Genomic DNA, 228,573 nt, shown 5'->3' with positions numbered 1-228,573 from the left:
GCCGATAACTCCGCCCTGCTCACCGGCCTGCTGTTGGCGATCAGTATTCCGCCTTTCGCCCCGTGGTGGATGGTGGTACTGGGCACCGTTTTCGCCGTGATTATCGCCAAGCAGCTGTATGGCGGGCTGGGGCATAACCCCTTCAATCTCGCGATGATTGGCTATGTCGTCTTGCTGATCTCCTTCCCGGTTCAGATGACCAGTTGGCTCCCCCCCCATGAAATAGCTGCCACCGTACCGGGCTTTATGGATGCTCTTCAGGTGATCTTCACCGGCCACAGCGCCAGCGGAGATATGGACAGCCTCCGGATGGGCGTAGATGGCGTTAGCCAGGCCACACCGCTGGATACCTTTAAAACCTCGTTGCACGCCGGGCATCCCGTCGAGCAAATTTTGCAGTACCCGATTTACAGCGGCGTGCTGGCAGGTGCGGGCTGGCAGTGGGTCAACCTTGCCTATCTGTTGGGCGGCGTATTTCTGCTGCAACAAAAGGCGATTCGCTGGCATATCCCGGTGAGCTTTATTGTCACGCTGGCGGTATGTGCGACGCTCGGTTGGCTCTTCTCTCCCGAATCGCTGGCAAGCCCGCAGATCCATCTGCTCTCCGGTGCCACCATGCTCGGCGCGTTCTTTATCCTCACCGACCCCGTCACCGCCTCTACCACCAATCGGGGACGTCTGATTTTTGGCGCGCTGGCAGGCCTGCTGGTGTGGCTGATTCGCTCCTTCGGAGGCTATCCGGACGGTGTTGCTTTTGCCGTGCTACTGGCAAACATCACCGTACCGTTAATTGACTACTACACGCGTCCGCGCGTTTACGGCCATCGCTAAGGGAACCGCCATGCTGAAAACCATGCAGAAACACGGCGTGACCCTGGCGATTTTCGCCGCGGCCCTGACCGGGCTCACCGCGCTGGTGAATGAGCTGACCAAACCGACTATCGATCAGCAGGCTGCCCGCCAGCAAAAAGCGCTGTTCGATCAGGTGATCCCGTCAGAGGTCTATGATAATGATCTGCAGCAAAGCTGCTTTATCGTTCAGGCGCCGCAGTTGGGGAAAGGGAACCATCGCGTCTTTATTGCCCGTAAAGGCGATACTCCTGTTGGGGCAGTCATGGAAGCGACAGCGCCGGACGGCTACTCCGGTTCTATTCAACTGCTTGTCGGGGCCGACTTTGCGGGTACCGTTCTTGGCACCCGCGTGACCGAACATCATGAGACGCCAGGCCTTGGGGATAAAATTGAAGTCCGTCTGAGCGACTGGATTTTGCAGTTCGCGGGCAAGGTGATTCACGGTGATAATGATACCGCCTTTGCCGTTAAGAAAGATGGCGGCGAGATTGATCAATTTACCGGCGCCACCATTACGCCACGCGCCGTGGTCAACGCGGTGAAACGTGCAGGGCTTTATGCGGAAACGCTGCCTGCGCAACTCAACAATCTTCCGGCCTGTGAGGAGTAATCATGAGCCAGGTTAAAGAGGTAATCGTCCAGGGTCTCTGGAAGAACAACTCGGCATTGGTACAGCTGCTGGGGATGTGCCCCCTGCTGGCGGTGACATCCACAGCGACCAATGCGCTGGGTCTGGGGCTGGCAACCACGCTGGTGTTAACCCTGACCAACTTCTCTATCTCAGCCCTGCGTCGCTGGACGCCATCGGAAATTCGTATTCCAATCTACGTCATGATTATCGCCTCGGTGGTAAGCGTGGTGCAGATGCTGATCAACGCTTATGCCTTTGGTCTGTATCAGTCTCTGGGGATCTTTATTCCGCTGATCGTAACCAACTGCATCGTAGTAGGCCGTGCGGAAGCCTTTGCGGTGAAGAACGATCCGGCCATCTCTGCGCTGGACGGCTTTTCTATTGGGATGGGCGCCACCTGCGCCATGTTTGTGCTCGGTTCGATGCGTGAAATTCTGGGTAACGGAACGCTCTTTGACGGTGCAGATGCACTGCTTGGCGGCTGGGCGAAGGCGCTACGCATTGAAGTCTTCCATACCGATACCCCGTTCCTGCTGGCGATGTTGCCACCCGGTGCCTTTATCGGCCTTGGCATGATGCTGGCGGTAAAATACCTGATTGATGAGAAACGCAAACGTCGTGCGGCAGCCCGCAGCGTAAGCGTTGAAGATGGCGCGGCCGGGAAAGCCTGATGAACAAAGAGAAGCGTATTGCGATTCTGCAACGCCTGCACGATGAAAATCCGCACCCGACGACGGAGCTGAAGTTTACTTCGCCTTTCGAACTGCTGATTGCTGTGCTGCTCTCAGCCCAGGCGACGGACGTCAGCGTCAACAAGGCCACCGCGCTACTCTATCCGGTGGCAAATACGCCGGAAGCGATGCTGGCGCTGGGCGTGGATGGCGTAAAGCAGTACATCAAAACGATTGGCCTCTTTAATAGCAAAGCGGAAAACGTGATTAAAACCTGCCGGATCCTCGTTGAACAGCACGGTAGCGAGGTACCGGAAGATCGCGCAGCCCTGGAGGCGTTACCTGGCGTGGGGCGCAAAACGGCGAACGTGGTATTAAACACGGCGTTCGGATGGCCGACAATCGCAGTAGATACCCATATCTTTCGCGTCTGCAACCGCACCCAGTTCGCCCCCGGGAAAAATGTCGAGCAGGTTGAAGAGAAGCTTCTGAAAGTGGTCCCTGCCTCGTTTAAAGTGGATTGCCATCACTGGCTCATCCTTCATGGGCGTTATACCTGTATTGCGCGCAAACCACGTTGTGGCTCGTGCATCATTGAAGATCTCTGCGAATATAAAGAGAAAGTCTACGCCTGAACCGTCGTCCGACGGTTCATTATTACCCCTGGCAACAGCAAGCCTTTGAAACCCAACCTGTCTGTTCGCTTTTTATACGTCGATCCTGCTCTTGCTTTGCCAACGCGCAGTGATTTCATAGGGCGCATTAACGGAAAGACAGGTTAAATGTTTTTTTGTCAGCGAAAATTTCTATAACTCTGTGATCGCGATCACCCTGATAACACGATGTTAGTTTTTTGTGTATAAAAGACGGGTAACCCCTTCCGCGCGCAGGTGATACAACCGCCCATGCAACATATCTGACCAGCTAATTTTCAGAACATAGCCCATATCACTACTCAAGCAACCAAACAGCAGAACATATCGCCATAAGCCCATTCTCTCCCCGCCCTGGTAGTGAAAAAATCCAGTAAAACCTAATGGATGAAATTTAACGCTAAATAACAATTAGGTTTCTGGCGTATTGTATCGGCTTAGTTAAATGTAACAGACCATTACAAATGTATTGCCAGATGGGTCAGGATAGTGAACATTACCCGCCGTTTCCCCTCCCACTATAACTATAAAGCGGATGGTTTTTTAGACATCACGCTATGAACACCCCCGTTAATATGGGATGTAAAAAAAGAGGTATATGTGTCTACTGCAAACAATAAACCAGCGGAAGAGAGCGTAAGTCTTAACGCTTTCAAACAACCTAAATCGTTCTATCTCATCTTCTCTATCGAGTTATGGGAGCGTTTTGGTTTCTACGGCCTGCAAGGGATCATGGCGGTTTACCTGGTTAAACAGCTGGGTATGTCAGAAGCCGATTCCATCACGCTGTTCTCTTCTTTCAGTGCGCTGGTATATGGCCTGGTCGCGATTGGCGGCTGGCTGGGCGATAAAGTCCTGGGTACCAAACGTGTTATTTTGCTGGGTGCCATCGTTCTGGCAATCGGCTATGGCCTGGTCGCCTGGTCCGGCCACGATGCAGGTGTGGTCTATTTAGGGATGGCGACGATTGCCGTGGGTAACGGCCTGTTTAAAGCGAACCCGTCCTCACTGCTCTCTACCTGCTATAACAAAGACGATCCGCGTCTGGACGGTGCATTCACCATGTACTATATGTCCATCAATATCGGCTCCTTCTTCTCCATGCTGGCGACCCCGTGGCTGGCGGCAAAATTCGGCTGGAGCGTGGCATTTGCCCTGAGCTTCGTCGGGCTGCTGATCACCGTGGTGAACTTCCTGTTCTGCCGCAGCTGGGTTAAAGAGTACGGTTCTAAACCGGACTTCGCTCCTGTGCAGATGGGTAAATTGCTGGCAACCATCGTAGGTGTGGTTGTACTGGTTGCCATTGCCACCTGGCTGCTGCACAACCAGGGCATCGCGCGTGCGGTTCTGGGCGTGGTTGCACTGGGTATTGTGATCATCTTTGGTAAAGAAGCCTTCTCTATGCAGGGTGCTGCACGTCGTAAGATGATTGTGGCCTTCATTCTGATGGTTGAAGCCATTGCCTTCTTCGTGCTTTACAGCCAGATGCCGACTTCACTGAACTTCTTCGCCATTCGTAACGTTGAGCACTCTATCCTCGGTATCGCGTTCGAGCCGGAGCAGTTCCAGGCGCTGAACCCATTCTGGATCATGGTCGGTAGCCCGATTCTGGCGGCGATTTACAACAAGATGGGTGACCGTCTGCCAATGCCGCACAAATTCGCTATCGGTATGGTGCTGTGCTCGGGCGCCTTCCTGGTGCTGCCGCTGGGTGCGAAATTCGCCAGTGATGCGGGTATTGTCTCTGTTAACTGGCTGATCCTGAGCTACGCGCTGCAGTCTGTCGGCGAGCTGATGATCTCCGGTCTCGGTCTGGCAATGGTTGCTCAACTGGTGCCGCAGCGTCTGATGGGCTTCATTATGGGTAGCTGGTTCCTGACCACCGCGGGCGCAGCGATCATTGCAGGTAAAATTGCCTCCCTGATGGCAGTACCGGAAAACGTGACCGATCCGCTGCTCTCCCTGAATGTCTATGGCTCCGTGTTCCTGCAGATTGGTATTGTGACCGCCGTTATCGCAGCACTGATGCTGCTGACGGCCCCGAAACTGAATCGTATGACTCAGGACGACGACACGACGGCGAAAGCGAGCAACACCGCGACCGTGTAATGTCATCGGGAAACGACTGAAGAGAAGCCGCTAACTGTGCGTTAGCGGCTTTTTTTTTATCTGGCGGCGCACTAACATAGCGATAACCTTAGCCAAAAGGAGTTACCGATGAAACTGTTCTACAAACCGGGTGCCTGTTCGCTTGCGTCACACATCACGCTGCAAGAGAGCGGTAAAGATTACACGCTAAACGGCGTTGACCTGATGAAGAAACGCCTGGAAAACGGCGATGATTTTCTCGCAATTAACCCGAAGGGACAGGTTCCTGCGCTGCTGCTTGATGATGGCACCCTGCTGACTGAAGGGGTCGCCATCATGCAGTTCCTGGCTGACGCCGTGCCGGATCGCCAGCTGCTGGCCCCTACTGGCAGCGTCGCGCGCTACAAGACGCTGGAGTGGATGAACTACATCGCTACCGAGCTGCATAAAGGCTTTACGCCGCTCTTCCGCCCGGATACGCCTGAAGAGTACAAACCGACCGTCCGCGCGCTGCTGGAGAAAAAACTGCAGTACGTGAACGACTCCCTTAAGGATGACCAGTGGATTTGCGGCCAGCGCTTTACGATTGCCGATGCCTATCTGTTTACCGTACTGCGCTGGGCACGGGCGGTTAAACTGAATATGGAAGGTTTGGGCCATATCGCGTCCTATATGGATCGCGTGGCGGCACGTCCGACGGTGGCAGCGGCGCTGCAGGCTGAAGGACTGAACTAAGCGTTACCGGGCGGCGCAATGCCGCCCGGCATCTTTTAAAGCTGTGTCGCGCTGAAATAGTGCTCTGGCTGGGCAATGCGATCCTGCGCCGCAACCACCTGCAGTTCGTACTCCTGCATCCCCTTTGTAGCGACCATGATCTCGTACACCGCTGCGGTAACGTGCTCCAGAGCTTCACGCAGGCTTGCCCCCTGGAGCAGCTTCACCAGTAGCAGACCGCTGGTCACATCGCCGACGCCCACCGGCTGGCGTACCCCAAAATCCACCAGCGGACGGCTGATGTGCCAGGCTTCGTCTTTCGTAACCAACAACATTTCAAAGCGATCCTGACTTAAACCCGCGCGTGCCAGATGTTTTACCAGCACGATTTCAGGGCCCTGAGCGATCAACTCCCGCGAGGCGGCGACCGCTTCTTCAACGTTTGTCACCGGATGCTCGCAAAGAATTTCCAGCTCCACGAGATTGGGGGCAATGATATCGCTGGCCGGCAGTGCATGGCGCACGTGAAACTCTGCCACGCCCGGCGCCACAATACAGCCCTTCTCCGGATGGCCCATCACCGGGTCGCAGAAATACTTCGCACCGGGGTTTGCCGCCTTCACCTGGCGCACAATACCCAGAATGTGCTCGCCCTGCTCCGCCGAGCCCAGATAGCCGCTTAACACCGCGTCGCAGGTTTTAAGTTTATCTATCTCAGCGATCCCCTGCACAATCTCGGTCAAGTGCGACGGCGGCATGACGCAGCCAGTCCATTTACCGTACTGCGTATGGTTAGAAAACTGGACGGTGTTTAAAGGCCAGACATTGGCGCCAAGGCGACGCATTGGAAACTCTGCGGCGCTGTTACCCGCATGGCCAAACACGACGTGGGACTGGATGGCGAGGATGTTCTTCATGTTTTACTTACCACAACCCTGAAAAAATAAAGGGGCGTGGTTTCCCACGCCCCTGTGTACTAATTATTACTTCCAGCAGACCAGACAGTAATTTTTCTTCCCGCGACGCAGCAGCGTGTAGCGGCCGTAGAGGCGATCGCCCTCAACGAAGGTATATTCCGGATCGGCCTGTTTTTCACCATTGATCGTGATGGCATTGGAGGCGATGGTTTTACGTGCCTGACCGCGGGACGGCTGCAGCTCTGAATCAACCAGCGCCTGCATCAGGTCTGCGCCCTTTTCCATCTCAACCATAGGTACGCCATCCTGCGCCAGCTGCTCGAAGTCAGCCTCGCTCAGATCGCTCAGGGTGCCGTTGAAGAGGCTGGCGGTAATGCGTTTTGCCGCAGCCAGCCCCTCTTCACCGTGTACCAGTTTGGTCACTTCATCCGCCAGCACATATTGCGCGCGTGGGGCTTTACCGCTGTTTTTATCTTCTTCTTCCAGGGCGTTGATGACTTCAATGTCCATAAAGGTGAAGAATTTCAGGAAGCGATAAACATCGGCATCCGCGGTGTTAATCCAGAACTGGTAGAACTTGTACGGGCTGGTCTTCTTCGGATCAAGCCATACCGCGCCGCCTTCGGTTTTACCAAACTTGGTACCATCGGCTTTGGTGATCAGCGGAACGGTCAGACCGAAGACCTGGTTCTGATGCAGACGGCGAGTCAGGTCGATGCCGGAGGTAATGTTACCCCACTGATCGGAGCCGCCAATCTGCAGCGACACGCCGTGCAGCTTGTTCAGACAGGCAAAGTCATAGCCCTGCAAAAGGTTATAGGAGAACTCGGTAAAGGAGATGCCCTGATCGTCACGATTCAAACGCTGCTTCACCGCTTCTTTGTTAATCATCTGATTTACAGAGAAGTGCTTGCCGATATCACGCAGGAAGGTCAGCACGTTCATGCCGCCAAACCAGTCGTAGTTGTTAGCAGCAATCGCAGAGTTATCGCCACAGTTAAAGTCGAGGAAAGGTGCAACCTGTTTGCGGATTTTATCCACCCACTCCTGCACGGTATCTTCGGTGTTCAGTTTACGCTCGGCGGCTTTAAAGCTTGGGTCACCAATCAGACCGGTTGCGCCACCCACCAGCGCGACAGGCTTATGGCCTGCCTGCTGGAAGCGTTTCAGGCATAACAAAGGAACAAGATGCCCCAAATGCAAGCTGTCAGCGGTGGGATCGAAGCCGCAATAGAGCGCGATGGGACCTTGCGCCAGCAGCGAAGCTAACGCTTCTTCATCCGTCACCTGAGCCACCAGGCCCCGCTCTTGCAATTGTTTAATCAAGTTACTGCTTGCCATCAAATGCTCCATTAATAATCGACTGCACCTCTGTCGGTACACGACTTTTCGCCAGACGCGAAAGAGACATAGAATAAAGCGCAAGCGCGGCGTGCGCTAGCGCTTAACACAACAAATTTCGGGGATTACGGAGCCAGACGGTCGATTTTCCAGCCGCCGTTATCGCGCTGGTATAAAAAGCGATCGTGGAGACGGTGTTCACCGCCCTGCCAGAACTCCATCTGATCGATGGGGATACGGAACCCGCCCCAGAAACTGGGAAGCGGCACTTCGCCCTGCTGGAACTTTTGCTTCAGCTCGAGGAATTTACTCTCCAGCACGCCACGGGCGGAGATGCGGCTTGACTGCTTAGAGACCCAGGCCCCTATCTGGCTATCACGTGGGCGACTATGGAAATATTTCACCACTTCGAGCGTAGAGAGACGTTCCACTTTGCCGGTCACCATGACCTGACGCTCCAGCATATGCCAGGGGAAAAGCAGGCTGATACGCGGATTGTTCTCCAGATGGTGGGCTTTGCGGCTGCCGAGGTTGGTATAAAACACCAGACCTTTCTCGTCAAAGTGCTTGAGCAATACGATGCGCTGATAGGGCTGGCCATTTTCATCAACGGTCGCGACAACCATGGCCGTGGGATCGGCCAGTTTCGCTTCGCAGGCTTGTTTCAACCAGCGTTCAAACAGCACCAGCGGTTCAGCAGGCAGGTCCTGACGGCGCAGCCCCCCTTTGGTGTATTCACGGCGCAGATGCGCAATTTGCTGCAAGTGATCGTTATCTGACATGGCGTTATCTGAGATAAGAAGTGGGTGGCGCTATTGTGCGCCGCCCCTTTGAAAATCTCAACGCTTCGGATTCTGCAGCTGGCAGTTGTTCATGACGATGCGGTCGCGTTTATAAATTGTGGCCGTGTCTCCCTTAGACCAGAAGACATAGACCCCATCGGTATAGCGCGCCCCCGAGGCAGAGATCCCCTGCTTCAGGTTCAGCAGTTTGTTGTCATAGACGAAGCTCACTTCCTGACGCGGGTTATTGAGATTGACGGTGATCGGTTTCTCATCGCACTGGTACTCCAGTTTGTCGGTCTGCATACGTTCGACAAAGTGGTTGTAGTAGCTACAGCCGGAGAGTAAGAGAGGGGCAATCACAAGCAGCAGTTTTTTCATGGATCTGTTCCAAAGACTTTCCTGGTCCTGGAGGGTGAAATCACCCTCCCACATGCCCTTAGTGTACTGCCTGCCTGGTAAGGCGAATTTCAGTTAACTCTGATTTTGCCGGGGGTTAGCGGGATAGACCGCTCCCAGCACGCTTGCTTCACGCGCACCGGTCACAGAGGGCAAATTCCCTGGTAACCCCGCCACGGTACGCCAGGCCAGCCAGGCAAATGCCAGCGCCTCCATGTCGTCCCCACTGATACCCGCTTCATCGGTTGTGGTGACTTCGGTACCCGGCAGTAACGCGGCCAGACGAGCCATTACCAGTGGGTTTCGGCTGCCGCCACCGCAGACCAGCAGACGTTCGCAGCCGCCGCTGAGCAGAACCTGTTCGGCAATAGATACCGCCGTGAGTTCGACCAGCGTCGCCTGGACATCCTCCGCTGCCAGTCCCGGGAAGGTGACGAGGTGGCGCTCAAGCCAGCCGTAATTGAAATATTCGCGCCCGGTGCTTTTCGGTGCCGGTGCGGCAAAATAGGGATCGCTCAGGAGATTCTGCAGGAGGGGGAGGATCACCTTCCCGCTACGGGCCCACTGCGCGTCCTTGTCATAGGGTTTGCCCATCTGTCGCCAAATCCAGGCATCCATCAGCATATTGCCTGGCCCGGTATCGTAACCCCGAACCGGCTGGCCAGGGATTAGCAATGAGAGGTTGGCGATCCCGCCAATATTCAGCACCATTCGCCGTTCAGTGGGATGCGTGAGCAGCGCCTGATGAAAGGCGGGCACCAGCGGTGCACCCTGCCCGCCTAACGCAATGTCACGGCGGCGAAAATCGCCCACCACCGTCACGCCGGTTCGGGCCACAATCTGATTGTTATCGCCAATTTGCAGGGTATGCGGGGCATCGCCGGTCGGTTCATGCCAGACGGTCTGGCCATGACAGCCAATGGCGACCACATCCTGTGGGCGCAGATTCTCCTGGTCCAGCAGCGCCTGTACCGCCTCGGCAAACAGCTGCCCCAGACGGGTATCCAGCTGTCCCAACTGGGAGAGCGTCAACTGTTGGCCCTGACAGATGTCGAGAATGGCCTGTTTGAGTTCGGGGGGGATAGGCCAACTGAGGCTGGCCTGTTGTGCCACCATATTCTCATCGATTGCCGCGAGAACAACATCCACACCGTCGAGACTGGTTCCTGACATAACGCCGATGTAACGACCCGATTTCATACGCTTTCCTTTATTCGCGTGGGGGAGTGGCCCACTCCATCATAAACGCCGGGGCAATGCTATGGCGGGATAATACTTTTTAACACTCCCGCGCCAGCCGAGCGATATTCTCATTTTTCAGCGCCAGAATTGTGCCCATTTTTTAAGCCGTTTATCTTTCGTTACGTCAAAATCCAGTACCATTCTGCTGGTGTTTACGCAAGAATATGATCTATGGCAGCCAATGCCTTATAATTTAGCCATAACGGATGCTCTTTGAGCGTTTTTGGTGAACAGGAGATTCAAATGATTTTACGTGTACTGGCTGTTTCCCTTGTAGGGTTTACACTGGCAGGCTGTGTCAACGACAGTTCCCTCTCAGGGGATGTCTACAGTGCTTCTGAAGCGAAACAAGTTCAGAATGTCACCTACGGAACCGTTGTTAACGCTCGCCCGGTACAAATCCAGGGTGGAGACGAAAGCAACGTTATTGGTGCACTTGGCGGTGCGGTATTGGGTGGTTTCCTGGGTAACACCGTTGGCGGGGGCGCCGGTCGAAGCCTTGCAACAGCGGCAGGTGCCGTTGCCGGTGGTGTAGCGGGCCAGGGTGTCCAGGGTGCAATGAACAAATCTCAGGGCGTAGAGCTTGAGATTCGTAAAGATGACGGTAGCACCATCATGGTAGTGCAGAAACAAGGTGCAACCAGATTCGCCGCCGGGCAGCGTGTCGTGCTGGCCAGCAATGGCAGCCAGGTGACCGTCTCCCCACGCTAACCGTGAATATCAGCAGCGCTAAGTAAAAAAAAGCCTTGCATCAGCAAGGCTTTTTTAATGTATGGCAGGTTAGCCGCGGGACTGAAGCTCGTTGATATTCTGCTCAAGGCGAGAAATCAACGCAATCAGCTGTTCCAGTTCCGCCGGTGAGATACCCGAAAGGATCTCGCCACGCGTCTTGCTGATGACCGCTTCCATCTCAGTGATGATAGGCGCAGCCTTTTCTGTCAGCTTGATGCGTTTGGCACGTCGATCGCTGGCACAGGTTTGACGGGAGATTAGTCCCTTCTCTTCCAGTTGATCGAGCGTACGAACCAGAGATGGCTGCTCAATGCCTATCGCTTTTGCCAGTTGAATCTGCGACTGGTCGGGAGGCAGCTGATGAATGTTATGCAGCGTTACCCAGTGTGTCTGCGTCAGTTCCAGAGGTTTCAGGCGATGGTCAATCAGAGCACGCCAGATGCGTACTAACCTTGCCAGATCAGAACCTAATGGCGATTCCAATTTCATCTCCTTATAATTAGCTTGCTAAGTTATTATACTGATTTTAGAATAGTGTGCAGCATTTATATTGCCAAAACAAATGCAATACGTCCTACATCCTTGATGACACCATGATTTACACTCAAGTTCTGAGGCCGTCGCGCGTCAGGCTGGGCCGTTATGGCCAATTTTCAATTGCAAAGGAACGAGCTGGTGAAAATCACATCTCTCGCCGCGGGGCTACCGCTTCAGGATCTCATCGTGGGTGCATCCATTTATTTCCCTCCGTTATTTAAAGCGGTGATCCCCGGCTTCTTCCTCTGGCTACTGGTCCACCGTTTGCTGCGCGACTGGATCTACGCCGGTGAAATCTGGCATCCGATGCTCATGGATCTCTCGCTGTTCGTGCTCTGCGTCTGCCTGGCGCTGGTTATCCTGACTCTCTGGTGACAACCATGTTAAAAACGCTCAAATATTTTTCCAGTTTAGCCGTGCTTGCGTTGGCCCTGGTCGCCGGATGGTGGGTGTGGAATTACTACATGCAGTCGCCGTGGACCCGGGACGGCAAGGTCCGCGCCGAGCAGGTCAGCATTACCCCGCAGGTTTCCGGTGCGATTACGGCCTTAAAGGTGAAAGACAATCAACTTGTCCACAGCGGCGACGTGTTGTTTCAAATTGACGAGACTCCCTATCATATCGCTGTGCTGAATGCGCAGGCGCAGCTGGCGAAAGCCCAGTCCGATCTCGCTAAAGCCAATAATGAAGCGAATCGTCGCCGCCACCTGTCACATAACTACATTTCGGCAGAAGATCTGGATACCGCCAATATCAACGTGAAAGCGATGCAGGCCAGCGTAAAAGTCGCTGAAGCGACGCTAAAACAGGCCGAGTGGCAGTTGACGCAGACGGTGGTTAAAGCCCCGGTGGATGGCTGGGTAACCAACCTCTCCACCCGCACCGGCGATTACGCCACCACCGGCCAGCCGCTGTTCGCCCTGGTGGACAGCCACTCGTTTTACGTGGTGGGATATTTTGAAGAAACCAAGCTTCGTCATATCCGTGCGGGCGCCCAGGCTCAAATTACCCTCTATAGCGGCGGTGTGACGTTACAGGGTCACGTCGGCAGCATTGGACGTGCCATCTTTGATCAGAGCGTGGAGACCGACTCGGGGCTGGTACCGGACGTGAAGCCGAATATCCCCTGGGTACGGCTGGCTCAGCGTATTCCGGTGCGTATCGAGTTTGACGAGCTGCCCAGGGATCTGACGTTGGTTTCCGGCACCACCTGTAGCGTCTCTATCGGAACCGCCCGGTGACACTCTCTACGTTCAGCTGGCGTAACACGCCGTGGCTCAAGGCGACCCCTGGGCAGTGGCGCTACGCGCTGCGCAACGGGATTGCCATGTGTCTGGCATTGACCTGCGCCTATTACCTGAATCTGGATGAACCTTACTGGGCGATGACCTCTGCGGCAGTGGTCAGCTTCCCTACCGTCGGTGGTGTCATAAGTAAAAGCCTGGGCCGGGTGGCGGGCAGTCTGTTAGGGGCGACCGCCGCGCTGATTATTGCCGGACACACGCTGAACGATCCGTGGCTGTTTTTATTCTGTATGGCGACCTGGCTTGGGGTCTGTACCTGGGCCTGCGCCCACTTCACCAATAACGTCGCCTATGCTTTTCAACTTGCAGGCTATACGGCGGCCATCATCGCCTTTCCGGTCATCAACATTCTTGATACCACGGAGTTATGGGATATGGCGCAGGCGCGGGTATGCGAAGTCATGCTCGGCATACTCTGCGGTGGTCTGATGATGATGATCCTGCCCAGCACCTCCGACGGGACGGCACTCATTACCGCCCTACAAAATATGCACGCCCGACTGCTGGAGCATGCCAGGCTGCTCTGGCAACCTGACACCAACGATGCAATCCGTCTTGCACACGAAAAAGTCATCGCCCAGATCCTGACCACCAATTTACTGCGCATTCAGGCCTTCTGGAGCCACTACCGTTTTCGCCGTCAAAACGCCCTGCTCAACTATTTGCTCCATCAGCAGTTGCGAATGACCAGCGCGATCTCCAGTCTGCGCCGCATGCTGCTCAACTGGCCCGATCCGCCTGAGACGATCCAGCCGGTCATACAACAGCTGCTGGAGGCGCTGAGCCGTCCGGAGACCGATTTCTATACCGTGGCGCGTATTATCGCACCGCTAAAACCGCATGAGGGGCAAGATTATCGCCATCACGCCTTCTGGCAGCGACTCCTCTGGTTTAGCCGACTCTACCTGCGGAGTAGCCGCTGGATTGCCATGCTGGAAGCGGCGACACCCATTACCACCTTTAACGTACCGCGCAGCCCGGCGCTGGCCCGGCACACTGATAACCTCGAAGCGTTGTGGAGCGGTTTTCGTACCTTCTGCGCGTTAACGCTTATCGGCGCCTGGACTCTTGCTACGCAGTGGGACGCCGGTGCTGCCGCGCTGACGCTGGCCGCCATCAGCAGCGTACTGTACTCAGTTTCACCCTCGCCGTTTAAATCGCTCAACCTGCTGCTGCGCACGCTGATCCTGCTCTCGCTGTTCAGCTTTGTGGTGAAGTTCGGGCTGATGGTGCAGATAAGCGATCTCTGGCAGTTCCTGCTGTACCTCTTCCCCTTGCTCACTACGATGCAGCTTCTCAAGCTACAGATGCCGAAACTGGCGGGACTTTGGGGGCAGTTGATCGTTTTTATGGGTTCTTTTATCGCGGTGACCAATCCACCGACCTATGACTTTGCCGATTTCTTAAATGACGATCTGGCTAAAATCCTGGGCGTCGGGCTGGTCTGGCTGGCGTTTGCAGTATTACGCCCGGGCTCTGACGCGCGTAAAAGCCGTCGTCATATTCGTGAGTTGCGGCGTGGGTTTGTCGACCAGCTCAGCCGCAGGCCTCAGCGGGATGAGAATGGTTATGAGTCGCTGGTATATCATCATGTTAGTCAGCTTAATACCAGTCAGGATGCGCAGGCGCGTCGCTGGCTGCTGCGCTGGGGGGTAGTGTTACTCAACTGTTCGCATGTGGTATGGCAATTACGCAGCTGGGAGACACGATCTGACCCACTCTCCCAGGTGCGTGATGTCTGTATTTCACTTCTGCGGGATGTGATGAGCGAACGCGGTGTGCAGCAACGTCCGCTCTCCACCACACTTAACGAGTTGCAGCGTATCTGCGATACGCTGGCGCGCCATCCGCAGCCGGCGGCACAGGATCTGGCTGCGCTGGTCTGGCGTCTACACTGTTCATTATCCCAGCTCGAGCATGCTCCTGCGCCGGGGACGCTGGGAGATCAAATGACGCCGCAGGCGTAACGCGCGCCGCCGCCGCCGAGAGGTTTCGGCTGATCGGACATATTGTCACCCCCCACGTGGATCATCAGCGCTTTGCCTTTCACCTCATCCAGTTTTTTCAGTCGAGGGGCCACCACCGCGTCCGTGGCTTTACCGTCGTTGTTCACGACCAATACCGGCAGATCGCCAAGGTGCCCCATACCGTCTGGCCCTTCGTGCTTGCCGCTCTGGTGAGGATCAAGGTGGCCGCCCGCCGCTTCAGCCGCCGACGGTTTCCCCTCTTTCATCGCTGGCTGGCAGGAGCCTTTCGCGTGAACGTGGAAGCCATGCTCGCCCGGAGGAAGGGCGTTAAGCGCGGGGGTAAATTCCAGCCCTTTATCCGTTTCGGTGATGGTCACCGTCCCGATTGACTGACCTACCCCCTGAGGTGTGACAAGGTTCATCTCAACTTCGTCGCTGGCGGCTTGCGCACCTGCGCTGACCACCAGCGCCAATATTGCCAGAGTAAAACGCTTCATATGACCTCCTCAGGTTATTTTTTGCCCCTTAAGTTTATACGAGGGGCAAGGATTTCACCGGAAAGTCAGATAAATAGAGATTTAGGGGACGTCGTATCCTAAAGCAGCTTTACGAATGCGGAACCATTGTTGACGCGTCATCTTGAGCTCTTCAGCGGCAATGGCCGAGCGCACGCGTTCGATTTTGCCGGATCCGATAATCGGCAACGGGCGTGACGGCAGGCGAAGCACCCAGGCGTAGACCACCTGTTCAATCGATTGTGCATTCAGCTCGCGCCCCACCTGCGCCAACTCATCGCGCAGCGGCTGGAACTGTTCGTCATTAAACAGACGACCGCCACCCAGGCAGGACCATGCCATTGGACGCACACGTAACTGTTGCAGTTGATCGAGAGTGCCGTCCAGCAGCAGGGGCTGATGTACCGGCGAAATCTCTACCTGGTTGGTCGCCAGAGTGAAAGGCACACGAGACTGCAGCAGCGCGAACTGCGCAGGGGTAAAATTCGAGACGCCGAAATGGCGCACTTTGCCGCTCTGGTGAAGTGCCAGGAAAGCCTCTGCAACCTCGTCAGCATCCATTAAAGGGTCCGGGCGGTGGATCAGCAACAGGTCGATATGGTCGGTCGCCAGATTTACCAGCGACTGCTCAGCGCTTTGCACAATGTGGTCGCGATCGGTGATGTAGTGACCCAGGGCATGCTCGGGTTTGGCGGTGGTGGCGATACCGCATTTGGTCACCACCTCCATCCGCTGACGCAGCGACGGCGCCAGCTTCATCGCTTCGCCAAACGCCGCTTCGCATTGATAACCGCCATAGATATCCGCGTGATCGACGGTGGTGATCCCTAAATCAAGATGTTCTTCAATAAAGCTCACCAGCTGGCGGGCGGACATGTTCCAGTCCATCAAACGCCAGTAACCCATCACAAAACGCGAGAATTCCGGCCCCTGCGGGGCGAGAGTAATACGCTGAACCATTGGATTTTCCTCAACATAAAGATGAGATGAGTATACGCATTTTGCAGGTTAAAACAGTGAGGGTTGCTGGGGTTCTTCGGCATCGGGCGGCCTGTTTGCGCGTAATTTGCGCAGCAGACGTTGGCGACAGAGGCGCAGTACCTCCTGCTTTTGCGCGTCGCTCAGGGTTTGCCAGTTAAAGCGCTCCTCCCGGCTACGCATACAGCCCCGGCAGAATCCACGTTCATCCGACTGGCAGATACCCCGGCACGGGCTCTGAACGGGAAAAAACTCCAGTTGTTCTGCCACACCCACCTCCCGGCCCAATGAATAGAGTAAAGTGAAGACCTTAAGCCGGGGTTACGCAAGGCGTCAATATCAGAAATGTGGGGCTAAGGTTTCACTAATCTTTGCTCCTTATACTCGCGTCATCACAACAATGAAGGGTTTTACTGATGATGCGCCTTTTTAATAAGTTACAGTGTAACGATACCCGGTTTACGCTCGGCTGCGCGCTCTTTTTTACACTTTTGAATGCCCTGTTCATTCATCGTAGCTGGGCCATTATTGCGCCAGCCCGACTGCATGAATATCTCTTCGCGTTCTCGATTCCAGTGGTGCTGTTCTGCGGCTGGGTAATCGTTTTTAGCTTTTTAAACATCCCGCTGATTCGTAAACCGCTGCTGGTGCTACTGACGCTGGGCTGCGCCGCGGCGACCTGGTTCATGTTTACCTACGGGGCGGTTATCGATCAGAACATGATGGTGAACGTCTTCGAGACGAATTCACAGGAAGCGACGGCGTTGATTACCCCGCAGTTGGTGCTATGGCTGACGGTGGCCGGGCTGGTGCCGGCTGTGGTGTTGGCGATGGTTCGCATCCGCCCTGCCCGCTGGTGGCATGTGCTGGTGATGCGTCTGGCGTCGATCCTGGGAAGCCTGTTGATTATTATTTTGATTGCCGCGGTCTTCTATAAGGATTACGCCTCGCTGTTTCGCAATAACAAAAGCATCGTCAAGATGGTCACGCCGGCGAACTACGTGAGTGCGATAGTGAAATACAGCAAAGCGCGCTGGTTTGAAGGCGATCAAACCCTGATTCGGCAGGGAGAAGATGCCCATAAAGGGCCGGTTTTGCTGGCTCAGCATAAAAAAACCGTGCTGGTGCTGGTGCTGGGCGAGGCCTCACGGGCAGAAAACTATTCGCTCAATGGCTATGGGCGTGAGACGAATCCGGAACTGAAAAAACAGAACGTGATTAACTTCCCCCAGGCGTCGTCCTGTGGCACCGAAACTGCCGTTTCTGTTCCCTGCATGTTCTCCGGAATGCCGCGCAAGCAGTATGATGCCGATCTCGCCCATCATAAGGAGGGGCTGATGGACGTGCTCGCTCACGCGGGTGTGAATCTGTTGTGGCGCGATAATGACGGAGGCTGTAAAGGGGCCTGCAATCGTGTGCACTTTACCGATATGACCCAGTGGAAGCAGGATCAACTCTGTAAAGACAGTGTCTGCATTGATGACGTTGATCTCTATCGTCTGGATAAAGTTCTGGACGGTCTGAAGCAGGACAGCGTGCTGGTTATTCACCTGATGGGTAGCCACGGCCCGGCCTATTATCGGCGCTATCCGCCGCAGTTCCGTCGTTTTACGCCCACCTGCGATACCAATGAAATTCAGAACTGCGATCATCAGGCGCTGCTTAATACTTACGACAACACCATTCTCTACACCGATAGCGTGGTGAGCAAAACGATTGATGCGCTGAAGGCCCGACAGAACAGCATGAATACGGCGCTGATCTATCTCTCCGACCACGGTGAATCGCTGGGAGAGAACGGCCTGTATCTGCACGGTACCCCGTATATGCTGGCACCGTCGCAACAGACCCATATTCCGTTTTTGTTCTGGCTATCGGCGGATTATCAGAAAGGCTTCGGCATTAACGAACAGTGCGTGCGCCAACAGGCGCAGACCGAGGCTGTATCGCAAGATAATCTGTTCTCCACGGTGCTCGGCATGATGAATGTGCAAACCTCGGTGTATCAGCCTCAAAGCGATTTGCTGAACCCCTGTCGACGAACATAACGCTTGCATTAGACCGAACGGTCTACTACATTGAGGCCATGAACAGAAACACTGAACACGATACTCGCGAACACCTCCTGGCCACCGGTGAAAAGCTCTGCATGCACCGGGGATTTACCGGCATGGGGCTGAGCGAACTGCTTAAAACCGCCGATGTACCAAAGGGGTCGTTTTACCACTACTTCCGCTCGAAAGAGGCGTTTGGGGTGGCATTGCTCGAGCGGCATTACGCTAATTACCATCAGCGCCTTGCTCAACATTTTACGGGCGGCGCAGGTAATCATCGTGATCGTGTGCTGGCGTATTATCAAGAGACGCTGAACCAGTTTTGTTCGCAGGGCATTATCAGTGGATGCCTTACCGTGAAGCTCTCTGCAGAGGTGTGCGATCTTTCAGAAGATATGCGCACGGCGATGGACAAAGGGGCCAGCGGGGTGATTACCCTCCTCGCTCAGGCGTTGTCTGCGGGGCGTGATGAAAAATCACTGAGCTTTATTGGCGAGCCGTTGACCCAGGCACAAGTGCTCTACTCCTTGTGGCTGGGGGCGAACCTGCAGGCCAAAATATCGCACAGTGCCGTACCGCTTGAGAGCGCACTGGCGCACGTCCAGAACATCATTATCACGCCTGGTGGTTAACAGGCGTTTTTATTTCGCACTTTACTAGACGACCGGTCTACTCAGGAGACGCTATGTCAGCTTCAAAATTGTTTACCCCACTGAAAGTCGGTGCCGTGACCGCGCCAAACCGCGTATTTATGGCCCCGCTGACCCGTCTGCGCAGCATTGAGCCGGGTGATATCCCGACGCCGCTGATGGGCGAATATTATCGCCAGCGCGCCAGCGCAGGTCTGATTATCTCCGAAGCAACGCAGATTTCCGCCCAGGCGAAAGGCTATGCCGGTGCACCGGGTCTGCACAGCCCGGAACAGATTGCCGCGTGGAAAAAAATCACCGCAGGCGTACATGCTGAAGAGGGACGTATTGCCGTTCAGCTGTGGCATACCGGGCGTATTTCGCACAGTAGCATTCAACCTGACGGCCAGGCGCCGGTATCGGCCTCAGCCCTGAACGCCGGCACCCGCACCTCGCTGCGCGACGAACAAGGCCGCGCTATCCGCGTGGATACCACTACGCCGCGCTCGCTGGAGCTCGAAGAGATCCCTGGTATTGTGAATGATTTCCGACAGGCGGTGGCAAACGCCCGTGAAGCCGGCTTCGATATGATCGAGCTGCACTCTGCGCACGGATACCTGTTGCACCAGTTCCTCTCCCCGTCTTCTAACCAGCGTACCGATCAGTACGGCGGCAGCGTTGAAAACCGCGCGCGCCTGGTGCTGGAAGTGGTCGATGCTGTGGTAGCTGAAATCGGTGCTGACCGCGTCGGTATTCGCGTATCACCGATTGGCAGCTTCCAGAATGTGGATAACGGTCCGAACGAAGAAGCCGATGCGCTGTACCTGATCGAAGAGCTGGCAAAACGCGGCATTGCCTATCTGCACATGTCCGAGCCGGACTGGGCCGGTGGCCAGCCTTACTCTGAAGCATTCCGTGAAAAAGTGCGTGCCCGTTTCCAGGGCGTCATTATCGGTGCGGGTGCGTATACACCTGAGAAAGCGGAAGATCTGATCAACAAAGGTCTGATTGATGCCGTTGCTTTTGGCCGCGATTATATTGCTAACCCGGATCTGGTCGCGCGTTTGAAACATAAAGCCGAACTCAACCAGCAGCGTCCGGAAAGCTTCTATGGCGGCGGTGCTGAAGGTTATACCGATTATCCAACTTTATAAACGGCGCATTGATAGCGGCGACACTTCGCCGCTATACTAAAACATCGTTTCTGTTCAAGATGATAAAAAGCTAAGAGGATACTATGCGCTTACTTCATACCATGCTGCGTGTTGGCGACCTGCAACGTTCCATCGAATTTTACACCAACGTGCTGGGCATGAAACTGCTGCGCACCAGCGAAAACCCGGAGTACAAATACTCCCTCGCCTTTGTCGGTTATGGCGAAGAGAGCGAAGAAGCGGTCATTGAGCTGACCTACAACTGGGGTGTGGACAGCTATGAGCTGGGCACCGCTTACGGTCATATCGCGCTGGAAGTGGACAACGCAGCAGAGGCGTGCGAGCGCATCCGTGCCAACGGCGGTAATGTTACCCGTGAAGCTGGCCCGGTTAAAGGCGGCACCACCGTGATTGCGTTTGTTGAAGATCCAGACGGTTATAAAATTGAACTGATTGAAGCCAAAGACGCCGGTCGCGGTCTGGGCAATTAATCCCCCGGGCGCGCTACGCGCCCGTTGTTTTACTGCATCCCTTCTCAAAATTTGCCATAATGCGCACTGCTTTTTCCCCCTTTTAAGAGACCCAGATGTCCGATATCGCTCAATTTTCCGGTCTGTGTGACCGTTTTCGTGGCTTTTATCCTGTCGTCATTGATGTAGAAACCGCCGGATTTAATGCTAAAACCGATGCGCTGCTTGAGATCGCCGCGATCACGTTGAAAATGGATGAACAGGGCTGGTTGATGCCGGACGAGACGCTGCATTTCCACGTGGAGCCTTTTGAAGGTGCCAATCTGCAGCCAGAGGCGCTGGCCTTTAACGGCATCGACCCGCACAATCCGCTGCGTGGCGCGGTAAGCGAATACGACGCTCTGCACGCCATCTTCAAAATGGTCCGCAAGGGGATGAAAGACCAGAACTGTAATCGCGCCATTATGGTCGCCCATAACGCGACCTTCGATCATAGCTTTATGATGGCTGCCGCCGAGCGCTCTTCCCTGAAACGCAACCCGTTCCATCCGTTTGTGACCTTTGACACCGCGGCCCTGAGCGGACTCGCGCTGGGTCAGACGGTGCTGTCTAAAGCCTGTATTACCGCGGGTATTGAGTTTGATGGCAGCCAGGCCCACTCAGCCCTCTATGATACTGAGCGTACCGCGGAGCTGTTTTGCGAGATCGTCAACCGCTGGAAACGCCTGGGCGGCTGGCCGCTGCCGATAGGCGACAGCGAGGAATAAAAAAAGCGACCGTAAGGTCGCTTTTTTGCATGGCGAGAGACGTTACTCTGCGCCCGGCTCTTCCGATTTGTACTTGGCAGCGGTCTCTTTGATGAGCTGCTGCAGTTCACCGCGCTGATACATCTCGATCAGGATATCGCAGCCGCCAACCAGTTCACCATCAACCCACAGCTGTGGGAAGGTCGGCCAGTTTGCGTATTTCGGCAGCTCGGCACGAATGTCCGGGTTCTGCAGAATATCAACGTAAGCAAAACGCTCACCACAGGCAGAAAGCGCCTGCACTGCTTGTGCGGAAAAACCACAGCTTGGCAGCTTCGGAGAACCTTTCATGTACAGGAGAATCGGGTTTTCAGCGATTTGCTGCTGAATTTTTTCAATAGTGGTGCTCATGTCTTGCTTCCTTTAACTTCTGTTACGGCAATCGTCTGTCATTGTAGCGTTTCAGAACGACAACGGAAAATAACATTTTCGTCACGTTATCTATTGTATCGCGCTACCGATAAAGCTGCATTCTAAAAGTAACTTAACCCTGTTCTGTCCAGGGTTTTGTTCAGCTAATGAACAATACGCTCTCTTTATGGTGATTTTTTTTGCGCTCGCTAACGAAACGTCGTTTTAGCGGTGAAAGTTTATTAACTTTGTCCCTTTTTATGGATTAGAATCGACGGGCTTTGTAAATCACACGCGGGTATTATTGTTGCCCGGAATTATTAGGGGATTGCCCAGTGGCGCGGATAAATAAAATCTCGATCACGCTCTGTGCTTTGCTGTTTACGACACTGACTTTCACCTCAACGGCGACCGCCTCAGAGCAGGCGCGGACCTCGGCCGTGCAAAAAAAACATCTGGTGAAAGTGACGGAACCCAAGAAAAAGAGCAGCAGCAAAAAAACCACGAAGAAAGAGAGCAGTAAAAAGAGCAGTAGCAAAAAAAACCTCGCAAAAACGCAGACCGCCTCTTCCAGTAAAAAAAGTAAAACCTCTTCCCGCACCGCGCCCAAAACCGCTTCTCGCGTGGTGACTGAAAAATGCACCGTCCGTAAAGGCCATAAAACCCGCTGCGTCAAAACCAGCAAGCCCACGACGCTTGCCGAGGCGCATAAAGTGCGGATGCAGAAAGCGCAAAAGACGGCAATGAATAAACTGATGGGCCAGATTGGTAAACCTTATCGCTGGGGTGGCAACTCGCCACGTACCGGTTTCGATTGCAGCGGTCTGGTCTGGTATGCCTATAAAGATCTGGTGAAGTTCCGTATTCCACGTACCGCCAATGAGATGTACCACCTGCGCGATGCCTCGCCGGTCAATCGCGGCGAACTGGAGAGCGGGGACCTGGTCTTCTTCCGCACTCAGGGTCGCGGTACCGCCGATCACGTAGGGGTGTATGTGGGCAATGGGAAGTTTATTCAGTCTCCACGTACGGGCCAGGATATTCAGATCACCTCCCTGAGTGAAGATTACTGGCAACGCCATTATGTGGGTGCCCGCCGCGTCATGACCCCAAAAACCATTCGTTAACGCCCCACCCCGCTGCAACTGCAGCGGGATTTACAACGCTTTAACCCCACTCCGCTATTTGCTACCCTAACCCTACGCTCAATAGGGTTATTGAGTGCGCAACTATAATAAGGAGTGAAGCAATGTCGTCGTTCGAATTACCTGCATTACCATACGAAAAAACGGCGCTGGAACCGCATATTTCGGCAGAGACCCTCGAATACCATTACGGTAAACATCATCAGACCTATGTCACGAACCTGAACAATCTCATTGCGGGTACAGCTTTCGAAGGCAAATCCCTGGAAGAGATTATTCGGACTTCCGAAGCGGGCGTTTTCAACAACGCAGCGCAGGTGTGGAACCACACTTTCTACTGGCACTGCCTGGCACCAAATGCGGGTGGAGAACCAACAGGTGAACTGGCACAGGCGATTGCTGCAAGCTTCGGCAGCTTTGCTGATTTCAAGGCAAAATTTACCGATGCGGCGGTGAAGAACTTTGGCGCAGGCTGGACCTGGCTTGTGAAAGAGGCCGACGGCAAACTGGCCATCGTTTCAACCTCAAACGCCGGCACGCCGCTGACCACCAGCGCAACCCCGTTGATGACCGTGGACGTGTGGGAACATGCGTATTACATCGACTACCGTAACGCGCGCCCGAACTATCTGGAACATTTCTGGGCGCTGGTAAACTGGGACTTTGTGGCGAAGAATTTCGCTGCATAACGAAAACGCAGAAGGGTCACCCCTTCTGCGCTAGTATCTACTCCGCAACGCAGACCTGTTCAGGCTGACGACGACCCGACAGCAGCACCAGAAGCAAGCCAAAACCGGCTATCACCGCTCCCATCACTGGAACCACGCTGTAGCCCATTCCGCTGGAGATGACCGCACCACCCGCTGCCGCACCAAGCGCATTCCCGAGGTTAAACGCCCCGATATTCACCGAAGAGGATAATCCCGGCGCTTCGCTGGCGACCCGCATCACCCGCATCTGCAGTGGAGGCACCACGGCAAAGGTAGCGGCACCCCATACCACCATGCTGATGGCTGCACCAATTTCAGTGCGCGCCAGCCACGGAATGGCAAGCATGATGACAATCAGCAGCAGTAAAAAGCCTTTCAGGGTAGCGGTGACCGAGCGATCCGCAAGCTTGCCGCCCAGATAGTTGCCAATGGAAAATCCGACGCCAATCAACACCAGCATGGCGGTGACAAACGCGGGCGTCGCATGGGTAATATCGCGCAACACCGGTGAGATATAGGTATAAAGGGTAAACATTGCCCCGGCACCCAGCACGGTGGTTAACAGCGCAGAAAGCACTTGCGGACGCAGTAACACCGCCAGCTCTTTACGCACCTCCGGACGCTCACCCGCGCTCCCTTTCGGTAAAGAGAAGTAGAGGGCGACCATCGCCACCATACCTAACCCGGCCGTGGCGAAGAAAGACATACGCCAGCCAATGGTTTCCCCCAGCCAGGTAGCTGCCGGAACGCCGCCGATATTGGCGATGGTGAGACCCATAAACATGGTCGCCACGGCGCTGGCCTGCTTATGTTTAGGTACCACGCTGGCCGCGACCACCGAGCCGAGGCCGAAGAACGCCCCATGATTAAGGCTGGTCAGGATGCGCGAGAGCATCAGGGTGCTGTAATCCGGCGCTACGGCAGAGAGCACATTGCCGACGGTGAAAATTGCCATCAGGAAAATAAGTGCGTTGCGGCGTGCGCGGTGCGAGAGGAGAAGCGTCATCAACGGCGCCCCCACCATCACGCCGATGGCATAAGCACTGATCAGCATCCCCGCCGCCGGGATAGAGACATCTACGCCACGGGCAATGACCGGGAGTAATCCCATGGGAGAGAATTCAGTCGTGCCAATCCCGAAGGCACCTATCGCCAGGGCCAGCAGGGGAAAATTGATTTTCATACGTCAACTCCAGAAACCGTGTCTTGATGCGACACAGAACAGTGAAGGCGAAAGCATGACATCAATCACAAAAAATGAGAAGTTAACAATTGAGCAAAAGATTTTTGCCAGAAGGGTAACAATCAGGAAAGGCAGGAGGGAGGTGATACTCCCCCCCAGTCACTCAGTGCAGAATCGCGGTAAAACTTGCCGCAACAATCAGACCCAGAACAATGATGGTGGTTGTCAGCGAAAACTTAAGATCGGTATTCATCAATTTTTCTCCTTATAATCCCCCCACGAAAAGTGAGCCTGCTCATTTTTACACAACTTACGCTAAAAATCTTGCAGGATTTAGTGCGATATCCGTTTTTGCTCTTCCCCTTTTGGTCAAGATCAGACAAAATTCCAGGCTTAATTTATTAGCGTACCGGCCATTGACCCCCTCCTGACGTCCTGTGTCGTTTTCCCGGCGTACCGCAATTCAGATTGCGCAATTAGGGTGAGAGAAGGCAATCGTTTACCTTTCGGTTTTTCAGGAGTTTAGGATATGGTCTGGAGTGACATCTAATGGCAACAATCAAAGACGTAGCGAAACGAGCAAACGTTTCCACTACAACCGTATCACATGTAATTAACAAAACGCGTTTTGTCGCTGAAGAGACGCGTAATGCCGTCTGGGCGGCGATCAAAGAGCTGCACTATTCACCGAGCGCGGTCGCTCGCAGCCTGAAAGTGAATCACACCAAATCTATCGGCTTGTTAGCAACCAGTAGCGAAGCGCCCTACTTTGCCGAGATTATCGAAGCCGTGGAGAAAAACTGTTTCCAGAAGGGCTATACCCTGATTCTTGGCAACGCGTGGAATAACCTGGAAAAGCAGCGGGCCTATTTATCGATGATGGCGCAAAAGCGTGTCGACGGTCTGCTGGTGATGTGTTCAGAGTACCCGGAACCCGTGCTGACGATGCTGGAAGAGTATCGCAATATCCCGATGGTGGTGATGGACTGGGGTGAAGCGAAAGCTGACTTTACCGACTCCGTTATCGATAACGCCTTCGAGGGGGGTTACATGGCGGGGCGTTATCTGATTGAACGCGGACACCGTGAAATCGGCGTTATCCCCGGCCCGCTGGAGCGTAATACCGGCGCCGGACGTCTGGCTGGGTTTATGAAAGCGATGGAAGAGGCGCTGATCACCGTGCCAGAAAACTGGATTGTGCAGGGCGATTTTGAGCCCGAGTCCGGCTATCGTGCCATGCAGCAGATCCTCTCTCAATCTCCGCGCCCGACCGCCGTGTTCTGCGGGGGAGATGTGATGGCAATGGGCGCGCTCTGCGCTGCAGACGAGATGGGACTGCGGGTGCCGCAAGACATTTCGTTGATCGGGTATGATAACGTGCGCAACGCGCGCTTCTTTACCCCGGCTCTGACCACCATCCATCAGCCTAAAGATTTCCTCGGTGAAACCGCATTTAACATGCTGCTGGATCGCATCGTCAATAAGCGAGAAGAGTCGCAATCAATTGAAGTGCATCCCCGCCTTATTGAACGCCGCTCGGTGGCCGACGGCCCGTTCCGCGATTATCGCCGTTAATCCTCCTGCGGAGCCAGCGCGTCTGGCTCCCGCAACCACTCCCTGTTCATCGTTTCGCTATCCCCAAGATAATCCAGCAGCCAGGCCAGCGCAGGCGACATATCATTCTGTTGCCATGTCAGGCAGCAGGCCGCATCCGGGAAGGGATTCTCAAGCTGCAACATCACCCATTTGCCGGCATCGATCCAGGGGCGGGCAAAATGGGCGGGAACCATTCCCACGCAGAGCCCGGCAGAGAGGCAATCGGCAGAGGATGCCCAGTCCGGGGCAACGATTCGCCGCTGGTTATCCAGCAGCCAGGTAATACGTTTGGGTAATGAGCGGGAGGTATCTTCCAGCACCAGCGAGGGCCAGCTGCGCAAGGTATCATCGCTGAGCGGCCCTGGCATCGCCGCCAGCGGATGGTGGCTTGCCACCACGCAGTGCCAGCTTAGCGTTCCCATATCGCGAAACGCCCAGCGCCCACCCACGGGGATGGCCTGAGTCGCGCCGATCGCCATCTCTACCCGGCCATCGGCCAGCGCATCCCAGACGCCATTGAACACCTCCTGCGAGACGCGCAGTTCCACATCAGAAAAGTGGCGATAAAAATCGAGGATCATCTGGCGGGTACGCTCGGGGCGGACGATATTATCCACGGCGATAGAGAGGTGCCCGCGCCAGCCGTTCGCAATTTGCTGGCACTGCTCGCGGGTGATCTGCATTTTTTTGATAACAGAGCGCCCTTCTTTCAAAAACCATGCCCCTGCGGGGGTCAGTTCCACGTCACGGTGGCGGCGCTCAAACAGCGGCACCGCCAGCCACTCCTCCAGCTGGCGCACCGTATAGCTGATGGCAGAAGGTACGCGATGCAGCTCTTGCGCTGCGCCGCTAAAGCTGCCGTTACGGGCTACCGCATCTACGACTTCAAGGGAATATTCTGACCACATTTTCTGCCTGCAAATTTTTTGAATGCAACCGCCAAATATTAGCGTTTCACAAGCGGTATTGCACTCTCTACACTCAGCGGCTGCCACACCTGCATACAAAATGGGGAATACCATCGTGACACCCGGGAAAGGATTTTTAGTCTGGCTTGGCGGCTTAAGCGTGCTGGGCTTTCTTGCAACCGATATGTACCTGCCCGCTTTTGCGGCGATGCAGGAAGATTTACAAACGCCAGCTGCTGCCATCAGCGCCAGCCTGAGCGTGTTCCTGGCCGGCTTCGCCTTTGCGCAGTTGCTCTGGGGGCCGCTCTCCGATCGCTTTGGTCGTAAACCAATCTTGCTGACCGGTTTAGCGATTTTCGCTGTCGGCTGCCTCGGCATGCTATGGGTGCGCGATGCGACCTGGCTGCTGGTATTACGATTCGTGCAGGCCGTGGGCGTATGTGCTGCGGCGGTCACCTGGCAGGCGCTGGTGACAGACTACTATCCGGCGTCCCGTACCAACCGTATATTTGCCACCATTATGCCGCTGGTCGGGCTCTCCCCTGCTCTCGCCCCGCTGCTGGGCAGCTGGCTACTGGCTCACTTTGACTGGCAAGCCATCTTTGCCGTCTTGTTCGCGATTACGCTGTTGTTGATGCTTCCGGCCTTCACCCTTAAACGCCGTAGCGTGCAGCATGTTAGCGCCGCCGCACCCGTTACCTTCACCACGCTCCTGCGCACCCGCGCGTATCGTGGCAACGTGCTGATTTATGCCGCCTGCTCCGCCAGCTTCTTCGCCTGGCTGACCGGGTCGCCGTTTATTCTCAACGAAATGGGTTACAGCCCGGCCGTGATTGGCCTGAGCTATGTGCCGCAGACTATCGCCTTTCTGGTTGGCGGCTATGGTTGCCGCGCAGCCCTGCAAAAATGGCACGGGCATCAGATGCTGCCATGGCTGCTGGTGTTGTATGCCCTGAGCGTGGTTGCTACCTGGGCTGTCGGTTTTATCCCCGGCGCGAACCTCGTGGAGTTGCTGATCCCGTTCTGTCTGATGGCGGTGGCTAACGGCGCGATCTACCCGATTGTGGTAGCGCAGGCGTTGCGTCCCTTCCCACAGGCCACCGGGAGCGCGGCGGCGCTGCAAAATACATTGCAGCTGGGGCTCTGTTTCCTGGCGAGTCTGCTTGTCTCCTGGCTTATTGCGACACCGCTGCTGACGACCACCAGCGTGATGCTGGCCACCGTGGCGCTGGCGGGGCTGGGCTATCGGATGCAGTATGTAAAAGCATCAGAGCAGCACGAAACGCTGCAGCCAGAATCCTCAGAAGCATAGTGCCGTCAGACATTATGTTAAAAATCAGTTATTAGCCTGCTAACAACTTTCTGTTGAAGGAGGCTTTTTTCAGGCCTATACTGAGTTCGCGGTCTAATAATAACGATACTTATTATGTAGTAACGGGAGCCGGAGCGCTCCCGTTTCACCATGGAAGGCCTTTCGGCAAGGGTCACCTCCCTTCCTCTGTTCTACGTCGGATACTAGCCTCGCGGGAAAGCCGTGAGATTTCTCACAAACCAAAAGAGCGTCTACGCTGTTTAAAGGTTCTGATCACAGCGAGTGATGGAGAAGCTATGAGTTCATCGTGTATAGAAGAAGTCACCATCCGGGACGACAACTGGTTCCGGATCGTCAATGAAATGCTAAGCCGCGCGGGCATCGCGATTAACGGCACGGCCCCCTCTGATATTCAGGTCAAACACCCGGACTTTTTCAAACGTGTCATGCGGGAAGGTTCGCTGGGACTTGGCGAGAGTTATATGGACGGCTGGTGGGAGTGCGAACGGCTGGATATCTTTTTCACTCGCGTTCTCCGCGCCGGACTGGAAAATCAGTTACCCAGTCATCTGAAAGATACGCTGCGCATTGCCACTGCCCGTCTGCTCAACCTTCAAAGCAAAAAACGCGCCTGGATCGTCGGAAAGGAACATTACGACCTCGGAAACGATCTCTTTACCCGCATGCTTGACCCCTTTATGCAGTACTCCTGCGGTTACTGGAAAGAGGCAGACTCTCTTGAACAAGCCCAGCAGGATAAACTGCAGCTTATTTGCCAGAAATTGCAGCTGGAGCCCGGCATGAGGGTGCTGGATATCGGTTGCGGCTGGGGTGGGCTGGCCCAGTATATGGCGCAGCACTATGGCGTGAGCGTCGTCGGGGTGACTATCTCTGCTGAGCAGCAAAAAATGGCACAGGCGCGGTGTGAGGGGCTGGATGTCACGATTTTACTGCAGGATTACCGTGAACTGCGCGATCAGTTTGACCGCATCGTTTCGGTAGGGATGTTCGAGCACGTGGGGCCCAAGAACTACCGCACCTACTTTGAAGTGGTCGATCGTAACCTTAAACCTGACGGGTTGTTTCTGCTGCATACCATCGGCTCGAAAAAAACGGACCTGAAGGTGGATCCCTGGATCAACAAATACATCTTTCCGAATGGCTGTTTACCCTCTGTGCGCCAGATTGCTACTGCCAGCGAACCGCACTTCGTGATGGAAGACTGGCATAATTTCGGCGCAGATTACGATACCACGCTAATGGCATGGTATTCGCGTTTCCTCGCCAGCTGGCCGGAAATTGCAGACAACTATTCAGAACGATTTAAACGGATGTTCAGCTATTATCTGAATGCCTGCGCAGGGGCTTTTCGTGCGCGTGATATTCAGCTGTGGCAGGTGGTCTTTAGCCGCGGCGTTGAACACGGCCTGCGGGTCGCCCGTTAAAAAATACCCCGGCTTGCCGGGGTATTTTTTTATGCTTCATCAACAGCCTGTTTTATGGCTGCCTCTTTTGCCGCCAGGACGCGCTCTACGGTGTCAACCACCGCCTGGGTTTGCGGATCGATTTCAATATTGACACGATGGCCCAGTTTTTTATTCGCAAGCGTGGTGCGTTGCAAAGTTTCCGGGATTAAGTGCACGCAGAAGCGGGTTGGGGTCACTTCACCCACGGTCAGGCTAATACCATCTACGCCGATAAAGCCTTTATAGAGGATGTACTTCATCAGCGTCGGGTCCTGTACCTTGAACCAGATCTGACGATTGTTTTCAGAGGTAAGGATCTTAGAAATCTCGGCGGTAGTCATAATATGGCCAGACATCAGGTGGCCGCCAATCTCGTCGCTGAATTTCGCAGCGCGCTCGACGTTCACCCAGTCGCCTTCCACCAGCTCACCCAGGTTGGTAATGCGCAGCGTCTCTTTCATCAGGTCAAAGCTGATCAGATTGCCGTTGATCTCAGTTACCGTCAGGCAGCAACCGTTGTGTGCAACCGATGCCCCCGTCTCCAGCCCGTCGAGCATGGTGTCGGGCAGCGCCACGACGTGGGTACGGAAGTTCGGTTTTTCATCGATAGACACCAGTTTTGCGGTGCCCTGCACAATACCAGTAAACATGCGTACAACTCCTCCAGGATCGGTACGGTGATTCCACCGTTAATCGCATCACAATAACAGTTGGAAATAGAGGTTGCCAGCACCCTGCCCTATCTGACGTTTTTTTCACTAGATAAATGGCTAAACCCCGCTACAATAGCTGAAATTCCCTCTATTTCTTCTTCTTGCTGCCAGTTACGGCGGCTTTTTTAGTCTCTCAAATAACAACAATATCAAAGGTGTTCACGTGCAGAAGTACATGAGTGAAGCGCGTCAGTTATTAGCCCTGGCGATCCCGGTGATACTCGCGCAAATTGCCCAGACCTCGATGGGTTTTGTCGATACAGTGATGGCGGGAGGCTACAGCGCCACCGATATGGCCGCCGTCGCCATCGGCACCTCTATCTGGCTGCCGGCCATTTTATTTGGTCACGGCCTGCTATTGGCATTAACGCCGGTTATCGCGCAGTTAAATGGCTCCGGACGCCGGGACCGCATTGCGCATCAGGTACGCCAGGGGTTCTGGCTGGCGGGCTTTGTCTCGCTCTTGATCATGGTAGTGCTGTGGAACGCGGGGTACATCATTCATGCGATGCGCAATATCGATCCTGCCCTGGCAGATAAAGCGGTGGGCTATTTGCGGGCTCTGCTCTGGGGAACACCCGGCTATCTCTTCTTCCAGGTGGCTCGTAACCAGTGTGAAGGGCTGGCAAAAACCAAACCGGGCATGGTGATGGGCTTTATCGGGTTGTTGGTGAACATTCCGGTGAACTACGTCTTTATTTATGGCCATTTTGGTATGCCTGAACTTGGCGGTGTGGGATGTGGCGTCGCCACCGCGGCGGTCTACTGGGTGATGTTCTTCAGCATGATTTCCTACGTGAAGCGTGCCCGTTCGATGCGCGATATTCGCCATGAAGTGCCGTTTAGCAAGCCGGATAAAGCCATCATGATTCGCCTGATACAACTGGGCCTGCCTATCGCACTGGCGCTCTTTTTCGAAGTGACGCTGTTCGCGGTTGTCGCCCTGCTGGTTTCGCCGCTCGGGATCGTGGACGTGGCTGGTCACCAGATTGCGCTGAACTTCAGTTCATTGATGTTCGTGATGCCGCTGTCGCTGGCCGCGGCGGTGACTATCCGGGTGGGCTTCCGTCTTGGCCAGGGATCCACGCTGGAGGCGCAAACGGCGGCGCGTACCGGCATTGGCGTGGGCGTATGTATGGCGGTTTTCACCGCCCTTTTCACCGTTGCCCTGCGCGAACAGATTGCCCTGCTTTATAACGATAACCCGGAGGTTATCACCCTGGCCTCACATCTGATGCTGCTGGCAGCGATTTATCAGATCTCGGACTCTATTCAGGTGATAGGCAGCGGTGTGCTGCGGGGTTATAAAGATACGCGTTCTATTTTCTTTATTACCTTTATTGCCTACTGGGTTTTGGGCTTGCCGACCGGCTACATTCTCGCCCTCACCGATCTGGTGGTGGATCGGATGGGGCCTGCCGGATTCTGGATGGGCTTTATCATCGGGTTAACCTCAGCGGCCATTATGATGATGCTGCGAATGCGTCACCTTCAGCGCCAACCGTCCCAGGTGATTTTACAGCGCGCCGCCCGCTAATTGCACAGTAGCCGCCTGCGGGCGGCTACTTTCTCTTCATTTTGCGCGGGAATGAAGCAATCGCGTGAAATCCGAAAGAAATTTGCAGTTTACCTCTTGCCACCTCCCGCCTCTGCCGCTAATATTCGACCCCGTTGTCACACACAACAATGCGTTCATAGCTCAGTTGGTTAGAGCACCACCTTGACATGGTGGGGGTCGTTGGTTCGAGTCCAATTGAACGCACCATCTCTTCAGTGCGTCCGTAGCTCAGTTGGTTAGAGCACCACCTTGACATGGTGGGGGTCGGTGGTTCGAGTCCACTCGGACGCACCATTCTGTTTTATCTTGTTCATTCCCAGCTTTTTACCTTAAACCTTGTGATGTCTTTAGCTCATCCTTTAGCGACGGGTTAACGCGCGCTCCCCTGCCCGGTTTGCTGATTAGCTAACCCCCAACGGTTGCGACGACAATCTTGCCTCCGCCAATGCGTTGTCACACTCAGGCCAGACGGTCAATGGTGTCGAAAAAACAGGCCTCCGTCATGATCACATTCTCACATTCGCTCTCTGGCTGACACATTCATCCCCTGTGCTGAACGGCTATTATGGCTTTGCCTGTTTCAGCAGGCCGTAACGAGCATTAAGTTGTTGCAGATGCTGTTCCGTCAGGCTCTGCTGCGCCGCAGGCCACGGTTCGCCTTCGGGTAAGACAGAGAGCTGGCGCAGCTGTTCTTCTGCCGGAATGGCGCGGTTAAACGACTGCATAATGGCAAACACCTGCGTTTTGAGTTCGCTGACGGTCATATACTTGCCGCGCTTTTCATCCAGCGCATTGAGCTGGTTCGCCAGGTTCTGTAGCCCCGTCATCCCCTGATACCAGCCGTTCAGGCCGGACGTGGGTAACGCCTGTGCCGCAACCTGCTGCTGCCACTGCGTCGCCAGCGGTTTTGCCTGCTCAGGCCACAGCGTCAGCGCCTGCTGCACCAGCTGTCGGCTATAGCTGAAGGCCCAGTCCGGCTCTAATTGCCCCAGCCTTGCTAATTGCTGCTTCGTCTGGCTAATCCCCCTTTCCGGCGACAGCAAACTCTGCGGCAACGTCTTCAACTGCGCCGGAGCGAGCGCGACGGGCAAGGGTGCCAGCGAGGCGGCAAGCTGCGCCTGTAGAGGATCCGGCTGGTGCATCGCCTGCCATCCGCCTACGGTGCCGCCTGCCATGACCAGCATGGTCAGCATTCCGGCGATAAATGGCTTCCACCTCTTTGCGGCTTGTGAGGGGGCGCGCACATACTCGATATGAGGTTGCGGCTCCGGCTGTACGACGTAGACCCTTTTCACAGGATCTGTTGGTTTACTGTCGCGAGCGGGGGGCTCTACGTCACCCGGCTCGGCAACGGGAGAGGGGTAAACCGCCCCGGTCGCACCGTCGCTCTTTTCCAGCCGTATCACCGCGTTATGCAGTAACGTGCGCAGCGCAGTCAGATGACCGCCATGATTTAATTCCCGGCGCTGCAATACCTCTTCCAGCGCTTTCAGATGCGATTCGACCTGGTACATTTGACTGAGGTCGGTGTATGTCAGGGTCAGGGTGCGCATCCCCTGTTGAAGTCGCTTACTGAGCGTGCTGAGGATTTCCACTCGCGCATTAGCAGGATGCGGCCAGAGGTGCTCCCACTGCCAGGAGACCAGCGCCATCAGAACCGTTAACCCCTCGTTCATGCCGGACAACCCGGCATTATGCGTACGGGCAAGCGTATACCAGGCGGCGGTCTGCAACTCGACACCATTATGCTCAAACAGCGAAAGGCAGCGTTTCTCGATATAAATCCAGTCGACATCCGGGCGCGCCGGATGGGTCAGTTTGTTGATTTCATCGCGCAGGGCAACATATTCCGCAAGCGTGCGCGGATCGCCACCGGTTTTGAGGTGGCGTTCAGGAAAGGTTGGCATAGTCATTTCCGACAGAAAGAGCGCTAAATTGCGGCGCGAGCGTCCAGGTACTGCTGCTGTTTAAGATGGCGGATTAAGACCCTGCCTTCCGGCATAAACTCGGTACCGTAGCGCACCAGTCCAATGCCCTTTAGTTCCGCATCAATGGCGTAGCGCAGCTCGCCAGGCTGCCTCTGATCCAGCATCACTACGGTGATTTTGCTCAGGCGCGGCTCGTATTTCAGCAGCACGGCGGAGAGCGTCGCGATCAACTGGTGCGCGGTGCCGGGCATCCCCTGGAGGATTTTGGTCATATCCGGCAGGCCGTAGTCCGGCAGATGTGCCAGCGTCCCGGCGCGGCAGTTGAGAATGCGCTGCATGTTGTCCAGCACCGACAGGATGAGCTGATTCTCCTCGCTGACGCTGTTCAGGCAGAGGCCGCCGGCGAAGTTGCCGAAAAGCATTTCATACAGAGACGGACGTGGCATTTCACTCCTCCTTAAGCGGTTGCAGGGTCAGGCGATTATTGCTGGCTTCAATAATGCGGGGTTTATCCGGGTCGAGGTCGTCACGGCTGAGGACCAGACGCCATGTATCGTTCGCCTGGTCCGGCGACATAAACATCCCCGCAACCGCGACAAACTGTGCCGCCTCTTCCAGCGGCATGTCCAGCGTCATGGATTCTCCCGGACGAAGACGGATATCTTTTTCGGCTACCAGGTCAACTTTAATGGCCTGGCTGTCATCGGCAAACAGCGACGGATAATCGGTGCTGTCGAAAGCCTTGCGATCTTTCAGCTGGTAAATGCGTACGACCGTCGCCAGCGACGCCCCTTTCGCGTTGTTATTTACCCCCAAGCGCGCCTGAATATCCAGATGCAGGGTTTTAACCTGTTGGTAAAAAATGGAGCGGGTCATGGCGACCGTCCCGTCTTTTACCGTTTGCGTCAGCCCGCAGCCGGTTAAGGCCGTGGCGAGTGTTAATGCCAGCAGCGTAGCGGTGGTGTTACCAGCGGTAATCGCCATCTTCATCGCTCTCCCTTCGGTGAATATTTTCCTGAACGCGCTGATAACGGCCCAGATGAATGGTGATAACGTCATTATTGTTTTGCTGCGCATTCAGTGGCCGCAGTACCGCCGTCCGCCCGAGCTGGCCCCCCTGGACGTCATGGCACGCCAGCCGGGCATCCGGCAGCAGATGCCGCGCCACGCACAGCTGCATCCGCACGTCCAGATGCGATCCCAGATAGACATGCAGCAGCGCCATCAGATCGCCGTGCAACTCCCCGCCGGGTAGCCAGCCGCGCACCTCTTCGGGGTTATCTGAGGTCAACTGCAACAGCACCTGACCATTCACGTCCGTCCCGTGCGTGCCCATGACAGGGCGAAGCCGCAGGCCAATCGGCCGCTGCGTACTCATGGTGAGCGGATGCTTCAGCTCGATGCGGCAACGGTCATGGGGATACACCGTCGCACGGGTATCCGGTGCCAGGAGTTGAACCAGCGCAGCGATCCCCTCCGCCGTGCGCCCCGGTAGCAACATGACCGGCAGCAGCGCCAGAAAGCGCGACAGCGGCGTGGCGGTATTGTCCGCACAACCGGGTATCCCCAGCCCCGCCAGCCCAAGCAGATACTGCGAAGTATTGTCAGTGCCGCCCGCCTCAAAGGTCGCCGGATAAGAGTACTTCCGCCAGATACGGTAATACTGGGCGATCAGCCGATGATTGAAGATATCGAGAAAATCGCGTGTGGCTTCAACGCCCTCCCGCCGCTGGGCGATATCGTCGATATAGTGCGTCGGCAGCGGCGATTCGACCCCGTACAGGCCCATAAAGGTGATATTGACCGATGGCGGCAGATGCGTATGTTCCGGTTCCGGCTCCGTCAGCCCCCTGATTTCACTGGCCGGAAACCCCATCCCCGGATGCGGGCGGAAACGGACAGGCTCCTGACGCAGCTGCCAGTAGCTGCCGGGCACCGGCGCATCCGGCTGACTCTGCTCAAGCAATCGGCAGAAGCGGTAAAAATTCATGTACGGCAGTTGGGGCCGTACCCTTTCCATCATCCGGGCAGGCGCGGACTGTGATTCTCTTTCCACCGGATACACTTCCCTTCAGGCTGAACAATCAGCGTGAGCTGGTTAAACTGGTTCATGTCGGCGTACAGGGCAAAAAAGCGGTTGAGCATTTCACCAAACAGGTGGATGTCGCCTTCACCCGTAAAGCCGTTGCTGTCGAGCGTCACTTCCACGTCCAGACCCCGCAGCAGAAACCCCTCTTCGAAACGCTGAATACGGTGGTGCCTGACGTCCAGAATGGCGTCCAGGCGACGGTTGTTTAACTCATCGTCCCGCCAGTTATAGAGCGACAGCGTGCCACGCAGCACATCCGCGCTGCTCATCATATTCAGAAAGCGGGTGCCCAGATGGCTCATCACCCGCCAGTGGAAACGATCTTCCGCAGGGGGGTAGGCCGGGAGCGTCGGCTTACACAGGTTGCGCACGGTTAGCGGCGTTTCGGAGACCTGTTCACTGCGGTCAAGCAGCGTGCTTTGCAGCGCCCGGCGCGGCAGTTGGCCGTTGGTGCCGGTGATACGCAACGACACGGTTTCCCGGGTTATTTCCCGATCAGCCTCCCACTGCTGGCCGCCGAGGATCAGCCAGGTATCGTGCATGCCGTCGACGCCCCGCTTCACGCGAGTGTGGAAATAGCGTTCCGGCGCGTGGCGGCGCATCATCCCGCCCTGATGACGGAAGCTGGTGAACGGCACATAGCGCGCATCCCCGGTACGCCCGGAGCCGGTAACGCTGTCAACGGAGTAAATCTCGGTGTGCCCGTCCTGCAGGCGCTTCGGACGCAGCAGGTACTCGCTTTCAAGCCCGCTGATGGTCAGCGGATCGGCCTCAAGCGTGAACAGGTTGATCACCGGCACGCAGTGCAGGCGCAGGGCGTCGCGGGTCACCGGCAAATCGCTCTGCCAGACCTGGCTGAACACCACTTCGATATCAACATGTTCTGTCCCCGACGGCAGTGTGATGTTTTCCAGGCCGTTAAGGTGCACGAACATAAATTTTTCACGGAACGTGAAATACTCCAGCAGCAGTTGATACCCGCTAAACGCACTGCCCGCTTTGGGCCACAGGCCATCTTCATCGCCAAAGCCGCCTGGCGAGAAGTAACCGTCGAACGCGATGCGATCCGTCTGCCCCGGCAAACGCAGGTAAAGGCTGGCCTGGCGTTTGGTCAGCCACAGGTGCAGGGCGCTGCCCGTCACAACCTCTTCCCCGAGATACAACGGCAGTCGGCGCAGATCGACCTGCGACCAGTCGGCCTGGCCGCTGCAAGTGAAGCGTAACCGCAGAACTGAACGTCCGTCCGGCTCTGTGGTCATCACCACGGCTGACACCACCAGCGGGTTGAGCCTCAGATCATGGGTGGTGCGGTAGCGGCAAACGGTATTTTTCTGCCCCACCGGGCGGGACGAGATTTCCAGCCCGGCGGGAATGACTTCGCTCATCTTCATCGCCGCAACGTCCGGGCTGAACGCCACAATCGACAGCGACGGAATGGTGCGCATGTAGTGTGGCCACAGCATGCTGACTAGCCCTTCCGTCAGCTCCGGCAGGTCGTCATCAATTTTCTCGCGCAGACGGCCCATCGAGAAGGCAAAGCCTTCAAACAGACGCTCGACGTACGGGTCTGGCGTACCGGCCTTATCAAGATCCAGCATCGCCGCCCGGTCCGGGTGGGTTTGCGCGAACTCCTTTGCCGCCTCGCGCAGGTAGCGCATTTCGGCGTCAAAATAACGCAGGGTTAAATCTTCCATAGATTCCAGATCGTTAACGTCCAGTAGGAGGGTTGGTGATTAGCCCTAACACGCGAATACTGATTGGGAAAAAAACGATATCAGCAACCGCGGCGACAGGAGTGAGAACGACATTTGTCACTAAATTAGCAGGATGGAATTCTGTAGAATTATTATCGACATAAAACTCAACCTTATGGGGTTTATCCAGTAGCGTCATATCATTGAACAAGCTGTTATTTTTCTCACGAGGAAGTATAACCCCAGCTAAAGATATACGTTTGACATAGTCTTCACCTTTACGCTGAAAACCAGCCTGCTTTAACGTTTCGACATCGTGGTCTGTAATTGTTTTAATTTGTTGATTTACTAATACAAAGAGTTCATCGGAGAAACTTAATATTGCATCATCATTATCTGGTTTGTTAAGCTCAAGCCTTAGAGCGTCTTTTTTCCCGTAGCCCGAGACCAAAGGGTATTGAGTCGATATTTTATCTAGCGCCAGAAGCTCATTAGCCCCAGTAGTAAGAATATAAATATTTTGCTTTCCCAGAAATGCAACACCATTTTCAGGAATAGACACTTTTATTGAAGATGTGCCTTGCAAGGCCGTAACTGAAAGGTTTTTATATTGAAAAGCCGCCGTTACATTGTCCTCAATAACCGTTTTATATCCATATCGATGCTCAACGACTTCGTTACCGCTCCAAAGCAGAGCTGTACATCCTGACGCTAAAAATACGAAAGACAACATGACGGTTTTTACGAAACGCATATGTTTCTATTTCCTTATAGAATAAATAATATGGTGAGAAAGTAATCAGCCACACAGTACTGCGGCTTTTACCGGATCAATTGCAACCAGCCCTGCCAGCAGCAACTCCATTTCCGGATTCAGAAGAGCCTTATCCGCCTCGCTACGTCCTGCTTTCATGCGCAGCAGTTTCAGGCGGCGGGCTTTAACTTCAAATAGGAGCCCGGGTTCCCACTGCGTGAGGGTGACGGTTGTCGCCCCGTCGTCCATCTCACCCAAAAGGTGCAGCGCCAGCTCATTTTTGCCCGTCTGCTCGGCGACTCTCGCCATCAACAGACGCAGCAGCCAGCGGTTGCGCCTTGAGGTGATACCAGGGCGATTTTGCAGCCATGCCAGCGCAGCCTCCGTCCCTTCGCTATCGGCAAGGGCTAAGGCTTCTGTCTCAAGCTGCAGAATGTCCTCATCATCGACTGCGGGAGAAGCCCCGAGCGTGTGTGTCTCACACCAGCCTGTCGTGCTCTCCTGCACCTGCTGTTGGATCCAGTTAAGCGTCACGTCGTCGGCAAATGGCGTACCGTCGTTAAATGCCAGCGTCTCCAGCCCCGTCAGACGTGAGAGAAACCCTTTCAGGTCAGCCTGGATAATGGCCGCCTCGTGTTCATGGCCTGATTTGACCAGCGCCTGATGCAGATACCACTGCACATCCAGCCACAGATGGTTGGCCCCGCGGGACAGCAGGCTGTCCGCCTCCTCCATCAGCTCCCGCCAGCTCTGCTGCAGATACAGGCGTTTCAGAAGCGCCCGCTGGTCAGGTTTCGGCGGCTCAATGCGGGTTCTGCCGTCTGCCAGGAGAGGCGGTAGCTGGTGAAGCGTGTCGTGGCGAAGGTTTTTTATTAAGCGGTGGGCGGACAGCCAGCCTTCCGGCTGGTTTCTCAGGTAATCAGCCAGCACTCGCGCCTGCGCCAGCAGCTCCTGCCCTGACGCGATTCCGCCCAGCGAGGGGACGTTCGCGTCCGTCATGGATGTATGACCGGTATCGCTAACGTTTTGCGGCACGACGGCCTCCGGGCCGCCGGATTTTTGCAGACGCGTTTCCAGCGCGGTGTAAAGCCCGGCCGGTAAAACGATTTCTCCTGCCTGCTCCAGCAGTAACAGCGCACCGGCACTACGCAGGGTATCGGCATTATTGACTTCCGGGTAACGTGCGAGGCTGTCGAGCATTCTGACGCTGGCAAGCCATTCGAACGCCCCCAGGCGACTGCGCTCGCGCTGCGGATGCAGTTGTACGCCATAACGCAGTACTAATGCTGCCATCAGCTCAAGACCGTCTGCCAGGCCCGCCTCACCATCGCGATGCAGGCGCGCCCAGGCGTAATAAGAGACCACACGAATATCTTTGGTTGTGGTGGTCAGCAGTTTTTCGGCAAGCTGACAGACCCGATCCGTGTCTGCGCCGGAGAGTTTGTTTACCTCCTCCCGCATCTGCTGAAAATCATCATCGTAGCCCGGGTCTTCCCCGACTGGATTTTCAGCTGATACCGGTTGCAGCCAGTTTTCCCATAGCGACAGACGCTGTTGCGTCCGCGCAGCCACATCATCCGCATTGGCCTGGCAGGCGCTAATCAATGTCTCAACCGTCGCCATCAGAATCTTTCCTCACTATTGCCTTCGTCCTCTGTCGGGTACGCCGCAACAGATGCGTTGACGTTGAATATGGCCTCCGGCAGGCTAAAGTTACGTAACTTCAACAGTGCCAGCGGCCCTTCTCCCGCTTCGGTGCGCAGGGTATAGTTCAGCGGCCTGCCATCCTGAGCCTGCCAGCTCAGACTCCAGCTACTGCCTGTTCCCGGGTAGGCGCTGACCGTGGCTTTGTCCAGCAGCCGTATCCAGCCCCATGCGCCGGACATATCGGCGTACTGCCGCGTTCCGGCCTGGGTACTGATCCAGCTCAGGGCCGCGCCCGGGGCTTCCGTATCCGCAGGCCAGGTGAATCGCTTCCAGGTGGGCATCTGGTTCATATAACTCAGCTTTTGGCTATCAATCACCAGCGTGGTTTGCATAACGCCATCAGCCGTGCCGGGGCGGATCTCAAAGGAAAGCCCGGCCTCGCCGTTGATAAACACCACATCGGAGAGGTGGCTCAGGGTATCGACCGCGCGAATGAAGGCCGGATTAAAGGTTAACCCCTGAGCGTTTATGCTGTCCGGCACCCAGTGACTTCCTTCTTTATGCAGTACGCCATTTAGCCGGGTCTGCAGAAACTGCGTAATGCGTCCGGAATCGGCATTGAGGTATTTCGCCAGCAGCGGCAGAGATACCTCGCTGCTAACATCCTTAAACGGATACCTGCCGCCAAACGCCGTGTTCCAGTCCGCGACCACCGCGCTTTGCCACTGGGCATTGAGGCTTTCCGCTGCCGGGGTCAGCACCTGCTGCCAGGCCTGTTCCATGGGGCGAACGAATACCGTCTGCCCGAAGCCGCTCCACTCCTGGCCCAGTCCCGCCGCCACCAGGCTGCCGTAGTCCCGGGTTTCGGTTAAATCCACCGCCTTTCCCTGGAACACCGTCTGAGCCAGCGCCTGGGTCATCGCCTGCGGATCGGTGGCATTGGTCACCTGCTGAAGACGCAGGCGCACCTGAGTCACACGCGTCAGGAAGGTTTGCAGGCTGAGGTCCGCATTGCCCGTCCCTTTCGTCTGACTGCCCATCAGCGCCAGTACCGGCCCAAAGGTTGCATCGAGCGGGCCATGTGCACCGACCTGCTGGTCGATGGCGGGTTGCTCATCGCGGTTAAACAGATTTTTCGCCGATTTGACCAGCGAATCGGATATTGCCTCTCCGGACTGCCCGGTGCGTCCCTGTACGCTCAGGGTGTTCATCAGGGCGACCAGCGGCGACTGACGCACATCGGCCATCAGGGTCAACTGGTCAATAGCGTCCGACAGCGTGGCTGCCGGCTGAAGCCGCAGGCTATTGAGGAAGTCGAGCCAGACGCCGCCAAAATCAGCAAAGTAGCGTTCCGTCAGGCGCGCTTTCAGCGCTTCCGGTGAGGCCTGCTGTGTGGCTGGCTGTTTAGTGTCGCTCAGTACCCAGTCCATTTCATCGCGACGCTCCCTGACGACCTTTTCAATGGCGGGCTGCACCGCCTGCTCCCACGCCTGCCGGGTGAACATCCCCGGCACCACTTCACTGGTCGTGAACAGGCGTGACGCATCCGTATCGCCGGTCATGTCCGACAGGCGCATGTCGGCATACTGGTTTGCCACCTGCGCGAGCATCTTCTGGTACAGCGTGGATTCGCTGTTACGCATCCCCATCTGGCGGATCAGCAGCGTCCGTGCCTGGCTAATCAGCCCTTCATCAGGATGCAATCGCCACTGCGGATGGGTCACCAGATTGGCGCCGTAGAACCGAAGCAGCGAAGTGCCGCTTCCCTGCCAGATGCCGTCTTTCACACCCGAACGCTGCGGCCAGTCCTGCATCAGCATGCCGGAAAACCAGGCGGCGTCCATTCGCTCCGGTCGGGCCAGCATCAGGTACAGTTTCAACTGGTCGTAAGCGGTTTTGGTCATCTTCTCGCGTAGTGGACTGTCCGGCGGAAGCTGCACGAAGGCGCTCAGCTGTTTCTGAAGATGAGTAGCCGCCGCATCGCGCAGCAGCGGTATCGCATTTTCGCCGTAGCGCGGCAGCAATGCCGCCAGCAGTTCATCATTCTGGCTAAGGCCGCCGCGGGCGTACCACGGCGCACCGTGTTCCGCGCGATACTGAAGGCGGGAAAGGGTTTTCTGCAGTTCCGAAAGCGCCTGCAGACGCGCAGCCAGCGGCTGATTGTCTGCGGAGGCCTGTTGAACTTGCTCCTGTGCGGACGCTACCAGACTGCGGTTGGCGGTGAAGGAGACCATCATCGAAATGCTCAACAACAGCATAGGGATGGGGGCCACTGCCAACAGTCCTTTTCTCCGTGATAATCCCTTTTTATGTACTTTTAACCCGGCGGGCAAGGTTACGAGAGAGTCCAGCAACACATCCCAGCGTTCATCTTTACCCCAGTGATGTTTTACACGACGGGCTACATCCGGGGATGATGGACTGAACAGAAGCCCAGCCAGGGACAACGAATGGTACGGATTCAGAAGTGCAGACAAAGGAGCGCTTATTTTTTCTGCGGATACTGAAAGTAACCATTTTAGATCCAACAAAAATGTGAATTCCGGGTTAAGACAAATTTGCTGTATACCAGGGAGCGTCAGTTGTCCGGCCAGATGCTGTAACTGTGTATCAATATCAGCGGGTTTCGCACATTCCGGCAACAGGCAGCCCCCCACTGGCTGGGTCGTTTTACCCTTATGCCAACGCCCTGGATGCACAGACCAGATATACAATGGTAACCGCCAGCCTGTATGCTCATACCGGGTAACAAGACGATTCGAAATGCTGTCCATTTCATCTGACGATAATGTGGCGTCATTTACCGGCTCGTTCAGTATTGCAAACTTATCAAATATGGATGTCACCCAAACCAACGCATCCACCGGGCAAGAACATAATGTGCGTACAGCCTTGAACCAGTCGCTGTCTGGCGAAATGTTAATATCTCCCCCCCACAGCAATACTGTTCCCTGATCTTCCAGCCAATACTGGCTACTCAGACCTGGTGCAAGATGTTCCACATCAGTAACGCTGCCTGCCAACATCAGGATGGTGACCTTTCGCCGCCAGAAAAGCCCATACTTATCGCGAAGCACCTGCTTCAATGTGGTCAGTGTCGCTACATGTGTCGTTTTTTGTCCCAGCGGAGATATTTCAGATGATGAGGTGCGGGTGTTAGCATCTTTGTTTTTGTACCTGAGCCAGAAGAACTGAACTATCAGTCCCCCGTAACGCAGCAGAAACACAACAATACATAACCCTGTAAAAGCATAAAGCTTTGCCTGAGAGCTTGTCAGACCGATCCTGTCACCAAAATGATAAATTCCCCAGGCAATGCCAGCCAGTACTAGTACGACAAACCAGAAGCGGCTGCTCCAGTGTTCAGTACTACCCGATGCAATCATCCTTTTTTCCTGTTCTGCCAATGTTGATTTAATTCTCCGGCCCGTTTTTATTGTGCCTTCTCCGTTTTACGGGAACGACAACTGGAAACCGTTCCCTGCTATTCCTTTGCGGGTTTCACCACTGTCACCCAAAGTGGGGTCTCCATACCGTTATCACCACTTACAATCAGTTGCGCTGCCCCATTACCACATCCCTGTGTTGCGCTGGCAATAGCCACCCACGGTGCTGCCGGGCCTGGATATCCCAGGGTAGCGTTCAGATCGCGCAAATCCTGACCAATATTGATCGGGCTTTTTAACGCCAGTAATCCTGTCGCAATCGCCATATGCCACTTCGGCTTAATACCTACTGACCAGCCACTTTTTAGATCGTCAGACACCAAATCTCCCCAACAGAGAGCCTGTTTCAGGGCATAGTGCAAATCATCAGCGCCAGCCTGATGCGCCTGCTCAGGGCGATGCAGGTAAGCAAGCGGTGTTAAAGGCATTACGAAATTTGGATTGCCAAGCAATAAACCTACGACGCTTTCAGCCGTACCTTCTGGCTGATCGGGCACTACCTGCATTGCCACAACCAGCAGCAGTGCGCGATCAGTACTACGGTGATCCAGCCACTGATCCACAACGTTCAGACCGCTGCCCTCAATACGTGTGACACGTTGTCGAATATGGCTTTCAGCCCAGCATTTCTGCCAGATTGCATCTGTCTCGCGTTGTTGTAAGCTGGTGTTATTTTCCATCAATAATGAAAGAGGTACATCGGCAGGGACTGAAGCCAGAACGACGCTGAGTTCTTCGAGAGTTTTCTTCAGAACCCGGGTCAGCGTTTGTTCTGCCGTTTCCCCCTCAGATCTGACCAGGCGACTGTGTCGTATGCTTTCCTGGCTTTTCCAGGAAGTCTGGGTTTTAAGGATTTGTGTTTTTTTCAGCAGAGCGTTCCGTTGCCTCTGACCATCAGTATCAGCATGTTCACGCAACGCAGTGTGTAGACTAACGCCCAGTACATGCAAAAAACGGTGACCACGCAGGATTTCACGGCGAAGTATTTTTTCACGTTCGTTATCCCTGCTCAGAGCAATTGCCAGTTGTCCCCTATACCAGGTAATACGAACTACCAGCAGGACAAGCCAGAATAATGAAGGAAGCCCCAACGCGGTTTCCCAGAATGCATTCGCATTGATCTGCGGTTTTGCCGTACTGTTCAGAATCGTACCCACTGTACCTGCCAGCAACACAACAATCAGCAACAGTAACCACATCCACCATACCGGAGGTTGAGGCTTGATGGCTGGCGCCTGGATTAACTTCAAATTCACTGCCATATTCAGCTCACAGCAGCCTGCGGCAGGCCCGAAATAAGTGTACATCCACAGGCACAGCGGTGACCGTGGAATACAACAGGTACGCCATTGTCTTTGAAGGTTGGATGCCCTTCAACAATAACCGTCGGGCCATGGCCTTCTATTGGGCAACTGACAGGGTCGCCTAGTCGCGCCACCCCGATCCCACAAAATTTCATATTTGTGGAACCGCTTAATACGGAACCACCCCCAGTGTTTTTATCACCAACACGAATAATACCTTTCATTTTTATCTTAACCTCACCATATACCCCCTCCAAATTCCTTCCGGAGAAGATATTGATAATTGCATTAGAATTGATATATCAAATAATATGCGATTGCATTTCGTTTATTATTTCCCGTACATTATTTAATGAAAGAATGCTTACGTACTACGACAGAAAAATCAAAGTGTGCCGCGGATAAACTAAAACTGTTATCTATGTATCCGGCCATACAGAAACCGGGCCCGAAGTGACTGAATTATCATAGCCCACCAGTAACAGGCAAGAAGAGTTGACGCATCAGTCTTTATCCGTGACGTTGTATTCGGTGTAATTAAACTTAATTAATGGGCCAGCGGAGCGCCCCAGACTACCGGACATACACTGAGGATTTAATTACGCTTCCCCTACGAATCGCCACTCCACCCTGTCGGTGGGCATTATTTCGCCCTGCTTCACGTAACGAATTTCCTCTTTGCTTACCCCGCGGTTCGGCTGCCACGCTGGCTGCCAGTAACCGCTTTTCGGGCAGGGTTCACCGCTGCGGCACAGCAGCAGGGCTGTGCCGTCCTTCTCAAAATCCGGGGAGGATGGCAGCGGCCTGCCTGTCGCCGGGTTCAGCTGTTTCGCTTTTGCCAGCTCCGCTATCAGCGCCTCGCCAGGTTTGGGCGGCGCGATATTGGCCTCGCGCTCTTCCACCCACTTCAGCCTGCCGTCCCACTCAGGCAAGGGCGCGGGCGGCAGCGGGACGATATCGTTGATTTCCGGTACCACCGGACTGGCATAGGAATAGTTGCTCAGTATCTTACTGATAACCTTATAACGCCGGGCGCGCTCCGGATCTGCCGGCTGGGCCAGATAATAGAGCGGGTTGGTCGGTTCAGGGCCGTCAAAGCCATGATGCAACGCAAGAGCTGAGGTAGTGTCTCCGGCCGCCACGCCCAACTGAAAAGCTTCAATGGCATCCTGATAATGTCCTTTTCCCTGCAAGTTAATGCCCAGCATCGCCGCGGCTTTCCTATCCCCCTGCTCCGCAGCACAACGACGCATCTGCCGTGCAATATCCGGCGCCATTCCCACCGGCGCCAGCTTATCGCCCACATACGCCTGGGCCTGGGGATTGCCCTCATCCGCAGCCTTACGGTAGTAGCGCAGCGCCAGCTCCGGCTCCTGCTTCAGACCGGCGGCGCCATGCTCCAGGTACATGGCGATAAAGTAGTAGCCGGTCGCCACTTTCGCATCGATAAGCCGCTGGCTCAGGCGCAGTCGTTCATGGCCGCTCAGCGCAAACTGCCCGCGCAGCGCGCCGTTCTGCAGGTTGATACTGGCTTTAAAGTGCCCGTTTTCTGCCGCGATGCGGTACAGGCGCTCCGTTTCCCCGTCCACAGCCTTGTCCTGTTTGAGCTGATTATTCTTCTGCAGCCAGCGGGCGTAGTTAAACAGCATATCCGTGTCCGCAGAGGCCGCTGGAATGGTTTCATGTTTACAGGTAAACGCCAGGCGGGCGTTAATATTATCGAGCGGGTTTACGGAAATATTCTTATGTACCGGGGTTGCAGATGACGGGACACTGTCCTGGTAGCAGCCCGTCAGCAGCAGACTGACAAACACCATCCACACTATTTTTACTTTCATTCCTCTGTTCCCTTTCCATGGCTTCAGTTATCAACACCCCGTCAGTAAGTCTATGCCTCACCCACCAGACGCCATTCCACCTGCTGCTCTTCCTGTATCCATTTGTCCTTCAGCGGCCAGGGACGCGGGTGGACCCGCTCCACCCTGTCGGTGGGCATTATTTCGCCCTGCTTCACGTAACGAATTTCCTCTTTGCTTACCCCTCGATTCGGCTGCCACGCTGGCTGCCAGTAACCGCTTTTCGGGCAGGGTTCACCGCTGCGGCACAGCAGCAGGGCTGTGCCGTCCTTCTCAAAATCCGGGGGAGGATGGCAGCGGCCTGCCCGTCGCCGGGTTCAGCTGTTTCGCCCTGGCCAGCTCCGCTATCAGCGCCTCGCCAGGTTTGGGCGGCGCGATATTAGCCTCGCGCTCTTCCACCCACTTCAGCCTGCCGTCCCACTCAGGCAGAGGCGCTGGTGGCAACGGGACGATATCGTTGATTTCCGGTACCACCGGGCTGGCGTAAGAGTAGTTACTGAGTATCTTGCTGATAACCTTATAACGTCGGGCGCGCTCCGGATCTGCCGGCTGGGCCAGATAGTAGAGCGGGTTGGTCGGTTCAGGGCCGTTAAAGCCATTCGCCAAAAATCGAGCGGAACTTCCATCTCCGGCCGCCACGCCCAACTGAAAAGCTTCAATGGCATCCTGGTAATGTCCTTTTCCCTGCAAGTTAATGCCCAGCATCACCGCGGCTTTCCCTTCCCACTGCTCCGCAGCACAACGACGCATCTGCCGTGCAATATCCGGCGCCATCCCCACCGGCGCCAGCTTATCACCCACATACGCCTGGGCCTGGGGATTGCCCTCATCCGCCGCCTTACGGTAGTAGCGCAGGGCCAGTTCCGGATCCTGCTTCAGACCGGCGGCGCCATGCTCCAGGTACATGGCGATAAAGTAGTAGCCGGTCGCCACTTTCGCATCGATAAGCCGCTGGCTCAGATTCAGACGTTCATGGCCGCTCAGCGCAAACTGCCCGCGCAGCGCCCCGTTCTGCAGGTTGATACTGGCTTTAGAGTGCCCGTTTTCTGCCGCGATGCGGTACAGGCGCTCCGTTTCCCCGTCCACAGCCTTGTCCTGGTTGAGCAGATTATTCTTCTGCAGCCAGCGGGCGTAGTTAAACAGCATATCCGTGTCCGCAGAGGCCGCCGGGATGGTTTCATGTTTACAGGTAAACGCCAGGCGGGTATTAATATCAGAAAGTGGGCTCACAGATACATCCTTTTCAGCAGACAGTACACTGTGCTGGCTACACGCTATCAGCAACAGGCAGAACAATATTAACTGGCGCATCAGTCCAGATCCTTCAGTTCGTTATTGGCGTAATAAAACGTAATCACCGGGGCAACAGATTCCTGATTATTCTGCTGACGATCCTTATTTTTGCTGAGAATATCTTCCCACGCGTCAAACGCATCAGAAGCATCAGAAGCATCAGAAGCATCAGAAGCATCAGAAGCATCAGAAGCATCAGAAGCATCAGAAGCATTATCCTGTGCCCCCAGTTTATTGGTATGCAAATCCCATAAGCGTTTCCGCAAAGATTTGGTCACACTGCTCCACTCGTGCGCAATATTCATTTCACTGTCCACCTGCATACTGCGGGTATTAATATTCGCTGAACCGTGAGTGGTAAAAATGTCATTAACGATCATTAGCTTTGAATGAACATAAACCGGTACCCAGTTTTCCGGGGGAGAGTCCTGAGCAACCAGAGAACAGATATGTATTTTCAGGCCTGGCACCGGCACCATTTTGATATCGGAATCTTTTAACTCTTCTGCCTTTTTTAGTTTTGCTTCATATTCTTTCTGCTGACGGATAAACTCTTTATTGATCCGCTCCTGAGTTGCAGGATCGCGGGACCAGGCGCCAGAAGCGTATTTGCCCGGCGCTTCATCCCTGATTTTGTCAATCATCCGCTCCCGGGTTACCCCCGGTATAGCGTCAGCACGTCCCAGACTTTCGAGCATTCGCTGGGTATTAACCGTACCCGCACCTATTCCACCTTCCGTTACATTGGTTATGACAAACAAATGTAATGATCCATCCTTTTCAGGCGTGCGTCCTTTTACCCTCTGGACAAGCGCCGCTTTTTTAATGGACTCCGCCAGCGGAGGCCAGCGAAAATACTGGTTTTCAATATAGATAAACTGCGTCGCATTATTGACCGCCTGCAGATAGACTTTTTCAATATCGCGTTTATTTTCTTGCGGCTGAGTACGTAAAAGCTGGGCAATTAAAGGGGTACCATATTCTTTTCGGGGTTTGAGCATTTTCCCAACCAACCTGGCATTACGTAATGAAATGAGATCCTCTCCCGTCTCTTTGCGCCATGCTTTAGCAAAATTCTCATGCAAATGTTCCAGAACAGGCCCCGTCACCTGGCTGGAAATATCCTGGCGGGGTAAAAAACCACGAGCACCTTCATCAGGTCCCCATGGTGCCTGACTACCGATCCGATTTGATGATGAATGCGTATCGGTATCCCAGTACTCATCCAGCATGTTGTGTCCCATTACAAAACCAACGGCATACTCCGGCAATTCGTAGTCAACAAGAACCGTTTTCTGATGGTGTGAGGGGGCAGCAGCCATTATTCCCACCGTACTGGCACTGAGTTCTTTGTCGAGCGCCCTGTATTTTGCGCGCCAGGCAATTTCAGCCCGTTCTTTCTCATTAAAGCCGCGGCCAACGAATAGCGGATTTTTTGTAAGCTGATTCATTTTTTTTACTCCAGGGCTCAACGCTGGATTGAGTTCCAGAAGATCATCACTATATGAATGTTGAGAAAACCACTGGCGATCAAAAGCATACTGTGTATCTGTCGCACTCTGCCCTGCACGATCCTTTAGCGCAATAGCCCCTTTTCCTGGCAGGTTGGCTTCGTCCGCAAATCCTGCTGTATTGAAAGGCGCTTCCCACCCCAGAATGCGCACCTGCACTTTTTTTTTCCCCTTCAGCTATCTTACAAAGCAGTTCGCCAATACAGGGCTCCTGACCATTCCGTATAAAATACATCGAGGGCTGAAATCCCCAGCAGATGATATCGACGGTTTTCTGTGCATTCGCGATGGCATGATGCACCGCCGCAAAGGCCTCTTCTCCATTCACCAGCGGCTTATACGTCGCCAGCGCTGGCGGGTATTCCGTATCCTGAATAAACCACGGGGAAGTAATCGTGCACTGGCTGGTATCAGATTTCGCAACCGGGGCAACTATATCGTTCTGGCTCATTTGTTTTTTTTCTTATCGTTCACTCTGCGTAAACATTACTATGCTCAGCATGCGACGCAGGCTTGTTGATATCTGCTGCGGCTTCAGTCTGTCGTAGCTATGCCTCAGCCACCAGACGCCACTCCCCCCGCTGCTCTTCCTGTACCCACCTGTCCTTCAGCGGCCAGGGACGCGGGTGGACCCGCTCCACCCTGTCGGTGGGCATTATTTCTCCCTGATTCACGTAACGAATTTCCTCTTTGCTTACCCCGCGGTTCGGCAGCCACGCTGGCTGCCAGTAACCGCTTTTCGGGCAGGGTTCACCGCTGCGGCACAGCAGCAGGGCTGTGCCGTCCTTCTCAAAATCCGGGGAGGATGGCAGCGACCTGCCCGTCGCCGGGTTCAGCTGTTTCGCTTTTGCCAGCTCCGCTATCTGTGCTTCACTGGGTTTTGGCGGCGCGATATTGGCCTCGCGCTCTTCCACCCACTTCAGCCTGCCGTCCCACTCAGGCAAGGGCGCGGGCGGCAGCGGGACGATATCGTTGATTTCTGGAACGGTGGGATGGGCCCAGGAGTATTTCGCCAGGATATCGCCTATTCGCTCATAGCGCCGGGCACGCTCAGGATCTTTCTCCTGGCCCAGATAGTACAGCGTATCCGTTGGTTCAGGCCCACTGAATCCATTAGTTAAAAAACTTGCTGAGCCTGAGTCACCAGCCGCCACTCCCAACTGGAATGCTTCAGCCGACTCTTGGTAAAGTTTCTTACCTTTCAAACTAATTCCAAGAACATTTGCTGCTTTTCCCTCGCCTTGTTCAGCAGCACAGCGGCGCATCTGTTCTGCAACATCGTATGCAGAGCCGGCCATAAATAATTTTTCAGCCACATACGCCTGCGCCTGCGGATTTCCCTCATCCGCCGCCCTGCGGTAGTAGCGAAGCGCCATCTCCGGATCCTCTGCCAGCCCGGCAATGCCATGCTCCAGGTAAATGGCGATAAAGTAATAACCCGCAGCCACCTTCGCATCTATTAACCGCTGGCTCAGACGCAACTGCTCCGCATCGCTCAGGGAAAAATGTCCCCGCAGTACACCGTTCTGCAGGTTGATACTGGCTTTATAATGCCCGTTCTCTGCCGCGATACGGTACAGTCGCCCGATTTCAGCATTCACCGTCTTATCCTGCTTCAGCTGGTTATTCTTCTGCAGCCAGCGGGCGTAGTTAAACAGCATATCGGCATCCGCAGATGCCCCGGGAATACTCTGATGTTTACAGGTAAACGCCAGTCGGGCGTTGATATCGTTAAGCGGGTTCACGGAGATATCCTTACGTGCAGGGAGTTCAGACAACGGGGCACTGCCCTGGTCGCAGCCCGCCAACAACAGGCTGCAAAGTAATAACAGTCGATGCATCAGTCCATATCCTTAAGAGTCGCTTTATCATACAAAAACTTAACCAGCGGGGCTTCAGGTGCCTTTTTTTCTTCCCCATATTGGTTAATATGATTTTGCGAGAGAAGATTTCCCCAAGCCTCAAATGCTTTAGCCGAATCATCCTGCCCCCCTTTCCCGCTCGTGTGCAAATTCCACAGCCGCTGCCGCAGTGTTTTCGTTACACTCGCACATTCGTGGGCAATATTCATTTCACTGTCCACCTGCATACTCCGCGTGTTGATATTGGCTGAGCCATGAGTGGTGAACACATCATTGATAATCATGAGCTTCGAGTGGATATACACTGGCATCCAGTTATCCGGCGGTGAGTCTTTAGCCACCAGCGAACAAATATGTACTTTCAGTCCCGACCGTTCCTCCACCTCGAACACCGTTTTTTTTGTTTCCTGAATTTTATCCCCGTATTCCTCAACTCGCCTTTTTAACACCTCTGCCTGCTTTCGCTTCTCCTCTGTTTGCGCTTTTGCCGCTGGGTCACGCGGATCTACGTAAACAAAGGGATCATCAGTTAACGCCGAATTTATATCGCGCTGCATGTCATCCTGCAGTTTGTTAATCCGGCGCAACCTGGTCACTTCGGGGATAGTGTTAGCCTGTCCAAGCACCTCAAGCATGCGCTGTGTGTTCACCGTTCCCGCACCAATCCCCTGATCGGTCACGTTAGTGATCACAAACAGATGCAATGGTCCATGATAAGCGGGATCTCGTCCTCCCTTCGTCTGGGCATCCGCCAGCGTCGTGATTGCTTCTGCCAGCGGTGGCCAGCGAAAGTACTGATTTTCGATATAGATAAACTGCGTGGCGTTGTTGACCGTTTTCAGATAGAGCTTTTCGATATCCCGCCGACCTTCCTGCGCCTGAGTGCGTAGAAGCTGGGCCATCACCGGCGTACCGTACCCTGCCCGCGGTTTGAGATTTTTAGCAACCGTTTTAGCATTACGTAATTTGAGCAAATCCTGCCGGGTTTCTTTCTGCCAGGCCGTGGCAAAATTATGGTGCAGATGTTCCAGAATCGGCCCTGTCACCCGACTGGAAATATCCTGTCGGGGCAAAAAACCTCGCGGTCCTTTGTTGGGAGCCGGTTTAGCACTGCCGGTGCGATTCTGCGATGAATGCGCATCAGTGTCCCAGTATTCATCAAGCATGTTATGCCCCATAACAAAGCCAACAGCGTGCTCTGGCAGCTCATAATCAATCAGTACTGTCTTCTGATGATGTGTGACACTGGCAGCCATCGTACCCACCGTGGCAGCACTGATATCCGGGTCCTGCGCCTGATATGCAAGGCGATAAGCAATTTCAGCCCGCTCACTGGCATCGAACCCACGACTGACAAACAGCGGGGAGAGTGAATGGAGCTTCGCATTACGCATATCAGCCTGCGCAGCCTGACCAGTGATTAAATCCATCCCAGAAACCACATCCGCCAGTTCCCCGGTATATGAATATTTCCCAAACCACCATTTATCAAAAGAATACTGTTCCTCAGAGGCACTCTGCCCGGCCCGATCCCATAGACGGATAGCACCTTTGCCCGGCAGGTTGGCTTCGTCCGCAAATCCTGCTGTATTGAAAGGCATTTCCCACCCCAGAATTCGCACCTGCACTTTTTTCTCTTTCGCTATCTTACAAAGCAGCTCACCGATACACAGCGACCTGCCATCGCGAATAAAATACATTGAGGGCTGAAATCCCCAGCAGATGATATCGACCGTTTTCTGTGCATTTTCAATAGCATGATACACTGCTGCAAAGGCCTCTTCCCCGTTGACCAGCGGCCTGTAGGTCGCTAGTGCTGGCGGGTATTCCGTATCCTGAACAAACCACGGGGGAGCAATCGTGCACTGGCTGGTGTCAACGGTCGCAACCGGGGCAACTATATCGTTCTGGCTCATTCGCTTTCGTCCTTATCCGTGAGACCATCCAGTAACTCTGCGTAAATGTTACGATGTTCAGTATGCGACTCAGGCTGATTGATATCTGCAGCGACTTGTGAGTTATGGTTATGAAAACCACGGTTTGCGAGTTTGCCCTGTTCAGGATTACTGTACGCTTCAACCACCGGAATTTGATAACTGACGCCGTTAGCCATTTCTAGTTTATAGTTTTGCGTCACAACCTGATGATCTACTGGTATCTGCCCTCTTTCATCCAGGACACCTTTTTTCAGTGACGCGCCATCGGCATAAAGGGTATAGGGCATTCCTGCCCAGCTACTTCCCTGTGCATTAGGAGATTGCATAATTTTCAGATTCAAAAACTGTCGAACATTGGACTGGAGTGGAGGATAGTCAGGATGATCGGCTTTCATGCTGGCCGGCCCGCTGTACATAAAATCTGCAGCTTTAACTTCAAAATCGCCGTTAGTGCCGAATTCTATCCGACAGGGATCGAGTGTCAGATAGCTCCCTCCGGCGTTAATAATGATCTTCTTCTTCGCAATAATGTGTATTTCATCGTCCGTACTGACGATCTCAAGATCCTTACGAGCCAGTAATTGCAGTTGGTCGTTTTGTGCCTGAATTGTCACAGGCCCCTGATTAGAGATAAGCTTCATACCCACCTTGCGTACAAACAGACTAAGCCCTTCTCCAACACCGATAAAAAGGCGCTTCATTACTCCCATATCTGCATCAGCCCCGGCATTGACCATCAGATTACGATTTGCCGTCAGTTGCAAATGCTTGCCGCTGCTTATAGCAACACCTTTTGGCGCGCTGAGTACGGCAACAGCCTCTTTAAGCTGGTCGATTTGTTCGCGCATAAACGCTAACTGTTGATCGATCTGGGCAGGATCAGCTTTGGCTGACTGAGCATCACGAGACAGCGAGTCCATTTCATCACCCGCTTGCTTTAGTCTGTCCAGCGTATCCTGCATTTCGAGCATTTTACCACTGGCTAACGACTGGGCATCTGCTGTAATGAATAGCCCCTTACCACCACGTAATGCTCCCCACGAGTCAGTTCTGAGCTCAAATCCTTCCCCCCGAAGTTTCCTCCCGGCATCTACGTTATGCCCCAGGTTCAGCTGCGTTTTGCCGCCGTACTCGGTACTGAGCTTGATATGCTCCTCGCCACGTTTGTCCTCCATCCGCAGTTTGTTGTTCGCCGGCGTGCGGATCACGTTGCGGGTGCTGTTCTTCTCCGTGACATGGTCTACGTGGCGGGAGTCGTGCAGGGCATGGGCGATATACGGCCGGTCAGGGTCGCCCTCATGAAACGCTATTGCCACTTCCGTCCCCTGAATTAACGGGAAGTGGAAGCCGTACACATCACCGCCGTAGGGTTTGGCGAGGCGCACCGGCATGCTTTCCTGGCCCTGCGACTTGTCATCCCGGTCGGCATCAAATTTCACCCGGTACAGGCCGGACGCATCCTGCCAGGCATAGATATCGTTAGCCTTTGCGCTGGTGACACGCGCCGTCATGGTGCCGGTCACTTTCGGGCGCGGCAGCAGTGGCGGACGCCAGCACAGCGTTTCGCTGTACGGGACAGCTATGATATTCACACGTAGTGCATCTTTTCGGCTGGCGGTGAAATGTGTACTGACAATCAACACTGGTGCCTTCAGCACCTCTGGAAGAGTCGGTGGCAGGCTGTCGCTGATGGTCAGCACCTGCGCCGGAGAAAGGGTGGAATCGGTACTGGCAGCGCTAATCAGCGTCTGCCTTGCCAGAAAACGTTCATGGTCGAGCCTGGCATAAAAGTTGGCGGTTTCCGCCTGCGGCTCAATCTTGTCGCCGCGCTCAAGATGGCGCATCTGGTAGTGATACACTTCGCCGTAGGTCATCCCTTCACCGTCGCCCCGCGTCATATCGGCAGGGGCGGACTGGAGTACACTCTGCGCGTCACGGTGGTTGTAATCTTTCGTGGTGACATTCGCTTCCACCACGTTGTGGGCGACGTTCAGCCCCCACACAGAATCCGCCCCGCTGTCGCTCATCCCGGACGGGCTGTTCACCGGCAGTGTTTTGCCAAACATCAGCGCAGGCTGCGCGTCGGCAAAGTGCACTACTTCCGTCTGCGCATCCTCCTGCAGCGTGAACCAGTAAAATATCCCCACCTCTGCCAGCAGACGCTGAACAAAGGCCAGGTCGCTTTCGTGGTATTGGTTTATCTGCTCGCGCTTCGGGTAGCTGTGCTTCAGGTTAAACTCGTACTCCCAGCCTTGCAGGCCGTGCTCCTGTAGCACCTGCTCCACCACCTCGGGCACCGATTTATTGACAAAAAAGCGGTGGGAGCGATGCTGCTTATCCAGCAGGAAAAGAAACGGTTTCAGCGTAACACGGTATAACATCTGGTCAGCAGAGCCGGACAACCTCCGGAAATCAGTAATAACACCGTGTACTTTTTTCTGCCCCGTCAGGGGCTTGAGCAAACCTTCACCCATTGTCAGACTGGCTGGTTTACGCAGCAACTCGCTGGCATCAAGATGTTTGTTTGTACTGGTAAAAATAATGTCGTAACTGTACATCCGGCTCATGCTTTCAGACCCGCTGAACTCTTCAACGTCCAGCGGCGACGGGCTGGAGGGAATATCAAGCCGGTAGCGATTCAGGGTTCCCGACGTCGATAAAACACTTTGCAGACCGTCAGTGAAATTCATTATTATTCACTCCATGAACAGGTTTAAAAGGATGTTCCCAGGGGTCGTAGCGCCTGCTCTGGAAATCCTGAGCATTACTGTTGCTCAACTCGCCATATGGCCTCACCGCTTCCATGTCATTAAGCGGAATGTCGAAAATACAGTCGTTGTGAATTTCTATCCCGGCGACCATTCTGCGCGGTGTGTCTTCATGACGTTTTGAGCGCAGAACATAGCTGATAATAAACTGGCCTTTATCCGGGAAAAGATAAAAAGATGGGGGGATGCACAACAGGTTATTTACAACACGAAGCTTAGGGTCAAACGTAATTTCCCGATCCCTGAATCGTGTTCCTCTCGGTTCGATGGAGATAGTGACAGGTTGATAATCCTCAGACTCTGGAACACTGAAACAAACGCTGTCACCTTTCGTACTGGACACTGATATTTCATCAGGCCGAAGCGAGTCTCCACTCCCAGGACATCCGGTCAGTAACGCTAAGCTGAGCAAAATTAAAAGAGCATTCCGGGTGTGCGCAATTTTTATTTTCACCACGGGAACCCCCGTAACGCATTGGCATATTGTTGACGGATAACATTTTCGGAAATATTTCCATCAAGCGTGACATCATTATTTTTTCTTAGTTCACACCAGTTATCATACCCCTCTGCCTGCAGGGAAAAATGATCGGCAATAATTTGCGCCTGCTGCTCCATCGGATATTCACTCAACAGACGGCCATCCAGTACATAGCGGTAACTTACCGCCCAGCTAATTAGCCCCCGTCCGATGACATTCATCCCCTTTTCCCGTTGCCAGACATGCGCCATTTCATGAATAAAGAGATGTTGCAGGAAAGGAACAGTTAATGCGTAGTCATCTCTGTACCAGTGACGAAAATAGATCTCACCATTTGGGGTCATAGCTACAAAGTCATTTTGCAAGCCAAATGGCAGATAACTGCCGCAGTGGATCCAGACTTTATGATACGGGATCGTTGACCTGAATACCGACTTCGCCAGCGCAATCTCTCCTGGCATCAGTAACCGCAACGTTCCTTCTTTCTTATCCTTTTTTTCTCTGTCCTTCTCTTTGTCATGGATGGTCATTATTCACCTGCCTGCTGTAGTTCAATGACTATCCCCACTTCCTCATCCCACCCCAGTGCCAGGCTCTGCGGCTTCTGCCCCGCCGCCATGTGCGTCAGCAGCTGCTGGCCCAGCACCGGCAAAATCTGCTGGTTCAGCAGGCTGTCGATGTTGCGCGCCCCGGTGTCCGGCAGCAGGCAGGCACCGGTCAGCGCGTCCAGCAGGCCGTCGGCAATGACGGTTTTCATGCCGTAGTGGCGCGCCAGGCGTTTGCTCACCTGGTTCAGCTTCATCCCGACGATGGTGCGCATGGCGGCCTGTGTCAGCGGGCGGTAAATCACCGTCTGGAAGCGCGCCAGCAGCGCGGGCTGGAAGTGGTCACGCAGGATGGGGCGCAGCAGTTCGTGCAGGTCCCCGTCGCTGGCCTCCGGCTGCTCATCCAGCATCTGCATCAGGTGGTCGCTGCCGAGGTTCGAGGTCATCAGGATGACCGTGTTGCGGAAGTCAATTTCACGCCCCTCGCCGTCGCGCATGAAGCCCCGGTCAAACACCTGGTAGAACAGATTCATCACGTCCCGGTGCGCTTTCTCGACCTCATCCAGCAGCACCACGCTGTACGGGCGCTTGCGCACCGCTTCGGTAAGAATGCCGCCCTGGCCGTAGCCCACGTAGCCCGGCGGGGAGCCCTTGAGCTGGCTGACGGTGTGCGGCTCCTGGTACTCGGAGAGGTTGATGGTTATCAGCGATTTCTCGCCGCCGAACAGCTCGTCAGCCAGCGCCAGCGCGGTCTCGGTTTTTCCCGTGCCGCTCGGCCCGACCAGCAGGAACACGCCCTGCGGGCCGTTCTCCGGCGCAAGGCCAGTTTTAGCGGCGCGCAGGCGCTGAGCAATGGCGTTCAGCGCCGCGTCCTGGCCCACCACGCGCCTGGCCAGGTTATCCTCCAGGCTCAGCAGTTCTGTCTGCTCGTCCTTCATTAATGAGGAGAGCGGCACGCCGGTCCAGTCGGCAATCACCGTTGCCACGGTGCGGGCGTCCACGTCCAGGCCCAGCAGCGGGCTACCGTTCTGCACGCCACTAAGCTTCTGCAGCATGTCTGCGATTTCAGCGTGGCGGGAGATGTCCTGACGGCAGGCCAGCAACTGCTCCGTGAGCCTCAGTTCCTCTCCGTACTGGGTTTCCAGCGCATCGAGTTCGAGGATGATGCCTATCTCTTCCTGTTCAATCGTCACCAGACGTTCGCCGTGGCTGTTATTCCCGACCGCAATATCTTCCAGCAGCGCCTGCTTTTCCATTCCCAGCGCGGTCAGCTGCGCTTTCAGGCGGGTTAGCGGCTCCGGCACGGTGTCGAGGCTCATGCGAATTCGCGCCGAGGCGGTATCCAGTAAATCTACCGCCTTGTCCGGCAGTTGGCGGCCCGTAAGGTAACGGCGGGAAAGCGTGACGGCGGCGCGGACCGCTTCGTCGGTTATGTGCACGCCGTGATGTTCAGCGTAGCGGGATTTCAGACCTCGCAGCATCAGGCAGGCGGTGTCGTCGTCTGGCTCATCGACTTTGACCATCTGGAAACGGCGCTCCAGCGCGGCGTCGCGCTCGAAATACTGTTTGTACTCGCTCCAGGTAGTGGCGGCGATGGTTCTGAGCTCCCCGCGCGCCAGAGCCGGTTTCAGCAGGTTGGCCGCGTCCGCGCCGCCCGTCTGGTTGCCCGCCCCGATGATAGTGTGGGCCTCGTCAATGAAAAGGAGAACAGGCAGCGTTGACTGCTGCACCGCTTCAATGATGTTTTTCAGGCGCTGCTCGAACTCTCCCTTCACGCCCGCCCCCGCCTGCAGCAGGCCGAGGTCGAGGGTGCGCACGGCGACGGGTTTCAGGCTCTCCGGCACGTTGCCTCCGGCAATGCGCAGCGCCAGCCCCTCCACCAGGGCGGTCTTGCCGACACCCGGCTCGCCGACCAGAATTGGGTTGTTCTTGCGCCGACGCGAGAGGATGTCCACCATCTGGCGGATTTCATTGTCGCGGCCGAACACCGGGTCGATTTTACCGTCGCGGGCGCGGGCGGTGACGTCGAGGGTGAATTTGTCCAGGGCGTTCTGCAGCGCCGGGCTGAGCTCCCCTTCTTTTATATCCGCATTCACCGGGCGGCCCACGAACTCAACCTCATCACTTTTGGTTAATTCCTCTTCCTGCTGCACCTCCTCCCGCTCGTCGGACTGCGTATCCAGCAGCCCGCGCAGGCGCGCAAGCTGGCTCTGCCCGGTGGTGGTCAGCGGCCACAGGCCGTCGCAGCGCAGGAGCGACGGCTTTTCCACCACCGCCATCAGCAGGTGCTGGCTGCGGGTGTGCGTCTCCCCCGCCAGCGAGGCGTGCAGCCACGCGTTCTGCATCAGGGTCTGCAAACCGTCCGAGAGCTGCGGGCGGCTGCGCACCGAGCGCGGAAGTGTCTCCAGGAATGCCAACAGGTCCTGCCATATCGCCTCCATGTCCCACTCGTAGCGGCGGGCAATCACCGTGATGTCCCCCTCGCCCTGCTCCAGCAGCTTCAGCAGCCAGTGCTCGGGCAGGATTTCCGCATGCGCCCGGGTCTGACACAGGGAGGCAGCCCCTTCCATCGCACGGGCGCAGTAAGGGTTAAGACGACGTAGCAGGATGGTTGGATTTTCCATGAGATTCTCTCTTTGTCAGTTCCGGGCACGCTACCGCCCCTCGCTGTTGACTTACCAAAGCGCATCAGGTCAGGCAGGCAGATTGTGTGTTCTTTGCTGAGCGTCCGTTATGGCAGGCGCTCAGCAAAAAAAAGCAGACGGAAAACCGTCTGCCAGGGTAATTACGCAGTAGTACGCTCGTTCCACGAGTCAGAATGAATGATGTTGCCGTCTTTATAGGTCCAGGTGATTTTTTCGTAGCGCAGCTCAATCTGTTCCAGATGGTTGTGCTTCTCGAAGGAGGGATCTTTGACGTCGTGCATCAGCGGGTTCACTTTCACCACCTTCACGTTTTCCAGTCTGGTGTTGAAGTACTCCACTTCCTGGCCCGCGTCGTTGATTTTGTACCACTTGAATTCAGCCGATTTCAGGGTCTGACCGGTGGTCACCGCCTTGTACAGGTACGGGCTGGAGGAGTCGATTTCCTTGGTGAACAGGAAGGGCGTGTGGATACGCGTGCCGGTCAGCTTGCCGGTGTTGTTGTCGGTCGGGATGTAAAGGTTATGCTCCTGCGCCACCACTTCGATGCTGCCCTCACGGTCTTTTACATCCACGGAACCTTTAATGTCCGCGCCGCCGTCGTCCTTGAGCCACAGATAAACAGGAATTGCCATGTTATTTCTCCATTTCATTTTTTAATGCGCCATCATCCTGCGATGGCGCACGGGTGCTGCCCGGCATCTGGCAGGCGTTCGCCTGCGGAACCAGACTGATTTCGACACGGCGGTTCAGCGTCCGGCCTTCCGGCGTATCATTGGTTGCGACAGGCCGGCTTTCGCCATAGCCCTGCACCGCAAAACAGCTCTCCGGCACGTCGCCGGTGTCGCGCATCCAGTCGCGCACCGATTCCGCGCGTTTAAAGGAAAGCAGCTGGTTGGATTTGTCATCGCCGGTGCTGTCGGTATGGCCCGCCACCACAATCAGCCAGCCGGGCTTCGCCTTAATGCCCACCAGCGAGTTAACCAGCAGCTTCGTGGAACCCGGCTTCAGCGCCCACCTGCCGGTGTCGAACAGCGACATGCTGTCAAGGCGGATCGTCTGCGGTCCCTGCACGATCTGCTTGATGATCGGACGAGGTGGAGGTGGCGGCGTCCAGTCGTTTATGGCTGCCTCCACTGGCGGGATCAGACGCATCCCCTGATACAGCCCCAGACCGTAGCGCAGCGGCTCGCCGCGACGCAGCCAGTCATCAAGCAGGCGGCTGTCGGCGCGAAGACGCTGCTGAGCCTGCAGTTTTGGCTCAGGCGGCGTACCGCTAAGGCGGTGATAGACGGCAAGGTGATCGCCGACGCTGCGGACCAGCCGCTGGTTGTTAATAAAGGAGGCCAGCATCGCCAGCGCGAGGAAAAGAAAACAGACGCCCCCAGCCAGACGTATATCCTGCATCCGGCGACTGACACCCTGGCGGCGCGGCAGATACGGAAGAAGGACATCCGGGAGAGAGAGCATTTCCGACACGGGCGCACTGTCCGGGGCGAGCGTGGTGATCTCCCCTATTTGCTGCTGCCAGAGATTATCCGCAACGGCAGAGACCGGCGTCAGGCTGATACCGCAGGCGCAGAGTTTCAGGGCCGGAAGTTCTGCCTGTCGGGTACTCAGCGGCGGGTTAATATGACGCTCCGTCAACGCAAGCACGCTGTCCAGCCAGAGCGCGTGGTAGAGCCGGGAAACGTGACCGGCGGCCTCACGCTGCCAGTCCTCAACCGGAAGTGGAACATGGCTGCTCTGACGCACCCGCACACACGGCAGGTCCGGCGTCACGGTAAACCAGCGCTCCTCTTGCGGGCATTCGCCGTCCGGCGGCGTTACCCAGACTGTGCTCCAGACTGGCGGCAGGCCATCCAGCCACGCGCGGCACTGCGCAATGCTTCGCCGCCATCCGCGCAGGGACTGCGCCAGCCCCTCTTCTGAATGATGCTGCTCCGGCACGACCGCCAGCAGTACCGAAACCTGGGGTATCAGGTCAGGACGGGCGTTCGCCAGATGCTGGGCCAGCAACGGCAGTTGCTCAGCATTCTCTACCCGCAGATACCAGCCCTGGCGCGTTTCCCGATGCGCCAGACCCTGCGAAAACAGCGATGCGGTATCGCCACAGACGAATACCACTGCCCCCTGAAATCCCTCCGGCGGCAGACTGCTCTCTTCGCGCTGCTCACGGGCCGCAGATACACGGCGAAACCGTCGCCACTGCCGCCATAGCACCGCGCCGCCCATCACTAAAATACACAGGCAGAGGGCAAACCTGCTCCCGCCGGAAAGCGGCCAGAAACCCAGGACCAGCCACAGCGCCAGTACAGTAGCGAGCATCGTCAGTACTACCCTGGATAATTCACGCATCCCTTATCCCTGCCCTGCAATATGTGACACCATCTGCGCCAGTACTGAGGAAAAGGTGAACCACAGCGCCACCAGCACCGCAAAGCCTGCCGCCCAGCCCAGCCAGTAGAGCCTGCGTCCACTGCGCAGCCCTGGTGCCTTGACCACCACAGGCGAATCCTGCGTCAGGGTAAAGGGCGGGACATGCTCGCTGAGCGCACGGATCACGTCCTCGCGCCGCTCGTCATTTTGCGCACGGTATTCGCCGACAAAACCGAGCTGTAACGTCCGGTACAGGCAGGTCAGTACCGCAACATCCGGCGCGGGTTCCCGCAGGATGAGGCGGATGCGCTCCCACAGCTCTTCACCCGCGTTCAGGGTGCTAAAAAACCGGGCCTGCAACGGATCTTTACGCCACCTGCGGTAGCCATCATCCTGCCTGTCACGGTTGAGTACGCTCTCATCCAGCAGGGCGCAGTAGGCATATAACATCCGGTCACAGCTCAGCTCGCTGAAGCCCGCCTGAGTCAGAGATTCGCGGGCATCCTTCACCCACCGGCAGGCGCGGCGGTAAAGCGCCTCGCCGTCCTGGATCTCATGGCCACTTCGCAACTGGCTGACCATCAGCCAGCCTGGATAAAAGGTTTGGTTAATCAGGTTTATATCCGGGGTATTCATGAGCGCAGCACCGCAAAGAGTTCAAGTTTCACGTCACCCAGCGATTGCGGCGTGTAGAAGGTGCAGTTTCCTGCTTCCAGCATGGCGCGGGCCGCATCGGTGGACAGGTCAAGCGCAAAGTACTGGTTCTCCAGACGCAGCGGGATAGCCGCAGGGACATGGCTCAGCGGTTTAATGACCATGCCGCTCAGGGCGATATTGACCACCTCAGACACATCGTCATGGCTGCCTGCTTTACACAGCTGCGGGAAGCGGGTCTGCAGTTCGTGGTTTGGCATGGAAGAACGCACGGAGAGATAGAAATCGGCGCCTTCGCGCAGCCGCGCATCGTGCAGTTTTCCGCGCCAGATTTCCTGGTCCTCTCCCTGTTCCAGCGCAATGGCGATAACCCGCGACGGCAGGCTGGCCTCCAGAAGATGATCCAGAAGGGTAAACAGCGGCGGAAACACTCGCTCCGGCGTGTCGTGCCGGTAAGGAGGTATATCGTCGGCGTTGTGCTCGAGAGAAAACGTCAACAGGCTGCCGGCAAGCCGTGCCAGCTCCCGATACAGCAGTTCAGGGTGGCGTGTCGGCGTCTGGTGCAGCTCTGTCAGCACGGGCTCGGCGCTATTTAGGGCATTAAGCAGCCAGAACAGGGAAACGTCCGCCACGGCGAAATCCGCCATCCGCTCATTGCTTTCACGTCGCATCGACATCAGACGCTTACGTCGTGCTGACAGGCGGTGCAGGAGATCCCTGAGTTCACCCGTCAGGACGGGACTGGCCTCCAGCAACAGTAGCGGTGGGATAAATTCGGCATCCCGAACCCACTGACCCTGCGTATTGCGGGTAAGCTTCGCCACCGGGCAGGTCAGGTACGCGCTGTTTTCCTGAGTGGACAGCCGCAGCGTCAGCGCATGACGCAGTACCGCCAGATCGCTACGTTCATGACCGGCAAGCTCCTGAACCGTCACCCGCTCAGACATCCAGCGACGAGGACGGGCGCTGTCGCGCCCGTCATCCAGATTACCGCCGTTCGCGCTGAGCAGTGGCAGACACAGCAGCACCTCTACACTCTCCTGCCCCACTGCGGACACATCACATACCGGCGGCAGGTTATCCGCCAGATCCGTGTCCACCAACGTTCCGTCGGCAAAACGTACCGCCAGACGCGTGGCATTGAGGCGGGAGAGCGACAGTGCGCTGTCGTCAAACTCAGCGCACAGCACACCCCAGGGATGCGCCAGCGCCATTCGCGCGACGTTATCAGCAACGTGCGCATCCCAGCGGGCCTGCTGCTGGAACTGTTGCGGGGCCAGAAACGCCCCGTCACTCCATAACGGACGATAAATTTTCATCCCTGCTACCGCCTTACGCTTTCGCTTTCGGCATCTGGCTGACCAGAGACAGGTTCACGTCCATCCCTTCCACCTGGAAGTGCGGCACCGCATACAGACGCACGCGGAAGAAGCCCGGGTTGTCCTCGATGTCTTCCACTACCACCTTCGCATCGCGCAGCGGATGGGATGCCTGCAGCGCGTCGCCCGGATCGGTCATTTCGGTCACCAGACCCCGCACCCAGGTGTTCAGCTCCAGCTCCAGCAGGCGGCGATCCTTGGTGGTGCCGATGTTTTCACGCTGGATCAGCTTCAGGTAGTGGGCAATGCGCGACAGCAGGAAGATGTACGGCAGACGCGCGTTGATGCGGCTGTTGGCGGTCGCATCGGCGGTGTCGTACAGCGCCGGTTTCTGGGCAGAGTTCGCCGAGAAGAAGCAGGCGTAATCGCGGTTCTTATAGTAAGATAGCGGGATAAAGCCGAGATTGGCGAATTCGAACTCGCGGGTTTCCGGGATCATCACCTCTGACGGGATTTTCACCTGGTTGCCGGTGCCCAGATCATACAGGTGGATAGGCAGATCTTTCACCGCCCCGCCCGCCTGCGGGCCACGGATCTGCACGCACCAGCCGTTGTTGATGAAACTCTTCACCATATTGGAGGCGAAGGAGAACGCCGCGCTGGTCCAGAGGTATTTCTCGTGATCCGGGCCTTTCACCTGCTCAACGTAGTTGAAGCTACGCACCGGTACGGTGTCCGGACCGTACGGCAGGCGGCCCAGCACGCGCGGCATTACCAGCCCGATGTAGCGGGAGTCGTCGGTGTCACGGAAGGATTTCCACTTGATGTATTCGGCGCGGTCGAAGTAGTTAGCGATATCCTTAATCGCGGCCACCTCTTCCATGGAGTCTTTCAGGAAGAATGTCGGGCCAACGGAGCCGATAAACGGCATATGTGCCGCGGCGGAGACGTTGGAGATGTTGCGCAGCAGCGCGATATCCTGCGGGCTGGCGTCAAACTCGTAAGAGGAGATCACCGAACCGATCGGCTCACCGCCCGGGGTATCATATTCGGCGGTGTAGGTGTGCCAGTAGAGGCCGCTCTGAATCAGTTCCGGCGCGTCCTCGAAGTCCTGACGCAGATCGTCTTTGGACACATCCAGAATTTCGGTTTTCACGTTCTGGCGATAGTCGGTATTGTCGACCAGTTGTTTCAGGCCGCGCCACAGGGATTCAACTTTCTGGAATTCAGGATGGTGCATTACCGCATCAAGCTGGCGGCTGATCTGGTAATCCAGTTCGGCGATATGGTGATCGATCAAGGTCTTGTCGAGCTTTTCTACTTGCTGTCCGGATTTACGGATACAGTCCATAAAGACCTGCATCGCCGCCGTCAAACGCTCGCCCGCAGGCGCATCGGCAAGGGCAGCATCATCCATAAAGGCGTTGATATCGCCAAGATGGGAAGCCGGCGTCAGATTAATTTTTTCGAACAGGGAGGCGTAAACGCTCTCATTTTCCAGCACCGTAGTATGACCCGGTGCCGCAGCAGTTTCAGTATTGACAGTCATCAGCATGTTCCCGATTAATCCATTAAAAGAGAGGCCCGACGGTTATTTCGGGGCCAGCGCACTCATTTCGTCGCGTAATTCCTGAGACAGAGCCGGATCTTTGAGAATTTTCTCGAGCTCTTTTCTGAAAGTGGCGTTATCAAGGAGATTGGATTTAAGGTCGCGTAATAAATTACGCATTGCCAGCATGGCGCGAAGTTGAGGTATTTGACGAGCAACCTGTTCTGGCTCGAAATCTTTGATATCGGAAAAACTCAGCTTTACATTTTCTGCGGAGTCACTGTTTGCCAGCGTATTCTTAACGCTCAGGTTCACCTCTGGATTAAATTCTGAAAGCACGCTGTTGAAGTTGTTTTTATTGACGTTGATTTTCTCTCGTTCAGATAATGGTCGGGATTCTTTGCCATTACTGAAATCACCCATGGCGAGGAGTTTAAGCGGCAGTTCGATTTTCTTCTGCGCGCCCCCTGTATGCAGGCTCAATTTTAAATTTATTCGTGCTTTTGGCACTTCATTCTGGAACGTATCAGCCATAGCATTCCCTTTCCTTGCAAAATGTTTATTGAGTGGATGGGCACTTTATTGCAAAAGCGATAATAGTGTAAACCACTAATAAAGATCAACATTTTAGATCTTAGGGCCACCATAAGAAATTACTTAAGAATTTTCTTCTGCATTGAGAATATGATGAACATTACGCATGCCTGACAGATAAGAGAAATCAACTGCTTTGTTTGAAAAGGGTAGATATATAGGCTAGCAAAATAAGAATCATAAATTTTATATCGAAATTATCATTATTTATTGATTTGGATCACTCCATTTAACAACGTATCTTTATTACTGCTCTTATGGCGATCATTCCATTAAGAATGTTCTTCGATCTGTTCTTGCAGGCTTGCGCTGAGATTGACTCCATTATCAAACAAAAAAATATCTCCAGCATTTTTTGTTTAAGAATTTCAGAGAGGATTGCGCGTTTATTAATTCTGATTATGCAGCAATTCTGATTATGCAGCGCCGAAGACGAACCGCAGACTATTTTTTTATTCGATACTGAAGGCGAAATCAACAGCGTAAATAAGAGACAGCGTTAACAACATCTACAAAGTATCTCGTCAGGTAAATGTCCAGGCAGGTCGCTATTAGCTGAACAGAATATGTTGGTAGCCCTAACCGATTGACAGAATGGGGGGCGGTGGACGGATTCACCCGGACGCACCATTCTGCTGAATCTCAGTGCCTCTCTTTTTAATCACCCCTTTTCGACGAAAAGAAAACGGGCCCGAAAGCCCGTTGGTCGTGATGATTAGCTCAGTGCTTTTTCCTTTGCCCTTGTGGCTTGCTCCAGGTAACGTTGGTATCTTTCCCGAAACCAGACCTTTTGTTCGTCATTCATATTGCCAGTGACGGCACCAATATCAACGGGTCGTCCCATCGCCTGCATCCGGGCAAAACTGCGCGCCAGAAAGTCAAAATTGGTGACGGAATACGGATTCTGTTCGTTCATAGCATCTCCCTCCTGATTGTTGTTTATCGCAAGGTCATATGCTTTCTGAAGTCAGTATTCGCCTGTGGCAGATCATTTTTTACGCACTTCGTGCCTCGTTTACGCGCCAGACCTGCCGGGTTTCACATTTTTCGTCCACACTTGATCCAGAGGACTTTTTTCGGCATGGCGTTGAGATAAGGATGCATAAAAAAATGAAAAAAATAGCGATTGTCGGCTCGGGTCCCACAGGGATTTATACGTTCTTTTCGTTACTTGAGGCGAAAGAAGCGTTATCGATTACGGTTTATGAACAGGGTGAAAAAGCCGGTATCGGCATGCCGTACAGCCATGACGATAACTCCAGGATGATGCTGGCCAACATCGCCAGTATCGAAATCCCCCCTCTCTTTATGACTTACCTCGACTGGCTACGTCTGCAACCTGTTGAACATTTGGCCCGTTATGACGTTGCACGAGACTCCCTGCACGATCGCCAGTTTCTGCCGCGCTTGCTGCTGGGCGAATACCTGCGCGATCGCTTTCTAGCCTGCGTGGAACAGGCGAAAAAACAAGGCTTCGACGTTGAGATAAAAGAGTCTTGTCAGGTTACTGATCTGCAAGCAACACAAGAGGGGGTCATGCTGTGGGAAGATGCGGCACCCGAGCCGCGTAATTATGATTTTGTTGCGATTGCTACCGGGCACGTCTGGCCGGATGAAGAGGAATCTAGCCGCACGTATTTCCCAAGCCCCTGGTCCGGCCTGATGGAAGCAACGGTTCCGGCCTGTCGGGTGGGCATTATGGGCACCTCATTGAGTGGTCTCGATGCGGCCATGGCGGTGGTGATCCAGCACGGGACGTTTTTCGAATCTGATGCACAGCCGTGCCGCTTTGAGCTCGATGATGGCCGTGAAGGGTTGAAGGTAGCGTTAATGTCGCGCACCGGAGTGTTTCCCGAAGCGGACTTTTACTGTCCGCTGCCCTACGAGCCCCTTGAGGTGGTCACAGACGCCGCGCTAAAGGCTGAAATCGAACAGGGCCCGGAGGGGTTACTCGACCGCGTCTTTGCCCTGATGGTAAAGGAGATTAGCCTTGCCGATCCGGCCTGGAGTGACCATATCGCGCTTGCGACCCATGATGCAGATAGCTTCTCAAAAGCCTGGTTCGCTGAACGTCGTGAGCATGACCCTTTTAAATGGGCCGAAGAGAATCTGCGTGAAGTCGAGGAGAACAAACGTAACAAGCATACCGTCCCCTGGCGATACGCTATTTTGCGTATGCATGAGCCGGTTCAGGAGATCGTGCCTCACCTGAACGATGACGACAGAAAACGGTTTAAATCCGGTCTGGCCCGGGTCTTTATCGATAACTATGCGGCTATCCCCTCGCAGTCGATTCGCCGCCTGCTTGCACTGCGTGAGGCCGGGATCATCAACATTATCGCGCTGGGCACCGACTACCGTCTGGATATTCAGGAAGACCGAACCATCATTACCACTGACGAGCAGCGCTATGAATTTGATGTCTATATTGACGCACGCGGTCAGCGGGCACTAAAAACCAAAGATCTGCCGTTCCCACGCCTGCGCGAACAGGTTCAGGCCGTCGGGGACGACATTCCGGACGTGACCGAGAATTACACTCTGCACGATCCCGTCGAAGCACGGGGCCGCATCGCCTTTGGTGCCCTGCCATGGCTGATGCAGGACAGACCCTTTGTGCAGGGTCTGACCGAAAGTGCTGACATTGGTGCCGCCATGGCGAGGGCCATTCTCTCTCCGTCGCAACGGATACGCCGACGCTTAGACTAGCGTCGGCGTGGCACAACGGGGGCGCTATGAGCGTCGTTTTTCAGCAACGCTGCTGGCGTAGATAAAGCACAGGGCAATGCCCAGGCAGATCACGGCGCCAAAGCGGTTGAAGGAAAAAGGGATGGCCGCATTGCCCAGCCAGCCAAAATTGTCGATAAGCAGGCTCATGGCCAGTTGCCCGAAAATGACCGCCACCGTGGCTACGGCGGTGCCGATGCGTTGCACCGCTATCACCATAATAATGATGTAAGGGACGCCAAACAGCGCCCCGACCAGTTGCCATTTCGGAACATCCAGCAGCGTGACCGGATGAGCGGGTTCAAAGAAGAGGATAAGCAGCGACGTCACCAACGCGCCCACTGAAAAGGTCAGAAATGCGCTCTTGAAGACCCCCACTTTACTACCAAGCTGCCCATTAATCGCAGCCTGAATACTCAACATCGCCCCGCCAATCACAGCGAGCATAACCATTATTATCGTCATATCTTACCCCTGCGCGACGAAAATGAGCGCGGCAATAATAAACAGCAGCGCAAGAAGTCGTTTACGGTCAATTTTACGGTGCGGCGTACCAAACAGGCCGTAATGATCGATCACCAGGCTTTTGAACACCTGCCCGGCCAGAATACCTATCATCGTTAGCGCAATGCCGATCATCGGAGTGGTAACCGTCAGGATAATGACGTAAACCGGCCCAAGAATGCCGCCCAGCAGCTGCCAACCGGGTTGCGAAAAATACGAAGGCGCATTACGTGGACTAAAAAAGAGCATCAGCAAAAACGTTAATGCCGCGCCTACGCCAAATATGCTCAACGTTGCCCATAAATCGCCCACCTCTTGTCCCAGCGGCCCCAGCAGACCGGCCTCTACGGACAGTCCCATCCCTCCGGCAATGACTAACCCGATCAATAAAAATTGCATAGTAGTGACTCTTTTGTTGTTCAGGTCCGGAAGGGTACGCGTTTGTATTCATGAGAAAAATGCTACAATAGGATAAACACCTTTGCAGGATCTGCATCAATGACCGATTCGGGTAGTATCACCCTGCGTACCTTGCTGATTTTTATAGAAGTCTATGAGACGCATAATTTTTCCGTGGTGGCACGCCAACAGGGGATCTCGGCTTCACAGGTGTCGCGGGTGATCCATCAGCTTGAAGATGCGCTCGGTCAGCAGCTCTTCTATCGCAACACGCGCTCAATCATCCCCACCGAAAATGGTCATCTGTTTATCCGCTATGCCCGAGAGATGACTCGCAGCCTCGACGAGGCGCGTCGGGAGCTAGCCGCCAGAACCCAGCAGCCCACCGGTCTGGTGCGTATTAACGCTCCGGTGTTTTTCGGCCAGCGGCACGTTGCCCCTGCCCTGCCGGGCCTGAGCGAGCGCTATCCGGGACTGGATATCGAGCTCATTCTGACCGACGACTATATCGATCCGCATAAAGACGCTGCTGATGTGATCTTTCGCATCGGCGCGCTGACCAACTCGTCGTTTCACGCCCGTACCTTCGGACGCCAGGTGTATCATCTGGCCGCCGCCCCCGGATATCTCCGCCGCTCTGGCACGCCGGCGAGCCCTGACGACCTTTCATCTCACCGTTGTCTGGTGTACCGGGGTTCTTCGGGTCCTAACCGCTGGTTTTTCCGCGCGATGGGCGCTGACTGGACACACTACCCTGTGTCGCCCTTGATGACCTCTAACAATGCGGAGGCTTTGCTCATCGCCGCGCTGGGGGGGATGGGATTGGTGCTGTTTCCGGACTGGCTGATTGGCGATAAGCTGCAAAGCGGGGAACTTGTTGCGCTACTGCCCGAACTTGAGGCGACCATCAATACCGAGCCGCAACTGATTTCGGCACTTTATCCCGATGCGCGTCATCCTTCTCTGAATGTCAGGGCGGTAATTGATTACTATCTGGAGGCGTTTGGCTCGCCTCTCTACTGGCAGAGGGGATAAAAAAACGCGGCCTGAGCCGCGTTTAGATTATTCGCAGTAAACGTCCGGATTATCCGAAAGCGAAACGAACGATTTGCTGTTTTTATCCAGCGCATGAATCACACCGCTTTCAATATCGTAGACCCAGCCATGCAGGCGCAGCGCGTTGTTACGCAGGCCGACCGCGACAGACGGATGGGTTTTAATGTTATTAAGCTGCGCAATGACGTTTTCCTGCACCATCGCGTTCACTTTATCTGTCTCGTTTTCCCAGCTTTTCTTATCCACTACCGCTTTCGCCGCGTCTGAGTAACGTAACCAGTGGGCGACAGCCGGCATCGGCTCCAGATCCTGGTTGGCGGCGATGGCTTTCATCGCGCCACAGTTGGAGTGGCCGCAAATCACGATATCGGTCACGCCCAACGCAACCACCGCATATTCGATGGTTGCTGACACGCCGCCCGGCTCTGGGCCGAATGACGGAACGATGTTGCCCGCGTTACGAATCACAAAGAGCTGTCCCGGTTCCTGCTGGGTGACCAGTTCCGGTACCAGGCGGCTGTCGGAGCAGGAGATAAAAAGCGCTTTGGGGTTCTGGCTGGAAGCCAGGCTGCGGAACAGTTCTTTACGTTGTGGGAAAATTTCTTTCTGAAAGTTGAGGAAACCCTCAATGATATGTTGCATAGCACTGTCTCTTTTTCGGTTTTAATGACTGCATGACAAAGATCACAGTTTTAAAGTGTACCACCGGCAGGTAAAACCGGAAGGGGAATTAAGCGAGATGACACGTTTTGCAAGAAAATCCCCGGCCAGGCCGGGGAAGGAAAATCAGAACTGGTAATTGAGGCTCACCGAGAAGTGACGGGGATCGCCATAGACGGCGGAGTCATCCAGGTAGGAAGAGTATTCACGATCAAACAGGTTGCTGACGTTCGCCTGCACCGCCAGCTGTCGGGTCAGCTGATAGCGAGCAAACAGATCCACCAGCGGATAGCTGCCCTGATGGAGGCGCTGCGTCTCGCCATCAGGCCCGGTCACGTCTTTGTAGACCCGGTTTTGCCAGTTCACGCCGCCGCCGACTGTCAATTCCGGCAGCATCGGAAGCTGGTAACGGGTAAAGAGCTTGAGCTGCGTTTGCGGCGCATAGCTGTTAAACCGGCCGCGCTTATCCCGCGCCACGTAACGCGTCGCGCTGAAGGTGAGCTGCAGATTATCGGTGACGGCACCGTTAACTTCCAGCTCAGCCCCTTTGCTCACCGCGCCTTCCGTCTCCTGATAGGCCTGCTCGCTGGAGCCGTTAACAAACTGGCCGCTGATCGCCTCGGCGGCGTGCTCCTGCTCAATGCGGAAAATTGCCAGATTGGTCGTCAGGCGGCCATCCGCCCAGTCGGCTTTCAAACCGGTTTCATAATTTTTGCCGGTCACCGGCGAGAGCCATGCGCCGCGGGTGTCGCGTTTTGTCTGCGGTGAGAAGATTGAGGTATAGCTGGCGTAGCCAGACAGACTGTCGGTGATGTCATAAACCACGCCGCCATAAGGGGTGAGATTATATTTACGCATCTCACCGCTGCTGCCGTTGGTGTTGTACTGGGTGTAACGCGCCCCCAGAATCAGCGACAGCGGATCGGTGATCGACAACCGTGCTGCGGTGTAGGCTGATTTCTGCCGGACAATATCATCCGCATTCTGATACCAGTCGCCCCAGGTCGGTTCTGCCACGCTGCCGTCCCAGTTATTGCTAAAAATGCCCATCTGCTCGCTGTCCAGCGGGCCATCCCGGCTTTCGGTCGCATTATGCTGGCGGCTATAGTTGGCTCCCGCCATCAGCTGATGCTGGCGTCCCAACAACTCGAAGGGGCCGCTGAGATACGCATCCCAGGCGTCGAGCTTACGTTCGCCGCGATCTTTACTGCCCCAGCCGGTGGTGCCTTCGCCAGTGTTCACATCGGGGTTGCCCATCACATACAGCAAGGTATCGTTAAAGGTCTGCTCTCCGTGCGTCCCGTTGAGGCGGAATGTCCAGCCATTATCCCAGGCGTGGGTGAGGGTCGCGAAGACTTTACGTGATTCAACTTCATAACCCGTCCAGTCGGCCGCCGTGTTGGTACTGCGGTTGTAATGGGTTCTGGTGCCATTGCTATAAAGACTCGGCAGGCCGCCCCAGGTTGGATTAGCGGTATTGTTCTGCTGATAATCCCAGCCCAGCGATAACGTTGTGCGTTCGGTCAGATCGGCATCCACCACGCCGTAGAGGAATTTCTTTCTTTTATGGTAGCGATCCAGCCAGCTGTCTTGATCCTGATACCCCGTCACCACTCGCCCGCGCAGGCTGGCGTCGCTGTTAAGCGGTGTGGCGAGATCGGCGACGTAGCGCTGTGCATTCCAGCTGCCGTAGCTGGCGCTAATATTCGCTGCGGGGGTTTTCGAGGCAGCTGTTTTTCGTACCATGTTAATAGAGGCCCCCGGATCGCCAGCCCCGGTCATGAGCCCGGTCGCCCCGCGCACCACTTCAATGCGATCATAGATGGCGGTATCTCCCGCCGCGTCGCCGTAGTTCCACGCATCGCCCGTGGCGGTGGGGATGTCATCGTAAGAGAAGCTCGTGATCGCAAAGCCGCGCGAATAGTAATAACTACGCTCGCTGTCGATGGCCTGGGACGAAACGCCCGTGGCGTTGGTTAAGACGTCATCCACCGACTGGAGGTTTTGATCCGCCATCCGCTGGGTGGTTACCACGCTCACCGCCTGGGGGATGTCGCGCGGTGCCAGCACCATTTTCGTGCCCGCCCGCGTGGTTTTTACCGCATAGTCTTGCTGTGACTCAGCCGTGCTTTCGCCGCTGCCATACACCACCATGTCTGCTTCGTCAGCGGCATATGCCGGCTGCACCAGCGCATGGATTGCCACCGCCAGCAGAGAAAAGGTAAGCGGTTTAACTGGGATCGACGCGGCGAGTTTCTTGCCACGCTTTCTGCGTAGAAATGTCATCTTGTGCCCTGCCCTTTATCGTCTTTTACGCCAGCGTCTGATGCCCGCTGAGCGCCAATGCGAATAGTAATGAGAACTATTTGTTTTATTATGAGGAGGGCAATGTAAGGGATATGTCAGCAAATGTATAGCGCTCGTCAACAATCTCGCCATGCAGTGCATGTGTGAAACGTCGCGCGTAACCGCACAGATTGCGACGTGCAGTTTGCCTGTCACCTGCCTATACTGAGCCGATGATCAAACTGATAAAGCAGGTGATGTATGGAAATCGATCTCGATAATCTGGTCTTTAGCGGGCTGGATGAGGCAGAAGAGCGTAACGCAGAGCGTCTGGAAGATGCAGATAAGAAAGCTCAGGAAATTATCGCGGACAACGACTGCGGCGATGCCTGCAAGATCTAAACGAAATGCCCCGATACCTCGGGGCTTTTTATTACTTATCGAGGCCTTCAATGGCTTGCTGAGCGCAGGCTTCATCAAGATGGCCCCCCGGTGCGCCGCCGATACCGATGGCCCCAATCACCTCATCCCCCTCCTTCACCGGTAGCCCACCCGCCAGCAGTAAGAAGCCCGGAACATCACGCATGTTTTGCGCCCCGGTATTGTTTTGCGCCGCCTCCATCACCTTGCCCGAGGAATTTTTGGTGCTCAGGGCAGTCCAGGCTTTCATCTCACTGGCCTTAACCGTATGCGGACCCGCGTTATCCGTGCGCTGGACGGCTTTTACCACCCCTGCGCGATCGACCACGGTCACCGTGACCTGATAGTTTTTGGCCATGCAGGCCTGAATGGCCGCCGTCGCCAGGGCATTGGCCTGGGTCAATGAGAGGCTTTTCTGCGCGACAGACTGCGCCTGTGCCGATACGCTTACCAGACCCGCAATCAGGGCCGCTGCCATCATTCTCTTTTTCATCGCTCATTCTCTTGTGAGGGGAAACAGGCACAGAGTACGAAAGCGCGCGATGAAACGTTATTCGGTTGATTACGCAATCCACCTGGTAGTTATACGGATTGCAATTTGTCATATTCACGTATGGCCTGGACCAGGCTGGTGACGCCCAGCTTGGCGAAGACTGCCGCCCGGTGCGCCTCTACCGTACGCGGGGAGAGATGCAGCCGCTGCGCCACCTCTTTGTTACTATGCCCTTCCATCAGTGCTTTCAGCACCTCATGTTCGCGGGCGGTGAGCTGCTCAAATAAGATTCGCACGCGCCGGCTTTCCTGCCAGCGCGTCATGCGCGCGGTGCTCTCCTCCAGCGCGCGACCGAGGGTTTCGATAAGCTTATCGGCGTCCAGAGGCTTGGTGAAGAACTCAAATACCCCGTTATGAAATGCCCGGCGACAGGCGTCGATGGTCCCATGTCCGGTCATCAGGATCACCGGCAGCAGCGGCCACGGCCACTGCCCCTCTTCCAGCCACGTCAATCCCCCTTTCCCCGGCATGCGCATATCCAGCAGCAGGCAGCCGGTCAAGGATGGGTCGCTGCCGTGCACGGCAATAAAGGCGGCAATGCTCTCGAAGGAAACGACCTGCCAGCCCATATCCGAGAGCAAAAAGGCTAACGATTCCCGGATGGCCGCATCGTCATCGATTAAATAGATGTGACTACCCATGTGTTGTCTCCTCCGGATGGGTGAATTGCAGCGCGATCCGGGCTCCGCCTTCGGGCGCATTATGCAGTGAAATCGTGCCGTTCATTCTCTCTACCAGCGACTCCGTCAGGGTCATCCCCAACCCGATGCCCCCCTGCCGGCCGCTATAAAACGGCATAAAGGCCTTCTCGAGGGCTTCGGGGGTAAAGCCGGGGCCACCGTCGGTTAATGTTACCAGGAGATGCTCAGCCCGACGCTGGCTGGCAATATGTACCCAGCCCGCCGGGCGCTCTTGCTGGGCCTGAATGGCGTTGCTGAGCAAGTTATGCAGCACCTGCTCCAGCCATAAACGGTCTGCCAGGATGCTGCGCCCATCAGGGGGAAAATCGTGGGTAATGCGAATATGTTTCGCGCTGCGCTCATGTTGCAGTAAATTGCCCACATGCTGCCAGCACTCGGCCAGATCGACCGCCTGTAAATCCACTTTCTCTTCGGCCACATGTTCACGAAAGCGGTTTAGCAAGGCGCTGATCCGCTGCGTTTGCACCAGGGCTGCGTCCAGTGCCTGTCCTGTGACATCCAGATTCCCTTGTCGCACCTGTCGCTTTGCACCCTGTATCCAGGTCTGCGCGGCCGTCAACGGCTGGTTAATTTCGTGGACAATCCCGGCGGTGATCTCCCCCAGCGTATTCAGGCGGGCATGCTGATAATACCAGGCGCGGCGTTCGGCATTCTGCCGCTGCAGACGCTGCCAGAGGAACAGTCGGCCGACCCCGGTCACCGCGCCGCAGAGCAGAATCAGCAGCATGAACGGCCCGGCAGAGACCTGAAACCAGGCCGGCTTTGCCTCGGCGCTCAGCAAGAACGGTTGAGTGTGCTGAGGAAACGGGCGCTGCCAGTGCCAGAAGGCCGTGGTGTCGGGTGCGGCAACAGGATCGGTGAGATTCAGGCGCAAGGCGGTAAAACGGTGGTGGGTATCCAGCATGGGTTGCAGGTCAATGCGCACACGGATTTGTCGCCAGGGGTTATAGAGCCAGTATTGATTTCCGCCTGAGGGTTCAACGCGTGCGGCATCGAGGGGACGGTTAGCCGTTTTTTCCAGCGCCACAATTTGCGGAAATTTTTTGCGCAACGCCAGCAGATCTTCATCGCCGCTAAGCAACGGCAGAACCGATTCGTTTTGGGTGAGTACCGCACCGATGGCTGACCAGAGGGCGCTGAAATCCCGATCGCGATCCCAGTACTGACGGCGGATTTGCTCGGCGTAGAGTAGCGCGCTACAGAGCAGACTAAAGGAGAGCCAGAGCAGGAGGCTACGTCTAATAAAGTTTTTGCTGTTCATCCGTTTAGCTGGCGTGGTGGGTAGACGCCAGAAACCTTAGCAGGTTGTCAGGTTACGGACAAAAGGTGCCGGGGATCCCGGTCACAGAACGCACACCTCGTTCCAGTAAGTTTCCCGCATGAGGCGGTTTTTAACGTTGCGTTTGCGCATGGAACCACTCCGGGTCGATAGTGGCGATGTCCACGCCATACAGGCTGGCGACGGGCAAAATCGACTCAATAATACGTTGCGCACTGTTCTCTGCACGCGTTTCGGGTGTGGCAAAAAACCGCCGTAACGTACTTATCCATTTTCGCATGGTCCTGTTCCTCGTCATTTCAGCCTGCCCTTAGTTAAGCAGCAGAAAGAGGACGAGGGAAATACCAAAACCGGCAGAGGTTTTGCGAAATTCGCACAAACCGGACGGGCAGCGCAAAGCGCCCGCGTGCGTGGTGGTTAGCCTGCCAGCGCTTTAATGACGCGCTCCATCGCTTCGGTGGTTAATTCACTTCGCTTCACGCGTTGGTTCGCCAGTGATGTTCTCACTACCCCGGCAATCACAATATGCTTCGGTTCCTGTCCCAGATCACGCATCTCAAGCACCACTTTTCCTACCACCCGGCACATCTCCTGATACAGCGCGTCGTCTTTGCTCACATTGCCCATCGCTTTCACTCCTTTGCCCGAAAAGGCCAGCTTAAAGCATTCATACCTCATATACAAAAAAAGCCCGGCGAGTGGCCCACCAGGCTTTTTTAAAATAAATCAGGGGATTAGTTATTTACCGGGATCACCGCGCCTTTATATTTGGTGCGGATCCAGTCCTGAATCTCTTTCGAGTGCAGCACGTCCACCAGCGCCACGATATCTTTCTTCTTCTCATCGCCACGATGCACGGTGATGATGTTGGCATACGGGTTGTTCTCACCGCTCTCTACCGCGATGGGGTCGTGAACCGGATCCAGACCGGCATCAATCGCGTAGTTGGCGTTAATCACCACGGCGGCGCCTTCGTCGTTGTTATACATCTGCGGCAGTAGAGAGGCCTCCACGTTCGGCGTAAACTGCAGTTTTTTCGGGTTTTCCACGATATCGCTAATGCGGGCGGTTACTTTGTCGATACCCGGCTTCAGCTTGATCACGCCCTCTTTCTCAAAAATGGAGAGGATTCGGCCCTCTTCAGACACGGCGTCACGCATGATGATTTTGCCGCCTTCCGGCAGATCCTTCAGCGATTTGTATTTTTTAGAGTAGATACCGATAGGCTCAATGTGGATAGCGCCTGCGCTGACAAAGTCATACTCTTTGTCACCGGCGTGGTCTTTCAGCACACTGTTCAGATAAGGGATATGCTGGAAATAGTTGGCGTCGATATCACGCCCCGCCAGCGCGGTGTTCGGCAGAATATAGTCCTGGAAAGGTTTAATCTCCAGGTCGATACCCTGCTTCGCCAGAATCGGCTTAGCCTGCTCCAGAATTTCCGCATGCGGGGTGTTAGACGCACCCACGGTCAGGGTGTCTGCCCAGGAGGCAAAGCTCAGGGCGCTCAGGGTTGCGGCGGCGATCAGCGTCAGTGTTTTTTTCATGATGTTGGTTCCTGTGTGTTATTCGTGATTATCTTTTATCTAACAGTGAAGTAATGACATCGCCGCAGAACTGGATAATGAAAACGATGATTAAAATGGTCACCGTTGCCACCAGCGTGACGTCACCATGGTTGCGCTGGAATCCTTCCAGATAAGCCAGATTTCCTAAACCGCCAGCACCAATCACCCCTGCCATTGCGCTGTAGCTCACCAGGGCAATCAGCGTGACCGTCATGCCTGATACCAGCGCGGGTGATGACTCCGGCAATAAAACCCGAAAGATTAATGTGCTCAGTCGTGCGCCCATCGATCGCGTGGCTTCAATAACGCCTTTATCCACTTCGCGCAGGGCGATCTCTACCAGACGCGCATAGAAAGGGGCCGCCCCGACAATCAACGCCGGCAATGCGGCGTTAGCGCCAAGAATGGTGCCCACCACGGTTTTGGTGAAGGGGATCAGCAGCACGATCAGAATGATGAATGGAATCGAGCGGAAGACGTTCACCACAATGGAGATCAGGCTATAGACCGTGCGATTCTGGAACATACCGCCGCGGGCGGTTAAAAAGAGCGCCAGTCCCAGAATCAACCCCAGCGCAAATGTCGCCACGCCAGACAAGGCGGTCATGTACAGCGTCTCCTGGGTGGCGGCCCAGAGCTGGTCCCACTTCAGGTGTGGGAAGAGATTTTCAGCCATGTTTAACTACCTCGCCTTCAATATCGCTTTGCTGCAGGTCGGCGAGGATATTGTTGAGTTGTTCTTCCGTTGCAACGACGTGCAGCCAGAGCTGTCCGAAGACGCCGTGAGCGGTTTGTGTCATTTTGCCGTGCAGAATGTTAAAGGGCAGGCCATAGCGCAGGGTCAGCTCCCCAACGATGGGCTGATGGGTGCTGTGACCGGTGAAGGTCAGTTTGATTACCGTGCCTTCCAGCGCGTTTGTCAGTTCCGGATTGAAGGTCTCCTCTTCTGCATACTGGCTTACCTGACGCACAAATTGCTGCGTGATCGCCTTTTGCGGATGGGTAAAGACCTGCAGCACCTCGCCCTCCTCCACCACTTTGCCGTTTTCCATCACCGCCACGCGGTCGCAGATTTTGCGCACCACGTGCATTTCGTGGGTGATTAATACAATAGTCAGCTTAAAGCGACGATTGATGTCCAGCAGTAGATCGAGGATCTGATCGGTGGTTTGCGGGTCAAGCGCCGAGGTGGCCTCGTCGCAGAGCAGCACATCCGGATTATTGGCCAGCGCCCGGGCAATGCCTACGCGCTGTTTCTGCCCACCGCTCAGTTGGGATGGATAAGCATTTTCACGCCCTTTTAATCCCACCAGTTCTACCAGCTCGGCGACGCGCGCAGCGATGCTGGCTTTGGATACGCCGGCAATTTGCATAGAGAAGGCGATGTTCTCACTCACCGTGCGCGACCAGAGCAGATTAAAGTGCTGAAACACCATGCTGATCTTCAGACGTGCCTGACGCAGGGCCTCGCCTTTCGCCGCGGAAATCTCCTGCCCGTTAATGGTCACCGTGCCTGTAGTCGGTTTTTCCAGTCCGTTTAGCAGGCGAATCAGCGTACTTTTACCGGCACCGCTGTAGCCAATGATGCCGTAAATTTGCCCCTGCTCAATCGCCAGGTTGACGTCGTCAACGGCGGTCAGCGAGACTTTTCCGTCATCAAAAATCTTCGAAATATTCCTGAGAACTATCATTCTTATACTTATCCGTTAGCATTTAGCGGTTTAGCAGTATGGATGTCCAAATGATAGTAATCAGCCGTGATTATCTTTGAAATGACCAAAAAGGAATTTCATATAATTTTGAGTTATAAACGGCAGTTTGACTGGGGAGAGCGGGATAGCTGCATTATGGAAAAGGTCAGCTATTTTCCGCAAATGCACCTCTGGTTCGCCTTTTACCTGGATTCACGGGCCAGAAAGGGCGGCGTATCGCTGGAAAAGCAGCAAATCTGGCAAATTTGCGGTTAGGTTTTTCGTTGCCGCAACATCCGCCTGGGCAAGCTTAACGCGTTGATAACAATCCTTTGTGAATCTGCACATATAATTTTTGAAACGCTGTTTTCATTTTCCTTTTGCGCATACTTAGGCGTATAATGCGCGCCTAATCCCTGATGAATGGTTTCAGCGCTTGGAATACAAAAAACAACGCATACAACTTTCCCTCTCCTCCTGGGCTGAAACACAGGCACACTTTCTTCTGCACGCTCAATTGATGTCACCTATCCTTACTGCGTGCCATAAAATCATTCGCAACACAGGTTTGACTCTGAGGCCCAGCGCCCCCGGAGCGAGATTTCCATATCCTTCTCAACTTAAAGACTAAGACTGTCATGAAAAAGACGAAAATTGTTTGCACCATCGGCCCGAAAACCGAATCTGAAGAGATGCTGACCAAAATGCTGGACGCCGGCATGAACGTTATGCGTCTGAACTTCTCTCACGGTGACTATGCTGAACACGGCCAGCGCATTCAGAACTTGCGCAACGTGATGAGCAAGACCGGTAAAAAAGCAGCAATCCTGCTGGATACCAAAGGTCCAGAAATTCGTACCATCAAACTGGAAGGCGGCAATGACGTTTCGCTGAAAGCGGGCCAGACCTTCACGTTCACTACAGACAAGTCCGTGGTCGGCAACAGCGAAATCGTTGCTGTGACTTACGAAGGCTTCACCAGCGATCTCTCCGTGGGCAACACCGTGCTGGTGGATGACGGTCTGATCGGCATGGAAGTGACCGCTATCGAAGGTAAGAACGTTGTTTGTAAAGTGCTGAACAACGGCGACCTGGGTGAGAACAAAGGCGTGAACCTGCCGGGTGTCTCCATCGCGCTGCCTGCCCTGGCAGAAAAAGATAAGCAAGACCTGATCTTCGGTTGTGAGCAAGGCGTTGACTTCGTGGCGGCCTCTTTCATCCGTAAACGTTCTGACGTCGTTGAAATCCGTGAGCACCTGAAAGCGCACGGTGGCGAAAATATCCAGATCATCTCCAAAATTGAAAACCAGGAAGGTCTGAACAACTTCGATGAGATCCTCGAAGCGTCTGACGGCATCATGGTTGCTCGTGGCGACCTTGGCGTTGAGATTCCGGTTGAAGAAGTGATCTTCGCGCAGAAGATGATGATCGAAAAGTGTGTGCGTGCACGTAAAGTGGTTATCACCGCAACGCAGATGCTGGACTCCATGATCAAAAACCCACGCCCAACCCGCGCTGAAGCAGGCGACGTGGCTAACGCCATCCTCGACGGTACCGATGCCGTTATGCTCTCTGGCGAATCCGCAAAAGGTAAATACCCGCTGGAAGCAGTCTCCATCATGGCGACCATCTGTGAGCGTACCGACCGCGTGATGAAGAGCCGTCTGGACAACAACAACGACAGCCGTAAGCTGCGCATCACCGAAGCCGTCTGCCGCGGTGCGGTAGAGACCGCTGAGAAACTGGAAGCGCCGCTGATCGTTGTGGCAACCCAGGGCGGCAAATCTGCGAAAGCTGTACGTAAATACTTCCCGAACGCCACCATCCTGGCACTGACCACCAACGAAACCACAGCACGTCAGCTGGTGCTGAGCAAAGGCGTGGTTCCGCATCTGGTGAAAGAGATTGCTTCTACCGATGATTTCTATCGTCTGGGTAAAGAAGTGGCTCTGCAGCTGGTTGAGTGCGGTCTGGCACAGAAAGGCGACGTTGTGGTGATGGTTTCTGGCGCGCTGGTACCATCAGGCACCACCAATACCGCATCTGTTCACGTTCTGTAATAATTACTGTCCGAATTAATTAGTTTAAAAAGCGCTCTTCGGAGCGCTTTTTTTATTTGTGCCATCGACCATAGTCATTAAAAAATCAAATCGGGTTTTTCTATTTAATACGCACTTTTACTAAGATGAATCCGATTAAAATATTTTGTTTTAACAGCATTTTTTGGCTGATATAGCCGATTTCGATGCTTCTTTGAGCGAACGATCAAAAATAGGCGGATTCCCAACAAAAAAATATTCTCAACCTAAAAAACTTTGTGTAATACTTGTAACGCTACATGGAGATTAACTCAATCTAGAGGGTATTAATAATGAATCGTACTAAACTGGTACTGGGCGCGGTAATCCTGGGTTCTACTCTGCTGGCAGGTTGCTCCAGCAACGCTAAAATCGATCAGCTGTCTTCTGACGTTCAGACTCTGAACGCTAAAGTTGACCAGCTGAGCAACGACGTGAACGCAATGCGTTCCGACGTTCAGGCTGCTAAAGACGACGCAGCACGCGCTAACCAGCGTCTGGACAACCAGGCTACTAAATACCGTAAGTAATAGTACCTGTTAATAAAATGGCGCACATTGTGCGCCATTTTTTTTGCCTGCGATTCCCCTTCCCTACTGCGTAACCTGCTCGCGCGTCTCCTCAACAGAGGTCATCGGCGTGCGCTGATTCTGCACCGACTGCACAGTGTGATTCGCTGAAGGCGTGGCCCCTACCGAAACGGCGACCGGAATGCCTGCCCTGCGTGACATTGCTTTATCCACCAGCGCTTTATCGCTACCGCTCTCAGCAACAAAGGACGCAAAACCAGCAGGCTGCGGAATAGGCAGGATCTGTGGATTATCCCCTTCAATAGCCGCCAGAGGGCGGTGCACCTCAACATAGCGTCTGCCGTCCGGCTCGACGGCGAATTTCACCGGCTCATTGATGATCTGCACCCGGGTACCGACCCGAACCTGCGAGAAGAGCGCTTTAATATCCGGCGCATTCATACGCATACAGCCAGAACTCACGCGCAGGCCTACGCTGTCGGGTGCGCTGGTGCCGTGAATCAGGTATTCGCCGTTACCCACCCCCAGACGCAATGCGAAGCGCCCCAGTGGATTATTTGGCCCTGCCGGGACCACGGGCGGCAGTTTTATCCCCTGCGCCAGTGAGCGCGCCCGGATGCCGGCTGGTGGCGTCCAGGTGGGATTGGGGATCTTCTGGCTGATGCGGGTCGTGGTGACCGGCGTCTCCAGCCCCAACTGGCCTATCCCCAGAGGATAAACCTGCACGCTATTCTCCCCGGGGGGGAAATAATAGAGCCGCAGTTCGGCAAGATTAACCACAATTCCTTCGCGCGGCGTATCGGGCAGTAACATTTGCGATGGAATAGTAATCACCGTACCCGGAGCCGGATAAACCGGGGCAATGGTGTTATTGGTTTCGAGAATTAAGTGCGCAGCAGTATTAAACCGGCGGGCGATTGCCTGCAGATTTTTATCGCCTTCCTGAATAGTGTAAGTCTGATTCTGGCCTATTAGGCGACTGCCCGCAGGCGGCAATGGATAATCTACCGCTCTGGCGCTATTTACCGCGCCGAGCGACCCAAGAAGTAAAAGTGTAATCAGAGACGCGCGCTTCATGCTGATATTCCTTATTCACTGACAGGACGTCAGAAAGCTGAAAACCAGCGAGGCGGGAACCGCCTCGCGAAACAGAATGAATGCTGTCTGGTAAGTTTAGCTAATGTTGGCGGCTTTGGTGCGGATTGCGCGGATCATCGCTTCCAGCCCCTGAGAACGGGACGGCGTTAAGTGTTGTGTCAGCGCCATCTGTTCAAACCACGGGCGCACATCGAAAGCCAGAATGTCCTGCGGAGACATCTGATGATAGAGAATAAACACCACGGCGATCAGCCCCTTCACAATGGCCGCATCGCTATCGCCCTGCAGTTCTATCACCCCCGCCTCGTTCTGATGCATCAGGATCCAGACCTGGCTCTGACATCCCTGAATAATATTGTCCGGGTTATGGGCTTCCGGACTAAGCTCAGGCAGTCGCTGCCCAAGCTCAATGATGTACAGGTACTTCTCTTCCCAGTTTGCGCAACGTGTAAAGTTACGCAGTAATTTATCTCTGTCTGGCAACGCGGCCATCTCTTGCCTCCCTGTTAACCTAACAGCTGGTGGATGCGTTTGAGTCCCGCCACCAGCCTGTCGATCTCTTCTGTGGTGTTATACATGACCAGCGACGCGCGGCACATGGCCGGAACCTGATAAAAGGCCATCAGCGGCATTGCACAGTGGTGCCCGGTGCGCACCGCAACGCCGTAATTGTCGAGGAAGCTCCCCACATCATAGGCGTGATGTTTACCCAGGTTAAAGGCAATGACCCCTTTACGATCTGCCGGTCCATAGAGAATCAGATCCGGCACCTCGGCCAGGGCGTGCAAGGCGTAATCCATCAGCTTCTGCTCGTACGCGGCAATCTTCTCCAGACCAATGGCTGAGACATACTCTATAGCAGCCCCAAGACCAATAATGCCGCCGGTGTTTGGCGTACCCGCTTCAAAGCGCCAGGGCGCTTTAGCGTAGGTCGTCCCCTCGGTGAGGCTGACGGTGGCGATCATCGACCCGCCCCCTTCCCACGGCGGCATAGCCTGCAGGATATCCTCCTTCACGTAGAGCACGCCGATCCCGGTCGGTCCGTAGAGTTTATGTCCGGAAAACACATAAAAATCGCAGTCCAGCGCCTGGACATCGGTACCCTGGTGCATCACCGCCTGGGCACCGTCCACCAGCACCTTCGCCCCCACCTGATGCGCTTTCGCTACAATCTCCGCCAACGGGTTTTCGGTCCCCAGAACGTTAGAGATGTGCGTCACCGCCACCAGTCGGGTACGTTCATCAAGCAGCGCATCCAGCTGCGCCAGCTGCAGCGTACCGTCCTGGTTCAGCGGGATCACCCGCAGTTGGGCCCCCACGCGCTCACAGAGCATCTGCCACGGCACGATGTTGGCATGATGTTCCATCTGAGTGATGACAATATTATCCCCGGCATGAACCGAGGCGCTGCCCCAGCTGTTAGCGACCAGGTTGATCCCTTCGGTGGTGCCGCGCACGAAGACCAGCTCTTCCGGCGAACGGGCGTTTAAAAACGCCGCCGCCTGGTTGCGCACATTTTCCATGCGCTGAGTCGCTTCTGCACTGAGGGTATGGATACCCCGGTGCACCGCCGCATAGCCGTGTCGGTAAAACTCCGCTTCGGCATCGATCACCTGCGCCGGCTTCTGGGCGCTGGCGGCGCTGTCGAGATAGGCGAGCGGCAGACCATTCACTTCACGGGTCAGGACCGGAAAATCCGCCCGCACTTTCTCCACCGGAAAATTCATGCCTTACCTCCAGGCAAGCGCTGACCGATGCGGGCCAGGACCTGCTGTTTTACCCCTTCGTCACCAATAGCTTCTGTCAGCTCAGCGGCAAAGGCGTAGATAATCATCTTTTCGGCAGCCTGCTGGTCAATACCGCGCGAACGGAGATAGAACATCTGCTCATCGTCGATACGGCCCACGGTTGCCCCGTGGCTGCACTTCACATCATCCGCATAGATTTCCAGCTGCGGCTTGGTATCCACCTCAGCCAGGCGCCCCATCAGCAGATTGTTGTTGGTCATCTGCCCGTCGGTCTTGATGGCATGCTGGGCCACCTTGATTAGCCCATTAAACACCGCGCGACCTTTATCGCTGACGATGGTTTTGTGCAGTTGACGGCTGTTGCAGAACCCTTTGTTGTGTTCGAGCCAGGTGCGGGTGTCGCACACTTCGGATTTCACCGGCATCGCCAGGCTGTTAATGCGCAGCGTGGTATTTTCGCCGTTAAGTTGGGTACTGGTATTGTGGCGTAACACCGCGCCGCCCAGCAGGAAGCTGTGGCTGTGGGCCGCCGCGTCTGCAGCCAGCAAGATGTCGTTGTGGCCGAAGTGATGACAAAGCGCATTTTCAAACGCCAGCTTCAGATGGTGCAACTGTGCATTTGCCGCCACGTTCATGGTCATTCGTGAACCGGTAAAATGGCGAACATCATTCAGGCTGACATAGTGTTCGATGACCGTCGCTTCGGCGCCCTGCTCCAGCTCCAGATGGTGGCGGTAGTGGGCGGTGTTCACCTCCTCTTGCCCCGCAAGCCCCTGGGTAATGTGCAGCAACAGCAAAGGCCGGGCGGGACGCTGATTGCGCTTCACGCGAATGTGCGTGACCGATTGCGCCAGGCTTTCGGTAAGATGCAGGAAGAGTTCAGGCTGGACCGGCGCGGGCAAGGATTGACGCGCGTCGTTGATCTCAATGTCAAAACCGCTCCCTTCGCTGCTGTCGCTCAGGCCTGGAATAAACTGACCGTCGACAAAGACCAGCCGTACGGCATCCACCGCTATGCTCAGCGCATCTCGCTGCGCTGCGCTCACCTCGGCCAGACGGGTGACAAACTGGCTATTCAGCAACCCGTCCAGGGGGGTGTACTTCCAGTTTTCATGTTTCCGCCCAGGCAATCCCAGACGCAGCATCTGCTGCAGATGCTGTTGGGCCTGTTCAGAGCGCGGTTGACCTTGCGCCTCAAACAGGCGATGCCACTGCTGTAGCGCGTTACTGCTGTTCGGTAAGCCAGCCATAGCCCTGCTCCTCCAGCTGTTTAACCAGGGTGAAATCACCCGATTTCACAATGCGCCCTTGATAAAGTACGTGTACAAAGTCTGGCTTGATGTAGTCGAGAATACGCTGGTAGTGGGTGACGATGATAAATGAGCGGTTGCCATCGCGCAGGGCATTCACCCCGTCGGCAACGATTTTCAGCGCATCAATATCCAGACCGGAGTCGGTCTCATCCAGAATACACAGCTCAGGCTCCAGTACCGCCATCTGCAAAATGTCGTTACGCTTCTTCTCGCCGCCGGAAAAGCCGACGTTTACCGAACGTGTAAGCAGATCTTCCGGCATTTTTAGCAGCTGAATCTTCTCTTCCATTAAGTCCTGGAAGTCGAAGCGGTCCAGCGCTTCCTGATCACGGTACTTACGCACGGCGTTTAACGCGGTTTGCAGGAAGAACTGATTACTGACGCCCGGGATCTCGACCGGATACTGGAAGGCCATAAAGATCCCTTCACCGGCGCGCTCTTCCGGCGACAGTTCCAGCAGATCTTTGTCCTTGAACGCCACCGAGCCGCCCACCACGTCGTAATCTTCACGCCCGGCCAGGGTTGCAGAGAGCGTACTTTTCCCGGAACCGTTCGGCCCCATAATGGCATGCACCTCGCCCGGGCGAACCTCCAGGCTCAGCCCACGCAGGATCGCTTTATCTTCCACACTGACCTGTAAATCTTTAATGCTTAACATGTGCTTTCCTTAATGCTTAACCGACGCTGTGTTCAAGGCTAATCGCCAGCAGTTTCTGTGCTTCAACGGCAAACTCCAGCGGCAATTCAGAGAATACGTCCTTACAGAAGCCGTTAACAATCATGGAGATGGCATCCTCTTCGCTGATGCCGCGCTGCAGGCAGTAGAAGAGCTGATCCTCACCAATCCGCGAGGTGGTGGCTTCATGCTCCAGCTGTGCGCTGTTGTTCCGGCACTCCACGTAGGGGAAGGTGTGCGCCCCACAGTCTGGCCCGATCAGCATCGAATCACACTGGGTGAAGTTTCGGGCGTTGGTGGCCGTTGGCATGATTTTTACCAGCCCCCGATAGCTGTTCTGGCTCTGTCCGGCAGAGATCCCCTTCGAGATAATGGTTGATTTGGTGTTTTTGCCGATATGGATCATCTTGGTGCCGGTATCGGCCTGCTGATGACCGCTGGTCAGCGCCACGGAGTAAAACTCACCGATGGAGTTATCGCCGCGCAGAATGCAGCTTGGGTATTTCCAGGTGATGGCGGAGCCGGTTTCCGACTGGGTCCAGGACATCTTGCTGTTTTCACCTTCGCACAGGGCTCGCTTGGTGACGAAGTTCAGGATGCCGCCGGTGTTGTTATCCCCCGGGAACCAGTTTTGTACCGTGGAGTACTTCACTTCCGCATCTTTGTGAATAATCACTTCCACCACGGCCGCATGCAGCTGATAGCTGTCTCGTACCGGCGCAGAACAGCCCTCGATGTAACTGACGTAACTGCCCTCATCGGCAACCAGGATGGTGCGTTCAAACTGACCTGTTTTTTCCGCATTGATACGGAAATAGGTCGACAGCTCCATCGGGCAGCGCACCCCTTTTGGCACGTAGATGAAGGTGCCGTCCGAGGCCACGGCCGCATTCAGCGCTGCAAAGAAGTTGTCGTTGCTGGGCACCACGGTGCCAATATATTTCTGCACCAGCTCCGGATGATCGTGTATCGCCTCACCAAAGGAGCAGAAGATAATCCCCTGTTCCGCCAGTTTTTCACGATAGGTCGTCGCCACGGAGACGGAGTCAAAGATGGCGTCTACGGCCACTTCTCGCCCTTCACGCACCGGCACCCCGAGCTGCTCAAAGGCCTCTTCCACCTCTTTGCTCAGGAAGGTGTTGGTGCCGGTCTGCTGTACGGCCCCCGGCTCCGAGGCGCAGGTATCGTCGCAGTTACCGCAGGAAGGGGCGGAGTAGTAGCTGTAATCTTGATAGTTCAGCTTATCGTAGTGCGCCTTCAGCCAGTGCGGCTCGTCCATTTCCAGCCAGGCTTTGTAAGCGCTCAGACGGAATTCAAGCATCCACTCAGGCTCATTACGGCGTGCTGAGATAGCGCGCACCACCTCTTCGCTGATCCCTTTTGCCAGCTCGTCGGTTTGTAATTGGGTGAAAAAGCCCTCTTTATAATTGAGTTGGCCACCGGACCAGGTTTTGACATCGTCAGTTGCTTCAGTATTACGAGACATAGTACCGCCTATACCCCAAAGCTTTCGCCGCACCCACATTCGTTCTGGGCTTTCGGGTTGTTGAATTTGAATAACTGGTTTAAACCTTCGCGCACGTAATCCACTTCGGTACCGTCAATAAACGGCATCGCCTGTAACGGTACATACAGTTTTGCACCGTCATGCTCGAAAATAAGGTCGTCTTTTTGCGGTTCGCTGACGGTATCCAGCACATAGCCGAAACCGGCGCAGCCGGTCGTCTTGACGCTTAAGCGCACGCCCAGCATGCCGGGCTGTTTCTCCACCAGCTCATGAATGTGCTTCGCTGCCGCAGGGGTAAGCGACAGTCCGCGCCATGTGAAATCCGCTGGGTTGAACGTTTCTGAATGCAATTCCATAGGTCCACCTCATTTGTTGCGCCATCAGGGCATAACACCATGTTAGTGATAACGATTATCACTTCAACCCCCTGACAGCAGGGACTTTCTGCTTAATCGCCCTTTTTGGCTACTTTCATTAAGCATAGACCCTGCCTGAGTTGTTATCAGGCAAGGATTTTTTTAATCAATTTATTGATTAATAATGGATTTAGACGCGCTAATCGATGAGACGGGTAGAAATGGAAAAGTTGTATAGGGAATGCCTATTTATGAGATAGTTTTTTGAGCAGGCTTTGTTGATGAAGAGCGCGGCCGGCAACCCGACTCTTCCGGAACAGTTATAGAAGGGAAACCAGGTGTGAAGCGAGACCCTACCTGTATTGGCGGTTCGCAAAGTCTGGCGTTAGGGGGTAGACCCGGTTACGTTATCTGCCTCTCAAAGATCAGGTGCCACTATGAATACATTTTCGATTATTGCCATCCCGTTTTTCGTGGTGGCTATAGTAATGCTGACGCTCGCGGGCACTCGCAAAAACCGGGCGTTTCTCATCGTGGGTGGAGTCTTTATGGCTTCGAGCATAGTGAACGCGGCGATCGGCCTGTCATTGTAATTCAGCCAAAAGAAAACCCTTAAGACTACCCGAGGGTAATCTTAAGGGTTCCTTGCTCCATCCGGCGCTTATCTCCGGCACTCTGTGGCTTAGCTCTTGAAGGAGCATCAGAATAGTCTCATGAATAGCGGGCGGTGATTTGACATAAATTGCGGCGCCGCTCTGCAAAGCGCACAGAAAGCATAAAGGCCGCAATCGCGGCCTTTATTACAGAGTGCAGAAATTAATGGACGTGAACACCCAACCGCCAGGCAAAGTAGATCTCTTCTTTGAGTTCGCTTGAAGAGAGCGTGAGCAGATCCGTAAATTCCAGTTCAAGCTGTTTCAGCTTTTTCAAATACTGAGCCGGAGAAAGGTTGCTCGTATCGCGGCGTAAATATTCAATGGCCAGTTGGGTTGGGTTCAAATCGGTATCCATAATGTCCTCGTTTATGTACAAAACGCGACCAGTATATCACACTTTACTGTTCGTTTTTTGACCATAAACAAGGCATCCCCGCCTTTTTTACACTACCGCGGTTGTGAGCCGCGAGGAGCAGCACAGCCGTTGCTGCTCATCGTAGATCTCAATCTGCCACACCTGATGGCGCCCCCCGGCGTGCAGCGCGCGGCAGACGCCGCGCACCCTACCACTCCGCACAGAACGAAGATGGTTGGCATTGACCTCGAGGCCGACCACCTTCTGTTCCCCCTCGGTGCAGAGATAACCGGCGACCGACCCCAGCGTTTCGGCGAGCACCACGAAGGCGCCGCCATGCAGCAGACCGAATGGCTGATGCGTCCGGCTATCGACGGGCATGGTGGCTTCCAGCTCATCATCACCGAGGCGGGTGAACTGTATATCCAGCAGGCCGACCATATTGTCCGCACCCATGGTGTTTAAGGCCTCAAGCGTAGTGGTACGTCTCCAGATCATCCCATAATCTCCAGTAATGCCTGCAGAGGGTGACGCACGCCGCTGCCCTCGATGCGCTTCACCTGGCTGCGGCACGAGTAGCCGGTAGCCAGACAGCGGTTTCGCGGCAGGCGCTGCATCGCCTGGCGCCAGGAGAGCTCATAAATACCCAGCGAGTTGGCATGGTTTTTCACCTCATGTCCGTAAGTTCCTGCCATACCGCAGCACCCTACGTTGACGTTTTCCAGCTTCGCGCCAAAACGGGCGAAGATAGATGCCCACTGTCCCGGCGCCCCGGGCAGCGCCGTTACTTCTGTACAGTGACCAAACAGATACCAGGACTCCCCGCTGGACTCCGGCACCGCACGGTTATTCAGCACGGCTGGCAGCCATTCATGCACCAGTTGAACGTGAAAATCTCCACGTTTGTCTCCCAGCGTCTGTTTGTACTCATCGCGATAACAGAGCACCAGCGCCGGGTCGACCCCCACCATCGGCATCCCCAACTGCGCCACGCGGTTGAGGAAATCAGAGGTCTTCTGCGCGGTTTTCGCAAAGCGGTTGAGGAACCCCTTAATATGCTGCGCCTTGCCGTTGGGCGAGAACGGCAGCACCACGGGTTGATAATCGAGGCGTTCCACCAGCCGGATGAAATCGGCCACAACCTGCGCGTCGTAATAGCTGGTAAAAGGATCCTGCACCACCAGCACGGTGCGGGCTTTCTGTTCGTCGCTCATGGCTTCGAGTTGTTCGAGCGTAGTGTTGGCGGAGCGGTGACCCACAAGCTGCTGCTGCAGCGACGGCACCGACAGCAGCGGCAGATCGATCATACCGATGTGCTTACCGGAAAGTTTGCGCACCATCGGCTGTTTAAGGAAGAAGTTGAAGGTCTTCGGCGCGCGGGCCATCAGGGGGGCGTAGCTCTCCACCGTCGCCACCAGGTGATCGCGCACCGGGCGCAGATAGCGGGTGTGATAAAGCTGCAGGAAGCGTGACCGGAACTCCGGCACATCGATCTTGATTGGGCACTGCGTAGAGCACGCTTTACAGGCCAGACAGCCCGACATCGCCTCTTTTACTTCATGCGAGAAGTCATACTCCCCTTTGCGGGCATGCCAGCTATTGCGCGTGCGCTCGATAAGTGAACGCAGGCTAGCGCGTTTCCCGGGCAGCTCTTTTTCCAGCACCAGCGGATCCACACCCCGATCGGCCAACAGACGCAGCCATTCACGCACCAGGGTGGCGCGCCCTTTTGGCGAGTGAATGCGGTTGCTGGTGATCTTCATTGACGGGCACATCGGACTTTTTGCGTCGAAGTTAAAGCACAGCCCGTTACCGTTACACTCCATCGCGCCGCGCCAGGAGGCGCGCACCGCGATAGGGATCTGACGATCAAAGGTGCCGCGTTTGACGGCATCGACCTTCATCATGGGGGCATCGATGCCCTCTGGCGGGCAGATCTTTCCCGGATTCAGGCGGTTATCCGGATCGAACGCCGCTTTCACCTTGCGCAACTCGCCGTAGAGCGCCTCTCCGAAGAACGCCGGGCTGTACTCCGCGCGGAAGCCTTTACCGTGTTCACCCCAGAGTAGCCCGCCGTATTTGGCCGTTAACGCCACCACGTCATCAGAGAGCTGTTTCATCAGCATCTCTTGCTGCGGGTCGCACATATCCAGCGCAGGACGCACATGCAGCACACCCGCATCCACGTGACCAAACATGCCGTAGCTCAGGCCGTGGCTGTCGAGCAACGCCCGGAACTCCACAATATAGTCGGCCAGATGTTCGGGAGGCACGCAGGTATCTTCGGCAAAGGGAATGGGCTTGGCCGCGCCTTTGGCATTACCCAGCAGTCCCACCGCTTTTTTACGCATAGCGTAGATACGTTCTATACCCGCCAACTCACTGCACAGTTGCCAGCCAATCACGCCGCCTTCGCCCGCGGCGATCAGCTCATCGAGGCGCTGGCAGAGCGTGTTAACCTGGTGGTCGATCAACTCGCCATTATCCCCGGCAAATTCGACGATATTCAGACCGAGCATCTCTTTGTCGGGAACGTCGGTAATAAGTTCGCTTACCGAGTGCCAGACGATATCTTCCCGCGCCAGGTTCAGCACTTTGGAATCAACCGTCTCTACCGACAGCGCCCGCGCATCGACCATAAAGGGGGCATTACGCAGCGCGGAGTCGAAGGAGTTGTATTTCACATTCACCAGACGGCGCACTTTTGGCAGCGGCGTAATGTCCAGCCGCGCTTCGGTAATAAACGCCAGCGTTCCTTCGGAGCCTGCGAGAATACGGGTTAAATCGAACTCGCTCAGATCGTCATTGAAAACGTGGCGCAGATCGTACCCCGTCAGGAAGCGGTTCAGTTTCGGGAATTTATCAATAATCAGCTGGCGGTTATCCCGGCAACGCTCCAGCACGGTACGATAAATTCGCCCCGTGGCGGTGCTATCGTTGCCCAGCGTCTCGGCCAGCGCAACCGGCATGGGCCGGGTATCAAGGATGTCACCGCCCAGCAATACGGCACGGACGCCGAGGACGTGGTCGGATGTTTTGCCATACACCAGCGAGCCCTGGCCGGACGCATCGGTGTTGATCATCCCCCCGATGGTGGCGCGGTTACTGGTAGAGAGTTCCGGCGCAAAAAAGTAGCCGTATGGCTTGAGGTACTGATTAAGCTGGTCTTTGATCACCCCCGCTTCTACGCGCACCCATCCCTCTTCAGGATTGATTTCGATGATGCGGTTCATATAGCGGGACATATCGATGATGATGCCCTGGTTAAGCGCCTGACCATTGGTGCCGGTGCCGCCGCCTCGCGGGGTAAAAATCAGTGACGTAAAACGTTCCTGCGAGGCAAGACGGGCAATCAGCGCCACGTCAGCGGTAGAACGGGGAAATACGACGGCATCGGGAAGTAGCTGGTAGATACTGTTGTCGGTGGCCATGGTCAGCCTGTCGGCGTAGCCCGTGGCGGTATCGCCGGTAAAACCCTGTTGCTCCAGTGCTTGCAAAAAATTGAGCACCAGCTGAACGACGCCGGGTGCCTGAGAAATCTGTGGGATCATTACTGTCGACCCTAATAAGAGTTGTGGATCCCCTTACTCATTCGCGCTACAGAAAGGCGGCATGTGAACAGATCCCCGGGCGCACAGCACACCGGGTGAATACACGCAGCCCACGCATCTGCAGCTTGAACCAGGAGGGGGATAATCGTTTGCGTTGTGTCCGGAAAGTTTTATCACATTTTTTTCTTATACGCTCAGTAGAATTACAGGCAGAATCCGCCTGTTAAAAACCGGGGAAATCACTGATGATTAGAGTGACGCGGTTTCCCTTCCTGCCAGCCCGGCGGGTGTACATTAAGGAAAATTTCATTTATGACCTCTCTTCGTCAGCCCAGGGATGTTGCGCAGATACTGCTGTCGGTGCTGTTTTTGGCCATCATGATCATTGCGTGTCTGTGGATTGTTCAACCCTTTATTCTCGGCTTTGCCTGGGCGGGTACGGTGGTGATTGCCACCTGGCCGCTTTTTATCCGTCTTCAGCGCCTGCTGTTTGGCCGTCGTTCACTGGCGGTGCTGGTGATGACGCTTCTCTTGGTGCTGCTGTTTGTGATTCCTGTCGCCCTGCTGGTGAACAGCCTTGTAGATGGCAGCGGCCCGATTATCAAAGCACTGACCAGCGGCGATCTCACGTTACCGGATCTGGCCTGGCTGAACAGTATTCCGCTGGTGGGCGATAAGTTGTACGCCGGCTGGCACAACCTGCTGGATATGGGCGGCAGCGCAATTATGGCGAAGGTACGCCCGTACGTGGGCGCCACCACGGCCTGGTTTGTCGGCCAGGCGGCGCATATTGGTCGCTTTATCGTGCACTGCGCCCTGATGCTGCTGTTTAGCGCTCTGCTCTACTGGCGGGGCGAGCAAGTGGCGCTGGGTGTACGTCACTTCGCCACGCGCCTCGCCTCTGCGCGTGGCGATGCCGCGATGGTGCTGGCTGCGCAGGCGGTCCGCGCCGTGGCGCTGGGTGTTGTGGTGACCGCGCTGGTGCAGTCGGTGCTGGGTGGCATTGGTCTGGCGATTGCCGGTGTGCCCTACGCAACCCTCTTCACCGTCGTAATGCTGTTCTCCTGTCTGGTGCAGTTGGGACCGCTGACGGTATTGGTACCATCGATTATCTGGCTTTACTGGAGTGGCGATACCACCTGGGGCACCGTGTTGCTGGTCTGGAGCTGCGTTGTGGGCACGATGGATAACGTCATTCGCCCAATACTTATCCGGATGGGCGCGGATTTGCCGCTCATTCTGATTCTGTCCGGCGTCATCGGCGGGCTGATCGCCTTCGGCATGATAGGCTTGTTTATCGGCCCGGTCCTGTTGGCCGTCTCCTGGCGTCTTTTCTCAGCGTGGGTGAATGAAGTGCCCTTCCCCGTCAAGGATCCGCACCTGGTACCCGAAGAGATTAGCGACGCTGAACAACGGCATAAGTGAAACCACGGTTCTGGTGGGTTCGCCCACCAGAATGTTAAGCGTTGCTAATATTTATTGAGTGTATTTATCCCCTCTGACCTACTAAGTGCTCGCAATTGCCTCATAAACCTCGAAAAATCTTCAACGCTTTTAAACTATTGAGAGGAATCCGATCGACGCAAAAAGCGCGCAAGCCTACTATTAGGTCACGGTTATGAATCAACGCGTTGATTTATAAGCATGGAAATCCCCTGAGTGAAACAACGAATTGCTGTGTGTAGTCTTTGCCCATCTCCCACGATGGGCTTTTTTTTATCCTGCTATCCGCGATTGACCTCGCACCGCCCCACCATTCGCCATTGGGCAGGCAGAATCCGAGTCTCACCCGTTACGTTGACCGTGACAACATCACGAATATCCGCCGACGACGCCCCGAGCTGGAGTTCAAACTCGCCGGGCTCGACGATGCGCTTGCCGTCGCGGCGCGTAAAGTTGAACATATCGACAGGCAGCGTGAAGGTGAGCGTCGCCGATTCGCCTGGCGCAAGCGTGACCCGTTGAAACGCTTTCAACTCCTGTAAGGGCCTTACCTGCGTCGCCACTTTATCGCGTACGTACAGCTGGACGACTTCACTGCCGCTACGCTCGCCTACGTTCTTCAGGGTAATACTCACCGCAACGTCACCGGTTATCGCAACCTGACTTTCAGCGAGTTGCGCCGCGCTCCAGTCAAATTGCGTCCATCCCAGACCAAAGCCGAAGGGATAGCGCGCGCCAAAATGGAAAGCAAACGGCGTGCCGCCGCTTTTCAGCTTGTGGTTGTAGTAATACGGTATCGCCCCTGCGCTTTTCGGTACGCTGACCACCAGCCGGCCTTCAGGCTCAGCGCGCCCTGTCAGCACGTCCGCGATGGCCCAGCCCCCTTCCTGACCCGGAGCCCAGGCCAGCATCAGGGCGGCCACCTTCTCCTCCAGCCCCTGCAGGTTGTAAGGTCGGCCGCCGGTCATCACCACAATTACCGGTTTGCCGGTGGCAACCAGCGCTTCCAGCAGTTGCTGTTGTACACCCGGTAAATTCAGGCTATCGGTATCGGACCCTTCGCCAACGGTGCCACTCTGGAATAAGCCCGCCAGATCCCCGACGCATGCCACCACGACCTCGCTATCCTGCGCGGCGCGCACCGCCTGCGCTATCAGACCGGTATCGTGCGAGACCGGTGATTGCTGCATTGGCTTGCCGCTGCTCTCCCCCGGGAAGACCGGCGCCCCCGCCATCCGGTGCTCAATGATATGGCAACCTTTGGCATAGCGGACATTGCCCTCTCCGAGGTAGTGTTTCAGGGCCGCCAGCGGTGTAGTGACCTGAACAGTTTCCTCCACCATATCGCTAATAATCAGATGCACCGGGAAGCTATAGCCACTCAGCAGCGCAAGGGGATCATCGGCGGTAGGCCCGACGACGGCCACCTGCGGTGTCGAGGACAGAGGTAAGATCCCGTTATTCACCAGCAGGGTCATGGAGCGCGTGGCCACTTCGCGTGCCACCTGCCGGGTCTCTTCGTTCTGCAGGTCGATACCGCTCTCATCCACGTAAGGCTGTTCAAATAAGCCAAGACGGAATTTTTCCGTGAGCACGCGCGCGACGATTTCATCAATCTTCGCCATCGTTATCAGCCCGCGCGCGACCGCATCTGCGAGATGGCGGGCGCAATCATCCTTCGGTAGCTCGACGTCCAGCCCGGCATTAAACGCCAGCGCTGCTGACTCCGCAGCGTCATGAGAGATACCGTGATGCTGATGCAGCAAACTCACGCCGCCGTAATCGGCGACAATGAGCCCGTCAAACCCCCACTGTTCGCGTAAGACCGTGGTCAGCAGGAAGCTATCGCTATGCCCCGGCTGATTATCGATATCGTGGTAGGCCGGCATCACCGAGCCGGCGTTGGCCAGCTTAACCGCCATCTCGAACGGCAGCAGGAAGGTATCGTTCAGTTCGCTAAAGCCGAGATGTACCGGAGCATGGTTACGCGCCCCTTCGCTGAAGGAGTGGCCCACATAGTGTTTTAGCGTGGCCAGCAGATCACGCTCTTTTCCCTGCAGCCCTTTGACATACGCCGTCGCCATCACCCCCACCAGCCAGGGATCTTCCCCAAAGGTCTCTTCAGTGCGGCCCCAGCGTACATCACGGGAGACGTCCAGCACCGGCGCCAGTCCCTGCTGGCAGCCCACAGATCGCGCCTCCTTGCCAATCTGCTCTGCGGCACGCTGAACCAGTGCCGGATCCCAGGTCGATCCATAATTCAGTGAAGAGGGAAAAAGGGTGGCGTCTTTACATAACAGGCCGACCAGGCACTCTTCATGGAACAGCGCAGGAATACCCAGCCGGGTTTCCTCCATCATCATTCGTTGCAGTCGGTTTGCGGCACGAACGCCGGTTTTTGCCTCCACAATATGGGTTCCCAGCGGACGGGTGATCTGTCCCACGCCTAACTTGAGGCGTTCGTTGAGGGATGCCTGCTCAGTGACGCCCGCAAATTCATCGCTGAGATCGCTGCGCTCACGGTGGTGGCCGTGTTCATCGAGGATCAACCAGTAGGCGTGCATCTGGGCAAATTTCTCCTCCGGAGTCATGCGCGCCAGTAAATCAGCAACGCGTTCCTGAACGGGACGGCCCGCATCCTTGTAGATAGCAGTCATAGTTTACTCCTGTGTGGCAGATTGAATGGCAGGGCTAAGCGGTCTTGCAGCGGTCAGTGCGTCGCGCTTGCTGGCGAGCTCACGGGCGATGGAATCCACCACCCGGCTGTTAAGCTTGTAGAGGGCAAGCAGTACCACCATGCCCAGAAATAGCGCGCAAGGAATGAGGGTAAAGAGCGCATTAATCGTGGTAAGCACGTGCGGCGTCTGGGTCGCCTGTCCTGGGGCATAATTCACCATACCCAGCACCCAGCCCACAACGGCACCGCCCAGCGCCAGGCCGAACTTAATGGCAAACAGCGCGGTTGAAAAAACCAGCCCATCAAGACGACGACCGCTGCGATGTTCTTCGTAGTCGACCACGTCAGAGAACATCGTCCACTGTAATGGTGTCGTCAGGTTTTGAATAAAGCTAAAAATGATATTCAGGCCAAAGATAAGCCAGATCTGTGATGGGGGAATAAAGAAGATCAGCGCACCAAATATCACGAAAGAGATTATTGTCCACTGATAAGCACGTACGCGGTCGAATTTACCTAACAGACGTTCGGACAATAACGCCCCGCTCAGGGCTGCGACCATTCCGGCCACGATAAACGCAAAGACCAGATACGGGCGCAGCAGGACATAATTAACGTAATACATTGTCGCCGAGCCACGCGTCACCACTGCGGTTAACAGTAAAATATTAAACAGGAAAACAATTCGCCACTGGCTGTTGCCGGCCAGCAGTTTTAAATCAGACAACATAGAGCCCGAAGTATCATTTCGTGGGGAATAACGTTCGCGGGTCATGAAGAAGCAGCAGAAAAATAAAATGATACCCAGTAACCCCATCAGGCTCATGGCGTAGAAATAACCTTTCTGCACGTTTCCATTACCGAGGAGCGAAACCAGCGGCAGGGCAATCACCGTGACAATCAACCCGCCGATGAACGACAGTCCAAAGCGCCAGGATTGTAACGAGTGACGTTCACGCGGATCCAGCGTCAGAGCACCGGGCATGGCGCAATACGGGACGTTGATAGCAGAGTAGATCAGGCTCAGGAGGGTATAGGTGAGGCAGGCATAGACTATTTTCGCCGTCGCCCCCACGTCCGGTACGTAGAAGGTGATGAGACAGCTTACGCCAAACGGAATGGCGAACCACAGTAGCCAGGGACGAAATCGACCATGGCGGGTTTGCGTCCGGTCGACCAGGGCACCGATGCAGGGATCGACAAAGGCATCCACGACGCGAACCACTAAAAACATGGTTCCCATAATCGCTGCAGGCAAACCGAAAACATCCGTATAGAAATAAGCAAGAAATAACGTTGCTGTTTGCCAGACCAGCGCACTGGCCATATCGCCAAAACCGTAACCTATTTTATCTTTCGTAGTTAAAACAGAGGAGAGTGTCATTTTATTGGCCTTATTATCAGGTTAAAACGTGTTTCAACCAGGATGCGCAGATTTCAGGGCAATGCGCAGTTAAGGCCAAAGTATTAGCAACACCTGCCAGGCTAACAATTGTCGAAATTAACAGACAAATTATGATATTTAGTTTTTTGCATTATTTGTGATGCGCAGCAAATAAGAGAAAATAAAAAGGGCGAGGAGTATTCTCCTCGCCCTGTTCACTCTTTCCCGGCCTTATAAAAAAACCGGATTCAGGTTTTACTTATTCAGCTCAGCCAGGCTCAGCCAGGTCTGCACCACGGTATCCGGGTTCAGGGAGAGGCTATCAATGCCCTCCTCCATCAGCCACGCCGCAAAGTCTTCATGGTCGGACGGGCCCTGTCCGCAAATCCCGACATATTTGCCCTGCTTCTTCGCCGCGCGGATAGACATAGAAAGCAGCGCTTTCACCGCTTCGTTACGCTCATCAAACAGCTCAGAGACCACGCCGGAGTCGCGATCCAGACCCAGCGTCAGCTGCGTCATGTCGTTCGAGCCGATAGAGAAGCCATCAAAGTGCTCAAGGAACTGTTCTGCCAACAGTGCGTTGGACGGAATTTCGCACATCATGATGATCTTCAGCCCGTTCTCACCGCGCTTCAGCCCCTGACGCGCCAGCTCGTCTACCACCGCTTTCGCCTGGTCTACGGTACGCACAAACGGGATCATGATTTCAACGTTGGTCAGCCCCATGTCGTTGCGCACGCGTTTCACCGCCTCGCACTCCAGCGCGAAGCAGTCGCGGAAGCTGTCGGAGACGTAGCGACCCGCACCACGGAAGCCCAGCATCGGGTTCTCTTCTTCCGGCTCGTAACGCTCACCGCCGACCAGATTGGCGTACTCATTCGATTTAAAGTCCGACAGACGTACGATCACGCGTTTCGGGTAGAATGCCGCGCCCAGGGTGGCAATTCCTTCGGACAGACGGCCCACGTAGAACTCTTTCGGTGAGTCGTAGCCTTTCATTATTTCACGGATTTCGTTCTGCAGCGTCGCCGGCTGGTCATCAAACTCCAGTAGCGCACGCGGGTGAACGCCAATCATGCGGTTGATGATAAATTCCAGGCGCGCCAGACCCACGCCTTCGTTCGGCAGACAGGCAAAGTCAAAGGCGCGATCCGGGTTACCGACGTTCATCATGATCTTCAGCGGCAGATCCGGCATGGTATCCACGCTGGAGCTTTTCACGCTGAAGTCCAGAATATCGGCGTAGACATAACCGGTATCACCCTCGGCACAGGAGACGGTCACCTTCTCATCATCCCTCATGCGCTCCGTCGCATCCCCACAGCCAACAACGGCAGGGATCCCCAGCTCACGGGCGATGATCGCCGCGTGACAGGTACGGCCGCCACGGTTGGTGACGATGGCCGCGGCCTTCTTCATGATCGGTTCCCAGTCCGGGTCGGTCATGTCGGTGACCAGCACATCGCCGGGCTGAATGCGGTTCATCTCGCTGATATCGTGGATCACTTTTACCGGGCCGGCGCCGATACGATGGCCGATAGCACGGCCTTCGGCGACAATTTTGCCCTGCGCATGCAGCGTGTAACGCTCCATCACCTGCCCGCGTGAGCGCACGGTTTCCGGACGCGCCTGGACGATAAACAGCTTGCCGGTGTTGCCATCTTTGGCCCACTCAATATCCATCGGACGGCCATAATGTTTCTCGATCTGTACCGCCTGTTTCGCCAGCTCCTGCACTTCGGCATCGGTCAGAGAGAAGCGGTCGCGTTGTTCCTGCGGTACATCTTCAATCGTCACCTGTTTACCGTGCTCCTGGTTCGGGGCATAGATCATACGGATTTTTTTCGAGCCCATGGTACGACGCACAATCGACGGGCGCCCGGCGGCCAGCGTCGGTTTATGCACGTAGAATTCATCCGGGTTCACCGCCCCCTGGACCACCATTTCGCCCAGCCCCCAGGCTGAGGTAATAAAGACCACCTGATCGAAACCGGATTCGGTATCGATAGAGAACATCACACCCGATGAGGCGAGATCGGAGCGCACCATGCGTTGAACGCCCGCCGACAGCGCCACGCCGCGATGGTCGTAGCCCTGGTGTACGCGATAAGAGATGGCGCGGTCGTTAAAGAGGGAGGCAAAGACGTGTTTCACTGCCACCAGCACGGCATCATAGCCCTGCACGTTGAGGAAGGTCTCCTGCTGCCCGGCAAAGGAGGCATCGGGCATATCTTCTGCGGTGGCGGATGAGCGCACGGCAAAAGAGGCTTGCGCATCATCAGCCGAGAGCTGGTTGTACGCATCGTGGATGGCTTTTTCCAGTTCCGGCTGGAAAGGTGTGTCGATAATCCACTGGCGGATTTGTGCCCCGGCTTTTGCAAGCGCAGAGACATCATCAATATCCGTGTTGTCCAGCAGGTCGTAAATGCGCTGGTTTACGCCGCTCTGGTCTAAAAACAGATTAAACGCATCGGCGGTGGTAGCAAATCCATTCGGTACGGAGACACCCATACCTGACAGATTTGTAATCATTTCACCCAGGGAGGCATTTTTGCCTCCAACTCTGTCTACATCATTCATGCCGAGTTGGTTATACCAAAGCACCAGCGGTGACGAGCCATTGTTGGACATCGAAACAATCCTTTTATGATATATGAACGGGTTAAGAAACACCTTACTGCGGTATTTATACTGGCATATTTATCCGCGCTAAAAAAACGGTGAATCGTGTAAGCAGATTTATTTTTTCGCTTTTCGGACTGTTCCCGCTCAATTGCTAACCTAATGATTAATATGGATTCCCACAAAAATAATCGGTATACAACGCTGTTTATAAAAATGAAATCCACTTTTCATTAAAAATAAAAACACCATTTCATTTTTAATTATGCCCGCTGTTTGACTGTTGTGATTTACTTTTTTAATTTATGCTTTCAGTCAATTACGTTTGATATTCAGGATACGCAAAATGGATAATGCTGTGGATCGCCAGGTTTTTTATATTTCCGATGGGACGGCAATTACCGCCGAAGTGCTGGGCCACGCGGTAATGTCACAGTTCCCGGTCGCCATTAACAGCATCACGCTCCCTTTTGTGGAAAACGAAAGCCGCGCCAGGGCGGTGAAGGATCAGATCGACGCTATTTTTCAGCAAACCGGCGTACGTCCGCTGGTGTTTTACTCTATTGTGCTTCCTGAAATCCGGGCCATCATTTTGCAGAGCGAAGGATTCTGCCAGGATATTGTTCAGGCGCTGGTTGCTCCGTTGCAGAATGAGTTGCAACTGGATCCGACCCCTATCGCCCACCGTACGCACGGCCTGAACCCGGCCAATATCATCAAATACGATGCCCGTATTGCCGCCATTGATTACACCCTGGCGCACGACGATGGCATTTCAATGCGTAACCTTGATCAGGCGCAGGTGATCCTGCTGGGCGTTTCGCGCTGCGGTAAAACCCCCACCAGCCTCTATCTGGCGATGCAGTTTGGTATCCGCGCCGCCAACTACCCCTTTATTGCCGACGACATGGACAATCTTGTCCTGCCTGCGGCCCTTAAACCGCTGCAACACAAACTTTTTGGCCTGACGATCAACCCGGAACGGCTGGCCGCTATCCGCGAAGAGCGCCGCGAAAATAGCCGTTACGCCTCTATGCGTCAGTGCCGAATGGAAGTCTCTGAAGTGGAAGCTTTATACCGAAAAAACCAGATCCCCTGGCTAAACAGCACTAACTATTCGGTGGAAGAGATTGCCACCAAAATCCTCGACATAATGGGTCTGAGTCGCCGCACGTACTAACATGCTAGTACATGAATTCATAAAAGCGTATACTGCTGCGCAACGGCAGGGCGGATAACGCCCTGCACTTGAAATCAGCGGGGATTGGTTTAAGGTGATGCCCATCACTTCCCGGTAGTTTGCCGATGAAGCACAAAATTCTGAGATATTCCATGAATAAAACCGATGAACTCCGCACGGCGCGCATTGACACTCTCGTCACGCCAGCCGAACTGGCCGAGCGCTATCCTCTCTCTGCCGCCGTGGCAGAAAACGTGACAACGTCACGAAAACGTATCGAAAAAATCCTTAATGGCGACGACCCTCGCCTGCTGGTAATTGTTGGCCCTTGTTCCATCCACGATCTTGATGCCGCTATCGACTATGCCCAACGGCTGAAAGTGCTGCGTGACAAACATCAGGCCCGGCTTGAGATCGTCATGCGCACCTACTTCGAAAAACCACGCACAGTGGTGGGCTGGAAGGGGCTGATTTCCGATCCCGATCTGAATGGTAGCTACCGCGTTAATCAGGGTATTCAACTGGCGCGTAAACTGCTGCTGCAGGTGAACGAGCTTGGCATGCCGACGGCCACCGAATTTCTCGATATGGTGACCGGACAGTTTATCGCCGACCTCATTAGCTGGGGCGCAATCGGCGCCCGTACGACGGAAAGCCAGATCCACCGTGAAATGGCCTCAGCGCTCTCATGCCCTGTGGGCTTTAAAAATGGCACCGACGGCAATACCCGTATCGCCGTAGACGCGATTCGCGCGGCGCGGGCTAGCCATATGTTCCTCTCGCCGGATAAAAACGGTCAGATGACGATCTACCAGACCAGCGGCAACCCGTACGGTCATATCATCATGCGCGGCGGCAAAAAGCCGAATTATCATGCCCAGGATATTCATGAGGCGTGTGAAACGCTGCGTGAATTTGACCTGCCGGAGCAGCTGGTTGTCGACTTCAGCCACGGTAATTGCCAGAAACAACACCGTCGCCAGCTGGAGGTTTGCGATGACGTTTGCCAGCAGATCCGCAGCGGCTCCACCGCCATCGCCGGCATTATGGCTGAAAGCTTTATCAAGGAAGGGACGCAAAAAGTGGTGGTCGGTCAGCCGATTGCTTACGGCCAGTCCATTACCGATCCGTGCCTCAGTTGGGAAGATACTGAGCTGCTGATTGAAAAGCTCGCTGCCGCGGTTGATACCCGGTTTTAAACTAATACCCGGCCTTTGCGCCGGGTCTCTGTGCGCTTAATCTCCTCATTTTCTTCACATTTGTCGGTAATCCGATCCTCTCGCGCTTTTTTGGTAAAAACGCTTGCCGTGTCAGATCTTTTGTTGATAATGATTATCATTGTTACATTGATTGCTATTTTGAAAACACTATGTCACGTATGGATAACACTGCAGCAACGCTTTCTCGTCCTGAAGACAAAACACAGCCTGCGCCCGATGCAGCCGATCGTCGTATCAGCAGTAAAACGCTGCTGGGCGATGAAGGCCGCGTCATTATCGAGCATGACGGCCAGCAGTATCTGCTGCGTCAAACCCATGCCGGAAAATTAATCCTGACAAAATAAAAAACCTCGCCAGCCACCCAGGTCATCCCCAGGCAGCCAGCGCTTTCATATCCTTATGGAGAGTTGCTATGCCATACCTGCATTCCGCGTCTTTGCGCCCGTCGCTGCTGGCGCTGGCGATTTTCAGTACCCTGCCCGGCGCCGCTTTTGCTGCTGCGGAGGAGATGACCGTCACCGCCACGGGCAACGCCCGGAGCACCTTTGAAGCCCCGATGATGGTGAGCGTTATCGATGCCACCGCCCCAGAGAATCAGACCGCCAGCTCTGCCGCCGATTTGCTGCGTCAGGTACCGGGGATAACCCTCGACGGTAGTGGTCGCACTAACGGCCAGGACGTGAACCTGCGCGGTTACGATCGTCGTGGCGTACTGATCCTGGTAGATGGGGTGCGTCAGGGGACCGATACCGGTCATCTCAACAGCACTTTTCTCGATCCCGCCCTTATTAAGCGCATCGAAGTGGTGCGTGGCCCCTCCGCCCTGCTGTACGGCAGCGGCGCGCTGGGGGGCGTGATTGCTCACGATACGGTGAATGCCAGCGATCTGCTGGAGGCTGGGAAAAACAGCGGATATCGTGTATTCGGCACCGCCGCCACCGGGGATCATAGCCTGGGCATGGGCGCCAGCGCCTTTGGCCGTACCGACACCCTCGACGGCCTCCTCTCCTGGTCCAGCCGCGACCGGGGCGATATTCGTCAGAGCGACGGTGATACCGCGCCCAACGATGAGTCCATCAATAACATGCTGGCAAAAGGGAGCTGGAAAATTGACAGCGCTCAGACCCTGAGCGGAATGCTGCGTTACTACAATAATGCCGCGCAGGAGCCAAAAAACCCGCAAACGCCAGGCGAAGTGGATAGCAGCAACCCCATGACTGACCGTTCTACTATTCAGCGTGACGCCCAGCTTGGCTATAAGATTGCGCCGGCGGGTAACGACTGGCTGAATGCAGATGCCAAAGTGTACTGGTCAGAAGCCCGCATCAACGCGCAAAACCTCGATGACACCGGCGAATTCCGCAAACAGACCACCAAAGGCGGGAAAGTGGAAAACCGCTCCCGCCTGTTCAGCGACTCCTTCGCCTCTCATTTACTGACTTACGGCGGCGAGTATTACCGTCAGGAGCAGAACGCATCTGGCGCTGCGACAGGCTTCCCGGATGCGAAAATCGACTTCAGTTCAGGCTGGTTGCAGGATGAGATCACCCTACGCGATCTGCCGGTCACCCTTCTTGGCGGTACCCGCTATGACAACTATCGCGGAAGTAGCGACGGCTATGAAGATGTGGATGCGCATAAGTGGTCATCCCGTGCCGGGTTAACCGTTAGCCCAACCGACTGGCTGATGCTGTTTGGCTCGTATGCCCAGGCCTTCCGCGCCCCAACCATGGGTGAGATGTATAACGATGAGAAACACTTCTCCATCGGCAGCTTCTACACCAACTACTGGGTACCAAACCCGAATCTGCGACCAGAAACCAACGAAACGCAGGAGTATGGTTTTGGTCTGCGCTTTGACAATCTCTGGCTTGGCAACGATGCGCTGGAGTTCAAAGCCAGCTACTTTGATACCAACGCCAAAGACTACATCTCGACCACCGTCGATTTTGCCGCTGCGACCACCATGTCCTACAACGTGCCGAATGCCAAAATCTGGGGCTGGGACGTGATGGCAAAATATTCCGCCGACCTGTTTAGCCTCGACATGGCCTATAACCGCACTCGCGGCAAAGATACCGACACCGGGGAGTACATCTCCAGCATCAACCCGGACACTGTCACCAGTAAACTGAACATACCGGTGGCCCAGAGCGGCTTCTCCGTCGGCTGGATCGGCACCTTTGCCGACCGTTCAACCCACGTTAGCAGCAGCTACAGTAAGCAGCCTGGCTACGCGGTAAATGACTTCTACGTCAGCTACGAAGGACAGGCGCAGTTGAAAGGTGTTACCACCACGCTGGTGCTGGGCAACGCCTTCGACAAAGAGTACTGGTCACCGCAGGGCATCCCGCAGGATGGCCGTAACGGTAAGATCTTCGTAAGTTATCAGTGGTAATCCCCTTGCCCCGGTTCGCCGGGGTCTTTATTCGGAAGGAAGAGACAATGAATGACTACACACGCTGGCTTGCGCTAAAAGAAGAACATCCGGGTAAATATGCTCGTGACATCGCAGGCATGATGAGTATCAGCGAAGCAGAACTCACCTCTGCGCGCGTTGGGCATGATGCCTGGCGTCTGCAGGGCGAGATCCGCGAGATCCTTGGCGCGCTGGAGGCCGTGGGAGAAACAAAGTGCATTTGCCGTAATGAATATGCGGTACACGAGCAGGTCGGTGCCTTCAGCAATCAGCATCTTAAGGGTCACGCCGGGCTGGTGCTGAATCCGCGGGCCCTGGATCTGCGCCTGTTCCTCGGCCAGTGGGCCAGCGCCTTCCATATTAGCGAGGTCAACGCCCGGGGCGCGCGTCAGAGCATCCAGTTTTTTGACCATCAGGGCGATGCGCTATTGAAGGTTTACGCCACCGACAAGACTGACGTTGCCGCCTGGGGCGACCTGCTCACGCGCTTTATCTCTGCCGACAATCCGCCGCTGACGCTCAAACCGGCCGACGCCGTCACCTACGCCGAAGGGGCAGATGCCGCTACCCTGGATAAAGAATGGCGCGCCATGACCGATGTGCATCAGTTCTTTGGTCTGTTGAAACGCCATAACCTGAGCCGCCAGCAGGCCTTCCGCCTGGTGAGTGACGATCTGGCCTGCCGGGTGGATAACAGCGCCCTGAGCAGACTGCTGGAGACCACCCGTCAGGATGGCAATGAAATTATGGTTTTTGTCGGCAATCGTGGCTGCGTGCAGATTTTCACGGGTGCGGTCGAAAAAGTGGTGCCGATGAAAGGCTGGCTAAATATCTTCAACCCGACTTTCACCCTCCATCTGCTGGAAGAGACCATCGCAGAAACCTGGGTGACCCGTAAACCCACCGCCGACGGTCACGTCACCAGCCTTGAGCTCTTTGCGGCCGATGGGACGCAAATCGCCCAGCTTTATGGCCAGCGCACCGAAGGGGAGCCAGAGCAGCCCCAGTGGCGGACTCAGATCGACACCCTGCTGCCTAAGGGGCTGGCCGCATGAAAAGACTGTTGGTCCTGATCGCCGCCTTGCCGCTGACGGTTTTTGCCGCCACTCCGCAAAAAATCGTCGCCCTCGGGGGCGACGTTACCGAGATCGTCTATGCCCTGGGTGCGCAGTCGTCGCTGGTAGCGCGAGACAGTACCAGCCTGTGGCCCGCCGAGGCGAAATCATTGCCGGACGTGGGCTATCTGCGTCAGCTCAATGCCGAAGGGATCCTCGCCATGCGCCCAACGCTGGTGCTGGCCAGCGATCAGGCGCAACCCTCTCTGGCCCTGAAGCAGGTTGAACAAAGCCGCGTCGCGGTGGTCACGGTGCCAGGGAGTCCTGACCTGAGCGCGATCGATGAGAAAGTGCGGATTGTGGCTAAGGCGACGCACCGGGAGGCTGAAGGCGAGGTTCTGCGCAACAGGCTGCGCGCGCAGCTGGCTGCGCTGCCTGACTCTTCGCTTCACAAGCGTGTCCTTTTCATACTGAATCACGGGGGAATGACCGCGATGGCCGCAGGCCAGCAAACCGCTGCCGATGCGGCGATCCGTGCCGCCGGATTGCAAAATGCGATGCAGGGATTTACCCGCTATCAGCCCCTTTCGCAAGAAGGGGTGATCGCCAGCCAACCCGATCTGGTGGTGATCTCGCAGGACGGCGTGAAAGCGCTGGGCGGCGAGGATAACCTGTGGACGTTACCCGGGCTGGCACAAACCCCGGCCGGGCGTCATAAACAGCTTCTGGTTATTGACGATATGGCGCTGCTTGGCTTTAGCGTTCGCACGCCGCAGGCCATCCAGCAGCTGCGTACCAAAGCCGGGCAACTCCCCTGATGTCCCGTAAAATCACGCTCTCGCTATGGTTACTGGCCCTTTCGCTGGCCCTCGCGACCCTGCTTGCTACCGGTTTTGGCGCGTTGCGCCTGCCGGTAAGTCTCTTCTGGAGCAGGGGTGACGACGCTCTGCGCCAGATATGGTTTACCATCCGTTTGCCCCGCGTGTTGCTGGCGCTGGTGATTGGCGGCTCGCTGGCGTTGGCAGGCTGCGTGATGCAGGGGTTGTTTCGTAACCCCCTCGCCGATCCGGGCCTGCTGGGGATCAGTAGCGGTGCGGCGTTAGCTGTGGCTTTATGGGTGGTCTTACCGCTCTCTTTACCCGCGCTATTGATGCTCTACGCGCCAATGCTGGCAGCGTTTGTCGGCGCTCTGGCGGCCACCGGAGTGATCTTTATCCTGAGCCAGCAGCGCGACAGTTCGCTGTCTCGCTTGCTGCTGGTGGGGATCGCGATCAATGCCCTGTGCGGTGCCGCAGTGGGCGTATTGTCGTGGGTCAGTAACGATGCCCAGCTACGCCAACTCTCGCTATGGGGCATGGGTAGCCTGGGTCAGGCCCAGTGGTCAACGCTACTGGCGATCACTTCCCTGATGCTCCCCACGGTATTAATTATCTGTCGGTTGGCGTCGGCGCTTAACGTGCTGCAGCTGGGCGATGAAGAAGCACACTACCTCGGCATTGAGGTGCGGATGGTGCAGCGGATTTTACTGCTCTGCAGCGCCCTGCTGGTGGCTGCTGCCGTGGCGGTAAGCGGCGTGATTGGCTTTATCGGGCTGGTGGTTCCCCATCTGTTGCGCATGTGGCTGGGTTCCGATCATCGGGCGGTGATCCCAGGCTCCGTGCTGGCGGGAGCATTACTGCTGCTGATCGCCGATACGGCCGCCCGTACGCTGGTGGCGCCTGCGGAGATGCCGGTTGGCCTGCTGACCAGCCTCCTCGGCGCCCCCTGGTTCCTGTGGCTGATCTTCCGCCGGGGAGGGCACCATGGCTGAGACGTTTGTCGCACAAAACCTGACTTATCGCGTGGCGGATCGGACGGTGATCCGCAACATCTCTCTCACTCTGGCACCGGGTGAACTGGTGGCGCTGATTGGCCCCAACGGAGCGGGGAAATCGACGTTATTACGGCTGCTGACCGGCTACCTGAAGCCCGAGGCCGGGCAGTGCAAACTTGAGGGTAAAGACCTGGCACACTGGAGCGCCCCGGCCCTTTCGCGTACCCGGGCGGCGATGCGCCAGCTCACCCAGCCTGGTTTTGACTGGCCGGTTGAAGCGGTCGTCGCCATGGGGCGTACCCCCTGGGGCTTAACGCCGGACAGGTCAATAATTACGCAGGTCATGCAGCTGACCGGCTGCCTGCCGCTGGCCGGACGTTCTTATTCGGCGCTCTCCGGCGGTGAGCAGCAGCGGGTGCAGCTTGCCCGTGCGCTGGCGCAGCTCTGGCGCAACGGGGCGCCCCGAGGCTGGCTGTTTCTGGATGAACCTACCTCAGCGCTGGATCTTTACCACCAGCAACACATACTGCGTTTATTGAAGCGTTTGACAGGACACGGGCATCTGCATGTGTGCGTTGTCCTGCACGATTTGAACCTCGCCGCGCTGTGGGCAGATCGTGTGCTGTTGCTGCACAACGGCGATCTCGTTGCCGGGGGAACAGCGCAGCATGTTTTACAAGCTGATACCCTCACCCGCTGGTATGGCGCTGAGATCCACGTTGGTACGCATCCTGCCAGCGCTACACCGCAGGTTTTTCTTGCCCCTTAGCTTGAGCAACTCACTTCCAGCCGCTTGCCCCAGTCCGGTGGGCGGCTGACGTAGTCATCATCCCGTTCGGCAAACGGCGTACGAAGCGCCTCATGTAGACGATGGAGTTCGGCATAATCCCCCTGCTCTGCCTGCTCGATAGCGCGCTGTGCCAGCCAGTTACGCAGTATCATTGCCGGGTTGACGGCGTTCATTTGCGTCTGTCGGGCAGCATCGTCCGCATCTTCCAGCTGTAGGCGCTCGCGGTAGAGCGCGAACCACTGGTCGAAGGCCTGGCGGTCAATAAATTCATCCCGCAGCGGGGACGCCGCGCTCTGGCGCTCCGTCTGGCCCAGCATGCGGAAGGTTCGCGTATAGTCACTGCCCTCTTTTGCCATCAGCGTAAACAGCCCGTTCAGGAGGGTGTTATCGCCCTTCTCCTGACGCATCAGCCCCAGTTTGCGGCGCATCAGTTTACCGTACTGCTGCAGCAACACCTCCTGATACTCATCGAGCGCATCATTGAGGGCATCCACGTCGATAAACGGCGATAACGACTGGGCCAGCCGTTGCAGGTTCCATAATCCCACGGACGGCTGGTTATCGAAGCTATAGCGTCCCTGATAATCGGAGTGGTTACAGATAAAACCGGGCTGGTAATCATCCAGAAAACCGTACGGGCCATAATCAAAAGTCAGACCCAGTATCGACATGTTATCGGTATTCATTACCCCGTGCGCAAAACCGATCGTCTGCCAGCAGGCCATTAGCGAGGCGGTGCGGGCGACAACATCACGGAACCAGAGCCGATACTTATCGGCATCGTTCTGCAGGTGGGGCCAGTGATGGGCAATAACGAAATCCGCCAGCTGTCGCACTTTTTCTGGCTCACGGCGATAGTAAAAGTGTTCAAAATGACCGAAACGCACATGGCTTTGGGCTATACGCATCAGCATCGCACCCTGCTCCACCGATTCACGTGATACCGGGGTATCGCTGGTGACGATCGATAAAGCACGGCTGGTGGGCACGCCCAGCGCGTGCATCGCCTCGGAAGCGAGGGCTTCCCGGATGGTTGAGCGCAACACGGCTCGGCCATCCCCCATGCGGGAGTAAGGCGTCAGGCCAGCCCCTTTCAGGTGCCAGTCGACCGTCTGACCATTCGCAAGCTGCTGTTCGCCTAGCAGGATGCCACGACCATCGCCGAGTTGTCCGGCCCAGACGCCAAACTGATGGCCGCTATAGACCTGTGCCAGCGGCTTCATGCCCGGGAGCAGCGTTTCGCCTCCCCAGACGCCAGCCCCTTCGGCTGGGGTAAACAGTGATGCAGGGATATCCAGTTCGTCCGCCAGGGCGGCGTTATGCCAGACCAGACGAGCATTACTGAGCGGCGTGGGTTTCAGCGCGGTGTAAAAACCTGGCAGTTCATCATGCCAGTGAGAAGTAAAAGACAGGGTCATAGATCCTCCTGCCTTTAGTGTAGTGCGTTTATCCGGTGTTAAACACGGGGTAACCTAAGGGTTATCCTGCACCAGAGAGGTGATGTTTTCTACAGATACCGGGGGCCACAGACTCCCCTGCATGGCGCTAAAGCCAAAACCCGATAGACGCTGCAAGGTCTCTTTGTCATCCACTCCAGCCACCATCACCGACTGACAATAAGGTGAAACCTGCATCATGATGGCCCGGATAAAGGGTTCAAACGTTCGATCAGTTAAATGTTGTTGAATGAAGTTTTTATCCAGCGCCACGCGATTAAACAATCCATCGAAAATGGCTTTAGTGGAGGCATCCCCCGCACCAAAATTGGCTAATACCAGCGGAAAGCGAAGCGCGAAGTTCATCAAACTGGTATTTTCTTTTCCTTTATTAAGTTCAGGATAATTCTCATTAACAGTAAACTCGAGTGACGGGTAACGTTCACAAATTGCAATACCATTACCTTCGCTAATTAACCAGGTTACGACCGTAGGGGTAATATTTATCCATGCGGTCAGCTGATGTTGAATAAAAAAGAGTTTACAGCTATCGAGCAGTAACAACTTTTCCTGAAACAGCTCAATCTCTTGCCTGGCCGTGAGATACGGCATAACCAGTTCAGTCGGCATACGTACATTTGTAGCCACGCCAACAAAGTTGACGATTATTTCGATTCCGATTAGCGCCCCTGAATCATTGCGGGCTGGCACTATTAACAGCTCAGACTGATAAGCGTTATCCAGCGTAATTATCATTTTCCCGCCCCGTACTTATGACGCTATGTGTCATCCTGAAACATATAGATATGTAATTCAATATCATGGATTTTAATAGGAAGAATTTCATTAGTTCCGTTATAATTTTAGGAGTTTCCTTAGACTCGAAATAATCTTATCCTGGATATCCATTAATAGCCAGTTTTTGATAAGCAACGCATTTACGGCTAATTATTACAACAGAAAATAACGTCGTTGAAAGAATATTGCGGGACTTTTAAAGCAAGAGCGCCATGCGGCGCTACCCATTTATATACGTCTGGCCTGCCAGAAATTTTTACGCCAGTAGACATTATCCAGCGACGAGCGCATCACGCCGCGGCTGGTAGAAGCGTGAATAAACTGGTTGTCGGTATCATAAATACCGACGTGAAGCCCACTCTCGCCCGACCCGGTTTTGAAAAAAACCAGATCCCCTGGGAGCAGGTCATCTTTATTAATTTCGGTGCCTATTTCAGCCTGTTTACGCGTCTCCCGGGGGAGTTGCAAATCAAACTTGTCGCGGAAGGTCATTAACACAAAGCCCGAGCAGTCCACCCCGCCACGACTCATCCCGCCATAGCGGTAAGGTGTGCCGCGCCAGTTCTGCAACTGATCGTTTAGGTTAGCAATGACCGTGATCGAGTCAGAGAGGCGCGCGTTTGGCGGTGGCGCACGATGGCTACTGCACCCGGCCAGAAATAGCGCCACCACAAGGGGAAACCAGAATCGCATTCCAGACGAATCCTCTGCTTTTTTTGTTCTTTCCGTAATTTAGCCTGTCTTAGCGCTACGGCGCAACCTGCGCTTATTCCTGTCCGGTGGAAATGATCATTCTGTGACCTTCGATATCCAGCCGGCGGAATGGCATCCCGTAGGCGCGGGCAAGATTAGGCGGGGTTAAAACCTTGTCTCGCGCGCCGCTGGCGAGCAACTCGCCGCGCTTTAATAGCCATACGCGGTGGGCATGCCGCAACGTATGATTAAGATCGTGGCTGCTCATCACAATGGCGATCCCCTGCTGCGATAGCGCGCTGAGCGCTCTGTCGAGCGCTACCTGCTGCGCAACATCAAGGCTGGTCATTGGCTCATCCAGCAGCAGTAACTGGCCGTGTGGGTTACCTGACGGATGAATTTGCAGGATCACTGCAGCCAGGCGCACTCGCTGCCACTCGCCGCCGGAAAGCTGATTGACATTGCGGGTGAGCTTATCCTTAACGCCCAGCGCGCCCGCAACTTCCAGCAGTAACGACTCCTGGGCTTTATCGTGCTGATGCAGCATCAAATAGTGCCAGACCGGCATGGCAAACGGCGGGGTTTGCTGCTGAACCAGCCAGGCGCGTCGAGTGGCAAGCGAGGCCGGCGACCAGTCGGCCAGCGGTTTATCCTGAAAAAGGATCTCCCCTGCACCGTCTGATAACCCTGACATCCGGCTCAGCAAGGTGCTTTTACCGGCGCCGTTCGGCCCCACAAGGTGAATAATCTCCCCTGCGTTGACCTGCACATCGATCGGCCCCAGCCTGTTCGCCACCGCAACGCCGTTGAGCTGCATCAGCGCCGTCATTAGCTGGCCAGTGCCTTCTCAATGGCGGCAGTGATTTGCGGATCGTCTGGCGTCATATCCGGTGAAAAGCGCTGAATGACCTGTCCGTCGCGGCCAATGAGGAATTTCTCGAAGTTCCAGAGAATATCGTCCGGATAGAGCGGCGCGCGACCTTTGCTTGCCATTCGCTCGTAAAAACCACTGCCCTCTGGAGCGACGGCCGCAGGAGCCGCAGCGATAAGCTTCTGGTAGAGAGGATGACGCTGCTCTCCGTTAACCTCTACCTTACTGAACATCGGGAACGTCACGCCATAAGTCGTGCTGCAGAAGGTCTTGATCTCTTCTTCGCTGCCTGGTTCCTGTCCCAGAAACTGATTGCACGGGAAGCCGAGTACGGTGAAGCCCTCTTGTTCTTTGCTCTTTTGCAGCGCTTCCAGCTGTTCATACTGCGGCGTGAGGCCACATTTTGATGCCACGTTCACCACCAGCAAAACGTTACCTTTATAGCTTTCCAGAGTGGTCTTTTCCCCATCGATGGTCGTCACTTCAGTATGCAAAATATCTGTCGACAAGTTTTACCTCAGGTTGTGTTTCAGGTTGGCGGCGATTAACGTCCGGCTTTTAAGAGTAGCCAGATAAACACCGGTGCGCCCAATGTCGCGGTCACGACACCGATGGGCAGTTCTGCAGCATTCAGCGCCAGCCTGGCGATGATATCGGCCAGCAGCAATATGGCCCCCCCGGCCACCGCCGCGGCAGGCAGCAACAGACGATGATCGGTGATACCGGCTAAGCGCAGCATGTGTGGAATGACAAGACCAATAAATCCGATGGCACCCGCCAGCGCCACGCTGACGCCCACCATCCAGCCGATAGCCAGCACCAGCGTGTTACGCCAGAAGGTCAGCGGCAGGCCGAGCTGGCGCGCGGAGGTCTCTCCCAGCACTAACATATTCAGCGGCGAGGCTTGCAGGCACCCCCAGAGAATCACCGGTATAAGCAGTAGCATCAGCCAGCCTTGACTCCAGTCGACACCACCAAAGCCCCCCATCATCCAGTACATTAGCTGGCGAAGGTCAAACGAGGTGGAGAAATAGACCGCCCAGGTCATGAGCGCGCTACAGATAATGCCCAGCGCTACGCCTGCCAACAGCAGACGACTGGAGGAGAGATGTTTGCGGGCGAAGCGCAGCAGGATAGTGGTAATGATCAGCGCGCCGAGAATGGCGTAGAGGCTTAGCGCCGTCCCCGAGAGCGCCCCGCCCCCCAGCATGACTGCCGCAATCAGACCCACACCGGCACCGTTTGAGACGCCCAACAGACCGGGCTCGGCGAGGGGATTATCAAACAGCGCCTGCATAATGGTACCGCTCAGGGCCAGAGCCGCCCCCACCAACACCACCGCCAGGGTACGCGGAAGCCGTATTTGCCAGATGTAAAGACGCGCGTCATCACTAAACCAGGCCTGCGGCGAAATCCACTGCTCACCTGCACACAGGCTAAACCCCAGTGCCGCCACCAGCGCCACTATCAGCAACAGTAATTTTCGCAGATCGGCGCGGTATTGATGACGGGCGAATTCGGGCATGAGTATCATTATGCGAATGAATGAGGTGATTGATTTTACGGTGGGTTTACAACAGCGCAAAGAAAAAAGGCCGCAAAAGCGGCCTTTTTAGTTAGTTCATATCACTCTGCTTTTGGCGAAGCGTTTTCGACACGGCTTTTTAACTTCTGTCCGGGTCTGAAGGTCACCACGCGGCGGGCTGTAATGGGAATATCTTCCCCCGTCTTCGGGTTACGGCCCGGACGTTGGTTTTTGTCTCGCAAATCAAAATTGCCAAAGCCGGAGAGTTTTACCTGCTCACCATTTTCCAGAGCACGACGGATCTCTTCGAAAAACAGCTCTACCAGCTCTTTAGCATCCCGTTTGCTAAGCCCAAGCTTATCAAACAGATATTCTGACATTTCAGCTTTTGTAAGCGCCATAGGTTCAATCCCTCAATGATGCCTGGAATCGCTCTTTTAATGCCTCTACACATTTGGCAACGGTAGCGGCAATCTCCTCTTCTTCGAGTGTACGGCCGGTATCCTGAAGGATCAGGCTGATAGCCAGGCTCTTAAAGCCCTCTGCTACGCCCTTGCCGCGGTACACGTCAAATAAGTTTACGCCAACTACCTGATTTACGCCAACTTTCTTACATTCGGCCAAAATATCTGCGGCAGGCACGTTTTCGGCCACCACAACAGCGATATCACGACGGTTCGCCGGGAAGCGAGAAACGTCCTGAGCCTGAGGAATAACGCGGTCTGCAACCTTGTTCCACTCCAGCTCAAACGCCAGCGTACGGCCATTCAGGTCCAGTTTACGCTCAAGCTCCGGATGGATAACGCCAATGACACCAACGCGTTCTCCCTTCAGATAAATTGCCGCACACTGGCCCGGATGCAGGGCTGGAATAGCTTCAGCACGAAACTCAATTTCGGATAATTTACCGGTCAGATCGAGCACGGACTCGAGGTCACCTTTCAAATCGTAGAAATCAACGCTGTTTTTCGTCAGATCCCAGTGCTCTTCGTAGCGGTTGCCACAAATGGCGCCGGCCAGCATCAGATCCTGACGGATACCGAGATCAGCCTGGGTATCCGGTACAAAACGCAGGCCGGTTTCAAAGATACGCACGCGGCTCTGCTGACGGTTCTGGTTATAAACGATGGTACTCAGCAGACCGGTCAGCAATGACAAGCGCATTGCAGACATTTCGCTGGAGATCGGGCTTGGCAAAATCAGCGCTTCTTCACCTGGATGAACCAGCTGCTGCACTTTCGGATCGACAAAGCTGTAGGTGATGACTTCCTGGTAGCCTTTGTCGTTAAGCATGGTTTTCACACGCTTCAGGGACAGGTCAGCTTCGCGGTGCGAGCCCATGACCAGACCCGCCTGTACAGGGGCGTCAGGAATGTTGTTGTAGCCATAGACGCGGGCAACTTCCTCAACCAGATCCTCTTCGATCTCCATATCGAAACGCCAGCTTGGGGCAACAGCCTGCCACTGATCCTGACCTTCGGTCACTTCGCAGCCCAGACGGCGAAGAATGTCACCTACCTGCGCATCGGCAATGTGGTGACCAATCAGGCGATCCAGCTTGCTGCGGCGCAGCGTAATGGTTGCACGCTTCGGCAGGGTCGCTTCGTGAGTGACATCGATAACCGGGCCCGCTTCGCCGCCGCAGATATCGAGCAGCAAGCGTGTCGCACGCTCCATCGCTTTATACTGCAGTGCAGGATCCACACCGCGCTCGTAGCGGTGAGACGCATCGGTGTGCAGGCCGTGACGACGTGCACGACCGGTGATGGCGAGCGGACTGAAGAACGCACACTCCAGCAGCACGTTCTGCGTTTCATCATTAACGCCAGAGTGCTCCCCACCAAAGATGCCGCCCATGGCCAGCGCTTTGTTATGGTCAGCAATTACCAGCGTATCGGCATTCAGTTTGGCTTCGGTGCCGTCCAGCAGAACCAGGGTTTCGCCCTCTTTCGCCATACGCACCACGATGCCGCCCTCGATACGATCTTTATCGAACGCGTGCATCGGCTGACCCAGCTCCAGCAGAACGTAGTTAGTGACGTCAACGACGGCATCGATAGAGCGAATGCCGCAACGACGAAGCTTCTCTTTCATCCACAGCGGAGTTGGCGCTTTCACGTTGATGCCTTTGACCACACGCCCCAGGTAGCGCGGACAGGCGTCTGCAGCTTCAACCTGGATAGGCAGCGTGTCGCTGATGGTCGCTTCAACAGGCACGATTTCTGGTACGTTCAGCTCGGTCTGATTCAGCACGGCGACGTCACGTGCCACACCGATAATACCTAAGCAATCCGCACGGTTTGGCGTAACGCTAATTTCGATAGTATTGTCATCGAGTTTCAGGTACTCACGAATATCGGTACCGACAGGCGCATCGGCTGGCAATTCGATAATACCGTTATGATCGTCGGAAATACCCAGCTCAGAGAAGGAGCAGAGCATGCCTTCGGAAGGCTCGCCGCGCAGTTTCGCGGCTTTAATTTTGAAGTCACCCGGCAGTACGGCGCCGATGGTCGCCACCGCAACTTTCAGCCCCTGGCGACAGTTAGGTGCGCCGCAGACGATATCCAGCAGGCGTTCGCCGCCTACGTTGATTTTGGTAACACGCAATTTATCGGCGTTAGGGTGCTGACCGCACTCCACCACTTCGCCCACCACCACGCCGTTGAAAGCGCCCGCAACCGGCTCAACGCCGTCCACTTCCAGGCCAGCCATGGTGATCTGGTTAGAAAGCGCTTCGCTGTCGAGAGAGGTATTCACCCATTCGCGTAGCCACAGTTCACTGAATTTCATTGTTCTGTCCTGCCCTTATTTAAACTGTTTGAGGAAACGCAGATCGTTCTCGAAGAAAGCGCGTAAGTCGGTTACGCCGTAACGCAGCATGGTCAGTCGCTCCATACCCATGCCGAACGCAAAGCCGGAGTAAACTTCCGGATCGATGCCCACGTTGCGCAGTACATTCGGATGCACCATACCGCAGCCCAGCACTTCCAGCCATTTGCCGTTTTTACCCATCACATCCACTTCAGCAGAGGGTTCGGTGAACGGGAAGTAAGACGGACGGAAACGCACCTGCAGATCCTCTTCAAAGAAGTTATTCAGGAACTCGTGCAGCGTGCCCTTCAGGTTGGTGAAGCTGATGTTCTTATCAACGATCAGACCTTCCATCTGGTGGAACATCGGAGTGTGAGTCTGGTCGTAATCGTTACGGTAAACACGGCCCGGCGCGATGATGCGAATCGGTGGCTGCTGGTTTTTCATGGTGCGAATCTGTACGCCAGAGGTCTGGGTACGCAGCAGACGGGTCGCATCAAACCAGAAGGTGTCGTGGTCGGCACGTGCCGGGTGGTGACCCGGAATGTTCAGGGCATCGAAGTTATGGTAGTCATCTTCAATTTCCGGCCCGGTGGCGACGGTAAAGCCCAGTTCACCGAAGAAACTTTCAATACGGTCAATGGTGCGGGTAACCGGGTGCAAGCCACCGTTCTCAACGCGGCGACCCGGCAGGGAGACGTCGATGGTCTCTGCAGCGAGACGGGCGTTCAGCGCGGCATTTTCTAATTCGGCTTTACGCGCATTCAGAACTTGCTGGACCTGCTCTTTGGCTTCGTTAATCACTGCGCCTGCAGCTGGACGCTCTTCCGGCGGCAGCTCACGCAGGGTGGTCATCTGAAGAGTCAGATGCCCTTTCTTGCCCAGGTATTCGACGCGGACGTTGTCTAACGCGGCAACATCTGAGGCCTGGTTAATGGCAGCCGTTGCACTGGCAACCAGCTCTGCGAGATGTGACATGGTTTTCCTCATTATGTCGGTGCAGACACCGATTTGGTGGACTTAATCTCTCGAATTTAGACACAAAAAAAGCCTCCATCGGGAGGCTTAATTGGCGCTGTTTTTCGTTTCATCTTTCACGCGCTAGCCTCCTGAATTCAGGTGCTAAAGTAAAAGAAGAAGCGGAAAATAGCAGCATTCATGCTTGCGTTACCTTGTGTGGAAAAACCGTTAAGCGCTTATTGAAAAGCCTGCACGGATAAATGTCAATGTTCTGATAAGGTTATACCCCAAATAATTCACGTTGTAACAAGGCGGCAAGAGAGAGAATTCTCAGGCCCTTACATCAGTGACTGAAGTGAACGAACGCAGCCAATGCAGGTACAGCTTGAAGTATGACGGGTATATGAAAAGAGGGAGCAAAGCCCCCTCTTTCAACTGGCTTATGCCAGAGCTGCTTTCGCTTTTTCGACCAGAGCGGTGAACGCTACTTTGTCGAATACTGCGATGTCAGCCAGGATCTTACGGTCGATTTCAACAGAGGCTTTTTTCAGGCCGTTGATGAATTTGCTGTAAGAAATACCGTTCTGACGTGCTGCTGCGTTGATACGCGCAATCCACAGTTGACGGAACTGACGCTTACGCTGACGACGGTCACGGTAAGCGTACTGACCTGCTTTGATAACAGCCTGGAAGGCAACGCGGTAAACGCGTGAACGCGCACCGTAGTAGCCTTTAGCTTGTTTCAAAATTTTCTTGTGACGTGCACGTGCAATTACACCACGTTTTACGCGAGCCATATGTGCTCTCCTGTATCTATATTCTTAGTAAAAAAATTAAACGTTAACGGCTTATGCGTACGGCAGGCACGCGATAACCAGACCCAGATCGCCTTTAGAAACAAGGCCTTTTGGACGCAGGTGACGTTTACGCTTAGTAGATTTTTTGGTCAGAATATGACGCAGGTTTGCGTGCTTACGCTTAAATCCACCACCACCGGTTTTTTTGAAGCGCTTAGCAGCACCGCGTACGGTCTTAATTTTTGGCATCTTAATAACTTCCACTTCGCATTGTTAAATAAACGAAACATAGGCGAGCAAAACCTATGAGGCCCGAAGGCTCCACAGATTTTGCTGCTTGAAGGCCTTACTGTTTCTTCTTAGGAGCGAGCACCATGATCATCTGGCGGCCTTCGATCTTCGTAGGGAAGGATTCGACTACTGCCAGTTCACTCAGATCTTCACGGACGCGGTTAAGCACTTCCATACCGATCTGTTGGTGGGCCATCTCACGACCGCGGAAACGCAGTGTGATCTTGGCCTTATCGCCATCTTCCAGAAAGCGAATCAGGCTGCGGAGTTTTACCTGATAATCGCCATCGTCGGTACCAGGACGGAATTTGATTTCCTTAACCTGGATAACTTTTTGCTTCTTCTTCTGTTCCTTAGAAGACTTACTCTTTTCATAAAGGAACTTGCCGTAGTCCATGATACGACAAACTGGCGGTTCGGCGTTAGGGCTGATTTCAACTAAATCTACTCCAGCTTCTTCAGCCTTTTCGATTGCTTCTCTCAGACTCACAATCCCCAGCTGCTCGCCTTCCAGACCTGTTAAGCGAACTTCCTGGGCGCGAATCTCGCCATTGATACGATTCGGACGTGCCGTTTGAACTCGTTTTCCGCCTTTAATACCTTATTCCTCCAGTTGTTGAAGACTGCGGCTGCGAATCTCTTGTTGCAGCTTCTCAATCACTTCACTTACGTCCAGGCTCCCCAGGTCTTTACCACGGCGGGTGCGAACGGCAACTTTGCCTGCTTCCACCTCTTTATCACCACAGACCAACATATAAGGGACACGACGTAAAGTGTGCTCGCGGATTTTAAAGCCAATCTTCTCATTTCTCAAGTCCGCTTTTACGCGAATGCCCGCATTTTGTAGTTTCTGCGTCAATTCTTTAACGTAATCGGCCTGAGAATCGGTAATGTTCATGACCACGACCTGCACTGGCGCCAGCCAGGTTGGGAAGAAGCCAGCAAACTCTTCGGTCAGGATGCCGATGAAGCGCTCCAGAGAACCGAGGATTGCACGGTGAATCATAACCGGTACCTGACGCTCGTTGTCTTCGCCAACATAAGAGGCGCTTAAACGCTGCGGCAGGGAGAAGTCCAGCTGTACTGTTCCGCACTGCCATGCGCGATCGAGGCAGTCATACAGGGTAAATTCAATTTTAGGACCGTAGAAGGCGCCCTCACCCAGCTGGTATTCGAACGGGATACCGTTCTCTTCCAGCGCCACGGCGAGGTCCGCTTCCGCGCGATCCCAGGTCTCATCGCTACCGATACGTTTTTCCGGACGCGTTGAGAGTTTGACGACGATCTTCTCGAAGCCAAACGTGCTATACATATCGTAGACCATACGAATACAGGCGTTAACTTCATCACGAACCTGATCTTCGGTACAGAAGATATGCGCATCATCCTGGGTAAAGCCACGTACACGCATCAGACCATGCAGCGCACCTGATGGCTCGTTACGGTGACAGCTACCGAACTCAGCCATACGCAGCGGCAGGTCACGGTAGGATTTTAGACCCTGGTTGAAGATTTGCACGTGACCCGGGCAGTTCATCGGCTTGATGCAGTATTCACGGTTCTCGGAAGAGGTAGTGAACATCGCATCTTTGTAGTTTTCCCAGTGGCCGGTTTTTTCCCACAGCACGCGGTCCATCATGAACGGGCCTTTCACTTCCTGGTACTGGTACTCTTTCAGCTTGGAGCGTACGAAGGTTTCCAGTTCGCGGAAGATGGTCCAGCCATCGTTGTGCCAGAACACCATGCCCGGTGCTTCTTCCTGCATATGATACAGGTCAAGCTGCTTACCGATTTTACGGTGGTCGCGTTTTGCGGCCTCTTCCAGGCGCTGCAGGTAGGCATTCAGGGCTTTTTTGTCTGCCCAGGCCGTACCATAGATACGCTGCAACATTTTGTTGTTGCTGTCGCCACGCCAGTAAGCGCCGGCGATTTTCATCAGCTTAAAGTGATGACAGAAGCGCATATTCGGCACGTGCGGTCCACGGCACATGTCGACGTATTCTTCATGATGGTACAAGCCAGGCTTGTCATCATGGGCGATGTTCTCGTCAAGAATAGAGACTTTATAGCTCTCGCCACGCTTCACGAAGGTTTCACGCGCTTCATGCCAGCTTACTTTCTTCTTGATGACATCGTAGTTGGTTTCAGCGAGCTCGTGCATACGCTTTTCGAGCGCGTCGATATCTTCCTGGGTCAGGGTGTGGTCAAGATCAACGTCATAATAGAAGCCGTTGTCGATAACCGGGCCAATCGCCATTTTGGTGTTGGGCCACAGCTGTTTGATGGCATGACCTAACAAATGCGCACAGGAGTGACGAATGATCTCCAGACCTTCTTCGTCTTTCGCAGTAATGATGGAGAGCTGCGCATCGTTTTCAATGAGATCGGAAGCATCAACCAGTTCGCCATTCACGCGGCCGGCAATGGTGGCTTTCGCCAGGCCTGGACCGATGTTCAGGGCAACATCCATTGGGCTTACAGCGTGGTCGAAATGGCGTTGGCTACCATCAGGAAGAGTAATAACAGGCATTTTATGTCCTTATTCGCAGTGATGCCCCACACATAAGAGCATATGCAAAGAGAATAATTTTACAGTTAACAGTGGATTACCGAACCATCTGACCAACAATCGTCAAATTGGCTTGTCATCCCGCACAAGATCGAAGGGTGTAGTTTACCCTTTCGATCAGCATGCCGATGGTAACACTAACAAAAGAGTGAAAACACCCTCCCCGGAGAATGAGTCACTGGTACTTTTGTCTGAGATTCAAAGCGGGGACAGGCAAGGCGCAATTGCTGAGCTATCCTTGTACTGGTCCGTTAACAGATAATGGGGCGTCGTATGAATGTATCCAGTCGAACCGTGGTTATCCTTAACATTCTCTCCGCAGCGGGTGTGGTACTGATCCTGGCGAATAAATTTCACTGGTTTTAAGACATAACCTCTGCCGCGTTTTCCCGAGTGAGTGGGTGGAAGCATCGTCAGGCGAAGTTTGATAAACTTCGTCGGGATTCGAACAGGGATGGAAACTATGCCAACGAAACGCTTTTCAAAAAAACACTGGAAAATGGTGCTGATACTTATCGCAATATGCGCTGCGATGTTGTTATTACGTTGGGCTGCGATGATTTGGGGATAATCCCCTCGTTTCGGGCAAGCGATCTTTACTTATATTTGCACTCTGTACGCAGAACTAAAATTCAATTTTAAATATTTTAACCATTAATGCGAAAAATAAAAAAACCGGTACGACAAGATCCGGTTTTTTTTACTCGGCACGACGATGTGAAATCAACGGCCAGCCATTATGAGCATGTGTCAGGACCATTCACCCGCAACCAGAGTATGCACATCAAAGGCTTTGTCCATGGACTGCCCTGTAGACTGTGAACCCGGCGCGATGTTAGAACCTGCTTCTACGTCGGAGGCTTGAGTAATACCAATTTGGCTATTCATGTTACTGGCAGAGTCATAAACGGCATCGGCGGCAAATACGCCGAATGAAAGTGCAGAAAGCACAGTCACCGCAGCCGCAGTTGTAATTTTATTCATAATAGATATCTCATACAGAATTAATACAGAACAACTTAATAGGCTTTATATTGCCTGTGTTCACAGTGTAGATCTGGATCACACTTTTGCCTAGTCAAAATATTTATCAATTCGTGTCAAATAAACTGACAAAGCTCAGTCTTAGGAATGATGGAGGAAATATGGAGATATCAGCTACGCTAATATTTTAAAACGGCGTTTGTTATTTCCTGGCACAGAATTAAAAACGGGCCAATATTAATTGGCCCGCCATTATTACATCTTGTAGCCCAGTGAGAGCGTGGTTCTACGGTCAGTATGCTCTGGCGCAGACGACGGCGGCTCGGAGTTCCAGGTCACGTTGTAAGCGACTTTCAAACCGAAATGCTCGTTAATGGCAACGTTAAGCGCCGTTTCTGAGTTTGCGGTAGTATCCTCTGCACCAAAGACAGAAACACCCTGGGTAAATTTGGTGGTGTCTGTCATCTGCCAGGCGTAAGTCCCGGACGCATAACCCAGCGGCTGAGTTTCACTATCGCCGTCGGTATATTTGTCGTAACGTACGCCCGGACCAAATTCAAAACGGAAGCTGTGAACCGGGCCACTCAGGAACTGACGACCGTAACCGACGGTCCCCACATCGCGCTCCTTATAGCCGTTGTAGCGGTCGGTCAGCCAGCTTGCCTGGCCAAACAGGTAATCCACATCAGTCAAATTGTAACGGCTACGTCCGCCCACCGCATATTTCTCGGAAGAGCGCTCATCGTTAGAAGAGGTGTTGCTGGCATTCCCCCACAGTGACCATGCGGTCGTATTACCGTACCAGGTCAGTGTGCTGTCAGCCGTCAGAGATGAGCTTTTCGTGTTACCGGATTGCGCCAGATAACCTGCGTTAAGGTTGCCTTCAAAAGGTTTCTGCGCAGTGGAGGGATCATCCATGACAGTAAAAACGGAATCATCGGCAGCTGCATACTGAGATACAAACATGCCCCCCGCTAACATCATCGCAGCGGGTACTGTCTTTAAGAGCTTCATTTATAAAGAGTCCGTACAACAAAAAAAGAGACCATCACGGTCCCGGAAACCTTCTTATGGATCAATAACAAGCCGCCCATCGAAAGGTAACAAATTATAAAAAGGCTCAAATAACATAGCAATGATTTCTTATTTCATTTTTTGAATAAGAACGATCTCAAACCCTTTAAAAAAATATAAATAGAAGCGACATCGCAAAAAAATATTTATATGAGAAATCATACTGTTATTTACTTTCGCGATCGGCTTATTGGTGCCAGGCTTAAGCTGCCCATACAAAATGGAGGTTAAAATGGTCCGAATCTTTACATTAACGCTCTCCCCTTCACTGGATAGCGCGACCATCACCGCGCAGATCTACCCGGAAGGTAAATTACGCTGTAGCGCGCCCGTGTTCGAACCGGGCGGCGGTGGCATCAATGTCGCTCGCGCCATTACCCACCTGGGGGGCAAAGCGACAGCGATTTTCCCTGCAGGCGGGGCAACCGGCGAGCACCTGGTTACCCTGCTTGCGGATGAACAGGTTCCGGTTCAGACCGTGGATGCGCACGACTGGACACGGCAGAACCTGCATGTTCACGTGGAGTCTAACAGCGAGCAATACCGCTTTGTGATGCCCGGCGCCACATTGAGTGATGACGAGTTTCGCCAACTGGAAGAAAAAGTCCTCGCAATTGAAAGCGGATCCATCCTGGTTATTAGCGGTAGCCTTCCGCCAGGGGTCAAAACCGACAAACTCACGCAGCTCATTCAGGCCGCCCAGCGACAAGGTATTCGCTGCATTGTGGACAGCTCGGGTGATGCGCTTACCGCGGCGCTGGCACTCGGCGGCATTGAACTGGTGAAACCCAACCAAAAAGAGCTGAGCGCGCTGGTAAAACGCGATCTCACCCAGCCGGATGACGTCCGTACCGCCGCAGAAGAGCTGGTAAAAAGCGGCAAAGCACACCGCGTGGTGGTCTCCCTGGGTCCACAGGGAGCACTGGCCGTAGATGCCACTGGCTTCGTCCAGGTGGTGCCGCCCCCGATGAAAAGCCAGAGCACCGTCGGTGCCGGTGACAGTATGGTGGGCGCCATGACGCTCAAGCTGGCGCAGGGGGCATCGCTGCAGGAGATGACGCGCTACGGCGTCGCCGCAGGTAGCGCAGCCACCATAAATCAGGGCACCCGTCTCTGTTCTCTGGCGGACACCGATAAAATATATCAATACCTGGCGAAATCCTGATATTCCCCCTTCGGCCTGCCGGAGGGGTCGCCAAACCAGATGAATCGACTAAGCTAGAAAAATTTCATGATAACAATGAGGTGAAATATGAGCAGTGGTGACATCACCCGCTACGTCGTAACCGTAAAGGTCTACGAAGATTCGCTGACTGAACTGAACGAAATTAATAATCATCTTACCCGCAGCGGTTTTTTATTAACGCTGACGGATGATGAAGGCAATCTGCATGAACTCGGCCCCAATACCTTTGGTCTGGTGAGTCCACTTAGTCCGGATGAGGTAGAAGCGCTGGCGAAAGGGCTGGTGGCAAGTGCTACCGGTAAAGAGGCGGCGGTTGAGATTGCCACCTGGGATGAGTGGCACAAGCAACAATAAGTGCCCTCGCTCGTACCAAACGGCGCAGATGTGCGTTAGTTCGTATTTTTTTACCACCAATTTACGCTAACTTTATGATCTGGCAGACAACATGGGAGAGAGCACATGTGGCAGGCTATCAGTCATCTTTTACGTGAACAACTGGGTGAAGGTGAAATTGAACTGCGTAACGAACTGCCAGGCGGAGAGATCCATGCCGCATGGCATCTGCGCTATGCGGGGCGCGACCTTTTCGTTAAATGCGATGAGCGGGAGTTACTGCCCATATTCACCGCCGAGGCCGATCAGCTGGAACTCCTCTCTCGCAGCAAAACGGTGAGCGTGCCGCAGGTCCTGGCCGTTGGAAGCGATCGCGATTACAGTTTTTTGGTGGTGGATTATCTCCCTCCCCGTCCGCTGGATGCCCACAACGCCTTTATTCTGGGGCAACAGATTGCACGGCTGCACCAGTGGAGCGACCAGCCACAATTCGGCCTCGATTTTGATAACGATCTTTCCACCACGCCTCAGCCCAACGCCTGGCAGCGGCGCTGGTCTACTTTTTTTGCCGAGCAACGCATTGGCTGGCAGCTTGAACTGGCGGCTGAAAAAGGGCTGGAGTTCGGGAATATCGATACCATCGTGGAACATATCCGCCAGCGGCTCTCTTCCCATCAACCGCAGCCGTCGCTCCTGCATGGCGATCTCTGGTCAGATAACTGCGCGCTCGGCCCACAGGGGCCTTACATTTTTGACCCGGCCTGCTACTGGGGGGACAGAGAGTGTGACCTGGCGATGTTGCCGCTGCACCCAGAACAGCCGCCACAAATCTACGACGGTTACCAGTCGGTCTCTCCCCTGCCGGCAGACTTCCTTGAGCGCCAACCTATTTACCAGCTTTATACACTAATGAACCGTGCGATCCTCTTTGGCGGACAGCATTTGGTCAATGCCCAAAAAGCGCTGGAAAGGGTACTGGCGGCCTGACGGAACTGCCGGGCAGCCAACCTGCCCGGCAATGCTCTTACAAAAACCCGAGCAGTGAAAAGAAGAAGTAGCCGCCAATAATCAAAATGACCGGCAGCACATACAGCGGAAAGATTTGCAGGAAAATGGTGTGGTGTGGCACCACGATACGCGACTCAATCTGCTCCCGGTTCATCCCTTCTGACCCTTTCGCTTTCTCCAGAATCAGCTGATCTTCAAGCCCCTCGCGCAGAAAACGGGTTTGCCGCCGCATCCGGGCGCCTGAAGCCTGTAACGCCAGCGCGACAAAAATTAGAGCAAAGATAATCCAGAAACCGATATTCAGGCTCTGTTTAAAATCCGGAGTTGGGGAGTTAAACCAGAAAAAATTAAGAAACGGCGTATTAAAACGCATCATCTCAATCATGACGTGAGCGAAGTCCAGCATAACGGCGTTAATACCGGCCTGCTTTTCGCTGTGGTCATACATAAATTTCAAAACAGAGATGATCGTGGAAATTACCGTTGGAATAAAAATTACCCAGCCCGCGATCTGCTTAAGAATGGCTATGCGTCCAGCTTGTTGATACGTCATTGGTTCCTCGTTATAGAGACGCTTACATAGTGGATAAGTCTACCTGCTGGTCGCCATTTTCGCCCGATCTTTGAGGACAATATGGTAAATTGCTGTGTACACCCACGGTGTTCGGCCCCCTTTATGGAGAAGTTATAATGTCAAACTCGCGTCAAATTATTGCTGCCATTTTTGATATGGATGGATTACTGATCGATTCCGAGCCGCTCTGGGATCGTGCTGAACTGGATGTCATGGCCAGCCTTGGCGTGGATATCAGCCGCCGCAATGAACTGCCGGATACTCTCGGTCTGCGGATCGATATGGTGGTGGAGTTGTGGTTTGCCCAGCAACCCTGGTCGGGTCCGGGCCGGGCCGAGGTCACCGACTTAATTATCAACCGCGCCATTGCGCTGGTTGAAGAGAGCCGCCCGCTGCTGGCAGGCGCGCGCGAAGCCGTCGCGCTCTGTAAAGCGCAGGGGTTACGGGTGGGTCTGGCATCCGCCTCGCCGCTTCATATGCTGGAAAAAGTGCTGGAGATGTTTGATCTGCGCAGCAGCTTCGATGCGCTCGCATCGGCCGAAAAACTGCCTTACAGCAAACCGCACCCGCAGGTCTATATGGACTGTGCGGCTAAGCTGGGCGTCGATCCTACGGCGTGCGTCGCGCTGGAAGATTCCGTTAATGGCATGATCGCCAGTAAAGCGGCACGCATGCGCGCTATCGTGGTACCTGCCGAGGAGAATCAGCAGGACGCACGCTATGCGCTGGCCGATGTTAAACTTCACTCTCTAACGCAGCTAACCCCTACCCACCTGCTCGGTTAATGCGGCACTGGGCAACCCATGTTGCCCAGAAATGCGATCAATTTAAATATTTTAAAACGCCATTTCATTTTAGTTTGTATTTTCTATACGCCACTTCTATTCTTATCTCAGAATCACAATAACCCTACTTTCTGAGGTCAACATGATAATGGATGCCTTTAATCTTTCAGGTAAAGTGGCGATTGTCACCGGCTGCGACACGGGCTTAGGCCAGGGAATGACGCTCGGCCTGGCACAGGCAGGCTGCGACATCGTCGGCGTAAACCGCAAAATCCCGCAAGAGACCGCCGAAAAAGTCAACGCGCTGGGTCGCCGCTTTATGGCTATTCAGGCCGACCTCAGTAAGCAGGATGCCCTGGACGATATCGTCAACCAGACGGTGACGGAGATGGGCCGGGTAGATATTCTGGTCAATAACGCCGGAACTATCCGCCGGGAAGATGCCCTTAACTTTAGCGAAAAAGATTGGGACGAGGTCATGAACCTGAACCTGAAGTCGGTCTTTTTCCTCTCGCAAGCCGTGGCGCGGCAGTTTATTCGCCAGGGTAAGGGCGGCAAAATCATTAATATCGCGTCGATGCTCTCCTTCCAGGGCGGTATCCGGGTGCCCTCATATACGGCCTCTAAAAGTGGCGTACTGGGTATTACACGACTGCTGGCCAACGAATGGGCAACGCAGGGAATTAACGTTAACGCGATTGCACCCGGTTATATGGCAACCAATAATACGCAGCAACTGCGCGATGATGCGCAGCGCAGCAAAGAGATTCTTGATCGTATTCCCGCCGGTCGCTGGGGTACGCCCGCCGACCTGCAAGGGCCCGTCGTGTTTTTAGCCTCGTCGGCCTCCGACTATATTAATGGTCATACTCTGGCAGTAGACGGCGGCTGGCTGGCGCGTTAAGCGCAATTTGTGACAAAGGGTTACAACGTCACCTCTTCCGTCTACTGTATAAAAACCCTATACTGGATGAATCGACAGTTTAGTGGGTTTTATCATGACGGCGGAAGGTCATCTGCTTTTTTCTCTCGCCTGCGCAGTGTTTGCCAAAAACGCTGAGCTTACGCCTGTGCTGGCGCAGGGCGACTGGTGGCATATTGTGCCCTCCGCGGTACTGACCTGTCTGCTTCCGGATATCGATCACCCAAAATCGCTCCTGGGGCAGCGCCTCAAGTGGATCTCAAAGCCGGTGGCCCGCATGTTTGGTCACCGGGGCTTTACCCACAGCCTGCTGGCGGTTTTCATCGCTCTTACCCTTTTTTATTTAAAAGTACCTGAAGACTGGATTATCCCCGCGGATGCCATTCAGGGGATGGTACTCGGTTATCTCAGCCATATCCTTGCGGATATGCTCACCCCGGCCGGCGTTCCGCTGCTCTGGCCCTGCCGCTGGCGTTTTCGCCTGCCTATTCTGGCGCCGCAAAAAGGCAACCAGCTTGAGCGCGTGCTCTGCATGGCGCTCTTCGCATGGGCGGTGTGGATGCCGCAAACCTTGCCCGATAATGGTGCAGTGCGGTGGTCATCGCAGATGATCAATTCCCTGCAAATGCAGTTCAATCGCTTTATTCATCACCAGATTGAACAATAAACCAACGTTATTGGTCGGTTTGGCATAATCCATTCCATTTGGATATAAGAGACCTGGTTCACATCTGCTACCCTTGCGCCAACAGGATCGGGCTGACGTCCGATCTGATAATAAATCAGGAGAACGGGGATGAACTTTCCATTAATCGCGAACATCGTGGTGTTCGTAGTCTTGCTATTGCTGCTGGCGCAAACGCGTCATCGTCAGTGGAGCCTGGCCAAAAAGGTGCTGGTAGGTCTGGTAATGGGTGTGGTATTTGGCCTGGCGTTGCAGGCTATTTACGGTGCCGCCAACCCGGTACTGAAAGACTCCATCCAGTGGTTTAACATTGTCGGTAACGGCTACGTTCAACTACTGCAAATGATCGTAATGCCGCTGGTCTTTGCCTCTATTCTGAGCGCGGTTGCGCGTCTGCATAACGCCTCTCAGTTGGGTAAAATCAGCTTCCTGACCATCGGTACGCTGCTGTTTACCACGCTGATTGCCGCGCTCGTGGGTGTGCTGGTCACCAACCTCTTCGGCCTGACTGCCGAAGGTCTGGTACAGGGTACGGCCGAAACCGCACGTCTGACGGCGATCGAAACAAACTACGCGGGCAAAGTGGCCGACCTGACCGTGCCGCAAATGCTGCTCTCTTTCGTGCCTAAAAATCCGTTTGCCGATCTGACGGGTGCGAGCCCGACGTCGATCATCAGCGTGGTGATCTTCGCGGCGTTCCTGGGCGTGGCCGCCCTCAAGCTGTTGAAAGAAGATGCGCCGAAAGGTCAGCGTGTTATCACCGCTATCGATACCCTGCAGAGCTGGGTGATGAAGCTGGTCCGTCTGGTGATGCAGTTGACGCCATACGGCGTCCTGGCTTTGATGACCAAAGTGGTTGCCGGTTCAAATATGGCAGACATCATTAAGCTGGGTAGCTTCGTTGTCGCCTCGTATCTGGGCCTGGGTATTATGTTTGTGGTTCACGGGATCCTGCTGGGCGTGAACGGCGTGAGCCCGCTGAAATATTTCCGCAAAGTCTGGCCGGTTCTGACCTTCGCGTTCACCAGCCGCTCCAGCGCAGCCTCTATTCCGCTGAACGTTGAAGCGCAGACCCGTCGTCTGGGCGTACCGGAATCTATCGCCAGCTTCTCTGCCTCCTTTGGTGCCACCATTGGTCAGAATGGCTGTGCGGGTCTTTATCCGGCGATGCTGGCAGTGATGGTGGCTCCAACCGTCGGGATTAACCCGCTGGATCCCGTCTGGATTGCAACGCTGGTAGGTATCGTCACCATCAGCTCCGCAGGCGTAGCCGGCGTGGGTGGCGGTGCGACCTTCGCCGCACTGATTGTTCTGCCTGCACTGGGCCTGCCGGTCACGCTGGTTGCCCTGCTCATCTCTGTAGAGCCCCTGATCGACATGGGCCGTACCGCCCTGAACGTGAGTGGTTCTATGACTGCCGGTACGCTGACCAGCCAGTGGCTGAAACAGACCGATAAAGAGATTCTGGAGAGCGACGACAACGCCGAACTGGCGCACCGTTAATCGCTAACAGCATAAAAAAAACCGCCTTCGGGCGGTTTTTTTATGGCTACTCTTTTAACTCATTTTCCTGACGTACCTGTGTCGCCCAGCGCTGGGCCGACTCTGGCACGGTAAACGGTGGGGAACGACGAAAATGCTCCCCCATCAGCACAAACGCCACATATTTGCCGCGCAATAGCCAGACATCACGAAACCCCTCCATTTTAGTGGCATGGTCAGGCGGGGCGGGTTCCACGCGGGGTACGTAGCTAATGACAGGACGGTTTTGTTGGCGAAGTGGTTTCATAAGCGACTGGTTCACTAAAGCAAATTCAAGAATCAGTAAAATCCTATCATAGCTGATTGCCCCTCCTGCGTCGTGCCTTGCGTGCCTTTTACTCCCACTTGAACAGCGAGATATCACGCTCTAACCGGGATTATTACGCCTCTTGTTCTATAGTTAATAGGTTTTGATGCCAATAAAAAAGGCTTTTCAGCAATGAAAACAGGAGACGAGAGTAATGTCGCAGAGTGATAATCCCCATAAACCCCATCAATCTCCAGTTCACAACGAAAACGAAGCAAAACCCGGACTGGACTCGCTGGCGCCGGAGGACGGCTCTCACCGGCCCACGGCTGCCCCAACCGCACCAGGAGAACAACCCACTGCGCCAGGGAGCCTGAAGGCACCGCACACGGGTAACGAAAAGCTCAACGCGCTGGAGTGCCAGCGTAAAAATGGCGAGAACTTTCCGCTAACGACCAATCAGGGCGTACGTATCGCCGACGATCAAAACTCCCTGCGCGCCGGTAGCCGCGGCCCCACGCTGCTGGAAGATTTTATCCTGCGCGAGAAGATCACCCATTTCGACCACGAGCGCATTCCGGAGCGTATCGTGCATGCGCGCGGCTCGGCAGCGCACGGTTATTTCCAGCCCTATAAAAGCCTGAGCGACCTGACCAAAGCGGATTTTCTCTCCGACCCCGATAAGATCACCCCGGTATTCGTACGATTTTCAACGGTACAGGGCGGTGCAGGCTCCGCCGATACGGTGCGTGATATCCGCGGGTTCGCCACCAAATTTTATACCGACGAAGGTATCTTTGACCTGGTGGGCAATAACACGCCGATCTTCTTTATTCAGGACGCGCATAAGTTTCCCGACTTCGTCCATGCCGTTAAACCCGAGCCACACTGGGCCATTCCCCAGGGACAGAGCGCCCATGACACCTTCTGGGATTATGTTTCTCTGCAGCCGGAAACCCTGCACAACGTGATGTGGGCGATGTCCGATCGCGGTATCCCGCGTAGCTATCGCACCATGGAAGGTTTTGGCATCCACACCTTCCGGCTGATTAACGCCGAAGGTAAAGCCACGTTTGTTCGCTTCCACTGGAAGCCCGTAGCGGGTAAAGCCTCTCTGGTCTGGGATGAGGCGCAAAAACTGACGGGGCGCGATCCGGATTTCCATCGCCGTGAATTGTGGGAAGCCATCGAAGCGGGCGATTATCCGGAGTATGAACTGGGCTTCCAGCTCATCCCGGAAGAAGATGAGTTCAAATATGATTTTGACCTGCTGGATCCTACCAAGCTGATTCCTGAAGAGCTGGTGCCGGTGCAACGCGTCGGCAAAATGGTCCTTAACCGTAACCCGGATAACTTCTTCGCCGAAAACGAACAGGCTGCTTTCCATCCTGGCCACATCGTACCGGGGCTGGACTTCACTAACGACCCGCTTTTGCAGGGGCGTCTGTTCTCCTATACCGATACGCAGATCAGCCGCCTGGGTGGACCTAACTTCCACGAGATCCCGATTAATCGCCCGACCTGCCCGTACCACAACTTCCAGCGCGATGGCATGCACCGTCAGGATATCGATACCAACCCGGCCAACTATGAACCGAACTCGATTAACGATAACTGGCCGCGCGAAACCCCTCCAGGCCCAAAACGCGGCGGCTTCGAGTCATATCAGGAGCGCGTTGAGGGTCATAAAGTGCGTGAGCGCAGCCCCTCCTTTGGCGAATATTATGCCCACCCTCGCCTCTTCTGGCAGAGTCAAACGCCGGTAGAGCAGCAGCATATTATTGGTGCCTTCAGTTTCGAGCTGAGCAAGGTGGTTCGGGCCTATATCCGGGAGCGGGTCGTGGATCAACTGGCCCACATTGATATCACGCTTGCCCAGGGGGTCGCTGAAAATCTGGGGATTACCCTCACTGAAGCACAGCGCAACATTGCGCCGCCGAAGGACGTCAACAACCTGAAAAAGGATCCCAGCCTCAGCCTTTATGCGGTGCCGGGCGGCGATATTAAAGGTCGTGTGGTTGGCGTACTGCTGAATGATAAAACCCGTTCGTCGGATCTACTGGCGGTGTTACAGGCCCTCAAGTCCCGGGGGGTTCATGCAAAGCTGCTCTACGCCCGCATGGGTGAAGTGACGGCTGACGACGGCTCTACCCTGCCGATAGCCGCGACCTTTGCCGGTGCGCCTTCCTTGACGGTAGATGCCGTGGTGGTGCCATGTGGTGATATTCAAAGCCTGTTGAATAATGGCGATGCGCAATATTACCTGCTGGAGGCCTATAAGCATCTTAAACCTATCGCGCTGGCGGGCGATGCGCGACAGTTTAAAGCGCTGCTTAAGGTTGCGGATCAGGGTGAAGAGGGCATTGTGGAAGGTGACAGCGCAGATAGCGCCTTCACCGATCAGCTTTTGAATCTGCTGGCCGCGCACCGTGTCTGGTCACGTAGCAACAAGATAGCCGCTATTCCGGCATAAAAAGAGCCGGGTGGTGATGCCACCCGGCTTTGTTTTTTTACAGGTCGTTAAAGGTTCCCAGTCGATATCCGCGCTCGGCAATCGCAGTTTTCAGTGACGCCGAGGTCAATACCTCCAGCTCATCCAGTCGCGGCCAGCAATAGGCGCTTTTACGCAGAGTATTGTCGATCAGGGCCGGATGCGCCATCACCTCCAGACTTCGCTCCCCCTTCTGCGCCGAATCATCAAGCGTTTGCAAGAACAGCGCCTCGTCGATGGCATCGCCATAGAACGCGCTGCTGAAGCCGTCGGTAGTCGGCGGCAACGCCGGCAACGTCGCTTTAAAGGCGGCCTCCTGACGATCCACCCGCATCGCCACCCCTTTACGGCGAGCAAATTCAGCCACCAGCGGGAAAATCGCCGGGATCATGTGCACATGGTGGTGGCTGTCGATATGCGTCGGCGAACGACCGAAGAGATCGACAAAGCGGTTGAACTGACACTCCAGCTCTTTGGCAATCTCCTCAAGCGGCAGGCCGCCCTGCTCAGCCATTTCCCAGATCCATTTTCCAAGCTCCCCTTCGCGCGCCAGGCCAGGCATTGCGGTCAGGGGCCTGCCTAACGTCAGGACGAAGTGCATCCCGACGCCCAGAGCAGGCAGGTCACGACTCAGGGCAACGGCGTGCTCAATTGCCTCAGCATTCATCATGGCGGTGGTAGAGGTCACCACGCCATGCCGGCAGGCTTCCACGATGCCGTAGTTCTGCCCTTTCGACAGACCAAAATCATCGGCGTTGACGATCAGCAGATTTTCCATTGCACGCCCTCTTAATGCTGTTCGCTCTTGAGCTTATCGATGGTTGCTGCAAAATTTGGCAGCCATTTTTCATGGGCCAGAATCATATCACGTGCCAGTTTTTCAGCATCGCGATCCGAGTGCACCAACGGGCTGAGGTTCATCGCCAGTAGCACATCGTTGAACTCGCCACTCAGCGCCGCCTGGCTTGCCGCCACCTCAAAGCCCTTGATGGTGTGAATAAGCCCCATCACTTTATCGTCGAAGCGGGTGATACGTGGGTGCGGTTTTGCGCCGTCACGCCCCAGGATGCAGGTCATTTCTACCGCCCAGTCAGCCGGAATATTTTCAACGTGACCATGATGCGGAATGTTCACGTAATGTTCGGCCTGCTTATCGTTATAGATAGCGTTGATCACTTCGCAGGCCGCGTCGGAGTAATAGGCGCCGCCGCGCTGCTCCAGTTCTTTCGGCTTAATGTTCAGTTGCGGATCTTTATACAGCTCGAACAGCTGTTTTTCGACCTTCTGCACCACCTGCGCACGTGCCCCGCCTTTGTAGTACTCGCCCATTTCGATGGCCAGCATCTCTTTCTGCTTGAAGTAGTAGAGCAGATACGAGCAAGGCAGCAGATTCAGGGAGCGAATCAGCCCTTCGCTGAACGGCAGGTCGAAGATATTTTTCACCGAGCCAGCCTTAAGATTGCCGCTGGCTACGCCGTCCAGCAGCTCGGCAAAGCGCGACTGCCCGTTTACCAGCACATCGCGGATAAAGACCATATGGTTCAGACCAAAGAGGTCGATAGAGAGCGCATCGCTCTCCTTAAGCGCCAGCACGTCGCTTATGAACATCTTCATACCGATGGGAATATTACAGACACCAATAAAGCGTTTGAAATCGGTATGACGATAGACCGCTTCGGTGACCATGCCGGCCGGATTGGTAAAGTTAATCACCCACGCGTTCGGGCAGATCGCCTGCACATCTTTGATGATGTCGAAGACCACCGGAATGGTGCGCAGCCCCTTGAACAGCCCGCCCGCACCGTTGGTCTCTTGTCCGAGGTAGCCGTAACTCAGCGGCAGACGCTCGTCCAGCTCACGCGCTTTGAGCTGGCCTACGCGCAACTGGGTGGTGACGAAGTCGGCGTCTTTTAGTGCCTCACGGCGATCCAGCGTTTTATGCACCGTCATAGGTACGCCAGCTTTTTTCACCATCCGCTGGCAGAGGTCAAAAATAATATTCAGCTTCTCCTGCCCCTCTTCCACATCGACCAGCCATAATTCACTGACCGGCAGTTCGTGGTAACGCTTAATAAAGCCTTCAAGTAATTCCGGGGTATAACTGCTGCCGCCGCCGATCGTCACTACTTTTAATTTCTTCTGCATATTATTCTCCCTGGGAGAGCCGCCCGTTAAGTATAGCGCTCCCTTCCCACCAGTTATGGGCAAGTTTTTGAAATCGATATTCCCGGCGGCAGATCCGCCGGCGTTTAATTGATTACCGTCAGGTTTTTGCGATAGCTATTAGGTGTAAATGAGGTGAATTTTTTAAACGTCTTTATAAACAGACTGGGACTACTATAACCCGACTCATAAGCAATATCCGTCACTGAGTAGTTGGTTATTTCCAGCTGCTTCTTGGCGAAATTAATGCGAATTTCATTAATAATCTGCACCGGCGTCTTACGATAATAGCGCTGAGTCGCACGGGTGAGATATTCTTGTGATTTACCGGAGAGTTGCACCATATTTTCCAGCGCGTTTTCGCCAAACTTGAGTTTATCGTGCATCACCTCAACGGTGGTGCGCAGCCACTGGGGAATATCATCCGCCACCTGCTGCTCTTCGCGATGGTGGCGCAGGCGGTTGATGACGTAAAAGGTGACGGTTTCGATAAACTCATCAAATTCACTGTCGCGAAAATTTAGCGATGCAATCACCGTTTCGATCCAGGTCAGGAACTCTGCTTTGATGTGATAAATCTGCGAGGCGACAAAGCAGAACGGCAGAAGCGGCAGGTAATGCGTTTCGAAAAAGCGCTTGCTGATCCCCACGTTGAGAATACGCGTGGCGCCAAAATCGTAGAAGCTCTGGTGATGTGAGCCCATCGGGATAAAAACAAAATCACCGCGCTCCAGTAGTACCCGCTTGCCGTTGATCTCCTGATAGTAACGGCCGGTCAGCACAATGGTGAATTCATAGTAGTCATGCTGATGCAAACCACTGATGCTCTCAACCTTGTTGTAGATGAACACGTGAAAATTTTTGCCATTGAACAGTTGCTGCTCACGTGCGGTTTTGATCTCCATCGCGCTGACCTCCTGCCTGTCCATACTTACTGAATTTTTTCGTGAAGATCGATGAGTTCGGTGACCAGCTCGCGGGCAAGCATTGAGGTCATCAGATGATCCTGGGCATGTACCAGCACCAGGCTCACTTTCATTTTACCTTCACCCTGATCGCCTTCAATCAGTTTAGTTTGTACCAAATGCGCTTCATTCAGCGCCAGGCGCGACTGGTCCATCATCGCACGCGCAGCGGCAAAATCGCCCTGCTTAGCCTGCTTCAGCGCGGCATACGCCAGGCTGCGCGCTTGCCCTGAGTTGATAATGAGGCCCATCACCACCTCTTCCAGATCGTTTTCAACGACCTCTTCTGCCACGACGTTATCCAAATCAAACATGCTCTTCTCCTTTACAGGCGCGAGTTACCCCGCGCCAGTCGACATCAGAATTTCAGTGCGAGGGCGATCTCTTCTTCGCTCTCTTCTTCATCAATGGTGGTCTGCGCTTTGTTGGCAATGGCCACGAACGGCATATAAAGCAGGGTTGCCACCCCAAGGTTAAACATCGCCAACAGGAAGGCCGCTACGCTGCCGTTGGTGTTGAAGAACGCACCCAGACCAGCGGGCATCGTCCACGGCGCGATGTTGGTCACCGGTGGGATAATGCCTAAGTAGTAGGCGGTCAGAGTGATGGCCGCCAGCAGCGGCTGAACAAGGATAAAAGGTATAAACATCACCGGGTTCATAATGATCGGCAGACCAAACAGAATCGGCTCGTTAATCTGGAAGATCCCGGATGGCAGCGCCAGTTTCGCCACCTGACGATGGTCAGCGCGGCGTGAAGTGATAAAGACCGCGATGATCAGGCCAAGCGTAGCACCGGTGCCCCCCAGGAAGATGTAGGAGTCGAGCATCGGTTTCGCCCATACATGGAAGGTTTTCCCGGCTGCCAGTGCCGCATCTACGGAGCCATACTGCTGATACAGCGCCACGTTTTCCAGCGCCCACGGGGTCATGATGCCGCTGTCGAGTGCCGCCAGCGCCAGCGAGCCATGCACGCCAAAGAACCACAGCAACGAGGTGAAAATAACGTAAGCCCAGCCGACTACACCGCCCATCGATGCCAGCGGCGTAGAGATGGTATCCATGATGATCTGGTGGAAGTTCGTCCCCCAGTGCGACAACGCCCAGGCAAGGGTGCCCATTATAGAAAGAATGATGAAGCCCGGGATCAGCGCTGAGAATGAGCGTGACACCGATGCCGGCACGCTATCGGGTAATCTAATGACCCAGTTACGACGAATAATAAAGGTAAAGAGTTCGGCAACTACCAGCCCGATGACGATACCGGAGATAATATTGGCGCCACCCAGCCAGTTCGCGCCTACCGCATAGGCTTCGCCAACGCTATAGGGCGTGACGGTCATAAAGGCAGCAACAGATAACAGCCCCGCCGCCAGCGAGTCCACTTTACGTTCTTCAGCCAGCGCCATCCCAATAAAAAAAGGGGCCATCAGCGACATAATACCCAGCGTACCGTTATATACATTGCCGCCGATGGCTTTGAAACCATTTAACGTTTCAATGGTTGAGGGGTCTAACCGAACACCTAATGAGTAGAAAAATGAGCCATCGCCAAAACTTAGAAAAACGTTATTAATTAAAACGAACATGGCACCGGCCAGCGTTAACGGCATTAATTTAATAAAACCGTTTTTGATGGCGTTGACATGGGGTTGCTTTCCTATTTTAACTGCAAAAGGAAGGAGTACCTTTTCAAGTGCACCAATGACTCTACTCATAGAAAAATACCCTTAAATGCCGCAATAAAATTGCGGCGTAAGTGAGTGTGAAATTGCTCTTTGACGGGAAAAAAATAAAATTTTAATTTGCAGCTTTTTTAATCGCTGCAACGGCAGCTTTAAGAACACCTAAACCATCAACTTTGCCGTACAGCGCAGAGTCGATCACTTCTACCGGCTTATTGGGTAATAAACGCTGGATTTCTGGCAGCATATAAGCAATTTGCGGGCCGAGCAGAACGACATCGGCGTTAACGCCCTTCTCGCCTGCCAGGGTCTCCGGAAATGCTTCGATGATGACCGGTACTTCGTACTTCTCCGCCTGCGCACGCATTTTTGACACTAACAGTGACGTTGACATGCCCGCAGAACAAAACAGATAGATGTGTTTCTTTTCCATCCCAACTTCCCTCTTATATGGCTACCCGATGGGTGACAACGCCAGCCTCCACTTTCCTCGGTGTATCGTTGACGTTTCGGTATGGCATGAGTATACGGCAACCGCTATGCCGGTAATAATCCTAAGAGGTTTATAATTGTCTCTCATTGACCTGGCGTAATGATTACCTTCACATTTCAGGCAAATAATTCGCGTGGAGAATTAAGCGTCGGCGGGATGTAAAAAAACCGGCGCAGTGGCCGGTTTGTATCAGAGCTAAGGAGAGTGCCTTACTGGGCTTTAGGAGCCTGCGGGTCAGTATCGTATTCCGCACAGGTCTGGTAGCCCGAATTGATCACGTGACCGGTATCGTCCAGGGCAACAAAGTAAGTTTCTGCTTTACCATTACGTTGACCCAGGATGTATGTCTGGCAGGTACCGCGTGCATGAATCATTGAAACTTCTGAAGAAGGTTTGCCGGCTACCTGCGCAACCTGCGCACGGCTCATCCCTTTCTTAACGTCTTTAACAACAGGCTGTGTGAACTGGTCCGTTGTACGGTCATACGCCGTACAGCCTGCCAGCATAGTCAGTACCGCCGCTGCACCCAACATTCCTGCGATGTTCTTGTTCATATTCCGTCCTCTTGTTTATCAGCGTGTTAGATAAGCCTGGAATATAAAATTACTTTTTTCAACCCCGGACAGCCCAGCGCGGCTTTTTAGGAAAATTCTAATAAAACAGCGATTAGCAGCAAAATCGCGTGCTTTTGCCACAGTGATAACAGGGATCCTTGTCGTTTTACGCCTGACGGGGTAATTTTAACGAATCATTCATTAAGCGAATTCACGAAACGGAGGGGCTAAATGGCTCTGCAACAAGAGATTATTCAAGCGCTCGGGGTCAAACCGACGATCAACGCGGAAGATGAAATCCGTCGTAGCGTCGATTTTCTGAAAACCTATCTGAAAACCTACCCCTTCATTAAGACGCTGGTGCTGGGCATCAGCGGCGGTCAGGACTCCACGCTGGCGGGTAAACTGAGTCAGCAGGCCATCACGGAATTGCGTGATGAAACCGGCGACGCCACGCTGCAGTTTATCGCCGTACGCCTGCCCTATGGCGTGCAATTCGATGAGCAGGATTGCCAGGATGCACTCAACTTTATCCAGCCGGATCGGGTATTGACCGTCAATATTAAAGAATCGGTGCTGGTCAGTGAAAAAGCGCTGCGCGATGCCGGTATTGAGCTAAGCGATTTTGTTCGCGGTAACGAAAAGGCCCGCGAGCGAATGAAAGCGCAGTACAGCATTGCCGGTATGACCAAAGGGATCGTCGTTGGGACCGACCACGCCGCCGAAGCGCTGACCGGTTTCTTCACCAAATACGGTGATGGCGGTACAGACATCAACCCGCTGTTCCGTCTTAACAAGCGCCAGGGTAAACAGCTGCTGGCCGCACTGGGCTGTCCGGAGCATCTGTACAAAAAAGCCCCAACCGCCGACCTGGAAGACGATCGCCCTTCCCTGCCGGACGAAGCCGCGCTGGGCGTAACCTATGAAAACATTGATGATTATCTGGAAGGCAAGGTTCTCGACGAGGGAACTGCGCGCATTATCGAAGGCTGGTATGTGAAGACGGAGCATAAACGTCGCCCACCTATCACGCCATTTGACGACTTCTGGAAACGATAAATTCCTGCAGGCGGCGTAAGCCGCCTCTTTTTTAACCAGCGACAGGCTGCTACACTGTATACCTGAACAGTATCAGGAGTAAGTTGTGAGCAGGCGTCAATCCGCACCGCGTCTCGAATTTGAAGCGGCTGCTATCTATGAATACCCCGAACATTTGCGCCCCTGGCTGGAAGCGTTACCCAAGCAGCCCGGCGTTTACTTTTTCCATGGCGAGAGCGATGCCATGCCGCTGTACATAGGTAAAAGCGTCAATATTCGCAGCCGGGTCCTGTCGCATCTGCGTACCCCGGAAGAGGCCGCGATGTTACGTCAGTCCCGGCGCATTAGCTGGACGCAGACCGCCGGTGAGCTCGGTGCGCTGCTGCTGGAAGCGCGCCTGATTAAAGAGCAGCAGCCGCTCTTTAACAAACGGCTGCGCCGTAACCGGCAGCTCTGCTCGCTGCATATCAGCGAGGGGAAACCGCAGGTGGTATATGCCCGTGAAGTCGATTTCTCGCATACGCCCAATCTCTACGGCCTCTTTGCTAACCGCCGTGCGGCGTTACAAACTCTGCAAAGCCTCGCCGATACGGAGAAGCTCTGTTACGGCCTGTTGGGGCTGGAGTCCTTAACCCGCGGGCGCGCCTGCTTTCGCTCAGCGCTAAAACGCTGCGCGGGTGCCTGCTGCGGCAAAGAGAGCGTGGAGGATCATCAGCAACGGCTGCTGACGGGGCTGGAAAACATTGGCGTAACCTGCTGGCCGTGGGACAGTGCCATTGCGCTTAAAGAGTCGCGAGAGGGGATGACCCATTATCATATCATCCACAACTGGCTCTGGCTGGGCGCAGTGAATTCGCTGGACGAGGCGCCGGAGTTGCTCCGCACGCCTGCGGGGTTCGATCAGGATGGGTATAAGATCCTCTGTAAACCGCTGCTCTCCGGCAGTTATGAGATCACCCCCCTTAATGACCGGGTAGCCAAATAATTTCGCTAAACAGCAGCTTGCCTTCGTCCTTCAGTAAACGCAGGGTATGTCGGCCTTCCTGCCACCATGCCCCCTGATCGGCGGTCAGAAGCTTGTCACCCATCTGCCATGCGCCGCTGATGACAAAGACTACGCCCCCGCGCGAGGCAAAGGTCGTAAAGGTGCGATCGGCCACCCGCACTTTGGCCCGACAGCGGTCACGTCGGGTCATAATATTGAAATCCATCGACATCTGCCCTTCAGTGAGCTTCGCTTTTACCGGCGTATCACCTGCAAAGCTGAAGGGTTGATGGCGACGTAGCCTGTGGTTAAACGCATGGCCCCCATCGAGAGCGACCTCCCCCCCTTCCAGTAGCGTAATGACCCGGTCAACGCCCGGAAAGAGAGAGAACTCACCATTACCGGCAATGGACGCGATACTGGCCCGCCAGGTAAAGTCACGGGTCGCCGGAGGCAAACAACAAATTTCTCGCGTCTCTCCGGCGCCATTACGCCAAAGATTGACCGGCATTTTACGGATATCGAAAAACTCCATCACCACTCCTGAATGGCGCAACACGCACCAGAGCGGCCGTTTACCACGGTCGCTGAATTGATTGTTATCGTTAGTTGGTTTACTACAGACGTAGTATCGGCAAGCGTGCTTACAGATTTTAGGCTGGTCAGGAAAAATTTCTGGCCATAAGTGTAAGTACATTCAAGCCGTTACAGGAGAATACCGCGCTTCTGGCGGCTTACAAGAGGGCGGTAAAGAAAAAAACCGCCGGACCTGTCCACAGCGAATTCGCTTTTGTGAACAGGACTCCGGCGGTCTTAAGGAGGGGGCCGATTATTCGGCAGGTGCTGGCATTTTACCTTCTGGTGCGCGACGTTCTGTCAGACGCTTCTCAAAATTGGCATTGAACTGTTTTTTCTGTTCAGGCGTCAGAATGTTGTAAATCTTGTTCTGTGTTTCCATGTGCGCCAGCATACGGGCTTTGTGCTGCTCGGCCATTTTATCGATCTGCGCTTCTGCTTTCGCTTTATCGAAGGAGTCGCTGGCGATGATGTCGTGCATTGCGCGACGCTCTTCCAGAGGTGGACGCTTCATCTGGTCGCGCTGGCTTTTCATGATGTCGCGCACCTGCTGTTTCTGCGCGTCGGTCAGATTCAGGTCTTTAAACATCATATCGTGATGCATGCCCGGCTTGCCTTTATGGTGCATCATTTTGCCTTCAGTCGGCGCCGCGGTCGTTGTGGCGGTATCCGCTGCGAACGCCATGCTGGTAGCGCCCAGAGCTAGGGTAGAAGCAACAAACAGTGCAGTTAATTTACGCATAATCTTGTCCTTTCTTTCAGTTATTCTTCGGCGCTATGCCGTGTTGACGAGATAAACTTTACGGGGTTTATCGTCAATAAATCAGAGCAACAGTAAAACTGTGAAAGTGTAAAAAACAATATTTGTTCAATTGTGAAGGAAATAAGGATAAACCGTGGATAGATGAAACAAAAATAATCATATGAATGATTTTAAAGGAATTATGGAGAAGTATAGCGGCATGGCGTTTAATAATAAAGCAATTATCCAGGAATAATCCGTATAAAAAATCTGGCGCATTAAAGATCAATCAAAATAAACGCAACGATGAATGACCGCCCCTTTCGGGGCAGCCGTTATCAGCTTATTTTTTCCAGCATTAATCCTGCGCGCAGCCCAAAGGCAACCGAGGGGTTTGGAAAGAGCACATACTCGGTCGACTTTTGCACCTCGTAGCGCTCCTCACCATCTTCCGCCAGCAGCACGCCCCGACGAAACGGGGTAAAGTTCAGCGTATGTGCCGCCATATGCAGGCGAAAGGCGTCGCTGCGGCGGGTGATTTGTTGCACCACCCGATAACGCTCCACCTCGCCTGCCTGTCGGGTCGGCGTTTTTCCGCTTAATAGTGCCTGCAGGGCCTGCTGAGTGACAGCAAACAGGCGAAGATCGTTATGCCCAAACGGCAGGGCTTTCCCGAGTTCCAAAGTACAGGCCAGCGCACCAAAGCGTTCACAGCTGAAATGGGTAAAGGTTCCGCCCGGAGTCTGATGGAACACCAGCGCCTCCAGCCCTGCATCCCCCAGCCACCCCAGAAATACCTCATCCCAGGGGGCGTCCCGCTGGGGCAACACCCCAAAGCGCACGTGGTAAGAGGCGCGGATCGCGGTATGCAGATCCAGATGCCAGCGATCATCCCCTGCATCGGCAAAGAATTCAGCTACACACTGTTCCAGCACCTGGGCCCGGGCGGTATCTTCCCCAGGCGGAAACTGCGTCCAGCGTCCACCAAACATGCGGTTGATATCCCACTCCAGATAGCGCTTATTCGCCACCAGCGCCAGCGGATGGCCGAAGATCACCAGCAGACGACAGCTCAGCATCATTTCGCCGCGGAACAGGGCGCTAAGTAAGGCATCGACGATTTCAACCGGTGCCGTCTCATTGCCATGGATCCCTGACGAAAGCACCAGCGAACGCGTGGTCTGTGTCTCAGGGGTCAATTCCACCACGCCTGGCGCCAGCCAGCGCCAGTGAAACGAAGGGCCGGTGCCCGCATGCTGGGCCGGTGACTCCGCCGCCAGCGTCAGGGCCAACAGGTTTTCCATCTCGCCTCCTTTATTGCTGGAACGGATAGACCGAACCGAGCTGTAAAATTCGGGTTAAGGCATCCAGCGCCTCGCGCCCTTCACGCAACAATTGCGGATCAACCAGATCGGCCTGGGTTAAGCGATCGCGATAGTAGCGATCCACCCAGTCATTAAGTGTGTTGAACAGGGTTTCATTCATCATCACCGCCGGGTTGACCGCCTGCTGTTGCTCTGGCGTGAGGACGACCCGCAACCGCAGGCATGCCGGGCCGCCGCCGTTCGCCATGCTTTCGCGAAGGTCAAATACGCGCAATTCGCTGATGGGGTTGTCCCCTTCCAGCAAGGTATTCAGGTAATGCCAAACGCCAGCATGAAGTTGCGACTCCTGCGGTAGCACCAGCATCATGCTGCCGTCGTCTTTACTCAGAAGCTGGCTGTTAAAGAGATAGGTGGCCACGGCATCCGCGACCGAGACCGCCTTTGTGGGCACCTCCAGCGGGGTAAAGCCCGGCACGCGGCTGCGAAGGATCCCGAACAGCGCCTGCTGATCCACAAACGCCTGTTCGTGGCAAAACAGTACCTGACGGTTGGAGACGGCAATCACGTCGTTATGGAATACCCCGTGGTCAATCACCTCAGGATTTTGCTGGGCGAAAATCAGCTGACCCGGATTGACCTGATTCAGCCGGGCCACCGCCTGGCTCGCCGCCAGGGTCTGACGAGCGGGATAGCGTGACGGAGTGGCATACCCGGATTCATCGCGGCCATAGACGAAGAGCTGAATACCCGGTTCGCCATACTCCCCTCCCAGTCGGTTATGGTTGGCTGCCCCTTCGTCTCCAAACATCGCCACCTGCGGCAGGGCGTCATGAACGCTAAAGTGCGTTCTGTCGCGGAAAATCGACCGTAGCAACTGTTCAGTGGTTCGCGCTTCGGTGGCGCGGTGGAATTTGTTATTGAGGTTAGCCACGGTGAGATGCACTTTGCCGTCGAGCGTATCGGCAGAGGGCGCCACGGTGGCGGCATTAGCCACCCACATCGCCGACGCGGAACTGGCGGCGGAGAGCAGATCCGGATACAAAGTGCCTGCTTTCTCTACGACCTGCTCGTCAGTCCCGCTGAAGCCAAGCTGGCGCAAAACGGCCACGTTTGGCCGCTCATGAGGAGGGATCACCCCCTGCGGAAACCCGGCGTCAGCCAGGGCTTTCATTTTGAGCAACCCCTGTTTCGCCGCCAGACGAGGATTTGAGATCTGGAAACGGTGTTTGGTTGAGGCTTCATTCCCAAAAGAGAGCCCGGCATAGTGGTGGGTCAGCCCGACCAGGCCGTCAAAATTGACTTCACGCGCTTTCATGGCGCTTCCCCTGTGTAAAATCGAGGCCCGGATTGAGCTGCTCTGGCAGCGCGATGGTTTCCGTTTCCAGGCTCGCCATCGGCCACGAGCAGTAATCTGCGGCGTACCAGGCGCTGGCGCGATGGTTGCCAGAGGCACCCACGCCGCCAAACGGCGCGGTACTGGCGGCACCGGTAAGGGGTTTGTTCCAGTTGACGATCCCGGCCCGGGCTTCCAGCAACAGCTGGTCAAACTTTTCACGATCCGGGGAGATCAACCCGCTCGACAGGCCATAGCGGGTGGCATTAGCCATGGCGATGGCTTCATCGAAGGTGTCATAACGCCAGACGCACAGCAGGGGGCCAAAGACCTCTTCATCCGCCACGCTCTGCACGCCGCTCATCTCGACGATAGCTGGCGTCAATAAAGAGGTACCCGCTTTTACCCGTCGCGGATCCAGTAACGAGGTCCCGCCCTTCGCAACATGCTCGCGCCAGGCGTTATACACCTGTATAGCTGCCTGCTCAGAGATTAGGCCGCCGATAAACGGTTGATCCAGAGCATCCCACTCGCCGGGTATCAGCGTTGACGATACCTCTACCAGGCGCGCCAGAAACGCATCCCCCTGCGCACCGCGTTTTACCAGCAGGCGACGCGCGCAGGTACAGCGCTGGCCCGCCGTAATAAAGGCGGACTGAATGGTAAGGTGGACGGCGGCATCAATATCGGCGGGCTCATCAACGATCAGGGGGTTATTGCCGCCCATCTCCAGCGCGAGAATTTTTTCCGGCTGTCCTGCCAGCTGACGGTGCAGCTGATACCCGGTGCCGGCGCTGCCCGTAAACAGCAGGCCATCCACGTCGCGAAGACCACTCAGCGCCTGGCCCGTTTCCCGCCCCCCCTGCACAAGGTTCAACACGCCCGGCGGCAAACCGGCTTGCTCCCACAGCTTAACCACCGCTTCGCCCGTCCAGGGGGTCAGTTCACTGGGTTTGAAGATCAGGGTATTACCCGCCAACAGCGCCGGAACGATGTGTCCGTTCGGCAGGTGGCCGGGGAAGTTATAGGGGCCGAACACCGCCAGCACCCCATGAGGACGATGGCGCAGGGTTGCCGCGCCGTCTGCCATCTCGGTGCGTTGCTCGCCAGTACGGGTATGGTAGGCCTTCACCGAGATGGCCACTTTATTGATCATCGCCGTGATTTCGGTCGCTGCTTCCCAGCGCGGTTTCCCGGTTTCGCGAGCAATGATGCTCGTCAGTTCAGTTTTATTGGCTTCCAGTAGTCCGGCGAATTTTTCCGCAATGCTCTGGCGCGCGGTAAAGGGCAACCTGGCCCAGGCCGGGAAGGCCGCCCGCGCGGCACGGCAGGCCTGCTCAACCTGCTCCGGGCTGGCGTCGTTGCCCTGCCAGAGGGTCTCTTGTCCAACCGGATTGGTTTTCGTGCGTTTTTCTCCCGCGCCGGTGACCCAGTCGCCGTTAATCCATAAAGTCATGCTGTTTTCTCCTCAGGACACAGACGCACCATGCGGATACGGTCGCCTGCGTGGCATTTCAGGGCATCCAGTTGCGCGGCGGTGAGCACCAGACGTTCGCAGTCGGGATCCACGCGAATCAGCGTGGCGCGAAAATGGTCATACTGTTCGTTGGCGACCAGACAGGCTGGCCACTCGCCCGGTGCAGGCTGGCCTTCGGCCACCTCCACCAGCCGACTTTTACGAATCGCGCGCACCCGATCGATATCGCACTCGAGCGTTGGCCCGCCGTCGAAAATGTCCACATAGTTACAGTAGCGGAATCCCTCTTTTTCCAGCACCGCACGGGCCGGCGCGGTTTGCGGATGCACTTCGCCAATCACCGCCTGCGCCTCTTCGCTAAGGAAGTGGGTATAGATCGGGTGTTTGGGCATCAGCTCAGCGATAAAGGCTTTTTGCCCGGTGCCGCACAGGTAGTCAGCGCGGCTGAATTCCATGGAAAAGAAGCGCTCGCCGAGGCTTTTCCAGAACGGAGAGAAACCCGTTTCGTCGATCACGCCGCGCATCTCAGCTACCACTTTGTCATTGAAGCGATCGCGGAAGGCCGCCATGAACATAAAACGCGATTTAGAGAGCAGGTAGCCATTGCCCTCCTTGCGCCAGGCGGGATCGAGAAACAAGGTACAAAGTTCACTGCTGCCGGTGTGATCGTTACTGAGAAATAGCGTCGGCAGTGCGTTATAGACGTTCAGCTCTTTCGAGGCATGAACCAGGGTACCTACGCGGTAGTTGTACCAGGGATCGTTGAGCCCCACCGCCACTTCAATGGCGCAGATCCCCGCCACGGTGCCGGTTTCGCACTCTTCCAGCACAAAGACATAGCCCTGTTCACCTTTCGGCACCGTCCCTTGCCAGGTTTGAATGGCACGCTCGATACGCGCCAACAGCGTCTGTTCATCGGCAGGCAACGAGGTCAACCCACCGCCTGTTTTACCGGCAAGCTGCATGAGCGCAGGGAGATCCTCACGTTCAACGGGACGGATAACCATCATGATGACACCCCGGACTTCACACGTTCACAGGCCTGCGCAAACCGGTCTAACCCGGTTTGCACCTCTTCGGTGCTCACAATCAGCGCGGGGGCAAAACGCACCACGTTGGCCCCGGCAATTAACACCATGACCCCCGCTTTTGCCGCTTCCTGTGAAATCAATTTCGCTTTTCCGGCGTACTCCTCGGTTAGCACACAGCCAATCAGCAGGCCAAGGCCACGAATCTCCTTAAAGAGGCCGGTCTGATTGTTGATGGCCGTGAGACGCTCAACAAACCAGTCATGACGCTGTTTCACGCCATTCAACACCTCTGGCGTATTGATAATATCCAGCACCTGCCCGGCCACCGCAGTAGCCAGTGGGTTACCGCCATAGGTTGTGCCATGCGTCCCCACGCCCATGACGCTGGCGAATTTATTGGTGGTCAGCATCGCCCCAATCGGGAAGCCGCCGCCGAGCGCCTTGGCGGTAGAGACTACATCTGGCGTTACACCGTAGTGCATATAGGCATACAACTCACCGGTACGGCCGACGCCGGTCTGTACTTCATCAAAGATCAGCACCGCGTTGTGACGATCGCAGAGTTCGCGTAACCCCTGCAGGAACGCTTTGTCTGCCGGTAACACGCCCCCCTCCCCCTGCATCGGCTCAACGATCACCGCGCAGGTCATGTCGTCGATCAGATCCCGGGCTGAGTTCAGATCGTTATAGACGCCGTGGCGAATGTCCGGCGGCAGCGGTGCAAAATCCTGAGAATAAGAGGGCTGCCCGCCGGCACTGACGGTAAATAGCGTGCGGCCATGGAACGCGTTTTTGAACGCGACGATCCCGCTTTTCTGGCTGCCAAAGTGGTCGTGGGCATATTTGCGCGCCAGCTTCAGCGCCGCCTCGTTGGCTTCGGCGCCCGAGTTACAGAAGAACACTTTCTCCGCGAAGGTGGCGTCGATCAACTTCTTCGCCAGACGCAACGCCGGCTCGTTGGTATAGCCATTTCCCGTATGCCAAAACCTGGCCGCCTGCTCGTTCAGGGTCTGACGCAATGCCGGGTGCGCATGGCCCAGTGCGTTAACCGCAATCCCGCCGGCAAAGTCGATATACTCTTTACCCTGCTGATCCCACAGACGTGAACCCTCTCCCCGCACCGGAATAAAAGCCGCCGGCGCATAAACCGGCATCATCCATTCATCGAAATTTTCACGCGTAATTGACAGAGACATAGCGACCTCATCCGGTAAATAAAAGGTTATTTAGATGTTAAGTATTTGAGTGTTTGCGCTGTAAATGTAGATTGCACTGTTCGTGCCAGCTAGCGATAAAAGTGCATAAAAGGGAGGTGTAAACGTAAAATCAACAAGTTACGTCGAGTCGTTATTCATTATTTTTGCATAAATAGTGAATATTTTCGCAACAAGCGCGGGTTTGCCGGATGAAAAATAGTAATATTATTCATTTGCCAAATATAATTCTGGAATTGTGATCCCTCGCGAAATTACTTAACTCTTTACGCGCTTTTATTGGGCAAGCTGCGCCTAAAAAGTGCAAAACTTGCACCATTATTTACATCTATCGCCGTTATCGGTTTTTCCCTGCTGGCGGTGGCAGTCAGTCGCGCTAAATTCTGCTACCATCCTTGCACTATTCACCTTGCACTGGCAGCGACTATGAAATTTGTCTCATTTAATATCAACGGCCTGCGCGCCCGTCCCCATCAACTGGCAGCCATCGTCGAACAACACCAGCCCGACGTCATTGGTCTGCAGGAGACAAAAGTTCACGACGATATGTTCCCCCTCGAAGAGGTGGCAAAACTGGGCTATAACGTCTTTTATCACGGGCAAAAAGGTCACTACGGCGTGGCGCTGCTGACCAAAGAGACGCCAGTTTCTGTTCGTCGTGGCTTCCCGGACGATGACGGTGAGGCGCAACGCCGCATCATCATGGCAGAACTGCCTTCGCCGATGGGAAACATCACGGTTATCAATGGCTATTTCCCACAGGGCGAAAGCCGCGACCACCCGACCAAGTTCCCGGCTAAAGAGAAGTTCTATCAGGATCTCCAGCGTTATCTTGAAACTGAGCTGCAGAAAGAAAACCCGGTGCTAATCATGGGTGACATCAATATTAGCCCGACGGACCTTGATATCGGCATTGGCGAAGAGAGCCGCAAACGCTGGCTGCGCGCCGGTAAATGCTCCTTCCTGCCGGAAGAGCGCGATTGGATGGGTCGCCTGCTGGACTGGGGTTTGGTAGACACTTTCCGCCACGCCCACCCGGAAACCCAGGATCGCTTCTCGTGGTTCGACTACCGTTCCAAAGGTTTTGATGACAACCGCGGTCTGCGCATCGATGTGCTGCTGGCAAGCCATCCGCTGGCGGAACGTTGTATCGACACCGGGATTGATTACGCCATCCGCGGCATGGAAAAACCGTCTGACCATGCGCCGGTCTGGGCGAAGTTTGATCTGTAAGCTCACCGCGATGAAGGTCAAAACAATTGACGTCGTCTGCGCCATCCTCGAACGGGATGGCCAGATTTTGCTGGCCCAGCGGCCAGAGCATGCCGATCAGGCGGGAATGTGGGAACTGGCCGGGGGCAAAGTGGAACCGGGTGAAACGCAGCAAGAGGCTCTGATTCGCGAGCTGCGTGAGGAACTCGCCATTGAGGTTCAGCCAGGCGACTATGTTGCCAGCCACCAGCGGGAAGTCTCCCGCCGGCTGATCCACCTGCACGCCTGGCACGTGCCGCACTTTAGCGGCACCCCGGTGGCGCACTATCACACCCAGCTGGTGTGGTGTACCCCACGGCAGGCGTTGACTTACAACCTTGCGCCCGCGGATGTCCCGCTGCTGGAAGCCTTTATTCTTTCACACGACGCCACACCAGTGGATTCGTACTGATTGTCCGTTCGTCGCGCTGACACTGTAACAATACCCCGTCAGCGCGAACCACCGCCCCCTCCGAATAGTTCTGATCCTGATAGATACAACACATGTTGCACGGCTGCGCCCGCTGCCCGCCAGAGCTGAACACTTCCGGCGGCACGTTCACGTCGATATCCGGGCGCAGACGTTGCTCGGCATAACTGCTGAGAGAGAAAAGCCCGAGCATGGCGGCAATTATTAATCGATTCATTGACGTTTCATCCTGTTTTGTCCTCTTAACACTATAACGGACAGTCACTCGCAAGCTTTAACCCTTTCCATCATCGTTTTTTATTATGACCCGGGGCGGATGATGAATTTCCCTGGATGGGGAAATTTTCACTTGCGTCACAAACTGGTACGAGTGATATAGTCGAAAACCACAACACATCACAGATAAAACCGTCAAAAAGATAATAATACTATTTATAAGAGGAACTTATACTTATGGACCAGGTATGCTCTCTGGAATCGTTTCTGAATTCTGTTCAACAGCGCGACCCGCATCAGAGTGAGTTTTCGCAGGCCGTTCGCGAAGTGATGACCACCCTGTGGCCGTTCCTTGAACAGAACCCACGCTATCGTCAGATGTCCCTGCTGGAGCGTCTGGTTGAGCCTGAGCGCGTAATTCAGTTCCGCGTGGTCTGGGTGGATGACCGCAATCAGGTACAGGTTAACCGTGCGTGGCGTGTACAGTTCAACTCGGCAATTGGTCCGTTTAAGGGCGGCATGCGATTCCATCCCTCCGTTAACCTCTCCATTCTTAAGTTCCTCGGTTTTGAACAAACCTTTAAAAACGCCCTCACCACCCTGCCGATGGGCGGCGGGAAAGGCGGCAGCGATTTCGATCCGAAAGGCAAAAGTGAAGGTGAGGTCATGCGATTCTGCCAGGCGCTGATGACTGAACTTTATCGTCACCTGGGGCCGGACACCGACGTACCGGCCGGGGATATCGGCGTAGGCGGACGCGAAGTGGGCTTTATGGCCGGGATGATGAAAAAACTCTCCAATAACAGCGCCTGCGTGTTTACCGGCAAAGGTCTCTCCTTCGGCGGCAGCCTGATCCGTCCGGAAGCCACCGGCTATGGTCTGGTCTATTTCACCCAGGCGATGTTACAGCGCCATGGTCTGAGCTTTGAAGGGATGCGCGTGGCGGTCTCTGGCTCGGGGAACGTGGCTCAGTATGCCATTGAGAAAGCGATGGAGTTTGGCGCACGGGTCATCACCGCCTCTGACTCCAGCGGCACCGTAGTTGATGAAGCCGGTTTTACTGCCGAGAAGCTGGCACGTCTTTGCGAAATTAAAGCCAGCCGCGATGGCCGTGTGGCCGATTATGCCCGCGAATTTGGGCTGACCTATCTTGAGGGTAAACAGCCATGGGCCGTGCCGGTGGATATCGCCCTGCCGTGTGCCACCCAGAATGAACTGGATATCGATGCCGCGCGTCAGCTGGTGGCAAACGGCGTGAAAGCGGTAGCGGAAGGGGCCAACATGCCCACCACCATCGAAGCGACCGATCTGTTCCTGGAGGCGGGTGTACTCTTTGCGCCGGGTAAAGCGGCTAACGCCGGCGGCGTGGCGACGTCAGGTCTTGAGATGGCGCAAAACGCCGCGCGGATGGGCTGGAAAGCCGAAAAAGTGGATGCGCGCCTGCACCACATCATGCTGGATATTCACCACGCCTGCGTCGAGTACGGCGGTGAAGAGAAACAGACTAACTACGTACGCGGGGCAAATATCGCCGGGTTCGTAAAGGTCGCCGATGCGATGATGGGCCAGGGAGTGATTTAAATTCTCTAAAATGGCAGACGTTAAAGGCCCGGTGCAGGTTACCTCACCGGGCTTTTTTTATGCTGCGCTGCGCTTTTTTTTAAAGGGTTTCTTATTACCGCCACCTGGCGCTGACATCCCCCTGAACTGCCTGACCGGGGTACTCTTCGCCTGGTTAATCAAATCAAACAGGGTGCCCACCAGCGGCTGCATAAAGTCCTGATAACGGCACTGCTTCTCACTGATTTGTGTCAGTACCGACTCCCAGTGGGCTGTCATATCCGGCCGTGCGGCCAGTTCAGGCAGCGAGTGGATCAGCGCCCGTCCCGGATCGGTGGAGTGAATGTAGCGCCCTTTCTTGATCAAAAAACCCCGTTTGAACAGCAGCTCGATGATCCCGGCGCGGGTAGCTTCGGTGCCTAATCCGTCCGTCGCGCGCAGGATCTTCTTCAGATCTTTGTCCTGCACAAAGCGGGCAATACCGGTCATGGCCGAGAGCAACGTCGCATCGGTAAAGTGACGCGGCGGCTGCGTCTGCCGCTCAACGACTTCGCCTTTCTCACAGAGCAGTTCGTCCTCTTTTGCCACCACCGGCAGCGGCGTACCGTCGTTCTCTTCATCGCGCTCTTTATTGCCCAGCAGCGTCCGCCATCCGGCTTCGGCCAGGAAACGCGCTTTGGCCACGAATTTGCCTTTGGCGATCTCCAGCTCAATGACGCACTTGCGGAATACCGCATCAGGGCAGAACTGCATCAGATACTGGCGGGCAATCAGGTTGTACACTTTCGCTTCGTTGTCCGTCAGCGTGACCTTGCTACTGCGCGCCGTCGGAATAATGGCGTGGTGGGCATCGACTTTTTTGTCATCCCAGCAGCGGTTGCGGGTATCTGCATTAACGACAGGCTGGCCTGATAACTCCGGCGCATGCGCGCCGATGGCGTTCATCACCGCGTGCCGCCCGGCAAAATGCTCCTCGGGCAGGTATCGGCTGTCAGAACGCGGATAAGTTATCAATTTATGGGTTTCGTACAACTTCTGGCAGATATCAAGCACGTTTTGCGCGCTCAGGCCAAAGCGTTTCGCCGCTTCAATCTGCAGCGCTGAGAGCGAAAACGGCAACGGGGCCGGTTCTGATTCTCGTTTATCGTTATAGCTGGTCACGACCGCCGGTTGCCCGCCGATACGGTTCACGACGTGATCTGCCAGCGGACGATGTAGCAAACGCCCCTCTTCATCCTGATAGGGTTCGCAGGCTTCGCTGGGTTGCCAGGTCGCGGTAAAGCGCTCCTCTTTCGGGGTGACGATATGCGCTTTCACTTCAAAGAAATCTTTGGCAACGAAGTTTTCGATCTCTTCGTCACGACGCACCACCAGCCCCAGGACTGGCGTCTGGACGCGGCCCACGGAGAGCACGCCCTGATAGCCTGCATTGCGCCCAAGAATGGTGTAGGCGCGGGTCATATTAATGCCGTACAGCCAGTCGGCGCGCGCCCGGGCCAGCGCCGAGACGCAGAGCGGTACAAACTCGCTATTGGCACGCAGTCGCGAGATGGCGCGCTCGACCGCCTGCGGGTTGAGATCGTTAATCAGACAGCGCTGCACCTGCTGACGCTTTTCTGGTGCCAGTTGCAGGTAGTCCAGCACCTCATCCACCAGCAACTGCCCTTCCCTGTCCGGGTCACCGGCGTGAATGATTTCCGCCGCATCGTGCAAGAAGCGCTTAATCACATTGAGCTGTTTAGTTACCGACGGGCGCGGCTGAAGCTGCCATTTTTCCGGCACGATGGGCAGGTCGTTAAGATTCCAGCGGGCATAACGGCTGTCGTAGGCATCGGGCTGCGCCTGCTCCAGCAGGTGGCCGATACACCAGGTCACCACCTGGCCATTACCACACGCAATAAAACCATCGCCTTTGCGGTGCGGTTTAGGCAACACATCGGCGATGGCGCGACCGAGACTCGGTTTTTCGGCAATAAATAACCGCATCGAATTACTGGATCTCGATCATTGGCCGTCCACCACGAGCCGTGACCAGCTCGCCGATGGCGCTCAGGTTGATGCCGTATTCCGCGGCGGTGGCTTTCACTTCGGCTTCGGCCTCTGGCGTTACCGCCAGCAGCAGACCGCCAGAGGTTTGCGGATCGCACAGCAGATCACGCCACTCGGCGGGCATCTCGCCCATCAGATGACCGTAGCTGGCAAAGTTGCGCTGGGTGCCACCCGGCACCGCCCCCTGGGCAATATATGCTTCGACACCCGGCAGTTTCGGCACATCCTGATACCAGAGTTGCGCCTGCACGCCCGCCCCCTGACACACCTCGCTCAGGTGGCCAAGCAGGCCAAAGCCGGTGACGTCCGTCATCGCCTTCACACCATCAATGTTGGCAAAAGCCGCCCCGGCGAGGTTCATCTGACACATCACTTCCGCCGCCAGGCCTTTATGTTCAGGCTTGAGCAGAGATTTCTTCTCCGCGGTGGTGAGCACGCCAATCCCCAGCGGCTTGGTCAGATAGAGTTTGCAGCCTGGCTCGGCGGTACTGTTGCGTTTAACGCGTTCGGTGGGCACCACGCCGGTCACCGCCAGGCCAAAGATAGGCTCTGGTGCGTCGATAGAGTGGCCGCCTGCCAGCGCAATGCCCGCCTGCTGGCAAGCAAAACGTCCGCCCTCAATCACCTCGCGGGCAATTTCCGGTGCCAGGGTATTAATGGGCCAGCCAAGAATGGCAATCGCCATAATGGGTTTACCCCCCATCGCGAAGATATCGCTGATGGCGTTGGTGGCGGCGATGCGGCCAAAGTCGTACGGGTTGTCGACAATCGGCATAAAGAAATCGGTGGTGCTAATGATGCTGGTCCCGTTGCCTAAATCGTAAACGGCGGCGTCGTCACGGGTTTCGTTGCCAACAAGCAGGTTCGGGTCGACAAACTTCGCCTGCTCGCTGTGAAGTATGGTTTCCAGCACTTTGGGGGAAATTTTACAACCGCAACCGGCTCCGTGGCTGTATTGCGTTAAACGAATGGTTTGCTCGCTCATGGACATCTCCTGTCATTGCAATTGCGTTATGTTAACGCTCATTCCATTACGGAGTAAGTATGGGTGTCTGAATTCTGGTGCACTTGCACAGAATCCAGACAGTTTAGCCCAGGTCGTCAGAAGCGGGTGACGAACGGCGAGGTATCGGGCACTGAGACGGTGGTGGACGCTTTCAACTGCGGCGTACCGAGATAGAGGAAACCGACGATTTTATCTTCTGTTCTGCAATCAAGCGCATCTCGTACCACCGGGCTGTCGGTTAATGCCCCGCTGCGCCAGATACCATTGAAGCCCTGCGCGAGGGCAGCCATCTGCATTGCCATGACCGCGCATCCGGCGGACATCTCCTGCTCCCAGACGGGAACTTTGTGATTCGGCTGACATTTGGCGACCACGGCGATGATCATCGGCGCGCGGAATGGCGCATTTCGCGCTTTCTCGATCGCTTTTTCATCCTGCTCAGCGGCAATAGCCCCCTTTTCCAGCAGCGCGCTGAAACGCGTGCGGCCTTCACCTTCTATGATAAAGAAGTGCCACGGCTGTAACGTACCGTGATCGGGCGCGCGCAAGGCTGCGCGAAGGATATTTTCCAGCTGTTCACCAGCGGGAGCGGGCTCAGTAAGGCGCGAGGCGCTGCGGCGGTTAACCAGCAGTTCTAGTGCATCCATGGGGTAACTCCTGTCTACGGATTTACTCAAAATTAACACGACAGCAGATTTTGTTACAGCGTGGCAGGCGATTCCTGCTGACAAGAGGCAGTTGGGTCATTACGATAGCCCGACAACCCGTCCATGGCGACGGGCCGGGTAATTTTTGGACAGGGAGAAGAGATGCGAACCCTTTGGCGTTTTTTTGCCGGATTTTTTAAATGGACGTGGCGGCTGCTTAATTTCGTCCGTCAGCTGGTCATGAACCTCTTTTTCATCTTGCTGGTGATGGTTTGCGTTGGCGTCTGGATGCATATAAGCAGCACCACTCAAAGTCAGCATGCCACGCGCGGTGCGCTGCTGCTGGATATTGCTGGGGTGGTGGTCGATAAACCTTCTACCAACAACCGACTCGGCGTGCTGGGTCGCCAGCTGTTTGGTGCCAGCAGCGATCGTCTGCAGGAGAATTCGCTGTTTGACATCGTCGACGCGATTCGCCAGGCGAAAGCAGATCGTAACATCACCGGGATCGTTCTCGACCTGAGAAACTTCGCGGGGGCCGACCAGCCTTCCATGCAGTACATTGGTAAAGCGCTACGCGAGTTCCGCGACAGCGGCAAACCGGTCATCGCTGTGGGCGATAACTACAGTCAGGGGCAATATTATCTGGCCAGTTTCGCCAATAAAATTTGGCTCTCGCCGCAAGGTACCGTGGACCTGCATGGCTTTGCGACCAATGGCCTTTATTACAAATCGCTGCTGGATAAGCTGAAAGTCACCACCCATGTCTTCCGTGTTGGCACCTATAAATCGGCCGTTGAGCCGTTTATTCGCGATGATATGTCCCCTGCCGCCCGCGAGGCTGACAGCCGCTGGATTGGCGAACTGTGGCAGAACTATCTCGGCACCGTGGCCGCTAACCGCCAGATCACGCCTGAACAGCTTTTCCCGGGCGCACAGGCGGTGCTTGATGGCCTGCGTAAGGTCGATGGCGACACGGCGAAATATGCCCTGAATAACAAACTGGTTGATGTGCTCGGCTCCAGCGCCGACATCGAAAAAGCCCTGACCAAACAGTTTGGCTGGAGCAAAGAGGACAAAAACTTCAGCGCCATCAGCTTCTATGATTACCAGCCGAACAAACCGGCCGATGCTGGCGACAGTATTGCGGTGGTGTTTGCTAACGGCGCCATCATGGACGGGGAAGAGACGCCGGGTAACGTGGGCGGTGATACTACCGCTTCGCAGATCCGCGATGCACGCCTCGATCCAAAAGTGAAAGCGATTGTTCTGCGGGTTAATAGCCCGGGCGGCAGCGTCAGCGCTTCTGAGGTGATCCGCGCCGAGCTGGCTGCGGCGCGCGCGGCGGGTAAACCGGTGGTCGTATCGATGGGCGGTATGGCGGCCTCTGGCGGTTACTGGATCTCCACGCCAGCGAACTACATCGTGGCGAACCCGAGCACCCTGACCGGCTCTATCGGTATCTTCGGGGTCATCAACACCATGGAGAACAGCCTGGATTATCTGGGTGTGCATTCCGACGGCGTAGCCACCTCACCGCTGGCAGATGTCGCGGTAACCAAAGCGCTGCCGCCAGAAGTGTCGCAGATGATGCAGCTCAGCATTGAGAATGGTTACAAGCGCTTTATTACGCTGGTTGCCGACTCGCGCAAGAAGACGCCGGAGCAGATCGATCAGATTGCCCAGGGTCACGTCTGGACCGGTCAGGATGCCAAAAAGAACGGTCTGGTTGATAGCCTCGGCGATTTCGACGATGCCGTCGCGAAAGCGGCTGAACTGGCGAAGCTGAAGCAGTGGCATGTGGACTACTATCAGGACGAACCTACGTTCTTCGACGTGGTCGTGAACAGCATGTCAGGCTCGGTGCGCGCCATGTTGCCGCAGGCGCTACAGGCGATGCTGCCGGCACCAGTGGCCTCGGCGGCCAGCGTGGTAAAAGGTGAAAGCGATAAGCTCGCGGCCTTTAACGATCCACAAAATCGTTACGCGTTCTGCCTAACCTGCGCCAACGTGCGTTAATCCTCATCCCCTCTTCCGTGAAGAGGGGATTTTTCTTTGAAGCCAAGAACACAACATCATGCACAAGAAATCGATCTACGTGGCTTATACCGGCGGTACCATCGGTATGCAGCGCTCTGAAAATGGTTACATCCCGGTCTCGGGTCATCTGCAACGCCAGCTGGCGCTGATGCCGGAGTTTCATCGCCCGGAGATGCCAGACTTCACCATTCACGAGTATGACCCGCTAATGGACTCCTCCGATATGACGCCAGAGGACTGGCAGCATATCGCCGACGATATTAAAGCTCATTACGATCTGTATGACGGCTTCGTGATCCTGCATGGCACCGACACCATGGCGTTTACCGCCTCGGCGCTCTCTTTTATGCTGGAGAACCTGGGTAAGCCCGTGATTGTGACCGGCTCGCAAATCCCGCTGGCCGAGCTGCGCTCTGACGGGCAGATCAATCTGCTGAACTCCCTGTACGTAGCGGCGAACTACCCGATTAACGAGGTCGCGCTGTTCTTTAATAACCGCCTCTTCCGGGGTAACCGCACCACCAAAGCCCACGCGGATGGTTTCGATGCGTTTGCCTCACCTAACCTGCAACCGCTGCTGGAGGCGGGTATTCATATTCGCCGCCTCGGTACCCCGCCTGCGCCAAATACCCTGGGCGAACTAGTGGTCCATCCGATTACGCCGCAGCCGATTGGCGTAGTGACGATCTACCCGGGGATCTCGGCGGATGTGGTGCGAAACTTTCTGCGTCAGCCGGTGAAAGCGTTAATACTGCGTTCATACGGGGTGGGCAATGCTCCGCAGAATGGTGAATTTCTGCAAGAGCTGCAGGCCGCAAGCGAACGCGGCATTGTGGTGGTGAATTTGACGCAGTGCATGTCCGGTAAGGTCAACATGGGCGGATACGCCACGGGTAACGCGCTGGCGCATGCCGGGGTGATCAGCGGCTTTGATATGACGGTGGAAGCCACCCTTACCAAATTGCACTACCTTCTGAGCCAGGATCTGGATATCCACGCCATACGTCTCGCCATGATGCAGAACCTGCGCGGCGAACTGACGCCAGACGAATAGAGTCGGTTGGGAAGCACGAGAGGGTGACGGCGTTGCCCTCCTCGCCCGCTATCTCATGAGAGGGAGCTTATGAGCAACAGTAACAAAATTGACGGTTTTCTCTTGTTTCCTGCAGCCGGTTTGATACTTTCCTGCATCGCCGGGGCGTTCAACGCCTGGGTGGTCGTGTTACTCCTGTGGCTCTTTTTTACGGGTGAAGACCATGACGTCGGGCTGGCTGTTGCAGCGTTAACCCTGCCGAGCATTGTCTATCTGACTTTGCTGGGCAACGCCTGCTGGCAGTTCTTCAGAAAAAGTAAGCGAACCCGAAAAGCCATGATTGCCTATTACGTGGGTAATTTTGTTATCAACGCCGGTTCGGTCATCTACAGCGGGATGGCCTTCGATATGTCACTGCAATTCGCCGACCTGCTCTGGCTTCTGGTCTCCTCTTTCAGCCTGATTGTTTTAGTGCCCTGGTTTATCTACTCGAAACGAGTCCCTGTCGTCTTTTGTCGTTAATCCCTTGGCGTCCAGGAATGCTCCGGATAGCATTCTATGGCCCCGCTTTACCATTAAAATTAGATGATAAATACGCTGCTTTTAAGGAATGAATATGACGCAACGAGCTTTATTACTGGTTGATCTGCAAAATGATTTTTGCGCAGGCGGCGCACTGGCGGTAGCAGAAGGCGACAGCACTGTTGATATCGCTAATACGCTTATTGAGTGGTGTAAAGCCCGCGGCGATGCCGTGGTGGCAAGCCAGGACTGGCATCCGGAAAATCACGGTAGCTTTGCCAGCCAGCATGACGTTGAACCTTATAGCCAGGGCGAACTCGACGGGCTAGCACAGACATTCTGGCCGGGTCACTGCGTTCAGCAGACCGAAGGCGCTGAGCTCCACCCTTTGCTTAACCAAAAAGCGATTGATGCGGTGTTCCACAAAGGCGAAAACCCGGCCATCGACAGTTATAGCGCGTTCTTTGATAACGGCCATCGTCAGAAAACGGCGCTGGATGCGTGGCTACGCCACCATGAAATCGTTGAGCTTATTGTGCTGGGTCTGGCGACAGATTATTGCGTGAAATTTACCGTGCTGGACGCACTCCAACTGGGGTACACCGTCAACGTGATTACCGATGGCTGCCGCGGCGTCAATCTTCAGCCTCAGGATAGCGCGCAGGCGTTTATGGATATGGCCGCCGCTGGTGCCACCCTGTATACGCTGGAAGACTGGCAAGAAACACAGGCGTAGTCCTGTTGCCGGGCGGCGGTACTTTCACCGCCCGGCACGCACCAACCCATCAGGATTTGAACATGGCAATCGATTTTGGCGCGATGCCGAAATCTTCCTTCAGCTGTTGTTTACTCTTCATCACCATCTGCCCCTGGGTATCAATGGTCATATGTTGCGCGTCGGTGTTATGCCGTGCCTGCCAGAGCATAACCAGTTGCAGGCTGTTCTCTTTCTGGGCCGGGGTCAGCGCCACCCCATCAGGCCATTTTCCCAGCTCAACGGCGGTGACCAGGCGTTGATAAACGTCCTCTGTCATCCCACTAATCATCTCGTCAATATTCATGATTTACCCGGCTCCGGTGGAATAATTTGCTGAATCGATTTTTCAACCTTTAGTCTGGTCGCCATTCTGGTCATCGGTGAAGCTTAACGAGGCAGAATTGACGCAGAAACGCTCCCCTGTTGGCTGAGGGCCGTCCGGGAAAACATGACCGAGGTGGGCATCGCAATTTCCACAGCGGATTTCGATGCGCTGCATACCATGAGAGTTGTCGGTCAGATAGCGGATTGCCTCATCGCTGACGGGCTCATAGAAGCTTGGCCAACCGCAGCCAGAATCATATTTACTTTCAGAGTTAAACAGGGCGGCATCACACACCAGGCAGTGGTAAATCCCATCACGTTTGTTATGCAGTAAACGCCCGGTGAACGGCGGCTCGGTGCCGTGGTTCTGGGTCACGTAGAACTGCATTTCTGTTAGATTTTTCTTCAGTTCGTCCGGGTTGGATTGATTCGACATAAGCTCATATCTCACGATTGAAAACAGACAACGTTTAGGTCGATTCTAACAAAACATTAACACTGAAGTGTGAACTTTTGTTCTAAACTTAGTCGTTGCGAAAAGGCGGTCGGCCAAATGTGATCTAATCCACATTTTTCTTCGGCCAGCCCTTTAAAATTCACGGCGCAGTCCCCATATGGTTGCAAGCTCCGAGGGAATGTTAGGCGAGTCAATCGCCCAAAGGTCGCGCGAAGGATTGATTTGTCGCAATGATTGACACGATTCCGCTTGACGCTGCGTATGGTTTTTGTAATTTTACAGGCAACCTTTTATTCACTAACAAATAGCTGGTGGAATATATGACTATCAAAGTAGGTATCAACGGTTTTGGCCGTATCGGTCGCATTGTTTTCCGTGCTGCTCAGGAACGTTCTGACATCGAAATCGTTGGTATCAACGATCTGTTGGACGCTGAATACATGGCGTACATGCTGAAGTACGACTCAACTCACGGTCGCTTCAACGGTACTGTTGAAGTTAAAGACGGCCACCTGGTTGTTAACGGCAAAACCATCCGTGTTACTGCTGAAAAAGATCCAGCTAACCTGAAGTGGAACGAAATCGGTGTTGACGTGGTTGCTGAAGCAACCGGTATCTTCCTGACCGACGAAACTGCACGTAAGCACATCACCGCTGGCGCGAAAAAAGTTGTTCTGACTGGTCCTTCCAAAGACAACACCCCAATGTTCGTACGTGGTGCTAACTTCGAAACTTACGCTGGCCAGGATATCGTTTCCAACGCATCCTGCACCACCAACTGCCTGGCACCGCTGGCGAAAGTTATCAACGACAACTTCGGTATCGTTGAAGGCCTGATGACCACCGTTCACGCGACCACCGCAACTCAGAAAACCGTTGACGGCCCGTCTCACAAAGACTGGCGTGGCGGCCGTGGCGCGGCTCAGAACATCATCCCATCCTCTACCGGTGCTGCTAAAGCGGTAGGTAAAGTACTGCCAGAACTGAATGGCAAACTGACTGGTATGGCGTTCCGCGTTCCGACTCCTAACGTATCCGTTGTTGACCTGACCGTTCGTCTGGAAAAAGCTGCTTCTTATGAAGAAATTAAGAAAGCAATCAAAGCTGCTTCCGAAGGCGCAATGAAAGGCGTTCTGGGTTACACCGAAGATGACGTTGTTTCTACCGATTTCAACGGCGAAGTATGCACTTCCGTGTTCGATGCTAAAGCAGGTATCGCACTGAACGACAACTTCGTTAAGCTGGTATCCTGGTACGACAACGAAACCGGTTACTCCAACAAAGTACTGGACCTGATCGCTCACATCTCCAAATAAGTTGAGATGAGACACTGATCCAAAAGGCGACTTCGGTCGCCTTTTTTATTGCTTCAAGACAGAGGATTGCTTAATGATTAATAAAATTTTTGCACTTCCGGTAGTCGAAGAACTTACCCCTGTGCTTTCCCGCCGTCAGATTGACGGAGCCGACATCATTGTCGTTGATCACCCGCGCGTAAAAGCCTCCGTAGCGCTGAATGGCGCTCACCTGCTCTCCTGGAAACCAGAAGGTCAAACCGAAGCGCTGTGGCTCAGCGACAACACCTCTTTCAAAAAAGGGGCGGCGATCCGCGGCGGTGTGCCGATTTGCTGGCCGTGGTTTGGCCCGGCGGCACAGTCAGGTTTGCCTGCTCACGGGTTTGCCCGTAATCAACAGTGGACCTTGAAAGCGCACAATGACGATGAAAATGGTGTGGTACTGACGTTTGAACTGCAGGCAAATGAGGAGACCCGTGCGCTCTGGCCGCATGATTTCACACTTTATGCACGCTTCAAGCTGGGTAAAACCTGTGAAATCGAACTGGAAGCCCACGGCGAATTTGAAACCACCAGCGCCCTGCACACCTATTTCAACGTGGGTGACATCAGCGCGGTCAAGGTGAGTGGATTGGGCGATACCTTTATCGACAAAGTGGATAACGCCAAAGAGGGCAAACTGAGCGACGGCGTGCAGACCTTCCCGGATCGTACCGACCGCGTTTATCTGCATCCGGAAGCGTGCAGCGTCATTCATGACGCCGCCCTGAACCGCAGCGTCGAAGTGGTGCACCATCACCATAGCAACGTTGTGGGCTGGAACCCGGGCCCGGCGCTCTCTGTGAGCATGGCCGACGTACCGGACGAGGGTTATAAGACCTTCGTCTGTGTAGAAACCGCCTGCGTAACATCACCACAGAAGACCAGCGAAGAGAAGCCTTCTCGCCTGGGACAAACTATTAGCATCATTCAGCGCTAATGATGCCCGCCCCACTCCCCACGGGAGCGGGGCGTTTTACCATCACACCATATCCAGCGGCGTTTTATGGCCAGGCGCCGGAAATGCGTCCGCAAGCATAGCTATCTCTTCGTCAGAGAGCGTAATCTCTAACGCCTGCGCGTTATCCCTGACATGCTCCGGCGAGCCCGCTTTTGGAATCGCTATCACCCCCTGATGACTAATGACCCATGCCAACAGGATCTGCGCCGGCGTGGCGCGATGACGTTGTGCTATCTCATTGACCACCGGATGCGTCATTAATCCAGAACGTAATCGCCCGGCCTGAGCCAGGGGGCAGTAAGCCATTACCGGCATCTGCTGTTGCTGACACCAGGGAAGAAGATCGTATTCGATGCCTCGCGAAGCCAGATGATAGAGGACCTGATTTGTCGCGCAGGCCTGCCCTCCGGGCACTTGCCAGAGCGCCTGCATATCTTCAACATCCAGATTAGATACACCCCAGCGGCGAATTTTGCCCTGACGCTGCAAGGTCTCCATCAACCGGACGGTCTCCTCCAGGCCGTATTCGCCTCGCCAGTGCAGCAGATAGAGATCGAGGTAGTCCGTACCCAGGCGGCGTAAGCTGGCTTCACAGGCCGCCATCCCTTTCTGGCCTGCCGCGTTCCACGGATAGACTTTGGAGACCAGATAGACTTTATCCCGTACTCCTTTAATCGCTTCGCCAACCACCTCTTCTGCTTTGCCGTCTGCGTACATTTCTGCGGTATCGATCAGGGTGAGGCCCAGTTCGATGCCCGTGCGCAGCGCAGTGACCTCCTGAGAACGAAGGCTGTTTTTCTCACCCATATACCAGGTGCCCTGGCCAATGGCCGGCAGAGTCTCTTTTTCGCCAAACATAACGGTTTTTTTGCTCATCTGTTTCTCCTGTTTCACCGCACCAACATAATGCAAACGGGGCGCAAGCGCCCCGTTGTAATGCAGTGATTGCACTGTGAAGATGCACAATCAGAAACTGTAGGTCACCCCAACAGAGAACGCACCTGCCCAGGATTTATCGACCATCGGGCTGTCCTTGATCTCGTCGCTCAGACGGGTATAACGGCCGGTGCCGTAGATATTCCAGTCCTGAGTGAATTCGTAGCTGGCAGTGAGCGCCAGGTACGGGTTCCAGCCATCGTCAGCATTGTAACGATCTAACCCACTACGATTTGCCTCACGACGGGACACCCCATAGTAGTAATCATTGTAGTTTTCACTGGTGTACTCCACGCCAATACCCGGCGTCAGCGTCAGGCCGCCGTTGGTATAGCGATACAACCAGGCCAGATCCCAAATGTAGCCGTTGCTGTTATCGAGCGTGTCAGCTGCCAGGGAGGTACGCAGGAAACCATACTGGGTGTTATGCACGTAGGAGAGACCCGCCATCATGGTGCTCTTACGTTTATCGAGCTGCTTCAGTCGCCAGTCGTCGCTGTCGCCCGGCTTGAAGTGCATCGGATCGTAGTAAGCCATGATCGAGAGCTTATCGCTTTCGTCATTCCACAGATAATAGCCACCGCCAAGACCGCGGAACCAGAAGTTGTCACCTTCATAGGTGATAACCGGTACCGGATAGACATCACGGTCATAGTCTTTGTACGGGCTATTGAGCACGCCGACGCCTGCGCCGACAGACCACTGATTCTCCGCGCTAGCGGTACCCACTGAAGCGGCAGCGAGAATTCCCAGTGCCAGAAGTTTGAGTTTGGTCACAATCCATTCTTTCCTGTAGTCAAATAATCCGCGAAAGGAGTTTAACCGCCCTTCGCGCGCTTTCCCAATTTTTTACATACGAATATTTCTGATAAACAGATTAATTTCTGCGATGCACATGACGAAATATTGTCACTCCGATGACAGAACCGCGAAATAAGTGTGTTTGACTTAAAAATTATCGCTGATTTTTCGGATGAGTTATTGATATGTCATTGAAATTAGATTTGGGCGACATGCAAGTTTTGCAAATGCCATCTACGCTTAATTTTAAGAAGATGAATTCCTGACCACCCCGCAGTTTTAGCCCCCGACCTGGCACACGGGTTGCTGCTTTTGCAGTGAGGTGCAAAGGATCCCGCTTCCGGGAGCCTCCACTATTCATACGAACGGCTCTTATCCTGTGCTAAAAAACGAAAGGACGGCATGCCATGAATATATTCGATCACTATCGCCAGCGCTATGAAGCTGCCAAGGACGAAGAGTTCACACTGCAGGAGTTTCTTGCCATCTGTAAGCAAGATCGCAGTGCCTATGCTAACGCGGCAGAACGGCTATTGATGGCTATCGGTGAGCCACAGATGGTGGACACTGCCCAGGAACCACGGCTTTCCCGTCTTTTTTCCAATCGGGTCGTCGCCCGATATCCTGCGTTCGAAGAGTTTTATGGCATGGAGGATGCCATTGAGCAGATCGTCTCTTATCTGAAGCACGCGGCACAAGGGCTGGAAGAGAAGAAACAGATTCTGTATCTGCTGGGGCCGGTGGGTGGCGGTAAATCGTCACTGGCTGAACGTCTGAAATCATTAATGCAGCGGGTGCCAATCTATGTGCTGAGCGCCAACGGTGAGCGCAGCCCGGTGAATGATCACCCGCTCTGTCTATTTAATCCGCAGGAAGATGCGCAGATCCTGGATAAAGAGTACGGCATTCCCCGTCGTTATCTGGGCACCATCATGTCACCCTGGGCGGCAAAACGTCTGCACGAATTTGGCGGCGATATTACCAAATTTCGCGTGGTAAAAGTCTGGCCGTCCATTCTGGAACAGATTGCTATCGCCAAGACGGAACCGGGTGATGAGAACAACCAGGATATCTCTGCCCTGGTCGGTAAAGTCGATATCCGTAAACTGGAAAACCATGCCCAAAACGATCCAGATGCGTACGGCTACTCGGGCGCGCTCTGCCGGGCAAACCAGGGGGTGATGGAATTTGTCGAGATGTTTAAGGCCCCCATCAAAGTGCTGCACCCGCTGCTGACCGCGACGCAGGAAGGCAACTACAACGGGACTGAAGGCATCTCCGCCCTGCCGTTCAACGGCATTATTCTGGCTCACTCGAACGAATCGGAGTGGGTCACGTTCAGAAATAACAAAAACAATGAGGCCTTCCTTGACCGTGTTTACATCGTCAAGGTGCCTTATTGCCTGCGCATCTCAGAAGAGATCAAAATTTACGAAAAACTGCTGAATCACAGTGAGCTGGTGCATGCGCCCTGCGCCCCTGGCACCCTGGAAACGCTGTCACGCTTCTCAATCTTGTCGCGTTTGAAAGAGCCTGAAAACTCAAGCATCTACTCAAAAATGCGCGTGTACGATGGTGAGAGCCTGAAAGACACTGACCCGAAAGCGAAATCCTACCAGGAGTATCGCGACTATGCGGGCGTTGATGAAGGGATGAACGGGTTGTCTACGCGCTTCGCGTTTAAGATCCTCTCTCGCGTATTCAACTTCGACCATGCGGAAGTGGCGGCAAACCCGGTACACCTGTTCTATGTTCTGGAGCAGCAGATTGAGCGTGAGCAGTTCCCGCAGGAGCAGGCCGAACGTTACCTTGAGTTCCTTAAAGGTTATCTGATCCCGAAATATGCTGAGTTCATTGGCAAGGAGATCCAGACCGCCTACCTGGAGTCGTACTCCGAGTACGGCCAGAACATTTTTGACCGCTATGTTACCTATGCCGATTTCTGGATCCAGGATCAGGAGTACCGCGATCCGGACACCGGTCAGCTCTTCGATCGTGAATCGCTGAACGCCGAGCTGGAAAAAATCGAGAAGCCTGCCGGGATCAGTAACCCGAAAGACTTCCGTAATGAGATCGTTAACTTTGTGCTGCGTGCCCGGGCAAATAACAACGGTCGCAACCCCAACTGGACCAGTTATGAAAAACTGCGCACGGTCATTGAGAAGAAAATGTTCTCTAATACTGAGGAGTTGCTGCCGGTGATTTCGTTTAACGCCAAAACTTCCACCGACGAGCAGAAAAAGCACGACGACTTTGTCGACCGTATGATGGAGAAAGGCTATACCCGCAAGCAGGTTCGCCTGCTGTGTGAATGGTATCTCCGCGTCCGTAAATCATCATAACAATGATGCCCGGCGGTGAAAGCCTGCCGGGCAAACAGCAACTGCGCATACCCGTAAGGGTACAAAGTTGGCAAATGCAGTACGGGGGACATATGACCTGGTTTATTGACCGGCGTCTTAACGGCAAAAACAAGAGCACGGTGAATCGCCAACGCTTCTTGCGCCGTTATAAAGCGCAAATCAAACAGTCGATCTCCGAGGCCATTAATAAGCGTTCGGTGACCGATGTCGATAGCGGCGAGTCCGTCTCTATTCCGACGGACGATATTAGCGAGCCAATGTTTCACCAGGGACGCGGCGGTTTACGCCATCGCGTACATCCCGGTAACGATCACTTCATCCAGAATGACCGCATCGAGCGTCCGCAGGGCGGCGGTGGCGGTTCTGGCAGCGGCCAGGGCCAGGCGAGTCAGGATGGTGAAGGACAGGATGAATTCGTTTTTCAGATCTCCAAAGATGAGTATCTCGATCTGCTGTTTGAAGATTTGGCCCTGCCAAATCTAAAGAAAAATCAGCACCGTCAGTTAACCGAGTATAAAACCCATCGCGCGGGTTATACCGCGAATGGCGTGCCGGCAAACATCAGCGTAGTGCGCTCGCTGCAGAACTCGCTGGCGCGGCGGACCGCCATGACAGCGGGCAAACGTCGGGCGCTACGTGAACTGGAAGCCAGCCTGCAAACGGTGGAAAACAGCGAGCCTGTGCAACTGCTGGAAGAGGAGCGTCTGCGCAAAGAGATTGCCGAGTTACGCGCTAAGATCGAACGCGTGCCCTTTATCGACACCTTCGACTTGCGTTACAGGAACTATGAAAAACGCCCTGAGCCCTCAAGCCAGGCGGTGATGTTCTGTCTGATGGACGTCTCCGGCTCGATGGATCAGACCACTAAGGATATGGCCAAACGCTTTTATATCCTGCTCTATCTGTTCCTGAGCAGAACCTATAAAAACGTGGAGGTGGTCTATATTCGTCACCACACTCAGGCGAAAGAAGTAGATGAACACGAGTTCTTCTACTCGCAAGAGACAGGTGGCACCATTGTCTCCAGCGCCCTGAAGTTGATGGACGAGGTGGTGAAAGAGCGCTACGACCCGGCACAGTGGAATATCTATGCGGCCCAGGCCTCCGATGGGGATAACTGGGCAGACGATTCACCGCTGTGTCATGAGATCCTGGCGAAAAAACTGCTGCCCGTGGTGCGCTACTATAGCTATATTGAGATCACTCGTCGGGCACACCAGACCCTGTGGCGTGAATATGAACATCTGCAGGCGACGTTTGAAAACTTCGCGATGCAGCATATCCGCGACCAGGATGATATTTATCCCGTCTTCCGTGAGCTCTTCCACAAGCAATCGGCCACCAGCAACAGCTAAACAAAACAGCCAGTTATTACTAACTGGCTGTTCTTTTTTAATCGCTATATCTCTGCGTTTCACGCTGGGTGTTTATCAACATCGTACAATTTCGGCCGCTGGCTTTGCCTTTATATAAAGCTAAATCTGCTCTCTCGACCGCTTCCCGAAGGGGTTCGCCATACTTTATTCTGGTTAATCCCGAGGTGAACGTTACATTGATATGATATTCCCCTGCGACAATCACCATTTCAGAAATCATTCGACGGAGTCGTTCCGCCGTTGCGATAGCTTCGTTATCATCCCTGACGTGCAGCAGAATAATAAACTCCTCACCCCCGTAGCGATATACCGACTCTGATGCGCGAACGTGGTTATCAAGATGCGTTGCCAGTGATTGCAATACAATATCGCCATTCAAATGGCCATAATCATCATTCACTTTTTTGAAATGATCGACATCAAGCAGCAACAGATAAAGACCATCATCGCTTAACTCTTTATTCATGCTCGCGAAAGATTCATCAAGCACGCGGCGTAAAGGTAGCCCTGTGAGTGCGTCATAACTTGTACGCAGCTGCAAAAGATGCACTTTAAAAAGAGTGAGAGATTCCGTGAAGGCTAACAGCGCGTTTTCAAAGTCCTCATAGGCACTGGAAGCGTCTTTGTTTTCAATGATTTCCTTAATCATGGTACGACAGGCGTAATGAATCACAATATGCTGTTTATTAATGTCCAGGAGAAAGTTTTTATCCTCTCGCTCCTCAAGCAATTTGTCATTCAGCCAGTGTCCAAATTCACAATGATGATGCGCGTCGGTGCAGGTGATTTCAGGTAAATCGCCCTCACGACTCGCTACATAACGGAGAACTTTTACCAGCCATTTAAAATGCGCATCAGTTGCGCTATTGAGTCCACGCACGGTCGCGTCGATATCTCTGAACTTCCTGTTCATATTAACCTTCACATAACAAAAGAATAACCTGTAAAGAGTATACCATGTTAAATATCTATTTTTGTCAGCATATCTAAATTAACGGCATTAAAAACAAAAACTCCCTATTAAATAAGAAAATTTAGTTATTCGTTAAACTGCATATAACAAGCAACGATATTATTATCAGTTAAAACAGGCCAACCTGTTTAATTCTATTTAATAGCCCTCACGTCCCATTAAATAATAACGACGGAGGGCAGAGGCTTAAAATTCAACGTTCATTTTGGCCCAGAAGGTACGCCCTGGCTCATTGACAGGGGTATCAGAGGAGTAACCGAAGCTACTGTTTCCCGCCAGGTTAAGGTGTTCGCTGTAACTTTTATCCAGCAGATTATCTACGCCACTGCTGAGTTTCAGGAATTTATTGACCTTGTACGCAGCGTTGGCGGAAACAATGGCAAACCCGGCACTCTGATCAAAGTCTTTGCCTACCACGTTCCCCTCGCTCAACGCCACCCGGTGCTGTGGGCTGACCATACGCAACAGCCCTGTAGAGCTCCAGTCGCCTTTCTCCCACGTCAGGCCAAGGCGAGCTTCCAGCGGCGGCATTTGTGGCAGCGGCTGATGTTCGTCCGTATTTTCCCCCCAGGCGTAGTTCAGGGTGGCATCTGTTTTCCACCGTTCGCTTAGCTGATAAGAGGCACCCATCTCGCCCCCCATAATGGTGGCATCGATGTTATCTGCCTGGCTGACGTGGCTATCATCGGGATCGTACAGGAAGAGGATGTAGTCGTTAATCCGTCCGATATAGGCGGAGATCCAGCCGGTCGTTTTTTTCCCTTTGTATTGTGCCCCAACATCAAGCTGGGTGGTTTTTTCCGGTTTCAGATTATCAAAGACATCCGTGGTGCCATCCGGTCCATAGGTGGGTGAAAAGAGTTCCCAGTAATCCGGGAAACGCTCGGTGTAGCCCATTCCGGCGTAGACCATCGCGGGCTGCGATCCGAGATTATGCTCAACCCGTAAGAAGCCCGCCGGAAGCGTGTCTTGCCGACTGCTGCTACCAACGCCAGTAAAGTTATCCACTTCCACCTTATCCAGACGCGCACCGCCAATCACTTTGCTGAGGTCGGTCGCACTCCACGTCAGTTCGCTAAAAGCACCATAGTCATGAAAGCGAGCATCTTCCTGCCAGCCTTCGTCCTCATCATCTTCGTTGCTGCGATGGGTATTCAGTTGCGTATCGAGACCGCTTTTCAGCTCATAATCAGACCACAGCCAGGTTCCCATCACCCTGCCCCCCACCGTCCGGCGATCGACCTGTTTTTCCATTGGCATCGACATATCCATCGATCCCATCGGCATGGTGCCTGAAGCGGGCGCTCCCGGCGAACGCATGGAGTAGTTATCCATAATGTGGTTGGCATAGTTGTAATACGCGCTCATATCCAGCGAATCGAAGACCTCGCCGATATTCTCTTTTTTGAAGCGCAGCCCCAGGCTTTCACGTTTGAATTGCGAGCCGTCCATGCCACGCCCGGCATAGCTGGCATCGCCATCGCCCTGCCCGGCGGTCAACTCCAGCAACGTGTCCGCATCCGGCGTCCAGCCGATGGCCAAATCGGTGTTCCATTTATCCCACTTCGAGGCGACGCGATCGCCATTGCCATCTTTGTAATCCCCCGCTTTCGAATTATTCCCCGTCAGGCGCACGTAGCCCTTATCGTTGCCAAAGCTGACGTCGGCATTTTCATCAAAGCGATCGTTAGAGGCGGCCAGCAAACTGGCGTCCCCCTTTATGTCCGCTTTGTCGAAACGCGGCGGTTCACGTTCGAATCGTACCGTTCCGGCAGAGTTACCCGGCCCCCAGAGTACGGTTTCGGGTCCTTTGATCACCGTCAGCAGATCATAACTTTCTGGCGAAATATAAGAGCTTGGCGCATCCATACGCGAAGGACAGGCACCTAACATCTCGCTGTCATTGGTCAACAGGCGCAGGCGTGAGCCAAACATGCCGCGGAATACCGGGTCGCCGTTGCTCCCTCCGTTACGGATCTGGCTAAACCCGGGAATGGTTTTGAGGTAATCAGAACCGTCGCTGGCCGGCACCGGCTGGCGTGGCGTTTTTGGCGAGGTCACCACTTCCAGTGGGGAGAGCACGGGCGCGGTTACGGTGATGATATCGCCGTCGTTTACCTGCGGGGCCGTAGTTCGTTCAGCCGCCTGAGAAGTAAATGACAATGCGCCCAGTAGCGCAAGCGCCAGCGGATGAAGCACAAAGCGTTCTTTATTCATTCCTGAACCCAAACTTAAAAGAGTGTTGCTGTCCTGCCGTGAAGACAAATCCCTTGTTCAGAGAGTGGGAGAGATGGGCAGGCACAGGGATCTGAATGAAAAAGTTTGCCGCGGGGAACGGGGCGCAACAATAAAAAACGAGGAGAATAACGGCGTGAAAAAAGGGTTGAAAAAGGGGATCTAACGACCCGGAGTCACGGATTTACGCGTGCTTTTCGAGCCAAAGTACCGAGGCGACCAGAATAAAAATAATGGTGAAAAAGGTGCCGGAAATATAGATCACATCGCCAAAAGCAGGATCGTTCATCATCATTCTCCCGTCGTGTTTTACTCGTTTTTACGCCGGAGAAATGACACTTCAATGACATTTTTAGTAAGAAATAAATATCTTCATACTGAAACGATTCAGACAGCTCTAGCCTCTTAAATCATTTAATTCAAATAAACGCTAACCCTTACAGGGTGATTTGTTACCGGTATCACGAAAATAAGTTTCCGTAACTACGATGCCAGATCTCGTAATTGTTAAACATTCGTTACTGATAAAACATAAGCTGCAGAACATCACAACAAATACACCGCCTACCGGCAGGGGAATAGAATGACCGAAAAAATTACCCGTAAAGAAAAAATCAGCTACGGGCTGGGCGATATGGCCAGCCATATAGGGCTGGATAACGTCATTATTTTTCTGACCTTCTATTATACCGATGTGGTCGGGCTGCCTGCTGCCTTTGTTGGCACCATGTTTTTACTGGCGCGTACCGCCGATGCCATCATTGACCCGGCCATGGGATATATTGCTGACCGCACCCGTACCCGCTGGGGTAAGTTCCGACCATGGATGTTGTGGCTGGCCCTGCCATTTGGTGCCAGCTGCCTGCTGACCTATGCGGTACCGGAATCGCTCGATCTTCATGGTAAAATGATTTTCGCCACCGTCAGCTATACCCTGATGATGCTGATGTACACCGCCATTAATATTCCATACTGCTCTATGGGGGCGGTCATTACGCCAGATAACGAAGCGCGTATTTCTCTGCAATCTTATCGCTTCTTCCTTGCCACCCTGGGCGGCGCATTATCCACTTTCTTTATGATGCCATTGGCCGAGTTTATTGGCGGAGATGACAAATTAGTCGGTTATCGCTGGGCCATGGGAATAATGGCGACGGTGGCGGTCATCATGTTCTGGATCTGCTTCGCCAATACCCGGGAGAGGATTAATGCCCCCGCGACTCATAATAATTACCTCTCAGAATTACGCGATTTGTTACGCAACGATCAGTGGCGCGTTGTGGCCGTTCTGGTATTGACTAACATCGGCTTCGGCGTAATTCGCCTCGGCGCCATGATGTATTTCGTCACCTATTATCTCGGCAGCGCCAGCTATTTTATGTGGATGCTGGGGGCGCATATTCTGGGTAAAGCCGCCGGTAGCGCACTGGCAAAACGCCTGACGCGTGACTACAGCAAAGTGCAAATGTTCGGCTATTGTGCGGTGCTGGCCGGGGTACTGAGCATCGCCCTGTTCTTCGCGCCAAAATCCGTGCTGGTGCTGGTGCCAATGACATTCATCATCTCAACCCTCTACCAGGCCACCACCACGCTAATGTGGGTCATGATGGCCGACGTCGCCGACTACGGCGAATGGAAACAGGGCAAACGCATGGATGGGGTTATCTTCTCGACCTTCCTGGCGGTGCTCAAACTCGGTATGGCCATCAGCGGCGCCATTGTTGGCTGGACGCTGGGCTTTAGCGGCTATGTGGCGAATGCGCCGGAACAGACCTCTACCGCCATGTACTGCATCATCGCCCTCTTTACCGTGGTGCCGGGCATCCTTTCGCTGGCCGCCTTCGCGACTCTGCGCTGGTACAAACTCGACGACAGCACCATGAAATCCATCCAACTCGCCAAACAGACTTTTTCTTAAAAGGACGCAGCATTCATGAGTGAACTTATTCGACACACCAACAGTATTGAGTGGCGTTTTGAGCGTCAGATCTTACGTATAGAGCCCTGGGGAGAGCACAGCCTGCGCGTGAGAGCGACCTGTTCACCGGCGTTCAATGATGAAAATCACGCCTTACTGCCGGCGACACCGTCTACGGCTGACATTAACGTCCAGCCCGAGATCCTGACCCTGCGTAATGGCAATATTACCGCAGTGCTCAACCTGAAGGGGCAACTGGCGTTTTATAACCAGCGCGGAGAGTTGCTGCTGGAGGAGATGTGGCGTCAGCGCTCCACGGTAGGCATTGGGGCAAGTGAAAAGAGTCAGGATAAGTACGTCAGTGCGCTGAAGCTTGATGGCCGTGAATTCAAACCGCTTGCGGGCGGGAAATATCAGCTCGCCGTCCGTTTTGAGTCGCGCCCTGATGAGCGGATTTACGGTATGGGTCAGTACCAACAGCCGTGGCTGGATTTGAAAGGCTGCACCCTTGAGCTGGCACAGCGCAACTCCCAGGCCAGCGTTCCCTTTATGCAGTCGAGCCTCGGTTATGGCGTGCTCTGGAACAACCCGGCCATCGGCGAGGTCAGTTTCGCCAAAAACCAGACCGAATGGCGCGCCCGCGTGACCGGCGAGATGGACTACTGGATCACCGCCGCGGACTCCATCCAGGCCATTACCCGCCAGTATGTCAAGGCCACGGGGACACCTCCGCCGGCCCCGGCATTTATCAGCGGATTATGGCAGTGCAAACTGCGCTATCGCACCCAGCAGGAGGTGCTGGACGTAGCCCGTGAGTACCGTCGCCGCAACCTACCGCTGTCGGTGATGGTGATCGATTTCTTCCACTGGCCGAATCAGGGGACCTGGTGTTTTGATCCGGTCGACTGGCCCGATCCGAAAGCGATGGTTGAAGAGCTTAACGGCCTGGGCATTGAGCTGATGGTCTCGGTCTGGCCAACGGTTGAAGCACGTAGCCCGCTCTATCCCCACATGAAAGCCAAAGGCTGGCTGGTGTCCAGCGAACGCGGGGTGCAGGTAAATCTCGACTTTATGGGTAACACGACCTTCTTTGACGCGACGCATCCCCAGGCGCGCGCCTTCGTCTGGGATACGGTAAAACAGAATTATTATGATCTGGGTATCAAATTGTTCTGGCTGGATGAGGCCGAGCCTGAGTATCGTGCCTACGACTTTGATAACTATCGTTACCACGCAGGCCCGGTACTGGAAGTGGGTAACCGCTATCCACGCGACTTCGCGCAAGGGTTCTACGATGGGCTGAAGGCCAACGGCGAAAAGGATATTGTTAACCTGGTGCGCTGTTCATGGGCAGGCAGCCAGCGCTATGGCGTGCTGGCCTGGTCAGGCGATGTGCACTCATCTTTCCACGCCTTCCGCAATCAGCTCGCCGCAGGGCTCAATATGGGTCTGGCGGGTATCCCCTGGTGGACGACCGATATCGGCGGCTTCCAGGGCGGCAACGTTAACGATCCGGCGTTTCATGAACTGCTGATCCGCTGGTTCCAGTGGGCGGTCTTCTGCCCGGTTCTGCGGATGCACGGATATCGTGAGCCACAAATCCAGCCGCCAGAGCGCTATCGCGACGGCATTCCTCAGTGCAACAGCGGCTCCCCGAACGAACTGTGGAGTTATGGCGAAGCGAACTTCAGCATCATGCAGCACTGGCTGACGGTACGCGAGAAATTGCGACCTTATATTGATGAGCTGTATGACAATGCCCATCAGCACGGCGATCCGCTAATGCGCCCGCTCTTCTGGCACTATCCGCAGCAGCCCCAGAGCTGGGAAATTGAAGATCAATATCTGTTTGGCGAGGACCTGCTAGTCGCGCCGGTGATGCACGCCGGACAGCGCCAGCGTGAGGTTTGGTTGCCTGCGGGCCAGCAGTGGATCGCACTGAACGGTGAGCGCTACCAGGGCGGTGAACGTATCCGTGTTGAGGCCGCACTGGAGACCATTCCTGTCTTTGTGCGCGAAGGAAGCCCGCTGGTATCGCTGTTAGTGGAGTAACCTTCAGGCAGCCGCCCAAAAATAGTGGAATTTTTTAGAAAAGCCTGTTTACTCACCCGGTTGCGGGTAAAGTAAGCAGGCTTACTATTTTTGGCAAGGATCTCTTCATGTTTGACCCTACCCTGCTTATCCTGCTCGGGCTGGCTGCACTGGGCTTTGTCAGCCATAACACCACGGTTGCCATCTCCATTCTGGTGTTAATTATTGTGCGCGTTACGCCACTCAGCGGCTTTTTCCCCTGGATTGAAAAACAGGGCCTGACCATCGGCATCATTATTCTCACCATTGGGGTGATGGCGCCCATCGCCAGCGGTACGCTACCTGCCTCTACGCTTATCCACGCCTTTATGAACTGGAAATCATTGATTGCCATTGCCGTGGGCGTCTTTGTCTCCTGGCTGGGCGGACGGGGCGTAACCTTAATGAGCTCTCAGCCGACGCTGGTTGCCGGCCTGCTGGTGGGTACCGTACTGGGGGTCGCGCTGTTTCGCGGCGTTCCCGTTGGCCCGCTTATCGCTGCCGGTCTGGTCTCGCTGTTTATCGGTAAGACGTAGCCAGGCTGGCAATGTAGCGCGCGGGGGTCTGCCCAAGCCCCTTCTTGAACATAGTAATAAAGGCGGTGGTGGAGTCGTAGCCCAGCATTTGCGCGACCTGCTGCACCGTCTGCCCGGATATTAATGCCTGTAGCGCGACAATCAGTTGTAGCTGATGGCGCCAGCGGCGAAAACTCAGCCCGGTTTCGTTAACCACAAGCCGGGCCAGGTTACGCTCACTCATCGCAAAATGACGTGCCCATTGGTGCAGGGTTTGCCAGGCGGCGGGCTGGGCGATCATCATTTCACTCATCTGACGGATTTTAGGATGCGGTGATACCGGCAACTGTAACTGTTCCTGCGGCTGGCTCGGCAGTTCATCGCCCAGCACCTCCACCAGTCGCTGGCAGGCGATGTTTTGACGTTCTGCCATTGCGAGGATCACCTCTCGTACCAGCGGCGAGATTTTTAATGTGCAGCAGCGATCGGGTAGCGCGATAGCTCCGGGTTCAATAAATAAGAAGCAGAGCCGCGCGCCGGGGGTGGCTTTATTACTGTGGGGAAGCTGCCCCGGGATCCACACCGCATACTGGGGTGGCACCATCAGCATGGCGTTTTCCACCTCCGTGGTGATGGCGCCGCGTAGCGCCAGGATCAACTGTCCCTTGCGGTGCTGATGCAGCGGAATGTGCTGCTCCTCTTCCACCACGCGAATATGGAAAGCCACTGCCGCAGCGTGCTGGCTATCCGGGTCATAACCATTTAAACCGAGACCAGACATCATCTTGTCCGAATTTAGCGATAATCTGTCATTTTAGCTTGATTCCATCAGCAACGAAAACGGGTATCGTGTGGCCTTCATTTCAGACCAGGGAAAACAATGACCACTGCACTCTCTGCCACCGGGAAACAGCGCGCCCTGCTGATTGCCGGGATTTTGTTAATCGCCACCACGCTGCGAGTGACTTTTACCGGCGCCGCACCGCTACTGGATGCGATTCGTCTCGACTACGCCCTGAGTACCGCTCAGACTGGATTACTGACCACCCTGCCGTTGCTGGCTTTTGCGCTGATATCGCCGTTAGCGGCAGGCCTTGCCCGGCGCATTGGGATGGAGCGCAGCCTGTTTGTGGCGTTGCTGCTAATTATCGGCGGTATTGCGCTGCGTTCCCTGCCCACGGCATCGCTGCTGTTTATCGGCACCGCCGTGATCGGCTGCGGTATTGCACTGGGCAATGTGTTACTGCCAGGACTGATTAAACGTGACTTTCCAGGCCAGGTGGCGAAGTTAACCGGGGCCTACTCTCTGACCATGGGCGCGGCGGCGGCGCTGGGCTCAGCGCTGGTGGTGCCGGTGGCATTGGGCGGTGCGGGCTGGCACGGCGCCTTATTGATGCTGATGGTCTTCCCGCTGCTGGCGTTGCTGCTGTGGCTCCCACAATGGCGACAGCAACCGGCCAGCCAGCTCAGTGGTGCCCGGGCGCTGCATAACCGGGGGATCTGGCGCTCACCGTTGGCCTGGCAAGTCACGCTGTTCCTCGGCATTAACTCGCTGATCTATTACGTCATTATCGGCTGGTTACCCGCTATTTTACAAAGTCACGGCTACAGCGAAACCGAAGCCGGCTCCATGCACGGCCTGCTGCAGCTGGCCACTGCCGCCCCGGGGCTGGCCGTTCCGCTGATCCTTCACCGTCTGAAAGATCAGCGCGCGCTGGCCGGAGTGGTAGCGTTAATGTGTGCGGTCAGTGCCGCCGGCTTTTGGTTTATGCCCTCGCAGGCTGTGGTCTGGACGCTGATATTCGGCTTCGGTTCAGGGGCGACGATGATCCTCGGCCTGACCTTTATTGGCCTGCGTGCCAGTTCCGCGCATCAGGCTGCGGCGCTTTCGGGGATGGCGCAGTCGGTGGGCTATTTGCTGGCCGCCTGCGGCCCACCGCTGATGGGGAAAATTCATGATACCAGCGGCGACTGGCATATCCCGCTGCTTGCCTGTGCGCTGGCCTCAATCGTGATGGCCGTTTGCGGCATACTGGCCGGGCGCGATCGGGAGATCGCGCCGCGTTAACAGGCCTTTAGCCCTGCGCCGCACGCAGCAGTGCCTGCACCAGCGGCGCAGGACGCCCATCCAGCGCCGCACGCTCATGCTGGAACAGCGTGGCGACAAAAAACGGATGCGTCACTAACTCAACGGCGCGAATATCACCCTGTTCATCCCAGCCGGTGACCCGCAGGTCGCCCTTTTCCAGCTCTGCCGCAAAGGCTTCAGACACACCGTAGTTGCAGTGATACCCCTCGACAATCTCTTCCCGACCATACGCTTTCGCAATCAGGGTATTGGCGCGCAACTCGATGGTGTTCGTGACCTCCACCAGAGAACAGGTGAGCGGAGCGATCACCATGCGCCCGTCGCTGTCCGTTTCAGCATGGGCAGCGTCATGCCAGCCCAGCACGTTACGCGCATATTCAATCAGCGCATGCTGGAAGCCGCCACAGGTACCGAGGAACGGCAGGCTGTTTTCGCGGGCATAGCGGGCGGCAATGAACGCCGCTTGCACGTTTTTATAAGGACTTGCCGGAACCAGCCAGAGTGCGTCATAACCGACCAGATCCTCCGGACTACTAAGCTCGATGGTCGCTATCCAGTCGTAATCAGCGGTAATATCCAGTACAGCGGCGGCATCATCAATGGCGAGCGGTATCGCCTGGTGCGCCAGAACGTCAGGGTTATAATCCCCGACCAGGGCAATGCGGAGGGTATCTTTTTGCGGAGTGTGTTCCATCAGGTATTCCTTATGCCAGAAAAATTCCGGATAACATAAGGAATCTCAGACTACCGATCTTTTGCAATTATCACAACACCTTAAATTAGGTGGCAAAATAAGGAGATAAGGATCATGATTCAGTGCAAACGTCTCTATGACGACGCCAGTAAAGAGGATGGTTACCGCATTCTGGTTGACCGTCTCTGGCCACGAGGAGTGAAGAAAACGGACCTGGCCTGCGATGAATGGTGCAAGGTTCTGGCGCCTTCAGGCGAGCTGCGCAAAGCCTTCCATAGCGAAACCATCGACTTTGCCAGCTTCAGTAAGGCGTATCAGCAAGAGCTGGAAGAAAACGTTGAGGAAGGAAAACGCATCGCAAGGCTGGCAGATAAACAAAGGGTCACGCTGCTCTATGGTGCGAAAGATCGCGAGCAGAACCACGCCCAGGTGTTGGCCGCATGGCTCCGCCGTCTGTAATTTAGTCGTGCAGTGCTGTGAGCAAGATTTCAGGTATTTGTTCCGGATTGAGCGGCAGCAGATGTTCCGGGCGCACAAAGGCAAAACCGTGCTGATTATCACAGGCAAAGACATCGCCGGTCACCAGCCAGAGCGCGCGTTCGGCGGTATCTGGCATTTCGGTTATTACGCCATTCACCGGGTTCAAAAAACGCTGTCCAGGCTGGCAAAGACCAAACAGCTCAACGGATTTACCAATATTGCGACGGCCGGCAGTCGTACGGGCGCCAATGACTAACGCCAGGTTGCCCGGCTTTAACTGAAACATGCTTCACTCATTGCAGGTTGAATTCTGAGGGCTAAGATTATTCTTAATCCCGCCTATTATCGCAATCACTTTCTCCATGATTTCTTCATTAATACTGCATCTTTGGGGGTTATAGTGGCCCCGTTCTCACTTTGACCAGAGAACATCATTCCGTAATCAAGATCTATTTTGCCCCGGTTAACTACCGGGGCTTTTTTTATTCTCTCGCCGAAACATAACGGACGATTCCTGGATATATCAAATTATTCACATTCATGTTTTACTATGCGCCGAAGCCCATTTTTTCAGCAAAACATACAGATACAGAGGTCTCTGTATGGGAGTCGAGCATCGCATGTCGGATCTTATTCTTGCCCGTGTTTCTGAAACGCTTGCCACCGAACAATCTCTTGAGAGTCTGGTGCGCCAGCTTCTTGAAATGCTCGAGATTGTTACCGAGATGGAGTCTACCTATCTCACTAAAATCGATATCAGCGCCCGTTTGCAGCATATTCTTTATGCCCGTAATAGCCAGCAGATGCAGATCCCGGAAGGGTTGAGCGTTCCCTGGGGCGATACCCTGTGTAAGCGCGCGATCGACTCCAGTACCTTTTTTAGCGATCGCGTTGGGGATCAGTTTCCCGATTGCGATGCAGCCAGAGCGCTGGGGATCACCACCTATATGAGCATCCCCATTCATCTTGCGGATGGTTCTCTCTACGGCACCCTGTGCGCGACCAGCACGCATAAAAAGAGATTGAGCGAGCGCGCCGAACATGTGCTGAAGTTGTTTGCCGGGCTGATTGCCCAGTCCATTGAAAAAGAGTCGCTGGTCACTCAACTGCGAGAAGCCAACGCGGCGTTGATTGCCTACTCCTATACCGATGCGCTGACGGGCCTGCCGAATCGGCGTGCGATTTTTGAAGACCTCTCTACCCTTTTCTCCCTGGCGCGACACGTAAAGCGGAACGCCATTATCGCTTATATCGATCTGGACGATTTCAAACTGATTAATGACCGCTTTGGTCATGAAGCGGGTGACAAGTTCCTGGTTGAAGTGGGCAAGCGGCTTAACGACGGCCGTCGTGATGATGATATCGTCGGCAGACTAGGCGGAGACGAGTTTATGGTTGCTTGCCTGTCCCGGAATGAGGGAACGCAGGAAGAGCAATCGCTCTCGCTATTGAAGACACAAATCAATGCGCGTATAGCCGGAGAGTATTGGCTAGGCAATGTGCATATTGTCTATCCAGGGGCCAGTCTTGGGGTAATCGAAGTGGATCCACTTTCGACCGATGCCGACAGCGCCCTGCGCTCGGCCGATGCGGCGATGTACGTGGATAAAAAATCCCGACGTAAAACCGCTTTCCTCAATGTGGATTAACCCCGTACACTCAACGGGCTTTGATTATCAGGATGGATAAAAACATGCGGATCGGTATTTTGTTTCCGGTCGTTATCTTTATAACGGCGGTAGTATTTTTAACGTGGTTTTTTGTCGGCGGTTACGCGGCACCGGGAGGATAAATGAGAAAAACGACCATTATTATGCTGATTGTCGCCATAGTTGCCGTAGCCGGAAGCCAGCTGGGCTGGTGGTGATGACAATAAAAAGACCGCCAAAAGGCGGTCTTTTTATTTGTTAGCTCTTGATTTTACGGTAAACAAACAGCACGACCAGCGCACCGATCACCGCTACTACGAAGCTACCGAAGTTAAACCCATCCACTTTGCCGAACCCGAAAAGTGTACTGATCCAACCGCCGACCACGGCACCGATAATCCCCAGGATGATGGTGACAATGAAGCCGCCGCCGTCTTTGCCCGGCATGATCCACTTCGCCAGAATACCCGCGATAAGCCCAAAGATAATCCAGGATAAAATTCCCATATCGTTCCTCTCTGTATGGTTTTTGTCGTTAAATCAAGTACACACAAAGGATAGCACAGGATTCAGATTTGCAAATTGTGATAAGCATCACGTGCACGATTTAACGCCATCTGAAAAAGAGGCAATCCGCACAAAAGAAGGGGTTGCATGTTCCAATGAGAAAGATTATCTTTCTCAATACTGAATAGTTGAGCGAAACACTCAGGTATTCAGTACGACATTGCTCACATTGCTTCCAGTATTTCTTGCCCACCTCGTGTGGGCTTTTTTTTATCTGTACCCGCATTGATCGTTTTAGCATTTGCTATTACGATTATTCGCACTGGTTCAATATCCCATACATAAATTGATAATATGAACGTATCTAGTCGATTCATCATTTTTATAAATGTTGTTTCAGCAGGCGCGCTGTTATGTCTGCTGTCCGCCAAATTCAACTGGTTTTAACTGAGCAGGCCCGGTGTTTACCGGGCTGTTTACATTCTTCCTCACACCTGTAACGCAGAGAGCATAAGGCTTAAAGAGGCCGTTTTGACGCGCCATTTATTAATGCAAAATCTCCTTTCCGATTATTCCGAATAATAATTTGGATAATCATAAGCGCAGCAGCAAATTCTATTACAGCCCTCAATACCACTCGCCTTGATATATAACTCAGCCGTTATCAGACTTTGCGTGGCAACCTCGAGCCGCCCGGCATAAGAGAAAAGTTTATCAAGCATAAAAAAACGGGAGCCCTTCGGCTCCCGTTCTTGTATAACCCAGTGACTGGATTACATGTTTTCGATGATCGCGTCACCAAACTCTGAACATTTCAGCAGCTTAGCGCCTTCCATCAGACGTTCAAAGTCATAGGTCACGGTCTTGTTGTTGATCGCGCCTTCCATACCTTTAACGATAAGGTCTGCTGCTTCGAACCATTCCATATGACGGAGCATCATCTCTGCCGACAGGATGATTGAACCTGGGTTCACCTTATCCTGGCCTGCATACTTCGGTGCAGTACCGTGGGTCGCTTCGAACAGGGCGCACTCGTCACCAATGTTCGCGCCCGGGGCGATACCGATGCCGCCAACCTGCGCCGCCAGGGCGTCGGAGATGTAGTCACCGTTCAGGTTCATACAGGCGATAACGTCGTATTCCGCTGGACGCAGCAGGATTTGCTGCAGGAACGCATCGGCGATCACATCTTTAATGATGATCTCTTTGCCGGTGTTCGGGTTCTTAATCTTCTGCCATGGGCCGCCGTCAATCAGTTCACCGCCGAACTCGTCGGTCGCCAACTGGTAACCCCAGTCTTTGAACGCGCCTTCGGTGAACTTCATGATGTTACCTTTGTGAACCAGGGTCACTGAGTCACGGTCGTTAGTGATCGCATATTCGATCGCCGCACGTACCAGACGCTTAGTCCCCTCTTCGGAGCACGGCTTGATGCCGATACCGCAATGTTCCGGGAAGCGAATTTTCTTCACGCCCATCTCGTCGCGCAGGAATTTAATCACTTTTTCGGCGTCAGCGGAGTCCGCTTTCCACTCAATACCCGCATAGATATCTTCAGAGTTTTCACGGAAGATAACCATATCGGTCAGCTCCGGGTGTTTAACCGGGCTTGGGGTGCCCTGGTAATAACGTACCGGACGCAGGCAAACATACAGATCCAGCTCCTGACGCAGCGCAACGTTCAGAGAACGGATGCCGCCGCCGACTGGGGTAGTCAGTGGGCCTTTGATGGCAACACGGTAGTCGCGGATTAGATCGAGGGTTTCAGCTGGCAGCCAGACGTCCTGGCCGTAAACGTGGGTAGATTTTTCACCGGTGTAAATTTCCATCCAGGAAATTTTACGCTCGCCTTTGTAGGCTTTCTCAACAGCGGCATCCACCACTTTCAGCATTGCCGGGGTGACGTCTACACCGATACCATCGCCTTCGATGAACGGGATAATCGGGTTATGAGGGACGTTCAGCTTACCGTCTTGCAGGGTGATCTTTTTACCTTCCGCCGGAACAACTACTTTGCTTTCCATTAACCTCTCCTTCGAGCGCTTCTGGTTGTTACTGATCTTATGTTAATAATTTGTAATGAGCCTCCCGATAGTACCTGAATGTCTGGCGCCATGAAAGGTCTTCGTTATTAGGCTATAATGCGGCAATTGAGAAAGCCTGAAAATACCATGAAGAAAACTTCTTTTAGAAATCACCGGGTTGAGCGATTCAGCTCACGACAAGCCACCAGAAAACCGAAAACAAACCAGCCCAAACGGGTGATTTTGTTCAATAAACCCTACGATGTTTTGCCGCAGTTTACCGATGAAGCTGGCCGCAGCACGTTGAAAGACTTTATCCCAGTTGCAGGCGTCTACGCCGCAGGCCGTCTGGATCGCGACAGTGAAGGTCTGCTGGTGTTAACGAATGACGGCGCATTGCAGGCGCGGCTGACGCAGCCCGGTAAGCGCACCGGAAAGATCTATTACGTACAGGTAGAAGGTGAACCTACCGAAGAGGCGCTTGCCGCTCTGCGTACCGGGGTGACCCTTAACGATGGCCCTACCCTGCCCGCCGGTATTGAGCGGGTGAGTGAACCGGAGTGGCTGTGGCCGCGCACGCCGCCCGTACGCGAGCGCAAATCGATCCCCACATCCTGGCTCAAAATTACCCTTTATGAGGGGCGCAATCGCCAAGTTCGTCGCATGACCGCGCATGTCGGCTTCCCGACGTTACGCTTAATCCGCTACGCCATGGGCGATTACTCACTGGATAATCTGGCCAATGGTGAATGGCGCGACGGGACAGAAAAAGGAGAAGAGAATGTTTAAACCGCACGTTACCGTGGCCACAGTGGTTCACGCCCAGGGCAAATTTCTGGTGGTGGAAGAGACCATCAACGGCAAAGCGCTGTGGAACCAACCCGCCGGTCATCTTGAAGCCGATGAGACCCTGGTACAGGCCGCCCGCCGGGAATTGTGGGAAGAGACCGGTATTCACGCTGAACCGCAGCAGTTTATTCGTCTTCATCACTGGATTGCGCCGGATAAGACCCCGTTCCTACGTTTTCTGTTTGTTATCGAGCTTAACGAAATGTGCGACACCGAGCCGCACGACGACGATATCGACCGCTGCCTGTGGGTGACCGCCGACGAGATTCTGAGCGCCACCAACCTGCGTTCACCGCTGGTTGCCGAGAGCATCCGCTGCTATCTCTCTGGTCATCGTCTGCCGTTAGAGACCATCGGCGAATTTAACTGGCCGTTTACAGAGGGTGCCATTGCCGGGGGCGCGTGATAGAATACGCCGCCTTGAAGTTCAATGTCGTGAGTATTCCAATGTCAGAAAGCCCAAAAAAAGTGATCGTCGGCATGTCCGGCGGTGTCGACTCCTCCGTTTCCGCCTGGCTGTTGCTGCAACAGGGCTATAAGGTGGAAGGCCTGTTCATGAAGAACTGGGAGGAAGACGACGGCGAGGAATACTGTACCGCGGCGGCCGATCTGGCCGATGCGCAGGCCGTGTGCGATAAGCTCGGCATTGAACTGCATACCGTCAATTTTGCTGCAGAGTACTGGGATAATGTCTTCGAACATTTCCTGGAAGAGTATAAAGCCGGCCGTACCCCTAACCCGGACATTCTCTGCAACAAAGAGATCAAATTTAAAGCCTTCCTTGAGTTCGCCGCTGAAGACCTGGGCGCCGATTACATTGCCACTGGCCACTATGTGCGTCGTGCCGATGTCAACGGCAAAAGCCAGCTGCTGCGAGGCCTCGACGGCAATAAAGATCAGAGCTATTTCCTCTATACCCTCGGTCATGAGCAGATTGCCCAGAGCCTGTTCCCGGTGGGCGAGCTGGAAAAACCCGAAGTGCGTAAGATTGCCGAAGAGCTGGATCTGATCACCGCCAAGAAAAAAGACTCAACCGGTATCTGTTTTATCGGCGAGCGTAAATTCCGCGAATTCCTTGGCCGCTACTTGCCAGCCCAGCCGGGCAAAATCGTCACCGTTGATGGTGAAGAAATTGGTCAGCATCAGGGGCTGATGTACCACACCCTCGGCCAGCGCAAAGGGCTGGGGATTGGTGGTACCAAAGAAGGCAGCGAAGATCCGTGGTACGTGGTCGATAAAGATGTTGAGAACAATATTCTGATTGTGGCGCAGGGGCACGATCATCCGCGTCTGATGTCGGTGGGGCTGATTGCCCAACAGCTGCACTGGGTCGATCGCGAGCCGGTAAAAGGCACGCGGCGTTGCACGGTGAAAACCCGCTATCGCCAGACCGATATTCCTTGCACCCTCACCGCGATTGACGACGAACGCATTGAGGTGCGCTTCGACGAGCCCGTCTCCGCCGTTACCCCAGGGCAGTCCGCGGTCTTCTACAGCGGCGAAATCTGTCTGGGCGGTGGTATCATCGAACAGCGTCTGCCGCTGATAACCGACTAATGCGTTAGCACACAGAAAGGAGTAAGTGTGGCGAAGAACTATTATGACATCACCCTGGCGCTGGCGGGAATTTGCCAGTCTGCCCGTCTGGTGCAACAGTTGGCGCATCAGGGTCATTGCGACGCTGATGCCCTGCACGTGTCGCTGAACAGCATCGTTGATCTGAACCCCAGTTCAACGCTTGGTGTCTTCGGCGGCAGTGAAGCGAATCTTCGCCTCGGCCTTGAAACCCTGTTAGGGGTGCTGAACGCTAACAACCGTCAGGGGCTGAATGCCGAACTGACCCGCTATACCTTAAGCATGATGGTGCTGGAGCGTAAGCTCAACGCCGCCAAAGGCGCGATGGACACCCTCGGCAACCGCATTGCCGGGCTGCAGCGTCAGCTCGATCATTTCGATCTGCAATCCGAAACCTTACTGAGCGCCATGGCGGGTATCTACGTGGATGTGATTAGCCCACTGGGGCCACGCATTCAGGTCACGGGGTCCCCGGCAGTGCTACAAAGTCCACAGGTGCAGGCGAAAGTTCGCGCCTCGCTGCTGGCGGGCATTCGCGCCGCCGTGCTGTGGCACCAGGTCGGCGGTGGCCGCCTGCAGTTAATGTTTTCTCGTCATCGCCTGAGCACTCAGGCAAAACAGATTCTTGCTCATTGTTAACCTCCCGGAGTTACGAATTATGGAATTATCCTCACTGACCGCCGTTTCCCCTGTCGATGGACGCTACGGCGATAAAGTCAGCGCGCTGCGCGACATTTTCAGCGAATATGGTCTGCTGAAGTTCCGCGTACAGGTTGAAGTTCGCTGGCTGCAAAAGCTGGCCGCACAGGCAGCCATCAAGGAAGTTCCTGCTTTTGACGCCCAGGCAAACGATTACCTCGATCAAATCGTTGCTCAATTCAATGAAGAAGATGCCGCACGCATCAAAACCATTGAACGCACGACCAACCACGATGTGAAGGCGGTTGAATATTTCCTGAAAGAGAAAGTGGCCAGCATTCCGGCCCTCAATGCTGTCTCCGAATTCATTCACTTCGCCTGTACGTCTGAAGATATCAATAACCTTTCTCATGCCCTGATGCTCTCAACTGCGCGTCAGGACGTGGTGCTGCCGTACTGGCGTAAAATTATTGACGCGGTGAAAGCGCTGTCGGTCGAGTATCGCGATATCCCGCTGCTTTCCCGTACCCACGGTCAGCCGGCTACCCCATCCACCATGGGTAAAGAGATGGCGAACGTGGCCTACCGTATGGAGCGCCAGTTCCGTCAGCTGGAACAGGTTGAAATTCTCGGTAAAATCAACGGCGCTGTCGGTAACTACAATGCCCACATCGCTGCCTACCCGGAAGTGGACTGGCACCAGTTCAGCGAAGAGTTCGTGACCTCACTGGGCATTCAGTGGAACCCGTACACCACCCAGATCGAGCCGCACGACTATATTGCTGAGCTGTTTGACTGCATCGCGCGTTTCAACACCATCCTGATCGACTTTGATCGTGACGTCTGGGGTTACATTGCGCTGAACCACTTCAAGCAGAAAACCATCGCCGGCGAAATCGGCTCCTCCACCATGCCGCACAAAGTGAACCCGATTGACTTCGAAAACTCCGAAGGCAACCTCGGCCTGGCGAATGCCGTGCTGCAACACATGGCGAGCAAACTGCCGGTTTCCCGCTGGCAGCGCGACCTGACGGACTCCACCGTCCTGCGTAACCTGGGCGTGGGTATTGGCTATGCGCTGATTGCTTATCAGTCCACCCTGAAGGGCGTGAGCAAGCTGGAAGTGAACCGCGACCGTCTGCTGGACGAACTGGATCACAACTGGGAAGTCCTGGCCGAGCCGATTCAGACCGTGATGCGTCGCTATGGCATCGAAAAACCGTATGAGAAGCTGAAAGAGCTGACCCGCGGTAAGCGCGTTGACGCAGAAGGCATGAAACAGTTTATCGATAGCCTGGACGTGCCGGAAGAAGAGAAGACCCGTCTGAAGGCAATGACCCCGGCGAATTACATCGGCCGCGCCATTACCATGGTTGATGAACTGAAGTAATCGCATTCCCCCTCTTTCCGTCCGGAAAGAGGGTTCCCTCCCCCGGTTTATTAAATGTTTATCCCTCTCCCAACATAATCAGCGTTAAACTATTCAGAGCATTTATTTTAGGGAGAAGCGATGATGCGCGTATTGGTTGTCGAGGATAATGCATTATTACGTCATCACCTGAAGGTTCAACTTCAGGAAATGGGTCATCAGGTGGATGATGCCGAAGATGCCAAAGAGGCTGACTACTATCTGAATGAACACTTGCCGGATATTGCCATCGTCGATCTTGGCCTGCCGGATGAAGATGGTCTGTCGCTCATTCGTCGCTGGCGCAGCCACGATGTCTCACTGCCCGTGCTGGTGTTAACCGCCCGCGAAGGGTGGCAGGATAAGGTCGAGGTGCTTAGCGCCGGGGCCGACGACTATGTGACCAAGCCCTTCCATATTGAAGAAGTCGCTGCCCGCATGCAGGCCCTGATGCGCCGTAACAGCGGCCACGCCTCTCAGGTGATCTCGCTACCGCCTTTCCAGGTCGATCTCTCTCGCCGTGAGCTCTCCATCAATGACGAGGTGATCAAACTGACCGCCTTCGAATACACCATTATGGAAACCCTGATCCGCAACAGCGGCAAAGTGGTTAGCAAAGATTCCCTGATGTTGCAGCTCTATCCTGATGCTGAGTTGCGTGAAAGCCACACCATTGATGTGCTGATGGGGCGTCTGCGGAAAAAGATTCAGGCACAGTATCCGGAAGATGTCATTACGACGGTCCGCGGTCAGGGCTACCTTTTCGAATTACGCTAAATGAAAAAAATTCTGCGTCACTTCCTGCCGCTTTCGCTGCGGGTTCGCTTCCTGCTGGCGACGGCCGCCGTGGTGCTGGTGCTCTCTTTAGCCTACGGTCTGGTGGCGTTGGTGGGTTACAGCGTTAGCTTTGACAAGACCACCTTTCGCCTACTGCGCGGCGAAAGTAACCTGTTTTATACCCTTGCCCGCTGGGAAAATAATAAAATCAGCATCGACATGCCGGAACATCTGGACCGACAGAGCCCGACCATCGCCCTGATATACGGTGAAAAGGGCCAGCTTCTCTGGGCCCAGCGAGATGTACCCTGGCTGGTGAACCGTATCCAGCCGGAGTGGCTGAGAACCAACGGATTTCACGAGCTGGAGGCAGATCTTAACGCCTCCAGCAGCCTGGTGGGTAATGACCGCTCCATGCAGCAGCAACTGAGCGAGATCCGCGAAGATGATGACGACACTGAGATGACCCACTCGGTCGCCATTAATCTCTACCCCGCGACCCTCGAAATGCCCCAGCTCACCATCGTGGTGATCGACACCATTCCCGTTGAGCTAAAACGCTCTTATATGGTGTGGAACTGGTTCGTCTATGTGCTGGTGGCGAACCTGCTGCTGGTGATCCCCCTGCTGTGGGTCGCCGCCTGGTGGAGCCTGCGCCCTATCGAGTCGCTGGCGAAAGAGGTGCGTGAGCTGGAAGAGCATCACCGGGAGAAACTTAACCCGGTCACCACCCGTGAACTGACCAGCCTGGTGCGTAACCTGAACCGCCTGCTGAAGAGTGAGCGTGAACGCTATGACAAATACCGCACAACGCTGACCGACCTGACCCACAGTCTGAAGACGCCGCTGGCGGTGTTACAAAGTACCTTACGATCCCTGCGCAGCGCGAAGCTGAGCGTGGACGACGCCGAGCCGGTGATGCTGGAGCAGATCAGCCGTATCTCCCAGCAGATTGGCTACTACCTGCACCGGGCAAGTATGCGCTCTGGCAGTGCGTTGCTCAGCCGCGAACTTCACCCGGTGGCGCCGCTGCTGGACAACCTCACCTCGGCGTTGAACAAAGTCTATCAACGTAAAGGGGTCAGCATCAGCCTCGATATTTCGCCAGAGATAAGCTTCATTGGCGAGAAAAACGACTTTATGGAGGTGATGGGTAATCTGCTTGATAACGCCTGCAAATATTGCCTCGAGTTTGTCGAAATCTCGGCCCGACAGGACGACGATCAACTTCATATTATTGTTGAGGACGATGGCCCCGGTATTCCCCAGGGTAAACGCGATCAGGTCTTCGACCGCGGACAGCGGGCTGATACCCTGCGTCCAGGCCAGGGCGTGGGGCTTTCGGTCGCGCGGGATATTGTTGAGCAGTATGACGGCCGTATCGAAACGGGCGACAGCCTGCTCGGCGGTGCCCGCATGGTGGCAATCTTTGGCCGCCAACAGCCTGGTGACCATGAGAGTTAAGCCCTCCGGGTGAAAAAAGCGAGATTCTCACGCGCAGGTGTCTGAGCTTCCGTTATAATCCGTCTCAGTAAGAGCCTGCGGAATAAAATATTATGGATTATCACTTAACACTTAACTGGCCTGAGTTTATTGAACGTTACTGGCAAAAACGCCCGGTCGTTCTGAAACGCGGCATTGCAAATTTCGTCGATCCTATCTCCCCTGACGAGCTCGCTGGCTTAGCGATGGAGAATGAGGTCGATAGCCGCCTGGTCAGTCATGAGGATGGGAAATGGCAGGTTAGCCATGGTCCGTTCGAGAGCTACGATCACCTCGGCGAGACCAACTGGTCGCTGTTAGTTCAGGCCGTCAACCACTGGCATGAACCTACCGCAGCGCTGATGCGCCCCTTCCGCGCGCTGCCTGACTGGCGGATGGACGATCTGATGATCTCCTTCTCCGTGCCTGGCGGCGGCGTAGGCCCGCATCTCGATCAGTATGACGTCTTTATCATTCAGGGCACCGGCCGTCGCCGCTGGCGCGTGGGTGACAAAGTGCCCATGAAGCAGCACTGCCCGCATCCGGATTTGCTGCAGGTCGATCCCTTCGAAGGTATTATTGATGAAGAGCTGGAGCCGGGCGACATACTCTATATTCCGCCAGGATTCCCGCATGAAGGCTACTCGCTGGAAAATTCGATGAACTATTCCGTCGGATTCCGCGCGCCAAGCGGCCGGGAGATGATCAGCAGCTTTGCGGACTACGTCCTGCAGCGCGAGCTGGGAAGCCATCGCTTTGCCGATCCGGACGTCCCTGCCCGTGAACATCCCGCTGATATCCTGCCGCAGGAGCTCGATAAACTGCGTGGGATGATGTTGGACCTGATTAATCAACCAGAACATTTTAACCAGTGGTTTGGTGAGTTTGTCAGCCAGTCTCGTCACGAGCTGGACGTTTCGCCGCCGGAGCCTCCTTACCAGCCAGACGAAATCTACGATGCGTTGCAGCAGGGCGACAAACTGGTACGCCTGGGTGGTCTGCGCGTACTGCGTATCGATGGCGAGGTTTATGTTAACGGCGAGAAGCTGGATTCACCTCACCGCCCTGCCGTGGAAGCTATCGCCAGCCATATGGTGCTGGATGCCGCACAGTTTGGCGATGCGCTGGATGACCCCTCCTTCCTGGCGATGCTCGCCGCGCTGGTTAACAGCGGCTACTGGTTCTTTGAGGACTAAGACGCGCCTGTACCGGGTGGCCATAGCGCCACCCGGACTCTTCCTGATTACCCTTTCGCCGTCAGTTCGGCAATGCGCACAATAACCCGCACCGCTTTCTCCATCCCTTCCAGGGTGACGAACTCATGCTTGCCGTGATAGTTATAGCCCCCCGTGAAGAGGTTCGGGCAAGGTAACCCCATAAAGGAGAGCTGTGCCCCGTCGGTTCCGCCACGAATGGGCTTAAGTTGCGGTTCAATATCGCAATCACGCATCGCCTGCTGGGCAATATCAAGAATGTGCGGATGTGCGACCACCTTATCCCGCATATTGTAATAACTGTCTTCAATCACCAGTTCGATATAGCAATCCGGGTGCAGCCCCTTGCCAACCTTTTTGGCGATATCCATGATTTTACGTTTACGCGCTTCAAACCCCTCGCGGTCGAAATCGCGAATGATGTAGTGCATATCCGCGCGGTCAACGGTGCCTTTAATGCTGGTGAGGTGATAAAAACCTTCATAGCCTTCCGTCTGCTCCGGGCTCTCCCCGGCAGGCACTTCGGCGTGGATACGCGCCGCCAGCGAGAGTGCGTTAACCATCACCCCTTTTGCGGTGCCTGGGTGCACATTGTTGCCCACGATGCGGATATTGACCGACGCGGCGTTGAAGTTTTCGAACTCCAGCTCCCCTACGCCACCGCCATCCACGGTGTAGGCCCATTTTGCGTTAAACGCCTCCACATCAAAATGCTTCGCCCCTTTCCCCACCTCTTCATCGGGGGTGAAGGCGACACGAATATCACCGTGAGGAATGTTTTTACCCTTCAGCACCGCCAGCGCGGTCATGATCTCGGCGACGCCAGCTTTATCGTCTGCTCCCAACAGCGTTTTACCGTCTGTCGTGATCAGGGTCTGGCCGAGCAACTGGTGGAGCACAGGGAACATGACCGGGGATAAAATCTCATCGCCGACGCCCAGGGCGATATCGCCGCCGCGATAGTTCTCCACAATCTGAGGGTTAACGTTTTTGCCGCTATAATCAGGGGAGGTATCAACATGGGATATGAAACCAATGGCCGGGATCTCACCCGGCACGTTCGCCGGTAGCGTGCCCATGACCGTGCCTTTGTCACTTAATGTCACGTTGACCAGGCCTAACTCTTCAAGCTGCGACTTTAGCAGCTGCAGTAATTTCCATTGGCCCTCTGTGCTCGGTACCTGGCGAACACCCGGCTTAGATTGGGTATCCAGCGAAACGTACTGTAAAAAACGCTCTAGTAATTTATCCATGCAGTCACCCTCACTTTTTGTGACAACATTATCAATAAGCCCTAAAACGCAAATATTGCGTCAGGTCACTTTTATCCCGCAAACGAGAATATTTTTCGTTTATCTCATCCCGTTGCTAATAAAGGTAGCTTATCGGGGAGCATCAAGGATTGGCGAATTCAATGGTTTGCCGTAGAATGGCCGCCCTCATTACGAGTCACCAAGGTGGTTACACACAAACCCCGCTGCGTTAGATAGATCGCAGCGTCGATATGGGACAGAGTCATAAATTGAATACACAACCAGGTTCACTGTCACCGCTGGTGCTTTTATCGGGCATTAATAAGAGTTTTGATGGTAAAACCGTTATCGCCGATCTTAATTTGACCATTAACAACGGCGAGTTCCTTACGCTTCTCGGCCCCTCTGGCTGCGGTAAGACAACAGTATTGCGCCTGATCGCCGGGCTGGAAAACGTCGACACCGGCCATATTCATCTTGAAAACCAGGATATCACCGACGTCCCTGCCGAGCATCGCCACGTCAATACCGTCTTCCAGAGCTACGCCCTCTTCCCGCATATGACGGTCTTTGAAAATGTCGCTTTTGGCCTGCGCATGCAGAAAACCCCGGCGCAGGAGATTGCCCCGCGTGTGACGGAGGCGCTGCGCATGGTGCAGCTGGAAGAGTTTGCCCAGCGCAAGCCGCATCAGCTCTCCGGAGGACAACAGCAGCGCGTCGCCATTGCCCGCGCGGTAGTGAACAAACCCCGCCTATTATTACTCGACGAATCGCTCTCCGCGCTGGATTACAAACTGCGCAAACAGATGCAGAACGAATTGAAAGCGCTACAGCGTAAGCTGGGCATCACCTTTGTTTTCGTGACGCACGATCAGGAAGAGGCGCTGACAATGTCCGACCGTATCGTCGTGATGCGCGAAGGTAAAATCGAGCAAGACGGCACGCCGCGTGAGATCTATGAAGAGCCGAAAAACCTCTTTGTCGCCAGCTTTATTGGTGAGATCAATAACTTTAGCGCCACGGTTATCGAACGCCTGGATGCGCAGCGCGTCCGCGCCAGCGTCGAAGGCCATGAGTGCAACATCACCGTTAACTTTGCGGTAGAAAAAGGGCAAAAGCTGAACGTAATGCTGCGCCCGGAAGATCTGCGCGTGGACGAGATCCATGACAGCAGCGACGTCGAAGGTCTGATTGGTTATATCCGCGAGCGCAACTATAAGGGCATGACCCTGGAGTCGGTGGTTGAACTCGAAAATGGCAAAATGGTGTTGGTCAGTGAGTTCTTCAATGAGGACGATCCGGACTTCGACCACTCCCTTGACCAGAAAATGGCCATTAACTGGGTAGAGAGCTGGGAGGTCGTACTGGCTGATGAAGAACACAAGTAAGTTCCAGAATGTGGTGATTGCCACTATCGTCGGTTGGCTTGTGTTGTTTGTCTTCTTACCCAACCTGATGATCATCGCCACCAGCTTTTTGACCCGCGACGATGCCCACTTCGTCAAGCTGGTCTTTACGCTGGATAACTACGCGCGCCTGCTGGATCCGCTCTATTTCCAGGTGCTGATGCACTCGCTGAACATGGCCGTGATAGCCACCCTCGCCTGTCTGGTGCTGGGCTATCCCTTCGCCTGGTTTCTGGCGCGTCTGCCACAGAAAATTCGCCCGCTGCTGCTGTTTCTGCTGATTGTGCCATTCTGGACCAACTCCCTGATTCGCATCTATGGCCTGAAGATTTTCCTTAGTACCAAAGGGTATCTGAACGAATTTTTACTGTGGTTGGGGATCATCGAGACCCCGCTTCGCATTATGTACACCCCGGGCGCCGTCATTATCGGCCTGGTTTATATACTGCTGCCCTTTATGGTGATGCCGCTCTACTCCAGCATCGAGAAGCTCGATAAGCCGCTGCTGGAAGCGGCAAGAGACCTCGGCGCCAGTAAGATGCAGACCTTTATCCGGATAATCCTGCCGCTGACGATGCCGGGTATCATCGCCGGTTGCCTGCTGGTGATACTGCCGGCCATGGGGCTGTTCTACGTCTCGGATCTGATGGGTGGCGCGAAAAACCTGCTGATTGGCAACGTCATCAAAAGCCAGTTCCTCAATATTCGCGACTGGCCGTTTGGCTCCGCCACCAGCATCACGCTGACGGTGGTTATGGGGCTGATGCTAATGGTCTACTGGCGCGCATCCCGACTGCTTAACAAAAAAGGTGAGCTGGAATGATGGGTCGACTGCTTCGCGGCGGTTTTATGACCGCCATCTATGCTTATTTGTATATTCCCATCATCATCCTGATTGTGAATTCATTTAACAGTTCACGTTTCGGGATTAACTGGCAGGGTTTTACCACCAAGTGGTATAGCCTGCTGGTCAACAACGACAGTTTGCTCCAGGCTGCGCAGCATTCGTTGACGATGGCAATCGTCTCGGCCACGTTTGCGACCTTGATTGGCTCGCTGACCGCCGTGGCCCTCTACCGTTACCGCTTTCGCGGCAAGCCGTTTGTGAGCGGCATGCTGTTTGTGGTGATGATGTCTCCGGACATTGTCATGGCCATATCGCTGCTGGTGCTGTTTATGCTGCTGGGCGTACAACTCGGCTTCTGGTCGCTGCTCTTTTCGCATATCACCTTCTGCCTGCCTTTCGTGGTGGTGACGGTTTACTCCCGTCTGAAGGGATTTGACGTGCGCATGCTGGAAGCGGCGAAAGATCTGGGTGCCAGTGAGATGGTGATTCTGCGCAAGATCCTCCTGCCGCTGGCGATGCCCGCGGTGGCAGCCGGATGGCTGTTGAGCTTTACCCTGTCGATGGACGATGTCGTAGTTTCTTCGTTCGTCACCGGGCCGAGCTATGAGATCTTGCCGCTGAAAATTTATTCGATGGTTAAAGTGGGCGTCTCGCCGGAGGTGAATGCGCTGGCCACCATTCTGTTGATGTTATCGCTGGTTCTGGTCATTACCAGCCAGCTTATTGCTCGTGATAAAACAAAAGTTCAGGGGACGTTAAAATGATGAAATGGTCACGCCACCTGCTCGCGGCTGGCGCGCTTGCTTTCGGTATGAGCGCTGCGCACGCGGACGACAGTAAAACACTCTACTTCTATAACTGGACCGAGTATGTGCCGCCAGGCCTGCTGGAGCAGTTCACCAAAGAGACCGGTATCAAGGTGATCTATTCGACCTACGAGTCGAACGAAACCATGTATGCCAAGCTCAAAACGTATAAAGACGGCGCCTACGATCTGGTTGTACCCTCCACCTATTTCGTGGATAAAATGCGTAAAGAGGGGATGATCCAGAAGATCGATAAGACGAAGCTGACCAACTTCGCTAACCTTGATCCTGAGATGCTGAACAAACCCTTCGATCCTAACAACGACTACTCTATTCCCTATATCTGGGGTGCCACCGCGATTGGCGTAAACCGTGACGAGATGGATCCGAAAACGGTGACCAGCTGGGCCGATCTGTGGAAACCCGAGTATAAGGGTAGCCTGCTGTTGACCGACGATGCGCGCGAAGTGTTCCAGATGGCGCTACGTAAACTCGGTTATTCCGGCAACACCACCGATCCGAAAGAGATCGAAGCCGCCTACAACGAGCTGAGAAAGCTGATGCCTAACGTGGCAGCCTTTAACTCCGATAACCCGGCGAACCCGTACATGGAAGGGGAAGTGAATCTGGGCATGGTGTGGAACGGTTCGGCGTATGTGGCGCGTCAGGCCGGTACCCCGCTGGAGGTCATCTGGCCACAAGAGGGAGGCATCTTCTGGATGGACAGCCTGGCGATCCCGGCAAACGCCAGGAACGTAGATGGTGCCATGAAGCTGATTAACTTCCTGCTGCGCCCGGATGTGGCCAAAGAGGTGGCAGAAACCATTGGCTACCCGACTCCGAATCTCGCGGCGCGTAAACTGCTCAGCCCGGACGTGGCGAACGATAAGACGCTCTATCCTGATGCCGACACTATCAGTAAAGGTGAGTGGCAAAACGATGTGGGCGACGCCAGCCGCATCTACGAAGAGTATTATCAGAAATTGAAAGCAGGTCGCTAATAATTACGGTGAGGGCCTGCGCCCTCACCTCTTTTTACAATCCCTTCAGTAACTTTTCTACGAACGCCGGCACCACTTCACTGGCCAGACCGTATTGTTTCTCTTCAAATTCGCTCCCCACCTGACTCGGTTCAAGATTAAGCTCTACCGTATGCGCCCCCTGCAGTTTGGCCTCATGGACGAACCCGGCTGCGGGATAGACATGCCCGGAAGTGCCAATGGCGATAAACACATCGGCCATCGCCAGCGCACTGTAGATCTCATCCATACCCAGCGGCATTTCGCCGAACCAGACGACGTGCGGGCGCAGCGCCGACGGAAATTGACAGCAGTGGCATTTGTCATCAGGGGTGACATCGCCAGTCCACTCCAGCACCTGGCCGCTCCAGGCGCAGCGTACCTTGAGCAGTTCACCGTGCATATGGATAACATTCTTGTTACCCGCGCGCTCATGGAGATTATCGATGTTCTGCGTCACCAGCAGGAAACGGTCGCCCAGCGCCTCTTCCAGCCTCGCCAGCGCCAGATGCGCCGCGTTAGGGGCAATTTCAGCAGATTGCAGCTGACGGCGACGCGCATTGTAAAACGACTGGACCAGCTGCGGGTTACGGGCAAAGCCTTCCGGCGTTGCGACGTCCTCCACACGGTGCTCTTCCCACAGCCCATCAGCGGCCCGGAAGGTGCGAATGCCTGACTCTGCGGAGATCCCTGCTCCGGTCAGCACCACTACTCTCGGTTTTTCCATTAATTCTGGCATTACCTGATCTCTGAAGAATATTCGTTGGCGTAAGCGTTCACGCAAGCGACGTTTATTTCTGCGAAAACGGGTGAGGCGATGTGACCGACGCGACAACATAAAAACCTCTTCTGGCTAGCGGCTGAGGTGCAGGAACGCCGCACCGCGCATTCCCCCGGCATCCCCATGGCGCGCTTTTTCAATGCGCGGCAGGCGGGCAACCGGCAGCAAATGCCGTGGTAAACGTTCTGATAACCGCTCCGTGATCGCGGTAAAGTTTGATAACCCGCCGCCAATGACCAACAGGTCAGGATCGACGACGGTAAGTATGTTACCCAGACAGACCGCCAGCAGGTCGAGATAGCGCTCAACATGCGCTTTCGCCTGTTCATCTCCCTGATTCCACAGGGCGATGATTTCGGGTGCCTGCATTTTTTGATGATAGAAGTGTTCATACAGCCATGCAAATCCACGGCCTGACAGGTAATTCTCAATGCAGCCATGCTGGCCACAACCACAGCGGATAAGCGGGAAATCGCGACCGACGACCTCCAGCGCATCGACAGGAAGCCGGATATGACCAAACTCGCCGGTTATATAACTGCGGCCGGTGATCGGTTTGCCATCAATAATAAGCCCGCCGCCGACGCCAGTGCCGAGAATCAGCCCCATAACCAGTGGATAACGGCGAAACTCATCGTCCCAGGCTTCAGAGAGGGCAAAACAGTTTGCGTCGTTATCCAGACGCACATCGCGCGCCAACAGGCGGGTGAGATCCGCGCGAAGGGGTTTACCGCTGGCCGCAGGCACGTTAGCGGCGTAGAGCGTGCCATCATCGGTTTCCGGCATGCCGGGAATACCTATCCCCACGCTGCCTGTCACACCAAAGCGCGCATCGGCCTGCTCCACCAGCGCGACGAGGGTGGTTAAGAATTCATCGTAGCTTTCATGCGGCGTAGGAACGCGGGTTTCCCACTGCAGTTTGAGATTCTTATCAAACACGCCGAGCGCAATTTTGGTGCCGCCAATATCAAATCCGTAATACATAGTGCATTCCTCTTTCGATATAGCGGCCTTGCGATCGCTACATCAAGACGTAATTACTGGCCACTTAGCACCCTCGCCGGATCGATTCGGCTTGCGCGACGCGCCGGATACCAGCTTGCCAGCAGACTCAACAAAAGTGCTGTAATCAGCACATAAACGACGTCCAGCCAGTGCAATTCAGACGGCAGGAAGTCAATAAAATAGATATCGCCAGAGAGGAACTGATGGCCGATTAGCCGCTCAATTCCATTGATAATTGGGGTGAGTTGCAGAGAAACCACTACGCCAATCACTACACCACAGAGGCTTCCCAGCAGCCCGGCGAGCAAACCATACCAGACGAAAATGGCACGAATAAGACCGTCTTTGGCGCCGAGAGTACGCAGCACCGCAATGTCGCCACTCTTGTCCTTCACCGCCATCACCAGCGTCGAGACAATGTTAAAGCAGGCCACGCCAATCACCAGCACCATCGCCAGATACATAATGGCGCGGATCATCTGAATATCGCGATACATATAGCCATAGGTGCCAATCCAGCTCTTGATATAGACATAGCTATTGGTCACTTCGCCTGCGTCGCGCACCAGCTTGTTAGCGTTAAAGACGTCGTTCACCTTGATGGCAATACCGGTGACGCTGCTACCCATATCCAGATACTGACGGGCATCTTCCAGCGGGACCATGGCAAAGCTGTGATCAAGCTGGCCGCTCAGCTGCAGGATGCCGGTAACGTGCAAGCGCACGCGCTTCGGCTGCTGCAATTTATGATCGGCGCTGGCATTCGGGATCATGATCGAGACCCAGTCGCCCTGCTTCACTTTCAGCGCGTCGGCAACCCCTTTGCCTATAATGATCTGTTGTTCGCCCGCTTTAAAGCCCGTCCATGCGCCGTCTTTCACAAATTGCGGCAATGCGCTCAGTTTCTCTTCCTGACGAGGGTTAACCCCCTTTACCTGAATCGCGCGCAGGTTAACGCCGCTCTCCACCAGGCCGGTAAAGTTAATATAAGGCGCAGCGGCAGCTACACCGGGCACCTTCTCTACTTTATTTAGCGCCTCGTTCCAGTTATTCCAGGGTTGATTAACCGGCTCGATCTCGCCATGCGGCACCACCGCCAGAATACGGTTGTTCAGCTCGCGCTCGAAACCGTTCATGGCGCTCAGGCCGACGATTAATACCGCCACGCCCAGCGCGATACCCACGGTGGAGATCACCGAGATCAGCGATACCATGCCGCTACGGCGGCGGCCACGGCTAAAGCGCAGGCCGATAAGTAACGATAATGGTGAAGCCATTAATCTGCCCCCATCAGGGTCAGTTCCGCATTCAAACGGCCGTCGCGCATCTCAAGCTGGCGCGACATCCGTTTCGCCAGCTGCAGGTCGTGGGTCACGACCAGAAAGGCTGTACCCTGAGAGGCGTTCAGTTCACCTAACAGCTGGAAGATGCTGTCGGCGTTACGGGCATCCAGGTTACCGGTCGGCTCATCCGCCAGCACCAGACGCGGATTATTGACCAACGCGCGGGCAATGGCCACGCGCTGGCGTTCACCGCCAGAGAGTTCCGATGGACGGTGATTACCACGATGGCCCAGACCAACTGCATTCAGCATCGCGCTGGCGCGTTCATTGATCTCTGCCGGTCTCTTTTTACCGATCAGCAGCGGCATGGCCACGTTTTCCAGCGCGGTAAAATCGGGCAGCAGATGGTGGAACTGATAAATAAAGCCCAGCTCGCGGTTACGCAGATCGGCCTTCGCCGTTGAAGACATGGTACTGAGCGGCGTACCGGAGAAGATCACATCCCCGGAAGTGGGGGTATCCAGTCCGCCCAGCAGGTGCAATAAGGTACTTTTGCCAGAGCCAGAGGTCCCGACAATGGCCATCATCTCCCCCTCTCCTACGCTGAAGCTGACATTGTGCAGGACATCAGTCTGCACGTTGCCTTCCTGATAGCGTTTGCACAGGTTGTCGCATTGCAACAGGATCTTATTCATAACGTAAAGCCTCAGCGGGTTGAGTGGCGGCAGCGCGCCAGGAAGGGTAAAGCGTAGAGAGCAGCGCAATGGCCATCGCGGCCAGCGCGATACCCACGACCTGCAGCGGCTCAATGGCGACCGGCAACGCCGCACCATCAAGCAGTGCGCCGATAATAGGCATTAAATTGTTCAACTGGCTGGCGAGCAGCGCCCCCAGTACGGCGCCCAACAGCGCACCGACAATCCCGGCGCTGGCCCCCTGAACCATAAAGACCGCCATAATCTGGCGCGGCGTCAGCCCCTGGGTCTGGAGAATCGCCACCTCGCCCTGCTTCTCCATCACCATCAGCCCCAGCGAGGTAATGATATTAAACGCCGCCACGGCGACGATCAGGCTCAGCAGCAGGCCCATCATATTCTTTTCCATGCGTACGGCCTGGAACAGCTCGCCTTTACGGTCGCGCCAGTCCTGCCATTTGGTCCCTTCTGGCAGGGTCTGCTGGCTGAGCACGTCAACCTTCAAAGGTTCATTCAGCCACAGACGCCAGCCGGTGATATTGCCCGCCGGGTAGCGCATCAGGCGTGAGGCATCCTGAATATTCACCAGCATCTGATAGCCATCGACTTCACTGCTGGCGGCAAAGGTGCCAATCACATTAAAGAGACGCTGGCTCGGCAGGCGCCCCATCGGCGTAAACTGGCTGGCAGAAGGCACCATGATCCGGAGCTGATCGCCACGGTTTACGCCCAGTTGCCCGGCCAGCTGTTCGCCAAGGATCACGTTATATTGGCCGGGCTGCAGGTCGGTCTGCTTCACATTAACCAGATAAGGGGTGAGCGGATCTTTTTGCGCCGGATCGATACCGAGCATCACGCCTACCGCCACGCTGCGGGCGCTTTGGAGCACCACATCACCAGTGGTAAGCGGCGCGACGCGGTTTACGCCCTGCAACTTCACCGCGCTTTCCGGTAGCTGTTGAGGGTTAACCGACCCGTTGGCAGAAGAGAGAACGGCCTGCGGCATCAGCCCCAGAATATTGTTTTGCAGCTCGCGCTCGAAGCCGTTCATCACCGACAGCACCGTCACCAGCGCCATCACGCCAAGCGTAATGCCAATGGTAGAGAGCCAGGAGACAAAGCGACCGAAGCGGTCCGCGGCGCGCCCACGCATATAACGTAAGCCTATGAATAGTGCGACAGGTTGGTACATGAAATCCGTCTGTTTGCTGATAGCAGACCCACGAGTATATAAGCGAATCCGTGAAGCGTAAATGACTGAAACCCTAAGCTTTGCTTCTCATTTTTCCGAAAAAACAACGGAAATCAGTCAGCTAAGGTCACAATTGTGGACAACTTAGCCGCAAACTCCCTCCACCTTTTCTTAAAAACGCCCGGATACAGACTCTTACCCATTACATCACCAGCGCCCCTTAGCAGACTTAACGGTTCGTTTTTGGCAATACAGGTATCGGTTTCCGATGAAACAAAAAGCATTATGGATTAATCAGATAAAAGGACTTTGCATCTGTTTAGTGGTCATTTATCACTCAGTGATCACTTTTTATCCGCATCTGGATGCACTACAACTTCCCCTTTCAGCGCTGCTGGCGAAATGCTGGGTCTACTTTAATCTTTATCTCGCCCCTTTTCGTATGCCGGTATTTTTCTTTATCTCCGGTTTTTTGATTCGCCGGTACATCGACGAGGTGACCTGGCGTGACAGTATCGATAAACGGATCTGGAGCATCGTCTGGGTGCTGATTCTGTGGGGCGTTCTGCAGTGGCAAGCCCTGAGCCATATCAACGCCTGGCTGGCACCCGAGCGCGAACTGCCCCACGGCTCCAATGCCGCTTACGCCGCTACCTTACCGGACTTTATCAAAGGCATGCTCACCGCCAGCACCAGTCTCTGGTATCTGTACGCACTGGTGGTCTATTTCACCCTGTGCAAATTCTTTAGCCGCTGGAAATTGCCCATGATCGCCCTGCTGGCGCTGGCAAGCCTGGCGATTAACTTCCTGCCATTACCCTGGTGGGGCATGAACAGCGTTGTCCGTAATGCCATCTACTACAGTCTGGGGGCCTGGTACGGCGCACAGCTGATGACATGGATGAAAGGGCTGGCGCTGCGTCGTAACGTGCTACCGGTGGCGCTTTTCGCCGCAATTTCGGTCGTGCTGTGGTTTGCCAACGCGCCGCTGCTGCTCTCACTGCTGTCGATTCTGCTGATCATGAAGCTTTTTTACGGCTTTGAGCAGCGCTATAGCGTGCAACCGAACAATCTGCTGAACGTGATTGGCTCCAACACCATAGCCATCTATACCACGCACCGCATTCTGATCGAGGCTTTCAGCCTGTTCTTTATCGGCCAGATGAATGCAGCAACATGGCCTCAGTGGGCGGAACTCACGCTGGTGCTGTTTTACCCGTTTGCCAGCCTGCTGATCTGCACCCTGGTTGGACTGGGTACACGTAAACTGTCGGGCATTCTGTTTGGCGATCTTTTCTTCTCTCCCCCAGCGCTACAGGCTTCACGCTAGCCTCCAGGCGCTCCCGCCGGGGGGCGCCTTCTCCTCCTGTGCGGTTCCGGTTTGCTAAAGCAAAACGATCAAGGATAATAAAGACATTGTGTATCAGTGATATGCCCATAAGAGATCCTGACTAAGCTATGTCTGAACAATATCGTTATTCCCTGCCCAACAAAGCGGGCGACCAACGCCAGTTGGGTGAACTCACCGGCGCGGCCTGCGCCACGCTGGTGGCGGAGATCGCTGAACGTCATCCGGGGCCGGTGGTGCTGGTTGCGCCAGATATGCAGAACGCCCTGCGCCTGCATGATGAAATTCGTCAATTTACCGACAGCCTGGTGTTCAGCCTTGCCGACTGGGAGACCCTCCCCTACGACAGCTTCTCTCCGCACCAGGAGATTATCTCTTCGCGCCTGTCGACGCTGTACCAACTGCCTTCTATGCAGCGCGGAGTGTTGATTGTGCCGGTCAATACGCTGATGCAGCGCGTCTGCCCCCACAGCTACCTGCATGGCCATGCGCTGGTGATGAAAAAAGGGCAGCGTTTATCGCGTGATGCGCTGCGAGCGCAACTCGACAGCGCGGGCTATCGTCATGTGGACCAGGTCATGGAGCACGGTGAATATGCTACGCGCGGCGCGCTGCTCGACCTCTATCCTATGGGCAGCGATCGCCCTTATCGTCTGGATTTCTTCGACGATGAGATCGATAGCCTGCGCGTATTCGATGCCGATACACAGCGAACGCTGGAAGAGGTAGAAGCCATTAATCTGCTGCCGGCCCATGAGTTCCCGACGGATAAAACCGCCATCGAGCTGTTCCGGAGTCAGTGGCGGGATAAGTTCGATGTGAAACGTGACGCTGAACATATCTATCAGCAGGTGAGCAAAGGCACCCTGCCCGCGGGCATTGAATACTGGCAGCCATTGTTCTTCAGCGAGCCGCTGCCGCCGCTGTTTAGCTATTTCCCGGCCAACACCCTGGTGGTGAACACCGGCGATCTGGAAAGTAGCGCAAACCGTTTTGAAAGCGAAACCCGTGCGCGTTATGAGAACCGCGGCGTCGACCCGATGCGTCCGTTGCTGCCACCCGAACAGCTGTGGCTACGCAGCGATGAACTGTTCAGCGAGCTGAAACGCTGGCCGCGCATGCAGCTTAAAACTGAAAATCTCGCAGAAAAAGCGGCAAACACCAATCTCGGTTTCCAGAAACTGCCAGACCTGGCGGTGCAGGCCCAGCAGAAGTCACCGCTGGACAATTTGCGCAAATTCCTTGAAAGCTTTACCGGCCCGGTGATCTTCTCCGTAGAAAGCGAAGGCCGCCGTGAAGCGCTGGGCGAGTTGCTGGGGCGAATTAAGCTCGCACCTAAACGCATTCTGCGCCTCGACGAGGCGACAGGGAATGGCCGCTATCTGATGATCGGTGCCGCCGAGCATGGCTTTGTCGATACCCTCAACAACCGGGCCCTGATCTGCGAAAGCGATCTGCTGGGCGAGCGCGTGGCGCGTCGTCGCCAGGATAGTCGTCGCACCATAAACCCGGACACGCTGATCCGTAACCTGGCAGAACTGCATCCGGGCCAGCCCATCGTCCATCTGGAGCATGGCGTGGGTCGCTACGCCGGGATGACTACCCTTGAAGCAGGCGGCATCAAAGGGGAGTACCTGATGCTCACCTACGCCAACGACGCCAAACTGTATGTGCCCGTCTCTTCGCTGCATCTGATCAGCCGCTACGCCGGCGGTGCGGAAGATAACGCCCCGCTGCATAAACTGGGAGGCGATGCCTGGTCGCGTGCGCGTCAGAAAGCGGCAGAGAAAGTGCGTGACGTGGCGGCGGAACTGCTGGATATCTATGCTCAGCGTGCGGCCAAAACGGGCTACGCCTTTAAGCATGATAAAGAACAGTATCAGCTCTTCTGTGAAAGTTTCCCCTTTGAGACCACACCGGATCAGAGCCAGGCGATCAACGCTGTGCTGAGCGACATGTGCCAGCCGCTGGCGATGGACCGACTGGTGTGCGGCGACGTCGGCTTCGGTAAAACCGAAGTGGCAATGCGCGCCGCCTTCCTCGCCGTGGAGAACAACAAGCAGGTGGCGGTGCTGGTACCGACCACCCTGCTGGCACAGCAGCACTACGATAACTTCCGCGACCGTTTCGCCAACTGGCCCGTGCGCATCGAAATGCTGTCCCGTTTCCGGAGCGCTAAAGAGCAGACGCAGATCCTGCAGGAGGCAAGCGAAGGCAAAATCGATATCCTGATCGGTACCCATAAACTGCTGCAAAGCGACGTGAAATGGAAAGATCTGGGACTGCTCATTGTCGATGAAGAGCACCGTTTCGGCGTGCGTCATAAAGAGCGCATCAAAGCGATGCGTGCGGATGTGGATATCCTGACCCTCACCGCAACGCCGATCCCCCGTACGCTCAATATGGCCATGAGCGGCATGCGCGATCTGTCGATTATCGCCACCCCACCGGCGCGTCGTCTGGCGGTGAAAACCTTTGTACGCGAGTACGATAGCCTGGTAGTACGCGAAGCGATCCTGCGCGAAGTGCTACGTGGTGGACAGGTTTACTATCTGTATAACGACGTGGAGAACATCCAGAAGGCCGCAGATCGACTGGCCGAACTGGTGCCGGAAGCCCGCGTCGCCATTGGCCATGGCCAGATGCGCGAACGCGAGCTGGAAAGGGTCATGAATGATTTCCACCACCAGCGCTTTAACGTGCTGGTCTGCACCACTATCATTGAAACCGGCATCGATATCCCGACGGCGAATACCATCATTATTGAACGTGCGGACCACTTTGGCCTGGCGCAGTTGCACCAGTTGCGTGGCCGCGTGGGCCGTTCGCATCACCAGGCTTACGCCTGGCTGTTAACCCCGCACCCGAAAGCGATGACCACCGACGCGCAAAAACGCCTCGAAGCCATCGCCTCGCTGGAAGATCTGGGGGCAGGTTTTGCGCTGGCGACCCACGATCTGGAAATTCGCGGCGCGGGCGAACTGTTAGGGGAAGACCAGAGCGGCTCGATGGAAACCATTGGCTTCTCGCTCTATATGGAATTGCTGGAAAACGCCGTCGATGCCCTGAAAGCGGGACGGGAGCCGTCGCTCGAAGATCTGACCAGCCAGCAAACGGAGGTCGAGTTACGCATGCCTTCTCTGCTGCCGGATGATTTCATCCCTGACGTCAATACTCGCCTCTCCTTCTATAAGCGCATCGCCAGCGCCAAAAAGGAGGCCGAGCTGGAGGAGATAAAAGTCGAGCTGATCGATCGCTTTGGCCTGCTCCCCGATGCGGCACGTAATCTGCTGGATATCGCTCGCCTTCGTCAGCAGGCGCAGAAACTGGGTATTCGCAAGCTGGAAGGTAACGAAAAAGGGGGCATGATCGAGTTTGCTGAGAAGAATCACGTTGACCCGATGTGGCTGATTGGCCTGCTGCAGAAAGAGCCCCAGCATTTCCGCCTGGACGGCCCGACCCGCCTCAAGTTCACCCAGGAGCTGACGGAGCGCAAGACCCGCATGGAGTGGGTACGAAACTTTATGCGCCAGCTGGAAGAGAACGCCGTCGCCTGATCCCCCTCCCCGGCTTGCCTGACAGGCCGGGGATTTACAAACTCTTTGCAATCTCCTGCCACTTTTCGACACATCTATTCACCATAATTATCAATTAACGTTCAGATAACATGAACCCAATTATTGCTATGGATTTTGGTGATGATGACTCAACGATTTTCTCGCTGGATAACGTTTTTTGCGCTGGTCGCCACCGTCGCCCTGGCCCTCCCTGCGCGGGCTAACACCTGGCCTCTCCCTGCTGCAGGAAGTCGTCTGGTGGGTGAGAACCGCTTTCACGTAGTGGAAGATGACGGCGGCTCGCTGGAGGCAATCGCAAAACGCTATAACGTCGGTTTTCTGGCCCTGTTACAAGCCAACCCGGGCGTCGACCCTTATGTTCCGCGCCCGGGCAGCGTACTGACCATCCCGCTGCAAACATTACTGCCGGATGCACCACGCACAGGTATTGTGATCAACCTGGCCGAACTTCGCCTCTATTACTACCCGCCTGGAAAAAATGAGGTGACCGTCTATCCCATCGGTATCGGGCAGCTGGATAGCAATACGTTAACACCCACCATGGTGACGACCGTCTCGGACAAGCGCGCCAATCCGACCTGGACCCCGACGGCGAATATTCGTGCCCGCTATAAAGCCCAGGGCATCGATTTGCCTGCGGTAGTGCCTGCCGGGCCGGATAATCCGATGGGCCATCATGCTATTCGTCTGGCAGCCTACGGCGGCGTCTATTTACTGCATGGCACTAACGCGGATTTCGGTATCGGTATGCGCGTCAGCTCTGGCTGTATTCGTCTGCGTGATAACGACATCGAAACCCTGTTCCGGGTAATAACCCCGGGCACGAAGGTCAATATCATCAATACGCCGATTAAAGCCTCCGTAGAGCCCGATGGCAGACACCTCGTGGAGATCCATCAGCCCCTGTCGAAAAACATCGAGGACGATCCGCAAACCTTGCCCATCACGCTCAATGCCAGCATGCAGGCTTTTAAAAGCCAGGCTGATGGCATCGTGATGGAAAGAGCGATGGAGGCGCGTTCCGGAATGCCCACCGATGTCACCCGACACGTGGCTGCCAGCCAGTCTATGTAAATAAAAAAGGCCCTGCAGATGCAGGGCCTTTTTTTAGCAGTGGTAAAGCAGTGGCAGTATGAGGGTTTAGCCAGGGCTTATTTATAGATAACAGCAGTACCGTGCAGGTTGTTAGGACCGGCCACGGAGGTGATGCGATAGGATGTTGCACCCATCTCATCAGCTTTTTGGGCCAGTTCACTTTCCAGAGAACTCAGGTTAGTCCCTGCATTGGCAGAAATAGTGCCCACTTTATGCTGATCGGCAGGTGTGGTCTGCACCTGAACCGCGGCGAAGCTGGCGAAAGAGAGGGAACTGAGCAGGGTTGCAGCGATCAAAGTTTTTACGTTTTTCATGATTATAGCCTTTTGACAGATGAATTTGGGGTCGCAAGTTAATTACTTAACGATCGATAGGTAAATCATAAGTGTGATCCCCGTCACGCGTCAACATTATTTTTATAATGATCATTAAATTAATTTCAAATCCTTTATTTTTCATAAAGATATGATTAAATTATTTTTCTGAAATGAGTGCTGGTCGCGCCATGAGATTATTTTTATAATGGTTATTCAACAATCCAACTAAGGTACGACGGCCTATGACAACCACAGTGACGAGTTGCGCTAAAAAAAGCCGTGGCCGACCTAAGGTGTTCGACAGGGACGCGGCGCTTGATAAGGCCATGACACTCTTCTGGCAACATGGGTATGAGGCGACATCCCTCGCGGATCTGGTGGAAGCGACGGGTGCGAAAGCGCCAACATTGTATGCAGAGTTCACCAATAAAGAGGGGCTGTTTCGCGCGGTGCTGGATCGCTATATCACCCGGTTTGCGGCGAAACATGAAGCCCAGCTGTTTTGTGAAGAGAAGAGCGTTGAGCAGGCACTCAGTGACTATTTCACCGCAGTGGCAACCTGCTTCACCAGTAAAGAGACCCCGGCGGGCTGCTTTATGATTAATACCTCCGCCACCCTTGCCGCCTCTTCTAAAGAGATTGCGAATACGGTGAAATCGCGCCACGCCATGCAGGAAGAGACACTTGGTCTTTTTCTGCGCCAACGGCAACAGCGCGGTGAAATCCCGGCCCAATGTGAAACAGACCGGCTGGCGCAGTATCTCAGCTGTGTCCTGCAGGGAATGTCTATCAGCGCACGTGAAGGGGCAACCCTCGAAAAACTTCAGAGCATCACCCGGACCACGCTGCACTTGTGGCCTGAGCTCATTAAGATGTAAACCTGCCACAGAAAGAGGGTTTGGCCTGTTAAACGATAGGCCAAATCTTTCTCATAAATTAAGGCGTTTGCTATCCTTAACTTGTGATTATTGTTCTGCTAATGATTAGCAGCCGTTCAACACAAGTTGCGCAAACGTCATGACGACAATAACAACAATGACGTTTACTCTCCTGAACCCTGTGCGGGCGGCAAAATCGTACTTCTCCTCAAGGACAAAACACTTTCTGACTACACATACAGAAGGATTGATAGAGATGATTTTGCTATTACCATTATTGAAGGTGCTAATAGTAATAACATTGTTATTTGGTCTCTGGATTTTATGTGGTGGTTCTGTGTTATTTGCTTTTATCTCCATCCTGCTTACAGGATGGTTTTTACACCGCCAGCATAATCTCTTCGATATCTGATAACTGTGGACATGAAAAAGACCTTAAACCTGCCGGGATCGAGACGGGCGTTTAAGGTCTTTTTATTGCAGGCATAAAAAAGCTCCCCAGCCTGAGCGAATGGGGAGCAAATGCAGAGTACAGCTTTTTTATGCTTTGTTATTCAGAACCAGCTGACCCTTATCGTTCAGCGGGATCTGGCTGCCAGGATCTTTATCCATACGGATTTTCCCCTGCTGTTCGCCAATTTTGTAGGTCACGTCGTAGCCAAGCATTTTTTCAGACTTGTCATACACGGTCTTGCAACGCTGCTGGGTCGTGGTGTAAGTATCACGATCCTGCATGGCGCCCTGAACCTGGTTGCCGGCATAGCCGCCACCCAGCGCGCCGACAACGGTGGCAACATCTTTACCGCGGCCACCACCAAACTGATGGCCCAGAACCCCACCCGCTACGGCACCCAGTACGGAACCGGCGATACGGTTCTCATCCTGCACAGGCCGACGATGCGTTACGGTGACATTACGGCACTCCTGACGCGGCGTTTTTACGGTTTCTTTAATCGGTGTGGCAGAGACAACCTGAGCATATTGTGGCCCACTCTGAAACACATTAAGACTGGCAACCGCCGCCACACCCAGCGCAGCAGCTACGCCAATCCCTATACCCGCTAACATTGACTTATTCACGGGGCTTCCTCCTTTGTGTTGCTATTGGTAACAATTCTGCAACCAGACAGAGGGGTCTGCAAATGGGATAAAGGATTAAAAATGTGGTACGACAGGGGAAACCGAAGTGATTCAGAGAACTCCTGGACTTTCAGGGGCACTGAAACAGAAGGATCTGCTGAATAAGCCCCTCCGACGAGTGCGGAGGGGCGAGAAGATTAATGCAATTTCAGACGTGGACGTATCACGCGGTTGATTCTGCCTACCAGCATCATCAGGCCTGTTTTGAAGTAACCGTGCAGTGCAATCTGGTGCATACGGTACAGAGAGATGTAGACGAAACGTGCAATACGCCCTTCTACCATCATTGAACCCCGCATTAGGTTGCCCATCAGGCTACCGACGGTAGAAAAGTTAGAGAGCGATACCAGAGAACCGTGGTCTTTGTAGACATAGTTCTTCATCTCTTTCCCTTTGCGCTGCGCCAGGATGTTGTGCAGGACCAGACTTGCCATCTGGTGTGCGGCCTGAGCGCGTGGTGGCACGAAACCGCCTTCCGGGCGGGCGCAGGAAGCACAGTCGCCAATGGCGAAGATATCGGGATCGCGCGTGGTTTGCAGCGTAGGTTCGGTTACCAACTGATTGATACGGTTGGTTTCCAGGCCGCCGATCTCTTTCATGAAATCAGGGGCTTTAATACCCGCCGCCCAGACCATCAAATCGGCCTGAATATACTCACCTTCTTTGGTATGCAAACCGCCCGCATCGGCACTGGTCACCATGGTCTGCGTCAGTACGCGCACGCCGAGCTTGGTGAGTTCGTTATGTGCGGCACTGGAAATACGCGGCGGGAGCGCAGGCAGAATACGTTCGCCTGCTTCAACCAGGGTCACGTTCAGCGCATCGTTCGTTAGCCCTTTATAACCGTAGCTATGCAGCTGTTTCACCGCGTTGTGCAGTTCAGCAGAGAGTTCCACGCCGGTGGCCCCGCCGCCCACGATGGCGATGTTCACTTTACCGCTCGCCCCGAGGTTATTGGAGTACTTCAGGAACAGGTTCAGCATCTCCTGATGGAAACGACGCGCCTGGTGCGGGTTATCGAGGAAGATGCAGTGCTCTTTCACGCCCGGTGTGTTGAAATCATTAGAGGTACTGCCCAACGCCATTACCAGCGTGTCGTACGCCAGTTTACGCTCTGGCACCAGCAGCTCGCCCTTCTCATCACGCAGCTCTGCCAGAGTGATGGTTTTACTTTCACGATTGATATCCACCACGGAACCCAGCTGGAACTGAAAATCATGGTTGCGGGCATGTGCCAGATAGCTCAGGGCGTCCACCCCTTCATCCAGAGAACCGGTTGCGACTTCGTGCAGCAGCGGTTTCCACAGGTGGCTATGGTTACGATCCACAAGCGTAATTTTGGCTTTTTTACCGCGCCCAAGCTTTTTACCTAGCTGCGTCGCCAGCTCTAGCCCGCCTGCGCCGCCGCCCACAATCACTATCTTTTTCAATGGCGTAGTCAACGTGACCCCCTCAAATTATTAACCAATTGTTAAGTAAAAGTTATAGAAATAACCTTTACTTAACAAAGGGTTACCGCACTGAAACCATTCAACACTTTCGAGAATAGCATGTTCGGTGCATTGGTCATACCAAAATTGATATTAATCAAGTTTTGCCGTTTAAATGTTAATCAATTATGGCAAAAGAAAACCCGGCTAACCGAGAGGCGCCGGGTTTTTCTACTGCTTAGCACAGGGATTAGCCGAGGGTTTTAAAGGCTTTTATGCGTTGCAGATGGTGAGAGATGTTTTTGAACTTATGGGTCTGTTCTTCGTCCCAAACAATCTCATAATAGGGATGCAGCAGTTCGGCCGAGCGGTGGCTGTTCAGCGCTTCATCGTGGCGTGAGAGCACGACCAAGCAGCGGTCGCGGTTCTTCTCGCGAAAGTTACTTACGCATTTGGTGGCAATATCGACATACTCTTCCGGGCGGTCGATTTTGCCTTCCATGTTCTCGTTCGGCAACAGATTAGGATTGAAGATCACCTGACGGATATCACAGAGAAAACCGATCCGCTCAGCCCAATAACCGCCCAACCCCACACCGCAGATCAACGGCCGATCGTCGACATTTAATTGCAACATCTTATCCACCTCTTTCAGTAGATGTTGCATGTCGTGCTTAGGATGGCGCGTGCTGTAGCTAATCAGACGTACATCCGGGTCGATAAACTGCAGTTGCAGAACTTTTTCATGGTTACCGGGACTGTTCGAATCAAAACCGTGCAAATAGATGATCATCGTATCCTCGCCACACTTCTCATAACAGGAAGGGATTATTGGCCCGCTTTGTGCGCCTGCCAGCGTTCATTCAGCGCCTCTAGCTGCGCGTTGACCGTCTTCCAGCGTGCTGAATCCATCAGTTCCTGACGGCTAAATGAACCTTTATGATACAATTGTGTAACACGGTCAGCTTTGATCGGCGACAGGTTATCAAGCACACTTACCGCGCCTTTACGATTATTGCAGACCAGGATCATATCGCAACCCGCGTCCAGCGACGCCTGACCGCGTTCAGCATAACTGCCCATAATTGCCGCCCCTTCCATCGACAGATCGTCTGAGAAGATCACGCCATTAAAACCCAGCTCTCCACGCAACACGGTTTTGAGCCAGTGCGGAGAACCGCTGGCCGGGCGCGGATCGACGTCACTGTAGATAACATGCGCAGGCATGATGGCATCCAGCTTGTTATCGGTAATCAACGAGCGGAACACGGCCATGTCCTTACTGCGAATCTCTGCTTCGGGACGTGGGTCGCGCGGCGTCTCTTTATGCGAATCCGCCGTTACCGCCCCGTGGCCCGGGAAGTGTTTACCGGTGGTTTTCATACCGGCATCGTGCATACCGTCAATAAAGCGGGTCGCCACCGCCAGCGCTTTTTGCGGGTCGGCGTGGTATGAGCGCTCACCGATGGCGGCGCTGATGTGCCCCACATCCAGAACCGGCGCGAAGCTGATATCGATATCCATGGCGATCATTTCGCTCGCCATTAACCAGCCAGCCTCTTGCGCAAGATTCCCACCCTCTTCCATACCCAGCAGCGCGGCAAAGGACTGTGCCGCCGGCAGGCGGGTAAAGCCCTCACGGAAACGCTGGACGCGCCCGCCTTCCTGATCCACCGCGACGACCAGGCGATGGCGGGAAGCGGCGCGGATTTGGCGCACCAATTCACGCAGCTGCGCCGGATCGTGATAATTTCGGGTAAAAAGGATCAGCCCCCCCACCAGCGGATGCGCCAGAATTTCACGCTCTTCCGCATCCAGTTCGTACCCTTCCACATCCAACATCACTGGACCCACAGTACCCTCTCTTATCCTTTTGTTTGTAACTGCTGCCAGATGTCATCGGCGAGCGTAATAAATTGTTTGTCTTGCGATTGTTGCCAGCGCAGCTCATACCAGCCAGCCATCAACATCAGCACCCAGGGACGCCAGCGTCTGACCTGACGGTGTAATTGCCGCGCTGGCAACCTGGCGAGATGAGCATATTCTGTCAGTAGCACCTGACGTTGCGTTTCATTTTCCGTCCACACGCTCGCCAGCTCCAGGGCGATATCCCCGTCGCCGCAATATTCCCAGTCAAGTAACCGCGGGCCGTTGGCCGTGTGCACAATATTACCTGCATGCACGTCCATATGCAGTGGCGCCAGTCGCAAGGGTGACGGCTCGCCCAGTTTGCGCAGACGCTTTAACTGTTGTAGCCATAACGGCGAACGACGCGAAGGCGAAGCTTGTAGCCAGTAGCGCTCAAGCAGCGGCATCAAAACGATCCGCCAGCCAAACGGCGGCTGTCGGTGAAGATGATACAGCATAGCCGCCAGCGCCCGGGTGGCCGGGAGGGCCTGTTTCACTTCGCCCGGAAGATACTCCACGGCCATCCAGCCAGGAGCAATAAAACGCGGCTGCGGCGCCAGCGTCTCAGGAAGGTGGCGTAACGCATGATAGTGACGGCGAAAATGAGCCGGTGAACCCAGCGCGGTATGATACTGACGAAGTACCAACCGGTGATTATCGTGCTCAATAATGGCGCTCGCGCCGCTCAATCCCGGGTGGGCCTGCGGCGCGAGGAGTCGATATTGCGAAAAATAGCGCGACAGCAACGTGTCGCGCGACAGGTTAGCGTTGCTGAACTGCACCTTTGCCCGACCAGATGATCTCGCCTGTCTGAACCAGCATCAGCTGCATTTGCAATGCAGGCGCGTTGACGTTGCCGGTAGCGCTGGAGTAGAGCACATACTGTGCGCCGACGTTACGGGCAATGCCAATGGCTTTACTGCGCGAACCCAGGCTGTCCTGCGGAGAGAGCCCAAGCTGCTGCTTGGCGACCGCCAGCTGCTGCGCGGAAACCAGGGTAAATTTACCGTTATTGGCCAGCGCATTGCGCAGGGTTTCCGTGGCTTCGCTTGCGTTCAGCGAACCGTTAGTACGGTTATTCACGCTATCCACCAGCAGCACGCTACCGGAGGTCACGCCCTGGGCCTGCAGCATTTTGTCCATCATCGGCTGCATGGCGCCGTTCCAGTCATAATGACGTTCGCGCGGCGTGGGCTGTGCAGTTTCGTCCGGATGCTCAATCGGGCCCGGCTGTGAAGGGACCGAAGGAACCGACGGCACAGTTGGCACCGGCTGCGTTGGCTGGGTAGGTTGCTGCGTACCCGGTTTCGCCTCGTCAACGGGCGCAGGCGGTTGCTCCGTACGGGTAATACAGCCGGAAAGGAAAAGTGCGAAAGCCGTGACCAGCGCGTAACGAGTCAGGTTCTTAATCAAGGTTCACCCCTTACAAATAGAGATACAGTCTGACCTTGTGCGCGCCCAGATAGTTGGCGCTGCCATACAGCGTAACCGACTTTTTAGCCGGAATGGTTACGCTACGCGGCGCCTCAAGCGGGTGCATTTCAAGGCCTCTGGCGTCATACCAGAAAAAACGGTAATGGACGGTAACAGGTACGTTTCTTTCATTAAATAGCGTTGAGGACGCAGACGGCTGGATTTCACTGATGGCCAGCGACGGTGCCTCTGCGGTGATCCCCGCCGCCAGCACGGAGGACTCCATAATCAACGTCTGGTCGTCGTTGACCGGGATAGCCGGACGCGAACTGCACCCCACCAGCACCAGTCCTACCATCAGCGCAGCAATACGCCCATTTAGCATGTCATCAACCTTTATGCGCCAGCATCGGCCCCAGCGGACGACCGCCCAGTAGATGCATATGAATATGATAGACTTCCTGGCCGCCATGGCGGTTGCAGTTCATGATTAAACGGTAGCCGTCTTCAGCAATGCCTTCCTGCGCGGCAATTTTTGCGGCTACTGTCAGCATACGGCCTAATGCCAGTTCATGCTCAGTTTTCACGTCATTAGCCGTCGGAATCAGAATATTAGGAATAATCAGGATGTGTGTAGGTGCCTGAGGCGAAATGTCGCGGAAAGCGGTCACCAGATCGTCCTGATAGAGGATGTCGGCCGGGATCTCGCGGCGAATAATTTTACTGAAAATAGTTTCTTCAGCCATGACGTTTTCCTTATTACTTTTTTAATCAGACGTCGTGCCCGGCAATCTCATCCTGCGGGCGCACTCTGCAGTGACACAGAATAAGAGTATGAGCGAGTTTCTCTAATCCTTTCAACCTTATCCCGTGAATTCTTTCCTTATTCCCCTCTTGCTGGTCGCAGAGTGACCAGCTACCCACCCCGACAGACTAAAACATAATTTTAATTCACCGGATTACATCTGTTTACACGATGAATCCTAATGCGTATATTTCGCATTTGCATTTTCATGCGCATTTTGAACATACAAATGATCCCAGACCGAATGCAGGACTGGGGCGCTTTTTACAACTCACTCAGAAAGGGTTTGATAATGTCTTTCATTCATCATACCAGGGACGGGCAACGTCAGCCTGCCGCAACCCCCTCGTTGCTGGCAGCCTGTATTGCGATGGCATTGATGCCGACCGTAAGTTTCGCTGCAACGTCGGAAGAGACGGTTGTTGTTGACGGTTCTACGTCAAACGACCAGCCTGACGAAGCGCAGGACTACAGCGTAAAAACCACCACTTCCGGCACCAAATTACTGCTTGTTCCACGCGATATTCCGCAGTCCGTCAGCGTAATTAGCCAGCAGCGTATGCAGGATCAGGAACTGAACACCATTGGGCAGGTGCTGGATAACACCACTGGGGTAAGCGCCTCCCGCATTGATACCAGCCGGACTAACTTCTACTCCCGTGGCTTCTTCATCAGCAACTTTGCTTATGAAGATATGCCTACTTTCCTTGATAACCGCTGGAACTTCGGCGACACCGCCGGCGATACCGCCATCTACGACAAAATTGAAGTGGTCCGCGGCGCGGCGGGCCTGATGAGTGGAACAGGCAATCCTTCAGCCTACGTCAACATGGTCCGTAAACATGCCGACAGCAAAGAGTTCAAAGGCTCAGCCTCTGCCACTTACGGCAGTTGGGATAAACAGCGCTATGTGCTGGATTTGCAGGCCCCGCTGACCGACTCCGGCAATGTTCGTGGCCGCGTCATTACCGGTTATGAAGACAGGGATTCTTTCGTTGAGCGTAACCACTACCGTAAGAAGTTCATCTATGGCGTAGTGGATGCGGACGTAACGGATTCGACCACACTCTCCCTCGGTTATGACTACCAGGAAAGCGAAGAAGACAGCCCAACCTGGGGCGGTTTCCCGTCGCTGTTTAGCGATGGCAGCAAGACCCATTTCCGTCGTGAATTTAATACAGCCGCTAACTGGACCTATTCGAATGTCGATTCAACCAAGGTCTTCGCAAACTTAACGCAGCGCTTTGATAACGGCTGGGAAGCGAAAATCAACGCCATGCATGCTGAAACCAATTTCGACAGCAAGCTGATGTACATTGATGGCTATCCGGACAGAACCACTGGCCTGTACGACGCGAGCAGCTTCCAGGGAGCCTGGGGCGGCTGGAATAAAGGCGAGCGTAAACAGGACTCGGTGGATGCCTTCGTTCGGGGTGGTTATGAATTGCTGGGTCGTCAGCATGAATTGATGTTAGGGGGAAGCTACAGTCGTCAACGTAATAACTACGACAACTCCTACCCGGTGAATGATAATTATGGCCTGATGGACGTGGGCAACATTTACGATTACAACGGTAACCTGGCCGATCCAACATGGTCTGGCTTCACGCTGTATCAGCGGGATGTGATCCGTCAGAAATCAGTATATGCCGCAACTCGCCTCTCTCTTGCCGACCCGCTGCACTTGATTCTGGGCGCGCGCTACACCGACTGGAGCGCCAAGTACAACCTGGAACGTAAACCAAATGAAGTGCGGTACACCGACTTCCACGATATCACCCCTTATGCGGGTCTGATTTACGATATCAACGATACCTGGTCGGCCTACGCAAGCTACACGTCTATCTTCCAGCCTTCCGGGCAGCGTGACATCAACAGCAACTTCATCGACCCCACCACGGGTAAGAGCTATGAAGCTGGCGTTAAAGGTGACTGGTTCAACACTCGCCTGACCGCAACGTTCGCTGTATTCCGTATCGAACAAGATAATGTGGCCGTGAATACTGGCACAACCATCCCTGGCTCCGGCGGACAATCTGCCTACAAATCTATCGACGGTACCGTCAGCAAAGGCGTTGAGTTTGAACTGAACGGTGCATTGACCGATAACTGGCAGCTCACCTTTGGTGCCAGCCGCTACATTGCTGAAGACGAAGACGGCAATGCGGTTAATCCGCAGCAGGCGCGCACCACCATGAAGCTGTTTACCCGTTATCAGTTGCCCATGTTGCCAGAGCTAACCGTCGGCGGCGGTGCGCGCTGGCAGAACAAAACCTGGTATGATTTCGAAACGCCAGGCCCTAACGGCACCAGCAAGATTACTCAGGATGGCTACACCGTTGTCGATCTCTTCTCACGTTATCAGGTCACTAAAGACTTTGCCGTACAGGCAAACCTGAACAACGTCTTCGACAAAGAGTATTACGACTATCTGGGAACCTACGGCGTTTATGGCGCACCACGAAACTTCTCGGTTAGCGCAAGCTACAGTTTCTGATTAGATGTAAAACATACAGGGAGCCAGCCGGCTCCCTTTTTTTATCTGTGTACTTTGCTCAGCCCTCGCCGGATATACCCATGTGACCGTGAGCAATGATGACCATCGGCCACCCGGTTGCGCCAATAAAAAAGGCAGCCATGCGGCTGCCTTAGTCTCCCCAGGTCACAACTTAGCTGTTGCGGATGTACTCATCCATTTCGGTTTTCAGGTTATCGGACTTCGTCCCGAAGATAGCCTGTACACCAGAACCTGCAACAACTACGCCCGCTGCGCCCAGTTTTTTCAGCCCCGGCTGGTCTACTTTCGCAACATCAGCAACGCTCACACGCAGACGAGTGATACATGCGTCCAGGTTAGTGATGTTTTCTTTACCGCCGAACGCTGCAACCAGGGCCGGAGCCATTTCGCTGGTCACGCCTGCTTTGCTGTCTTCTGTTGCATCTTCACGACCCGGTGTTTTCAGGTCCAGTGCTTTGATCAGCACGCGGAAGATGGTGTAGTAAGCAATCGCATAGCCCGCACCCACGATTGGGAACAGCCACAGTTTGCTGCTGTTACCCGACAGTACGATAAAGTCGATCAGGCCGTGCGAGAAGGAGGTACCGTCGCGCATACCCAGCAGGATACAGATAGGGAATGCCAGGCCAGCCAGTACTGCGTGAATGATGTACAGGATCGGCGCAACGAACATGAAGGAGAACTCGATCGGCTCGGTAATACCGGTCAGGAACGAGGTCAGCGCTGCGGAGATCATGATACCGCCCACTTTTGCACGGTTCTCTGGTTTAGCAGAGTGCCAGATAGCAATTGCCGCAGCCGGCAGGCCGTACATTTTGAACAGGAAGCCGCCAGAGAGTTTACCTGCAGTCGGGTCACCCGCCATGTAGCGTGGGATATCGCCGTGGAAGACCTGACCTGCCGCGTTGGTGAATTCACCAATCTGCATCTGGAATGGAACGTTCCAGATATGGTGCAGACCGAACGGTACCAGGCAGCGCTCAATGAAGCCGTAGATACCGAATGCCACTACCGGGTTCTGATACGCAGCCCACTGGGAGAAGGTCTGGATAGCGGAACCAATCGGTGGCCAGATGAAGGAGAGAATCACGCCAGTGAAGATCGCCGCCAGACCAGAGATGATTGGAACAAAACGCTTACCAGCGAAGAAGCCCAGATACTCAGGCAGCTTGATGCGATAGAAGCGATTGAACATATATGCCGCAATCGCACCCGAGATGATACCACCCAGAACACCGGTATCAGCCAGGTGTTTTGCCGCGATTTCTTCAGCAGGTAAATGCAGCACCAGAGGCGCAACGACCGCCATGGTCTTAACCATGATGCCGTAGGCAACGACCGCGGCCAGTGCGGATACACCATCGTTATTCGTGAAGCCGAGGGCAACACCGATTGCGAAGATCAGCGGCATGTTTGCAAAAACAGAACCACCTGCTTCAGCCATAACATGAGATACGACGGCTGGCAGCCAGCTGAAGTTAGCCGAACCGACGCCCAGCAGGATACCTGCGATAGGCAGTACGGATACTGGCAGCATCAGCGATTTACCGACCTTCTGCAGGTTAGCAAATGCATTCTTAAACATAATTGAGAGTGCTCCTGAGTATTTGTGCTTTTTTTACGCTTTCACGCATTGGCACGGGGGGAGAACCGCGCCGTGGACAGGACATCTAAGTGCCCTTTATTTATTACACAGAGTAAAATAAATCTCCGCGTCGTTGTTTGACGGTTATCACGTTTCAGCTTACGGCATCCTAAAAACTTGCAGTTTTTTACAAAATAGATGTCAAAGTGTTTCCAAAATCGTCTCTACCGCCCCTTTCAGGGCGGTGAACTTTACTCGCTTTAACTATTAATTACGAGCCTTAAAAAAAGAGGTTAATCAGGCAGATTGCAGGCGGGAGGGGTCGATATGAAACAGGCTGGCAAAGTTTTCAGTAGTAATGCGTGCCAGTTCTTGAACCTCGACGCCTTTCAACACGGCCATATAGTCGGCCACATCCCGTGCCATTGCGGGCTGATTCTCTTTACCGCGATGCGGTACCGGTGCCAGATAGGGAGAATCGGTCTCCACCAGCAAGCGATCGAGCGGTACATAACGCGCCGCATCGCGCAGCTGTTCAGCATTACGGAACGTCACAATCCCGGAAAACGAGATATAAAACCCCATATCCAGCAGCTTACCTGCTGTTTCTCTATCTTCTGTGAAACAGTGTAGTACGCCTCCGCAATCCGTCACCTTTTCTTCGCTAAGGATCGCCAGGGTGTCGGCACGTGCATCGCGGGTGTGAACAATCACTGGCTTGTTCAGCTCTCGCCCAATACGGATATGGTTGCGGAAGGACTCCTGCTGACGCGGTTTTGTTTCCGGCGTGTAAAAATAGTCCAGCCCGGTTTCGCCCATAGCGACCACGCCCTCTTCTGCCGCGAGCCGGCGCAGATCGTCCACATCGTAGGCTTCATCCTGGTTGAGCGGATGGACACCGCAGGAGAAGACGACGTTATCACGTACCCCCACCAGCTCGCGCATGCTGCGGTATCCTGGTAACGTGGTCGCGACCGCCAGGTAGAATTTAACGTCGCGTGCGGCGGCTTTCGCCAGCACATCATCGACGTCTTTATGGAGTGTTTGGTAATCAAGGCCATCGAGATGGCAGTGTGAGTCGACTAAAAACATAATGTCTCTCTCAGAGGTGGGTATCGGGCAAGACGGCACCCGGTTGCAGGTAATGCTCAATATTCAGTAACAGGTCTGTCAGCACAAGCTCGCGATTAAGCCCGGTGACGCTAATAAGCTGTTCACGACACTGGCAGACATCGTGTAGTACGGCGCGCAGCCAGGCGCCATTGTGACGCTGAGCCAGGAGGGTAATCAGTTGCCAGGCGTCGACATTGCTCACCTGTGTCGCCCCCTGCTGCATTTTTAACGCATCCAGCAGCAGAGTGGAGAACCACTGCAGTCGGCTTGTCACCTGGTCATGATTGAGGATAGCCAGCAGGCTCAGCCAATCCCGACTCTCGCTGGCGTTACCCACGGCCTGACAGAGCTGCTCACGGGGTGTCCAGAGGCCGGGCTGGAGTAATTCTAAAGCCGCGGCTGGCGCGCCGCCGCAAAGACGCAGCGCCGTTAATGCCGCGTCCTGTGACACCGTCACTTCTCGCTGGAGCCAGTTCATTGCCCAGGATTCCTGAGGAGCACCGAGATGATGTAAGCGGCAGCGGCTACGCAGCGTCGCCAGTAGCTTTCCGGGTTCCCGACACGAGAGCAGGAACCACGTGTTCTCCGGCGGCTCCTCCAGGGTTTTCAGCAAAGCATTGGCAGCCGCCTCGGTTAGCTGTGCGGCATCTTTCAACCACACCACCTTGGCGCCACCCAGCCGTGCGCGCTCGTAGAGCTTTTCGCTCACCGCGCGTACTGCATCAATGCCCAGGGTGCTTTTCCCCTTTTCAGGCTCAAGCGTGTAGTAATCCGGGTGGGTTTCGGCCTGCATCAACTGGCAGCTGCGACAGTGTCCGCAGCTTTTGGTACCCTGCGGCTGCTGACACATCATTAAGCGGCTTATCGCGTAGATAAGTGCATCATCACCCATACCGGGTAACGACTGAATAAGTAGCGCATGATGCCCCCGCCCCGACTGATAACCCTTCACCAGTTGTTCAAAATGCGGGCGCAACCATGGGTACCATTTCATGCCTGTACTTCCTTCAGCCAGTCACGCACGGTCTGGCGAATCGCCTGCTTCACTTCATCCAGCGATTGAGTCGCATCGACAGTGCGAATCGAGGGGTCCTGGGCGGCCAGTTCAAGGTAACGCGCGCGGGTACGATTAAAGAAATCCAGAGACTCCTGTTCGATCCGATCCAGCTCTCCACGCGCACGTGCGCGTCGGAGGCCCACTTCCGGCGTCACATCCAGATAGAGCGTGAGGTCCGGGCGGAAACTCCCCAGTACCGCATCACGCAGCGTCGCCAGCATCTGTTGATCGATTCCACGCCCTCCGCCCTGATAGGCCTGCGTAGAGAGATCATGACGATCGCCAATCACCCATTGCCCCTGAGCCAGTGCCGGCTTGATAACCGTTTCTACCAACTGTACGCGCGCCGCATAGAACATCATCACTTCAGCTTTGTCGTTAATCACTTCATCGCCGACGGATTTGATGTCCAGCACCAGGCTTCTCAGCTTTTCAGCCAACTGCGTGCCGCCCGGCTCACGGGTGAAGACCATCTCTTCTACGCCGCACTCCTTCAGGGTTTCAACGACCGTATCCCGTGCGGTGGTCTTTCCGGCGCCTTCCAGCCCTTCAATGACGATGTAATTACTGCGCATTTTTTTCCTTAAGTGCCTTCAGATAGTCCTGAACCGAACGGTTATGAGCGGCAAGATTAGTATTGAATGTGTGCCCACCCTTGCCATCAGCAACAAAATAGAGATAAGGCGTCTTAGCCGGGTGAGCGGCAGCATCCAGTGATGCCTGGCCCGGCGTGGCGATCGGTCCTGGCGGTAAGCCGCTAATGACGTAGGTATTATAATCGGTCGGGGTTTCCAGGTCTTTACGGCTTAGTTTCCCGTTATAATTTTTACCCATCCCGTAGATCACCGTGGGATCGGTCTGCAAACGCATGCCAATACGCAGACGGTTGATAAACACCGAAGCGACCTGATCCCGCTCGCTGGCCACCGCCGTCTCCTTCTCAATGATCGAGGCCATTGTGACAAACTGATTCTGATCTTTATAAGGCAGACCTTCTGCCCTGCCTTCCCAGGCTTTCTCTATCGCGCTCACCATTTTTTTGTGCGCGCGCTGCAGCATGGCAATATCGGTGGTTCCTGCGGTATACATCCAGGTATCGGGCCAGAACCAGCCCTCAATCCGCGCTGGATTGTCGAATTTAAGAGCTTGCGCGACGGTGGCGTAATCGTCGTCCTTCAGAGTGTGCTTGATATATGGCGCATCACGAAGCTGCGCAAGATAATCGCTCAACCGCATGCCTTCAACGAATCGCAGCGGGAACTGCGCCTCTTTTCCGCTTTCAAGCAGTTCCAGCATTTCGCGCACGCTCATCCCTGGCATCAGGCGGTACGTCCCGGCCTTAAAGTGAGAGAGGTCTGGCTCGATACGCAGCAGCCACTGGAAGACGCGTGGACGGTTAATCACCTTTTCACCGTAAAGCTGTTCGCCAAGCGCCAGACGCCCGGTTCCCGCTTTCAGGCTAAAAATGGTCTCTTCTTTGATCAGGATCTTGCTGTCCGCCAGCTGGCGCACTTTCCACATTCCCACGCCGGCCGCAATACCCAGCACGACGATGATGAGGAGAATAAAACGAAACATTTTCTTCATGATTATCTGGTTTGCTCACACAGTGGGGCTAAAAATTGGTACAACTCTCGCGATGACCAGTGGTGTTCGCCATACTGACGCACGGGCACCAGAGGCATCAGGGCATTACACACAATGACCTCCTCGGCCGCGCCCAGCGCCTCTTCCTGTGCACAGACTTCGACAACACGATAGTCGGAGTGTGCCAGTTGTTGCAGACAAAACTGGCGCATCAGGCCATTTACACCCGCCTGGTCAAGCCGCGGGGTAAACACCTCGCGCCCGCAGCGCCAGAACAAATTAGCGGCACAGCATTCCGTAATGATCCCTTCGCTGTCAAGAACCAGCGCCTCATCACAGTCCGTCTGTTCAAGATGCGTGCGAATTAAGACCTGCTCAAGGCGATTAAGATGCTTAATGCCTGCCAGCATCGGATTACGCCCTAAACGTACCGGACTTAATGCCAGGCGAATACCCTCATTGCGCCAGCGATCATAGTGGGCAGGAAAGGCGGAAACCGACAGGATACGGGTCGGTTGCAGGCAGTTTGCCGCACTGTAACCCCGCCCCCCGCCGCCGCGGGTAATGATCACCTTCAGCACGCCCCGGGTTATTCCCTGGGCATGTGTAGTCATTTCTGCTTCCAGCGCTGACCACTGCTCAAAAGGGATAAAGAGTTTTTCACAGGTACTGCGCAAACGCTGCAGGTGCGCTGTCAGTAAACAGACCTCTCCATCGGCGATCCGCGCCGTGGTGAAGCAACCATCGCCAAACTGCACTGCCCTGTCGTTTACGGGCAGACTGTCCTGAGGCAATCCATTGATTAAATACATGATGGCTCCTATATAGGGGAGATTAAGTCTGGCAGGACGGCGGGTCTTGAACAAGCAGATAAGGTTGAATAAAAAAAGGTCCGACAAGCGGACCTCTAAACAGGACTAGCGGAGAGTCAGTCTCAGACCTTTTTGAAGATCAGAGAACCGTTGGTTCCGCCGAAGCCGAAGGAGTTACACAGGGTGTACTCCATTCCGCTGACCTGACGCGCTTCGTGTGGAACGAAGTCCAGATCGCAACCTTCATCCGGGTTATCCAGGTTGATGGTTGGAGGGACAGCCTGATCGCGCAGCGCAAGAATGGAGTAGATAGATTCTACTGCACCCGCCGCACCCAACAGGTGGCCGGTCATGGACTTGGTCGAGCTCACCATTACGCGGCTGGCTGCTTCACCGAAGATAGACTTAACAGCCTGCGCTTCAGCTTTGTCACCCGCAGGGGTAGAGGTACCGTGCGCATTCACGTAGCCAATCTGTGCAGGGGTAATACCTGCATCACGAATCGCATTTTCCATCGCCAGCGCAGCACCTGCGCCGTTCTCTGGTGGTGATGTCATGTGGTAAGCATCGCTACTCATCCCAAAGCCAACGACTTCAGCATAAATTTTCGCGCCGCGTTTTTTCGCGTGTTCGTACTCTTCCAGTACGATCATGCCTGCCCCGTCGCCCAGCACAAAACCATCACGGTCTTTATCCCATGGACGGCTCGCTGCCTGAGGGTTGTCGTTGCGCGTAGAGAGCGCACGTGCTGCGCCGAAACCGCCTACGCCAAGAGGTGTACTGGCTTTTTCAGCCCCACCCGCAACCATGGCATCTGCATCGCCATACGCGATGATACGCGCGGCCTGGCCGATGTTATGCACGCCAGAGGTACAGGCGGTTGCGATAGAGATGCTTGGGCCACGCAGGCCATACATAATGGTCAGGTGACCTGCCACCATGTTAACAATCGTGGACGGAACGAAGAACGGGCTGATTTTACGCGGGCCACCATTCACTAAAGAGGTATGATTTTCCTCAATCAGACCAAGACCGCCGATTCCGGAGCCGATTGCAGCACCGATACGGGTTGCGTTCTCTTCCGTAATAACAAGGCCAGAATCCTGCATGGCCTGAACGCCAGCGACAATTCCATATTGAATGAAGGCATCCATCTTGCGCTGTTCTTTGCGCGAGATGATCTCTTCACAGTTAAAATCCTTTACTAAGCCAGCAAATTTCGTTGCGTAGGCGCTAGTATCGAAATGGTCGATTAGGCTGATGCCGCTCTGACCGGCAAGGAGAGCTTTCCAGGTGGACTCTACGGTATTGCCGACAGGAGACAACATGCCAAGTCCGGTCACAACTACACGACGCTTAGACACGTTTGTCCTCCAGGGAGGGATAAATAAAAGAGATTCGTGGGACGATAAAAGATAAAACTCAGGC

The 228,573-nt window shown here is 54.7% G+C and carries 222 protein-coding genes, 2 tRNA genes, 1 other RNA gene and 1 other annotated feature (1 of these 226 running past the window's edge); of the genes, 90 read left to right on the top strand and 135 right to left on the bottom strand.

All coding sequences use genetic code 11. The features are described 5' to 3' along the window. The 6 genes from rsxD to gstA form a co-directional block, all read left to right on the top strand. On the top strand, positions 1-831 hold the 3' portion of the coding sequence (gene rsxD, locus B2Q93_RS01430) for an electron transport complex subunit RsxD (protein WP_286931656.1). The gene continues 219 nt to the left of window position 1, outside the view; the window shows 831 of its 1,050 coding nt (coding positions 220-1,050); the start codon falls outside the window, past its left edge; its stop codon occupies positions 829-831. A 10-nt stretch (positions 832-841) separates the two neighbouring features. After that, a complete protein-coding gene (gene rsxG, locus B2Q93_RS01425) occupies positions 842-1,462 on the top strand; it encodes an electron transport complex subunit RsxG (protein WP_046885985.1) in 621 nt (206 codons plus the stop codon). A gap of 2 nt (positions 1,463-1,464) precedes the next feature. Continuing rightward, positions 1,465-2,154, top strand: a complete 690-nt coding sequence (locus B2Q93_RS01420; protein ID WP_046885984.1) for an electron transport complex subunit E — start codon at positions 1,465-1,467, stop codon at positions 2,152-2,154. Then, positions 2,154-2,789, top strand: coding sequence for an endonuclease III (nth, locus tag B2Q93_RS01415; protein ID WP_046885983.1), 636 nt, complete (start codon positions 2,154-2,156; stop codon positions 2,787-2,789). Before B2Q93_RS01420 ends, nth begins: the two co-directional genes overlap by 1 nt. 618 nt (positions 2,790-3,407) lie before the next feature. Beyond that, a complete protein-coding gene (gene dtpA / locus B2Q93_RS01410; RefSeq protein ID WP_212477989.1) occupies positions 3,408-4,916 on the top strand; it encodes a dipeptide/tripeptide permease DtpA in 1,509 nt (502 codons plus the stop codon). Between the two features lie 108 nt (positions 4,917-5,024). After that, positions 5,025-5,630, top strand: coding sequence for a glutathione transferase GstA (gene gstA, locus B2Q93_RS01405; RefSeq protein WP_040075902.1), 606 nt, complete (start codon positions 5,025-5,027; stop codon positions 5,628-5,630). A 35-nt stretch (positions 5,631-5,665) separates the two neighbouring features. On the opposite strand, the gene pdxY is transcribed toward gstA, so the two are convergent. From pdxY to anmK, 5 genes are all read right to left on the bottom strand, one after another. Beyond that, complete coding sequence (gene pdxY / locus B2Q93_RS01400; RefSeq protein WP_046885981.1) at positions 5,666-6,526, bottom strand: pyridoxal kinase PdxY; 861 nt, start codon at positions 6,524-6,526, stop codon at positions 5,666-5,668. A 66-nt stretch (positions 6,527-6,592) separates the two neighbouring features. Then, a complete protein-coding gene (tyrS, locus tag B2Q93_RS01395; protein ID WP_040075905.1) occupies positions 6,593-7,867 on the bottom strand; it encodes a tyrosine--tRNA ligase in 1,275 nt (424 codons plus the stop codon). 125 nt (positions 7,868-7,992) lie between these two features. Next, complete coding sequence (gene pdxH, locus B2Q93_RS01390) at positions 7,993-8,649, bottom strand: pyridoxamine 5'-phosphate oxidase (protein ID WP_046885980.1); 657 nt, start codon at positions 8,647-8,649, stop codon at positions 7,993-7,995. A 57-nt stretch (positions 8,650-8,706) separates the two neighbouring features. Beyond that, positions 8,707-9,030, bottom strand: coding sequence for a C-type lysozyme inhibitor (gene mliC / locus B2Q93_RS01385; protein WP_046885979.1), 324 nt, complete (start codon positions 9,028-9,030; stop codon positions 8,707-8,709). A gap of 93 nt (positions 9,031-9,123) precedes the next feature. Next, positions 9,124-10,248 carry an anhydro-N-acetylmuramic acid kinase gene (gene anmK / locus B2Q93_RS01380; RefSeq protein WP_040075908.1) on the bottom strand — a complete coding sequence of 375 codons (1,125 nt, stop codon included), beginning with the start codon at positions 10,246-10,248 and terminating at the stop codon, positions 9,124-9,126. A gap of 285 nt (positions 10,249-10,533) precedes the next feature. On the opposite strand from anmK, the gene slyB reads away from it, so the two are divergent. After that, positions 10,534-11,001 (top strand): outer membrane lipoprotein SlyB, encoded by a 468-nt coding sequence (slyB, locus tag B2Q93_RS01375; RefSeq protein WP_046885978.1) that lies wholly within the window; start codon positions 10,534-10,536, stop codon positions 10,999-11,001. Positions 11,002-11,070: 69 nt separating this feature from the next. Here the strand turns inward: slyB and slyA are convergent, their stop codons facing one another. Continuing rightward, positions 11,071-11,511 (bottom strand): transcriptional regulator SlyA, encoded by a 441-nt coding sequence (gene slyA, locus B2Q93_RS01370; protein ID WP_040075910.1) that lies wholly within the window; start codon positions 11,509-11,511, stop codon positions 11,071-11,073. Positions 11,512-11,697: 186 nt separating this feature from the next. Between slyA and B2Q93_RS01365 the strand changes: the two genes are divergently transcribed. Genes B2Q93_RS01365 through B2Q93_RS01355 form a run of 3 tightly spaced genes read left to right on the top strand, consistent with a single transcriptional unit; the run spans position 11,698 to position 14,830 of the window. Then, on the top strand, positions 11,698-11,934 hold the full coding sequence (locus tag B2Q93_RS01365; RefSeq protein WP_412098735.1) for a DUF1656 domain-containing protein: 237 nt from the start codon (positions 11,698-11,700) through the stop codon (positions 11,932-11,934). 5 nt (positions 11,935-11,939) lie between these two features. Beyond that, the gene (locus tag B2Q93_RS01360; protein ID WP_286931655.1) at positions 11,940-12,800 is read left to right on the top strand and encodes an HlyD family secretion protein; all 861 of its coding nucleotides are present in this window, start codon (positions 11,940-11,942) and stop codon (positions 12,798-12,800) included. Further along, positions 12,797-14,830, top strand: coding sequence for an FUSC family protein (locus B2Q93_RS01355; protein ID WP_286931654.1), 2,034 nt, complete (start codon positions 12,797-12,799; stop codon positions 14,828-14,830). Before B2Q93_RS01360 ends, B2Q93_RS01355 begins: the two co-directional genes overlap by 4 nt. Here B2Q93_RS01355 and sodC read toward each other — a convergent pair. The 3 genes from sodC to B2Q93_RS01340 form a co-directional block, all read right to left on the bottom strand. Next, entirely contained in the window at positions 14,809-15,327 is a 519-nt protein-coding gene (gene sodC / locus B2Q93_RS01350; protein ID WP_040075913.1) for a superoxide dismutase [Cu-Zn] SodC, read from the bottom strand. The genes B2Q93_RS01355 and sodC overlap by 22 nt on opposite strands. A gap of 81 nt (positions 15,328-15,408) precedes the next feature. Next, positions 15,409-16,305 carry an aldo/keto reductase gene (locus B2Q93_RS01345; RefSeq protein WP_046885974.1) on the bottom strand — a complete coding sequence of 299 codons (897 nt, stop codon included), beginning with the start codon at positions 16,303-16,305 and terminating at the stop codon, positions 15,409-15,411. 48 nt (positions 16,306-16,353) lie between these two features. Continuing rightward, positions 16,354-16,593 (bottom strand): DUF1289 domain-containing protein, encoded by a 240-nt coding sequence (locus tag B2Q93_RS01340; protein ID WP_040075915.1) that lies wholly within the window; start codon positions 16,591-16,593, stop codon positions 16,354-16,356. Positions 16,594-16,742: 149 nt separating this feature from the next. Between B2Q93_RS01340 and eptA the strand changes: the two genes are divergently transcribed. The 5 genes from eptA (at position 16,743) to rnt (ending at position 21,397) form a co-directional block, all read left to right on the top strand. Further along, a complete protein-coding gene (eptA, locus tag B2Q93_RS01335) occupies positions 16,743-18,371 on the top strand; it encodes a phosphoethanolamine transferase EptA (RefSeq protein WP_286931813.1) in 1,629 nt (542 codons plus the stop codon). 38 nt (positions 18,372-18,409) lie between these two features. After that, positions 18,410-19,009: a TetR/AcrR family transcriptional regulator gene (locus B2Q93_RS01330; protein ID WP_207293629.1), complete on the top strand. Its 600-nt coding sequence runs from the start codon at positions 18,410-18,412 to the stop codon at positions 19,007-19,009. A 53-nt stretch (positions 19,010-19,062) separates the two neighbouring features. Then, a complete protein-coding gene (locus tag B2Q93_RS01325) occupies positions 19,063-20,160 on the top strand; it encodes an alkene reductase (protein WP_286931653.1) in 1,098 nt (365 codons plus the stop codon). An 83-nt stretch (positions 20,161-20,243) separates the two neighbouring features. Further along, the gene (gene gloA, locus B2Q93_RS01320; RefSeq protein WP_046885972.1) at positions 20,244-20,651 is read left to right on the top strand and encodes a lactoylglutathione lyase; all 408 of its coding nucleotides are present in this window, start codon (positions 20,244-20,246) and stop codon (positions 20,649-20,651) included. 95 nt (positions 20,652-20,746) lie between these two features. Continuing rightward, complete coding sequence (rnt, locus tag B2Q93_RS01315) at positions 20,747-21,397, top strand: ribonuclease T (RefSeq protein WP_046885971.1); 651 nt, start codon at positions 20,747-20,749, stop codon at positions 21,395-21,397. A gap of 42 nt (positions 21,398-21,439) precedes the next feature. Here rnt and grxD read toward each other — a convergent pair whose 3' ends face one another. After that, complete coding sequence (gene grxD / locus B2Q93_RS01310) at positions 21,440-21,787, bottom strand: monothiol glutaredoxin 4 (RefSeq protein ID WP_032617810.1); 348 nt, start codon at positions 21,785-21,787, stop codon at positions 21,440-21,442. A gap of 335 nt (positions 21,788-22,122) precedes the next feature. On the opposite strand from grxD, the gene B2Q93_RS01305 reads away from it, so the two are divergent. Together B2Q93_RS01305 and sodB are read left to right on the top strand one after the other, a co-directional pair. Next, a complete protein-coding gene (locus B2Q93_RS01305; RefSeq protein ID WP_207293625.1) occupies positions 22,123-22,914 on the top strand; it encodes a C40 family peptidase in 792 nt (263 codons plus the stop codon). Between the two features lie 122 nt (positions 22,915-23,036). Further along, positions 23,037-23,621, top strand: coding sequence for a superoxide dismutase [Fe] (sodB, locus tag B2Q93_RS01300; protein ID WP_286931652.1), 585 nt, complete (start codon positions 23,037-23,039; stop codon positions 23,619-23,621). A gap of 37 nt (positions 23,622-23,658) precedes the next feature. Here the strand turns inward: sodB and B2Q93_RS01295 are convergent, their stop codons facing one another. Together B2Q93_RS01295 and B2Q93_RS01290 are read right to left on the bottom strand one after the other, a co-directional pair. Further along, positions 23,659-24,825 (bottom strand): MFS transporter, encoded by a 1,167-nt coding sequence (locus B2Q93_RS01295; protein WP_286931651.1) that lies wholly within the window; start codon positions 24,823-24,825, stop codon positions 23,659-23,661. Between the two features lie 163 nt (positions 24,826-24,988). Further along, a complete protein-coding gene (locus B2Q93_RS01290) occupies positions 24,989-25,078 on the bottom strand; it encodes a YnhF family membrane protein (RefSeq protein WP_040075924.1) in 90 nt (29 codons plus the stop codon). Positions 25,079-25,374: 296 nt separating this feature from the next. Here B2Q93_RS01290 and purR point away from each other — a divergent pair, with 296 nt between their 5' ends. Beyond that, entirely contained in the window at positions 25,375-26,400 is a 1,026-nt protein-coding gene (gene purR, locus B2Q93_RS01285; RefSeq protein ID WP_040075925.1) for an HTH-type transcriptional repressor PurR, read from the top strand. Here purR and punR read toward each other — a convergent pair. Continuing rightward, on the bottom strand, positions 26,397-27,329 hold the full coding sequence (punR, locus tag B2Q93_RS01280; protein ID WP_286931650.1) for a DNA-binding transcriptional activator PunR: 933 nt from the start codon (positions 27,327-27,329) through the stop codon (positions 26,397-26,399). The two genes, purR and punR, sit on opposite strands and share 4 nt — an antisense overlap. 115 nt (positions 27,330-27,444) lie before the next feature. Here punR and punC point away from each other — a divergent pair, with 115 nt between their 5' ends. Further along, positions 27,445-28,641: a purine nucleoside transporter PunC gene (gene punC / locus B2Q93_RS01275; protein WP_286931649.1), complete on the top strand. Its 1,197-nt coding sequence runs from the start codon at positions 27,445-27,447 to the stop codon at positions 28,639-28,641. A gap of 296 nt (positions 28,642-28,937) precedes the next feature. After that, on the top strand, positions 28,938-30,086 hold the full coding sequence (gene cfa / locus B2Q93_RS01270; protein ID WP_286781737.1) for a cyclopropane fatty acyl phospholipid synthase: 1,149 nt from the start codon (positions 28,938-28,940) through the stop codon (positions 30,084-30,086). A 29-nt stretch (positions 30,087-30,115) separates the two neighbouring features. On the opposite strand, the gene B2Q93_RS01265 is transcribed toward cfa, so the two are convergent. After that, a complete protein-coding gene (locus B2Q93_RS01265; RefSeq protein WP_046885965.1) occupies positions 30,116-30,757 on the bottom strand; it encodes a riboflavin synthase in 642 nt (213 codons plus the stop codon). Between the two features lie 226 nt (positions 30,758-30,983). Here B2Q93_RS01265 and mdtK point away from each other — a divergent pair, with 226 nt between their 5' ends. The 3 genes from mdtK (at position 30,984) to B2Q93_RS01250 (ending at position 32,672) form a co-directional block, all read left to right on the top strand. Next, positions 30,984-32,357, top strand: coding sequence for an MdtK family multidrug efflux MATE transporter (mdtK, locus tag B2Q93_RS01260; protein WP_286931648.1), 1,374 nt, complete (start codon positions 30,984-30,986; stop codon positions 32,355-32,357). A gap of 151 nt (positions 32,358-32,508) precedes the next feature. Continuing rightward, a tRNA-Val gene (locus tag B2Q93_RS01255) sits at positions 32,509-32,585 on the top strand. Between the two features lie 10 nt (positions 32,586-32,595). Then, a tRNA-Val gene (locus tag B2Q93_RS01250) sits at positions 32,596-32,672 on the top strand. 269 nt (positions 32,673-32,941) lie between these two features. Here B2Q93_RS01250 and B2Q93_RS01245 read toward each other — a convergent pair. The 26 genes from B2Q93_RS01245 to glgS form a co-directional block, all read right to left on the bottom strand. Continuing rightward, positions 32,942-34,285: a VasL domain-containing protein gene (locus B2Q93_RS01245; RefSeq protein ID WP_286931647.1), complete on the bottom strand. Its 1,344-nt coding sequence runs from the start codon at positions 34,283-34,285 to the stop codon at positions 32,942-32,944. A 23-nt stretch (positions 34,286-34,308) separates the two neighbouring features. Then, positions 34,309-34,752, bottom strand: coding sequence for a type VI secretion system baseplate subunit TssE (tssE, locus tag B2Q93_RS01240; protein WP_286931646.1), 444 nt, complete (start codon positions 34,750-34,752; stop codon positions 34,309-34,311). Between the two features lies 1 nt (position 34,753). Continuing rightward, positions 34,754-35,290 carry a type VI secretion system lipoprotein TssJ gene (gene tssJ, locus B2Q93_RS01235; protein ID WP_286931645.1) on the bottom strand — a complete coding sequence of 179 codons (537 nt, stop codon included), beginning with the start codon at positions 35,288-35,290 and terminating at the stop codon, positions 34,754-34,756. Continuing rightward, complete coding sequence (tssG, locus tag B2Q93_RS01230; RefSeq protein ID WP_286931812.1) at positions 35,271-36,326, bottom strand: type VI secretion system baseplate subunit TssG; 1,056 nt, start codon at positions 36,324-36,326, stop codon at positions 35,271-35,273. The genes tssJ and tssG overlap by 20 nt, the downstream gene beginning before the upstream one ends. Beyond that, positions 36,326-38,089: a type VI secretion system baseplate subunit TssF gene (gene tssF, locus B2Q93_RS01225; protein ID WP_286931644.1), complete on the bottom strand. Its 1,764-nt coding sequence runs from the start codon at positions 38,087-38,089 to the stop codon at positions 36,326-36,328. The genes tssG and tssF overlap by 1 nt, the downstream gene beginning before the upstream one ends. 13 nt (positions 38,090-38,102) lie before the next feature. Next, the gene (locus B2Q93_RS01220) at positions 38,103-38,843 is read right to left on the bottom strand and encodes a hypothetical protein (protein WP_286931643.1); all 741 of its coding nucleotides are present in this window, start codon (positions 38,841-38,843) and stop codon (positions 38,103-38,105) included. Positions 38,844-38,888: 45 nt separating this feature from the next. After that, a complete protein-coding gene (tssA, locus tag B2Q93_RS01215; RefSeq protein ID WP_286931642.1) occupies positions 38,889-40,466 on the bottom strand; it encodes a type VI secretion system protein TssA in 1,578 nt (525 codons plus the stop codon). Then, positions 40,466-43,876 carry an ImcF-related family protein gene (locus tag B2Q93_RS01210; RefSeq protein ID WP_286931641.1) on the bottom strand — a complete coding sequence of 1,137 codons (3,411 nt, stop codon included), beginning with the start codon at positions 43,874-43,876 and terminating at the stop codon, positions 40,466-40,468. The genes tssA and B2Q93_RS01210 overlap by 1 nt, the downstream gene beginning before the upstream one ends. A 98-nt stretch (positions 43,877-43,974) precedes the next feature. Next, a complete protein-coding gene (locus tag B2Q93_RS01205) occupies positions 43,975-45,198 on the bottom strand; it encodes a hypothetical protein (RefSeq protein WP_286931640.1) in 1,224 nt (407 codons plus the stop codon). 2 nt (positions 45,199-45,200) lie between these two features. Further along, positions 45,201-45,464 (bottom strand): PAAR domain-containing protein, encoded by a 264-nt coding sequence (locus B2Q93_RS01200; RefSeq protein ID WP_286931639.1) that lies wholly within the window; start codon positions 45,462-45,464, stop codon positions 45,201-45,203. A 375-nt stretch (positions 45,465-45,839) separates the two neighbouring features. After that, positions 45,840-47,078 (bottom strand): SEL1-like repeat protein, encoded by a 1,239-nt coding sequence (locus tag B2Q93_RS01195; RefSeq protein WP_286931638.1) that lies wholly within the window; start codon positions 47,076-47,078, stop codon positions 45,840-45,842. A gap of 291 nt (positions 47,079-47,369) precedes the next feature. Further along, positions 47,370-48,326: an SEL1-like repeat protein gene (locus B2Q93_RS01190; RefSeq protein WP_286931637.1), complete on the bottom strand. Its 957-nt coding sequence runs from the start codon at positions 48,324-48,326 to the stop codon at positions 47,370-47,372. An 80-nt stretch (positions 48,327-48,406) separates the two neighbouring features. Then, on the bottom strand, positions 48,407-50,059 hold the full coding sequence (locus B2Q93_RS01185) for a phospholipase (RefSeq protein WP_286931636.1): 1,653 nt from the start codon (positions 50,057-50,059) through the stop codon (positions 48,407-48,409). A gap of 389 nt (positions 50,060-50,448) precedes the next feature. Beyond that, complete coding sequence (locus B2Q93_RS01180; RefSeq protein WP_046885955.1) at positions 50,449-51,741, bottom strand: SEL1-like repeat protein; 1,293 nt, start codon at positions 51,739-51,741, stop codon at positions 50,449-50,451. After that, positions 51,741-53,678 (bottom strand): phospholipase D-like domain-containing protein, encoded by a 1,938-nt coding sequence (locus B2Q93_RS01175; protein WP_286931635.1) that lies wholly within the window; start codon positions 53,676-53,678, stop codon positions 51,741-51,743. The genes B2Q93_RS01180 and B2Q93_RS01175 overlap by 1 nt, the downstream gene beginning before the upstream one ends. Next, positions 53,675-56,389 carry a type VI secretion system Vgr family protein gene (locus B2Q93_RS01170; RefSeq protein ID WP_286931634.1) on the bottom strand — a complete coding sequence of 905 codons (2,715 nt, stop codon included), beginning with the start codon at positions 56,387-56,389 and terminating at the stop codon, positions 53,675-53,677. The genes B2Q93_RS01175 and B2Q93_RS01170 overlap by 4 nt, the downstream gene beginning before the upstream one ends. Next, a complete protein-coding gene (locus B2Q93_RS01165) occupies positions 56,376-56,921 on the bottom strand; it encodes a putative T6SS immunity periplasmic lipoprotein (protein WP_286931633.1) in 546 nt (181 codons plus the stop codon). The genes B2Q93_RS01170 and B2Q93_RS01165 overlap by 14 nt, the downstream gene beginning before the upstream one ends. Then, a complete protein-coding gene (locus B2Q93_RS01160; protein WP_286931632.1) occupies positions 56,918-57,478 on the bottom strand; it encodes a type IV secretion protein Rhs in 561 nt (186 codons plus the stop codon). The genes B2Q93_RS01165 and B2Q93_RS01160 overlap by 4 nt, the downstream gene beginning before the upstream one ends. Then, the gene (tssH, locus tag B2Q93_RS01155; protein WP_286931631.1) at positions 57,478-60,117 is read right to left on the bottom strand and encodes a type VI secretion system ATPase TssH; all 2,640 of its coding nucleotides are present in this window, start codon (positions 60,115-60,117) and stop codon (positions 57,478-57,480) included. The genes B2Q93_RS01160 and tssH overlap by 1 nt, the downstream gene beginning before the upstream one ends. A gap of 161 nt (positions 60,118-60,278) precedes the next feature. Beyond that, the gene (gene hcp, locus B2Q93_RS01150) at positions 60,279-60,770 is read right to left on the bottom strand and encodes a type VI secretion system effector Hcp (RefSeq protein WP_233802084.1); all 492 of its coding nucleotides are present in this window, start codon (positions 60,768-60,770) and stop codon (positions 60,279-60,281) included. Position 60,771: 1 nt separating this feature from the next. Further along, complete coding sequence (locus tag B2Q93_RS01145; RefSeq protein ID WP_286931630.1) at positions 60,772-62,493, bottom strand: OmpA family protein; 1,722 nt, start codon at positions 62,491-62,493, stop codon at positions 60,772-60,774. Positions 62,494-62,496: 3 nt separating this feature from the next. Then, positions 62,497-63,150 carry a type VI secretion system protein TssL, short form gene (gene tssL / locus B2Q93_RS01140; protein WP_286931629.1) on the bottom strand — a complete coding sequence of 218 codons (654 nt, stop codon included), beginning with the start codon at positions 63,148-63,150 and terminating at the stop codon, positions 62,497-62,499. Beyond that, a complete protein-coding gene (gene tssK, locus B2Q93_RS01135) occupies positions 63,147-64,487 on the bottom strand; it encodes a type VI secretion system baseplate subunit TssK (protein WP_286931628.1) in 1,341 nt (446 codons plus the stop codon). Before tssK ends, tssL begins: the two co-directional genes overlap by 4 nt. 13 nt (positions 64,488-64,500) lie before the next feature. Further along, entirely contained in the window at positions 64,501-66,036 is a 1,536-nt protein-coding gene (tssC, locus tag B2Q93_RS01130) for a type VI secretion system contractile sheath large subunit (protein WP_286931627.1), read from the bottom strand. 42 nt (positions 66,037-66,078) lie between these two features. Beyond that, the gene (gene tssB, locus B2Q93_RS01125) at positions 66,079-66,570 is read right to left on the bottom strand and encodes a type VI secretion system contractile sheath small subunit (protein ID WP_212477964.1); all 492 of its coding nucleotides are present in this window, start codon (positions 66,568-66,570) and stop codon (positions 66,079-66,081) included. Between the two features lie 775 nt (positions 66,571-67,345). Beyond that, a complete protein-coding gene (gene glgS, locus B2Q93_RS01120) occupies positions 67,346-67,546 on the bottom strand; it encodes a cell surface composition regulator GlgS (RefSeq protein WP_207293611.1) in 201 nt (66 codons plus the stop codon). A gap of 194 nt (positions 67,547-67,740) precedes the next feature. Between glgS and B2Q93_RS01115 the strand changes: the two genes are divergently transcribed. Beyond that, a complete protein-coding gene (locus B2Q93_RS01115) occupies positions 67,741-69,339 on the top strand; it encodes an FAD-NAD(P)-binding protein (RefSeq protein ID WP_286931626.1) in 1,599 nt (532 codons plus the stop codon). 24 nt (positions 69,340-69,363) lie between these two features. Here the strand turns inward: B2Q93_RS01115 and B2Q93_RS01110 are convergent, their stop codons facing one another. Both B2Q93_RS01110 and B2Q93_RS01105 read right to left on the bottom strand, forming a co-directional pair. After that, complete coding sequence (locus B2Q93_RS01110; protein WP_212477961.1) at positions 69,364-69,822, bottom strand: DMT family transporter; 459 nt, start codon at positions 69,820-69,822, stop codon at positions 69,364-69,366. 3 nt (positions 69,823-69,825) lie between these two features. Then, entirely contained in the window at positions 69,826-70,260 is a 435-nt protein-coding gene (locus B2Q93_RS01105) for a DMT family transporter (RefSeq protein WP_286931625.1), read from the bottom strand. Positions 70,261-70,359: 99 nt separating this feature from the next. On the opposite strand from B2Q93_RS01105, the gene B2Q93_RS01100 reads away from it, so the two are divergent. Further along, positions 70,360-71,295 carry a LysR family transcriptional regulator gene (locus B2Q93_RS01100; RefSeq protein WP_040075959.1) on the top strand — a complete coding sequence of 312 codons (936 nt, stop codon included), beginning with the start codon at positions 70,360-70,362 and terminating at the stop codon, positions 71,293-71,295. A 27-nt stretch (positions 71,296-71,322) separates the two neighbouring features. Here B2Q93_RS01100 and B2Q93_RS01095 read toward each other — a convergent pair whose 3' ends face one another. Beyond that, on the bottom strand, positions 71,323-71,958 hold the full coding sequence (locus B2Q93_RS01095; RefSeq protein ID WP_040075960.1) for a carbonic anhydrase: 636 nt from the start codon (positions 71,956-71,958) through the stop codon (positions 71,323-71,325). A gap of 144 nt (positions 71,959-72,102) precedes the next feature. Next, positions 72,103-74,262 carry a ferric-rhodotorulic acid/ferric-coprogen receptor FhuE gene (fhuE, locus tag B2Q93_RS01090; protein ID WP_286931624.1) on the bottom strand — a complete coding sequence of 720 codons (2,160 nt, stop codon included), beginning with the start codon at positions 74,260-74,262 and terminating at the stop codon, positions 72,103-72,105. Between the two features lie 261 nt (positions 74,263-74,523). Between fhuE (B2Q93_RS01090) and B2Q93_RS01085 the strand changes: the two genes are divergently transcribed. After that, positions 74,524-74,664, top strand: a complete 141-nt coding sequence (locus B2Q93_RS01085) for a hypothetical protein (protein ID WP_046885940.1) — start codon at positions 74,524-74,526, stop codon at positions 74,662-74,664. A gap of 31 nt (positions 74,665-74,695) precedes the next feature. On the opposite strand, the gene B2Q93_RS01080 is transcribed toward B2Q93_RS01085, so the two are convergent. The 8 genes from B2Q93_RS01080 to B2Q93_RS01045 all read right to left on the bottom strand — a co-directional run bounded on the left by B2Q93_RS01080 (position 74,696) and on the right by B2Q93_RS01045 (position 80,474). Beyond that, positions 74,696-75,175 carry a GlcG/HbpS family heme-binding protein gene (locus B2Q93_RS01080; protein WP_286931623.1) on the bottom strand — a complete coding sequence of 160 codons (480 nt, stop codon included), beginning with the start codon at positions 75,173-75,175 and terminating at the stop codon, positions 74,696-74,698. Positions 75,176-75,264: 89 nt separating this feature from the next. Next, on the bottom strand, positions 75,265-75,876 hold the full coding sequence (locus B2Q93_RS01075) for a response regulator transcription factor (protein ID WP_286931622.1): 612 nt from the start codon (positions 75,874-75,876) through the stop codon (positions 75,265-75,267). Beyond that, positions 75,869-77,197 (bottom strand): sensor histidine kinase, encoded by a 1,329-nt coding sequence (locus B2Q93_RS01070; protein ID WP_286931621.1) that lies wholly within the window; start codon positions 77,195-77,197, stop codon positions 75,869-75,871. Before B2Q93_RS01070 ends, B2Q93_RS01075 begins: the two co-directional genes overlap by 8 nt. Before the next feature lie 130 nt (positions 77,198-77,327). Then, a complete protein-coding gene (locus B2Q93_RS01065) occupies positions 77,328-77,495 on the bottom strand; it encodes a hypothetical protein (protein WP_046885936.1) in 168 nt (55 codons plus the stop codon). Positions 77,496-77,632: 137 nt separating this feature from the next. Beyond that, positions 77,633-77,842 carry a fumarate hydratase FumD gene (gene fumD / locus B2Q93_RS01060; protein WP_040075964.1) on the bottom strand — a complete coding sequence of 70 codons (210 nt, stop codon included), beginning with the start codon at positions 77,840-77,842 and terminating at the stop codon, positions 77,633-77,635. Between the two features lie 107 nt (positions 77,843-77,949). After that, complete coding sequence (locus B2Q93_RS01055; protein WP_039029111.1) at positions 77,950-78,762, bottom strand: MetQ/NlpA family ABC transporter substrate-binding protein; 813 nt, start codon at positions 78,760-78,762, stop codon at positions 77,950-77,952. A gap of 28 nt (positions 78,763-78,790) precedes the next feature. After that, positions 78,791-79,459 (bottom strand): methionine ABC transporter permease, encoded by a 669-nt coding sequence (locus B2Q93_RS01050; protein WP_040075965.1) that lies wholly within the window; start codon positions 79,457-79,459, stop codon positions 78,791-78,793. Further along, positions 79,452-80,474 carry a methionine ABC transporter ATP-binding protein gene (locus B2Q93_RS01045; protein ID WP_233802111.1) on the bottom strand — a complete coding sequence of 341 codons (1,023 nt, stop codon included), beginning with the start codon at positions 80,472-80,474 and terminating at the stop codon, positions 79,452-79,454. Before B2Q93_RS01045 ends, B2Q93_RS01050 begins: the two co-directional genes overlap by 8 nt. A 108-nt stretch (positions 80,475-80,582) precedes the next feature. On the opposite strand from B2Q93_RS01045, the gene B2Q93_RS01040 reads away from it, so the two are divergent. From B2Q93_RS01040 to lpp, 4 genes are all read left to right on the top strand, one after another. Continuing rightward, the gene (locus B2Q93_RS01040) at positions 80,583-80,750 is read left to right on the top strand and encodes a hypothetical protein (protein WP_286931620.1); all 168 of its coding nucleotides are present in this window, start codon (positions 80,583-80,585) and stop codon (positions 80,748-80,750) included. A 160-nt stretch (positions 80,751-80,910) separates the two neighbouring features. Next, positions 80,911-81,105 (top strand): hypothetical protein, encoded by a 195-nt coding sequence (locus tag B2Q93_RS21305; protein ID WP_419395493.1) that lies wholly within the window; start codon positions 80,911-80,913, stop codon positions 81,103-81,105. 7 nt (positions 81,106-81,112) lie between these two features. Then, positions 81,113-82,534 (top strand): pyruvate kinase PykF, encoded by a 1,422-nt coding sequence (pykF, locus tag B2Q93_RS01035; RefSeq protein ID WP_040075967.1) that lies wholly within the window; start codon positions 81,113-81,115, stop codon positions 82,532-82,534. A 311-nt stretch (positions 82,535-82,845) separates the two neighbouring features. Further along, complete coding sequence (gene lpp, locus B2Q93_RS01030) at positions 82,846-83,082, top strand: murein lipoprotein Lpp (protein WP_001082307.1); 237 nt, start codon at positions 82,846-82,848, stop codon at positions 83,080-83,082. A gap of 63 nt (positions 83,083-83,145) precedes the next feature. On the opposite strand, the gene ldtE is transcribed toward lpp, so the two are convergent. From ldtE to sufA, 7 genes are all read right to left on the bottom strand, one after another. Then, positions 83,146-84,159: a L,D-transpeptidase LdtE gene (ldtE, locus tag B2Q93_RS01025; protein WP_233802115.1), complete on the bottom strand. Its 1,014-nt coding sequence runs from the start codon at positions 84,157-84,159 to the stop codon at positions 83,146-83,148. Positions 84,160-84,255: 96 nt separating this feature from the next. Further along, complete coding sequence (sufE, locus tag B2Q93_RS01020; RefSeq protein ID WP_046885933.1) at positions 84,256-84,672, bottom strand: cysteine desulfuration protein SufE; 417 nt, start codon at positions 84,670-84,672, stop codon at positions 84,256-84,258. Positions 84,673-84,686: 14 nt separating this feature from the next. After that, on the bottom strand, positions 84,687-85,907 hold the full coding sequence (gene sufS, locus B2Q93_RS01015) for a cysteine desulfurase SufS (protein ID WP_286808035.1): 1,221 nt from the start codon (positions 85,905-85,907) through the stop codon (positions 84,687-84,689). Continuing rightward, positions 85,904-87,178 (bottom strand): Fe-S cluster assembly protein SufD, encoded by a 1,275-nt coding sequence (sufD, locus tag B2Q93_RS01010; protein ID WP_233802119.1) that lies wholly within the window; start codon positions 87,176-87,178, stop codon positions 85,904-85,906. The genes sufS and sufD overlap by 4 nt, the downstream gene beginning before the upstream one ends. Further along, complete coding sequence (sufC, locus tag B2Q93_RS01005) at positions 87,153-87,899, bottom strand: Fe-S cluster assembly ATPase SufC (RefSeq protein ID WP_046885930.1); 747 nt, start codon at positions 87,897-87,899, stop codon at positions 87,153-87,155. Before sufC ends, sufD begins: the two co-directional genes overlap by 26 nt. Positions 87,900-87,915: 16 nt before the next feature. Further along, the gene (sufB, locus tag B2Q93_RS01000) at positions 87,916-89,403 is read right to left on the bottom strand and encodes a Fe-S cluster assembly protein SufB (RefSeq protein ID WP_286781070.1); all 1,488 of its coding nucleotides are present in this window, start codon (positions 89,401-89,403) and stop codon (positions 87,916-87,918) included. 8 nt (positions 89,404-89,411) lie between these two features. Then, positions 89,412-89,780: a Fe-S cluster assembly scaffold SufA gene (gene sufA, locus B2Q93_RS00995; protein WP_040075975.1), complete on the bottom strand. Its 369-nt coding sequence runs from the start codon at positions 89,778-89,780 to the stop codon at positions 89,412-89,414. A 437-nt stretch (positions 89,781-90,217) separates the two neighbouring features. On the opposite strand from sufA, the gene B2Q93_RS00990 reads away from it, so the two are divergent. Next, positions 90,218-90,373 (top strand): hypothetical protein, encoded by a 156-nt coding sequence (locus B2Q93_RS00990; protein ID WP_207293600.1) that lies wholly within the window; start codon positions 90,218-90,220, stop codon positions 90,371-90,373. 223 nt (positions 90,374-90,596) lie between these two features. Here B2Q93_RS00990 and B2Q93_RS00985 read toward each other — a convergent pair whose 3' ends face one another. From B2Q93_RS00985 to ydiJ, 3 genes are all read right to left on the bottom strand, one after another. Further along, positions 90,597-90,791 carry a YdiH family protein gene (locus B2Q93_RS00985; protein ID WP_040075977.1) on the bottom strand — a complete coding sequence of 65 codons (195 nt, stop codon included), beginning with the start codon at positions 90,789-90,791 and terminating at the stop codon, positions 90,597-90,599. Between the two features lie 87 nt (positions 90,792-90,878). Then, entirely contained in the window at positions 90,879-91,289 is a 411-nt protein-coding gene (gene menI, locus B2Q93_RS00980) for a 1,4-dihydroxy-2-naphthoyl-CoA hydrolase (RefSeq protein ID WP_286781069.1), read from the bottom strand. Further along, the gene (gene ydiJ / locus B2Q93_RS00975; RefSeq protein WP_286781068.1) at positions 91,286-94,342 is read right to left on the bottom strand and encodes a D-2-hydroxyglutarate dehydrogenase YdiJ; all 3,057 of its coding nucleotides are present in this window, start codon (positions 94,340-94,342) and stop codon (positions 91,286-91,288) included. The genes menI and ydiJ overlap by 4 nt, the downstream gene beginning before the upstream one ends. A 312-nt stretch (positions 94,343-94,654) precedes the next feature. Here ydiJ and ydiK point away from each other — a divergent pair, with 312 nt between their 5' ends. Both ydiK and rprA read left to right on the top strand, forming a co-directional pair. After that, on the top strand, positions 94,655-95,767 hold the full coding sequence (ydiK, locus tag B2Q93_RS00970) for an AI-2E family transporter YdiK (RefSeq protein WP_046885926.1): 1,113 nt from the start codon (positions 94,655-94,657) through the stop codon (positions 95,765-95,767). Between the two features lie 187 nt (positions 95,768-95,954). Beyond that, an RNA gene (gene rprA, locus B2Q93_RS00965) (antisense sRNA RprA) lies at positions 95,955-96,062 on the top strand. 4 nt (positions 96,063-96,066) lie between these two features. Here rprA and B2Q93_RS00960 read toward each other — a convergent pair. The 3 genes from B2Q93_RS00960 to ppsA all read right to left on the bottom strand — a co-directional run bounded on the left by B2Q93_RS00960 (position 96,067) and on the right by ppsA (position 102,480). Then, the gene (locus B2Q93_RS00960; RefSeq protein WP_286781067.1) at positions 96,067-98,442 is read right to left on the bottom strand and encodes a glycoside hydrolase family 3 N-terminal domain-containing protein; all 2,376 of its coding nucleotides are present in this window, start codon (positions 98,440-98,442) and stop codon (positions 96,067-96,069) included. 3 nt (positions 98,443-98,445) lie between these two features. Continuing rightward, positions 98,446-99,846: an MFS transporter gene (locus tag B2Q93_RS00955; RefSeq protein ID WP_286931619.1), complete on the bottom strand. Its 1,401-nt coding sequence runs from the start codon at positions 99,844-99,846 to the stop codon at positions 98,446-98,448. A 255-nt stretch (positions 99,847-100,101) separates the two neighbouring features. Continuing rightward, positions 100,102-102,480 (bottom strand): phosphoenolpyruvate synthase, encoded by a 2,379-nt coding sequence (gene ppsA, locus B2Q93_RS00950; RefSeq protein ID WP_286931618.1) that lies wholly within the window; start codon positions 102,478-102,480, stop codon positions 100,102-100,104. Positions 102,481-102,817: 337 nt separating this feature from the next. Here ppsA and ppsR point away from each other — a divergent pair, with 337 nt between their 5' ends. From ppsR to B2Q93_RS00910, 8 genes are all read left to right on the top strand, one after another. After that, positions 102,818-103,651, top strand: coding sequence for a posphoenolpyruvate synthetase regulatory kinase/phosphorylase PpsR (gene ppsR / locus B2Q93_RS00945; protein WP_286931617.1), 834 nt, complete (start codon positions 102,818-102,820; stop codon positions 103,649-103,651). A 152-nt stretch (positions 103,652-103,803) separates the two neighbouring features. Further along, positions 103,804-104,850 (top strand): 3-deoxy-7-phosphoheptulonate synthase AroH, encoded by a 1,047-nt coding sequence (gene aroH, locus B2Q93_RS00940; protein WP_040078513.1) that lies wholly within the window; start codon positions 103,804-103,806, stop codon positions 104,848-104,850. Between the two features lie 170 nt (positions 104,851-105,020). Then, positions 105,021-105,215 carry a hemin uptake protein HemP gene (gene hemP, locus B2Q93_RS00935; RefSeq protein WP_040075988.1) on the top strand — a complete coding sequence of 65 codons (195 nt, stop codon included), beginning with the start codon at positions 105,021-105,023 and terminating at the stop codon, positions 105,213-105,215. 68 nt (positions 105,216-105,283) lie between these two features. Then, positions 105,284-107,269: a TonB-dependent hemoglobin/transferrin/lactoferrin family receptor gene (locus B2Q93_RS00930; protein WP_286931616.1), complete on the top strand. Its 1,986-nt coding sequence runs from the start codon at positions 105,284-105,286 to the stop codon at positions 107,267-107,269. A gap of 47 nt (positions 107,270-107,316) precedes the next feature. Then, the gene (locus B2Q93_RS00925) at positions 107,317-108,345 is read left to right on the top strand and encodes a hemin-degrading factor (RefSeq protein WP_286931615.1); all 1,029 of its coding nucleotides are present in this window, start codon (positions 107,317-107,319) and stop codon (positions 108,343-108,345) included. Next, positions 108,342-109,163, top strand: coding sequence for a heme/hemin ABC transporter substrate-binding protein (locus tag B2Q93_RS00920; RefSeq protein WP_212477942.1), 822 nt, complete (start codon positions 108,342-108,344; stop codon positions 109,161-109,163). The genes B2Q93_RS00925 and B2Q93_RS00920 overlap by 4 nt, the downstream gene beginning before the upstream one ends. After that, complete coding sequence (locus B2Q93_RS00915; protein WP_233802137.1) at positions 109,163-110,155, top strand: FecCD family ABC transporter permease; 993 nt, start codon at positions 109,163-109,165, stop codon at positions 110,153-110,155. Before B2Q93_RS00920 ends, B2Q93_RS00915 begins: the two co-directional genes overlap by 1 nt. Beyond that, complete coding sequence (locus tag B2Q93_RS00910; RefSeq protein ID WP_286808030.1) at positions 110,148-110,927, top strand: heme ABC transporter ATP-binding protein; 780 nt, start codon at positions 110,148-110,150, stop codon at positions 110,925-110,927. The genes B2Q93_RS00915 and B2Q93_RS00910 overlap by 8 nt, the downstream gene beginning before the upstream one ends. Here the strand turns inward: B2Q93_RS00910 and selO are convergent. From selO to thrS, 14 genes are all read right to left on the bottom strand, one after another. Continuing rightward, positions 110,924-112,366, bottom strand: coding sequence for a protein adenylyltransferase SelO (gene selO, locus B2Q93_RS00905; protein WP_286808029.1), 1,443 nt, complete (start codon positions 112,364-112,366; stop codon positions 110,924-110,926). The two genes, B2Q93_RS00910 and selO, sit on opposite strands and share 4 nt — an antisense overlap. Before the next feature lie 54 nt (positions 112,367-112,420). Further along, the gene (locus B2Q93_RS00900) at positions 112,421-113,140 is read right to left on the bottom strand and encodes an EAL domain-containing protein (RefSeq protein WP_046885915.1); all 720 of its coding nucleotides are present in this window, start codon (positions 113,138-113,140) and stop codon (positions 112,421-112,423) included. Positions 113,141-113,410: 270 nt separating this feature from the next. Further along, complete coding sequence (locus B2Q93_RS00895) at positions 113,411-113,875, bottom strand: C40 family peptidase (RefSeq protein ID WP_040075998.1); 465 nt, start codon at positions 113,873-113,875, stop codon at positions 113,411-113,413. Between the two features lie 73 nt (positions 113,876-113,948). Beyond that, the gene (btuD, locus tag B2Q93_RS00890; RefSeq protein WP_207293589.1) at positions 113,949-114,704 is read right to left on the bottom strand and encodes a vitamin B12 ABC transporter ATP-binding protein BtuD; all 756 of its coding nucleotides are present in this window, start codon (positions 114,702-114,704) and stop codon (positions 113,949-113,951) included. Beyond that, positions 114,704-115,255, bottom strand: coding sequence for a glutathione peroxidase (locus B2Q93_RS00885; RefSeq protein WP_046885913.1), 552 nt, complete (start codon positions 115,253-115,255; stop codon positions 114,704-114,706). Before B2Q93_RS00885 ends, btuD begins: the two co-directional genes overlap by 1 nt. A 35-nt stretch (positions 115,256-115,290) precedes the next feature. Further along, positions 115,291-116,271, bottom strand: coding sequence for a vitamin B12 ABC transporter permease BtuC (gene btuC / locus B2Q93_RS00880; RefSeq protein WP_286931614.1), 981 nt, complete (start codon positions 116,269-116,271; stop codon positions 115,291-115,293). 101 nt (positions 116,272-116,372) lie between these two features. Then, positions 116,373-116,672: an integration host factor subunit alpha gene (gene ihfA / locus B2Q93_RS00875; RefSeq protein WP_006820203.1), complete on the bottom strand. Its 300-nt coding sequence runs from the start codon at positions 116,670-116,672 to the stop codon at positions 116,373-116,375. A 4-nt stretch (positions 116,673-116,676) separates the two neighbouring features. Beyond that, a complete protein-coding gene (gene pheT, locus B2Q93_RS00870) occupies positions 116,677-119,064 on the bottom strand; it encodes a phenylalanine--tRNA ligase subunit beta (RefSeq protein ID WP_286931613.1) in 2,388 nt (795 codons plus the stop codon). A 15-nt stretch (positions 119,065-119,079) separates the two neighbouring features. Then, positions 119,080-120,063 (bottom strand): phenylalanine--tRNA ligase subunit alpha, encoded by a 984-nt coding sequence (pheS, locus tag B2Q93_RS00865; RefSeq protein ID WP_207293586.1) that lies wholly within the window; start codon positions 120,061-120,063, stop codon positions 119,080-119,082. 62 nt (positions 120,064-120,125) lie between these two features. Next, positions 120,126-120,250: a sequence feature (Phe leader region), on the bottom strand. Continuing rightward, positions 120,201-120,245, bottom strand: coding sequence for a pheST operon leader peptide PheM (gene pheM / locus B2Q93_RS00860; protein ID WP_001386830.1), 45 nt, complete (start codon positions 120,243-120,245; stop codon positions 120,201-120,203). Its footprint overlaps the feature before it by 45 nt. 235 nt (positions 120,251-120,485) lie before the next feature. Continuing rightward, entirely contained in the window at positions 120,486-120,842 is a 357-nt protein-coding gene (rplT, locus tag B2Q93_RS00855) for a 50S ribosomal protein L20 (RefSeq protein WP_000124850.1), read from the bottom strand. A gap of 51 nt (positions 120,843-120,893) precedes the next feature. Then, positions 120,894-121,091, bottom strand: coding sequence for a 50S ribosomal protein L35 (gene rpmI, locus B2Q93_RS00850; RefSeq protein WP_003030583.1), 198 nt, complete (start codon positions 121,089-121,091; stop codon positions 120,894-120,896). A gap of 97 nt (positions 121,092-121,188) precedes the next feature. Further along, complete coding sequence (gene infC / locus B2Q93_RS00845) at positions 121,189-121,731, bottom strand: translation initiation factor IF-3 (RefSeq protein WP_059287945.1); 543 nt, start codon at positions 121,729-121,731, stop codon at positions 121,189-121,191. Positions 121,732-121,734: 3 nt separating this feature from the next. Continuing rightward, positions 121,735-123,663, bottom strand: a complete 1,929-nt coding sequence (thrS, locus tag B2Q93_RS00840) for a threonine--tRNA ligase (protein ID WP_040076006.1) — start codon at positions 123,661-123,663, stop codon at positions 121,735-121,737. Positions 123,664-123,975: 312 nt separating this feature from the next. Here thrS and yncL (B2Q93_RS00835) point away from each other — a divergent pair, with 312 nt between their 5' ends. Together yncL (B2Q93_RS00835) and yniD are read left to right on the top strand one after the other, a co-directional pair. After that, positions 123,976-124,068, top strand: a complete 93-nt coding sequence (gene yncL, locus B2Q93_RS00835) for a stress response membrane protein YncL (protein ID WP_156132618.1) — start codon at positions 123,976-123,978, stop codon at positions 124,066-124,068. Positions 124,069-124,165: 97 nt separating this feature from the next. After that, a complete protein-coding gene (gene yniD, locus B2Q93_RS00830) occupies positions 124,166-124,273 on the top strand; it encodes a small membrane protein YniD (RefSeq protein ID WP_154298868.1) in 108 nt (35 codons plus the stop codon). 179 nt (positions 124,274-124,452) lie between these two features. Here yniD and B2Q93_RS00825 read toward each other — a convergent pair whose 3' ends face one another. Together B2Q93_RS00825 and B2Q93_RS00820 are read right to left on the bottom strand one after the other, a co-directional pair. Continuing rightward, entirely contained in the window at positions 124,453-124,686 is a 234-nt protein-coding gene (locus B2Q93_RS00825) for a hypothetical protein (RefSeq protein WP_040076008.1), read from the bottom strand. Between the two features lie 255 nt (positions 124,687-124,941). Beyond that, a complete protein-coding gene (locus tag B2Q93_RS00820; RefSeq protein ID WP_212477934.1) occupies positions 124,942-125,700 on the bottom strand; it encodes a DUF481 domain-containing protein in 759 nt (252 codons plus the stop codon). A 292-nt stretch (positions 125,701-125,992) separates the two neighbouring features. Between B2Q93_RS00820 and pfkB the strand changes: the two genes are divergently transcribed. The 3 genes from pfkB to B2Q93_RS00805 all read left to right on the top strand — a co-directional run bounded on the left by pfkB (position 125,993) and on the right by B2Q93_RS00805 (position 128,266). After that, positions 125,993-126,925, top strand: coding sequence for a 6-phosphofructokinase II (gene pfkB / locus B2Q93_RS00815; RefSeq protein ID WP_046885908.1), 933 nt, complete (start codon positions 125,993-125,995; stop codon positions 126,923-126,925). Positions 126,926-127,012: 87 nt separating this feature from the next. Continuing rightward, complete coding sequence (gene ghoS / locus B2Q93_RS00810) at positions 127,013-127,300, top strand: type V toxin-antitoxin system endoribonuclease antitoxin GhoS (protein ID WP_286931612.1); 288 nt, start codon at positions 127,013-127,015, stop codon at positions 127,298-127,300. A gap of 105 nt (positions 127,301-127,405) precedes the next feature. Then, the gene (locus B2Q93_RS00805) at positions 127,406-128,266 is read left to right on the top strand and encodes a fructosamine kinase family protein (protein ID WP_040076013.1); all 861 of its coding nucleotides are present in this window, start codon (positions 127,406-127,408) and stop codon (positions 128,264-128,266) included. Positions 128,267-128,303: 37 nt separating this feature from the next. On the opposite strand, the gene B2Q93_RS00800 is transcribed toward B2Q93_RS00805, so the two are convergent. Beyond that, positions 128,304-128,840 carry a YniB family protein gene (locus B2Q93_RS00800; protein WP_286931611.1) on the bottom strand — a complete coding sequence of 179 codons (537 nt, stop codon included), beginning with the start codon at positions 128,838-128,840 and terminating at the stop codon, positions 128,304-128,306. Positions 128,841-128,977: 137 nt separating this feature from the next. On the opposite strand from B2Q93_RS00800, the gene hxpB reads away from it, so the two are divergent. The 4 genes from hxpB (at position 128,978) to B2Q93_RS00780 (ending at position 132,756) form a co-directional block, all read left to right on the top strand. Further along, positions 128,978-129,646, top strand: a complete 669-nt coding sequence (gene hxpB / locus B2Q93_RS00795) for a hexitol phosphatase HxpB (RefSeq protein ID WP_286931610.1) — start codon at positions 128,978-128,980, stop codon at positions 129,644-129,646. A 142-nt stretch (positions 129,647-129,788) separates the two neighbouring features. Further along, positions 129,789-130,550, top strand: coding sequence for a 2-dehydro-3-deoxy-D-gluconate 5-dehydrogenase KduD (kduD, locus tag B2Q93_RS00790; RefSeq protein ID WP_046885904.1), 762 nt, complete (start codon positions 129,789-129,791; stop codon positions 130,548-130,550). Between the two features lie 94 nt (positions 130,551-130,644). Next, positions 130,645-131,235 carry a metal-dependent hydrolase gene (locus B2Q93_RS00785; RefSeq protein WP_040076017.1) on the top strand — a complete coding sequence of 197 codons (591 nt, stop codon included), beginning with the start codon at positions 130,645-130,647 and terminating at the stop codon, positions 131,233-131,235. A 129-nt stretch (positions 131,236-131,364) separates the two neighbouring features. Next, positions 131,365-132,756 (top strand): L-cystine transporter, encoded by a 1,392-nt coding sequence (locus B2Q93_RS00780; RefSeq protein ID WP_040076018.1) that lies wholly within the window; start codon positions 131,365-131,367, stop codon positions 132,754-132,756. A 46-nt stretch (positions 132,757-132,802) separates the two neighbouring features. Here the strand turns inward: B2Q93_RS00780 and cedA are convergent, their stop codons facing one another. Further along, entirely contained in the window at positions 132,803-133,057 is a 255-nt protein-coding gene (cedA, locus tag B2Q93_RS00775; RefSeq protein ID WP_072039512.1) for a cell division activator CedA, read from the bottom strand. Between the two features lie 199 nt (positions 133,058-133,256). On the opposite strand from cedA, the gene katE reads away from it, so the two are divergent. Continuing rightward, positions 133,257-135,515, top strand: coding sequence for a catalase HPII (katE, locus tag B2Q93_RS00770; protein WP_286931609.1), 2,259 nt, complete (start codon positions 133,257-133,259; stop codon positions 135,513-135,515). Between the two features lie 37 nt (positions 135,516-135,552). On the opposite strand, the gene chbG is transcribed toward katE, so the two are convergent. From chbG to osmE, 7 genes are all read right to left on the bottom strand, one after another. After that, on the bottom strand, positions 135,553-136,311 hold the full coding sequence (gene chbG, locus B2Q93_RS00765) for a chitin disaccharide deacetylase (RefSeq protein WP_286931608.1): 759 nt from the start codon (positions 136,309-136,311) through the stop codon (positions 135,553-135,555). Between the two features lie 11 nt (positions 136,312-136,322). Beyond that, on the bottom strand, positions 136,323-137,678 hold the full coding sequence (locus B2Q93_RS00760; RefSeq protein ID WP_286931607.1) for a 6-phospho-beta-glucosidase: 1,356 nt from the start codon (positions 137,676-137,678) through the stop codon (positions 136,323-136,325). Between the two features lie 104 nt (positions 137,679-137,782). Next, positions 137,783-138,625: a transcriptional regulator ChbR gene (chbR, locus tag B2Q93_RS00755; protein ID WP_072039513.1), complete on the bottom strand. Its 843-nt coding sequence runs from the start codon at positions 138,623-138,625 to the stop codon at positions 137,783-137,785. A 2-nt stretch (positions 138,626-138,627) separates the two neighbouring features. Then, the gene (gene chbA / locus B2Q93_RS00750; protein ID WP_233802160.1) at positions 138,628-138,975 is read right to left on the bottom strand and encodes a PTS N,N'-diacetylchitobiose transporter subunit IIA; all 348 of its coding nucleotides are present in this window, start codon (positions 138,973-138,975) and stop codon (positions 138,628-138,630) included. A 44-nt stretch (positions 138,976-139,019) separates the two neighbouring features. Next, positions 139,020-140,378 carry a PTS N,N'-diacetylchitobiose transporter subunit IIC gene (gene chbC / locus B2Q93_RS00745; RefSeq protein WP_040076024.1) on the bottom strand — a complete coding sequence of 453 codons (1,359 nt, stop codon included), beginning with the start codon at positions 140,376-140,378 and terminating at the stop codon, positions 139,020-139,022. An 82-nt stretch (positions 140,379-140,460) separates the two neighbouring features. After that, positions 140,461-140,778 carry a PTS N,N'-diacetylchitobiose transporter subunit IIB gene (gene chbB / locus B2Q93_RS00740; protein WP_040076026.1) on the bottom strand — a complete coding sequence of 106 codons (318 nt, stop codon included), beginning with the start codon at positions 140,776-140,778 and terminating at the stop codon, positions 140,461-140,463. A gap of 269 nt (positions 140,779-141,047) precedes the next feature. Then, positions 141,048-141,392 (bottom strand): osmotically-inducible lipoprotein OsmE, encoded by a 345-nt coding sequence (osmE, locus tag B2Q93_RS00735; protein ID WP_040076027.1) that lies wholly within the window; start codon positions 141,390-141,392, stop codon positions 141,048-141,050. Positions 141,393-141,623: 231 nt separating this feature from the next. Here osmE and nadE point away from each other — a divergent pair, with 231 nt between their 5' ends. Further along, entirely contained in the window at positions 141,624-142,451 is an 828-nt protein-coding gene (nadE, locus tag B2Q93_RS00730) for an ammonia-dependent NAD(+) synthetase (RefSeq protein WP_286931606.1), read from the top strand. 85 nt (positions 142,452-142,536) lie between these two features. Then, positions 142,537-143,415, top strand: a complete 879-nt coding sequence (gene cho, locus B2Q93_RS00725; RefSeq protein ID WP_207293573.1) for an excinuclease Cho — start codon at positions 142,537-142,539, stop codon at positions 143,413-143,415. Here the strand turns inward: cho and ves are convergent. The 7 genes from ves to astC all read right to left on the bottom strand — a co-directional run bounded on the left by ves (position 143,393) and on the right by astC (position 151,095). After that, positions 143,393-143,950: an environmental stress-induced protein Ves gene (gene ves, locus B2Q93_RS00720; RefSeq protein ID WP_040076031.1), complete on the bottom strand. Its 558-nt coding sequence runs from the start codon at positions 143,948-143,950 to the stop codon at positions 143,393-143,395. The two genes, cho and ves, sit on opposite strands and share 23 nt — an antisense overlap. Positions 143,951-144,244: 294 nt before the next feature. After that, a complete protein-coding gene (gene spy / locus B2Q93_RS00715) occupies positions 144,245-144,733 on the bottom strand; it encodes an ATP-independent periplasmic protein-refolding chaperone Spy (RefSeq protein WP_040076032.1) in 489 nt (162 codons plus the stop codon). A gap of 338 nt (positions 144,734-145,071) precedes the next feature. Next, the gene (gene astE / locus B2Q93_RS00710; protein ID WP_286931605.1) at positions 145,072-146,037 is read right to left on the bottom strand and encodes a succinylglutamate desuccinylase; all 966 of its coding nucleotides are present in this window, start codon (positions 146,035-146,037) and stop codon (positions 145,072-145,074) included. Positions 146,038-146,047: 10 nt separating this feature from the next. Continuing rightward, positions 146,048-147,373 carry an N-succinylarginine dihydrolase gene (gene astB, locus B2Q93_RS00705; RefSeq protein ID WP_212477923.1) on the bottom strand — a complete coding sequence of 442 codons (1,326 nt, stop codon included), beginning with the start codon at positions 147,371-147,373 and terminating at the stop codon, positions 146,048-146,050. Beyond that, positions 147,360-148,847 carry a succinylglutamate-semialdehyde dehydrogenase gene (gene astD, locus B2Q93_RS00700; RefSeq protein ID WP_046885896.1) on the bottom strand — a complete coding sequence of 496 codons (1,488 nt, stop codon included), beginning with the start codon at positions 148,845-148,847 and terminating at the stop codon, positions 147,360-147,362. The genes astB and astD overlap by 14 nt, the downstream gene beginning before the upstream one ends. Then, positions 148,844-149,878, bottom strand: coding sequence for an arginine N-succinyltransferase (astA, locus tag B2Q93_RS00695; RefSeq protein ID WP_040076037.1), 1,035 nt, complete (start codon positions 149,876-149,878; stop codon positions 148,844-148,846). The genes astD and astA overlap by 4 nt, the downstream gene beginning before the upstream one ends. Further along, positions 149,875-151,095, bottom strand: a complete 1,221-nt coding sequence (astC, locus tag B2Q93_RS00690) for a succinylornithine/acetylornithine transaminase (protein WP_233802174.1) — start codon at positions 151,093-151,095, stop codon at positions 149,875-149,877. Before astC ends, astA begins: the two co-directional genes overlap by 4 nt. 444 nt (positions 151,096-151,539) lie before the next feature. On the opposite strand from astC, the gene xthA reads away from it, so the two are divergent. Together xthA and B2Q93_RS00680 are read left to right on the top strand one after the other, a co-directional pair. Further along, positions 151,540-152,346, top strand: coding sequence for an exodeoxyribonuclease III (gene xthA, locus B2Q93_RS00685; protein WP_286931604.1), 807 nt, complete (start codon positions 151,540-151,542; stop codon positions 152,344-152,346). 10 nt (positions 152,347-152,356) lie between these two features. After that, positions 152,357-152,776, top strand: a complete 420-nt coding sequence (locus tag B2Q93_RS00680) for a pyrimidine (deoxy)nucleoside triphosphate diphosphatase (protein WP_207293567.1) — start codon at positions 152,357-152,359, stop codon at positions 152,774-152,776. Here B2Q93_RS00680 and B2Q93_RS00675 read toward each other — a convergent pair. Continuing rightward, positions 152,736-152,987 carry a DUF1496 domain-containing protein gene (locus B2Q93_RS00675; protein ID WP_414672029.1) on the bottom strand — a complete coding sequence of 84 codons (252 nt, stop codon included), beginning with the start codon at positions 152,985-152,987 and terminating at the stop codon, positions 152,736-152,738. The two genes, B2Q93_RS00680 and B2Q93_RS00675, sit on opposite strands and share 41 nt — an antisense overlap. A 260-nt stretch (positions 152,988-153,247) precedes the next feature. Between B2Q93_RS00675 and gdhA the strand changes: the two genes are divergently transcribed. Further along, positions 153,248-154,591, top strand: a complete 1,344-nt coding sequence (gdhA, locus tag B2Q93_RS00670) for an NADP-specific glutamate dehydrogenase (protein WP_286931602.1) — start codon at positions 153,248-153,250, stop codon at positions 154,589-154,591. A 57-nt stretch (positions 154,592-154,648) separates the two neighbouring features. Here gdhA and B2Q93_RS00665 read toward each other — a convergent pair whose 3' ends face one another. From B2Q93_RS00665 to B2Q93_RS00655, 3 genes are all read right to left on the bottom strand, one after another. Beyond that, positions 154,649-156,556 carry a DNA topoisomerase III gene (locus tag B2Q93_RS00665; protein ID WP_286931601.1) on the bottom strand — a complete coding sequence of 636 codons (1,908 nt, stop codon included), beginning with the start codon at positions 156,554-156,556 and terminating at the stop codon, positions 154,649-154,651. A 4-nt stretch (positions 156,557-156,560) separates the two neighbouring features. Further along, positions 156,561-157,604, bottom strand: a complete 1,044-nt coding sequence (gene selD, locus B2Q93_RS00660) for a selenide, water dikinase SelD (protein ID WP_046885890.1) — start codon at positions 157,602-157,604, stop codon at positions 156,561-156,563. A gap of 116 nt (positions 157,605-157,720) precedes the next feature. Then, positions 157,721-158,272 (bottom strand): NAD(P)H nitroreductase, encoded by a 552-nt coding sequence (locus B2Q93_RS00655; protein ID WP_212477918.1) that lies wholly within the window; start codon positions 158,270-158,272, stop codon positions 157,721-157,723. 162 nt (positions 158,273-158,434) lie between these two features. On the opposite strand from B2Q93_RS00655, the gene sppA reads away from it, so the two are divergent. The 4 genes from sppA to pncA all read left to right on the top strand — a co-directional run bounded on the left by sppA (position 158,435) and on the right by pncA (position 162,603). Next, entirely contained in the window at positions 158,435-160,291 is a 1,857-nt protein-coding gene (sppA, locus tag B2Q93_RS00650; RefSeq protein WP_286931600.1) for a signal peptide peptidase SppA, read from the top strand. A 58-nt stretch (positions 160,292-160,349) separates the two neighbouring features. Continuing rightward, a complete protein-coding gene (gene ansA / locus B2Q93_RS00645; protein ID WP_040076047.1) occupies positions 160,350-161,366 on the top strand; it encodes an asparaginase in 1,017 nt (338 codons plus the stop codon). A gap of 69 nt (positions 161,367-161,435) precedes the next feature. Next, entirely contained in the window at positions 161,436-161,867 is a 432-nt protein-coding gene (locus B2Q93_RS00640; RefSeq protein ID WP_286931599.1) for a DUF2569 family protein, read from the top strand. 94 nt (positions 161,868-161,961) lie between these two features. Continuing rightward, entirely contained in the window at positions 161,962-162,603 is a 642-nt protein-coding gene (gene pncA / locus B2Q93_RS00635) for a bifunctional nicotinamidase/pyrazinamidase (protein WP_286931598.1), read from the top strand. Between the two features lie 49 nt (positions 162,604-162,652). On the opposite strand, the gene B2Q93_RS00630 is transcribed toward pncA, so the two are convergent. Further along, positions 162,653-162,928, bottom strand: coding sequence for a YeaC family protein (locus B2Q93_RS00630; protein ID WP_040076049.1), 276 nt, complete (start codon positions 162,926-162,928; stop codon positions 162,653-162,655). Positions 162,929-162,970: 42 nt separating this feature from the next. Then, positions 162,971-163,384, bottom strand: coding sequence for a peptide-methionine (R)-S-oxide reductase MsrB (gene msrB, locus B2Q93_RS00625; RefSeq protein ID WP_040076050.1), 414 nt, complete (start codon positions 163,382-163,384; stop codon positions 162,971-162,973). A gap of 341 nt (positions 163,385-163,725) precedes the next feature. Between msrB and gapA the strand changes: the two genes are divergently transcribed. Together gapA and B2Q93_RS00615 are read left to right on the top strand one after the other, a co-directional pair. After that, positions 163,726-164,721, top strand: a complete 996-nt coding sequence (gene gapA, locus B2Q93_RS00620; protein WP_006174810.1) for a glyceraldehyde-3-phosphate dehydrogenase — start codon at positions 163,726-163,728, stop codon at positions 164,719-164,721. Between the two features lie 73 nt (positions 164,722-164,794). Continuing rightward, complete coding sequence (locus B2Q93_RS00615) at positions 164,795-165,679, top strand: D-hexose-6-phosphate mutarotase (RefSeq protein WP_046885886.1); 885 nt, start codon at positions 164,795-164,797, stop codon at positions 165,677-165,679. Positions 165,680-165,721: 42 nt separating this feature from the next. Here the strand turns inward: B2Q93_RS00615 and B2Q93_RS00610 are convergent, their stop codons facing one another. Together B2Q93_RS00610 and B2Q93_RS00605 are read right to left on the bottom strand one after the other, a co-directional pair. Next, a complete protein-coding gene (locus B2Q93_RS00610) occupies positions 165,722-166,576 on the bottom strand; it encodes an aldo/keto reductase (protein ID WP_286931597.1) in 855 nt (284 codons plus the stop codon). Between the two features lie 90 nt (positions 166,577-166,666). Next, a complete protein-coding gene (locus tag B2Q93_RS00605) occupies positions 166,667-167,413 on the bottom strand; it encodes a MipA/OmpV family protein (RefSeq protein ID WP_286931596.1) in 747 nt (248 codons plus the stop codon). Between the two features lie 431 nt (positions 167,414-167,844). Between B2Q93_RS00605 and yeaG the strand changes: the two genes are divergently transcribed. Next, positions 167,845-169,779: a protein kinase YeaG gene (gene yeaG / locus B2Q93_RS00600; protein ID WP_046885883.1), complete on the top strand. Its 1,935-nt coding sequence runs from the start codon at positions 167,845-167,847 to the stop codon at positions 169,777-169,779. A 92-nt stretch (positions 169,780-169,871) separates the two neighbouring features. Beyond that, positions 169,872-171,155 (top strand): YeaH/YhbH family protein, encoded by a 1,284-nt coding sequence (locus B2Q93_RS00595; RefSeq protein ID WP_040076058.1) that lies wholly within the window; start codon positions 169,872-169,874, stop codon positions 171,153-171,155. Between the two features lie 37 nt (positions 171,156-171,192). Here the strand turns inward: B2Q93_RS00595 and B2Q93_RS00590 are convergent, their stop codons facing one another. The 3 genes from B2Q93_RS00590 to yoaI all read right to left on the bottom strand — a co-directional run bounded on the left by B2Q93_RS00590 (position 171,193) and on the right by yoaI (position 174,673). Beyond that, complete coding sequence (locus B2Q93_RS00590) at positions 171,193-172,089, bottom strand: diguanylate cyclase (protein WP_286931595.1); 897 nt, start codon at positions 172,087-172,089, stop codon at positions 171,193-171,195. 246 nt (positions 172,090-172,335) lie between these two features. Next, on the bottom strand, positions 172,336-174,366 hold the full coding sequence (locus B2Q93_RS00585) for a TonB-dependent copper receptor (RefSeq protein ID WP_286931594.1): 2,031 nt from the start codon (positions 174,364-174,366) through the stop codon (positions 172,336-172,338). Positions 174,367-174,568: 202 nt separating this feature from the next. Beyond that, on the bottom strand, positions 174,569-174,673 hold the full coding sequence (gene yoaI / locus B2Q93_RS00580) for a small membrane protein YoaI (RefSeq protein ID WP_286783347.1): 105 nt from the start codon (positions 174,671-174,673) through the stop codon (positions 174,569-174,571). Between the two features lie 294 nt (positions 174,674-174,967). Here yoaI and B2Q93_RS00575 point away from each other — a divergent pair, with 294 nt between their 5' ends. From B2Q93_RS00575 to B2Q93_RS00565, 3 genes are all read left to right on the top strand, one after another. Then, positions 174,968-176,302, top strand: coding sequence for a glycoside-pentoside-hexuronide (GPH):cation symporter (locus B2Q93_RS00575; RefSeq protein WP_046885880.1), 1,335 nt, complete (start codon positions 174,968-174,970; stop codon positions 176,300-176,302). Between the two features lie 15 nt (positions 176,303-176,317). Then, positions 176,318-178,354 (top strand): TIM-barrel domain-containing protein, encoded by a 2,037-nt coding sequence (locus B2Q93_RS00570; RefSeq protein ID WP_286931593.1) that lies wholly within the window; start codon positions 176,318-176,320, stop codon positions 178,352-178,354. Between the two features lie 107 nt (positions 178,355-178,461). Further along, complete coding sequence (locus B2Q93_RS00565; RefSeq protein WP_040076064.1) at positions 178,462-178,908, top strand: DUF441 domain-containing protein; 447 nt, start codon at positions 178,462-178,464, stop codon at positions 178,906-178,908. Here B2Q93_RS00565 and B2Q93_RS00560 read toward each other — a convergent pair. Next, positions 178,892-179,668 carry an AraC family transcriptional regulator gene (locus B2Q93_RS00560; protein ID WP_046885878.1) on the bottom strand — a complete coding sequence of 259 codons (777 nt, stop codon included), beginning with the start codon at positions 179,666-179,668 and terminating at the stop codon, positions 178,892-178,894. The two genes, B2Q93_RS00565 and B2Q93_RS00560, sit on opposite strands and share 17 nt — an antisense overlap. A 99-nt stretch (positions 179,669-179,767) precedes the next feature. On the opposite strand from B2Q93_RS00560, the gene B2Q93_RS00555 reads away from it, so the two are divergent. Next, entirely contained in the window at positions 179,768-180,955 is a 1,188-nt protein-coding gene (locus B2Q93_RS00555) for a CynX/NimT family MFS transporter (RefSeq protein WP_286931592.1), read from the top strand. A 7-nt stretch (positions 180,956-180,962) separates the two neighbouring features. On the opposite strand, the gene B2Q93_RS00550 is transcribed toward B2Q93_RS00555, so the two are convergent. Next, positions 180,963-181,670: a CTP synthase C-terminal region-related (seleno)protein gene (locus B2Q93_RS00550; RefSeq protein WP_286931591.1), complete on the bottom strand. Its 708-nt coding sequence runs from the start codon at positions 181,668-181,670 to the stop codon at positions 180,963-180,965. Between the two features lie 114 nt (positions 181,671-181,784). Between B2Q93_RS00550 and B2Q93_RS00545 the strand changes: the two genes are divergently transcribed. Next, a complete protein-coding gene (locus tag B2Q93_RS00545; protein ID WP_040076069.1) occupies positions 181,785-182,129 on the top strand; it encodes a DUF488 domain-containing protein in 345 nt (114 codons plus the stop codon). 1 nt (position 182,130) lies between these two features. On the opposite strand, the gene B2Q93_RS00540 is transcribed toward B2Q93_RS00545, so the two are convergent. After that, positions 182,131-182,436: a hypothetical protein gene (locus B2Q93_RS00540; RefSeq protein ID WP_263616287.1), complete on the bottom strand. Its 306-nt coding sequence runs from the start codon at positions 182,434-182,436 to the stop codon at positions 182,131-182,133. Positions 182,437-182,770: 334 nt separating this feature from the next. On the opposite strand from B2Q93_RS00540, the gene B2Q93_RS00535 reads away from it, so the two are divergent. The 3 genes from B2Q93_RS00535 to yoaJ are packed head-to-tail and all read left to right on the top strand — an operon-like array spanning position 182,771 to position 184,017. Beyond that, positions 182,771-183,799 carry a sensor domain-containing diguanylate cyclase gene (locus tag B2Q93_RS00535; RefSeq protein ID WP_286931590.1) on the top strand — a complete coding sequence of 343 codons (1,029 nt, stop codon included), beginning with the start codon at positions 182,771-182,773 and terminating at the stop codon, positions 183,797-183,799. A 44-nt stretch (positions 183,800-183,843) separates the two neighbouring features. After that, on the top strand, positions 183,844-183,942 hold the full coding sequence (locus tag B2Q93_RS00530) for a YoaK family small membrane protein (protein ID WP_154298865.1): 99 nt from the start codon (positions 183,844-183,846) through the stop codon (positions 183,940-183,942). Further along, a complete protein-coding gene (yoaJ, locus tag B2Q93_RS21245; protein ID WP_073885218.1) occupies positions 183,943-184,017 on the top strand; it encodes a protein YoaJ in 75 nt (24 codons plus the stop codon). It begins immediately after the preceding gene. A gap of 40 nt (positions 184,018-184,057) precedes the next feature. Here yoaJ and B2Q93_RS00525 read toward each other — a convergent pair whose 3' ends face one another. Further along, positions 184,058-184,306 (bottom strand): GlsB/YeaQ/YmgE family stress response membrane protein, encoded by a 249-nt coding sequence (locus tag B2Q93_RS00525; RefSeq protein WP_040076073.1) that lies wholly within the window; start codon positions 184,304-184,306, stop codon positions 184,058-184,060. A 354-nt stretch (positions 184,307-184,660) separates the two neighbouring features. Between B2Q93_RS00525 and yncL (B2Q93_RS00520) the strand changes: the two genes are divergently transcribed. Beyond that, positions 184,661-184,753 carry a stress response membrane protein YncL gene (gene yncL / locus B2Q93_RS00520; RefSeq protein ID WP_072039515.1) on the top strand — a complete coding sequence of 31 codons (93 nt, stop codon included), beginning with the start codon at positions 184,661-184,663 and terminating at the stop codon, positions 184,751-184,753. A 326-nt stretch (positions 184,754-185,079) separates the two neighbouring features. Here yncL (B2Q93_RS00520) and icd read toward each other — a convergent pair whose 3' ends face one another. Then, the gene (gene icd, locus B2Q93_RS00515; RefSeq protein ID WP_040076074.1) at positions 185,080-186,330 is read right to left on the bottom strand and encodes an NADP-dependent isocitrate dehydrogenase; all 1,251 of its coding nucleotides are present in this window, start codon (positions 186,328-186,330) and stop codon (positions 185,080-185,082) included. A gap of 117 nt (positions 186,331-186,447) precedes the next feature. Here icd and rluE point away from each other — a divergent pair, with 117 nt between their 5' ends. The 8 genes from rluE (at position 186,448) to B2Q93_RS00475 (ending at position 194,256) form a co-directional block, all read left to right on the top strand. Then, a complete protein-coding gene (gene rluE, locus B2Q93_RS00510; protein ID WP_286931589.1) occupies positions 186,448-187,119 on the top strand; it encodes a 23S rRNA pseudouridine(2457) synthase RluE in 672 nt (223 codons plus the stop codon). Then, positions 187,112-187,585, top strand: coding sequence for an NUDIX hydrolase (locus B2Q93_RS00505; protein WP_207293502.1), 474 nt, complete (start codon positions 187,112-187,114; stop codon positions 187,583-187,585). The genes rluE and B2Q93_RS00505 overlap by 8 nt, the downstream gene beginning before the upstream one ends. 41 nt (positions 187,586-187,626) lie before the next feature. Further along, on the top strand, positions 187,627-188,736 hold the full coding sequence (gene mnmA, locus B2Q93_RS00500; protein ID WP_286931588.1) for a tRNA 2-thiouridine(34) synthase MnmA: 1,110 nt from the start codon (positions 187,627-187,629) through the stop codon (positions 188,734-188,736). 27 nt (positions 188,737-188,763) lie between these two features. Then, positions 188,764-189,393 (top strand): high frequency lysogenization protein HflD, encoded by a 630-nt coding sequence (hflD, locus tag B2Q93_RS00495; RefSeq protein ID WP_040076078.1) that lies wholly within the window; start codon positions 188,764-188,766, stop codon positions 189,391-189,393. A 19-nt stretch (positions 189,394-189,412) separates the two neighbouring features. After that, positions 189,413-190,783: an adenylosuccinate lyase gene (gene purB, locus B2Q93_RS00490; RefSeq protein WP_212477851.1), complete on the top strand. Its 1,371-nt coding sequence runs from the start codon at positions 189,413-189,415 to the stop codon at positions 190,781-190,783. Between the two features lie 123 nt (positions 190,784-190,906). Beyond that, positions 190,907-191,578, top strand: coding sequence for a two-component system response regulator PhoP (phoP, locus tag B2Q93_RS00485; protein WP_040078526.1), 672 nt, complete (start codon positions 190,907-190,909; stop codon positions 191,576-191,578). Further along, complete coding sequence (gene phoQ, locus B2Q93_RS00480) at positions 191,579-193,042, top strand: two-component system sensor histidine kinase PhoQ (protein WP_046885680.1); 1,464 nt, start codon at positions 191,579-191,581, stop codon at positions 193,040-193,042. Positions 193,043-193,134: 92 nt separating this feature from the next. Then, positions 193,135-194,256, top strand: a complete 1,122-nt coding sequence (locus tag B2Q93_RS00475) for a cupin domain-containing protein (protein WP_286778010.1) — start codon at positions 193,135-193,137, stop codon at positions 194,254-194,256. A 47-nt stretch (positions 194,257-194,303) separates the two neighbouring features. Here B2Q93_RS00475 and pepT read toward each other — a convergent pair whose 3' ends face one another. Beyond that, positions 194,304-195,527, bottom strand: coding sequence for a peptidase T (pepT, locus tag B2Q93_RS00470; protein WP_040076112.1), 1,224 nt, complete (start codon positions 195,525-195,527; stop codon positions 194,304-194,306). Positions 195,528-195,778: 251 nt separating this feature from the next. Here pepT and potA point away from each other — a divergent pair, with 251 nt between their 5' ends. From potA to potD, 4 genes are read left to right on the top strand one after another with little or no spacing between them, the layout of a single operon-like run. Next, positions 195,779-196,915 (top strand): spermidine/putrescine ABC transporter ATP-binding protein PotA, encoded by a 1,137-nt coding sequence (gene potA / locus B2Q93_RS00465; RefSeq protein WP_052452763.1) that lies wholly within the window; start codon positions 195,779-195,781, stop codon positions 196,913-196,915. Continuing rightward, positions 196,899-197,756, top strand: coding sequence for a spermidine/putrescine ABC transporter permease PotB (potB, locus tag B2Q93_RS00460; protein ID WP_040076113.1), 858 nt, complete (start codon positions 196,899-196,901; stop codon positions 197,754-197,756). The genes potA and potB overlap by 17 nt, the downstream gene beginning before the upstream one ends. Beyond that, positions 197,753-198,544 (top strand): spermidine/putrescine ABC transporter permease PotC, encoded by a 792-nt coding sequence (gene potC / locus B2Q93_RS00455; protein WP_040076115.1) that lies wholly within the window; start codon positions 197,753-197,755, stop codon positions 198,542-198,544. The genes potB and potC overlap by 4 nt, the downstream gene beginning before the upstream one ends. Beyond that, a complete protein-coding gene (gene potD, locus B2Q93_RS00450; protein ID WP_286931587.1) occupies positions 198,541-199,587 on the top strand; it encodes a spermidine/putrescine ABC transporter substrate-binding protein PotD in 1,047 nt (348 codons plus the stop codon). The genes potC and potD overlap by 4 nt, the downstream gene beginning before the upstream one ends. A gap of 34 nt (positions 199,588-199,621) precedes the next feature. Here the strand turns inward: potD and cobB are convergent, their stop codons facing one another. From cobB to lolC, 5 genes are read right to left on the bottom strand one after another with little or no spacing between them, the layout of a single operon-like run. After that, entirely contained in the window at positions 199,622-200,443 is an 822-nt protein-coding gene (cobB, locus tag B2Q93_RS00445) for a Sir2 family NAD+-dependent deacetylase (RefSeq protein WP_040076117.1), read from the bottom strand. Between the two features lie 15 nt (positions 200,444-200,458). Beyond that, the gene (gene nagK, locus B2Q93_RS00440) at positions 200,459-201,370 is read right to left on the bottom strand and encodes an N-acetylglucosamine kinase (protein WP_286931586.1); all 912 of its coding nucleotides are present in this window, start codon (positions 201,368-201,370) and stop codon (positions 200,459-200,461) included. Between the two features lie 53 nt (positions 201,371-201,423). Further along, a complete protein-coding gene (lolE, locus tag B2Q93_RS00435) occupies positions 201,424-202,668 on the bottom strand; it encodes a lipoprotein-releasing ABC transporter permease subunit LolE (protein WP_040076119.1) in 1,245 nt (414 codons plus the stop codon). Then, positions 202,668-203,369, bottom strand: coding sequence for a lipoprotein-releasing ABC transporter ATP-binding protein LolD (gene lolD, locus B2Q93_RS00430; RefSeq protein ID WP_040076120.1), 702 nt, complete (start codon positions 203,367-203,369; stop codon positions 202,668-202,670). The genes lolE and lolD overlap by 1 nt, the downstream gene beginning before the upstream one ends. Further along, positions 203,362-204,561, bottom strand: coding sequence for a lipoprotein-releasing ABC transporter permease subunit LolC (gene lolC / locus B2Q93_RS00425; RefSeq protein WP_207293487.1), 1,200 nt, complete (start codon positions 204,559-204,561; stop codon positions 203,362-203,364). The genes lolD and lolC overlap by 8 nt, the downstream gene beginning before the upstream one ends. A 268-nt stretch (positions 204,562-204,829) precedes the next feature. Between lolC and B2Q93_RS00420 the strand changes: the two genes are divergently transcribed. From B2Q93_RS00420 to ldtC, 3 genes are all read left to right on the top strand, one after another. Beyond that, positions 204,830-205,891, top strand: a complete 1,062-nt coding sequence (locus B2Q93_RS00420; RefSeq protein ID WP_233802216.1) for an acyltransferase family protein — start codon at positions 204,830-204,832, stop codon at positions 205,889-205,891. Positions 205,892-206,019: 128 nt separating this feature from the next. Further along, positions 206,020-209,466 (top strand): transcription-repair coupling factor, encoded by a 3,447-nt coding sequence (mfd, locus tag B2Q93_RS00415; protein ID WP_233802218.1) that lies wholly within the window; start codon positions 206,020-206,022, stop codon positions 209,464-209,466. Positions 209,467-209,607: 141 nt separating this feature from the next. Next, positions 209,608-210,561, top strand: a complete 954-nt coding sequence (gene ldtC, locus B2Q93_RS00410; RefSeq protein WP_249220520.1) for a L,D-transpeptidase LdtC — start codon at positions 209,608-209,610, stop codon at positions 210,559-210,561. Between the two features lie 77 nt (positions 210,562-210,638). Here ldtC and bhsA read toward each other — a convergent pair whose 3' ends face one another. Then, a complete protein-coding gene (gene bhsA / locus B2Q93_RS00405) occupies positions 210,639-210,896 on the bottom strand; it encodes a multiple stress resistance protein BhsA (protein WP_040076128.1) in 258 nt (85 codons plus the stop codon). Positions 210,897-211,141: 245 nt separating this feature from the next. On the opposite strand from bhsA, the gene B2Q93_RS00400 reads away from it, so the two are divergent. Then, positions 211,142-211,777: a TetR/AcrR family transcriptional regulator gene (locus tag B2Q93_RS00400; RefSeq protein WP_046885690.1), complete on the top strand. Its 636-nt coding sequence runs from the start codon at positions 211,142-211,144 to the stop codon at positions 211,775-211,777. 540 nt (positions 211,778-212,317) lie between these two features. Here B2Q93_RS00400 and B2Q93_RS00395 read toward each other — a convergent pair. The 8 genes from B2Q93_RS00395 to hinT form a co-directional block, all read right to left on the bottom strand. Continuing rightward, complete coding sequence (locus B2Q93_RS00395) at positions 212,318-212,857, bottom strand: glycine zipper 2TM domain-containing protein (protein ID WP_072039520.1); 540 nt, start codon at positions 212,855-212,857, stop codon at positions 212,318-212,320. Positions 212,858-213,054: 197 nt separating this feature from the next. Further along, entirely contained in the window at positions 213,055-214,359 is a 1,305-nt protein-coding gene (locus B2Q93_RS00390) for an NAD(P)/FAD-dependent oxidoreductase (RefSeq protein ID WP_040076133.1), read from the bottom strand. 238 nt (positions 214,360-214,597) lie between these two features. Continuing rightward, a complete protein-coding gene (ycfP, locus tag B2Q93_RS00385; RefSeq protein ID WP_040076135.1) occupies positions 214,598-215,140 on the bottom strand; it encodes an alpha/beta hydrolase YcfP in 543 nt (180 codons plus the stop codon). Between the two features lie 35 nt (positions 215,141-215,175). Further along, positions 215,176-216,201 carry a beta-N-acetylhexosaminidase gene (gene nagZ, locus B2Q93_RS00380; RefSeq protein WP_040076136.1) on the bottom strand — a complete coding sequence of 342 codons (1,026 nt, stop codon included), beginning with the start codon at positions 216,199-216,201 and terminating at the stop codon, positions 215,176-215,178. Positions 216,202-216,212: 11 nt separating this feature from the next. Continuing rightward, positions 216,213-217,037, bottom strand: coding sequence for a thiamine kinase (thiK, locus tag B2Q93_RS00375; RefSeq protein ID WP_046885691.1), 825 nt, complete (start codon positions 217,035-217,037; stop codon positions 216,213-216,215). Next, positions 217,018-217,668, bottom strand: coding sequence for a penicillin-binding protein activator LpoB (lpoB, locus tag B2Q93_RS00370; protein WP_040076139.1), 651 nt, complete (start codon positions 217,666-217,668; stop codon positions 217,018-217,020). Before lpoB ends, thiK begins: the two co-directional genes overlap by 20 nt. Positions 217,669-217,678: 10 nt before the next feature. Further along, positions 217,679-218,053, bottom strand: a complete 375-nt coding sequence (locus tag B2Q93_RS00365; RefSeq protein WP_046885692.1) for a YcfL family protein — start codon at positions 218,051-218,053, stop codon at positions 217,679-217,681. Positions 218,054-218,057: 4 nt separating this feature from the next. Beyond that, a complete protein-coding gene (gene hinT / locus B2Q93_RS00360) occupies positions 218,058-218,414 on the bottom strand; it encodes a purine nucleoside phosphoramidase (protein WP_040076141.1) in 357 nt (118 codons plus the stop codon). A 351-nt stretch (positions 218,415-218,765) separates the two neighbouring features. Between hinT and fhuE (B2Q93_RS00355) the strand changes: the two genes are divergently transcribed. Further along, the gene (gene fhuE / locus B2Q93_RS00355) at positions 218,766-220,970 is read left to right on the top strand and encodes a ferric-rhodotorulic acid/ferric-coprogen receptor FhuE (RefSeq protein WP_046885693.1); all 2,205 of its coding nucleotides are present in this window, start codon (positions 218,766-218,768) and stop codon (positions 220,968-220,970) included. A gap of 172 nt (positions 220,971-221,142) precedes the next feature. Here the strand turns inward: fhuE (B2Q93_RS00355) and ptsG are convergent, their stop codons facing one another. The 7 genes from ptsG to fabF all read right to left on the bottom strand — a co-directional run bounded on the left by ptsG (position 221,143) and on the right by fabF (position 228,509). Beyond that, positions 221,143-222,576, bottom strand: coding sequence for a PTS glucose transporter subunit IIBC (gene ptsG / locus B2Q93_RS00350; RefSeq protein ID WP_040076144.1), 1,434 nt, complete (start codon positions 222,574-222,576; stop codon positions 221,143-221,145). Between the two features lie 297 nt (positions 222,577-222,873). Next, complete coding sequence (locus B2Q93_RS00345) at positions 222,874-223,668, bottom strand: metal-dependent hydrolase (protein WP_046885694.1); 795 nt, start codon at positions 223,666-223,668, stop codon at positions 222,874-222,876. Positions 223,669-223,678: 10 nt separating this feature from the next. Then, positions 223,679-224,683: a DNA polymerase III subunit delta' gene (gene holB, locus B2Q93_RS00340; RefSeq protein WP_046885695.1), complete on the bottom strand. Its 1,005-nt coding sequence runs from the start codon at positions 224,681-224,683 to the stop codon at positions 223,679-223,681. After that, positions 224,680-225,321: a dTMP kinase gene (gene tmk / locus B2Q93_RS00335; protein ID WP_046885696.1), complete on the bottom strand. Its 642-nt coding sequence runs from the start codon at positions 225,319-225,321 to the stop codon at positions 224,680-224,682. Before tmk ends, holB begins: the two co-directional genes overlap by 4 nt. Next, positions 225,311-226,333: a cell division protein YceG gene (gene yceG / locus B2Q93_RS00330; protein ID WP_046885697.1), complete on the bottom strand. Its 1,023-nt coding sequence runs from the start codon at positions 226,331-226,333 to the stop codon at positions 225,311-225,313. Before yceG ends, tmk begins: the two co-directional genes overlap by 11 nt. 2 nt (positions 226,334-226,335) lie before the next feature. Then, complete coding sequence (gene pabC, locus B2Q93_RS00325; protein ID WP_286931585.1) at positions 226,336-227,145, bottom strand: aminodeoxychorismate lyase; 810 nt, start codon at positions 227,143-227,145, stop codon at positions 226,336-226,338. Between the two features lie 122 nt (positions 227,146-227,267). Continuing rightward, positions 227,268-228,509, bottom strand: coding sequence for a beta-ketoacyl-ACP synthase II (gene fabF, locus B2Q93_RS00320; RefSeq protein WP_040076150.1), 1,242 nt, complete (start codon positions 228,507-228,509; stop codon positions 227,268-227,270). Positions 228,510-228,573 lie beyond the last annotated feature (64 nt).

Origin of the sequence: Leclercia sp. UBA5958 (genome assembly GCF_002430365.1) — a bacterium.
GTDB classification, from domain to species: Bacteria; Pseudomonadota; Gammaproteobacteria; order Enterobacterales; family Enterobacteriaceae; genus Enterobacter; species Enterobacter pneumoniae.
Note: the sequence above shows the minus strand (reverse complement) of the source record. Positions and strands in the feature narration are given on the sequence as shown.

What these genes read in the sequence shown, in the direction of transcription:
- astC (WP_233802174.1), bottom strand. Translation starts at nt 151,095, where the DNA reads ATGTCTCTGTCAATTACGCGTGAAAATTTCGATGAATGGATGATGCCG.
- lolD (WP_040076120.1), bottom strand. Translation starts at nt 203,369, where the DNA reads ATGAATAAGATCCTGTTGCAATGCGACAACCTGTGCAAACGCTATCAG.
- menI (WP_286781069.1), bottom strand. Translation starts at nt 91,289, where the DNA reads ATGATCTGGAGACGTACCACTACGCTTGAGGCCTTAAACACCATGGGT.
- sodC (WP_040075913.1), bottom strand. Translation starts at nt 15,327, where the DNA reads ATGAAGCGTTTTACTCTGGCAATATTGGCGCTGGTGGTCAGCGCAGGT.
- B2Q93_RS00555 (WP_286931592.1), top strand. Translation starts at nt 179,768, where the DNA reads ATGACCACTGCACTCTCTGCCACCGGGAAACAGCGCGCCCTGCTGATT.
- tssC (WP_286931627.1), bottom strand. Translation starts at nt 66,036, where the DNA reads ATGACTGTCAATACTGAAACTGCTGCGGCACCGGGTCATACTACGGTG.
- nth (WP_046885983.1), top strand. Translation starts at nt 2,154, where the DNA reads ATGAACAAAGAGAAGCGTATTGCGATTCTGCAACGCCTGCACGATGAA.
- xthA (WP_286931604.1), top strand. Translation starts at nt 151,540, where the DNA reads ATGAAATTTGTCTCATTTAATATCAACGGCCTGCGCGCCCGTCCCCAT.
- gapA (WP_006174810.1), top strand. Translation starts at nt 163,726, where the DNA reads ATGACTATCAAAGTAGGTATCAACGGTTTTGGCCGTATCGGTCGCATT.
- B2Q93_RS00800 (WP_286931611.1), bottom strand. Translation starts at nt 128,840, where the DNA reads ATGACGTATCAACAAGCTGGACGCATAGCCATTCTTAAGCAGATCGCG.
- chbC (WP_040076024.1), bottom strand. Translation starts at nt 140,378, where the DNA reads ATGAGTAGAGTCATTGGTGCACTTGAAAAGGTACTCCTTCCTTTTGCA.
- slyA (WP_040075910.1), bottom strand. Translation starts at nt 11,511, where the DNA reads ATGAAATTGGAATCGCCATTAGGTTCTGATCTGGCAAGGTTAGTACGC.
- osmE (WP_040076027.1), bottom strand. Translation starts at nt 141,392, where the DNA reads ATGAACAAGAACATCGCAGGAATGTTGGGTGCAGCGGCGGTACTGACT.
- ghoS (WP_286931612.1), top strand. Translation starts at nt 127,013, where the DNA reads ATGAGCAGTGGTGACATCACCCGCTACGTCGTAACCGTAAAGGTCTAC.
- B2Q93_RS00505 (WP_207293502.1), top strand. Translation starts at nt 187,112, where the DNA reads ATGTTTAAACCGCACGTTACCGTGGCCACAGTGGTTCACGCCCAGGGC.
- punR (WP_286931650.1), bottom strand. Translation starts at nt 27,329, where the DNA reads ATGTGGTCAGAATATTCCCTTGAAGTCGTAGATGCGGTAGCCCGTAAC.
- B2Q93_RS01220 (WP_286931643.1), bottom strand. Translation starts at nt 38,843, where the DNA reads ATGCGTTTCGTAAAAACCGTCATGTTGTCTTTCGTATTTTTAGCGTCA.
- anmK (WP_040075908.1), bottom strand. Translation starts at nt 10,248, where the DNA reads ATGAAATCGGGTCGTTACATCGGCGTTATGTCAGGAACCAGTCTCGAC.
- B2Q93_RS00895 (WP_040075998.1), bottom strand. Translation starts at nt 113,875, where the DNA reads ATGCGATTCTGGTTTCCCCTTGTGGTGGCGCTATTTCTGGCCGGGTGC.
- B2Q93_RS00985 (WP_040075977.1), bottom strand. Translation starts at nt 90,791, where the DNA reads ATGGATACCGATTTGAACCCAACCCAACTGGCCATTGAATATTTACGC.
- hinT (WP_040076141.1), bottom strand. Translation starts at nt 218,414, where the DNA reads ATGGCTGAAGAAACTATTTTCAGTAAAATTATTCGCCGCGAGATCCCG.
- B2Q93_RS01325 (WP_286931653.1), top strand. Translation starts at nt 19,063, where the DNA reads ATGTCAGCTTCAAAATTGTTTACCCCACTGAAAGTCGGTGCCGTGACC.
- ansA (WP_040076047.1), top strand. Translation starts at nt 160,350, where the DNA reads ATGCACAAGAAATCGATCTACGTGGCTTATACCGGCGGTACCATCGGT.
- B2Q93_RS00925 (WP_286931615.1), top strand. Translation starts at nt 107,317, where the DNA reads ATGAATGACTACACACGCTGGCTTGCGCTAAAAGAAGAACATCCGGGT.
- icd (WP_040076074.1), bottom strand. Translation starts at nt 186,330, where the DNA reads ATGGAAAGCAAAGTAGTTGTTCCGGCGGAAGGTAAAAAGATCACCCTG.
- B2Q93_RS01070 (WP_286931621.1), bottom strand. Translation starts at nt 77,197, where the DNA reads ATGAACAGCAAAAACTTTATTAGACGTAGCCTCCTGCTCTGGCTCTCC.
- B2Q93_RS00930 (WP_286931616.1), top strand. Translation starts at nt 105,284, where the DNA reads ATGCCATACCTGCATTCCGCGTCTTTGCGCCCGTCGCTGCTGGCGCTG.
- B2Q93_RS00575 (WP_046885880.1), top strand. Translation starts at nt 174,968, where the DNA reads ATGACCGAAAAAATTACCCGTAAAGAAAAAATCAGCTACGGGCTGGGC.
- lolE (WP_040076119.1), bottom strand. Translation starts at nt 202,668, where the DNA reads ATGGCTTCACCATTATCGTTACTTATCGGCCTGCGCTTTAGCCGTGGC.
- rnt (WP_046885971.1), top strand. Translation starts at nt 20,747, where the DNA reads ATGTCCGATATCGCTCAATTTTCCGGTCTGTGTGACCGTTTTCGTGGC.
- B2Q93_RS00560 (WP_046885878.1), bottom strand. Translation starts at nt 179,668, where the DNA reads ATGTCTGGTCTCGGTTTAAATGGTTATGACCCGGATAGCCAGCACGCT.
- gdhA (WP_286931602.1), top strand. Translation starts at nt 153,248, where the DNA reads ATGGACCAGGTATGCTCTCTGGAATCGTTTCTGAATTCTGTTCAACAG.
- pheT (WP_286931613.1), bottom strand. Translation starts at nt 119,064, where the DNA reads ATGAAATTCAGTGAACTGTGGCTACGCGAATGGGTGAATACCTCTCTC.
- pykF (WP_040075967.1), top strand. Translation starts at nt 81,113, where the DNA reads ATGAAAAAGACGAAAATTGTTTGCACCATCGGCCCGAAAACCGAATCT.
- ldtC (WP_249220520.1), top strand. Translation starts at nt 209,608, where the DNA reads ATGATGACTCAACGATTTTCTCGCTGGATAACGTTTTTTGCGCTGGTC.
- B2Q93_RS00570 (WP_286931593.1), top strand. Translation starts at nt 176,318, where the DNA reads ATGAGTGAACTTATTCGACACACCAACAGTATTGAGTGGCGTTTTGAG.
- B2Q93_RS00420 (WP_233802216.1), top strand. Translation starts at nt 204,830, where the DNA reads ATGAAACAAAAAGCATTATGGATTAATCAGATAAAAGGACTTTGCATC.
- fumD (WP_040075964.1), bottom strand. Translation starts at nt 77,842, where the DNA reads ATGGGCAATGTGAGCAAAGACGACGCGCTGTATCAGGAGATGTGCCGG.
- B2Q93_RS01330 (WP_207293629.1), top strand. Translation starts at nt 18,410, where the DNA reads ATGAACAGAAACACTGAACACGATACTCGCGAACACCTCCTGGCCACC.
- sufS (WP_286808035.1), bottom strand. Translation starts at nt 85,907, where the DNA reads ATGAATTTTCCGGTGGAGAAAGTGCGGGCGGATTTTCCGGTCCTGACC.
- aroH (WP_040078513.1), top strand. Translation starts at nt 103,804, where the DNA reads ATGAATAAAACCGATGAACTCCGCACGGCGCGCATTGACACTCTCGTC.
- pabC (WP_286931585.1), bottom strand. Translation starts at nt 227,145, where the DNA reads ATGTATTTAATCAATGGATTGCCTCAGGACAGTCTGCCCGTAAACGAC.
- cobB (WP_040076117.1), bottom strand. Translation starts at nt 200,443, where the DNA reads ATGTTGTCGCGTCGGTCACATCGCCTCACCCGTTTTCGCAGAAATAAA.
- B2Q93_RS00630 (WP_040076049.1), bottom strand. Translation starts at nt 162,928, where the DNA reads ATGAATATTGACGAGATGATTAGTGGGATGACAGAGGACGTTTATCAA.
- selO (WP_286808029.1), bottom strand. Translation starts at nt 112,366, where the DNA reads ATGACCCTGTCTTTTACTTCTCACTGGCATGATGAACTGCCAGGTTTT.
- yoaI (WP_286783347.1), bottom strand. Translation starts at nt 174,673, where the DNA reads ATGAACGATCCTGCTTTTGGCGATGTGATCTATATTTCCGGCACCTTT.
- ihfA (WP_006820203.1), bottom strand. Translation starts at nt 116,672, where the DNA reads ATGGCGCTTACAAAAGCTGAAATGTCAGAATATCTGTTTGATAAGCTT.
- pncA (WP_286931598.1), top strand. Translation starts at nt 161,962, where the DNA reads ATGACGCAACGAGCTTTATTACTGGTTGATCTGCAAAATGATTTTTGC.
- potD (WP_286931587.1), top strand. Translation starts at nt 198,541, where the DNA reads ATGATGAAATGGTCACGCCACCTGCTCGCGGCTGGCGCGCTTGCTTTC.
- B2Q93_RS00915 (WP_233802137.1), top strand. Translation starts at nt 109,163, where the DNA reads ATGTCCCGTAAAATCACGCTCTCGCTATGGTTACTGGCCCTTTCGCTG.
- B2Q93_RS00365 (WP_046885692.1), bottom strand. Translation starts at nt 218,053, where the DNA reads ATGCTAAATGGGCGTATTGCTGCGCTGATGGTAGGACTGGTGCTGGTG.
- B2Q93_RS00910 (WP_286808030.1), top strand. Translation starts at nt 110,148, where the DNA reads ATGGCTGAGACGTTTGTCGCACAAAACCTGACTTATCGCGTGGCGGAT.
- B2Q93_RS00550 (WP_286931591.1), bottom strand. Translation starts at nt 181,670, where the DNA reads ATGGAACACACTCCGCAAAAAGATACCCTCCGCATTGCCCTGGTCGGG.
- purR (WP_040075925.1), top strand. Translation starts at nt 25,375, where the DNA reads ATGGCAACAATCAAAGACGTAGCGAAACGAGCAAACGTTTCCACTACA.
- B2Q93_RS01105 (WP_286931625.1), bottom strand. Translation starts at nt 70,260, where the DNA reads ATGCAATTTTTATTGATCGGGTTAGTCATTGCCGGAGGGATGGGACTG.
- B2Q93_RS01245 (WP_286931647.1), bottom strand. Translation starts at nt 34,285, where the DNA reads ATGCCAACCTTTCCTGAACGCCACCTCAAAACCGGTGGCGATCCGCGC.
- B2Q93_RS00615 (WP_046885886.1), top strand. Translation starts at nt 164,795, where the DNA reads ATGATTAATAAAATTTTTGCACTTCCGGTAGTCGAAGAACTTACCCCT.
- tssA (WP_286931642.1), bottom strand. Translation starts at nt 40,466, where the DNA reads ATGGCGACGGTTGAGACATTGATTAGCGCCTGCCAGGCCAATGCGGAT.
- grxD (WP_032617810.1), bottom strand. Translation starts at nt 21,787, where the DNA reads ATGAGCACCACTATTGAAAAAATTCAGCAGCAAATCGCTGAAAACCCG.
- tmk (WP_046885696.1), bottom strand. Translation starts at nt 225,321, where the DNA reads ATGCGCAGTAATTACATCGTCATTGAAGGGCTGGAAGGCGCCGGAAAG.
- sufC (WP_046885930.1), bottom strand. Translation starts at nt 87,899, where the DNA reads ATGTTAAGCATTAAAGATTTACAGGTCAGTGTGGAAGATAAAGCGATC.
- B2Q93_RS00400 (WP_046885690.1), top strand. Translation starts at nt 211,142, where the DNA reads ATGACAACCACAGTGACGAGTTGCGCTAAAAAAAGCCGTGGCCGACCT.
- yniD (WP_154298868.1), top strand. Translation starts at nt 124,166, where the DNA reads ATGCCAACGAAACGCTTTTCAAAAAAACACTGGAAAATGGTGCTGATA.
- sufA (WP_040075975.1), bottom strand. Translation starts at nt 89,780, where the DNA reads ATGGAATTGCATTCAGAAACGTTCAACCCAGCGGATTTCACATGGCGC.
- kduD (WP_046885904.1), top strand. Translation starts at nt 129,789, where the DNA reads ATGATAATGGATGCCTTTAATCTTTCAGGTAAAGTGGCGATTGTCACC.
- B2Q93_RS01200 (WP_286931639.1), bottom strand. Translation starts at nt 45,464, where the DNA reads ATGAAAGGTATTATTCGTGTTGGTGATAAAAACACTGGGGGTGGTTCC.
- ydiK (WP_046885926.1), top strand. Translation starts at nt 94,655, where the DNA reads ATGACCTCTCTTCGTCAGCCCAGGGATGTTGCGCAGATACTGCTGTCG.
- sppA (WP_286931600.1), top strand. Translation starts at nt 158,435, where the DNA reads ATGCGAACCCTTTGGCGTTTTTTTGCCGGATTTTTTAAATGGACGTGG.
- ydiJ (WP_286781068.1), bottom strand. Translation starts at nt 94,342, where the DNA reads ATGATCCCACAGATTTCTCAGGCACCCGGCGTCGTTCAGCTGGTGCTC.
- cfa (WP_286781737.1), top strand. Translation starts at nt 28,938, where the DNA reads ATGAGTTCATCGTGTATAGAAGAAGTCACCATCCGGGACGACAACTGG.
- pfkB (WP_046885908.1), top strand. Translation starts at nt 125,993, where the DNA reads ATGGTCCGAATCTTTACATTAACGCTCTCCCCTTCACTGGATAGCGCG.
- B2Q93_RS00780 (WP_040076018.1), top strand. Translation starts at nt 131,365, where the DNA reads ATGAACTTTCCATTAATCGCGAACATCGTGGTGTTCGTAGTCTTGCTA.
- pepT (WP_040076112.1), bottom strand. Translation starts at nt 195,527, where the DNA reads ATGGATAAATTACTAGAGCGTTTTTTACAGTACGTTTCGCTGGATACC.
- lpp (WP_001082307.1), top strand. Translation starts at nt 82,846, where the DNA reads ATGAATCGTACTAAACTGGTACTGGGCGCGGTAATCCTGGGTTCTACT.
- B2Q93_RS00920 (WP_212477942.1), top strand. Translation starts at nt 108,342, where the DNA reads ATGAAAAGACTGTTGGTCCTGATCGCCGCCTTGCCGCTGACGGTTTTT.
- B2Q93_RS00900 (WP_046885915.1), bottom strand. Translation starts at nt 113,140, where the DNA reads ATGATAATTACGCTGGATAACGCTTATCAGTCTGAGCTGTTAATAGTG.
- B2Q93_RS00565 (WP_040076064.1), top strand. Translation starts at nt 178,462, where the DNA reads ATGTTTGACCCTACCCTGCTTATCCTGCTCGGGCTGGCTGCACTGGGC.
- B2Q93_RS01110 (WP_212477961.1), bottom strand. Translation starts at nt 69,822, where the DNA reads ATGACGATAATAATGGTTATGCTCGCTGTGATTGGCGGGGCGATGTTG.
- B2Q93_RS01050 (WP_040075965.1), bottom strand. Translation starts at nt 79,459, where the DNA reads ATGGCTGAAAATCTCTTCCCACACCTGAAGTGGGACCAGCTCTGGGCC.
- rplT (WP_000124850.1), bottom strand. Translation starts at nt 120,842, where the DNA reads ATGGCTCGCGTAAAACGTGGTGTAATTGCACGTGCACGTCACAAGAAA.
- B2Q93_RS00955 (WP_286931619.1), bottom strand. Translation starts at nt 99,846, where the DNA reads ATGACACTCTCCTCTGTTTTAACTACGAAAGATAAAATAGGTTACGGT.
- phoP (WP_040078526.1), top strand. Translation starts at nt 190,907, where the DNA reads ATGCGCGTATTGGTTGTCGAGGATAATGCATTATTACGTCATCACCTG.
- yeaG (WP_046885883.1), top strand. Translation starts at nt 167,845, where the DNA reads ATGAATATATTCGATCACTATCGCCAGCGCTATGAAGCTGCCAAGGAC.
- pdxY (WP_046885981.1), bottom strand. Translation starts at nt 6,526, where the DNA reads ATGAAGAACATCCTCGCCATCCAGTCCCACGTCGTGTTTGGCCATGCG.
- B2Q93_RS00805 (WP_040076013.1), top strand. Translation starts at nt 127,406, where the DNA reads ATGTGGCAGGCTATCAGTCATCTTTTACGTGAACAACTGGGTGAAGGT.
- B2Q93_RS00825 (WP_040076008.1), bottom strand. Translation starts at nt 124,686, where the DNA reads ATGAATAAAATTACAACTGCGGCTGCGGTGACTGTGCTTTCTGCACTT.
- chbR (WP_072039513.1), bottom strand. Translation starts at nt 138,625, where the DNA reads ATGGACAGGCAGGAGGTCAGCGCGATGGAGATCAAAACCGCACGTGAG.
- holB (WP_046885695.1), bottom strand. Translation starts at nt 224,683, where the DNA reads ATGAAATGGTACCCATGGTTGCGCCCGCATTTTGAACAACTGGTGAAG.
- mliC (WP_046885979.1), bottom strand. Translation starts at nt 9,030, where the DNA reads ATGAAAAAACTGCTGCTTGTGATTGCCCCTCTCTTACTCTCCGGCTGT.
- gloA (WP_046885972.1), top strand. Translation starts at nt 20,244, where the DNA reads ATGCGCTTACTTCATACCATGCTGCGTGTTGGCGACCTGCAACGTTCC.
- nagK (WP_286931586.1), bottom strand. Translation starts at nt 201,370, where the DNA reads ATGTATTACGGATTTGATATTGGCGGCACCAAAATTGCGCTCGGCGTG.
- slyB (WP_046885978.1), top strand. Translation starts at nt 10,534, where the DNA reads ATGATTTTACGTGTACTGGCTGTTTCCCTTGTAGGGTTTACACTGGCA.
- B2Q93_RS00655 (WP_212477918.1), bottom strand. Translation starts at nt 158,272, where the DNA reads ATGGATGCACTAGAACTGCTGGTTAACCGCCGCAGCGCCTCGCGCCTT.
- B2Q93_RS00680 (WP_207293567.1), top strand. Translation starts at nt 152,357, where the DNA reads ATGAAGGTCAAAACAATTGACGTCGTCTGCGCCATCCTCGAACGGGAT.
- katE (WP_286931609.1), top strand. Translation starts at nt 133,257, where the DNA reads ATGTCGCAGAGTGATAATCCCCATAAACCCCATCAATCTCCAGTTCAC.
- B2Q93_RS01100 (WP_040075959.1), top strand. Translation starts at nt 70,360, where the DNA reads ATGACCGATTCGGGTAGTATCACCCTGCGTACCTTGCTGATTTTTATA.
- B2Q93_RS01210 (WP_286931641.1), bottom strand. Translation starts at nt 43,876, where the DNA reads ATGATTGCATCGGGTAGTACTGAACACTGGAGCAGCCGCTTCTGGTTT.
- B2Q93_RS01160 (WP_286931632.1), bottom strand. Translation starts at nt 57,478, where the DNA reads ATGACCATCCATGACAAAGAGAAGGACAGAGAAAAAAAGGATAAGAAA.
- astA (WP_040076037.1), bottom strand. Translation starts at nt 149,878, where the DNA reads ATGATGGTTATCCGTCCCGTTGAACGTGAGGATCTCCCTGCGCTCATG.
- B2Q93_RS01145 (WP_286931630.1), bottom strand. Translation starts at nt 62,493, where the DNA reads ATGCGTGAATTATCCAGGGTAGTACTGACGATGCTCGCTACTGTACTG.
- B2Q93_RS00530 (WP_154298865.1), top strand. Translation starts at nt 183,844, where the DNA reads ATGCGGATCGGTATTTTGTTTCCGGTCGTTATCTTTATAACGGCGGTA.
- rluE (WP_286931589.1), top strand. Translation starts at nt 186,448, where the DNA reads ATGCGGCAATTGAGAAAGCCTGAAAATACCATGAAGAAAACTTCTTTT.
- fhuE (WP_046885693.1), top strand. Translation starts at nt 218,766, where the DNA reads ATGTCTTTCATTCATCATACCAGGGACGGGCAACGTCAGCCTGCCGCA.
- B2Q93_RS00675 (WP_414672029.1), bottom strand. Translation starts at nt 152,987, where the DNA reads ATGCTCGGGCTTTTCTCTCTCAGCAGTTATGCCGAGCAACGTCTGCGC.
- B2Q93_RS00610 (WP_286931597.1), bottom strand. Translation starts at nt 166,576, where the DNA reads ATGAGCAAAAAAACCGTTATGTTTGGCGAAAAAGAGACTCTGCCGGCC.
- btuC (WP_286931614.1), bottom strand. Translation starts at nt 116,271, where the DNA reads ATGCCCGAATTCGCCCGTCATCAATACCGCGCCGATCTGCGAAAATTA.
- eptA (WP_286931813.1), top strand. Translation starts at nt 16,743, where the DNA reads ATGCGCCTTTTTAATAAGTTACAGTGTAACGATACCCGGTTTACGCTC.
- B2Q93_RS01095 (WP_040075960.1), bottom strand. Translation starts at nt 71,958, where the DNA reads ATGCAACATATCATTGAGGGTTTCCTCAACTTTCAGAAAGAAATTTTC.
- B2Q93_RS00345 (WP_046885694.1), bottom strand. Translation starts at nt 223,668, where the DNA reads ATGTTTTTAGTCGACTCACACTGCCATCTCGATGGCCTTGATTACCAA.
- B2Q93_RS00475 (WP_286778010.1), top strand. Translation starts at nt 193,135, where the DNA reads ATGGATTATCACTTAACACTTAACTGGCCTGAGTTTATTGAACGTTAC.
- yncL (WP_072039515.1), top strand. Translation starts at nt 184,661, where the DNA reads ATGAACGTATCTAGTCGATTCATCATTTTTATAAATGTTGTTTCAGCA.
- B2Q93_RS01345 (WP_046885974.1), bottom strand. Translation starts at nt 16,305, where the DNA reads ATGGTTCAGCGTATTACTCTCGCCCCGCAGGGGCCGGAATTCTCGCGT.
- B2Q93_RS01360 (WP_286931655.1), top strand. Translation starts at nt 11,940, where the DNA reads ATGTTAAAAACGCTCAAATATTTTTCCAGTTTAGCCGTGCTTGCGTTG.
- ppsR (WP_286931617.1), top strand. Translation starts at nt 102,818, where the DNA reads ATGGATAATGCTGTGGATCGCCAGGTTTTTTATATTTCCGATGGGACG.
- B2Q93_RS00960 (WP_286781067.1), bottom strand. Translation starts at nt 98,442, where the DNA reads ATGACTGCTATCTACAAGGATGCGGGCCGTCCCGTTCAGGAACGCGTT.
- B2Q93_RS01075 (WP_286931622.1), bottom strand. Translation starts at nt 75,876, where the DNA reads ATGGGTAGTCACATCTATTTAATCGATGACGATGCGGCCATCCGGGAA.
- sufB (WP_286781070.1), bottom strand. Translation starts at nt 89,403, where the DNA reads ATGTCTCGTAATACTGAAGCAACTGACGATGTCAAAACCTGGTCCGGT.
- btuD (WP_207293589.1), bottom strand. Translation starts at nt 114,704, where the DNA reads ATGACGGCGCTGATGCAGCTCAACGGCGTTGCGGTGGCGAACAGGCTG.
- B2Q93_RS01290 (WP_040075924.1), bottom strand. Translation starts at nt 25,078, where the DNA reads ATGAATACCGATCTTAAGTTTTCGCTGACAACCACCATCATTGTTCTG.
- chbG (WP_286931608.1), bottom strand. Translation starts at nt 136,311, where the DNA reads ATGGAAAATCTGCTGATCGTCAACGCCGATGATTTTGGTCTGTCGAAA.
- B2Q93_RS01055 (WP_039029111.1), bottom strand. Translation starts at nt 78,762, where the DNA reads ATGAAAAAAACACTGACGCTGATCGCCGCCGCAACCCTGAGCGCCCTG.
- gstA (WP_040075902.1), top strand. Translation starts at nt 5,025, where the DNA reads ATGAAACTGTTCTACAAACCGGGTGCCTGTTCGCTTGCGTCACACATC.
- bhsA (WP_040076128.1), bottom strand. Translation starts at nt 210,896, where the DNA reads ATGAAAAACGTAAAAACTTTGATCGCTGCAACCCTGCTCAGTTCCCTC.
- B2Q93_RS01180 (WP_046885955.1), bottom strand. Translation starts at nt 51,741, where the DNA reads ATGCATCGACTGTTATTACTTTGCAGCCTGTTGTTGGCGGGCTGCGAC.
- chbA (WP_233802160.1), bottom strand. Translation starts at nt 138,975, where the DNA reads ATGTTTGATTTGGATAACGTCGTGGCAGAAGAGGTCGTTGAAAACGAT.
- ycfP (WP_040076135.1), bottom strand. Translation starts at nt 215,140, where the DNA reads ATGATCATCTATTTGCACGGTTTTGATTCGAACAGTCCCGGTAACCAT.
- spy (WP_040076032.1), bottom strand. Translation starts at nt 144,733, where the DNA reads ATGCGTAAATTAACTGCACTGTTTGTTGCTTCTACCCTAGCTCTGGGC.
- msrB (WP_040076050.1), bottom strand. Translation starts at nt 163,384, where the DNA reads ATGTCGAATCAATCCAACCCGGACGAACTGAAGAAAAATCTAACAGAA.
- tssJ (WP_286931645.1), bottom strand. Translation starts at nt 35,290, where the DNA reads ATGGCGATTACCGCTGGTAACACCACCGCTACGCTGCTGGCATTAACA.
- mfd (WP_233802218.1), top strand. Translation starts at nt 206,020, where the DNA reads ATGTCTGAACAATATCGTTATTCCCTGCCCAACAAAGCGGGCGACCAA.
- tssE (WP_286931646.1), bottom strand. Translation starts at nt 34,752, where the DNA reads ATGCCACGTCCGTCTCTGTATGAAATGCTTTTCGGCAACTTCGCCGGC.
- tssK (WP_286931628.1), bottom strand. Translation starts at nt 64,487, where the DNA reads ATGAAAATTTATCGTCCGTTATGGAGTGACGGGGCGTTTCTGGCCCCG.
- B2Q93_RS01065 (WP_046885936.1), bottom strand. Translation starts at nt 77,495, where the DNA reads ATGCGAAAATGGATAAGTACGTTACGGCGGTTTTTTGCCACACCCGAA.
- B2Q93_RS00595 (WP_040076058.1), top strand. Translation starts at nt 169,872, where the DNA reads ATGACCTGGTTTATTGACCGGCGTCTTAACGGCAAAAACAAGAGCACG.
- astD (WP_046885896.1), bottom strand. Translation starts at nt 148,847, where the DNA reads ATGACTTTATGGATTAACGGCGACTGGGTCACCGGCGCGGGAGAAAAA.
- pheS (WP_207293586.1), bottom strand. Translation starts at nt 120,063, where the DNA reads ATGTCACATCTCGCAGAGCTGGTTGCCAGTGCAACGGCTGCCATTAAC.
- B2Q93_RS01195 (WP_286931638.1), bottom strand. Translation starts at nt 47,078, where the DNA reads ATGAAAGTAAAAATAGTGTGGATGGTGTTTGTCAGTCTGCTGCTGACG.
- B2Q93_RS01265 (WP_046885965.1), bottom strand. Translation starts at nt 30,757, where the DNA reads ATGTTTACTGGTATTGTGCAGGGCACCGCAAAACTGGTGTCTATCGAT.
- lolC (WP_207293487.1), bottom strand. Translation starts at nt 204,561, where the DNA reads ATGTACCAACCTGTCGCACTATTCATAGGCTTACGTTATATGCGTGGG.
- tssL (WP_286931629.1), bottom strand. Translation starts at nt 63,150, where the DNA reads ATGAATACCCCGGATATAAACCTGATTAACCAAACCTTTTATCCAGGC.
- yncL (WP_156132618.1), top strand. Translation starts at nt 123,976, where the DNA reads ATGAATGTATCCAGTCGAACCGTGGTTATCCTTAACATTCTCTCCGCA.
- purB (WP_212477851.1), top strand. Translation starts at nt 189,413, where the DNA reads ATGGAATTATCCTCACTGACCGCCGTTTCCCCTGTCGATGGACGCTAC.
- B2Q93_RS00535 (WP_286931590.1), top strand. Translation starts at nt 182,771, where the DNA reads ATGTCGGATCTTATTCTTGCCCGTGTTTCTGAAACGCTTGCCACCGAA.
- B2Q93_RS00545 (WP_040076069.1), top strand. Translation starts at nt 181,785, where the DNA reads ATGATTCAGTGCAAACGTCTCTATGACGACGCCAGTAAAGAGGATGGT.
- sufE (WP_046885933.1), bottom strand. Translation starts at nt 84,672, where the DNA reads ATGGCCGCGTTGCCAGACAGAGATAAATTACTGCGTAACTTTACACGT.
- fhuE (WP_286931624.1), bottom strand. Translation starts at nt 74,262, where the DNA reads ATGACATTTCTACGCAGAAAGCGTGGCAAGAAACTCGCCGCGTCGATC.
- tyrS (WP_040075905.1), bottom strand. Translation starts at nt 7,867, where the DNA reads ATGGCAAGCAGTAACTTGATTAAACAATTGCAAGAGCGGGGCCTGGTG.
- pdxH (WP_046885980.1), bottom strand. Translation starts at nt 8,649, where the DNA reads ATGTCAGATAACGATCACTTGCAGCAAATTGCGCATCTGCGCCGTGAA.
- tssG (WP_286931812.1), bottom strand. Translation starts at nt 36,326, where the DNA reads ATGGAAAGGGTACGGCCCCAACTGCCGTACATGAATTTTTACCGCTTC.
- selD (WP_046885890.1), bottom strand. Translation starts at nt 157,604, where the DNA reads ATGAGCGAGCAAACCATTCGTTTAACGCAATACAGCCACGGAGCCGGT.
- hemP (WP_040075988.1), top strand. Translation starts at nt 105,021, where the DNA reads ATGTCACGTATGGATAACACTGCAGCAACGCTTTCTCGTCCTGAAGAC.
- B2Q93_RS01175 (WP_286931635.1), bottom strand. Translation starts at nt 53,678, where the DNA reads ATGAGCCAGAACGATATAGTTGCCCCGGTTGCGACCGTTGACACCAGC.
- tssH (WP_286931631.1), bottom strand. Translation starts at nt 60,117, where the DNA reads ATGGAAAATCCAACCATCCTGCTACGTCGTCTTAACCCTTACTGCGCC.
- B2Q93_RS01420 (WP_046885984.1), top strand. Translation starts at nt 1,465, where the DNA reads ATGAGCCAGGTTAAAGAGGTAATCGTCCAGGGTCTCTGGAAGAACAAC.
- tssB (WP_212477964.1), bottom strand. Translation starts at nt 66,570, where the DNA reads ATGGCTGATACGTTCCAGAATGAAGTGCCAAAAGCACGAATAAATTTA.
- astB (WP_212477923.1), bottom strand. Translation starts at nt 147,373, where the DNA reads ATGAAAGCGCGTGAAGTCAATTTTGACGGCCTGGTCGGGCTGACCCAC.
- mnmA (WP_286931588.1), top strand. Translation starts at nt 187,627, where the DNA reads ATGTCAGAAAGCCCAAAAAAAGTGATCGTCGGCATGTCCGGCGGTGTC.
- B2Q93_RS00820 (WP_212477934.1), bottom strand. Translation starts at nt 125,700, where the DNA reads ATGAAGCTCTTAAAGACAGTACCCGCTGCGATGATGTTAGCGGGGGGC.
- chbB (WP_040076026.1), bottom strand. Translation starts at nt 140,778, where the DNA reads ATGGAAAAGAAACACATCTATCTGTTTTGTTCTGCGGGCATGTCAACG.
- potC (WP_040076115.1), top strand. Translation starts at nt 197,753, where the DNA reads ATGATGGGTCGACTGCTTCGCGGCGGTTTTATGACCGCCATCTATGCT.
- B2Q93_RS01045 (WP_233802111.1), bottom strand. Translation starts at nt 80,474, where the DNA reads ATGATAGTTCTCAGGAATATTTCGAAGATTTTTGATGACGGAAAAGTC.
- B2Q93_RS01205 (WP_286931640.1), bottom strand. Translation starts at nt 45,198, where the DNA reads ATGGCAGTGAATTTGAAGTTAATCCAGGCGCCAGCCATCAAGCCTCAA.
- ptsG (WP_040076144.1), bottom strand. Translation starts at nt 222,576, where the DNA reads ATGTTTAAGAATGCATTTGCTAACCTGCAGAAGGTCGGTAAATCGCTG.
- B2Q93_RS00540 (WP_263616287.1), bottom strand. Translation starts at nt 182,436, where the DNA reads ATGTTTCAGTTAAAGCCGGGCAACCTGGCGTTAGTCATTGGCGCCCGT.
- ves (WP_040076031.1), bottom strand. Translation starts at nt 143,950, where the DNA reads ATGGAGTTTTTCGATATCCGTAAAATGCCGGTCAATCTTTGGCGTAAT.
- hcp (WP_233802084.1), bottom strand. Translation starts at nt 60,770, where the DNA reads ATGGCAATTCCTGTTTATCTGTGGCTCAAGGACGACGGCGGCGCGGAC.
- B2Q93_RS01115 (WP_286931626.1), top strand. Translation starts at nt 67,741, where the DNA reads ATGAAAAAAATAGCGATTGTCGGCTCGGGTCCCACAGGGATTTATACG.
- B2Q93_RS00525 (WP_040076073.1), bottom strand. Translation starts at nt 184,306, where the DNA reads ATGGGAATTTTATCCTGGATTATCTTTGGGCTTATCGCGGGTATTCTG.
- yceG (WP_046885697.1), bottom strand. Translation starts at nt 226,333, where the DNA reads ATGAAGAAAATGTTTCGTTTTATTCTCCTCATCATCGTCGTGCTGGGT.
- B2Q93_RS00585 (WP_286931594.1), bottom strand. Translation starts at nt 174,366, where the DNA reads ATGAATAAAGAACGCTTTGTGCTTCATCCGCTGGCGCTTGCGCTACTG.
- glgS (WP_207293611.1), bottom strand. Translation starts at nt 67,546, where the DNA reads ATGAACGAACAGAATCCGTATTCCGTCACCAATTTTGACTTTCTGGCG.
- B2Q93_RS00665 (WP_286931601.1), bottom strand. Translation starts at nt 156,556, where the DNA reads ATGCGGTTATTTATTGCCGAAAAACCGAGTCTCGGTCGCGCCATCGCC.
- ppsA (WP_286931618.1), bottom strand. Translation starts at nt 102,480, where the DNA reads ATGTCCAACAATGGCTCGTCACCGCTGGTGCTTTGGTATAACCAACTC.
- sufD (WP_233802119.1), bottom strand. Translation starts at nt 87,178, where the DNA reads ATGGCTGGCTTACCGAACAGCAGTAACGCGCTACAGCAGTGGCATCGC.
- phoQ (WP_046885680.1), top strand. Translation starts at nt 191,579, where the DNA reads ATGAAAAAAATTCTGCGTCACTTCCTGCCGCTTTCGCTGCGGGTTCGC.
- B2Q93_RS01080 (WP_286931623.1), bottom strand. Translation starts at nt 75,175, where the DNA reads ATGAAAAAGAGAATGATGGCAGCGGCCCTGATTGCGGGTCTGGTAAGC.
- tssF (WP_286931644.1), bottom strand. Translation starts at nt 38,089, where the DNA reads ATGGAAGATTTAACCCTGCGTTATTTTGACGCCGAAATGCGCTACCTG.
- ldtE (WP_233802115.1), bottom strand. Translation starts at nt 84,159, where the DNA reads ATGAAGCGCGCGTCTCTGATTACACTTTTACTTCTTGGGTCGCTCGGC.
- astE (WP_286931605.1), bottom strand. Translation starts at nt 146,037, where the DNA reads ATGGAAAACCTGTTGGCCCTGACGCTGGCGGCGGAGTCACCGGCCCAG.
- B2Q93_RS01170 (WP_286931634.1), bottom strand. Translation starts at nt 56,389, where the DNA reads ATGAATTTCACTGACGGTCTGCAAAGTGTTTTATCGACGTCGGGAACC.
- B2Q93_RS00760 (WP_286931607.1), bottom strand. Translation starts at nt 137,678, where the DNA reads ATGCAGAAGAAATTAAAAGTAGTGACGATCGGCGGCGGCAGCAGTTAT.
- rsxG (WP_046885985.1), top strand. Translation starts at nt 842, where the DNA reads ATGCTGAAAACCATGCAGAAACACGGCGTGACCCTGGCGATTTTCGCC.
- B2Q93_RS00590 (WP_286931595.1), bottom strand. Translation starts at nt 172,089, where the DNA reads ATGAACAGGAAGTTCAGAGATATCGACGCGACCGTGCGTGGACTCAAT.
- B2Q93_RS00990 (WP_207293600.1), top strand. Translation starts at nt 90,218, where the DNA reads ATGAATACATTTTCGATTATTGCCATCCCGTTTTTCGTGGTGGCTATA.
- sodB (WP_286931652.1), top strand. Translation starts at nt 23,037, where the DNA reads ATGTCGTCGTTCGAATTACCTGCATTACCATACGAAAAAACGGCGCTG.
- potA (WP_052452763.1), top strand. Translation starts at nt 195,779, where the DNA reads ATGGGACAGAGTCATAAATTGAATACACAACCAGGTTCACTGTCACCG.
- B2Q93_RS00640 (WP_286931599.1), top strand. Translation starts at nt 161,436, where the DNA reads ATGAGCAACAGTAACAAAATTGACGGTTTTCTCTTGTTTCCTGCAGCC.
- hxpB (WP_286931610.1), top strand. Translation starts at nt 128,978, where the DNA reads ATGTCAAACTCGCGTCAAATTATTGCTGCCATTTTTGATATGGATGGA.
- nadE (WP_286931606.1), top strand. Translation starts at nt 141,624, where the DNA reads ATGGCTCTGCAACAAGAGATTATTCAAGCGCTCGGGGTCAAACCGACG.
- B2Q93_RS01085 (WP_046885940.1), top strand. Translation starts at nt 74,524, where the DNA reads ATGGAAATCGATCTCGATAATCTGGTCTTTAGCGGGCTGGATGAGGCA.
- potB (WP_040076113.1), top strand. Translation starts at nt 196,899, where the DNA reads ATGAAGAACACAAGTAAGTTCCAGAATGTGGTGATTGCCACTATCGTC.
- thrS (WP_040076006.1), bottom strand. Translation starts at nt 123,663, where the DNA reads ATGCCTGTTATTACTCTTCCTGATGGTAGCCAACGCCATTTCGACCAC.
- rpmI (WP_003030583.1), bottom strand. Translation starts at nt 121,091, where the DNA reads ATGCCAAAAATTAAGACCGTACGCGGTGCTGCTAAGCGCTTCAAAAAA.
- B2Q93_RS00785 (WP_040076017.1), top strand. Translation starts at nt 130,645, where the DNA reads ATGACGGCGGAAGGTCATCTGCTTTTTTCTCTCGCCTGCGCAGTGTTT.
- B2Q93_RS01295 (WP_286931651.1), bottom strand. Translation starts at nt 24,825, where the DNA reads ATGAAAATCAATTTTCCCCTGCTGGCCCTGGCGATAGGTGCCTTCGGG.